General features: G+C 65.0%; 133 protein-coding genes (1 of these 133 running past the window's edge). 63 read left to right on the top strand and 70 right to left on the bottom strand.

What is annotated here, in order from left to right:
• Nucleotides 1-43: 43 nt before the first annotated feature.
• Nucleotides 44-1,318, bottom strand: coding sequence for an L-rhamnose catabolism isomerase (rhaI, locus tag ACO2Q4_RS09830; RefSeq protein ID WP_423318983.1), 1,275 nt, complete (start codon nucleotides 1,316-1,318; stop codon nucleotides 44-46).
• A gap of 5 nt (nucleotides 1,319-1,323) precedes the next feature.
• Nucleotides 1,324-3,426, bottom strand: a complete 2,103-nt coding sequence (locus tag ACO2Q4_RS09825; RefSeq protein WP_423318981.1) for a bifunctional rhamnulose-1-phosphate aldolase/short-chain dehydrogenase — start codon at nucleotides 3,424-3,426, stop codon at nucleotides 1,324-1,326.
• Nucleotides 3,427-3,616: 190 nt separating this feature from the next.
• Here ACO2Q4_RS09825 and ACO2Q4_RS09820 point away from each other — a divergent pair, with 190 nt between their 5' ends.
• Genes ACO2Q4_RS09820 through ACO2Q4_RS09790 form a run of 7 tightly spaced genes read left to right on the top strand, consistent with a single transcriptional unit; the run spans nucleotide 3,617 to nucleotide 10,649 of the window.
• Nucleotides 3,617-4,423 (top strand): DeoR/GlpR family DNA-binding transcription regulator, encoded by an 807-nt coding sequence (locus tag ACO2Q4_RS09820; protein ID WP_423318979.1) that lies wholly within the window; start codon nucleotides 3,617-3,619, stop codon nucleotides 4,421-4,423.
• Nucleotides 4,424-4,453: 30 nt separating this feature from the next.
• The gene (rhaS, locus tag ACO2Q4_RS09815) at nucleotides 4,454-5,446 is read left to right on the top strand and encodes a rhamnose ABC transporter substrate-binding protein (RefSeq protein WP_311759066.1); all 993 of its coding nucleotides are present in this window, start codon (nucleotides 4,454-4,456) and stop codon (nucleotides 5,444-5,446) included.
• Between the two features lie 59 nt (nucleotides 5,447-5,505).
• On the top strand, nucleotides 5,506-7,038 hold the full coding sequence (locus ACO2Q4_RS09810) for a sugar ABC transporter ATP-binding protein (protein ID WP_311759067.1): 1,533 nt from the start codon (nucleotides 5,506-5,508) through the stop codon (nucleotides 7,036-7,038).
• Entirely contained in the window at nucleotides 7,035-8,006 is a 972-nt protein-coding gene (locus ACO2Q4_RS09805) for an ABC transporter permease (RefSeq protein WP_395133280.1), read from the top strand. Before ACO2Q4_RS09810 ends, ACO2Q4_RS09805 begins: the two co-directional genes overlap by 4 nt.
• Nucleotides 8,003-8,992: an ABC transporter permease gene (locus ACO2Q4_RS09800; RefSeq protein ID WP_311759069.1), complete on the top strand. Its 990-nt coding sequence runs from the start codon at nucleotides 8,003-8,005 to the stop codon at nucleotides 8,990-8,992. Before ACO2Q4_RS09805 ends, ACO2Q4_RS09800 begins: the two co-directional genes overlap by 4 nt.
• Nucleotides 8,992-9,306 (top strand): L-rhamnose mutarotase, encoded by a 315-nt coding sequence (gene rhaM, locus ACO2Q4_RS09795; RefSeq protein WP_311759070.1) that lies wholly within the window; start codon nucleotides 8,992-8,994, stop codon nucleotides 9,304-9,306. The genes ACO2Q4_RS09800 and rhaM overlap by 1 nt, the downstream gene beginning before the upstream one ends.
• On the top strand, nucleotides 9,303-10,649 hold the full coding sequence (locus tag ACO2Q4_RS09790; RefSeq protein ID WP_423318976.1) for an FGGY-family carbohydrate kinase: 1,347 nt from the start codon (nucleotides 9,303-9,305) through the stop codon (nucleotides 10,647-10,649). Before rhaM ends, ACO2Q4_RS09790 begins: the two co-directional genes overlap by 4 nt.
• A gap of 18 nt (nucleotides 10,650-10,667) precedes the next feature.
• Here the strand turns inward: ACO2Q4_RS09790 and ACO2Q4_RS09785 are convergent, their stop codons facing one another.
• Nucleotides 10,668-11,471, bottom strand: a complete 804-nt coding sequence (locus tag ACO2Q4_RS09785) for a transporter (RefSeq protein ID WP_423318974.1) — start codon at nucleotides 11,469-11,471, stop codon at nucleotides 10,668-10,670.
• A 443-nt stretch (nucleotides 11,472-11,914) separates the two neighbouring features.
• On the opposite strand from ACO2Q4_RS09785, the gene ACO2Q4_RS09780 reads away from it, so the two are divergent.
• Nucleotides 11,915-14,005 carry a TonB-dependent siderophore receptor gene (locus tag ACO2Q4_RS09780; protein WP_423318972.1) on the top strand — a complete coding sequence of 697 codons (2,091 nt, stop codon included), beginning with the start codon at nucleotides 11,915-11,917 and terminating at the stop codon, nucleotides 14,003-14,005.
• A 1-nt stretch (nucleotide 14,006) separates the two neighbouring features.
• On the top strand, nucleotides 14,007-15,230 hold the full coding sequence (locus ACO2Q4_RS09775) for an MFS transporter (protein WP_423318970.1): 1,224 nt from the start codon (nucleotides 14,007-14,009) through the stop codon (nucleotides 15,228-15,230).
• On the opposite strand, the gene ACO2Q4_RS09770 is transcribed toward ACO2Q4_RS09775, so the two are convergent.
• The gene (locus tag ACO2Q4_RS09770) at nucleotides 15,227-15,862 is read right to left on the bottom strand and encodes a GntR family transcriptional regulator (RefSeq protein WP_423318968.1); all 636 of its coding nucleotides are present in this window, start codon (nucleotides 15,860-15,862) and stop codon (nucleotides 15,227-15,229) included. The two genes, ACO2Q4_RS09775 and ACO2Q4_RS09770, sit on opposite strands and share 4 nt — an antisense overlap.
• Nucleotides 15,863-15,945: 83 nt before the next feature.
• Here ACO2Q4_RS09770 and ACO2Q4_RS09765 point away from each other — a divergent pair, with 83 nt between their 5' ends.
• Both ACO2Q4_RS09765 and ACO2Q4_RS09760 read left to right on the top strand, forming a co-directional pair.
• Nucleotides 15,946-17,529 carry a gamma-glutamyltransferase family protein gene (locus ACO2Q4_RS09765; protein WP_423318966.1) on the top strand — a complete coding sequence of 528 codons (1,584 nt, stop codon included), beginning with the start codon at nucleotides 15,946-15,948 and terminating at the stop codon, nucleotides 17,527-17,529.
• Nucleotides 17,530-17,553: 24 nt separating this feature from the next.
• Complete coding sequence (locus ACO2Q4_RS09760; protein WP_423318965.1) at nucleotides 17,554-18,540, top strand: bile acid:sodium symporter family protein; 987 nt, start codon at nucleotides 17,554-17,556, stop codon at nucleotides 18,538-18,540.
• Here the strand turns inward: ACO2Q4_RS09760 and ACO2Q4_RS09755 are convergent.
• Nucleotides 18,537-19,241 (bottom strand): Crp/Fnr family transcriptional regulator, encoded by a 705-nt coding sequence (locus tag ACO2Q4_RS09755; protein WP_311759078.1) that lies wholly within the window; start codon nucleotides 19,239-19,241, stop codon nucleotides 18,537-18,539. The two genes, ACO2Q4_RS09760 and ACO2Q4_RS09755, sit on opposite strands and share 4 nt — an antisense overlap.
• A 339-nt stretch (nucleotides 19,242-19,580) precedes the next feature.
• Nucleotides 19,581-20,237 (bottom strand): TetR/AcrR family transcriptional regulator, encoded by a 657-nt coding sequence (locus ACO2Q4_RS09750; RefSeq protein ID WP_423318963.1) that lies wholly within the window; start codon nucleotides 20,235-20,237, stop codon nucleotides 19,581-19,583.
• A gap of 164 nt (nucleotides 20,238-20,401) precedes the next feature.
• On the opposite strand from ACO2Q4_RS09750, the gene ACO2Q4_RS09745 reads away from it, so the two are divergent.
• From ACO2Q4_RS09745 to katG, 3 genes are all read left to right on the top strand, one after another.
• The gene (locus tag ACO2Q4_RS09745) at nucleotides 20,402-21,601 is read left to right on the top strand and encodes an HlyD family secretion protein (protein WP_423318961.1); all 1,200 of its coding nucleotides are present in this window, start codon (nucleotides 20,402-20,404) and stop codon (nucleotides 21,599-21,601) included.
• A 3-nt stretch (nucleotides 21,602-21,604) separates the two neighbouring features.
• Nucleotides 21,605-23,185 carry a DHA2 family efflux MFS transporter permease subunit gene (locus ACO2Q4_RS09740; protein ID WP_423318960.1) on the top strand — a complete coding sequence of 527 codons (1,581 nt, stop codon included), beginning with the start codon at nucleotides 21,605-21,607 and terminating at the stop codon, nucleotides 23,183-23,185.
• Nucleotides 23,186-23,367: 182 nt separating this feature from the next.
• On the top strand, nucleotides 23,368-25,593 hold the full coding sequence (katG, locus tag ACO2Q4_RS09735) for a catalase/peroxidase HPI (RefSeq protein WP_423318958.1): 2,226 nt from the start codon (nucleotides 23,368-23,370) through the stop codon (nucleotides 25,591-25,593).
• Nucleotides 25,594-25,650: 57 nt separating this feature from the next.
• Here the strand turns inward: katG and ACO2Q4_RS09730 are convergent, their stop codons facing one another.
• Nucleotides 25,651-26,040, bottom strand: a complete 390-nt coding sequence (locus ACO2Q4_RS09730; RefSeq protein WP_423318957.1) for a DUF1801 domain-containing protein — start codon at nucleotides 26,038-26,040, stop codon at nucleotides 25,651-25,653.
• Between the two features lie 119 nt (nucleotides 26,041-26,159).
• Between ACO2Q4_RS09730 and ACO2Q4_RS09725 the strand changes: the two genes are divergently transcribed.
• Nucleotides 26,160-27,038, top strand: coding sequence for an alpha/beta hydrolase (locus ACO2Q4_RS09725; RefSeq protein ID WP_423318956.1), 879 nt, complete (start codon nucleotides 26,160-26,162; stop codon nucleotides 27,036-27,038).
• Between the two features lie 55 nt (nucleotides 27,039-27,093).
• On the opposite strand, the gene ACO2Q4_RS09720 is transcribed toward ACO2Q4_RS09725, so the two are convergent.
• The 25 genes from ACO2Q4_RS09720 to ACO2Q4_RS09600 form a co-directional block, all read right to left on the bottom strand.
• Nucleotides 27,094-27,822: a hypothetical protein gene (locus tag ACO2Q4_RS09720; RefSeq protein ID WP_423318954.1), complete on the bottom strand. Its 729-nt coding sequence runs from the start codon at nucleotides 27,820-27,822 to the stop codon at nucleotides 27,094-27,096.
• Nucleotides 27,819-32,216: an eCIS core domain-containing protein gene (locus ACO2Q4_RS09715; protein ID WP_423318953.1), complete on the bottom strand. Its 4,398-nt coding sequence runs from the start codon at nucleotides 32,214-32,216 to the stop codon at nucleotides 27,819-27,821. The genes ACO2Q4_RS09720 and ACO2Q4_RS09715 overlap by 4 nt, the downstream gene beginning before the upstream one ends.
• A 189-nt stretch (nucleotides 32,217-32,405) precedes the next feature.
• Complete coding sequence (locus ACO2Q4_RS09710) at nucleotides 32,406-35,726, bottom strand: hypothetical protein (RefSeq protein WP_423318951.1); 3,321 nt, start codon at nucleotides 35,724-35,726, stop codon at nucleotides 32,406-32,408.
• A gap of 65 nt (nucleotides 35,727-35,791) precedes the next feature.
• Nucleotides 35,792-39,079 (bottom strand): phage tail protein, encoded by a 3,288-nt coding sequence (locus ACO2Q4_RS09705; protein ID WP_423318949.1) that lies wholly within the window; start codon nucleotides 39,077-39,079, stop codon nucleotides 35,792-35,794.
• Nucleotides 39,076-41,607: a hypothetical protein gene (locus ACO2Q4_RS09700; protein WP_423318947.1), complete on the bottom strand. Its 2,532-nt coding sequence runs from the start codon at nucleotides 41,605-41,607 to the stop codon at nucleotides 39,076-39,078. Before ACO2Q4_RS09700 ends, ACO2Q4_RS09705 begins: the two co-directional genes overlap by 4 nt.
• A 13-nt stretch (nucleotides 41,608-41,620) precedes the next feature.
• Nucleotides 41,621-44,050 carry a hypothetical protein gene (locus tag ACO2Q4_RS09695; RefSeq protein WP_423318945.1) on the bottom strand — a complete coding sequence of 810 codons (2,430 nt, stop codon included), beginning with the start codon at nucleotides 44,048-44,050 and terminating at the stop codon, nucleotides 41,621-41,623.
• Nucleotides 44,047-44,445, bottom strand: a complete 399-nt coding sequence (locus ACO2Q4_RS09690; RefSeq protein ID WP_311759091.1) for a GPW/gp25 family protein — start codon at nucleotides 44,443-44,445, stop codon at nucleotides 44,047-44,049. The genes ACO2Q4_RS09695 and ACO2Q4_RS09690 overlap by 4 nt, the downstream gene beginning before the upstream one ends.
• A gap of 15 nt (nucleotides 44,446-44,460) precedes the next feature.
• Entirely contained in the window at nucleotides 44,461-44,937 is a 477-nt protein-coding gene (locus tag ACO2Q4_RS09685; protein WP_423318943.1) for a hypothetical protein, read from the bottom strand.
• Between the two features lie 4 nt (nucleotides 44,938-44,941).
• Nucleotides 44,942-45,688: a phage baseplate assembly protein V gene (locus ACO2Q4_RS09680; protein WP_423318941.1), complete on the bottom strand. Its 747-nt coding sequence runs from the start codon at nucleotides 45,686-45,688 to the stop codon at nucleotides 44,942-44,944.
• Entirely contained in the window at nucleotides 45,685-46,830 is a 1,146-nt protein-coding gene (locus ACO2Q4_RS09675) for a hypothetical protein (RefSeq protein ID WP_311759094.1), read from the bottom strand. The genes ACO2Q4_RS09680 and ACO2Q4_RS09675 overlap by 4 nt, the downstream gene beginning before the upstream one ends.
• 10 nt (nucleotides 46,831-46,840) lie before the next feature.
• The gene (locus ACO2Q4_RS09670) at nucleotides 46,841-47,119 is read right to left on the bottom strand and encodes a hypothetical protein (protein WP_311759095.1); all 279 of its coding nucleotides are present in this window, start codon (nucleotides 47,117-47,119) and stop codon (nucleotides 46,841-46,843) included.
• Between the two features lie 13 nt (nucleotides 47,120-47,132).
• Entirely contained in the window at nucleotides 47,133-47,822 is a 690-nt protein-coding gene (locus ACO2Q4_RS09665) for a hypothetical protein (RefSeq protein ID WP_311759096.1), read from the bottom strand.
• Complete coding sequence (locus ACO2Q4_RS09660) at nucleotides 47,819-48,091, bottom strand: hypothetical protein (protein ID WP_423318939.1); 273 nt, start codon at nucleotides 48,089-48,091, stop codon at nucleotides 47,819-47,821. The genes ACO2Q4_RS09665 and ACO2Q4_RS09660 overlap by 4 nt, the downstream gene beginning before the upstream one ends.
• Nucleotides 48,092-48,093: 2 nt before the next feature.
• Nucleotides 48,094-50,016 (bottom strand): ATP-binding protein, encoded by a 1,923-nt coding sequence (locus tag ACO2Q4_RS09655; RefSeq protein WP_423318937.1) that lies wholly within the window; start codon nucleotides 50,014-50,016, stop codon nucleotides 48,094-48,096.
• Nucleotides 50,013-51,170 (bottom strand): Pvc16 family protein, encoded by a 1,158-nt coding sequence (locus ACO2Q4_RS09650; RefSeq protein WP_423318935.1) that lies wholly within the window; start codon nucleotides 51,168-51,170, stop codon nucleotides 50,013-50,015. Before ACO2Q4_RS09650 ends, ACO2Q4_RS09655 begins: the two co-directional genes overlap by 4 nt.
• A 2-nt stretch (nucleotides 51,171-51,172) precedes the next feature.
• Nucleotides 51,173-51,469, bottom strand: a complete 297-nt coding sequence (locus ACO2Q4_RS09645) for a hypothetical protein (protein ID WP_423318934.1) — start codon at nucleotides 51,467-51,469, stop codon at nucleotides 51,173-51,175.
• A 707-nt stretch (nucleotides 51,470-52,176) separates the two neighbouring features.
• Nucleotides 52,177-52,914: a hypothetical protein gene (locus tag ACO2Q4_RS09640; protein WP_423318932.1), complete on the bottom strand. Its 738-nt coding sequence runs from the start codon at nucleotides 52,912-52,914 to the stop codon at nucleotides 52,177-52,179.
• A 16-nt stretch (nucleotides 52,915-52,930) separates the two neighbouring features.
• Nucleotides 52,931-53,431 (bottom strand): phage tail protein, encoded by a 501-nt coding sequence (locus ACO2Q4_RS09635; RefSeq protein WP_311759101.1) that lies wholly within the window; start codon nucleotides 53,429-53,431, stop codon nucleotides 52,931-52,933.
• Nucleotides 53,432-53,461: 30 nt separating this feature from the next.
• Nucleotides 53,462-55,369 carry a phage tail sheath family protein gene (locus tag ACO2Q4_RS09630; protein ID WP_423318930.1) on the bottom strand — a complete coding sequence of 636 codons (1,908 nt, stop codon included), beginning with the start codon at nucleotides 55,367-55,369 and terminating at the stop codon, nucleotides 53,462-53,464.
• Between the two features lie 386 nt (nucleotides 55,370-55,755).
• Entirely contained in the window at nucleotides 55,756-57,639 is a 1,884-nt protein-coding gene (locus tag ACO2Q4_RS09625; RefSeq protein ID WP_423318929.1) for a bifunctional sugar phosphate isomerase/epimerase/4-hydroxyphenylpyruvate dioxygenase family protein, read from the bottom strand.
• Between the two features lie 163 nt (nucleotides 57,640-57,802).
• Entirely contained in the window at nucleotides 57,803-58,804 is a 1,002-nt protein-coding gene (locus ACO2Q4_RS09620) for a TAXI family TRAP transporter solute-binding subunit (RefSeq protein WP_423318928.1), read from the bottom strand.
• A gap of 137 nt (nucleotides 58,805-58,941) precedes the next feature.
• Nucleotides 58,942-59,724, bottom strand: a complete 783-nt coding sequence (locus tag ACO2Q4_RS09615) for a heme ABC transporter ATP-binding protein (RefSeq protein ID WP_423318926.1) — start codon at nucleotides 59,722-59,724, stop codon at nucleotides 58,942-58,944.
• Complete coding sequence (locus ACO2Q4_RS09610) at nucleotides 59,721-60,791, bottom strand: FecCD family ABC transporter permease (RefSeq protein WP_311759105.1); 1,071 nt, start codon at nucleotides 60,789-60,791, stop codon at nucleotides 59,721-59,723. The genes ACO2Q4_RS09615 and ACO2Q4_RS09610 overlap by 4 nt, the downstream gene beginning before the upstream one ends.
• Nucleotides 60,791-61,675 carry a heme/hemin ABC transporter substrate-binding protein gene (locus tag ACO2Q4_RS09605; RefSeq protein WP_423318923.1) on the bottom strand — a complete coding sequence of 295 codons (885 nt, stop codon included), beginning with the start codon at nucleotides 61,673-61,675 and terminating at the stop codon, nucleotides 60,791-60,793. Before ACO2Q4_RS09605 ends, ACO2Q4_RS09610 begins: the two co-directional genes overlap by 1 nt.
• Complete coding sequence (locus ACO2Q4_RS09600; protein WP_423318921.1) at nucleotides 61,672-62,712, bottom strand: hemin-degrading factor; 1,041 nt, start codon at nucleotides 62,710-62,712, stop codon at nucleotides 61,672-61,674. Before ACO2Q4_RS09600 ends, ACO2Q4_RS09605 begins: the two co-directional genes overlap by 4 nt.
• A gap of 157 nt (nucleotides 62,713-62,869) precedes the next feature.
• On the opposite strand from ACO2Q4_RS09600, the gene ACO2Q4_RS09595 reads away from it, so the two are divergent.
• From ACO2Q4_RS09595 to ACO2Q4_RS09585, 3 genes are all read left to right on the top strand, one after another.
• Nucleotides 62,870-64,939 carry a TonB-dependent receptor domain-containing protein gene (locus tag ACO2Q4_RS09595; protein WP_423318919.1) on the top strand — a complete coding sequence of 690 codons (2,070 nt, stop codon included), beginning with the start codon at nucleotides 62,870-62,872 and terminating at the stop codon, nucleotides 64,937-64,939.
• A gap of 175 nt (nucleotides 64,940-65,114) precedes the next feature.
• Entirely contained in the window at nucleotides 65,115-67,517 is a 2,403-nt protein-coding gene (locus tag ACO2Q4_RS09590; protein ID WP_423318917.1) for a mechanosensitive ion channel domain-containing protein, read from the top strand.
• Nucleotides 67,518-67,557: 40 nt separating this feature from the next.
• Nucleotides 67,558-68,760, top strand: coding sequence for an AGE family epimerase/isomerase (locus ACO2Q4_RS09585; protein WP_423318915.1), 1,203 nt, complete (start codon nucleotides 67,558-67,560; stop codon nucleotides 68,758-68,760).
• A gap of 4 nt (nucleotides 68,761-68,764) precedes the next feature.
• Here the strand turns inward: ACO2Q4_RS09585 and ACO2Q4_RS09580 are convergent, their stop codons facing one another.
• Entirely contained in the window at nucleotides 68,765-71,986 is a 3,222-nt protein-coding gene (locus tag ACO2Q4_RS09580; RefSeq protein ID WP_423318912.1) for a hypothetical protein, read from the bottom strand.
• A gap of 445 nt (nucleotides 71,987-72,431) precedes the next feature.
• Here ACO2Q4_RS09580 and ACO2Q4_RS09575 point away from each other — a divergent pair, with 445 nt between their 5' ends.
• Together ACO2Q4_RS09575 and ACO2Q4_RS09570 are read left to right on the top strand one after the other, a co-directional pair.
• A complete protein-coding gene (locus ACO2Q4_RS09575; RefSeq protein WP_423318910.1) occupies nucleotides 72,432-73,976 on the top strand; it encodes a S8 family serine peptidase in 1,545 nt (514 codons plus the stop codon).
• 10 nt (nucleotides 73,977-73,986) lie between these two features.
• The gene (locus ACO2Q4_RS09570; RefSeq protein WP_311759113.1) at nucleotides 73,987-74,241 is read left to right on the top strand and encodes a hypothetical protein; all 255 of its coding nucleotides are present in this window, start codon (nucleotides 73,987-73,989) and stop codon (nucleotides 74,239-74,241) included.
• 5 nt (nucleotides 74,242-74,246) lie between these two features.
• Here ACO2Q4_RS09570 and hmgA read toward each other — a convergent pair whose 3' ends face one another.
• Nucleotides 74,247-75,632, bottom strand: coding sequence for a homogentisate 1,2-dioxygenase (gene hmgA / locus ACO2Q4_RS09565; RefSeq protein WP_395133229.1), 1,386 nt, complete (start codon nucleotides 75,630-75,632; stop codon nucleotides 74,247-74,249).
• Between the two features lie 132 nt (nucleotides 75,633-75,764).
• Between hmgA and ACO2Q4_RS09560 the strand changes: the two genes are divergently transcribed.
• Nucleotides 75,765-76,190 carry a MarR family winged helix-turn-helix transcriptional regulator gene (locus ACO2Q4_RS09560; protein WP_395133227.1) on the top strand — a complete coding sequence of 142 codons (426 nt, stop codon included), beginning with the start codon at nucleotides 75,765-75,767 and terminating at the stop codon, nucleotides 76,188-76,190.
• Between the two features lie 9 nt (nucleotides 76,191-76,199).
• Here the strand turns inward: ACO2Q4_RS09560 and ACO2Q4_RS09555 are convergent, their stop codons facing one another.
• Nucleotides 76,200-77,063 (bottom strand): urea carboxylase-associated family protein, encoded by an 864-nt coding sequence (locus ACO2Q4_RS09555; RefSeq protein ID WP_423318907.1) that lies wholly within the window; start codon nucleotides 77,061-77,063, stop codon nucleotides 76,200-76,202.
• Between the two features lie 132 nt (nucleotides 77,064-77,195).
• On the opposite strand from ACO2Q4_RS09555, the gene ACO2Q4_RS09550 reads away from it, so the two are divergent.
• The 9 genes from ACO2Q4_RS09550 (at nucleotide 77,196) to ACO2Q4_RS09510 (ending at nucleotide 86,930) form a co-directional block, all read left to right on the top strand.
• Complete coding sequence (locus tag ACO2Q4_RS09550) at nucleotides 77,196-78,830, top strand: acyl-CoA dehydrogenase family protein (protein ID WP_423318905.1); 1,635 nt, start codon at nucleotides 77,196-77,198, stop codon at nucleotides 78,828-78,830.
• Nucleotides 78,831-79,083: 253 nt separating this feature from the next.
• On the top strand, nucleotides 79,084-79,824 hold the full coding sequence (locus ACO2Q4_RS09545) for a hypothetical protein (protein WP_423318903.1): 741 nt from the start codon (nucleotides 79,084-79,086) through the stop codon (nucleotides 79,822-79,824).
• A gap of 78 nt (nucleotides 79,825-79,902) precedes the next feature.
• Nucleotides 79,903-80,664 (top strand): DUF2092 domain-containing protein, encoded by a 762-nt coding sequence (locus ACO2Q4_RS09540; protein ID WP_311759118.1) that lies wholly within the window; start codon nucleotides 79,903-79,905, stop codon nucleotides 80,662-80,664.
• Entirely contained in the window at nucleotides 80,661-81,287 is a 627-nt protein-coding gene (locus ACO2Q4_RS09535; RefSeq protein ID WP_423318901.1) for a hypothetical protein, read from the top strand. Before ACO2Q4_RS09540 ends, ACO2Q4_RS09535 begins: the two co-directional genes overlap by 4 nt.
• A 90-nt stretch (nucleotides 81,288-81,377) precedes the next feature.
• Nucleotides 81,378-82,628 (top strand): CHAD domain-containing protein, encoded by a 1,251-nt coding sequence (locus ACO2Q4_RS09530; RefSeq protein WP_423318899.1) that lies wholly within the window; start codon nucleotides 81,378-81,380, stop codon nucleotides 82,626-82,628.
• A 61-nt stretch (nucleotides 82,629-82,689) separates the two neighbouring features.
• A complete protein-coding gene (locus ACO2Q4_RS09525) occupies nucleotides 82,690-83,148 on the top strand; it encodes a (2Fe-2S)-binding protein (RefSeq protein WP_311759121.1) in 459 nt (152 codons plus the stop codon).
• 2 nt (nucleotides 83,149-83,150) lie between these two features.
• Entirely contained in the window at nucleotides 83,151-85,292 is a 2,142-nt protein-coding gene (locus ACO2Q4_RS09520; RefSeq protein WP_423318894.1) for a molybdopterin cofactor-binding domain-containing protein, read from the top strand.
• Nucleotides 85,292-85,882 carry an Isoquinoline 1-oxidoreductase subunit gene (locus ACO2Q4_RS09515; RefSeq protein ID WP_423318993.1) on the top strand — a complete coding sequence of 197 codons (591 nt, stop codon included), beginning with the start codon at nucleotides 85,292-85,294 and terminating at the stop codon, nucleotides 85,880-85,882. The genes ACO2Q4_RS09520 and ACO2Q4_RS09515 overlap by 1 nt, the downstream gene beginning before the upstream one ends.
• 349 nt (nucleotides 85,883-86,231) lie before the next feature.
• A complete protein-coding gene (locus ACO2Q4_RS09510; protein WP_395133215.1) occupies nucleotides 86,232-86,930 on the top strand; it encodes a hypothetical protein in 699 nt (232 codons plus the stop codon).
• A gap of 3 nt (nucleotides 86,931-86,933) precedes the next feature.
• Here ACO2Q4_RS09510 and ACO2Q4_RS09505 read toward each other — a convergent pair whose 3' ends face one another.
• Nucleotides 86,934-87,659: a hypothetical protein gene (locus ACO2Q4_RS09505; protein WP_311759125.1), complete on the bottom strand. Its 726-nt coding sequence runs from the start codon at nucleotides 87,657-87,659 to the stop codon at nucleotides 86,934-86,936.
• 73 nt (nucleotides 87,660-87,732) lie between these two features.
• On the opposite strand from ACO2Q4_RS09505, the gene ACO2Q4_RS09500 reads away from it, so the two are divergent.
• From ACO2Q4_RS09500 to ACO2Q4_RS09485, 4 genes are all read left to right on the top strand, one after another.
• A complete protein-coding gene (locus tag ACO2Q4_RS09500) occupies nucleotides 87,733-88,683 on the top strand; it encodes a glycosyltransferase family 8 protein (RefSeq protein WP_311759126.1) in 951 nt (316 codons plus the stop codon).
• Nucleotides 88,676-89,539, top strand: coding sequence for a hypothetical protein (locus ACO2Q4_RS09495; protein WP_311759127.1), 864 nt, complete (start codon nucleotides 88,676-88,678; stop codon nucleotides 89,537-89,539). Before ACO2Q4_RS09500 ends, ACO2Q4_RS09495 begins: the two co-directional genes overlap by 8 nt.
• A 150-nt stretch (nucleotides 89,540-89,689) precedes the next feature.
• Nucleotides 89,690-89,911, top strand: a complete 222-nt coding sequence (locus tag ACO2Q4_RS09490; RefSeq protein ID WP_311759128.1) for a hypothetical protein — start codon at nucleotides 89,690-89,692, stop codon at nucleotides 89,909-89,911.
• Between the two features lie 74 nt (nucleotides 89,912-89,985).
• Nucleotides 89,986-90,255 (top strand): hypothetical protein, encoded by a 270-nt coding sequence (locus ACO2Q4_RS09485; RefSeq protein WP_423318891.1) that lies wholly within the window; start codon nucleotides 89,986-89,988, stop codon nucleotides 90,253-90,255.
• 78 nt (nucleotides 90,256-90,333) lie between these two features.
• Here the strand turns inward: ACO2Q4_RS09485 and ACO2Q4_RS09480 are convergent, their stop codons facing one another.
• The 7 genes from ACO2Q4_RS09480 to ACO2Q4_RS09450 all read right to left on the bottom strand — a co-directional run bounded on the left by ACO2Q4_RS09480 (nucleotide 90,334) and on the right by ACO2Q4_RS09450 (nucleotide 99,999).
• A complete protein-coding gene (locus ACO2Q4_RS09480) occupies nucleotides 90,334-90,738 on the bottom strand; it encodes a PIN domain-containing protein (RefSeq protein ID WP_311759130.1) in 405 nt (134 codons plus the stop codon).
• Nucleotides 90,735-90,974, bottom strand: coding sequence for a type II toxin-antitoxin system PrlF family antitoxin (locus ACO2Q4_RS09475; RefSeq protein ID WP_311759131.1), 240 nt, complete (start codon nucleotides 90,972-90,974; stop codon nucleotides 90,735-90,737). The genes ACO2Q4_RS09480 and ACO2Q4_RS09475 overlap by 4 nt, the downstream gene beginning before the upstream one ends.
• A 63-nt stretch (nucleotides 90,975-91,037) precedes the next feature.
• The gene (locus tag ACO2Q4_RS09470; protein ID WP_423318888.1) at nucleotides 91,038-91,958 is read right to left on the bottom strand and encodes a glycosyltransferase family 2 protein; all 921 of its coding nucleotides are present in this window, start codon (nucleotides 91,956-91,958) and stop codon (nucleotides 91,038-91,040) included.
• Nucleotides 91,959-92,028: 70 nt separating this feature from the next.
• Nucleotides 92,029-93,036: a hypothetical protein gene (locus ACO2Q4_RS09465; protein WP_423318886.1), complete on the bottom strand. Its 1,008-nt coding sequence runs from the start codon at nucleotides 93,034-93,036 to the stop codon at nucleotides 92,029-92,031.
• A 14-nt stretch (nucleotides 93,037-93,050) separates the two neighbouring features.
• A complete protein-coding gene (locus ACO2Q4_RS09460; RefSeq protein ID WP_311759134.1) occupies nucleotides 93,051-94,007 on the bottom strand; it encodes an NAD-dependent epimerase/dehydratase family protein in 957 nt (318 codons plus the stop codon).
• Complete coding sequence (locus ACO2Q4_RS09455; protein ID WP_423318884.1) at nucleotides 94,004-97,603, bottom strand: glycosyltransferase; 3,600 nt, start codon at nucleotides 97,601-97,603, stop codon at nucleotides 94,004-94,006. Before ACO2Q4_RS09455 ends, ACO2Q4_RS09460 begins: the two co-directional genes overlap by 4 nt.
• A 419-nt stretch (nucleotides 97,604-98,022) precedes the next feature.
• On the bottom strand, nucleotides 98,023-99,999 hold the full coding sequence (locus tag ACO2Q4_RS09450) for a PhoX family protein (protein WP_423318882.1): 1,977 nt from the start codon (nucleotides 99,997-99,999) through the stop codon (nucleotides 98,023-98,025).
• Nucleotides 100,000-100,199: 200 nt separating this feature from the next.
• Here ACO2Q4_RS09450 and ACO2Q4_RS09445 point away from each other — a divergent pair, with 200 nt between their 5' ends.
• The 6 genes from ACO2Q4_RS09445 to ACO2Q4_RS09420 are packed head-to-tail and all read left to right on the top strand — an operon-like array spanning nucleotide 100,200 to nucleotide 107,087.
• The gene (locus tag ACO2Q4_RS09445) at nucleotides 100,200-101,141 is read left to right on the top strand and encodes a D-ribose ABC transporter substrate-binding protein (protein WP_311759137.1); all 942 of its coding nucleotides are present in this window, start codon (nucleotides 100,200-100,202) and stop codon (nucleotides 101,139-101,141) included.
• A gap of 55 nt (nucleotides 101,142-101,196) precedes the next feature.
• Nucleotides 101,197-101,853 (top strand): DUF2291 family protein, encoded by a 657-nt coding sequence (locus ACO2Q4_RS09440; protein WP_423318880.1) that lies wholly within the window; start codon nucleotides 101,197-101,199, stop codon nucleotides 101,851-101,853.
• Complete coding sequence (locus ACO2Q4_RS09435; protein ID WP_423318878.1) at nucleotides 101,850-103,373, top strand: sugar ABC transporter ATP-binding protein; 1,524 nt, start codon at nucleotides 101,850-101,852, stop codon at nucleotides 103,371-103,373. The genes ACO2Q4_RS09440 and ACO2Q4_RS09435 overlap by 4 nt, the downstream gene beginning before the upstream one ends.
• A complete protein-coding gene (locus tag ACO2Q4_RS09430) occupies nucleotides 103,370-104,425 on the top strand; it encodes an ABC transporter permease (protein ID WP_311759140.1) in 1,056 nt (351 codons plus the stop codon). Before ACO2Q4_RS09435 ends, ACO2Q4_RS09430 begins: the two co-directional genes overlap by 4 nt.
• Nucleotides 104,422-105,423 carry a Gfo/Idh/MocA family protein gene (locus ACO2Q4_RS09425; RefSeq protein ID WP_395133193.1) on the top strand — a complete coding sequence of 334 codons (1,002 nt, stop codon included), beginning with the start codon at nucleotides 104,422-104,424 and terminating at the stop codon, nucleotides 105,421-105,423. Before ACO2Q4_RS09430 ends, ACO2Q4_RS09425 begins: the two co-directional genes overlap by 4 nt.
• Nucleotides 105,420-107,087, top strand: a complete 1,668-nt coding sequence (locus ACO2Q4_RS09420; protein ID WP_423318875.1) for a hypothetical protein — start codon at nucleotides 105,420-105,422, stop codon at nucleotides 107,085-107,087. Before ACO2Q4_RS09425 ends, ACO2Q4_RS09420 begins: the two co-directional genes overlap by 4 nt.
• On the opposite strand, the gene ACO2Q4_RS09415 is transcribed toward ACO2Q4_RS09420, so the two are convergent.
• Both ACO2Q4_RS09415 and ACO2Q4_RS09410 read right to left on the bottom strand, forming a co-directional pair.
• Nucleotides 107,039-108,352 (bottom strand): four-carbon acid sugar kinase family protein, encoded by a 1,314-nt coding sequence (locus ACO2Q4_RS09415; RefSeq protein ID WP_423318873.1) that lies wholly within the window; start codon nucleotides 108,350-108,352, stop codon nucleotides 107,039-107,041. The two genes, ACO2Q4_RS09420 and ACO2Q4_RS09415, sit on opposite strands and share 49 nt — an antisense overlap.
• A complete protein-coding gene (locus ACO2Q4_RS09410; RefSeq protein WP_423318871.1) occupies nucleotides 108,349-109,608 on the bottom strand; it encodes a ribulose-bisphosphate carboxylase large subunit family protein in 1,260 nt (419 codons plus the stop codon). The genes ACO2Q4_RS09415 and ACO2Q4_RS09410 overlap by 4 nt, the downstream gene beginning before the upstream one ends.
• 107 nt (nucleotides 109,609-109,715) lie before the next feature.
• Between ACO2Q4_RS09410 and ACO2Q4_RS09405 the strand changes: the two genes are divergently transcribed.
• The 3 genes from ACO2Q4_RS09405 (at nucleotide 109,716) to ACO2Q4_RS09395 (ending at nucleotide 111,986) form a co-directional block, all read left to right on the top strand.
• Nucleotides 109,716-110,540: a phosphogluconate dehydrogenase C-terminal domain-containing protein gene (locus ACO2Q4_RS09405; protein WP_423318870.1), complete on the top strand. Its 825-nt coding sequence runs from the start codon at nucleotides 109,716-109,718 to the stop codon at nucleotides 110,538-110,540.
• A gap of 59 nt (nucleotides 110,541-110,599) precedes the next feature.
• On the top strand, nucleotides 110,600-111,334 hold the full coding sequence (nanR, locus tag ACO2Q4_RS09400) for a transcriptional regulator NanR (protein WP_395133188.1): 735 nt from the start codon (nucleotides 110,600-110,602) through the stop codon (nucleotides 111,332-111,334).
• A gap of 178 nt (nucleotides 111,335-111,512) precedes the next feature.
• Entirely contained in the window at nucleotides 111,513-111,986 is a 474-nt protein-coding gene (locus ACO2Q4_RS09395; RefSeq protein ID WP_395133186.1) for a VOC family protein, read from the top strand.
• Nucleotides 111,987-111,999: 13 nt separating this feature from the next.
• Here ACO2Q4_RS09395 and ACO2Q4_RS09390 read toward each other — a convergent pair whose 3' ends face one another.
• From ACO2Q4_RS09390 to ACO2Q4_RS09350, 9 genes are all read right to left on the bottom strand, one after another.
• A complete protein-coding gene (locus ACO2Q4_RS09390) occupies nucleotides 112,000-113,337 on the bottom strand; it encodes a sensor histidine kinase (RefSeq protein ID WP_423318867.1) in 1,338 nt (445 codons plus the stop codon).
• Complete coding sequence (locus ACO2Q4_RS09385; RefSeq protein WP_423318865.1) at nucleotides 113,334-113,996, bottom strand: response regulator transcription factor; 663 nt, start codon at nucleotides 113,994-113,996, stop codon at nucleotides 113,334-113,336. Before ACO2Q4_RS09385 ends, ACO2Q4_RS09390 begins: the two co-directional genes overlap by 4 nt.
• A 3-nt stretch (nucleotides 113,997-113,999) precedes the next feature.
• Nucleotides 114,000-114,347, bottom strand: coding sequence for a PepSY domain-containing protein (locus ACO2Q4_RS09380; RefSeq protein WP_311759150.1), 348 nt, complete (start codon nucleotides 114,345-114,347; stop codon nucleotides 114,000-114,002).
• A 176-nt stretch (nucleotides 114,348-114,523) separates the two neighbouring features.
• Nucleotides 114,524-116,152 (bottom strand): arylsulfatase, encoded by a 1,629-nt coding sequence (locus ACO2Q4_RS09375; protein ID WP_423318863.1) that lies wholly within the window; start codon nucleotides 116,150-116,152, stop codon nucleotides 114,524-114,526.
• Between the two features lie 17 nt (nucleotides 116,153-116,169).
• Nucleotides 116,170-116,940, bottom strand: a complete 771-nt coding sequence (locus ACO2Q4_RS09370; protein ID WP_311759152.1) for a GntR family transcriptional regulator — start codon at nucleotides 116,938-116,940, stop codon at nucleotides 116,170-116,172.
• Complete coding sequence (locus ACO2Q4_RS09365) at nucleotides 116,937-118,001, bottom strand: ABC transporter ATP-binding protein (RefSeq protein ID WP_423318860.1); 1,065 nt, start codon at nucleotides 117,999-118,001, stop codon at nucleotides 116,937-116,939. Before ACO2Q4_RS09365 ends, ACO2Q4_RS09370 begins: the two co-directional genes overlap by 4 nt.
• Nucleotides 117,998-118,831 carry a carbohydrate ABC transporter permease gene (locus ACO2Q4_RS09360; protein ID WP_423318858.1) on the bottom strand — a complete coding sequence of 278 codons (834 nt, stop codon included), beginning with the start codon at nucleotides 118,829-118,831 and terminating at the stop codon, nucleotides 117,998-118,000. Before ACO2Q4_RS09360 ends, ACO2Q4_RS09365 begins: the two co-directional genes overlap by 4 nt.
• Before the next feature lie 2 nt (nucleotides 118,832-118,833).
• Entirely contained in the window at nucleotides 118,834-119,781 is a 948-nt protein-coding gene (locus ACO2Q4_RS09355) for a carbohydrate ABC transporter permease (protein ID WP_423318856.1), read from the bottom strand.
• Entirely contained in the window at nucleotides 119,778-121,166 is a 1,389-nt protein-coding gene (locus ACO2Q4_RS09350; RefSeq protein ID WP_423318854.1) for an ABC transporter substrate-binding protein, read from the bottom strand. Before ACO2Q4_RS09350 ends, ACO2Q4_RS09355 begins: the two co-directional genes overlap by 4 nt.
• A gap of 422 nt (nucleotides 121,167-121,588) precedes the next feature.
• Between ACO2Q4_RS09350 and ACO2Q4_RS09345 the strand changes: the two genes are divergently transcribed.
• From ACO2Q4_RS09345 to ACO2Q4_RS09305, 9 genes are all read left to right on the top strand, one after another.
• Entirely contained in the window at nucleotides 121,589-122,476 is an 888-nt protein-coding gene (locus ACO2Q4_RS09345) for a substrate-binding domain-containing protein (RefSeq protein ID WP_395133172.1), read from the top strand.
• Between the two features lie 66 nt (nucleotides 122,477-122,542).
• Nucleotides 122,543-124,054 carry a sugar ABC transporter ATP-binding protein gene (locus tag ACO2Q4_RS09340; RefSeq protein ID WP_423318852.1) on the top strand — a complete coding sequence of 504 codons (1,512 nt, stop codon included), beginning with the start codon at nucleotides 122,543-122,545 and terminating at the stop codon, nucleotides 124,052-124,054.
• Nucleotides 124,051-125,028, top strand: coding sequence for an ABC transporter permease (locus ACO2Q4_RS09335; protein WP_423318850.1), 978 nt, complete (start codon nucleotides 124,051-124,053; stop codon nucleotides 125,026-125,028). The genes ACO2Q4_RS09340 and ACO2Q4_RS09335 overlap by 4 nt, the downstream gene beginning before the upstream one ends.
• Nucleotides 125,029-125,030: 2 nt before the next feature.
• Nucleotides 125,031-125,972 (top strand): tagatose kinase, encoded by a 942-nt coding sequence (locus ACO2Q4_RS09330; protein ID WP_423318848.1) that lies wholly within the window; start codon nucleotides 125,031-125,033, stop codon nucleotides 125,970-125,972.
• Nucleotides 125,973-125,976: 4 nt separating this feature from the next.
• On the top strand, nucleotides 125,977-127,254 hold the full coding sequence (locus ACO2Q4_RS09325) for a D-tagatose-bisphosphate aldolase, class II, non-catalytic subunit (protein WP_423318846.1): 1,278 nt from the start codon (nucleotides 125,977-125,979) through the stop codon (nucleotides 127,252-127,254).
• A 130-nt stretch (nucleotides 127,255-127,384) separates the two neighbouring features.
• Entirely contained in the window at nucleotides 127,385-128,383 is a 999-nt protein-coding gene (locus ACO2Q4_RS09320) for a LacI family DNA-binding transcriptional regulator (protein WP_423318844.1), read from the top strand.
• Between the two features lie 169 nt (nucleotides 128,384-128,552).
• Complete coding sequence (locus ACO2Q4_RS09315) at nucleotides 128,553-130,010, top strand: basic amino acid/polyamine antiporter (RefSeq protein WP_395133165.1); 1,458 nt, start codon at nucleotides 128,553-128,555, stop codon at nucleotides 130,008-130,010.
• 17 nt (nucleotides 130,011-130,027) lie between these two features.
• Nucleotides 130,028-131,272, top strand: a complete 1,245-nt coding sequence (locus ACO2Q4_RS09310; protein WP_311759164.1) for an arginine deiminase — start codon at nucleotides 130,028-130,030, stop codon at nucleotides 131,270-131,272.
• Nucleotides 131,272-132,684: a basic amino acid/polyamine antiporter gene (locus ACO2Q4_RS09305; protein ID WP_423318842.1), complete on the top strand. Its 1,413-nt coding sequence runs from the start codon at nucleotides 131,272-131,274 to the stop codon at nucleotides 132,682-132,684. Before ACO2Q4_RS09310 ends, ACO2Q4_RS09305 begins: the two co-directional genes overlap by 1 nt.
• A 76-nt stretch (nucleotides 132,685-132,760) precedes the next feature.
• On the opposite strand, the gene ACO2Q4_RS09300 is transcribed toward ACO2Q4_RS09305, so the two are convergent.
• Nucleotides 132,761-133,885 carry an alpha/beta hydrolase gene (locus ACO2Q4_RS09300; protein ID WP_395133161.1) on the bottom strand — a complete coding sequence of 375 codons (1,125 nt, stop codon included), beginning with the start codon at nucleotides 133,883-133,885 and terminating at the stop codon, nucleotides 132,761-132,763.
• Nucleotides 133,886-134,265: 380 nt separating this feature from the next.
• On the opposite strand from ACO2Q4_RS09300, the gene ACO2Q4_RS09295 reads away from it, so the two are divergent.
• From ACO2Q4_RS09295 to ACO2Q4_RS09280, 4 genes are all read left to right on the top strand, one after another.
• The gene (locus tag ACO2Q4_RS09295) at nucleotides 134,266-134,451 is read left to right on the top strand and encodes a DUF3008 family protein (RefSeq protein ID WP_395133289.1); all 186 of its coding nucleotides are present in this window, start codon (nucleotides 134,266-134,268) and stop codon (nucleotides 134,449-134,451) included.
• Between the two features lie 142 nt (nucleotides 134,452-134,593).
• Entirely contained in the window at nucleotides 134,594-135,688 is a 1,095-nt protein-coding gene (locus ACO2Q4_RS09290) for a mechanosensitive ion channel family protein (protein WP_423318838.1), read from the top strand.
• Between the two features lie 98 nt (nucleotides 135,689-135,786).
• Nucleotides 135,787-135,924 carry a hypothetical protein gene (locus tag ACO2Q4_RS09285; RefSeq protein WP_395133157.1) on the top strand — a complete coding sequence of 46 codons (138 nt, stop codon included), beginning with the start codon at nucleotides 135,787-135,789 and terminating at the stop codon, nucleotides 135,922-135,924.
• A 21-nt stretch (nucleotides 135,925-135,945) separates the two neighbouring features.
• A complete protein-coding gene (locus ACO2Q4_RS09280) occupies nucleotides 135,946-138,306 on the top strand; it encodes a glucose/quinate/shikimate family membrane-bound PQQ-dependent dehydrogenase (RefSeq protein WP_423318836.1) in 2,361 nt (786 codons plus the stop codon).
• Between the two features lie 18 nt (nucleotides 138,307-138,324).
• Here ACO2Q4_RS09280 and ACO2Q4_RS09275 read toward each other — a convergent pair whose 3' ends face one another.
• Nucleotides 138,325-138,987, bottom strand: coding sequence for a GntR family transcriptional regulator (locus ACO2Q4_RS09275; protein WP_423318834.1), 663 nt, complete (start codon nucleotides 138,985-138,987; stop codon nucleotides 138,325-138,327).
• 123 nt (nucleotides 138,988-139,110) lie between these two features.
• On the opposite strand from ACO2Q4_RS09275, the gene ACO2Q4_RS09270 reads away from it, so the two are divergent.
• Both ACO2Q4_RS09270 and ACO2Q4_RS09265 read left to right on the top strand, forming a co-directional pair.
• Nucleotides 139,111-140,430, top strand: coding sequence for a malonyl-CoA decarboxylase domain-containing protein (locus ACO2Q4_RS09270; RefSeq protein WP_423318832.1), 1,320 nt, complete (start codon nucleotides 139,111-139,113; stop codon nucleotides 140,428-140,430).
• A gap of 14 nt (nucleotides 140,431-140,444) precedes the next feature.
• The gene (locus ACO2Q4_RS09265) at nucleotides 140,445-141,953 is read left to right on the top strand and encodes a malonate--CoA ligase (RefSeq protein ID WP_423318830.1); all 1,509 of its coding nucleotides are present in this window, start codon (nucleotides 140,445-140,447) and stop codon (nucleotides 141,951-141,953) included.
• Between the two features lie 38 nt (nucleotides 141,954-141,991).
• Here ACO2Q4_RS09265 and ACO2Q4_RS09260 read toward each other — a convergent pair whose 3' ends face one another.
• The 6 genes from ACO2Q4_RS09260 to ACO2Q4_RS09235 all read right to left on the bottom strand — a co-directional run bounded on the left by ACO2Q4_RS09260 (nucleotide 141,992) and on the right by ACO2Q4_RS09235 (nucleotide 148,316).
• Nucleotides 141,992-143,209, bottom strand: a complete 1,218-nt coding sequence (locus ACO2Q4_RS09260; protein ID WP_423318828.1) for a winged helix-turn-helix domain-containing protein — start codon at nucleotides 143,207-143,209, stop codon at nucleotides 141,992-141,994.
• A 78-nt stretch (nucleotides 143,210-143,287) separates the two neighbouring features.
• Entirely contained in the window at nucleotides 143,288-143,452 is a 165-nt protein-coding gene (locus tag ACO2Q4_RS09255; RefSeq protein ID WP_311759175.1) for a hypothetical protein, read from the bottom strand.
• Complete coding sequence (locus ACO2Q4_RS09250) at nucleotides 143,449-144,573, bottom strand: YeeE/YedE family protein (RefSeq protein WP_423318826.1); 1,125 nt, start codon at nucleotides 144,571-144,573, stop codon at nucleotides 143,449-143,451. Before ACO2Q4_RS09250 ends, ACO2Q4_RS09255 begins: the two co-directional genes overlap by 4 nt.
• Nucleotides 144,573-145,502, bottom strand: a complete 930-nt coding sequence (locus tag ACO2Q4_RS09245; RefSeq protein ID WP_423318824.1) for a sulfurtransferase — start codon at nucleotides 145,500-145,502, stop codon at nucleotides 144,573-144,575. Before ACO2Q4_RS09245 ends, ACO2Q4_RS09250 begins: the two co-directional genes overlap by 1 nt.
• A gap of 196 nt (nucleotides 145,503-145,698) precedes the next feature.
• Nucleotides 145,699-147,225, bottom strand: a complete 1,527-nt coding sequence (locus tag ACO2Q4_RS09240; protein WP_423318822.1) for a pyridoxal phosphate-dependent decarboxylase family protein — start codon at nucleotides 147,223-147,225, stop codon at nucleotides 145,699-145,701.
• 11 nt (nucleotides 147,226-147,236) lie between these two features.
• Nucleotides 147,237-148,316, bottom strand: a complete 1,080-nt coding sequence (locus ACO2Q4_RS09235) for a PLP-dependent cysteine synthase family protein (RefSeq protein ID WP_423318820.1) — start codon at nucleotides 148,314-148,316, stop codon at nucleotides 147,237-147,239.
• A 129-nt stretch (nucleotides 148,317-148,445) separates the two neighbouring features.
• On the opposite strand from ACO2Q4_RS09235, the gene ACO2Q4_RS09230 reads away from it, so the two are divergent.
• Complete coding sequence (locus ACO2Q4_RS09230) at nucleotides 148,446-149,966, top strand: winged helix-turn-helix domain-containing protein (RefSeq protein WP_423318818.1); 1,521 nt, start codon at nucleotides 148,446-148,448, stop codon at nucleotides 149,964-149,966.
• Between the two features lie 154 nt (nucleotides 149,967-150,120).
• Nucleotides 150,121-151,962 (top strand): dihydroxy-acid dehydratase, encoded by a 1,842-nt coding sequence (ilvD, locus tag ACO2Q4_RS09225; RefSeq protein ID WP_423318816.1) that lies wholly within the window; start codon nucleotides 150,121-150,123, stop codon nucleotides 151,960-151,962.
• A gap of 11 nt (nucleotides 151,963-151,973) precedes the next feature.
• On the opposite strand, the gene ACO2Q4_RS09220 is transcribed toward ilvD, so the two are convergent.
• The 7 genes from ACO2Q4_RS09220 to ACO2Q4_RS09190 form a co-directional block, all read right to left on the bottom strand.
• A complete protein-coding gene (locus tag ACO2Q4_RS09220) occupies nucleotides 151,974-152,861 on the bottom strand; it encodes an alpha/beta hydrolase (RefSeq protein ID WP_423318814.1) in 888 nt (295 codons plus the stop codon).
• On the bottom strand, nucleotides 152,858-154,459 hold the full coding sequence (locus tag ACO2Q4_RS09215) for an ABC transporter ATP-binding protein (protein ID WP_423318812.1): 1,602 nt from the start codon (nucleotides 154,457-154,459) through the stop codon (nucleotides 152,858-152,860). Before ACO2Q4_RS09215 ends, ACO2Q4_RS09220 begins: the two co-directional genes overlap by 4 nt.
• Before the next feature lie 3 nt (nucleotides 154,460-154,462).
• Nucleotides 154,463-155,281 (bottom strand): ABC transporter permease, encoded by an 819-nt coding sequence (locus ACO2Q4_RS09210; RefSeq protein WP_395133138.1) that lies wholly within the window; start codon nucleotides 155,279-155,281, stop codon nucleotides 154,463-154,465.
• Between the two features lie 4 nt (nucleotides 155,282-155,285).
• Complete coding sequence (locus tag ACO2Q4_RS09205) at nucleotides 155,286-156,263, bottom strand: ABC transporter permease (RefSeq protein WP_423318810.1); 978 nt, start codon at nucleotides 156,261-156,263, stop codon at nucleotides 155,286-155,288.
• Complete coding sequence (locus tag ACO2Q4_RS09200) at nucleotides 156,260-157,714, bottom strand: carnitine 3-dehydrogenase (RefSeq protein WP_311759186.1); 1,455 nt, start codon at nucleotides 157,712-157,714, stop codon at nucleotides 156,260-156,262. Before ACO2Q4_RS09200 ends, ACO2Q4_RS09205 begins: the two co-directional genes overlap by 4 nt.
• Nucleotides 157,711-159,267 carry an ABC transporter substrate-binding protein gene (locus ACO2Q4_RS09195; RefSeq protein ID WP_395133135.1) on the bottom strand — a complete coding sequence of 519 codons (1,557 nt, stop codon included), beginning with the start codon at nucleotides 159,265-159,267 and terminating at the stop codon, nucleotides 157,711-157,713. Before ACO2Q4_RS09195 ends, ACO2Q4_RS09200 begins: the two co-directional genes overlap by 4 nt.
• Before the next feature lie 61 nt (nucleotides 159,268-159,328).
• The gene (locus tag ACO2Q4_RS09190) at nucleotides 159,329-160,216 is read right to left on the bottom strand and encodes a 3-keto-5-aminohexanoate cleavage protein (protein ID WP_311759188.1); all 888 of its coding nucleotides are present in this window, start codon (nucleotides 160,214-160,216) and stop codon (nucleotides 159,329-159,331) included.
• Nucleotides 160,217-160,301: 85 nt separating this feature from the next.
• On the opposite strand from ACO2Q4_RS09190, the gene ACO2Q4_RS09185 reads away from it, so the two are divergent.
• Entirely contained in the window at nucleotides 160,302-161,255 is a 954-nt protein-coding gene (locus tag ACO2Q4_RS09185) for a GlxA family transcriptional regulator (RefSeq protein WP_423318807.1), read from the top strand.
• Nucleotides 161,256-161,267: 12 nt separating this feature from the next.
• Here ACO2Q4_RS09185 and ACO2Q4_RS09180 read toward each other — a convergent pair whose 3' ends face one another.
• Complete coding sequence (locus tag ACO2Q4_RS09180; RefSeq protein ID WP_395133131.1) at nucleotides 161,268-161,822, bottom strand: hypothetical protein; 555 nt, start codon at nucleotides 161,820-161,822, stop codon at nucleotides 161,268-161,270.
• A 168-nt stretch (nucleotides 161,823-161,990) separates the two neighbouring features.
• Between ACO2Q4_RS09180 and ACO2Q4_RS09175 the strand changes: the two genes are divergently transcribed.
• Complete coding sequence (locus ACO2Q4_RS09175) at nucleotides 161,991-163,133, top strand: glycoside hydrolase family 19 protein (protein ID WP_423318805.1); 1,143 nt, start codon at nucleotides 161,991-161,993, stop codon at nucleotides 163,131-163,133.
• Nucleotides 163,134-163,344: 211 nt separating this feature from the next.
• Nucleotides 163,345-164,071: the start of a caspase family protein gene (locus ACO2Q4_RS09170; RefSeq protein ID WP_423318803.1), read on the top strand. It continues 4,688 nt past the right edge of the window; only the first 727 of its 5,415 coding nucleotides appear in the window; the start codon lies at nucleotides 163,345-163,347; the stop codon falls past the right edge of the window.

Below are 164,071 nucleotides of genomic sequence, written 5' to 3'. Positions count from 1 at the left end.
GATCGGGTAAGGGAAGGGGGGACGCGGCGCCCCCCAGCCTGTTTCAGACGATGCCGCCGCCGCCCGCCGTGACGCGTGGCCGCTCTTCCGCAACCTTCGCCCGATAGCCCGAGGCGCGGTAGGCCGCGACCGGGTCGATTGCCGCCCCCGCACGTGCGCGCGCCATGGCAAGGATCGGCTCGACATCGGTGCGGAAGGCCGCGCGCAACGTCGCCGCGGCCATCAGGGCGTCGTTCGCATCGCGGAAGCCGTCCAGCGCCTCGCGGTCGACCAACGAGGCCTGGATATAGGCCCGCTGGATCTCGCAGGCCGAGACGATCAGGCTTTCGATCGGGTCGGTCACGTTGTGGCTTTGGTCGATCATATGGGCGAGGTTCAGGCCGGGCGTATCCTCAAGCTCGACCAGTTCGTTGAAGACCAGGAACAGGCGGAAGGGTTCGATCGTGCCGCTGTCCAGATCGTCGTCGCCATATTTGCTGTCGTTGAAGTGGAAGCCGCCCAGCTTGCCCGCGCGGATCAGACGGGCGACGATCATCTCGATATTCACGTTTGGCGCGTGGTGGCCCAGATCGACGAGGCATTGCGCCTTGGGGCCAAGCTCCTGCGCGATCATCAGGCTGGTGCCCCAGTCCTGCACCACGGTCGAGTAGAAGGCGGGCTCATAGATCTTGTGTTCCGAGAAGATCCGCCAATCCTCGGGCAGGCCCGCATAGACCAGCTTCATCGCGTCCAGATAGCGGTCGAACTGGCGGCTGAGTGAGGTCTGTCCGGGGAAGTTCGAGCCGTCGCCGATCCAGACGGTCAGGGCCTTCGACCCGATCGCGCGCCCGATCTGGATACATTCCAGGTTATGTTCAACCGCCTGCGCGCGCGTCGCCGCATCGGTATGGCTGAGCGAGCCGAACTTGTAGCTGCGCGGTTGAACCGGTTGGTCCTGGAAGGTGTTCGAGTTCATGGCATCGAAGCCAAGGCCGGTTTCCTCGGCCTTTTCCAGCAGCAATGCGGGCTCGGCCTTGTCCCAGGGAATATGCAGGCTGACCTTGGGTGTGGCGTCGGTCAATCGGTGGATGACCGCGCAATCGTCCAGCTTGTCCATGATGCCGCGCGGCTCGCCCAGACCCGGGAACCGGGCAAAGCGCGTGCCGCCAGTGCCAGTGCCCCAGCTTGGCACGGCGACGCCGAAGGCGGTGGCGCGGGCGGTCAGCGCCTCGATGTCCACGCCCCGGCGCGCTAGGCGTGCGCCAAGGGCTTCGTAATCGGCCGTCAGATCAGCCTCGCGGGCGGCGTTTTCCGCCTCGATCAGGTTCTTGTCGATCATCGCGCTTACCGGGGGAAGGATTGGACGTTGCCGGCATCCACGTTCAGGATGTTGCCGGTCGATTTGGCGGAAAGGTCGCTGGCGAAGAAATACGCGCCTTCGGCGATATCCTCGGGCAGGACCGAGCGTTTCAGCATCGAGCGCTGGCGATACATCTCCTCAAGCCCCTCCTTGTCGGTCTTGTAGGTCGAGGCGCGCTGTTCCAGCCACTCGCCCTCCCAGATCTTCGAGCCGCGCAGCACGGCATCGGGGTTCACGACATTGACGCGGATCTGCGCCCCGGCGCCCTCCAGCGCCAGGCAGCGCGCAAGATGGATCTCGGCCGCCTTGGCGGTGCAATAGGCGCTGGCGTTCGGGCTGGCGGCAAGGCCGTTCTTGGATGCGATGAAGATCACCGAACCGCCGATATCCTGCAGGCGGAACGCCTTGAATGCCTCGCGGCTGACAAGGAAATATCCCGTGGACAGAATGTCCATGTTCTTGTTCCACAGCGCCAGCGAGGTTTCCTCGACCGGGGCCGAGGAGGCGATGCCGGCGTTCGAGACGAGGATGTCGATGCCGCCAAATTCGACTGCCATTTCGGCATAGGCCGCGGTGACCTGATTTTCGTCGGTCACGTTCATCTGCACCTTGCGCACCACGTCCTTGCCATGACGCGAGGCCAGCGCCCTGGATGCCTGATCCAGCGCTTCGGCATCAATGTCGGCCAGCATGACGCAGGCGCCTTCGCGCAGGAAGCGTTCGGCCGTGGCGGCACCGATGCCGCCCGCGCCGCCGGTGACCAGCGCGACGCGCCCGGCCAGCGATTTCGCCTTGGGCATGCGCTGAAGCTTTGCTTCCTCAAGCAGCCAGTATTCGATGTCGAAGGCTTCCTGTTCGGGCAGGCCCTGATAGGTGCCGATCGCGCTGGCGCCCCGCATCACGTTGATCGCGTTGACATAGAATTCTCCCGAGACGCGGGCCGTCGCCTTGTCCAGCGCAAAGGTGATCATGCCAACGCCGGGCACCAGATAGACCACGGCATTCGGATCGCGCAGCGCCGGGCTGTCGGGGCGCTTGCAGCGGTCGTAATAGGCCGCGTAATCGTCGCGGTAATCGGCGACCGCCTTCTCAAGTCCCGCGATCGTCGCATCCAGATCGGGCGCGGCAGGGTCGAAGTCCACGACAAGCGGGCGGATCTTGGTGCGCAGGAAATGGTCGGGGCACGAGGTGCCGAGCGGCGCGAGGCTGTCCAGCATCTGCGAGCCGACGAATTCCAGCACGGCCGGCTGGTCGTCGAAATGGCCGACCTTGTGCCGCTCGTTCGAGATCAGGCCGCGGATCACCGGCATCAGGCGCGCGGCAATGTCGCGGCGCTGCGCGGCGGGCAGGGCGGGGCGCTTTTCGCCACCGAAGGCGGGCTTGCCTTCGGTCCGCGCCTGAAGCCAGGCCGCGGCCGTGTTGATGATCGCCAGCGTCGTCAGGTAGCAATCCTTGGCGTCGTCAGCCCAAGTGAACAGGCCGTGGCTTTCCAGCACGCAGCCCTTGGCCTGCGGGTTCTCGGTCGCGAATTTCTCAAGCCACAGGCCCAGTTCATAGCCGGGTTTTTTCCAGGGCAGCCATCCGATCTCATTCCCGAAGATCTCGGCCGTCAGATCCTTCGAATTGACCGATGCCGCGATGGCGATGATCGCGTCGGAATGGACGTGGTCGACATGTTTGCGGGGGACATAGGCATGCAGCGGCGTGTCGATGCTGGCGGCGCGCGGATTCAGCGCGAAGGTGCAATGGGGCAGATAGCCGACCATCTCGTCCTCGTGCTCGACGCCGCGATACTTGCCCTTCAGCGCGTTCAGCCGGTCCATGTAAAGGGTCGAGAAGCCGTCCATCTTCATCGAGCCGATATCGCCGCCCGATCCCTTGACCCACAGCACCTCGACGGGCTCACCGGTCAGCGGATCGGTTTCCATCACCTTGGCCGAAGTATTTCCGCCGCCGTAATTCGTCACCCGCTTGTCCGAGCCGAGCAGGTTGGAGCGGTAAAGAAGCTTTTCCGACTCACTCATTCCCGCGGCGCGGGCATCTTCCCACAGGTTCTCAAGCCTATCGGCCGCAAGTGTCTCAGTCATGGAAACCTCCCTTGGCGGCGGCGATTGCCGTGCCTTCCCTTGCACCGGATACACGGGGGATCTGGCTTTGGTCAATCAATTTCAATCAAAAACGATCATTATGCAGGTGCAGAAAAAGAAATTACGATCAATAATGATTGACAGTGAGCGGTAATGATGGAAACTGATCCGCCAAGGGGAAAGGGCCGACATGCTGGAAACCGAGCGTCATCGCATCATTCTGTCGGCCGTGCAGGAACGCCCCGTGGTCACGGTATCGGACCTTTGCGCGCTGACCGGCGCGTCCGAAGCGACGGTCAGGCGCGATATCGGCCAGCTGCACGTCGCCAAGAAACTGCGTCGGGTGCGGGGCGGGGCCGAGGCGATCTCGCCACCGCAATTCGTCGGGATCAATGCGCGCCCCTTTGCCGTGAACCAGACCTTCCACATCGCCGAAAAACGCTCTATCGCGCAGGCGGCAGTGGATCTGTGCGAGGATGGCGACGCGATCATCGTGAACGGCGGAACGACCACCTTCCAGATGGTCCATCCGCTGACGACGAAGCGGTTGCAGGTCTTTACCAACAGCTTTCCCATTGCCGAACACCTGCTGAAGCATTCCAAGAACACCGTGCTGGTTCCGGCGGGTGCAATCTATCGCGAGCAGAACATCATCCTGTCGCCCTTTGACGAAGACGGCAGCAACCATTTCTATGCCCGGCGCATGTTCATGGGCTGCCGAGGGCTTGGCCCGCTTGGCCTGATGGAGGGCGACCCGCTGCTGGTCCAGGCCGAGCAGAAGCTGATCGACCAGGCCGATGAGCTGGTGGTGCTGGCCGACAGTTCGAAATTCAACCAGCGCTCCAGCCTGCTTCTGTGTCCGCTGAGCCGGATCCACACCGTCATCACCGACGACCGGATCGAGGATCGCGCCGCGCAGATGCTGGAGGCTGCCGAAGTCCGCCTGATCGTGGCCCAGGCCACGGCGGATCGCAAGAAACGCGCGCAGGAGGAGTGACGCGCTTAACTGCTCATAGGGGAGGAACGAATGAGCATAATCGGAAAGGCCCTGACCACCGCCGCGATGGCCTGTGCCATGATGGCCGGGACCGCCCAGGCCGAGGAGATGCGCATCGCGCTGGTCGTGAAGGCGCTGGGGATCGGTTTCTTCGAAGCCGCGAACAAGGGGGCGGAAGAAGCCGCGAAGGAACTGGGTGACGTCAAGATCATCTATACCGGCCCGACCGACACCACCGCAGAAGGCCAGATCGAGGTCATCAACAGCCTGATCGCGCAAAAGGTCGATGCGATCGCAGTCTCGGCCAATGACACTGACGCGCTGGTGCCGACGCTGAAGAAAGCCATGGACCGGGGCATCACGGTCATCAGCTGGGATTCCGGCGTCGCGCCCGAGGGGCGGCAGATGCACCTGAACCCGTCCTCGTCGCCGCTGATCGGCAACATGATCATCAAGCTGGCCGCCGACAACCTGCCGGATGGCGGGGATGTCGCGGTGCTGTCGGCCACCACCACCTCGACCAACCAGAACACCTGGATCGAGGAGATGAACAAGGTCGCGGGCAACTATCCCAAGGTCAAGGTCGTGGGCACGGTCTATGGCGACGACCTGGCCGACAAGTCCTATCGCGAGGCGCAGGGCCTGATGCAGACCTATCCGGACCTCAAGGCGATCATCGCGCCCACCTCGGTCGGGATCGTCGCGGCGGCGCAGGCCGTGACCGATGCGGGCAAGATCGGGCAGGTGAACGTGACCGGCCTTGGTCTGCCGTCCGAAATGGCGGGCCATGTGAAGTCGGGCGCGTCCAAATCCTTCGCGATCTGGAACCCGATTGACCTGGGCTATTCGGCGACGATGGCCGCCTATCACCTGGCCAAGGGCGACGTGAAGGCCGAGCCGGGTGCCAAGATCTCGATCGGGCGGATGGGTGAAATCACCTTGGACGACAAGAACGAAGCCGCGATGGCCGATCCTTTCGTCTATGATTCCAGCAACATCGACCAGTTCAGCTCGATCTTCTGATCCGGCGGACGGACAGGCCCGGCGGTCGCGCCGGGCCGACACCCCAGGGATTTTTCGTCATGCAGCCCAGTCCAGGGGCCGCGGATGGTGCGGCGCCGCCCGTGCTGTCGCTTCGCGGCATCGTCAAGACCTTTCCCGGCGTCCGCGCCCTTGGCGGGGTGCAGCTTGACCTGTTTCCCGGTCAGGTCACAGCCCTTGTCGGCGAGAACGGCGCCGGGAAGTCCACCATCGTCAAGATCCTGACCGGCATCTATCAGCCGGACGAGGGGCAGATCCTGGTCGACGGGGCCGAGGTGCATTTCCCCACCGCCGAAGCCGCCGGCCGCGCGGGCGTGACCGCGATCCACCAGGAAACCGTGCTGTTCGACGAACTGACCGTGGCCGAGAACATCTTCATCGGCCACGCCCCGCGCACGCGCCTTGGCCTGATAGATCGCCGCGCCATGCGGGACCGGGCCGCCGCGATCCTGCGCGGGATCGGGGCCGAGCTTGACCCCGGCGTGCGGCTGCGCGATCTCAGCATCGCGTCGCGTCACCTGGTCGCGATCGCCCGCGCGCTTTCCATCGATGCACGTGTCGTCATCATGGACGAACCCACCGCCGCGCTGTCGCACAAGGAAATCGCCGAGCTTTACGAACTCGTCGAGAAGCTGAAGGCGCAGGGCAAGGCGATCCTGTTCATCAGCCACAAGTTCGACGAGATTTTCCGCATCGCCGACCGTTGGACCGTTTTCCGCGACGGTCAATTCGTCGGGCAGGGCCTTATCTCGGATGCGACCGAGGCCGGGCTGGTGCGCATGATGGTCGGTCGCTCGGTCGACCAGATCTTTCCCAAGCGTCCGGCCCGCATCGGTGATCCCGCGCTGACCGTCGTCGGGTATTGCCACCCGACCGAGTTCGAGGACATCAACTTCACGCTGCGCCAAGGCGAGATCCTGGGCTTTTATGGCCTTGTCGGGGCCGGGCGCAGCGAGGTGATGCAGTCCCTGTTCGGGATCACCCGACCCTCGCGCGGTGCCTGCCGGATCGGTGATGACGTGCGCGCCATCCGCTCGACCGCGCAGGCCGTCGAAGCGGGGATCGTCTATGTCCCCGAGGACCGCGGCAGGCAGGGCGCGGTCAAGGGGCTGCCGATCTATCAGAACATCACGCTGCCGTCGCTGGCGCGCACCAGCCGCGCGGGTTTCCTGCGGTTGGCGAATGAATTTGCGTTGGCCCGTGACTATACCCAGCGGCTGGACCTGCGGGCGGCCAGCCTGGATCAGGATGTCGGCCTGCTGTCGGGCGGCAACCAGCAGAAGGTGGTGATCGCGAAATGGCTGGCGACAAAACCACGCGTCATCATCCTGGACGAGCCGACCAAGGGCATCGACATCGGATCCAAGGCGGCCGTCCACGACTTCATGTCCGAACTGGCAGGGCAGGGTCTGGCCGTCATCATGGTCAGCAGCGAGATCCCCGAGGTTCTGGGCATGTCCGACCGCGTCATCGTCATGCGCGAAGGACGGATTGCCGCCGAGTTCGCCGGCGACGACATGACGCCCGAAAACCTTGTCCGCGCCGCCGTCGGCATCAACGGAGCCGCCGCATGAGCATCCCGAAATCGCGCGAGGCCATTCTTGCGCTGGCCATTCTGTTTCTGCTGGGGCTGATCGCAACCCGCTTTCCGGGCTTCATCGCGCCCGCGAACCTTGCCCGTGTCCTGACCGATACCTCGCCCCTGATCCTGCTGGCGCTGGGGCAGATGGCGGTGATCCTGACGAAATGCATCGACCTGTCCGTCGCGGCCAACCTTGCCCTTTGTGGCATGATCGCGGCGCTGATGGACGGGGCGGGCGTTCCCTTGCCCCTGATCCTGCTGGTGGTCGTGGCCCTTGGGGCCGCGCTTGGCGCGGTCAATGGCGTGCTGGTCTGGAAGCTGGGGATCCCCTCGATCGTGGTGACCCTGGGGACAATGACCATCTATCGCGGCTCGATCTTCCTGCTGACCAACGGCGCCTGGATCAACGCCCACCAGATGAGCGCGGGGTTCAAGGCATTCCCGCGCATGATCCTGGCGGGGCTGCCGGTGATGACATGGATCGCCATCGCCATCGTCGCCGGGGTCGCGGTCCTGATGAACCGCACGCCACTTGGCCGGGCCTTCCACGCGGTCGGAGGCAATCCCCATGCGGCGGTCTATACCGGGATCTCGGTCGGACGAACGCAATTTGCGGCCTTTGTTCTGGCCGGGGCGCTGGCCGGGCTGACCGGCTATCTGTGGGTCGCGCGTTATGCGGTGGCCTATGTCGACATCGCGGGCGGGTTCGAACTGGACGTGGTCGCGGCCTGCGTCATCGGCGGGATCGCCATCGCGGGCGGCTCGGGTTCAGTCGCGGGCTGCGTCATGGGGGCGCTGTTTCTGGGGATCATCAAGAACGCGCTGCCCGTCATCGGCATCTCGCCCTTCTGGCAGATGGCGATCTCGGGCGCGGCGATCCTGATCGCCATCGCCTTCAACGCGGCCGGCCGACGCGAGCAGGGCCGCATCATCCTGAAGCAGGCGGAGCATCGGACATGACCACCGTCACCGGACGCCAGATCCCCGACCGGCTGACCACCCCGGCCGCCCGCGCCCTGAAAAGCTGGGAGGCGCTGCTGCTGGTGGTCGCCGTCGCGATCTTCATCGCGAACTCGATTGCCTCGCCCTATTTCCTTGATCCCTGGAATCTCAGCGACGCCAGCTTCAACTTCACCGAAAAGGCGATGATCGCCTTTGCCATGGCGATGCTTATCATCGCGGGCGAGATCGACCTGTCGGTCGGCTCAATCATCGCGCTGGCATCGACGGTGATGGGGGCGGCAATGGCTGCGGGCGCGGGAACGCCGGTTCTGGTCTTGCTGGGGCTGGGCACGGGACTTTTGTGCGGTGCCTTCAACGGGTTGCTGGTCGCGCGCTTCGGTCTGCCCTCGATCGTCGTGACCATCGGCACGATGAGCCTGTTCCGCGGGATCTGCTATATCGTGCTGGGGGATGGTGCCTATACCGGCTATCCCGCCAGCTTCGCCTGGTTCGGCCAGGGTTATGTCTGGTGGGTCTTCACGGTCGAACTGGCGATTTTCGCGCTGGCAGCGGTCGCCTTCGGCATTTTGCTGCATCGCACGAATTTCGGCCGCATGGTCTATGCCATCGGAAACAACGCGACCGCCGCGCGGTTTTCCGGTATCCGCGTCGACAAGATCCGCTTCATTCTGTTCCTGTTGACCGGTCTGACCAGCGGGATCGCCGCGATCTGCCTGACCTCGCGCCTTGGTTCGACGCGTCCCAGCATCGCCTCGGGCTTCGAGCTTGAGGTGGTGACGATCGTCGTTCTTGGCGGGATCAGCATTCTGGGCGGCTCGGGCACGATCACCGGGGTCGTTCTGGCCGCGCTGGTGATGGGGCTGGTGACTTTCGGGCTGGGACTGCTGAACGTGCCGGGCATCGTCATGTCGATCATCGTCGGCCTGCTGCTGATCGCCGTGATCGCGCTGCCCCGGCTTTGGACCATGATGTCGAGGAAATGATGCAGAAATACGCCTTTCGGATGCAGCTCAATCCGGGGATGCAGGATGAATACCGCCGCCGCCATGACCAGATCTGGCCCGAACTGGTCGCCTTGCTGAAGCAGGCGGGCGTGCAGGATTATTCGATCCATCTGGACCCGGAAAGCAATGCGCTGTTCGGTGTCCTGTGGCGGCCCGAAGATCACGGGATGGACGATCTGCCCGCGCATCCGGTCATGCAAAGGTGGTGGGCCCATATGGCCGACCTGATGGCCACCCACCCCGACAACGAACCTGTGGCGGTTCCGCTGATCCCGATGTTCCACCTGCCATGACCCGCATCGCCGTCATCGACATCGGCAAGACCAACGCAAAGCTCGCGCTGGTCGAGGGCGAGACGCTGGCCGAGATCGCCGTCGTCACCCGCCCCAACCGCCCGCTGCCCGGCCCGCCCTGGCCGCATACCGACCTTGAGGGGCACTGGCAGTTCTTCCTGCATCACCTTGCCGCCTTCCATGCGGCGCACGGGATCGATGCGATTTCGGTCACGACGCATGGCGCGGCCGCGGTTCTGCTGGATGGGCGGGGAAAGGTCGCGGTGCCGATGCTGGACTACGAACATCCTGGCCCCGATCAGCTTGGCGCGGATTATGATGCGCTGCGCCCGGCCTTTGCGCAGACCGGTTCGGCACGGCTGCCACACGGGCTGAACCTTGGCGCGCAACTGCACTGGCTGCTTCGCACCTACCCGGACCTGGCCACGGGCTTGGCCCAAGTCGTCACGTATCCGCAATACTGGGGCTGGCGGCTGACCGGGGAATTGGCGACCGACGTGACCTCGCTTGGTTGCCATACCGACCTGTGGGATCCGTGGCAGGGGCAATTCTCGGATCTGGTCGAGCGGTTGGGGTTGGCGGGGCGGATCGCCCCCGCGCGCAAGGCAAACGAGGTTCTAGGCCTCCTGCGTCCCGAACTGGCGGCAGCGACGGGCCTGCGCCCCGGCACGCCGGTCGCTGTGGGGATCCATGACAGCAACGCCTCGCTTTATCCCTATGTGCTGGGGCAGGGCGGGGCATTCTCGGTCGTCTCGACAGGTACATGGGTCGTCGCAATGGCGGTCGGCGGCGCCAAGGCGGTGCTGGACCCGGCCCGAGACGTGCTGGTCAACGTGAACGCGCTTGGCCAGCCAGTGCCCTCGGCCCGCTTCATGGGCGGGCGGGAATACGAGATCGTGCGCGGGGGTTCGGATGTCGCTGCCAGCGATGCGGGACGCGCCGCCGCCCTTGCGGCGGGCGCGATGATCCTGCCCGCGGTCGAACCGGATTCCGGCCCCTTCCAGCGGCGCGCGATGCAGTGGAGCGTTCCGCCCGGCTCGGCCGAGGCGCGGATGGCGGCGCTGTCCTGGTACCTGGCGATGATGACCGACACCTGCCTTGGACTGATCGGCGCGCGCGGTCCGGTCTTTGTCGAAGGACCGTTCGCCCGCAACCCGGATTATTGCGCGATGCTGGCGACCCTGCGCCCGGACGGGGTACGTCTTGCACGTTCCGCGACCGGCACCTCGGCCGGGGCGGCGCTGCTGTGCATGGCGGGGGCTGGCGTGCCGGAAACCGACCCGGTTGCACCTGCCCCCGAATTGGAAAGCTATGCCGCGCGCTGGAGGGGCCTGGTCGCGTGAACGGGGCCGGAGGACATCCTAGCCCTTCTTCGGATACAGCAGCGTAAAGGCTGCACGCAGACCCCAGTCGTCCGGTCCCGCCTCGGGGGCGTCGGCCCAGTAACGTGCGCCGATCTGGAAGCTGACCGGCTGCTTGCCCATCTTGGTGACCTTCGAGACGCCGATATTGATCGGCACGCTCCACTCCTCGGCCTTCCAGTCATAGGTGCTTTCGGTGTTCAGCATGAAAGTCCAGGCCGAGGGGGTCGTATAGGTCAGGAAAGGTTGCAGGAAGGTCGAGCTGAGGTCAGAACGATCATCCTCGCCAGCGACGGACCAGATGTGGTTGGCGAGCATGCCATAGGTCCAGCCATGCTGTTGCTTCAGGACGACGGCGGTGGGACCGATGCCCCATTTCTCACCCCCCAGCAGCTCATCGGTCGCGGTCGGCAGCAGGAAGGCCGGCCCGACGCCCCAGATGATGCCGCCGGGGCCGGGGGTCTTGGGCGAGAAGAAGAAGCTTTGCAGCGTATCACCCAGGCCGGACTGGCTGCCGGAATCGCCCGCGACATCGTTCTGCCAGACCACCGGCAGGATCGTGCGCGAGATCACTGTCCAGTCGTCGTTCAACGAGATCGGGATGACGGGCTGGATGTTCAGCACCGTCTTGTCCCCGTCATTCGGACCATAACCGCTGTCATGGTTCAGCTGGAACGGCAGGCTGATTAGCGAGGCGATGGGGTTTGCAAGTTGCTTGGCCAGATCCGCATCCTGTGCGGCGGCCCCGGTGCCCGCAAGGGCCAGGGCGATGGCGGGGGCAAATACCGTAATGGTTCTGTTCATGCGATCACCGTCCTGAAGGTTAGTCGCCGGGATTAGCTGCCTGTTCCGGCCGTTCCGGCTCATCCGGTCTTGCGCTGATGGTAAAAGCGGGGACGTCCCGGCACCAAGCCACATTGCACGCCCCGGTGGCAGGACAGGCGGCGCTGTGGCGGTTTCGTCACCCTGCGGCCGGGGCAGCGGCCATTAGGGACAGGCGAAGTCATTTCAATCTATAGTTGAATGTGGCCCAGCACTCCGGTCCGCGTGGTCGCGCCCTTCAATAAGCGGCTGCGCGTCAGAACTGTGACATCTGCGCCATGCCTGGGACGGCAATTTATCGAGTTGCCGCTAATCCGATTGTTTCAGTCGGCATTGATGCCTACACCGCGCGGGACCCGGACGGAACCCGGTACCGCCGATGTCTTCCGTCCTTCCAAGATAACCGATCGCATCGGATGAATGACATGAAGCCGCGACATCTCCTGACCATGCTGCTGGGCAGCGCCGTCTTTTCCACCGCAGCGTTTGCGCAAGAGATCGTGCAACTGGACACCGTGGTGCTTGAGGCCGAAAGCGACGAAACCCTGGATCAGGATGGGTACATTGCCTATTCCGGTCGCCAGGCGATGCGGATCGATACGCCCATCGCAAGGCTGCCGCAGGCGGTCAGCGTCATCACCCAGGACCAGCTTGAGGATCAGGCCCCGCGCACCATGCTGGAGGCCCTGAATTATACCGCCTCGGCCACGCCGGGGAATTTCGGGTTCGACAGCCGTTATGACTCGTTCTATCTGCGCGGCTTCCCGGCCTATCAGACGGGTGTGTTCCGCGACGGGCTGCGCAGCTTCAACGGCCTGTCGGCGTGGTATCGCAACGACCCCTATACGCTGGAGGGGGTCGCGGTGCTGAAGGGCCCGGCTTCGTCCATGTTCGGGGTCAGCACGCCGGGCGGTCTGGTGAATGTGGTCAGCAAGCGGCCCAAGGATACGCCCTATCACGAAACCCGGCTCAGCTATGGCAGCTATTCGCGGGTCGAGGCGGCGGTGGACTTCACCGGTCCGCTGGATCCCGAGGGCGATACGCTTTACCGCTTCGTCGCGCTGGCGCGCGATGCCGACACCTTCATCGACGGCTATGCCGATGACCGCGTCCTGCTCGCGCCCTCGATCAGCTTCCGGATCGGCGATGACCAGCGCCTGCTGCTGACCGCCGAATACGCCAAGGACCGCACTGGCGCGGTGGCCTATTTCCATTTCGCCGACGATCTGGACGTGACGGACGAGCCTGCGGGCGATCCCGATTACAACCGCTTCGATCAGGAGCAATTCCGGATCGGCTACGAATATACCTGGGACATCTCGGACGACACGCAACTGCGTCAAAGCTATCGCTGGACCAAGGTCCGCGCCGACATGCGCTATGCGACGCGTTCCGGCACCTATCCCGATCTCGTCCCCAGCTACTGGCAACGCTACCACGAGACCGCGAAGTCCCACGTCCTCGACCTGATGGTCGAGCATCACGCCCAGACGGGGGATTTCGACCACACCTTCGCCATCGGCGCCGACTATCTGCGCGGCGAATACGATGCCGATTACGGCGGGACGGCGCTCGGCCAGGCCGCGAACGAGGCGCTGGACGTGCCCTTCTACGCCTGGCGCAAGCAAAGCCAGACCGGCGTCTACATCGCCGACCAGATCGAACGCGATGCGCTGACCATCTCGGCCTCGGCGCGCTATGACTGGGTGGATACGGATTATTCCGACTACAACTTCTACACCGGCGCGATCGACAGCGGCAGCCAGAAGGACGAGGCGTTTACCGCGCGCCTCGGCGTGTCCTACGAGTTCGAGAATGGCGTGACGCCCTATGTGAACGTCGCGAGTTCCTTCGCCCCGAACGTGGCGCAGGTCTTTGACGACGTGTCTGACCTGAGCGGCAGCCCCGCCGATCCGACCGAGGCGCTGCAGAAAGAGATCGGCGTCAAGTATCAGCTTCCCGACCAGCGCACCGTTGTGACCGCCGCCTATTACGACATCCGGCAGGACAATGGCATGTCGCTGGTCGTCGGCGGGGACGGCCGCAATCGGGGCCTGCAATACGACCTGACCTCGCGCGGGTACGAACTTGAGGCGATGAGCAATCTGGAGAACGGCGTCAGCCTGATCGCCTCCTACGCGCATATGGATGTCGAGATCAACGAAGGTGCCCCGGGCACCAAAGGCAAGCAACTGTCGGGCGTGCCCGACGACACCCTGTCGCTTTTCGTCAAATATGAGCCGCAGCAGGGCGCGTTGCAGGACCTCGCAGTGATGGGCGGCATGCGCTATATCGGCCGCAGCTATGGCAATGACACCAACACGATCGAGAATGCCAGCCGCACCTATTTCGACCTTGGCCTCAGCTATGATTTCGCGGCCTTCGGCTATGACGGCACCCAGTTGCAGTTGAACGTGAAGAACCTGTTCGATCGCGAGGGGCAGACCTGCACTGGCGACTGGTGCTACCGGGACGAGCCGCGGATGATCGACCTGAGCCTGTCGCGCCGCTTCTGACATGCGGGGGGACCAAATCGGCCGGGCGATGCCGCTGGCGCTGGCCTCGCTTGGCGGTCTTTACGTCACCCAAAGCGTATTGGGCGGATTCATTTGGTCTGCCCTTCCCGCTGTCATGCGCGAGCGTGGCATGGCGCTGGAGCAACTGGGTTTCCTGTCCCTGCTGGTCCTGCCCTGGGCGCTGAAATTCCTGTGGAGTCCCTGGATCGAGGCATGGCGGCGTCCGGTTGCCGGCCCCGCCCGGACCAAGTCCGTGATCCGGCTGGGCGGCGGGCTGATCCTGCTGGCGACGCTGGCGCTGGCACTGGTCGTGGACATGCCACTGCCCGCCCTGATCCTGACGCTGTTCATCATCGCAACCGCGACCGCCACCGTCGACATCGCCTGCGACGGTCACGCGGTCGAGGCCTTCCCATCCTCGGCCTATGGCTGGGCGAACATGATGCAGGTGGGCGGGGCCTATGTCGGCGCGGCCCTGGGCGGGGGGCTGGTCCTGGTTGCCATCGACCGGCTGGGATGGAGCGCGGGCATCGCCGTCCTGCTCCTGACTTGCCTGGCCTGCACCCTGCCGTTCCTGTTGTTGCCACAACCCGCGCCCCGCGCCGCGCCCGCGTCAAGCGGTCCAAGCCTGCGCGCCGCGCTGGCCCGACCGCAGCTTCGCCGGGGCATCTGGATCACCGCGCTTTTCGTAGCCGCGATGAAGTCGACGCTGGGATATTTCGGGCCGTTCCTGGTGGACCAGGGCTTTACCCTGACCGAGGTCGGGCTGTTCAGCGCCTCGGGCAGCTTGGTCGTCGGCGTCATTGGGGCGATCTTCGGGGGCTATGTCGTGGCAAGGCTGGGCACCCTGCCAGTGCTGATGATCGCGCTGGCGGGGCAGGCGCTGGTGCTGGCCTATTGCCTTGGCGTCGCGGCGGGTCTGGCGCTGCCGCTGCGGCCATTGGCGGTGCTGACGCAGATCGTGTCCTCGGCCTGGCTGGCCTTTGGCTTTGTCGCGCTTTACGCGCGCTTCATGCAATGGTCGGATCCCGGTCAGGCGGGTGTCGACTTCACGATTTTCCAGTGCACCGACGCCGGTATCGGCATGGTGCTGGGATTTCTGGGCGGCCAGCTGGCCGGGCATTTCGGATATTCCACGCTGTTCGGAACGGCTCTGGCCTGCTCGGCGCTGTGCGCCTTTGGTATCCTGATAAGCTGGGGCCGTGCCGATCCGGCCCGCGCCTAGACCTGTGCCTCGGCCAGCAGCATCTCGGAGATCGCGCTGAGCGAACTGGCCATATGCGCCCTCATCAGGGTCGCGGCGTAATCACCGTCGCGGGCCAGAACGGCCTGCAGGATTGCGCGATGTTCGTCCCGTGACTGTCCGATCCGGTCGCCGCTGCCGCGAAAGCTGGCCTCGCGCCAGGGCAGGCTGCGGCGGTTCAGGTCATCCAGCAGCGCGGCGATCGTCCGGTTTTGCGCGCCACGGCGCAGGGCGTCGTGAAAGCGCGCGTTCACCGTCGCATAATGGCCGTTGTCGTCGGCAAGAATTCGGGTCAGGGCATCCCGCTCAATCTCGGTCATGCGATGCGCGGCAAGGCGGGCGCAGATCGCCTCGATCTCTCCCAAAGTCTCGAACAGGTCGCGCAGGTCGGCCACGCTCATTCGGCGCACGACAAAGGCGCGACGGGGGCCGCGTTCGACCAGACCTTCGCTGTCCAGCCGGTGCAGCGCCTCGCGCACCGGGGTGCGGGACATGCCGAATTCTTCGGCAATGCCGGATTCGGTCAACGCGTCGCCGGGCCGCAGCGTCCCGGCCACGATCCGCTCGGACAGTGCGGCATGGACGTGATCGGCGGATCTTTCACTATTTGCCATCGAGAACCAATTATGTGTACTGGACAAATCAACATGTATACATAAAAACGAATCCTGACCAGACCAATCCGTGGGAGCATGCCATGACCTTCGATTTCCTTTCGGGCCGGCGCCCTTCGACCTTTGCCCGCAAGGCGATGATCGCAACCTCGCATCCGCTGTCCACGGCGGCGGGGTTGGAGATCCTTGACCGCGGCGGGAATGCTGTGGACGCGGCGATTGCCGCGGTCGCCGTGCAATGCGTGGTCGATCCGCTGATGACCGGCTTGGGCGGCGACTGCTTCGCGCTTTACGCGCCGGCGGATGGGAAGGTGAAGGCATTGAACGGCTCGGGCCGCGCCCCCGCCGCAGCCACCGTCGCCGCGCTGAAGGCCGCCGGACTGGAAACCGAGATCCCGCAGGGATCGGCCCATTCGGTGACGGTGCCCGGCGCGGTTTCGGCATGGTGCCGCCTGCATGGCGATCACGGCAGCATTCCCCTTGCCCAATTGTTCGAACGCGCCATCGACTATGCGCAGAACGGCTATCCGGTGACGCCCCGCGTCGCACAGGACTGGGCCGAGGCGGCAGAGTTCATTGGCCGCGACGCCCATGCGGCGGCAGTCTTCCTGCCCGGCGGCCGCGCGCCCCGCGCGGGCGAACGCCACGCCCAGCCTTTGCTGGCTGACCGGCTGCGTGAAATCGCGGCCGATGGCGCGACGGGCTTCTACAAGGGCCAGACGGCGGCGCATATGGTGGCGCATCTGCAAAGCCTGGGCGGGCTGCAGACGGAACAGGATTTCGCCGAAGGTTGTGACGGCGCCGAATGGGTCACGGCGATCAGCGCCAGCTATCGCGGCTATGATATCCACGAATGCCCCCCGAACGGGCAGGGGCTGGCGGCGCTGCTGATCCTGCGCATTCTTGAGGGCTTCGACATGGCCGCGCTGTCCGAGGCAGACCGCATCCATGTCCATGCCGAGGCGACGAAACTGGCCTATCACCACCGGGACGAACTGATCGGCGATCCCGCCCACTGCGAGGGTCTGGTCGAGCGCCTGCTTTCGGACAAGGCGGTTGCGGCCCTGCGCGCCCGGATCGACATGACACGCGCCCTGCCGCCCGCGCTGTGGGACGAACCCGAGCACAAGGACACGATCTATCTTTGCGTCGTGGACGATCAGGGCAATGCGCTGTCCTTTATCAACTCGATCTTCCACGGCTTCGGTTCGGGCCGGCTGGACCCAAGGACGGGGATCCTGTTCCAAAGCCGAGGCGCCTCGTTCCGGCTGATCGAGGGGCATCCGAACGCGATCGGCCCGCGCAAGCGCCCGATGCACACGATCATTCCGGGCATGGTCACGCAGGCTGGTCGCGTTGTCATGCCGTTCGGCGTCATGGGCGGGCAATATCAGGCGGCGGGCCATGCGGCCTTCCTGTCGGGCGTGATCGATCGCGGCCTGGGTCTGCAAGAGGCGATCGACCAACCGCGCAGCTTTGCCTTTGGCGGCACGCTGGACCTTGAGCGCACGATCCCTGCCGAGACCCGCGACGATCTGCAGGCCCGGGGCCATACTCTGCGCGTCGTGGATTCGCCGATGGGTGGCGCGCAGGCGATCCGCATCGGTTCGGACCTTCTGGAAGGCGGCTCGGACAGCCGCAAGGACGGCATGGCCCTTGGCCACTGACACAATGAGTTCGGAGTTCGGAAAATGCGTTTCCTGAAACGGATCGGCATCGACAGCTACATGTTGATGCTGATCGGCGCGGTCCTGCTGGGGGTGATCCTTCCCGCGCAGGGCATGGCCGCCAGCCTGCTGAAATTCGCCACCTATTGGGCGGTGGCTCTGCTGTTCTTCCTGTACGGGGCCAAGCTGGACGCGGCCTCGGTCCGGGCGGGCATGATGAACTGGCGGTTGCAGGGTCTGACCTTTGCCGCGACCTACGTCATCATCCCGCTGATCGGACTTGCGGTCGCCACGATCTTCGGCGGGCTGCTGCCGTCCGAGGTCGTGCTGGGCGTCCTGTTTCTGGCGGTCCTCCCTTCCACCGTGCAGTCCTCGATCGCGTTTACCTCGATGGCGGGGGGGAACGTCCCCGCGGCCATCTGTGCGGCATCGGTATCGAACCTGATCGGCGTCGCCCTGACGCCGGCGCTGGTGGCGCTGATCCTGCATCAGGGCGGCGGGGGCATCAGCATGGATGCCGTGGTCAAGATCGGTACGCAGATCCTTTTGCCCTTCGTCGTGGGCCAGCTTGTGCGGCCTTGGCTGGGCGAGTTCGTCAAGCGGCACAGGGTGCTGACGCTGACCGTCGATCGCGGCTCGATCCTGCTGATCGTCTATTCGGCCTTCAGCGCAGGGACGGTGTCGGGCCTTTGGAATGAAATCCCGCCGCAAAGCCTGATCCTGTTGATCGCCGTGATGCTGACCTTCCTGGCCGCGGTCTTCGGTGTGATGCTCGGGGCGGGGCGGCTGTTCTCCTTGCCTTACGAGGATCGGGTCGTGCTGTTCTTCTGCGGCTCGACCAAAAGCCTGGCGAGCGGCCTGCCCATGGCCACGGCCTTGTTCCCTGCGGCGACCGTGGGGGCGACCGTCCTGCCGGTGCTGGTCTATCACATGTCCCAGCTGCTGGTTTGCGCCATGATTGCGCAGGCCAGTGCGCGGCGGCGCGCAAGGGCGGGGGCCGTCCCGGTCTAGCCGCGAGCTTCGGCCGCGCCGGCAACCCGGCGCGGCGCGTCTTCGGGCTCTATGGACAGGCGGTCGTGCAGAAGGACGGTGATCCGGCCGCGGCTGATGTCGATGATCCCCTGCAGCCGCAATTCATTCAGCTTGCGGTTCACCGTCTGGCGCGAACATCCCGCCAGCGCCGCCAGATAGGTCTGGTTGATGCGCAGCTCCGGCTGGCCGGGGGTGGTGAACTGCTGCAGATAGACGCAGATCCTTTGATCCGCCGTCAGGAAATGGTCCAGCGAGCGTTGGCGATTGTCCCGGACCAGCTTGTCCAGCAGCACGCTTGCAAGGTTGGTGACAAGGGTGCGGGCTGGGACATGCTTCAGCAACTGCGCCGTCGTGCAATACAGAACGCGGCTGTTCGCCATCGCCCGGCAGGTCGCGGCACAGGGCTTGCCCGACAACGCCTCGACTTCGCCCAGAACTTCTCCCGGTCCGGCGATATGGACGATGATCGAATTCCCCTGATCGTCGATATAGGTCACTTCGACCTGTCCCTGTTCGACCAGGAAGAACCCCTCGGTCCGTTCGCCCTGCCAAAGAATGTCGCGCGCCGCACGAAAGCTGCGGAACTGGCATTCGGCGATAAAGGCCCGCTTCTGGGCCAGTGTCAGCCCGTCCAGGATCTCGGCGGAAATCAGCGGGGATCCGGCTGCGGGCTGGGTCATGGCAGCAAGCCAAATCCCGTGCCCGCGGGGGGCGCGGCGGGGCCGGGACGGGCGCGGAAGCTGCGAAGCGGCATGGGGGGCGATGCTGGTCAGTGGCCGTTCGCATCATCTTGATGCGCGAAACGGGACGGCGCAAGCCGTCCCGCTCCAACGCCTGCAATAAATGCATGTTCAAACAAAGATACTCGTCAAGCACTGCTGGAGTAATTGCATTTCCACGCCCAGTAATTGCCATCTAGCAGCAGGCCCATCGGCGGAATGTCGCGCAGGCGACATATCCGGCGGTAATCCGCCGAACCTGTCCGAAAGGGCAGGTCGATCTGTCGGGAACGGGCGTCCTCAGACGATTGCGGGCTTCAGGCCGGTCAGGAAACGGGCCACCCGCCGGGCGACATAAGCGTCGGTTTCGGCCGCGCTCAGCGGCGGCATCATCAACAGCGCCCGGCGTTGAAGTCCCGACAGGATCAGGTCCACGAACTCGGCTGCGGCGGCAGGGCAATCGCCGATGGCCAGATCGCCGCGGCTTTCGCGCAAATGCAGGTAATCGGCCAGCGTCGCCACCGAGCGCTCGGGCCCGGATTGATAGATCTTGCGCGCGAGGTCGGGGAATTTCTCTCCCGCGCCGATCATCATGCGCATTGCGGCAAGGATTTCGGGCTGCAGAAGCATTGCGATCATCTGGTGGGCGATCGCCTGCAACTCGTCCTCGACGCTGCCCTGGCCCGAACCGAGCCGGCGCAGGGTTTCCTGCATCCGCCCGCATTCCTTCAGCACCAAGGCCTCGAACATCGCTTCCTTGCTGTCAAAATAGACGTAAAGGGTGCCTTTGGACACCGCCGCGGCACGGGCGACGTCCTGCATGGAAGCGCCCTCGAACCCCTTCGACAGGAACATGCGCCGCGCACCATCCAGGATTTGCTGGCGTTTTGGGCTGTCATCCGGCTGGGACGCGCTGCCATCGCAGGCTGGTTCCGTCGCAGGCATCGTCGGGGTCATTTTCTTCCTTTTTTGCTGGCAAGGCAGACCGCTCGTCCCTATATCGCTATATTGACCGAACCGTTCGGTCAATATTATTCTGCACCTGCATTCAGCCTCGGAGAATCGGGGCAATTCCAGAACATCCCAGCGCCGCAGCCGGCACCATCCGAAAGGCCGAAACAATGTCGTCGAATTCCGAGACGCCGGAACAGCCGCCGAAGGCGAAGTCCGGAAAGGCCAAGCGTGTCCTGGCGATCCTGGCGATGATCGTGCTGGCGGGCGGAGGCTATGAAGGCTGGAAATGGTTCACCGTCGGGCGCTTCCACGAAGCGACGGACGACGCCTATCTGCAGGCCGACCTGATCTCGCTTCAGGCGCGGGCGACGGGTTATGTCTCGGACATGCTGGTGGCGCCGAACGCCGCGGTCGAACGCGGGCAGGTGATCGCCCGCATCGACCCCGAGGATTACCGCCTTGCGCTGGAGGCCAAGCAGAACGACCTGGCGCTGGCGGAAAGCGCGCAGGTGCAGCTTGAGGCCCAGATCCGTTCGGGCGATGCGGGTATCCAGCAGGCGCAAGCCTCGTTGGTCGCGGCGACTGCGCTGAATGACGGGGCCCAAAAGACCTTCCAACGGGCGCGCGACCTGAAAAGCAGCTCGGCCGGGACGCAGGCCGCCGTCGATGCCGCCGAAGCCAATGCCAAAAGCGCGGCCGCCCAGGTGAAAAGCGCCGAGGCCGCGCTGAAGCAGGCCGAGGCCGAGTTGACCGTGCTGCACGCGCGTCAGGACAGTGCCGAGGTTGACATTCGTGCCGCACGCACCGCCGTCAAGCAGGCCGAGCGCGATCTTGGCTTTACCGAGATCCGTGCCCCCTTTGCAGGTGTCCTGACCGAACGCCAGGTCCAGCTTGGCTCGTTCGTCGCTACCGGAAGCCGGATCGGTACGCTGGTCCCGGTGCAGGATGTCTATGTCGAGGCGAACTTCAAGGAAACGCAGATCGCCCATATCCATCCCGGGGCCAAGGTCGCGGTCCATGTCGATGCCTGGCCCGACGCTGTGCTGCACGGCACTGTCGAAAGCATGACCGCCGGAACGGGGCAGGTTTTCAGCCTGCTGCCTGCGTCGAACGCAACCGGCAACTTCACCAAGATCGTCCAGCGCGTTCCGGTCCGCATCGAGATTTCGCCCGAGGATCGCGGTCGCCTGCCGCTGCGTCCGGGCATGTCCGTCGTCGCCACGATCGACATCCGCACGGGCGAGGACAAGCCTCTGATGCCCGCCACGGACCGCAGTCATGAGACCGCGCCCGTTCCGCAGGATGCTCTGACCAGTTCGCTTGAACACGGCTCTGCCGCCCCGCGCCACGCGCGGACCGGAGGCTGATCCATGGCCGCCCCCGCGGCAACCGGCGCGGGTGCGGTCGTCGACCCTGACCGCATCGATCCCCGCCGCCTGATCACCTTCCTGCTGATGGTGCTGGGCATGTTCATGGCGATCCTGGACATCCAGATCGTCTCGGCCTCGCTATCCGAAATCCAGGCGGGACTGGCCGCCTCGGGCGACGAAATTCCGTGGATCCAGACCTCGTACCTGGTGGCCGAGGTCATCATGATTCCGCTGTCGGGCTATCTCTCGCGGATGCTGTCGACGCGCTGGCTGTTCACCATCTCATCCGCGGGTTTCACGCTGATGAGCCTGCTTTGCGGCTTTTCGAACTCGATGGGCGAGATGATCCTGTGGCGCGCGCTGCAGGGCTTTATCGGGGGCGCAATGATCCCGACGGTGTTCGCCTGTGCCTATACGATCTTCCCGCGGTCGAAGATGCATATCGTCTCGCCCATGATCGGGCTGGTCGCGACGCTGGCCCCGACCATCGGGCCAACGCTTGGCGGCTATCTGACCGAGTTCCTCAGCTGGCACTGGCTGTTCTTCATCAACGTGATCCCCGGCATCATCGTCACGACGGCGGCCTTCGTGCTGATCGACTTCGACAAACCGGATATGAGCCTGCTCCGCCGCTTCGACTGGTGGGGTTTCCTTGGCTTGGCGGTCATGCTGGGCGCGATGGAATATGTGCTTGAGGAAGGTGCGGGTGACGACTGGTTCGCCGACGAAACCATCGTGGCCATGACGGCGATCATGATCTCGGGCGCGTTCCTGTTCTTCTGGCGCGCCTTCACCGCCGAGGAACCGATCGTGCGGCTGGACGCCTTTGCCGACCGCAACTTTGCGATGGGATCGGTCTTTTCCTTCGGGATGGGGATCGGCCTTTATGGCCTGATCTATATCTTCCCCGTCTATCTGTCGGCGGTCCGCGACTACAACTCGTTGCAGATCGGCGAGGCGATGATGGTCTCGGGGATCGCGATGTTCCTGACCGCGCCGCTGGCCGGGCGGCTGTCGCAGACCACCGATCCGCGATGGATGATGGGCGTGGGCTTCGCGCTGTTCTCGCTCAGTTGCTGGATGATGACGCAGCTGACGGCGGACTGGGACTATTGGCAGATCTTCGTGCCGCAGATCCTGCGCGGGGTGTCGCTGATGCTGTGCATGGTGCCCGTGTCGAACATTGCGCTGGGGATGCTGCCGCCCGAAAAGATCAAGAACGCCTCGGGGCTGTTCAACCTGACCCGGAACCTGGGCGGGGCCGTGGGTCTTGCGGTCATCAACACGATCCTGTCCAGCCGCGAGGACATGCATTATGCCCGCCTGTCCGAGGCCGTGAACAACACCAGCGAAGCCGCCACGCAGGCGATGGAGATGCTGGAGCACGTCTATTCCAGTCTGGGCGACGCAGCCCATGCGGCGGCGCTGTCGACCATCACCGGGATGACACGGATGCAGGCCGTCATCATGTCGCTGTCCGACATCTTCCTTTTGCTGATCGTCCTGTTCGGATGCCTTGCGACGCTTCTTTTGTTCGTTGAACGGCCGGGTCAGGCAGGCGGCGGTGGTGGCGGGCACTGACCGGCGGCCCCTTCGGGGGCCGTCATCGCTGCGACATAACCGCCCGTTATCAAGATCATTAGACATTAGAAATTAATCTAATCGTTGCAATGGGCTAATAACGTCTTCGAAGCGCGAGTCACCCGAAGCCGCCGCCAACCCGGCAGCGCGCCAAGGTCGCCAGATAGCCGAAGGAAAGTGCCATGGACGACAAGATCGTGAAAACCGGGGGCGGTTGCCCCGTCATGCATGGAACCAATCGCAACACGCGGGCCGATGCCCGGTCGAACCGCGAATGGTGGCCGAACCAGCTGAACCTGAAGATCCTGCATCAGGACAACGTCGCCCTGAACCCGCTGGGCGAGGCGTTCGACTATGCCGAGGAATTCAAGAAGCTGGATCTGGAAGCAGTCAAGGCTGACCTGCGCAAGGTGATGACCGACAGCCAGGACTGGTGGCCGGCCGACTGGGGCCACTACGGTCCGCTTTTCATCCGCATGGCGTGGCACAGCGCCGGGACCTATCGCACCGCCGATGGCCGCGGTGGCGCACGCGCGGGCGCGCAGCGCTTCGCGCCGCTGAACTCTTGGCCGGACAACGTCAACCTTGACAAGGCGCGCCGCCTGATCTGGCCGATCAAGCAGAAATACGGCAACAGCCTCAGCTGGGCCGACCTGCTGATCCTGACCGGCAACGTCGCGCTGGAATCGATGGGCTTCAAGACCTTCGGCTTCGGTGGCGGACGTCCCGACGTCTGGGAACCGCTGGAAGACATCTACTGGGGTTCGGAAGTCGAATGGCTGGCGCTGAGCGGTTCGAAAGGCAGCCGTTACTCCGGCGAGCGTGAGCTGGAAAGCCCGCTGGCCGCCGTGCAGATGGGCCTGATCTACGTCAATCCGGAAGGGCCCGACGGCAATCCCGATCCGCTTGCTGCGGCCAAGGACATCCGCGAGACCTTTGGCCGCATGGCCATGAACGACGAGGAAACCGTCGCGCTGATCGCGGGTGGCCACACCTTCGGCAAGACCCACGGCGCGGGCGAGGCGACCCATGTCGGCGCGGACCCCGAAGGCTCGGCCATCGAGTTGCAGGGCTTTGGCTGGAGCAGCTCCTTTGGTTCGGGTTCGGGCGGCGATGCGATCTCGTCCGGGCTGGAAGTCGTCTGGACCCAGAACCCGACGCAATGGAGCCATGGCTTCTTCCGCAACCTGTTCGAATATGAATGGGAGCTGACCAAATCGCCCGCTGGCGCGCATCAGTGGAAGCCCAAGGATGGCGCCGGGGCCGGCACCGTGCCGGACGCGCATGACCCGTCCAAGCGGATCGCGCCCTCGATGCTGACCACCGACCTGTCGCTGCGCTTCGATCCGATCTATGAAAAGATCTCGCGTCGCTTCTATGAAAACCCGGAAGAGTTCGCCGACGCCTTTGCCCGCGCGTGGTTCAAGCTGACCCACCGCGACATGGGGCCGAAAGTCCTGTATCTGGGCCCGGAGGTTCCGGCCGAAGACCTGATCTGGCAAGACCCGATCCCCGCGGCCGATCATCCGCTGGTCGACGCCGCCGACATCGCCGATCTGAAGGCGAAGGCCCTGGCCTCTGGCCTGACCGCGTCCGAACTGATCCAGACCGCCTGGGCCTCGGCTTCGACCTTCCGCGGTTCGGATTATCGTGGCGGCGCCAATGGTGCCCGCATCCGTCTGGCCCCGCAGAAGGACTGGGAAGCGAACCAGCCCGAGCAACTGGCCCGTGTCCTGTCGGTACTGGAAGGCATCAAGGCCGAATTCGACGCCAAGGGTGCGAAGAAGGTCTCGCTGGCCGACCTGATCGTGCTGGCGGGCGATGCGGCGGTCGAAGCTGCCGCCAAGGCCGCCGGTCATGATCTTGCGCTGCCCTTCGCCGCCGGCCGTGGTGACGCCACGCAGGAACAGACCGATGTCGAAAGCTTTGACTGGATGGAGCCGCTGGCCGATGGTTTCCGCAACTATCAGCGCAAGCAATTCTCGGTCGCGGCCGAAGAGCTGCTGATCGATCGCGCCCAGTTGCTGAAGCTGACCGCGCCCGAAATGACCGTCCTGCTGGGTGGCCTGCGCGCGCTGAACGCCAATTACGGCGGCACCGCGCATGGCGTCCTGACCAGCCGTCCGGGCCAGCTGACGAACGACTTCTTCGTCAACCTGCTGGGCATGGACACGGTGTGGAAGGCCCAATCGGATGCGCAGGACGTGTTCGACGGCACCGACCGCAAGACCGGCGCCCAGAAATGGACTGCGACCCGCGTCGATCTGGTCTTCGGCTCGAACTCGCAGCTGCGGGCGATTGCCGAAGTCTATGCTCAGGACGACGCGAAAGCGAAGTTCGTCGCTGATTTCGGCCGTGCCTGGAGCAAGGTGATGAATGCAGACCGCTTCGACGTGAAGAAGGCCTGATCAGACAGGGGGCGCGGGCCAGGGTCCGCGCCCCTTCCTTTTCCGCGGCGTCGGGGACTATCCCTTGCGCTTGCGGGACAGGTTCAATGCGATTGCCGCGTTGACCAGATCCCTGAACGCGGCTTCGTCTATCCGTGCGCCTTCGTGCAGGTCGATGGCGCGGCGCGTGTTCCCCTCAAGACTGGCATTGAAGAGCCGGGCCGGGTCGTCAAGCGACGCGCCCTTGGCAAAGGTCAGCTTCACGACGGCCTTGTAGGTTTCCCCGGTGCAGATGATGCCACCGCGCGACCACACTGGGACGCCGCGCCATTTCCATTCCTCGACGATCTCGGGGTCGCAGGACAGGATCAGCGCGCGCATGTGGGCCAGCGTCTCACCGCGCCAGTCGTCCAGTTCGCGGACGCGGCCATCGATCAGGGCCGAGGCATCCTGGGTGGTGTCAGTCATCTTTCCTCGCTTCCGCCCTTGCCGTTTCGGGCATTTGCCAAAATACAGTGCCGTGCCCAGAAGTAACCCGGCCTGTCCACGCGTCAAGGCAAAGCCGGTGGGGGCCGGAGGAGGGTAACATGCTGCGCAAGATCGTCGATTGGGATGAGGTCTACGAAAATACCGGGAACATTGCAGACGGAGAATCCTGGCCCGAACGCTGGGTCGAACCGTCCCGCAAATTCCGCGAAACGATGGCCGCTTCGGGGCAGGCACGTCTGGGCCTTGCCTATGGGGCGGGGCCGCGCAACCGGCTTGACCTGTTCTTGCCCGAAGGCGCGCCGCGCGGGCTGGTCGTCTTTGTTCACGGCGGGTTCTGGATGCATCTGGACCGCAGCTACTGGTCGCATCTTGCAGGCGGACCGCTGGCCCATGGCTATGCAATCGCGATGCCGGAATACGATCTTTGCCCTCAGGTGAGGATTTCAGAAATCACCGTGCAGGTGGCGGCGGCAATCACCCTGGCCGCGGGTCAGGTGGCGGGGCCGATCGCGCTGGCCGGCCACTCGGCGGGCGGGCACCTGGCCAGCCGGATGGTCTGCGCGGGCGCGCCGCTGACCCCGGACGTGCAATCGCGGATCGGAAAGGTGGTTTCGATCTCGGGTATCCATGATCTGCGCCCGCTGCGCCGGATCTGGCGGGCCGACACATTGCGGCTGGACGAGTCCGAGGTGCTGGCGGAAAGCCCGGCGCTTCTGGACCCGGCTCCCGGCACCCGCATCACCTGCTGGGTTGGTGCGGGCGAAACTTCTGAGTTCCGTCGCCAGTCCGCGCTGCTGGCCAACCTGTGGCTGGGACTTGGCGCCGCGACCGAGGCGGTGGAAGAGCCGGACCGCCACCACTTTACCGTCGTAGACGGACTGGCCGACCCGCATCACCCGCTGGTCCGCAGCCTGCTGGATCTTGATGCAGGTCCGGCCCTTGCGGCGGGCGGTCAGGGTCAGGCGGCACTGGCTTAAGGAAGCGGATCTCGGCCCCAATACTGCGGTTCCGGCACCGCGCCGGGGCCGCGGATCAGCCCGCGGGGACGATCTGCGCGGTCAGGCCGTTGCCGCGGCGTTCCCCCGGCTCCGCGGCGCCGGGGTCCAGTCGAGAGGCGGCGGTCAGCGCCTCGGTCAGCAGGGCAAGGTCGGCCTCGTTGACCGGGCGCTTGTCACCCGCGTGAAGCTGGAAGGGCTGGGGGATGCCCGAAAGGCCAAAGGCGCGTCCGAAGGCACTTTCCACGGCCGGGTGCCCGCGGCCCAGCACAGCCGCCAACCCGTCCAGCGCCGACAGGTCCTCGGCATCGGGACGGCTGGTGTCGTCAAGAATGACCAGTCCCGGCCCCTCGACAATCATCGCAAAGCGCGCGCCACGTCCGGGGATGTCCAGTGCCAGCAGCCGTTCATCCTGCGGCCAGCCGCGTGCGACGCGGTCGCAAAGTGCGGCGAATGCCTGGCAGAAACGACCGACCAGCATCGCATCCTCGATCCGGGCCATGGTGTCGGGATTTTCGATATCCAGCGCGATGACCGCGAAATCCGACCGGGCGGGTTCGCCCCAGGGTGCGGGATCCAGCCCATTCCCTGCCAGCTGCGGTTCGCAATGGATGCTGCGCCCCTGCGCGATGTCCTGCAATTCGGGCATCGCCTCGGCCAGGGTCGGGGCAACCACCACGGGACGGTCCGGGTCGCCCGGAAACAGGAACCACGCCGTGGTTTCCGGCTGGCCCATCGGCCCGATGGCGGCAAGGAAAAGGCTCATGGCTGGATCACCTGCGATTTGCTGATCATGTCGAAAAGGCGCTCGATCTCGCGCTGCAGACCGGCTGTGTCACTGAACTCCATGTTGCGCACCGCCAGATAGACCATCTCGATCTCGCGCATCATATAGGCTTGGCCAAGCTGGCCCGGAACGGTGTTCAGGTTCAGCGATCCGCCCGTGGCCACCGTGTCGGCATTGCGGCCTGCTTCGGCCGCCTTAAGCATCGAGGGCGGGAAGATATTGCCGCCGGGCTGCCAGCCCGTGCTGCCCAGCTCGGGGTTGAGCTTCTCGGCCGGGAACAGATTGGCCGCGACCGAGGGACTTGCCTTGTTCCCGAACAGCGTCGCGGGCGCGACTCCCTGCTGCATCAGGTGCAGCGCCAAGGGCGAGGTGGCCGAGGCATTGCTGGATTGCAGCACCTCGCGCCCGAACAGCAGCGCGAAAAGCGGGGCCTGCGCGCCCGGACCGCCGGGCTTGGCCGCCGCCATAAGCGCCTCGGCCGCTTGCGGGCCGCTCATGCCCGCCTTGGTCAGAGCCTCACCGATCTCGGGATAGCGGCCGATATCGTCGATGAAGATATTGCGGCGCGCGGCGTCGCTGCCCAAAAGGCCTGGCTGCTGATGCGCGCCGACCGCCGTGCCGCCAACCTGGATCGGGATCGGGGCCTTGCCCTGGAGGCGGCCGGGCTTGCCCGGCACGACCGGGCGCATGTCGAGGTTCGCGCCCAGATCCTCGGGCTGGCCGCCAGCCGGGACGGAATGGGGCGGTCCCCCTGCGCCGACCCGACCCTTGGACTGCTGGAAGCGTCTCTTGCCGATGTCATGGACCATGCGGCGCACCGCTTCGGGATTGTCGCGCAGGACCTGACGGACGGTCACGTCATCGCTGTTCCCGGCCACGACGCGGCTGTCCTCAAGCGACAGCTTGCGCAGGCGGTGACGCAGGCGCCACAGGCCCAGCTGGACACCCAGCCGCAGGCGCGAGACCCCTTTGGACAGCAGGCTGCCCAGCGGCGGGCCGATGGCCCGCACGGCCTCGTCCCGGCGTTCGCGGCGGCGGCGGGCCTCGTCCTCTTCGCGTTTGCGGCGGCGCTCGGCATCGGTCTCGCGCTTCTTGCGGGGGTCTTCGCTGCGTTCGCGGTCGCGCTTGCGCCGGTCGGATTCGTGGCGGTCCCGGTCCGCCTGCGCCCGAGCGCGGCGGCGGTCATTGGCATTCCCGCCCCGGTCGTCGCCATCGTCCCTGCGCCGCCGGCGCTTGTCGCCGCCACGCCGCCTTTCGCTGCGCTGCCGCCGCCGTGACATGAAGGCGCGGAAACGCTGCTGGATGCGCGCGATGATCCCCTTGAAGGGCCGCGCGATGGCCCCGATGATCCGCCCGATCAGCGCATCTATGCCCAGGAAGGTCAGCACCATGTCGACCGCCGCGACGATGCCATGCGCCAGTGCGCGCGCGAAAGCCGCCGCGCCATTGCCGGGCGCGGCAACCTGCATGACGAATTCGAAGAAGGCCGAGGCGGCCGAGAACAGCGACTGCACCAGCGCCCAGGCCGCCTTGATCGCATCGATCACCGCCATGATCGCCCCCGCGCCGGGGATCAGCTTCAGCGCCAGTTGGGTGGCCATCCACGTCATGGCCGCGACGCCGATCGCGGGCAGCATCAGGGGCAGGTTTTCGGTGATCAGGCCGATCATGCTGCTTGCCAGCGTGGTCAGCATCTCGACCCAGTTCGGAGGCAGGTTCATCAGCAGCTGCAGGCCGGGAACCTTGTTGAAGAACCATTCCTTGAACGCTTCCTTCAGGGAATCCCACAGATTGTTCCTGACGCCCTCCTTTGCCTGACTTCCTGCGGCGGACAGGAAGGCCCCGATCCCCATGCGGGTGACTCGGGCCAGCAGCCGCATGAACTTGCCCAGAAGTTCGGCCAAGGCCTTGATCGCGGCGGCGATGCGGTCGACAAGCCCCGCATTCTCGGCCTGGATTTCGGCCAGCTTCGCATCCATTTCGCGGATCGCGCGGTCGCGTTCGCGATCAAGGGCGGCCAGCGCGCTGCGACGCGTGGTTTCGATCCGTTGCTCCATCGCGGCGAACTGGTTGCGGGCGCGTTCCAGTGCCGCCTGTGCGTCGGTGTCAAGCTTGCCGTGATTGTCCGAAACAAGCTGGTCAATGCTGGCCTTGGCCTCGGCCAATGTGGTCTTGCAGCCGTCGATCGTCTTCTGGATGCCATCCTTTATCTCGACCAGAAGCGCATCGATATCGGCGATATAGGCGCTGCGGTTGCGGTCGTAGAGCGCCTTGACCTCGGACAGGCTGTTGATCGACAGGACCCAGTCGCGACCGCGATAGTAAAGGCCGCGCAGCCCGCGATAGCGGCGGCTCTTGAAGGCGTCCAACTCGGCCCGGACGCCTGCGGCAAAGGCCTCAAGCCGCTGACCCTGCCTTTCGCGGAAGGATTGCACCGCGTCATTCTGAAGCGAGGCGAGCTTGTCGTTCACCTGGCCTTCCGCCGTGGCATAGATGCCGCTGATCTGCTCGGCCAACGTGCGCTGGCCGGTTTCCTCACCGCCTCGCGTGCCGGTCTGTTCGGCGCTGACTGCGCCTTGTGAGGCATGGCGCTGGCCCGTCATCGTGCCGACGGATTCGCTCTCAGTCGCAGTCAGACCGCCCTGCGCCTCGGCGGTGGCGCCGCTTTCGGTCATCCGCGCCTCGGTCGAGGCCCCGTCTACGTTTTCGTTCAGCTCTTTCTTGTCCTCGCCGATGGCGTGCAGGGGGCCTTCGTCGGCGCGAGTCAGGGTCGCGTCGTCAACGTCATGTTCAGACAGGGCCTGATCGGCATCCTCCTTGAACTCGGACGCGTCGAGCGATTCCTCGGGCACTGGCGGGGGCGCGGCGGCGGCAAGGGCCGGGTCGGCACTGCCCGGTGCGCCCATCGGCTCGGGCTGGGGCACCGCGGCTGGTGGCTCGGCGCCCATCGGGGGTGCGCCCACCTGCGACATCGAATCCCGCACCGGAGCGGCCTGCTGGCCCGCATCGGCGGCGATGCTTTGGGCCAGCTGGTCGCGGGTTCCCGCACCGCCGGGACCGGCGAAATTGTCCAGCTCCTCGATGGTAGTCGGCGCGACCGAGGCCAGCGCCGATTGCGCGCGCTGCGCGGCCCCTGCGGCATCCGGAGAGGTGATCGTCGCCTCGGCCAGTGTTCCCGCCTGCTGGCGCTGGCCGTCGGCTTCGGCAGCGGTCGGGGCAGGCTCGGCAGCCGCGCGGGCTGCCCCGATGCGCGATCCCGCGCCCTCGTTCACGCGCAGGGACTGGGCGCGGGTCGTCAGGCGCTGGCGGGCTTCGTCCGCCGCCGGTTCGCCACGGTCGCCCAAGTTCTGGCCGAAGCGCTTGCGGCGACCGCCGCCACCGCCGCGTGCGACAGGCCCGCCGCCGCCCCCGGCCATGGCTGCGGCACCTTCGCCCTTGGCGGCTTCACCCTCGCCTTTCTTGCCGCGGCCCTTGCCGTCGCGCTTCTTCTTTTTCTTGGCGTCCGGAGCAGCCTCGCCCGCGCCTGCCGTGGCGCCCGCCACCGCGACCGAGGGGTCAGGCGCGGCTTCGGCGGCGTTTTCGCCGCGCGCGGTCTGGGCGTCATCGGGTGCCTTTGCGGTCGCGGACGCGGTCGCCGGGGTGGCGGCATCCCCCTTGGCCTTCGTCTTGTCCTTGCCGGGACGCTGAAGGCCGGTGACCTGTCCACCCGCTGCCGAGACCTGTGCAGTCATGGCCGGGGTCAGGACGCTGCCCGCACCGGGCGCGACGGCACCGGGGCGGGACGGGGCAAGCGTCATGGCCGGCGACAGCGACAGGGACGCGGTGCCGGGCAAGGCGCGACGCATGATCTGGCCGCGCAGGGACTGGCCCGCCGCACCGACCTGCGCGCGCCCGCCCGACAGCACCGTTGCCGCAGCCCGGTCCGCCGAAACCTCGGCCGCCTCTCCGGGGTTCGAAACCTGCGATCGTGCCTGCACAGCGCCGCCGCCGCCGGAATGGCGCTGCTGGATCACATGGGCCAGCTCATGCGCGATCAGCCCGTCGCCCGACGCCGATCCGGGTCGGTAGCGGCCGGGGGCAAAGGCAATGTGGTTGCCGCTGGTCAGCGCCTCGGCGCGCAGGGTGCCGGTCGCCTGCATGGCCTCGGCCCCCGTATGGACACGAACATCGGCCAGCGAGGTGCCATACCCCGCCTCCATCCGGCTGCGCAGTCCCATGGGCAGGGGCGCGCCGCCGGTCAGCCCGCGTTGCAGGCCGGTCAGCACGGGCGTGGCCGTTTCAGGAAGTTGGGCCGGTCCCGCCTGCATCCGGCTGCCGCCCGAGGATTCGGCGCTGGTTGCCTTTTGCATCTGGGCGGATTGGGCCGATTTCATCTGCCGGCTCCGTCTCGCGCGGATGGCCGGGGCGCTGAACGCGAGAGAGGTCCGGGCCGGAGCCAGAACCTCTCCCAGGGACTTGAACCCTTCGGCGGACGCCGACCACATGACACGAACACGATCACTCGGGTCCGGGTCTGATTCAGTGTAACATTTCGGGCCGCGCGCTCCAAAGCAAATCTCCGGTCAGGGCAGGGTCGTGGGTTCGCTGGGCTGGCCCATCCCAGAATAGGCGTTGTCGGCAAATGCGCGCACGAAACGGTCTGGGCGGCCCCATGACGGTTCCAGCCCGCCAAGACGGTTCCAGCGGATGCCATAGGCCATTCCGTGGCTGAAATTGCCCCGCACCTCCAGCAATGGCCCGTACCAGCCCCACAGCCGGATTCCTTCGGAATCAAGGCCGATCGGGGCCTCGTTATCGGCCAGCGGGCGATACAGCCGGTCGACGATGCGGTTCCCGTTGATCCGGGCCGACAGGGCATGGCCGACGCGAATGCCGCCGCGCTGGCGCGATTGCCATGGCATCAGCAACGAGATCTGGTTGTCCATAATCTCGACATCGCGGACAAAGACGAAGTTGCTGCGGTCCAGGAACGACGATGCGGCGACACGGATCCCTTGCGCAAAGCCCGCAACGCGGTTGCCCTGGATGCGCGCGCTTTGACCGGGTTCGGTGCTTGCGTAAAGCGCTGCGACCGGCTCGGCCCGCGACAGGGCGCGCTTGGGACCGCGGCTCATGGCGACGACGATTCCGGCGCGGCCGTGGCGCTGCGGGTTGCTGGCCACCAGTCCGCTGCGCAGGTTGTTGAAATTGCCATTCAGGTCCGCGGGGATCGTGGCGGATCCGCCGATCCCGAACATGCGCAGGGCAAGGTTCTGCCGGAAGAAGCGCAGGAAATCGTCCATCGTCTCGGGCGGCTCGTTCTGGCCTCCGGGCGGGGGGTTCACCTCGGCCAGATGTTCCCACAGGTGGCTGTCCAGCGATGAATGGGTTTCAAAGGACAGCGTCCGGTTGCCCCACATCCCGTTCGCCATCGCGACGCCGAGCCGCGCAAAGGTTGGCCGGTCCAGCGAAATCCCGATGACCGGGCCACCGACGAAGTCGAAGCCGCCGTCGCCTTCATGCAGCATGATCCGGTCCAGCAGGACGGCGCCGGTCGCGACCAGCATTTCGCCGCCCTGTCCCAGCTCGTTCAGGAAGGTGATCGCCTCGGGGCGGACTTCGATGCTGTTGCCCGAGATGTCGGCATGGCCCGGATCGCTGGCAGTGACGCCGCTGTCATACATCCCAAGGCTCAGCGCGCAGCCCCGCATCGAGAAACTGCGCGTCGGACGCGCCGCGGCCGAGACCTGGCGGATCGCCGAGGCACCCGGCTCTGCCGGACCGGCAGCCCGCAGGCGGATCGTCTCCAGCCGAACCTCTCCGCAATCCACGAAGTCCAGAACCGCGCCCGATCCCCCGGTCAGCGCCTCAAGCGCGAAGTCGCGCAGATCGACCGAGCGGCAGCGTTCGAACCGGATCAGGCGGCGCAGGTTGCCGCGCAACAGGGTGCCGGGACCGATGCCCCCGACGATCAGGTCGCCCTTGTCCGCGATGATAAGGGTCTCGGTCAGGTCGCGCGTGCCCGCGTTCAGGCAGATGCGCGCGCTGCCGCCGGCCGGGATCGTGTCGATCACCGCCTGCACCGAGGCCCCCGGAGGCACCGCGATTTCCCCACAGCCATCCGATAGCCGCAGGAAAAGCTCGTCCAGTGCCTCTTGCACGGTGTCCGAGACGGTGCCCACGCGTTCGCCGTCATAGCGGGTCAGGTCGGCTTCCTGGGCGCAAAGCTTGCGATACCGTCGATCCAGCCAGGCGCGCAGGATCATCGGATTTCCCGCCGCCGCGCGCTCAAGCAGGGCCAGCGGCGCGAATTGCCGTTCGGGACCATGCGCGGTGGTGACAGCGGGGCCGTTGGCCTGCGGGGCCAGTACGCGGGCCTCGGCCTGCCACCAGTCGCCCTGTTCGAACTCACCGGTGATCTGCGCGGTCAGGCCGTGTTCAAGGACCAGCTCGGCATTGCCGGTGCCTGGGCGTTCCAGCAAGCCCGACCACAGCCGCAGCTTCAGCCCCGCGCCACCGAAGGGTGCAGGGCTGAAGGGGGCGGTGGGGTTCTCGGTCAACGGGTCCAGCAGCAGGAACTCGCGCAGCGAGCCGCCGACGACATCCCCGCCATCCAGCCGGAACAGTCGCCCCTGAGTCCGGCGCGCCCGCCTGAACCCGGCAGCGGCAAGGGTTGCCGGGGCACTGTCGCCCTGCTCGGTCGCGTCGGACAGCAATTCGACCAGATCGCCCGCGCGCAGGGGGGATGCCGCATCGACCCGCAGGTGGGTGACAAGTGAGCCGGGGGGCTGGTCCGGCATCAGGGAACAGGACCAAAGGCCCGCCGCATTGTCCCGTGACCACTTGAAGCGGGTGACCGCACCCGCTCCGGTCGTCACCTCATGGACGACAAGGCGGTAAAGCCGGTTCTCGGTCCCGCTATAGCCGCCCGGAACGGGCAGGTCGCAGGGGTCGGCGGCATCGGCCCCGGCGGCGGTGCCAAAGGTCACGCGCCCCGTTGGCTGGATCACCTGCGCAAAGGCAGCGGCGATGGCGACGGGATCGGTCAGGCCGGTGACGGCCGCCAGCTTGACTTGCGCCTGCACCTCGGTCCGACCGGTCGTCTCGCGTCCGGTTCCAAGGGCCTGTTCGCGCAGGCCCGGATCCTCGATGGCGGTCACGACGCGTTCGGACAGCTCCAGATAGGCAACTGTCAACGCCCCCGCGGTGCTGGCCGATGCGGCCTGCATCGCCTCGGCCGCCGGGCCGGTCAGGGCGGGCCAGGTCGCTTCGGTTGCGGGGGCGATCAGACCACCGACCTGATAGCTGCCGGCGGCCCAGTTGAAGAGCGCGGGCACCGCGGCGGGGGCAAGCGTCTCGACCAAGGCCAGCCAATAGGGCTGCGCAGTGGGCAGCAGGATGATCTCGCTTCCGGTCAGGGTGACAGCGAAGGGGGCATAGTCGCCGCCGGCGGGAATGTTGACCGGACTGCCCGCGATGCTGGCCGTCACCGCCTGATCCGCGCGCAACCAGACACGGCAAGGCGTCGCTGCCGACAGGGGCAGGCGCAGCGGCACCGTCACCTGTCCCGCGCCGCCATTGATGCGCAGCCCCGGCAGGCGATCCAGATACTTGCGCGAGAAGTCGCGCGTCGCATGCGCACCCCCGGTGACCCGGGCGCGCTGTCCCAGAACGGGATCGAAGCAAGCCAGCAGGCGGCCCGGCGTCACCAGGAACCCGGCATCTCCCGAACCGCTGTCGCAGGCCAGGTGGGTGATCCCCTGACGGTCCAGACGGTCGGACAGGTCCATCAGCGCATGCAGGTCGCTGTCCAGCACCGGCGCGCCCTGTCGCGCCAGCACGCGCCGATAGCTGCGGCCGCGCTTGGCATCGGGCCTGTGCCCGCGCGAGAAATCCCCTTCCATCGACCGAACTCCCCTTTCTGACATTGCGCCCCGGCCGGACGGCCGGAACGCGTACTTGTTCCCCGTCAGGGTCTTGTGACGATCCCGCTGCGCAGCCCCGCGGGCGTGTGCTCGGACAGCCTGCGGGCAAGCCCGCCGTAAAGCTCGCCCAGCCGGGCAGCGCCAAAGGCGCCCATCTCGCCGCCATCCGATGCACCGGCAAGGATGCGGGGATCGCCTTGTGGCTCCAAACGCAGCCAGGCCGGGTCGCGGCGATCGCGGCTTTCGAAGGGCACCCGGATCGGCCGCCCGGTCACGGGATCGGTCTCCAGCACGCGGTGGCGGCGCGGCGTCAGGCTGCCCGGCCCGACCAGCGAATAGCGCAGGCAGCCCCGGAAGCGTTCATGGGCATCAAGCCGTCCGGTCACGATGCAATCCGACAGCTCGACCTCGCCCACTTCGACCCGCCCCGCAAAGGTGGCGCGTTCGGCATCCAGCCGCGCGGCTGGGGCCGACAAGGCGAAACTGGTATCGTTCCCGGCGGCAAGAATGCTGTCGAGCACCGCGATTTCGCCCGCATCCTCGACCGAGACGGGGCCAAGGGCGCAGCGCCGGATCGACACGCGCTCGGCACCGGTCGCTTCGAACAGGCGCAGGCGCAGGCGGGTCTCGGCCCCATAAACGGACAGGAATGTCAGCGAGACCTGCTGCGCTGACGGCAGGTCAAGATCCAGCGCCCCGGAATCGATCGCAAAGCCCGACAGGACCAGCGCGCCATACCCGCCCGCGCCGGGGGTCGAGGACGCGATCTGCAACACCGGACGCTGGAATGGCGCGGCCCTGAGTTCGAGCTGTCGCGTTCCGGCGGGCCAGATCAGCGCCTCGGCGCGGTAAAGCCCGGAATCGACGATCTCGATCACCTCGTCGGGCAGGCCGGAGCCTGCGGCCGCCGCCAGCGCCGCCGCCACGCTGCGATGCAAAGGCAACCCGACCAGACCGGGCAGCGCATCCCGCCCCAGATGCCCAAGCGCCGAAACCAGCCGCGTCGGTGCCGGGCGCAGCCCGAGGTGACGGCGATGGTCGATGGGCAAAGCGCCGATGGGCATCGTCGCCCCTTCTTCCAGGTCGACCGTTACCGGGTCGGGAACCGGAATCCCGGTTGCCTTGGGATGGGGCACGATCTCGTCGGCCAGGTTCAGCGCGAACAGGCCAAAGCGGGGATCGATGTCCAATCGCGCGGGCTGCGTCGGTTCAAGCACATCCGCTGCGGTCTCGTTCCGCCAGGGACAAAGCCTGCGCCAGCCAGCCTCGCGACGTCGCATGGGACGAGCGGCCAGCAGGGGCGCGGCGGGGCCAAGGCTTTTGCGGGCCAGCGTCGTCGTACCGGCGATCCAGCTTGAACCGTCGCTGCCTGCCTGCACGGCGACGCTGTGGCGGACCAGCGGGGCCGGCCCCCGCGGCCAGAAGGCACTGCCATCCGGCGCGGCCTCGGCGGTTTCCGAAGCCACCATCTCGGGCAGATTGATCAGCACCGAGCTTGAATCGTAGGCGGTGAAGGCCAGTTCGCAAGGCGTCATGATCGCCCCCGCCACCCCGCATTCGTAACGCAGCGCCAGCGCCAGGTCCGACGGGTTGGCCGAGACCGTCTCGGCCAATTCCGCGAAGCGCGCCCGCAGGGACGCGGCGGCGATCGGCGCGCCATTCGCGCCAAGGGCGGCCCATGTCGCGGCGCGCGGATCGGGCCCCTGCCAGGTCAGGCGCAACATCGGCATGAATCGGCGCTGCCCGGCAAAGAAGGACAGTGCCAGAACCAGCGCGGAACGTGCGCCGCTGCTGATCACGCCTGACGCATTGGCGCGCAGGATCTCGCCCCCATGCAGGATCGCGGGCGCGGCGGCGGGCGCGGCCAGCGCGGGGGCAAAGGGTGTGCGCAGGGCGGTTTCGGGCGCTTCGGGCCAGACCGGGCCGACCGGGGCCGAGACGAGCGCGCGGGCAGGCACCGCGCCCCCCTCCAGCGGGCGCAGCGGGGGGACGGCCCCCGGCGCCTCGGCTTCGTGCAGCGATCCGTCAGCGGCGATCCACAGGTGGCGGGCGCCGTGGATCCGCTGTTCAGGGATGCGCAGGTACAGCGCGCCGCGCAAATAGCCCGCCTGCGCCAGCGCCGGATCGGTCGCGCGCCGCCTGCCGTTCGCCGTCGTGCCGCTGATGGCGATCACGGTCTCGCCCAGCATCCGGCTTGCCGCCCCCGCCTCGGGCGTCAGGCGCAGCAGCATGACGTGATCGACCGGCACGTTCCCGGCGCCCGTCGCCGCGCCCGAAGCTCCTGCGGGGCCGACACTGACGCGTCCCCGCAGGACGGATTGTGACAGGTCGGGAAGCCCGCCCGCCTGCGGGGCAGACACCAGCGCGATCTCGACCGGGCCGGAATAGCGGCGAGTCTGCGCGTCGATCAGCGCCACGGTGGCCGGTCCCCGACCCAGCGCATTGTCGGCGCGCACCCTGACCGGATTGCGAGGGACCGGCGCGGCCGGACGGGTCGCGGCGGCCGGCACACCGGTCAGGCGGACCTGGAAGCGCCCTTCGGCCCCGAACCAGTTGCCGGGGGCTTCGGCAAACAGCCCCTCGGGGACGCGGTCGCTGCCGGGGCGGTCGGCGAAACCGGTCGCCCGGACCCGCAATGGGCGCCAGTCATTGGCCGCGTCGAAGGCAAAGCGGCGGTCCCCGACGCTCGCCGGCAACTCGTGGCAAGCGGCGCGGCGCAAGGGCTGGAACTGGGTGGGAAAGGCCCAATGCACCAGATGCAGCGGATGGACATGGCCTGTGTCCGCAGTAATGGGACGGGGATCGAAAAGCCGCATCAGGCTGGCCAGCGGCCCGGCGGCAAGATCGGCCACGGAGGCGGGGCGCAGGTCCGCGATCACCCGCTCGGCGCGCAGGATGTTCAGATCCTGCACCATCTGCACGGCCTTCCAGCCTTCTTTCAGGGCCACTTGCCGGTCGAACAGCACGCGGCCCATTTCTTCAAGCATGGCGGGCGTGCCCTTGCGCCTGCGCCATCCGATCGCGGCGGCCAGGTCGCGCCGGTTGGCTTCGGCATCGTGAAAGACCAGTTCCAGCCCGATCGAGGCTGCAAGCGAAGGCAGGGCGGCTTCGCCCGCGGTTTCGATGAACAGGTCTCCGTAAAGCTCCTCGACGGATTGGCGCAGGGCGGCAAGAGGCGCGGCAAGGGCTTCAAGCAGGCCGTAAAGCTCTTGCGGCTCGGGTGGCACCGCGACGGCAGCCGCGCGGTCACGGCGCTTGTGGAATTCGGGGATCAGCGCGTAAAGCAGCTCGCGCGTGCGGTCCAGATGATCGCGATCGTAGGGATAGCTCATGGCGCGCCTCCGGGCATCACGCGGTCCAGCAGGTCCGGCTCGACCATCTGGATTTCCAGCGCCGAGGGGGCCAGGCGCAGCCACTGGCGCGTGCTGGCATGAACGATGTCGGCGACGGCGTGGCTGGAGATCCCGGCCGTCAGCCCATAACGGCTGGCATGGACCGCCGCGACGCCGGGCAAAGCCAGAAGCCGGGCATAGATCCCCGACAGCGATTGCGGCGCCGACAGATCGCGCCCGGCAAAGGTGAACAGCCCCGCGTCCTCCGGTCCGCCCAGCAAGGTTTCCTCGACCGCGCGGCGAACCGCCTCGGCAAGCCAGGCGCGATCGCGTTCGACCCGCAGGCCAAGGCTGACATCCACCGCCTGCGGCGCCAGCACCTGAAGCGCCATGCCGGTATCGCGGCGCGCATCCATGAACGCCAGAAAAGCGCCCGGATCGGCGGGGCCCGCACCTGCCGCGTCGGCGGCGACCAACTCGATCCCCGTGCCGTCCCGCCATCTGGCCGAGGCGCGGACAATCCCGGGGAAAAGCAGCGCGAGATCGGCGTGATCCTCGACCGAAACGGCGCGGTCGAAGACGCGGACGGGCCGCACCGCCTGGCGCGCGATATCCTCGGGGCCGGCGGCATCGGTTCCGCCCGCGATTGCCAGCGGGTTGGTGACGCTGTCCAGCAGCGGCGATGCGCGGCGGATCCGGTTCAGCCGTCCCGGCCCGGCATTGCCCGCATCCCCCAGACCCTGCCGATAGGTCGCGGTGATGTTGCGCCGCCCGGATGGCGGGATCGCACCGCGACCCTCGCCACCGAAACGGACCGTCACCGCGCCCTTGGCATCGGTCTCGACGCTGTGGATCCGGGCCTCGGCCGCTTGCGCGTGGAAATCCGGGGCAAGATCCCACAGTACGCCATCGACGCGGGTTTCCAGCGCGATCTGGCTGCCTTCGGCACCGGCCAGGCGGGTCACGGGCGACTTCTTGAGAGCAAAACCCTGATGCGGAGTGACCCCGTCCGAACCGCCCAGGATTTCGGTCACGGTTTCGCCGTCGCTGACGCGGATGACGTTGCCCAGCAGCTCGACATCGCCGACCGCCCAGCCCGATGGGAAACCACCCGGCATTTCCAGGCGCAGGGTCCAGGCCTGCTGGCCCGCGGGCGGCGGTTTCAGCGCGGCGATCACGGCCTCGCGCGCTTCTCCGGTCGACAGGCGGCGCAGGATGGCGGGGCGGCCCGGACGCATGGCCGAAAGATCCGCCATGACGGCGAATTCTGGCTGCAACGCCGCCGGGTTCGGGATCGTGGGCCAAAGCTCCAGCGCGTCGGCCCATCCCGCCAGCACGGTCGCGTCCAGCGGATAGCTGGTCCAACTGCGCGGGGTGATCGCGCCCGGCAGGATGTTCAGCGCAAGCGTTGCCACCCGCGCGGACAACCGCGTCTCGACCAGTTTCTTGACGGTGGTGACGGTGACGACGGGGCGCCCGTCCACCGTTGCGGTGCTGACCTGAGGTTGCTCGACGATCTCGCCCCGGACAAAGGACACCATGTCCTCGTCATTGCGGTCGACCCAATAGACGGCAGCGCCCGAGGGCGAGACGACGGCCGCCAGTTGCGAGGCAATCGATCCTGCCAGCGGTTCGGCCAGCAACAGCCGCGACGCGGCCGAGGCCGGGCTTTCGTACCCATGTGCAACTGTCCCGGCCGCGGCGGTGGTCGCGGGCGCCGCATAGGTCGAAGGCGAGGCCAGCGCCGCGGCTGGCCAAAGTCCCGGCGGGGCATTCCAGCCGAAGACCCGGCTTTGATGTCGCGGGCGGCACAGCAGCCGAAAGCCGCCCGCCCAATCGGCGGCTGTCGCGGTATCGGCATAGGGACTGCCCCCGACATGACGCAGCGCGAGGCGGGGCGGGGATGCGTCGGGCAAGGGATCGACGACCCGAAAGACCCCGGTGCGGCGAACATTGGCCAGCACCACGACATCGTCGCGGGCAAGCCCGTGACGCTTGTTCAGCCGGATCTCGATATAGCCGCGATCGGCTTGCATCGGGTGCAGGATCTCGGCGGCAGCGGGTCGGATCGCGTTCCAGCCCGCATCAAGCTGCGCCTCGGCCAGCGTCTCCAGCGTCCGGGCCTTGATCTCGCCCAAGGGAGAGGTCTGAAGCGCGAAGCCCTTGGGCAGGCTGCCCGACAAACCGGGCTTGACCGTAAAGGCCGCAAGCCCGGTCGCCGCCGCGCCGGGATCGGGGGTATAGGCCAGCCGCCTTGCATGCCGCGACAGGTTCTCGGGCAACAGGGCCGAGCCGAGATTGGCCTCTCGCGCATACAGGCCCTGATGTTCGCCAAGAACATGCGCAAGCAGCGCGGGCAGTTCGATCAAGGTGCGGGCAAGGCCACGACCCTTGGCCGGGATCTCGATCCCGTGGCCATCGCGGGCCACGGCCTCGGCCAGTTGGACGAGCGCGGCGAAGTCGGGACCGAAATAGCTGTCATCGCCGCGGGGCGAGGGGGCGGGACGGTGGATCGGCGGTCGGGACATCGGATCACCTCGCCTAGGACGAAACGGTTTCGGGCGCGGGTCCGTCGACGACGAAGCCCTGTCCCGCGGGAATGGCGTCGGTTCCCAGCACCCGGACCGACAGGCGGCCAAGCTCGGGGCGGGATTCGTCGCCCATGAATTGCGCGATCTCGGTTGCGCCCAGCAGGATCACCTGCGCCACCTCGGGTGCTCCGGCCTGCAGTAGCGGGCGGAAGGTCGCGGCCTTGACCGCCCCGACTTCGGGCAGGCGGGCGACGGCGGCCAGCAGGTCGGGCAGCAGGATGCTTTCCCCGAAGCCCCGCCGCGAAGGGTGAAAGAAGCCGGGGCGGGCGGCACTGCCCGGCACCAGCGCCTCGCGCACGGCGCGGCGGATCGCGGCGGCCCCGGCCTGTCCGTGCGGGCAGACAAGCAGCGCGATGTCCAGCGCGACGTAATCGGGCGCGCCCAGAACATGTTCGCGTCCCGACATGCGCAGCCGGTCCAGATGGGCGTGGACCGCGGCTGAAGTCGCATCATCCAGCCGGTCGCCGTCGCCCGGCGCGCAAAGCACCATGATCGTGTTGAAGATCCCGCCCAATTGCCGCGCCGTCGCCCGTGCGACACCCGGCACCTCTTCGGCGGCGCGGGCGTAATCGGCGGCGGTCACGCAGCGCTCGCGCGCGGGATGGCGGATCGATTCCGGGATCATTGCGCGCGCCTGCGCGGCCGAGACCCGGTGACGCCCGCCCGACGCGGGCAGCAGGTTCGTCGCGGCAATGGGAGACAGCGCCGCGAAATCCGCCGCCGCCCCGGCATCGCCCGACAGGGGCGGACGCGCCGCGCCAAGGGCGAAGGCGCCAAGGTTCCCGGCCTCGGCATCGCCCTGCCGCCAGTCCAGCCGGATGCGCTGATGCGCGGGCTGTTGGGCCAGGGCCCGGCTTGTCGTGCCATCGGGCAGGGGTAGGGCGCGACCCCGCGTGCCGTCGCCAAAGATCAGCCAGACCGAGCCGTCCTCTTCCGCCTCGGTCGTGAAATGGCGGTCAAAACCGGCCGAGTTCATCAAGGTCGGTTGCCAGTCCCAGCTTTCTGCCCCGACGCTGAGCCGGATCGAGGGGCGGCCGTCATCCTCGCACAGGATCTGCGGCTGCGGGGTGCGCAGCGCGCGGATGCCCAAGGCCCCGGTCACCAGATCGGTCGCAGCGACCAGGTCGCGCCGCCCCGCACCCAGTTCCATCGCGGCACCTTCTTCATTCGCGGCGGTCACGGGTTCTCCGTGGATCGCCTCGACCAGATTGACGGTGATCAGGACCGGCGCGCCTTGCGGGTCGGACCAGGGCCGGATGAGCTGGGGCAGGGGATCGGCCATGACCAGGCGTGTCAGTTCGCGCAGGGCCACATGCGGGGCATCGGCGGGATCCTGGACCCAGCCGGCCAAGCTGATCTCGGCAGTGCCAAGGATATGGGTGACATGGGCGATGCGCCCCTGCACCAATGCGATCCGCTGGCCCTCGATCAGGTTCGCGCCCCAGCCCCACAGCAGAATCTCGCGCGTGCCGGGGGGCAGGACGGCATCGGGGGCGCCCGGCCACGCGGCAAGGCGCAGGGTGCCGCGATCAGCATCCCGCGTCAGGCCGGCGTTCCACGCCGCGTCCAGAAAGACCGGAACCTCGCTCAGGAAGGTCGCAGTGATGCGGCCCAATTCTTCCTCGCGCACGAAACGGGTGCCCGCGGGCAGGAAGCCGCTGCGCCCGGCGGGCAGATCGACCGCGACCACAGCCCGGGCCGAGGCGCCTTCGTCCAACGCCATGCCCAGCAGAGCCGCATGACGCCGCAGCGACAGTCTTTCGCGGGCGGTGTCGATGAAAGCCTCTTGCACGACCCGGTCCTGATGCAGGGACAGAAGCTCGGCATGATGGGCCAGAAGCTCCATCAGCATCATCTCGGTCGAGGCGGGGTTGACCGCAGCCCAGTTCGGATCGCTGGCCAGCGCCCATTCCTGCAGTACCGCCAGAAAGCCGGTATAGTCCTTGGTCGCCAGGTCGATCGCGGGCTGCGCACCGGCGGGCGCGGTGGCGGGGGGCGGCTCGTGGCAATCTCCGGCGGGGCAGGCAATGAAGAAGTCGAATTCGGCTTCGGCAAAGAACGGGTTCAGCGGATCGTTGCCGCCCGACAGCAGGGTGACGCGGGTCTGGCCGCGCGGTCCCTGATGCGGAAACCGCAGCGCGATCAGCCCATCCCCGTTCGAAACTGGCAGCCGCTCGAACGAGATCATGCTGCCATCTGGACTGGCCAGCGCGACGTCTTCGGGGACCATGCCGGATGCGGCCTTGGCCAGCATGATCCACAGCTCGGCGACATAACCGGGCGGAGGAGGCTCGGCGAAGCTCAGCGCGGCAATGCCTTGCCAGCCTGCGCCGATCTCGGCCTCGCCCCATTCCAGCCCATAGGCGCCGGGTTCGGTCACAGCACCACCTCCAGCCGCAGGGGGCTGCGGTCGCGGCGCAGCGCATAATCGATGGTGACAAGGATCGCGCCTTCGTCCTCGGCGCCGGTGACGGTCAGATCCTCCAGCAGCACCTCGTCCCCGAAGACGGCGTCAAGGCTTTCGCGGATGCGGTATTCCAGCGCCGACAGGGCCAGCGGAGAGATGTTCTGGAACACCTGCGCATCCAGCCCCGCGCCGAAACGGGGCCGCATCACCCGTTCCGCCGGTCGGGTGAACAGCACTGCCATGATCCGGTCGCGGACATGCGTCTGGAAATCCTCGGTCTCGGCCAGACCCTCGCGGCGCAGGCCGGTCCCGGCACGAACCAGCGGCGGGCCCAGCGAGAACGGATCAGAGATGTAGCGTGCGGACATGGGATGTTCCGAGGTTCAAATGACGGGGGATGGCGGCATTGGCGGCGGGAAGGTGACGATCGAGGACAGCGCCTGCGCGTGCAGCGCTGCGGCGATCTGGTCGGCGCGAGAGGATTGCGGCACGTTCAGGTCGGCAAGCACCATCCCGATCGCGGCCGCCGCTGCGCTGGTGGCGATGGGCGGCGCGGCGACGCCGGGTCCGAAGGATTGCCCTGCGACATAGGCCATGAACGAAATTGCGATGCCCTGTCCTGCGGCGGGGGCGACGCCAGCCTGCAGGAACGGCAGCAGCATCGATTGCAGCTGGCCCTGCCGTGCCGACGCCGTGGCGCATGGGATACCCGAGGCCATCGCCAGCGCGAACCATTCCGCGATGGCCCCGGCCAATGCCTGGGCCGAGGCCGCCGCATCGTCATGGAACGGCCCCTTGTCATCGCGCGGAAGCCAGCGCGATTGCAGTGACTGCGACAGGGCCGAGGGTATCAACGGCATCTGGTCACTCCGTCTTCGTCACCTGGCTGAGCAGGCTTGAAGTCATGGGCTGGGTCGGCGGTCCCGAGGGGCCGACGCCCGTCGGGTGGGTATGGGTGTTGAAATGCTGCATGAAACTGTCTCCCAGGATCAGCGCCTCGGCTGCATTCGCGCCAAGCTTGATCTTGTCGGCCTTGATGGTGACCTCTCCCTGACCCGAGATGCGGATCTCGGCCCCCGAGGCTTCGGCGATGACGATCAGTCCACCATCATCGTCCAGGCTGACGACATGACCGGCGCTGGTCCGCAGGATGTAAAGGCCGGGCGCGGCGGGACCATCCGGCCCCTCGGGTGTCTCGGCCCCGGTCTTGCTGCCCAGGTCGTCCTGTCCTCCGGCGCTTTCGGGTGCGCCCCAGAAGGTGCCGGCCCAGATCGGGCGCATCGGGTCACCCGCCTCGAATTCGATCCAGACGGTATCGCCGACATCCGGAAGTGCGAAGAAGCCCCGGTTTGCGCCGCCGCCCCACGGCATGCAAGGCAATGCCCAGCCGCAATCCTGATCGGGGCCGAAGACTTCGGGCACGCGGGCGCGCAGCCGGGCGATCTTTTTCGGGTCGTCGCGGTCGGTGACGATCCCCGCGTATTTGCCGTAGAAGCTGGCGCGACCGGCATCGCCGACCAGAGCCGCCACGGCGCGCATCGTGTCCGAGGTCATGCCGCCCATCTGCAGCATATGGCCAAGATCCAGTGGCTTGCCGTTCGTCTCGCTCATGCCGGGGGCTCCTCTTCGGCGGATTGGCCAAAGGTCTCGCTGCCCTTGCGGCCAAGCGCGTTCGAGACAGCGACAAAATTCTGGGTCAGGTTGCCGTCTGCCATCGCCGTCACCACCTCGCGGATGTAGTAGCTGCCGCTCAGCCGGTCGCCGACGCCCTTGATCAACGCGGTGCGATGGGGGCGCAGCAGCCCGCGATAGCGCGCGGGATCAAGCTGGCCGCGCGCTTCGATCACCAGATGGTCCTGCGTCCCGCGCCCGCGGGCATGGGCGCCAAGCGCGGCGTCCCGCGGCAAGGCCCCGCGCAGCAGGCGGACCGATCCGGTCGCCCCGGCGCGCACCAGACCCTGCGCCGCCTCCGAGGCGAACAGCGCCTCGCCCAGCGGCTCATCCTGGGCCTCGTCCTCGGCCCGCAGCATCCGCTTGGCGACGGCGTCGATCGCATGGGCGATCCGCCGTTCGGGCCGGTCTAGCGCCATCGCGAAGTCGATCCAGTCAAGATTGGCATTCTCGCGCAGGACGGTCAGGTCCGCTTGCGGGGGATCCGAGAACCGGCGGGGGTGGAAATGGCAGACCTGCTCGGCGCTTTGGGGGTCAGGCTCGAAATAGACGACATAGCCGTTTCTGGCGGCCAGATGGCGCAGGAAAGCCCAGTCATCGGCGCGCTGGATCAGCAGCATGTCGTCGGCGGCCAGACGCGCGGCGGTATCCTCGGCATCGATCTGCAAACCATAGCGGCCCGCTATCTCCGTCGCGGCATCGGCGTCGCCCGCGTCGGGATAGCTGGCGACGCGTTCCTCGGCCTGCAGCAAAAGGGTCGCGTCCTGCGCCAGCACCTCAAGATAGGAATTCGCCTCGGGTTCCTCGAAATGGGGACGCAGATGCGAAAGATGGCCCGAGAACACCACCAGATCGCTGCCCCCCGGTGCCCCCAGCGTCAGCCGCAGCGCGGCGCCGGGTTCAAAGGGGCTGTCGTCCAGCAGGTCATAGGTGCCGTCCGCGCCCTGCCGCAGGCCCAGCCGCAGCGCCAGCCGCGACGGCATGTCATCGGCTTCTGACAGGTCGAATCCCGAAACGCGCCCCATCAGGTCCGCCGGAAGGCGGGTGCCGTCGATTTCGATCGAAAAGCGGGGCGTCGCCATGTCAGGATTCCTATTTGTCGGGGGGGATCGGGACCGGCGTTCCCGGCTGGATCGCGTCGAACGGGTCCATCGCATCCGAGGCATCGGCGATCCGCCACAGCTTTAGCGGGTCGCGGTAATAGCGCGCGGCCAACGTATCCAGACGGTCGGTGTCCGTCGCGGTGGCGGCAAAGATGGCGGCGCGCTGGGGCCGGGGGGTCATCCCGATCAGCTCGACCCGCGATCCGTCCGCGCGGATCCACGGAATGCGCGGGGCGCTTGCGTATCTGCTTTTCTTGTCGACCGCCATTTCGCGCCCTCCTTCACTGGGGCAGGTTGATCGACGTGCCCTGATCGGCCGTCGTGTCGAGGTAAAGCCGCGCCATCTTGCGCCGATTGGCGCCGGTGAAGCCCAGCGAGGAACTGACGCGGGTATTGTCGCGGGCCTCGGCCTCGCCCAGAACCTCAAGACCGACCTCGATTTCGGCCCGCACTGGGTAAAGCTTGCCGTTGAAGAAGGTCTCGGCGATCGACATGCCGGTGATCTTGACCGGGACCACGCGTCTTTCGCCCCAGACGAACAGGACGATGGGCCGCCTGCCGCGCGCCCGGACCGGTTCGCTGCCGTCCGAAGGCGCCTCGCTTTCGCTTTCGACCGGATAGAGCAGTTCCTCCAGCGCCGAGATCTCGGGCATCACCCCGAATTCGATGGGCAGGGACGAACGCGTCTCTTCGCGCTCGGCAAGGTCGAAGCGCAACAGGACCGAAAAGCTTTCCTTCAGCGTGCCAGACGAGGCATCGGCCCCTTGCTCGCCGCTGGTGCCACCCTGACCCGCGCCCTGTGCCCCCGGCGTCGCGCCCTTGTCCGCCCCGCCCTGTGCCTGTTCCAGCTGCAATTGGCGCGTCAGCGTTTCGGGATTGAAGCGGAAGGGGATGAAGCCCGACATGACCGATGTGTCGTCTGGATTGTAGACGGCGAACGCACCCTGGACGAAGTTGATCTGGTCGGTCATTGCCCGCGCTCCCATGCTGCCCTGATCGCATCGCCGATCCGGCGCGCCAGTTCGGCCTCTCCCCCCGGAGCAAGCAGCGTCTGCGCGTCGGCCAGATCCAGCCGCAGATCGCCAAGCCGGATGTCACGGATCGCGCCCTCGGTACCCGAAAGCTGCCGGGCGACCTGGGCCAGCGCGCGCTCGATCACCGCGCGCAGGCGCTGCCCCTCGTCCGGTGTCGCGCCCTCGACGGTGATGTCTGCGATATCCAGCGTCAGGTTGCGGACCATGCTCAGCGCGCCTCCTTCAGCCATTGGGCCAGCGGGCCCAGATCTTCGGCCCCGCGCGGCAAGCCCGATTTCTCAAGCTCGCGCAGGATGGCGCGGGCCAGATGGCGCTGGCCCAACGGCGCGCCCTCGGCCGCGGCCAGATGGGTCGCGGCGACGGCGGCATTCCTGATGTTGCCGCCCGCGAAACGAAAGCGTTCTGCCAGCATCGGCAGGTCCAGATCATCCTCGCGCCAATCGGGCAGGGGCAGGTTCCGCCGCCAAAGCTCTTCGCGCTCGGCCTGCTGGGGCATCGGAAAATCGATGATGAACTGCATCCGCCGGGTGAAGGCTGGGTCCAGATTGGCGCGCAGGTTGGTGGCAAGGATCGTGACCCCACCAAAATTCTCCAACCGCTGCAGCAGGAAACCGACCTCGATATTGGCATAGCGGTCATGGGCGTCCTTGACGTCCGATCGCTTGCCGAAGACCGCGTCGGCTTCGTCAAAGAACAGGATGCCGTGGCCGGCCTCGGCCTCGTCGAAGATGCGCGACAGGTTCTTTTCGGTCTCGCCGATATATTTCGAGACGAGCTGCGACAGGTCGGTGCGATACAGGTTCAGCCCCAGCGCATTGGCAAGGCAGCGCGCGGCAAAGGTCTTGCCCCCGCCGGGCGGACCCGAGAACAGCAGCGTCAGCCCGTTCGCCTCGCCCGCATCCCGGGGCAGGCCCATGACGTTCCAGACGCGCGACTGGCTTTCGCGCCAGGATACGGCGTCGCGAAGCTGGGTCATGATCTCGTCCCCTGCGACCAGATCGGACAGGGTGACACTGGTGCGGACATTGCTGACGGAAGGCCCCATTCGCCTTGCCCCCGCCGCGCGGATTGCCGCCGCCATGGCGGCGCGGTCAGGCGGGGTCAGAAGCTGGTTGCCATCCTGTGCAAGGTTTGCCATCAACTCGGCCTCGCGCCGGGCGCTCTGCAATTCGGACAGGGTCAGTTGGAAACGCGGTGCAAGGGCATCGGCGATGGCGGGCGCGATTCCGGCCGCATCCCAGACCGCGCGGTTTTCGACAGCGTCAAGCGCAGGCGCGTCAACGGCCTGGATATGCCCCGCATCGAACCGGTCGGGGGCAAGCAGCAGAAGCCCCGCCCCGTCGGCGATGACCGGGGGAATGCGCGGCGGAGCGTCCAGCGCGAAAAGATCCACCGCCAGCAGGGGGGCATGGGGATCGGGCAGGGGGACCGGTTCGCCTCCACGCAGCTCGATCAGCTCATAGCCCCGCCCCGCCCCCAGTGAGGCTATGTCGCTGGCAAGCTGGCGGGCCATCCGGCGCGAGGCGCTGCGGACCCAGACCACGCCTTCGGCAGCAAGGATGCGGGCAGCGACACGCGCGGGGCGCAGCATGACGGCCGTGTGGGTCGCCGCGAAGAAATCGCCCCTGGCGCGCAGGGCGCGGCCAAAGCAGCGGCCCCGCCCCTCGGCGGAGAGCCGTATTCCCCATTGCGAGGCCGGCAGGCTTGCGGCGGGCGGCGGCACCAGTTCCAGCCCGTCCTCGGCGCCTGCGGCAAGCAGGGCGGCCGCCAGCGCCTCGTCATAGCCAAGCCCCAGCCCGGCCATCGCAATGCGGGCAAAGACGCCGGGTGTCGGCAGGTGCAGGGCGGGATTGTCGGCCAGGATCGAAAAGGCGGCCGCCGCGTCAGGAAAACGCTCGGCCGCCAGCGCCGCGGCCGCGGTCCAACCAGAGGCATCGACAGGCAGTTCCGCCGCGCGGCGGACCAGTTGCTGCCATTCCCCGGCGCGATCCGGCCATGCCGAACGCGGATCAAGATCCTCGGGTGGCCGGGTGCGGCTGGCCTGAAGGTGATGGGTCACGGCCAGCAGTGCCGCGTCGTGCATCCATTCGGCCGGCTCGGCGGCCAGGGGGCCAAGTCCCATCGCGGTCATGGCGCCACCTCGACCAGCACTGCCGGGGTGAAGCTGGCGGGGCCGCCCCGCAGCGCGACAAGATAAGGGATGGCGCGCAGGCCCGCCGCGTCCAGACCAGCGCGGGCCAGCGTGACCTGTCCCGCCGCAACCGTCGTCGGGGCCAGGTCGATCACCTCCAGCGGCGAGCGGATCCCGCGGGCGGGCCACAGGAAGGCACGATCGGTGGCGGCCAGACCACCACCCGTCAGCACAAGGTCGGCGCCTGCGGGCAGGGCATCCACCGGCGCATCAAGCGCCGCCCCCGTGGCGGAGACGGTTACCGGATGGCGTTCCGAGGTGCCCCCCGGTCCGGTCAGCACCACGTCCAGCGGTCCGTCTGGCGCAGCGGCGGGATAAGTTGCGAAGATGCGGCCCAAGGCATCGGGTCTTGCGATCTCTCCCGCGCCAAGGGGCGGGTCCGCGAAGACGAAAACCTGATCCCCGATCCGCAATTCGGTCGCGTTGGCTGCTTGTGCACTGTCGATGCGGATGCGTCGGCCCCGCCCCAGCGGCGAGGGATGAAGCGTGGTGATCGCCGGGCGTGCGACCGGCGCAGGGCCCGCCAGCCGGACTCCACCCGGCACGACCGGCACGGCGGCTGGCAAGGGCGCATCCAGCCGCTCAAGCTGGACCGGGCCAAGTTCGACCAGGGCCCAGGGCCGGTGGCGCATCTGCAGCGGGGTGAAGATCTTCTCCATCAGGTCGGCAGCAACCGGCACCAGCGTGGCATTCATCCTGCCGCTGCCCGGTACCGGATCGATATTAGGCGCGGCGGTGATCGGCATTTCGATCGTCGGTGCGGTTTCGATGACCTGCAGCGCCTGCCCCAGCCGGTTCACGGCCTGCACCGGCTCTCCCGCCGGGGAATTGCCATAGGACGTGACGACGAAATAGGCCGACAACGACAGCGGCGGCGGTCGCCGTTGTCCGGCATCGTCCGTGAACCAGGGATCGTTGCGATGGGTCGGCTGCGGCGTCACCCACAATAGCGAGACCCGGATCGCCTCGCCCTGGGTGGCGGGGTTCTCGATCGGGGGTCCGGCGACGATATCGGACAGAAGCGGTGCAATGCGTGCCTTGAGATGCGAGGCGAGCGCCCGTCCGGCGTCGTGGAGATTGACAAAGCGCGCCATGCCTAGCCTCCGTCCGGGCGGGGAATGGAATGGCCGCGCGGCCCGCGCCGCACCACCGGCCCCAACGAGGATTGCGGCTTGCCGGGTCGGTCGGCGGGCGGCCGCGTCACCAGCTTCAGGCTGCCAATGACGATGCGCAGGGATGGCTCCGGCCGAGGCGGCTGGGCCGGAAGCACCGGCTGGGCGGCGGTCCGGGGCTGCAATGAGGGCGGTTTCGCAGCCTTTTCAACCCATGGTCGCGCGGCCTTGGGCGTCACCTTGGGCGCGGGGCGTGGCGCGTCGGGCTGATCTGCAGACAAGAGGGCCCTGCGGGGCGGCGGCGCAGGGGGGGCATCCTCGTGCGGAAACGGTTGCGGTTTGGCCCCTTTGATCGGCGCAGGCGCGACCTGCGGGGCGGGTGGCGGTTTCGGCGATACCGCGGGCCGGGCAAGTCCAAGCCGGGCGGCGCTTTCCTGCAAGCGCTCAGGTTCGACAGGCTTCAATCGGGCCGGGGCAGGCGGCGGCGGCAGTTCTGGCGTCTTGCTGCGCGCAGGCGACATATCTGCACGCGGGACCTGCAGGCGGACGGTATGGGCCGGCTTTGGCCGGCGTGGCTCGGACGCGGTGGCCTTTCGCGTGACGCGCGCGGAAGGGGGGGGTGCATCGACTGCTCCGCTGGCAGGCCTTGGTCGCGCAATTCCGGGCGACGGGGCAGCGGGGGGAGCAGGCGCGATCCCGGCCCGGGCATGCGCTGACGCGGGGGCAGCAGGTGGCGGTTTCGGCTTTGCGACCGGGTCCGCGGGATCGGCCATGCGGGCACGGGGTTCTGGTTTTGCCGGCGCCTTGGACTGCGCGGCTGACGTCGGGGAAGGGTCCGCGCGGGCCGGTCCCGCAGTCTCGGCCACAGGCGGGGCAGGGGGTGGGTCGACCGGCGCGGCCTTCGCGACTGGCGCAGGTGCAAGCCGGGATGGCGCAGCCTCGGCGTCGGGGATCGTGCCGATCAGGGCGGACAGGCGGGGCGCGCGCATCATCCACCCTCCGCCCGGCCGGTCCCTGCGGAGAGCACCTGACTGGCGAGGATGCGGCGCAGGTAGTCCTGTCGGCGTGCATGGGGCAGGGACAGGATCTCGGCTTCGGACCAGTGATAGCTGAGCGCGATCAGATGGACCTCGTCCAGAAGCCGCTGTGCGCGATTGCGCAACCCGGCATCGACGTAATCGGCGACATCAAAGGGCAGGGTGATCGGCTCGCCACAGCCGGTGCAGGCCGTCGCAATTTCAAGCCCCAATCCCGCCGCAGCCTGTTCCAGCGCCAGAATGGCCGCGTCGCGGTCCGGTCCCCGAAGCTGGCGGACGGTCTCGGCTTTCCCAAGATCCGTGGCGGCGGAAAGCAGGCGCGACAATCCGGCCTCGCCTTCCAGCCCCTCGGCCTCAAGGGCCAGCAGGTCGGCAAGGTGCAGGTGAAGTGCGCGACCGTTCAGCACAGGCGACGCCGCAGGTTCGCGCGGGAGGTCACGGACGGGGAAGATCAACGAGTTTCCCACGCCGCAGGCCGAGCAACGCGCCTCGGCATCGATGCGCGGGCCGTCCAGCGCGACCAGCAGGTCAAGCAGCAGCCCTTCCCACTCTGCCAGGCTGAGGCCAGGCAGCAGGTCGGCTTCGCCTAGACCCAGCCCGGCAACCAGCCCGGCAAGCCGGGCATGGCGGCCGGTCGGGCCGGTGGCGCCGTGAAACGCGATCTCGTCCTGTCCGGTCAGGTGACGCATGGCGACCTCGGTTGCGTCAGCTTTCGGCGGGTTCGACGACGGCTTCGTCGAGCTGGAAGCTTTCGTATTCAACCTTCAGCGTCTGGATGGCGACCGCGTTGGCATTGGCGTCCATCTCGGGCAGGGCCTGGAACTCGCTGGCCCACGCGCGCATCAGGTTGAACGCCATGACGGGCGTGCCTTGCATGTTCAGCACCTCGACCCGGACGGATTTGCGATAGTTCAGCAGGCTGTTCGCGGCCTCGCCCTGCGGGTTGTTGACCTGATTGGCCCAGTCCAGGAATTGCCGGTCATGGGTCAGACCGGATTCGAAGGTGACGGGTTCGAACTTCGTCCGGCCTGGCATCTTGCGGATGATCCCGGCATCGGCCGCGGCGCGCCATTCGATGGCCTCGGTCGATTTCTTGATGGCGGACATCTTGGACAGGGCGGCCACGACCCGGCCGTCCCATGTCACGCGAAAGCGGAAGTTCTTGTAGGGATCGATCCGATGGGCATTCACATTGAATGTCGGCATGTCCCGGCTCCTTTCTCTGCGCGGCCCAGCCTAGCGGCGGGTCATCTGGCTGAGGGTTACGATGACGAATTCCGCGGGCCGCAACGGTGCGAAGCCGACCTGGACGTTCACGATCCCCGCAGCCTGATCGTTGGGGGTGGTGGTGTCCGCGTCGCATTTCACGAAATAGGCCTCGCGGCTGGTCGCGCCGGCGAACGCGCCGTTGCGGAACTGCGCCTCCATGAAGGCCCCGATCGAGGCCCGCAATGCGGCCCAAAGCCGTTCGTCATTGCCTTCGAACACCGCCCACTGGATGCCGTTGAAGATCGACTTGCGCAGGAACATCGCAGTCCGGCGGACGTTGATATAGCGCCATTCCGTCGTCGGCCGTCCGGTGCGCCCGCCCCAGACCACGCGACCCGCGCCCGGAACGGTGCGCAAGGCGTTCAGCCCATAGGGGTTCATCCGGTCCTGGTCGCGGTCGAGAACCTGGAAATCCAGACCAACCGTGCCAAGAAGCGCGGCCTCGATCCCGGCGGCGACTTTCCAGACGCCGCGCCTGCCGTCGGTGCGCCCGTAAAGGCCCGCGACATGGCCTGCCGAGGGGATTGCCCGCACAGGGTTGCGACCCAGTCCCGCAGGATCGGCCACGACGATGCGCGGCCAGTAAAGCGCGCGGAAATCCGAGCCGGTGATGCCGTTGCGCGCCTGGTCCACGGCATTCCCGACGGGGTCCGCAGCCGCGACCGAACGCGGCGCATCGGCGACCAGGAACAGGTCGCGCTGTGGCCGTGCCTCGACATAGGTCAGGACGGCGTTGACCAGTTGGTTGTGTTGGGCATCGCCGGTTGCGTTCAGCATCCCGTCCGAACCGCATACGATCAGCGCGGCGTCGTCGATCCCGTCCAGCGCCGACAGTGCGGCGGGATAGTTCGCCGAGGCGAGGGTCGCATTGCCGCCGGTTCCGCCCGCCAGCGCCACGCCCGGTGTCGCCCCGGTCGTGTCGCCCTGATTGCGCGGGCGGAAGACCCGCGGCGGATCGACATTGCCCCAGGCAAGAAAGCCCGAGCGCGCGATCTGGTCCAGCATGTATTTCTCATCCGAGGGATCGGGCGAAAGGCCCTCGAACCGCTCGACTTCGGTGAAGTTCGCCTCGCCCACCGGGCGGTAATAGACGATCAGATTGAAGCGGATCGGATCGCCATCGGTGCTGTCGACGATTGCCGCCCGCAGCCCATTCCCCCACAGGCCCGCACCCCGCGCCTGAAGGGTCGATCCCCCGTCGCTGCCCGCGGGGCCCAGCAGGACGCCCGCCGGTCCGGCCGCAAGGTTCGCAGGCCGGATTGCGGGACCGGACCAGCGGATATCGGGGTCAGTGGCCAGCATGGTCGCGACGTTGTTCGCGTCGCCTGCGACCGTCGTCAGGTTGGTAAAGGTCGGGTTTGCGGCCCGGTTCGCGAAACTGGTGCCGTTATTGGTCGAGACCCGCACTGTCAGGTTGAAATGCGTGGCATCGCCATCGGTCGCGTTGGCGATCACGATCTGCAGCTGCTCGTTCGCGGCAGGCGCACGCGCTTGCACGATCCGCGCGCGGGCTCCGCCCGCCGCCGTGACCGTGACCGCGCGCTGTGCATCGACCGCAAGGGACGCGGTCGTCGCGGCGACCGCCCCGACTCCGGCGACCAGGCGCAGCACATAGCATCGCGGCCCGCCATTTTCGAAGAAGCCGCGGATCGCATAGGGCAGGAACAACCGCGCCGTGGCGGCGTCGCCTTCGTTGCGGAAATAGCCCCCGAACACGCGTTGGAACTGGATTTCCGACGAGATCGGGGTGGGGGTCGCCGGGCCGCGCTCGGTCTCGCCCACGAAGATCGTCACGGCGGTGGGAACGGCCTCGATCGCACGCGCGCCGCCCGGCGCCTCGCGAACATAGACGCCCGGAGTAAGTGGGGTGGTCATGATCCATGATCCTTGCTGCATGTCGGCAGCGGTCGGGGATGCAAGTCCCTGACGACAGGATAATCCCGCCTTCCCGCGCCGTCTCCGACCCAGTGAACCTCGAAATTTTCCGGTGTGACCCTGCCCGTCCGGGCTGGGGAATGCTCTCAAATCTTCCGGGGAAGCAGCCGTCGGAAGAGCAGTCGGTCGTTCAATGCATGTCTGCAGATCGGCGTGAAAATCGAATGTCCTGGCGGTGGCAGCGCGACGTTAAAATTGTGCTGCGCACCTGCGATCAACTGACCATTGAAAGGATATAATGATCTTAATCCGAGTCAAGGAATTCATCTGTCCCGTAAGCGGCCGGAATGCACAAACGAATTATTCAAATCCGGCACGGACCCCGTTCAGGCGCGGGGCATTCCGGTCGGGCGCGCGGTGCGTTTTTGCGCGGCGATGCGGAATGGCGCGTTCGGCGCGCCATAGCCGTTGTAATTGCCCTGGCGCTGAACGATTTCAAGGAAGAAGCCATCCTTGCGCGGCATCGAATAAAGCTGGAAGAACTGCCCGCCGGCATCCTCGTCATACATGATGTTGCCACGGCGCAGACGCTCGGTCAGCGCGGAATCCACCCCGAAGCGGGCGGCAACGTCATCGTAATAGTTCGCGCCGATCCGCAGCACCGGGAAGTCGCGGGCGCGCAGGGCCTCGGCCGTGGCGAAGATGTCGTTGGTGGAAAAGGCGATGTGCTGGACCGAGGAGCCGAAGCTTTCCTCGATGAAGCGCCCGGCAAGGGTCCGGCGCGCCTCGGCCCCGTTCAGGGTCACGCGCATCCCACCGGTGCGGATCGCCTGCGAGCGGACTAGCCCGTCCGGGTCGATCACGTCCACCATCGGCGATTTCTCGGCGGCGAAGATTTCAGTATAGAACAGCGACGAACTCAGCATTTCGTCATAGGGCATGGTCTGGGCCAGATGGTCGATGCCGGTGATGCCTGCCCCTGGGGCCGGTTTGTCCGCGATGCGGAAATCCACGTCCCAGATCCGCCCAAGTTCGGAACTGCTGTCCAGGAACCGCATGACGCTGCCGCTGACACCACGGATCGCGGGAATGGCCAGTTCACCCTTGCCGACCTCTTGCTGATGAGGCTGCGCCAGAAGCGCGGTGGCGCGCTGGAAGCTAGCCTGCGCATCCGCGACGCTCAGCCCGATTTCCGAAACGGTGGTGCCATGCGCGACATAAGAGGTACGGGCAAAGCCCCGCGCATCGGTATTGACCAGCAGGTTCACATCGCCCTGCCGCCACAGGGTCACAGGTTTCGAGACATGGCTGCCGGCAGGCTGGAAGCCGGTCGCCGTCAGCAGCGCCGCAAGCTCGGGGGCCTCGTCCTCGCTGGTGGCGAATTCGATGAACTCGACACCCTTGACCGGGACAGGGGCGGGAATGTCCGTCTGGTCGGCCACCGCCAGCGCGGGTTCCGCCCGCCGGGCGCGGTCCTGGACCGAGATCAGGCTGCGCCGCCCGTCCAGAGCGACCAGTCGCGGTAGCCCGGCGCGGAATTGGTCGTTGAAGATCTCAAGGCTCAGCCAGCCGTCATAGCCGGTCGCCATGACCGCACGCATGAAGGCGGGAACGTCAAGATCGCCCTCGCCCGGCATGTTGCGGAAGTGGCGCGACCAGTAGAGCAGATCCATGTCGATGGCGGGCGCGTCGGCCAGTTGCACGAAGAAGATGCGGTCGCCGGGGATCGAACGGATCGAGTCCGGGTCGATCTTGCGGCCCAGCGTGTGAAAGCTGTCAAGGATCAGCCCGATATTCGGGTGATCGGCGCGGCGCACCACCTCCCACGCGTCGCGGTGGTCGTTGACGAAGCGGCCCCAGCACAGCGCCTCGTATCCGACACGCACGCCGTATTGGCGGGCAAGATCGCCCAGCTCGTGGAAATCATCCGCCATGCGGTCGATGCCGCCCATCGCAGCCGGATGCACGGACGAGCAGAACAGCACCAGGTCGGTGCCCAACTGGTTCATCAGCTCGAACTTGCGGGCGGCGCGGGCAAAGGCGCGCGAGCGGTGGGGTTCCGGCAGCCCCTCGAAATCGCGGAAGGGCTGGAACAGCGTGATCTCCAGCCCGTGGTCGCGGACCATGCGCCCGACCTCGGCGGGGCCGAAATCAGATGCGATGAAGTCCTGCTCGAAGATCTCGATCCCGTCGAAGCCGGCGGCGGAAATCGCGGCAAGCTTCTCTGTCAGATTCCCCGAAAGGGAGACGGTGGCGATCGAGGTCTTCATCTTGTGGCTTTCCATCTGCAGGGGGCGTCGCGGTGGTCGGGCACCCGTCACGGGCGCAAGAATTGGCGAAGCGCGTGTTAACTGCAATTATCGATATGTCGGCATTGTTAACATGATGTAATTCCGGGGGCCATGCTCGGCGGGTGCCGGGACCGGGGCGCGCTCAGGGTAGAACCCGTGCCTCCTTATAGAAGCGCTCGGCCCCCGGATGCAGCGGGATGCCCGCGCCTTTCGTCGCGTTTTCCAGCGTGATCAGCCTGCCCTTGGCGTGGCCCGCGGCAAGCAGCCTTTGCGACTGACTATTGTAAAGCGCCGCCGTGATGTCATGGATCAGCGCCTCGGGCTGGTCCGCGCTGGTGACAAGCTGGGCCCCCACTGACAGCGTCGGCACGTCCTTGTCCTGTCCGGCATAGGTGCCTGCGGGAAAGGTGATCTCACTGAAGAAACTGTATTCCGCCCGCAGCTTTTCGGCGCCTGCACCATCCAGCGGGATCAGCCGTACATGCCGCTGGCTGGCCAGTTCGGCGATGGAGGCAGCGGGATAGCCGCTGACGAAGAAGAAGGCGTCGATGGTGCCCTCGCGCATTCCCTGCGCGGCTTCGTCGGGGGTCATGAACTGGGGCTTGATGTCCGTTTCGCTGATGCCATAGCCGCCAAGGATGATGCGCGCATCAACCAGCGTGCCCGAGCCCGGCTCGTCCAGCGACACGCGCTTGCCCCTGAGATCGGCGATGGTCTCGATCCCGGCATCCGCGCGCGCGACCAGGTGGATGTTCTCGGGATAGAGGTTGGCGATCAGGCGCAGCTTTTCGACCGGCGGCTGGCCTTCCCAAAGGCCGGTGCCGGTCTGCGCCCAATAGGCGATGTCGGATTGGGTCAGGCCCGCCTCGATCCGGCCATCCGCGATCGCGTTGATGTTTCCGACCGAGCCGCTCGAAGCCACGGCCGTCGCGATCAGGCCCGGAACCCCGCATGCCCCGCCATCGTCGCAGGCGCGCGAACCTGGCGGGGTCGAGATCACGTTCGCGATCAGGCCGCCGATGGGATAGTAGGTCCCCGAGGTGCTGCCGGTGCCGATGCGGAAAAACGTCAGTTCCTGCGCCACGGCCGCCTGCGACAGGATGCCGATGGCCGCGACCATACCCAGGATGAATGCCTTGCCCATGCCACGCCTGCCGTTGGAATCACGGAACGGTAACACGAAGGAATGCCGGGCGTCGTCCCGCTAGAAACACGATGGGGACGGTTTTGTCAGGCCCTGTCGAAACGCGGCGACAGCCTGTCGGCCGTCGCCCCGATCGGTCAGGCGGAATGCCCGGCGGTCTGTGGCAGGATCCAGATCCCGTCCCGGGGCACGGTGTTCACCTGCAACTGGCAGCCATAGGCCCGCGACAGGCCCGCGTCGGTAAAGACCTCGGCCGGGGTGCCCTGCGACAGGACCTGTCCCTTGCCCATCAGCACGACCCGATCCGCCAGCAGCGCGGTCAGGTTCAGGTCGTGCATGACCGCAACGACGCCGCCGCCACGGCGGGCATAATCGGCGGCAAGCCGCATCACCGTCAGCTGATGGGCGATGTCCAGGCTGCTGACCGGTTCGTCCAGCATCAGCCAGCGCGGCCCCTCGGGATCGACGGGCTGCCAGACCTGTGCCAGCACGCGCGCCAGTTGGACGCGCTGCTGCTCTCCGCCGGACAGTTGCTGATAAAGACGACCCGCGAACCCTGCCAGATCGACCGCGGCCAGCGCCGCCGGAACCAGCGCCCCGGCATGCTCGTCCCGCGCCTCCAGTCCGATGCGGACGACCTCGGCCACGGTAAAGGGAAAGGACAGGGCCGTCGCCTGCTGCAGCACGCCGCGCCGGCGGGCCAGCGCCTCGGGCGTCAGGGAAGACACGTCCCGCCCGTTCAGCGTGATGCTTCCGCGCGGGGTGATTTCGCCGGTCAGGGCACGCATCAGCGTGGTCTTGCCCGATCCGTTGGGTCCGACGATGGCGGTGAGCTGGCCCGGCTCGGCCCGGAACGAGACGCCGGACAGGATCTGCTGGCGGCCAAGGCTGACGAAGATGTCGGTGGCGATCAGGCTCACAGGTCCAGCACTCCGCGGTTGCGCAACAGGATCCACAGGAAGAACGGCCCGCCGATCATCGCGGTGACGATCCCGATGGGCAGTTCCGCCGGGGCGATCAGGGTGCGGCTGACCATGTCGGCCAGAAGGAGCATGATCGCGCCCAGCAAGGCCGAGTTGACCAGGAGCCAGCGATGGTCGGGTCCGCTGGCCAGCCGCAGCAGATGCGGCACGACGATGCCGACAAAGCCGATCCCGCCCGAAACGGCGACCGCGGCCCCGGTTGCGGCGGCGACAGTCAGGATCGCGCGGCTTTTGACGCGCTGGACGCGGATACCCATATGGCCTGCCGCGGCCTCGCCCAAGGCCAGGGCGTTCAATCCGCGCGCCAGCAATGGGGCGGAGGCCAGCGCAAGGATCATCACCGGGGCTGCGGCGGCAAGCTTGGGCCAGTTCGCCCCGGCGAGCGAGCCGAGCCCCCAGAAGGTCAGGTCGCGCAGCTGGCTGTCATTGGCCCGCAGGATCATCAGCCCGGCCAGGGCGCTGAAGATCGCCCCCAGCGCGATCCCCGCCAGCAGCATGGTCGCAACCGATGTGCGGCCCTGCCGCGTCGCCACCCGGTAAAGCAGCGTCGTTGTGATCCAGCTTCCCGCAAAGGCAGCCAGCGGCACCTGATACCAGCCGAAAGCTCCGGCCAAGCCGACCGGCAGCATGCCGCCCCAGACGATGGCCAGAATCGCACCAAGCGACGCGCCAGAGCTGACGCCGACGATCCCCGGATCGGCCAGCGGGTTGCGGAACAGGCCCTGCAGCAGCGCGCCCGAGACCGCCAGCGAGGCCCCGACCAGCATGCCCATCAGCAGGCGCGGAACGCGGATATCCATCAGCACGACCCGGTCCTGCACGGCTAGTTCGCGCCCGGCCAGCAGATCGGCCAGCGCGCGCGGCAGCGAGGTGCCCGAGGCACCCCAGCCCAGCGAGATGACGGAGACAAGGACCAGCGTCGCGGCCAGCAGCAGCCCAAGCCGTCGGGCCAGATGGCGACGGTCGCCGTCAAGCCGGGGCATGTCCGGGCAGAGCGCGACCATCACGGCGCCCCATAGACCAGGTCATGCAGTTCAAGCGCCGCCTGTCCGGTACGCGGGCCAAAGCCCAGAAGCTTCAGCCCATCCATGATCACCAGCGCCCCCGAACGTCCCGCGGGCGTCTGGGCCAGCGCGGGCATGGCCAGCGCCGTCGCCATGGCGGCATCGTGCACCGACCCGCCATTTGCAGCGGCATCGGCGTCTGCTTCGCCCCGCTGCATCATCAGGATGACGTCAGGGGCAGCCTTGATGATCGCCTCGTCCGTGATGGGCTTGTAGCCCTCGACGCCTTCCAGCGCGTTCTCGGCCCCTGCCAGACGGATGATCCCGTCGGCCGAGGTTCCCGTCCCGCCCGCCATTACCCGCCCGCCTTGCAGCGACAGGACGAACAGGACGCGGCGCGGGGTTCCCACGGCCCGCGCACGTTTAGCGGCCGAGTCCAGCTCTGCCGCCAGTTGCTGGTGCAGGGCGCGACCTTTTTCTGGCACGCCCAGTGTTTCGGCGACGGTATCGACCTTTTGCAGGACGCCCACCGCGTCATGGCTTTCCCCGACCGCGACATAGGGCAGCCCGGCGGACTTCAGAACGGCCACCGCCTCGGGCGGGCCGGCGCCATCCTCGGCCAGGATCAGGTCTGGCGAAACCGACAGGACGCCTTCGGGGGACAGGGCCCGCATGTAACCGACATCGGGCAGGGCATTCGCCTGCGGCGGCCAGTTCGAGGTGGTGTCACGTCCGACCAGCCGGTTCTCTTCGCCAAGGGCATAGATGATCTCGGTCAAAGACCCGCCGATGGACAGCACGCGGCTGGCCTCGGGATGGGTTTCCGCGGCCATGGCCGGGACCGCCACGCCCGCAAGCAGCAGGGGAAGGGCCAGTCCCCTCATTCCGCGGCCTCCGCCTGCGCGGGCAGATCCGCAACCAGCGCGGCCCAGGCGGCGGCATCGCCGCCCTTTTCCGGGCGCAGGCCGAAGCATTGAAAGATCAGCGCGCCCTCCGCGTCGAAGGCCTCGACAGAGATTGCCGGTCCGCGCTTGGTCGGCTTTTCGACCGCCCAGACCTCGGCGACATGATCGCCGCGCAGGTGCAGGTTGAACCGGGGATCCATCACGTTCAGCCACGGTCCCATCGGTTTCAGAACCTCGAAGCGGCCTGAATGGATCTCGATACAGCCTTGATTGCCGACGAAGAACATGACGCCGGTTCCGGACTGGTGGACACGTTCGATCAGCGCGGGCACGGCCTCGACCGCAAGCGGTCTGGCTTGCGGCGCGCCGATGACGCGATAGGCCCCCAGCCGGTTCATCTTGAGCCGCCGGATCAGCGTGTTGAACTGGTGGGTATCCGTCATCTCGTTCCACTCCCGGCGCAGGGTATCCACCCGATCAGGGGCGGCGCGGGGCGGATCGACCGGTTCGCGCGCGCGGAACTCTGCGCTGTCGGATTGCTCGGGCATGGCAAGATCGCGCTTCAGCGCCTCCCATGCGGCAAGGTCCGAGGTAGCGCGCAGATGCACCTTGTGGACCGCGTCGCCTGCTGCGTCGAAGACCTGCACCGAACGGCGGGTGCCGCTGTCATCCGTCTTTTCGACGGCAAAGGCATGGACCCATTGGCGCGGGAACATGCGCATGTCGATTTCGGGGTCGACGGTCATCGCCGCATGGTCGCCGTCGTGGAAGTCGTTATAGGTGCCGACCTTTTCGATCACGCAGGACCGGTTGCGGGTCAGGGCCATGACTTCGCCAAGGGACTGGATGGCCGGAAACAGCCGGCCCAGCGTCGAATCGATCCGCAGCGCGCCGTGTCCGACCTGCGCGGCGACCAGCGCGCCTTCGGGCAGGCCCAGCCGGGCCGCAAGGTCAAAGGGGCGGGCAGGGTCCTCGGCCAGAAGACGGCGCAGGTCGGCGGGGGAGTGTTCGGACATCGGAGAGCCTTTTGTGGTTTTTGGTCTGGCACCCGTGGCTGAACGGCTGGGGGCGATCGGAAGAATCATTGACAATTTTAGTCTGATTAAATTACCCCGCGCAAGATGCCAGCCTCAGCCAGCCTTGCGTAAGAAATCACAAGCCTGACGGGGACCTATGTCACGTTCTTCAATTCACGTCGCGCTGCTGGCCAGCACGACCTGTCTTTCTGTGCTCGCCTTGCCGCTCGCTGCGCAGGAACAATCAAACGTCGCGGATGCCGATCCCGCGACCGCCGAACAACGCTTCATGCTGGACCCGCTGGTGCTGCGCGCGGGCACGCCCAAGGTCGCATCGTCGGTGCCGCAATCTGTGACCGTCGTCGACAGCCAGCAGCTTGACGACATCGCGCCCATCCATATCGGCGAGGTGCTGGCCACGGTGCCGGGGGTCGCGGGCGTCGGTTCGGGCAGCTTCTTCGGGCAGGGGTTCAACATCCGCGGCTTCGGGTCGTCCGGCACCGCCGCGTCCGAAGCTGGGATCGTCCAACTTATAGATGGCGAGAAGAAATACTATGAATCCTACCGTCAGGGTTCGCTTTTCGTCGAACCCGACTTCCTGCGCGCGGTCGAGGTCCTGCGCGGGCCGGGCTCGTCGACGCTGTATGGATCAGGCGCGCTTGGCGGCGTCATCGCCATGGAGACGATCGAACCCGGCGACCTTCTGGACGATGGCGACATCTGGGGCGGCAAGGTCAAGCTGGGCTATTCCAGCAACCCGGACACGGTGCTTGGCAGCGTCGCGCTTGGCTGGCGTCCAACCGAGGATTTCGAGGCCCTGACCGCCTTTGCCTGGCGCAAGATCGGCGACACAAAGGATGCCGACGGCAATACCACCGTCCGTTCGAACTCAAAGACGCCGAACCTGCTTCTGAAAGCCAAGAAGACCTTCGGCGATCAATATGTCGCATTCTCGTACCAGCATCTTGAGGCCAAGGGGACCGATCAGGACTTCAACCAGCTGGAAGGCGCGCAGATCGGGCTGTTCCCCGGCTTTACCGGTTGGGGCGTGGGCGACATCACCACGCGGGACCAGACCGCGAAGCTGACCTGGGGCTGGAACCCGCAGGACAACCGCTATGTCGATCTGACCGCAACCCTGTCCTATACCAACACCATGAAAGACGTGCGTCAGGGCGACGACCCGGACGAACCCATCATGGACACGCTGCTGGGCAAGCGCGATTATCGGCTGTGGAAGTTCAAGCTGATGAACGTCGCGGACCTGTCGGGTGACAGTTACGACCACTTCCTGACCACCGGAGCCGAGGTCTACAAGCAGGACCGGTCGTCCAGCGTGATCTCTTCCTCGCATCCCGAGGCCTATACCCGCTCGATCGCCGCTTATGCACTGTCCGAAGTGACTTGGGGCGATCTGACGGTGAACACCGGTCTGCGCTATGAAAAGCAGCGGACAGAACCCAAGGGCTCTGTCACGGCGACCGATGACGAATACAATGCCGAGGCGGTCGAGCCGCAGGTTGCCGCCATCTATCGCCTGAACGACAGCTGGTCGGTCTTTGGCTCGGTCGCCTTCGTGGACCGGATGCCGACCGTTGATGAGCTTTACGACAGCTTCATGGGCGGTGCGCCTTCGGGCAATCTGAAGGATGAGAAAGGCAAGAACCTTGAGATCGGCCTGTCCTATCGCGGGTCCGGCCTGTTGGCCGATGGCGACGAGGCGGTGATGAAGGTCACGCTGTTCCGCAACCATATCGACGACATGATCATCCGCACCAACGCGCTGGCCCCGACCCCTTCATATGTCAACGTCGACCGCGCCTATCTGAAGGGTGGCGAGCTTGAGGCGAACTACATCATCAGCGCCTTCGAGTTCGGTGCAGGGGTCTCGGTCGTCGATGGCGAGGATCAGGATGGGGTGGTGCTGGATACGCTGCCGAACGATCGCGTGACGCTGTCCGCGACCTATACCGCCAGCGATGCCTGGCGCGTAGGCCTGCGCAGCACGCTGGCAGCGGGCCGCGACAAGCCCGACGGGTCCCGTCGCGCCGGCTATGGCGTCCACGACATGTTCGCGACCTGGGCCCCGCAAGCGGGCATGGCCGAGGGGCTGGAGGTGCATATGGGCGTCGACAACTTCACCGACCGCGACTATACGCCCGCGACCTGGCTGACCGGTCCGGCACCGGGGCGGAACTTCAAGCTGTCCGTGTCTCGCGCGTTCTGATCCGCGCCTGACCGACCTTTGCGAAGGCCCTGTCTTTGGCAGGGCCTTTGTTCATGCCAGCACACCTCCTCGCGCGCGGCGGGCCAATCGAAAATGCCTGTTGAAGCCATTGAAGCTCAAGGGCTAGGTTCGCTGCAAATGGGCGGGTGAAATTCCGCACCTTGGGGGAGTTGGGATGCTGCAAAGATGCGAAACCTTGCGCCTCGGCGCGCTGCTTGGGGTCTGCCGGATTCCGGTCGCATGGATGCTGCTCGCGTTGGTCCTGGCGCTTGGCCCCTGGACCGGTGCCGCGCGCGCGCAGGACGCTGCCGCCACATCCCCCCCGCCCACGCTGGAACAGAAGGTCGACGAACTTCAACGCCTGCTGGCTGATCCGGACCTGCGTGCGGCACTGAGCAAGGCCCAGCCCCCGGCAGAGCCGGCAAGCGGCCTTGGCGGAATGGCGCGGCCGCGCATGGATTCCGCGCTGGACCGTTGGGTCGCGCGGATGGAGGCGCATGTCTGGGCCATCATCTCTGCCGCGCGCGATCTGCCGAGCGACCTTGCCCACGCCATCGAAAATGCCTTCGCGCTGATCGGGCAAGAGGGCTGGCTGCGTTTCCTTCTGTCCATCGCGGTGACGCTGGGCGCCGCCTTCGGCGTGGAAAGGCTGTGCCGGCGCGCCCTTGCAAACAAGCTGCCCCCCATCCCCGAGGACGCGGGGCAGAAGCCCGATGACCTGCCCATCCCAGCCGAGACCACTGCGGTGGCCGAACCGCTGGTCGCGGTGCCGGTTGCGGCCGAGCAATCTGCTCCCCCGGTTCCCGCTGAACCGGTGGCCGAACCCACGCCGGTGACAGAGGCAGAACTGGTGGCGACGCCGCCTTCGCCATTGCCCCCGGACGAACAGATCGGGGTTCCCGTTTCCGCTCTGCCGCCCGTGCCCGAAATTGCCGAACCCGGCCCGACAACCGATCCGCGCCAGATGGAGCGTATCGCGAACGGAATGCTGCCGCTTGCCGGTTTCGTGCTGACGGTGATCGTCCTGCACATCCTGCTGCGTGGGCCGGACCCGCTGGGCCCGCTGGTACAGCCCTGGCTGATCGCGGTGATGTTCGTGCGGGTAATCCGTTCGCTCGTACGCCTGTCCTTTGCGCTTCCCGACGCCGCGACCCGACCCGAAGCGCGCGGTTTCTGGCTGCGTCGCATCACCCAGATGGCGGTCGTTTTTGTCGGCGGCTGGGCCATCAGCCACTCGGCAGGGGTGCTGGGTGCCCCGATGGATTGCGTGATCCTGCTGCGCTACCTGACCGGATTGGCGCTGCTGATCATGACGGCGGTGACGCTGTGGCGCAATCCGGGCGTACTGGCCGACCCCGCTGCCGGCCGGAAGCAGCGGTTGTTCCTGACCTTCTGGCTGGCGCTGATCGCATTGTTTGAAATCGCGGGCGCGTTGCTGTTCTTCTGGCTGGCGGTCTATGCCGTCGCGTTGCCACCCTTGCTGCGGCAGGTGACGCGCATCGTCCGCGGGATCGTCCCGCAGCGGACGGACATGGCGCGCGGTCACGCGATGCGGCTGGTGCTGTTGGATCGCGGTGCGCGGGCGCTGGTTCTGATCGGTGCGGCGCTTTGGCTGGCCTGGCTGGTTCGCAACGATCCGACCAGCCGGATCATGCACGAGGACACGATGGGCATGATCATCAGCGGCGCGCTGCGCGGCGTCATCATCCTGCTGCTGGCCGATCTCAGCTGGCACGTGCTCAGCGCCATGATCTCGGACAGCCTGACCCGCGCCGCTGCCTCGCAGGATCCGGGCGCGCTGGCCAAGACGGCCCGGATGCGGACCTTGCTGCCGATTTTCCGTTCAGTCGCGGGGGCAGCCATCCTTGTCATCGCCCTGATGATGGTCCTGGCTGGCATGGGGGTCGAGATCGGGCCGCTGATCGCCGGTGCCGGGATCTTTGGCGTCGCCATCGGCTTCGGCTCGCAGACCCTGGTCAAGGACGTGATCAGCGGCATCTTCTACATGATCGACGACGCCTTCCGTGTGGGCGAATACATCCAGAGCGGCAGCTATCGTGGCGTGGTCGAGGGGTTCTCGCTGCGCTCGGTCCGGTTGCGCCACCATCGCGGACCGGTCTTCACCGTGCCCTTCGGCACGCTTGGCGCGGTGCAGAACATGAGCCGCGACTGGTCCAAGGACAAGTTCCTGATCAATGTGCCCTTCGACACCGACATCGAAAAGGTCCGCAGGCTGGTCAAGAAAGTCGGCCAGACCCTGCAGGAGGATCCCGAATTCGGACCGCTGTTCATCCAGCCCATCAAGATGAAAGGGGTCGAGCAGTTCACCGATTACGGCATGACCCTTGCCGTCGCGATGATCCTGCATCCGTCCCCGATGTTGTCGACGATCCGGCGCCGTGCCTACAAGATGATCCGCGACGCCTTCCAGGAAAACGGGATCGACTTCGCATCGCCGACCGTGCAGGTGGCCGCCCATGCCAGCGACGACGAAGAGGGGGCCTCGGACCGTGCCGCGGCGCTGGCGGCCGAGCAACGCCGCCGTGCGGCCGAGGCGGCGAAGGCCGCTGGCGCCTAATCCCCGGCAACGGGGCAAGAAACCGGAAAGGGAGGAACTGATGACCGAGGAAACCCGTCCGCTTATCCCGGACGCCGATTGGCTTGACGGCCAGGCGCGGGCGTTGTGGGATTTCCACGCGGCGGCGCTGGATCCGACGGGCGGCTTTCGCCCGCTGGACCTGGAGGGCAAGCCCAGTGGGGACGAGCCGCGCGGACGCGGGGCGGCGCGCGCCCTGCATGACGTCTGCCGGATGGTCCATTCCTATGCGCTGGCGGTGCCACAGGGTTATCCGGGGGCCCGCCAGATCGTCGATCACGGCATGGATTGGCTGCTTGGCCCCCAGCATGACGACGTGCACGGCGGCTTTTTCTGGTCGGTCGATGATGCCGGGCCGGTCGACAGCCTGAAGCAGGCTTACGGCCATGCCTTCGTCCTGCTGGCGGCGGCCTCGGCGGCGCGGGTCGGGCACCCCGATGCAGAAAATCTGCGCGACCTGGCCATGCACCCGCTGCGCGCGCATTTCTGGGACGTCGATTTCGGTGCAGTCAGCGACACTTTCGATGCGGATTGGCGCAACGGTCTGGACTACCGCGGCCAGAACGCAAACATGCACCTCACCGAGGCGCTGCTGGCCGCGCACGCCACCTGGGGCGATCCGTCCTGTCTTGTCGCGGCGACGGGGATCGCCGAGCGCCTGCTCAATCGCAATGCGCGGGCAGCGGGCTGGGTCGTCCCCGAACATTTCACGCGCGATTGGCACGTGGACCCGGATTTCGACGGGGATGCGATGTTCCGCCCCTCGGGGACGACGCCGGGCCATGCGCTGGAATGGAGCAGGCTGGTCCTGGACCTGTGGAACCGGGGCGGGCGCGTGCATGACTGGATGCCCGAAGCCGCTGACGGACTGTTCCGGCAGGCGGTCAAACTGGGCTGGCTGCCCGAAGGGGGCTTTGCCTATACGCTGGGTCAGGACGGCGCGGTTTCGCGCGACTGGCGATTGTGGTGGCCCTGTGCCGAGGGGATCGCCGCCGCGTGGACTTTGGACCAGTGCCGCCCCGACACGTTCTATCGCGAATGGTATGCACGCTGCTGGGGCTTCGCCGACCGCTTCTTCATCGATCATCGGAACGGTGGGTGGTTCCACCAGATCGATGACACAGGCCGGCCCGCGACCGGCATCTTTCCCGGCAAGCCCGACATCTATCACGCGCTTCAGGCCTGCCTGATCCCCGCCGGGCGGATGTGGCCGGAACCTGCCTGAGCCATCAATTTGTCGTCCCGGTCGTGTCTGGCGCGGCCGGGACCGGTTCGTCGCCCTTCAACCGGGGCTGAAGGCCATAATTCTCTTCGTTCTCGACCGCGTTCAGCAGGAACAGATAGGCCAGCGCAGGCGACATCTCGCGTCCCGGAAAGCTTGAGGCGAAGCGGCTGGTCATCTCGGTCCGGTTCGAGAACATCTCGTGGATGCGACGCTGCACGAACTGCACCAGCCTTGGATTGCTCAACGAGATCAGGAAGGCATAGGGCTCATAGGACAGGTATTCCGCACCCTGTGGCCGCTCTATATTGCACGAGCCATTGACGCGGACCCAGGATTCCAGCCTTCCCAGGATCAACTCGCGATCACCCATATAGACGCGCCTTTGTGTGCCGTGGGCGGTGCAAAGCCAGCGGATCAGATCCTCATGGCTTTGGCGGGGGCAGAAATGATAATCGGGCCAGGGGGCCTGCTCAAACGCTTGGCGGCGCGGACCGGGTGGCGGCGGCTGGTAATCCAGGGCGCAGACAGGGTCCGAGATCAGCGAGATGGCCTGCGGGCAGGCATTGGTTCCCGCGGTTGCGCAATCGGCGAAGGCCGGATTGTCGGTGACGCGCCGGGCAAGATCCAGCGTTGCAGGCGACAGGTTCATCTCGGGACTGGCGGCCAGCTTTTGCAGGCGCTCGGCGACGTCGGACAGGTCCTGCAATTCCTGTCGCAGCAGCGCCCGGTCCTCGGCCATGCCGATGCCATAGACCTGATTGCTGAAGCGGTTCCAGCGTTCGATCGCCACTGCCGCGTGCCACAGCAGGTTGCAACGTTCGAACAGCAGGGACCGCTGCGGGGGCAGCAATGCCTTGAAATAGTCGATCTCGCAGACCTTGCGTGCGACGTCGCGGGCGGTCGTGTTCTGGACGTAGCCGATCACCACCTCGCCCGAAGACCGCGAGACCAGTTCCAGAAAGGACACGCCCGAGGCGAAGACGATGGGGGAATAGATCCCGCGTCCCGCGCGTTCGCGGTCCGAAAACCGCATGGTCACGGCATCGCAAAGCATATCGATCGGCTCGGCCTCCGCCACGCCGGTTCCGGGCGGGGGCGGAGAATCGGGATCGCGCAGCCGGGAAAATCGGTCCTCGGCCGTCACCGGGACGGCCTTGATCCGATAGCGATCGTCCCCGGCAAAGATGTCAAAGCACAGGTCGGCCAGGAAACCCTTGAAGGGACGGGTCTCGGCCGGGTTCGCGCGGTTGCGGTCGCGATAGGAAAAGGGCGGCGCGTCGGCGCGAAATCCCACGACCACTTCCTCGGGGGGCGGGGCAACTTGCGCCCGTGCATCCATCGCGGGCAAGAGCGCAAGCAGCGCGATCACCGGCAGGCTGCGGGGCAAAACGCGCGCGGGCTGCATCCGCGTCCGTTCCGGCAATTCGCCAAAGACCCCTGCGGCCAGGAAGGCCAGGATCACCAGAATGACATGCCCCACCAGGTCGAGCCGTCGCGCACAGTCCAGCGTCGCGATGACGCGCAGGCCGGGGCAGTGAAAGGACAGGCTGCCGTTCCAGAAATAGCTGTGCTGCACCGACAGGAATCCGACGCCCACCGCGCAGAAGACGCCATACCACAGCCGGATCGAGGTCGAGGCGCGCAGGTCCGCCGACATCAGTGCGACCGGGATCAGGACGATCAGGACCACGGCCTGCGTGGGATAGTAAAGCAGGAACGGAACCGCTCCCTTGAACAACAGGCTGTAGAAATAGGTGGCGTTCGGTGCGACGAAGAACGCTCGCAGGGCTGCCACACAGACCAGCCCGATCAGCGAGACCGAGATCCCAAGGCAAAGGCAACTGAGGATCTGGGACAGGTAATTGTTTGGCCTGTGGGACTTGCGCGCGCGCGCCCAGTCGCCCGTGTCCCACAGGAACTGGCGCAGGGAAAACGCGGCCAGGAGCGGCAACCATGTCAGCGAGGCGATGCGCAGCGTCTCGACCAGTGCGGTGATGAGCATCCCGTACAGGTTGCTTTCGTCGACGAACTGCCCGATCGGCTCTTGCAGGCCTCGCCACGCCGCCGCTGCATAGATCACGAAGACTGTCAGGATCGCAAAGAACAGCCCGGATTCCGGGCCGGTGCCAGAGGTGTCGGGGCGTTCGGTTTCGACCAGCAGTTCCTGCAGCGCCAGATCGGTGACGGTGCGGTTGGCCGTGGCGGCGTCTGTGTCCGGGCTGTTGATGTCGCGTTCCAGGAAGATCGCTAGGATGCTGACCAGGTCGAAACGCAGCGCCTGCGCCCGGTCCAAGGCCGAGCCGATATATTCATTGAACCGCGTCTTGCGCACGGTCGTGTCGGTTTCCTTCCCCTGTGGCGGGCTTTCGGACATGCGTTGCTGGAATTCGTTCAGCAGCAGATCGGCTTCCTTGACGAAGTCGCGCTCGATCTGGCGCACCTCCTGCGAGACTTCATGTCCAGGCCAGCTGCCCCGCGCGGTCTTGGCCCAGAACACCAGCAGTTCAAGCTGGGACAACAGCGACAGAAGTTCGTCGATGCGGGACTGGCGCTGGTCGGCAAGCTCGACCAGCCAGTCGTGATGCCGCATCGAGGCGTTCCATTGCGTGTGATATTGTCCAAGCTTGGTGCCCAGCTCCCCCTTGCCCTTGCCGGCCGCGCAGGCCCGTTCCAGCGTGACAATCAGGTTGCGCATGGTCTGTTCCAGCCGGACCGGAATGCCGACCGCGCGATAGGCTCGATTGCGCAGCCAGCTTTCAGTCAATTCGACAGGGGGCAGCATCTGCGAGAGTCCGGCAAAGGCGAAGGCCAGCATCAAGGGCCATTGCGGGCTGTCGAATTGCAACTCGTCCAGATCGACCTTGATCCCGGCCACCGGGATCATCTGCGTCGATTGCAGGATCAGCTTGCCGAAAAAGGTCAGCGATACATAAAGCAGCAGGATCGATCCGGCATAGATGAAATAGGCGCGGACCAGTGCACCATTGCCGCCCAGATCGCTGGGGCTAAGGTTGGTCAGCGCGCGCGATGCCGAATGGACCTCGGATTTGCGCCGGAACCTTTGCCAGGCGAATATCGCGACGAATACGCAGCCAAAGGCAAAGGCGTATAGAAACGCCGAGGTGAACTTCACCCCCATCATCGGCAATTGTGCCAGCTCTTCCGCCCGAAGCTGGTTATAGGTCCATAACGACCACGGAACCCCGGCAGGCCACGGATTTTCCACGCGCCCTCCGCACCAAATGACAACTACAGTCTAAAATTCGCTCGTACTGAAATGGACGCCTTGTTCCCGGCCGGTCAGCAGCGCTGAACGTTCGGATCGCACGGCCCGGCTTGTACCGGATCGGTCGTGATCGCACCGACGGAGGTCAGGGCAAGAAGCGTCACAAGGGCAACATATAAAATCTTCATCTCGAATCTCCTTCCCGAAGATCAAATATAGCACGTTTCGCGCGATGCGTTAAATTTGTCTGTTTTGTGCGTTCTGGTTGTCAGACCACGACGATGAAGAGAAAAGTTCTGTGATTCATCCATAATCAATTGATAACAATTCAGAACATCATTTCTGTGCGCTATCTTCTGCCGGCGCTTGACCCCACGCCGGATGTCGAGGTTTTCTGGTGGTCCCAGCCCCGGCATTGCAGCGGCGCTCAAAAAGGAAGTGCGCGATGGCCCGAAAAACGCGGAAATATGTCGTCCTGCCGCAAGACAATGTCTTCAACGACCGGATGGAGACGACAAGTTTCCGACTGTTCCAGACCATGCACCGCCACCTGTTCCGGGGCGATGGGGCAGCCATGATGGCGGCCAGCCTGCCCACCGGTACGCGGGAGGGGCAGCGGCCGCCGACCCGGCCGCCACAGCGCATCTTGGATACGGATGCCGGGCCGATCCGTCTGATCGACTCGATCGGCGTCGATGAGGCGTCGTTGGTCAGCATGACCCCCGAGCAGGCATTCGTGCTGCAACGCGCATATCCGGGCCTGCGGGTGCGACCGGAGTTGAGGCTTTATCCGCTGCGTCTTGGCCAGCTTGAACTGGTGCGCAAGCAGGCCAAGCCCGCCGCCTTTCGGACGGCGAAGTCGCTGGCCCTGCGCTGTGTGGACGCCGATAGCGGCAAGCCGGTGGCAGAGGCCGATATCGTCGTGCTGCTGGACCCGAAGAAGGGTTTCGGGATCTCGGGCGTCAGAACGGATGCCGAGGGATGGTTCCGCACTGCGCTTCCCGCGGCGCAGGATCGGATAGCGGCCATCATCTGTTCGCCCCATGCGGGCTATTGGCAGGGCGGGGCCGAGAATGTTGCGGTCGATGCCGCGGGGGAAACATCGGTGATGATCCATGTCCCCCCGATCCGGGAAGGTTTTCAGGATGCGCTGTCGCGCATGGTCAAGCCTTCCCGCGACGATGACGGCCGCGGCGTCAGGGTCGCGATCATCGATGCGGGCGTCGATCCGGCTCCGGACCTGAACCTTGCCGGTGGGTTGAACACCACCGGCACCGAACCTGCAGACGAATGGTTCGACAATGGCTCGGGGCACGGCACCCATGTCGCGGGAATCGTGGCCCGGATCGCGCCGGCGGCACAGCTTCACGCCTATCGCGTGTTCGAGCGGGGCGAGGGGGGAGCCAGCGAATTCGCCATTGCCCGCGCGATCCGTCAGGCGGTCGACGATGGCTGCGACATCATCAACCTGAGCCTTGGCCAGCCGCTGGAACCGATCGCCATCACGCGCGAGGCGCGACGCGCGCGGGCGATGGGCGCGGTCTGCATCGCCGCCAGCGGGAACGACTACATGTCGGCAGTGTCCTATCCCGCGCGGTCATCGGCGGTGATGGCGGTTTCCGCGGGCGGTGTCATCGGAAGCTGGCCCGAAGGCGCGATCACCGGGCGCAATGTCGCCGCGCGACCCGCCCCGATCGGCGAGCGGTTCTTCGCAAGCTTCAGCAATATCGGCCCGGAACTGGACTTTATCGGTCCGGGCGTTGGTATTATATCTTGGGTCAATGCAAGGGCCAAAGGGGTGATGGACGGAACGTCGATGGCATCTCCCGCAATTGCGGGCCTGTTTGCCAGGCTGTTGTCGCGCAATCCCGCGCTTGTCGCGGCGGCGCGAAATCAGCAACGCTCGGACGACATCATCCGGATGGCAAATGAACATGCGAAGCCGATCGGTTTCGGCAAGGAATACGAAGGCTCCGGCTTGATCGGCTAAGGTTTTGAAGATGAGCGCACGTCAGGGAAGCATTCGCAATTTCGTCCTCGTCTATTCCGAGGCGGGTGATCCCACGCGCGAGGAAACCGCCGAGGTGCTGGATCACCTGAAATCGGTCAAGGCCCAGGAGGTCATTCCCGGCACGATCAAGGTCACTGGACGCCAAAGCGAGGTTGAAAAATGCCTGGACGGGCTGAACCAGTGGGAGCTGTCCAGCGAAAAGATCCTTGCCTTTGACCCGCCGCATAAATCGCAACTGCGCTAGGCGGGCTATTTGACGCCGGGCGTACCGTCGAACTTCTTTTCCAGCCGGTCCCAGACCTCGATATATTCCTGCTGCATCGGGGCTTCGCGGGCTGCAAATTCGGTCAGGTGCTGGGGGAAGCGTGTTTCGAACATGAAGGACATGGTGTTGTCCAGTTTCTGGGGCTGCAATTCTGCGTTGCTGGCCCCTTCGAAGGCGTCGCGATCCGGGCCATGCGGCAACATGCAATTGTGCAGGCTGATCCCACCGGGTGCGAAGCCCTGTGGCTTTGCATCATAGACGCCGTAGATGTTGCCCATCAGCTCGGACATGATGTTCTTGTGATACCAGGGCGGGCGGAAACTGTGCTCTGCCACCAGCCAGCGTTCGCGAAACAGCACGAAATCGATGTTCGCGGTCCCCTCTTGCCCGGACGGCGCGGTCAGAACGGTGAAGATCGACGGATCGGGGTGATCGAACAGCACCGCGCCAACGGGGGCATAGGTGCGCAGATCGTATTTGTAGGGGCAGTAATTGCCATGCCACGCCACCACGTCCAGCGGCGAGTGGTCGATCCAGGTTTCGTGGAATTGCCCACACCACTTGATGACGACGCGCGAACGCGTCTCACGATCCTCGAAGGCGGCGAGAGGGCATTTGAAGTCGCGCGGATTGGCAAGACAGTTCGCGCCGATGGGACCGCGATGCGGCAGGTCGAATTTCTGGCCGTAATTCTCGCAGACGAAACCGCGGCATGGTCCGTCCAACACCTCGACGCGATAGACAAGTCCCCGCGGCAGGATCGCGATCTCTCGAGGTTCGATCTCGATGATGCCAAGTTCGGTGCAGAAGCGCAGGCGACCTTCCTGCGGGACGACCAGCAATTCGCTGTCCGCGGAAAAGAAATACTCGTCCTGCATTGAGCGGGTGACAAGATAGACATGGCTGGCCATTCCGACCTGGATGTTCACGTCGCCTGCGGTGGTCATCGTCCGCATTCCGCTGATCCAGGTCAGGTCCGCATCACTGTCGGGCATCGGGATCGGATCCCATCGATATTGACCAAGCGACATGATGTTCCGGCGATGCGGATCATGGGGCAGGATATTCGGCGCCGTCCGCCAATAGGGCAGGTCGATCGGCGCGAAACGCCCTGTATGATGGACCGAGGGTCGGATGCGATAGCACCAGGTCCGTTCATTCTTGCCCCGTGGCGCGGTGAAGGCGGTCCCCGAAAGCTGTTCCGCATAAAGCCCGTAATTGCATTTCTGGGGGGAGTTCTGGCCTTGGGGAAGCGCGCCCGGCAGGGCCTCGGTTTCGAAATCATTGCCAAAGCCCGGCATGTATCCGGGCAGCGTGCCCACGCTGCTGCTGGCGCGGGTCAGGGGTGGGGGCATGTGCTGAACCGTCATCGGAACTCCTCCTTCTCCGGCGAAGGTCGTTGCTTGTGCAACAAAGATACCGTTGCATCAGCAACGACGTCAATCCACACTTGTGCGGACGCGAAATCTGGTGTCGTTGCAGGCAAAAATTCGGGACCAGCCATGCCGTTTCATCTTGAGGAATTTCTGCCCTATCGCTTGAGCGTGGCGGCCACGCAGGTCAGCCGCCGCTTCGCCGCGCTTTACGCGGCCGAGGCCGGGCTGAGCATTCCCGAATGGCGCGTCCTGGCCCATCTCGATCAATCGGCCGAAGTCAGCGTCCGCGACATTCATCGCCGGGTCAATCTCGACAAGTCCGTGGTCAGCCGCGCCGCCTCGCGGCTTGAGGGGGCGGGGTTGGTCTGCAAGTCGGGCCATGACCGCGACCGGCGCCTGATCGTCCTGAAACTGACGCCGGGCGGCAAGGCACTGATGGATCGGCTGGCCCCCTTGGCCGAGCAGTTTCAGGCCCAGCTTCTGGCCGAGCTGGGCGCGGACGCCACTGGGCTTGGGCGTGCATTGGACCGACTGGGCGCAAGCAGGGATTAGGGCAGGCGCCTAGCCCCGGCCGTGGCTGCGGTCATAACCGCTGACCGGTAGCGGGGCCCAGCCAACGGGCGGCCCGGTCGGGCGCAGCACCTCGACCGCCAGCGGGTGACAGTTCGCCGCGTCCGAGGAATGCTCGGACGAGCAATCTCCGCCCGGACAGGCCGACATGCAGGCGAGCAGATCGATCTCGGCAAAGAATTCAAGGTAATCGCCGGGACGGACGGGGCTGGCCTTCATGAAATACTGACCGGTATCGCGGGTGAACCCGGTACACATGAAGACGTTCAGGACGTCATGGACATGGGCCTCGGCCTCGGTGAGCGACAGGCCGGTGTGATCGGCAAGGGCGCGGGTCAGGTTCGAATGGCAGCATTGATGATACATCCCGCCATCGCTGAGTAGGTTATGGGTATAGGGGTCGCAACGTGTCCCGATGACGTCATGGACGGCGGCCCCGAAAGCGTCGAAGCCATACCAATCCAGCGTGTCGTGGGTGATGGTCGCCATCGGTCGCAGGAAGGGCAGGTTCGAGAAAAGCTGATCGCCCCGGCCGACATGCGTGCCGTTCAACGCCCGTGTCTTGCCGGTATAAAGCCGCTCGGCCATATTCGTCGCGTTGAACAGGTTCAGGTCGCCGACCTGCGGGCCTTCATGGCAATGGATGCGACAGAAATGCCCGGCCGGGATGGACCAGCACCGCGCATCCCGTGCGGGAATGATGACCCGGGCCACCGGCTCCAACCCGTCCCGCAGGGCGCGATACGCGTCAAGATCGGGCCGCGGCAGCGTCTCGACCGGATAGCAGATGACGGGGCGGACCGCCTTGCGCGCCTCGGCGTCCGGTGGCGGTGGGGTCAGAACATTCGGTTTCATGGCGGGTCCCTTTGCCGGGTCATGGGGACAGGCTCCCAGCATCGGCACGGTCGCGCAAGCCCCCGCATGCGAACAGGGCGACTCGCGCGCTGTCATGACCTAGACTTGAACGTGAACGATCAGGAGGAGGTCATGGCCAGGCTTGACGGGGTCTCGGGGCTGCACACCCATGAGGTCCAGAACCAGCCCGCCCCGGCGGGCGACCGCGATCTTTGGCAGGACGATCCGGCCCTGCGCCGCATGCTGCCCGGCGATGGGGCAGGTGTTGATGCTCTGGCGCGATACGGTGAACTGCTGGGCCGCTGCGATACCCGCGATGCCGCGCGTGAGGCGAACCGCCACCCGCCCGAACTGTGCCTGTTCGACAGCGGCGGGCGACGGCTGGACGAGGTGAAGTTTCATCCCGCCTATCACCAGATGATGAGCATGTCGGTCGCTGCCGGGTACCATGCCGTCGCGTGGCAAGGTGGTGAGGCCGGGCATCGGACGCATGCAGCGATGGTCTATCTGGCAAGCCAGGTCGAGCCGGGGCATTGCTGCCCGCTGACCATGACCTATGCCGCCTATCCGGTGCTGCGCGCCGCGTCGGGCCTGCCGGGCGATTGGGCCGACCGGATGCTGTCGGATCGCTATGACCCCTCGGTCCAGCCGATGGCGTCGAAGGCGGCCGTGACGGTCGGCATGGCGATGACCGAGAAGCAGGGCGGCTCCGACATCCGCGCGAACACCACGCGGGCCGAGGCTGATGGCGCGAACTGGCGGCTGACCGGCCACAAGTGGTTCTGCTCGGCCCCGATGTCGGACGCCTTCCTGACGCTGGCGCAGGCTCCGGGCGGGCTGACCTGCTTTCTGGTCCCCCGCTGGCTGGACCAGGGGCGCAACGCAATCCGCCTGCAGCGGCTGAAGGACAAGCTTGGTAACCGCTCGAACGCGTCAGCCGAGATCGAGTATGATCGCGCCCTTGCCTGGCAATTGGGTGAGGAGGGGAACGGGGTGCGCACCATCCTTGAGATGGTGCACCACACGCGTCTGGATACCGCAATGGCACCCGCCGGCCTGATGCGTGCCGCCCTGCGCGAGGCGGTGCATTGGGTCAGCCATCGCAGCGCCTTTCAACGCCGTCTGGTCGACCAGCCGCTGATGCGCGCGGTGCTGGCCGATCTTGTGCTGGACTGGCAGGGCAGCCTGGCCCTTGGCATGCTTGTCGCGCAAAGCTTCGACGGTCAGGACCCCGAGGATCGCGCCTTTGCCCGGATCGGGGTCGCGCTGGCGAAATACCTGTCGAACAAGCTGTGCCCGACCGTCGTCGCCGAGGCGATGGAGGTCATGGGCGGCATGGGCTATGTCGAGGATACCCCCTTGCCGCTCCTGTATCGCGAAGCGCCGCTGAACGGGATCTGGGAAGGCTCCGGCAACATCATCTGCCTGGACGTCCTGCGCACCTTGGCGCGCGATCCGCTGGCCGCACGGATGCTGGCGGCGCGGCTGGAGGCAGTTCAGGGGCATGACCCCGCGCTGGATGCGGCACTGGCCCAGCATCGCGCGCGTTGGGGCGCCGATGTCCCCGAGGCTGAGGCACGCTGGTTCGCCGAACGTAGCGCCCTGCTTCTGGCAGCGGCCGCGCTGGTCGATTCCGCTGAACCTGCAATTGCCGAGACCTTTATCCAGACACGACTTGCCGGGGATCGCGGTCGTCTTGGCGGCGCGATATCCGGCCGTTCGGCCCAGCGTATCCTTGCGGTCGGCCTGCCCTTTGCAGGGGAGTGACCCGCCGCGAGGTGCCATTATTGCGTGCGCGAAAGGACACGCTGTTCCGGCATCCGGTTGCGCTCACTTGACTTGGAGCGGAACTCTGGAATTCTGGAATTCCGCTGTCCTCGCCGGACCGCGCAAGACCCGATGCAAGATCGCAGACCCAGCCGCGCTGGGACCAGATGCGCGGATCGCCGTGGCGGCTGCCCGAATGGGCGGAAACTGCCTTGCGGCCCAGGGACGGACGGTGAAAAAGGACATGCTTTCGATGAAGAAGATCGCGATATTGGCCCTTTGTGGCATGCTGCCCATTCCGGCGCTTGCACAGGACGGGGGCTGGGACTTCTCGGCCTCGATCTATGCCTGGGTGCCCGGTCTTGGCGCGACGGTCGACACGCCTTTCGGCGAACTGGAAAGCAAGTCGACGGGCGGCAATGTCCTGGACAATCTGGATATGGCCTTCATGGGCGCTTTCGAGGCGCGCAAGGACCAGTGGAGCGTGCTGCTGGACCTGCTTTACACCAAGCTTTCGACCAGCAAGGACGCGCCTTTCGGCGAGGTGTTCTCGCAGGCAAACGTGCAGGCGGAGGTCACCGCGTTTAGTGGCTATGGCCTTTACCGCTCGTATGAAAGCGACCACCTGATCGCGGATATCGGTCTGGGCCTGCGGGCCTTCAAGATCGATCTTGGCACCGAGTTCGAGTCGGGGGACCTTGGTGGTGACGACCACAGCTTTGGCGGTGACCGCAGCTGGGTGCTGCCGCTGGTGGCCGGGCGCTTCATCGTGCCCTTCAACGAGAACTGGTTCGGCACAACCTTCTTCGACTATGGCCAGACCCGCAGCGACGTGTCGACCTGGCAGGGACTGGTGACGGTCGGCTATCATTTCAACGAAAGATGGTCGATGCAGGCCGGATACCGCTATATGGATGTCCAGCAAAAGATCGGCGGGCTTGATGCGGACCTTGAGTTCAGCGGCCCCGTCATCGGCGTCACCGCGCATTTCTGACGGTCGCGCTGGACTCGCATTCGGCATTGTAGTCTGATGCGCATGATCTGACCGGGAACCAACCGGAGGAGAGGACAAATGCGTCTGCGCAAGCGGCTTGTTCTGGGAATCCTTCTTGCAGCGATGTCAGGGCCGACATGGGCCGAAGACGCGGTAGAGCCTGCTGCGATCGATGCGCTGCGCAAGATGGGGGCACATCTGGCGACGCTCGACCGCTTCGCGGTGCAGGCGGATACGGAAATGGAAATCGTCCTTGATGATGAGCAGAAGCTGCTGATCGGGGGCGAGATCACCTATCAGGTCAGCCGTCCCGACCATCTGAGGGTCGATCTGGTCACGGATGTGGTGAAGCGGCAGCTGTACTATGACGGCAAGCAGGCGGCCTTTGTTGCGCCGGAAGAGGCCTATTACGCGTTGATCGAGAATCCCCCGTCGACGATCCATGACCTGCTGGCCGAGGCGGCCCAGAAATACGCGTTGTCCTTTCCCGCCGCCGACCTGTTCGAATGGGGCACCCCGGACGAGCCGGTCGACGAGGTGACCGAGGCGTTCCTGGTCGGCAAGGCCACGATCGCCGGGCAAGAGACCGATCACTGGGCTTTCCGCACCGAAGATCAGGATTGGGAGGTCTGGATCGGAACGCAGGGTTCGCCCCTGCCGCTGCGGGTATCACTGACCGACCGGCACGACCCGGCACGCCCACGCTATATCGCCACCTATGCCTGGACCGAGCAGGGCGAGTTCGGCGACGATATCTTCAACTATGCACCCCCCGAGGGTGCCCGGCGTATCGACTTCCTTGCGGCCGCTCCGCCGGACGATGCGGGAAAGCAGCCATGACCCTGGGTGTGAGCAGCAAATTCGTCCTGGCGGTTTCCGCTTTGGCCGCCATTGGCGGTGTGGTCCATGCGCCCATGGCCCTTGCTCGCGGCGGTTTTGGTGGCCTGCGCATGGGGGGAATGCACATGGGTGGCGGCCATATGGGCGGAATGCACATGGGCGGGGGGCACATGGGCGGGGGGCATATGGGAGATCACATGGCCGGCCGGATGGGCGGTGGTCCGCCCCATCCCGGTGGTGGCCCCCATCCCGCCGGGGGCGGGGGCCATCCGCCGCATCCGCCGGGGCCGCATCCCGGTCCGGGGCCACATCCGCCTGGACCCGGTCCTGGGCCGCATCCGGGGCCCGCGCCCCATCCGCCGGGGCCACCGCCTGACGGGCATCATCACCACCCGCCGCCACCACCCGGTCCCTATTGGCCGGGATATTGGGACGACGACGACGATTTTCTGTGGGGCGCCGCGACTGCGCTGGCCATTGGCACCATGGTCCGAAGCGCGCCTTCGGGATGCGCGGATGTGCAAGTCGGCAACCACATCTACAAGCATTGCGGAGATACCTGGCTTCAGGCCGCCTATAGCGGACACCAGCTTGTCTATATCGCGGTGGAAGACCCGCGCTGATCCGGGTGGCGTGGCGCGACGCCGACCCTCTTGCACGGGACGGGCGCCACGGGCCTAGTATGGTCGGCATAGCCAATCGCCGGAGCACACATGACCGCCATCGACATCACCGTTCAGGTTCCGCCCGGCACCGGCGATACTGCGGGAGCCAGCGCGCTGCTGGCAGCAGAAATCGAACGGCAAGCGGGTCGCGCGGCGACGCCCGGCGCCGAGGACATCGGCCCGGCGCGTTTTGCCCTGTTCGCGGAACGCCACAGCTGGCTTCTGGTCGAAGGCAGCGCGCCCCTGCATATCAACTTGGATCGCGGGATGCTTGCCGCCGCGGACCGTTTCGCGCCGTTCTGCGACCTGCGGCTTTTCGGGACCAGCCAAACCGTCCTGACCCTTGTGCGTCAGCTGGACGGAATCGTTCCCCTGCGGATCTCGGCCATGACCCCGGTCCAGCGGGGGGAAAGGCTGATTGCCGCTCTGCCTGGCTACGCCAAGGCCGAGCAGGTCGCTCTGAGCCGGGACATGGACGCCGTTCAGGGGTTCCGCGAAATCGCCTGCAACTGCATTCACCATTATCGCCTGAACGAAGACCTGCTTCATTGCGGCTATTCCGAGGAAGCGCTGCATCAGGCCCGCGTCGCAATTCGTCGCCTGCGATCGGCGTTTTCGATCTTCCGGCCGATGCTGGGTGCCGAGGCGGCTGGCGCGCTTGGCGACGAGTTGCGCTGGCTGGCCCAGGAACTGGCCGAGGCGCGGGATCTGGACGTTCTGGTTGGTCGGTTGCGGGCCGGAAGCCTGCGCGGTCGCCTGCTGCCGATGCGCGATCGCGCACATGAGCGCGTGTTGGCGACGCTGCGCGACAGCCGCTCGCGCCTGTTGATGGTGGACCTGGCCGCATGGCTGCAGGATGGCGACTGGTTGCAGGACCGCGACCATGCGGACGCCCGTGCCTCGCGCCTGCCGGAACTCGCCTCGGGGGCACTTGATCGCTATCTGCACAAGATGCGCAAATTCGGCCGGGATCTTGCCAAGCTTGAGGACAGCGACCGGCACGAACTTAGAAAGACGGCGAAGAAATTGCGTTATGCCGCTGATTTCTTTGCACCAATATGCACCCGCAAGGCGATGGCGAAGCCGCAAAGGCAGTTCCTGGCCTCACTCGCGTCGTTCCAGGATCTGATGGGGGTGTTGAACGACCGCGCCACCGCGCCGATCCTGCTTGAAAAGCTGGGTGTTCTGGACGACCCAGAAGCCGCTTTTTTGCTTCAGGACAAGGACAAGCGGTCGGAATTGAAGGCGGCGGTGCGCGCACATCAGGAGCTGCTGAGCACCCGACCTTTCTGGAGATAGGTCTTGACCTCGGCCGTCACAGGGGCATCATCAGGTCTTCCGCCCAGCTATGAGGCCAGGCATGGTAACTCTTCGTGTGAACGGTCGGGACCATGATCTCGACATTGACCCGGAAACTCCGCTGCTTTGGGTCCTGCGGGACGAACTTCGCCTGACGGGCACGAAGTTCGGCTGCGGGATCGCGCAATGCGGCGCTTGCACAGTGATGCTGGATGGGATGCCGCGACGATCGTGCGTCACCCCCGTCGGCATGGTGGACGGCAGCGAGATCACCACCATCGAGGGGATAGAAGGCGTCGAGGCCGAGGCCGTCCGATCTGCCTGGACCGCCATCGACGTGCCGCAATGCGGCTGGTGCCAATCCGGCCAGATCATGTCCGCGACCGCCCTTCTGCAGATGGTGCCTGCGCCTACGGATGAGGACATCGACAACGCGATGGCGGGCAATGTCTGTCGCTGCGCGACCTATGTTCGCATCCGGCAGGCGATCCACGACGCCGCCAAGACGCTGGAGGGCTAATCATGGGATTCTCGACAACGCGCAGGGGCTTTCTGGCCGCAGGTGCCGGGCTGACGCTGGGTATGGTGCTGCCCCTGGGCACTGGCCGGGCGCAGGTCGCCGCGGCGGGGCCGTTTGCCCCGAACGCCTTTATCCGCATCGGCAAGGATGACCTTGTCACCGTTCTGATCAAGCATATCGAGATGGGACAGGGCCCCTATACCGGCCTTGCCACACTGGTCGCCGAAGAGCTGGACGCTGACTGGTCGCAGATGCGGGCCGAAGGCGCGCCTGCCAATGACGAACTTTACGCCAACACCCTGTTTGGCGCGCAAGGCACGGGTGGATCGACTGCGATTGCCAATAGCTTCATCCAGATGCGCAAGGCCGGGGCGGCAGTGCGGGCGATGCTGGTTGAGGCCGCCGCAGAAAGCTGGGGGGTCCCCGCGTCCGAGATCACCGTCAACGCTGGTGTCGTCTCGCATGCGGGCAGCGGGAAAAGCTCTGGTTTCGGTGCCTTGACAGAGGCGGCGGCCAAGATCCCGGTTCCCGCGGATCCGCCGATCAAATCTCCTGCCGACTTCGTGCTGATCGGGCATGATCTGCCCAAACTGGATACGCCCGGCAAGACCAATGGCACAGCGCAGTTCACGCTGGACATCTATCGCGACGGGATGCTGACGGTGCTGGTCGCGCATCCGACGCGGTTCGGGGCAAAGGTCGCCAGCTTTGACGACAAGGCAGCGCTGGCGGTGCCCGGCGTTGAACTGGTGCGCCAGATTCCAACCGGCGTCGCCGTCTATGCGCGAAATACCTTCGCCGCGATGAAGGGGCGCGACGCGCTGGTGGTCGAATGGGACGATTCCGCCGCCGAGACGCGTGGCACCCCCGCGATGTTCGAAAGCTTCCGCAAGGCTCTGGACGCCGGCGCGCTGACGGTCGAGGAAAAGGGCGACATGTCGGCCATGGCCAGCGCCGCCAAGGTAATCGAGGCCGAGTATCTGTTCCCATACCTCGCCCATGCCCCGTTGGAGCCGCTTGATGCGGTGATCGAACTCAAGGGCGGCAAGGCCGAGATGTGGTTCGGCTGCCAGTTCCCCTCGATCGACCGGCCGACTGTGGCTGGGGTTCTGGGCGTGCCGGTCACGGATGTTTCGATCAACGTGCTGCTGGCAGGTGGATCCTTTGGCCGCCGCGCGCAGGGGACCGCGCATCTTGCTGCCGAAGCGGCCGAAGTCGCCAAGGCTGCGGGGCGGGATGGGGTCTTCAAATTGGTCTGGACGCGAGAGGATGACCTGCGCGGCGGCTATTACCGACCGATGACGGTGCACCGTTTCCGCGCCGGAATCGACGCCGAGGGTCGGATTCTCGGCTGGGAAAACACGGTCGCCAACCAGTCGATCATGAAGGGAACGGCGATGGAGCCGATGCTGAAGGGCGGGCCTGACAACACCTCGTTCGAAGGTTCGACCGGGCTGCCTTATCAGTTTGGTGCGCGCCGGATCGGCTGGGCGCAGATGGAAAGCCCCGTCAGCGTGCTATGGTGGCGCTCGGTCGGCCATACGCACACGGCCTATGCGGTCGAGACCTTCTTGGACCAGGTGCTTGAGGCGGCGGGCAAGGATCCGGTGCAAGGTCGGCTGGAGCTTCTGCCGCCTGAAGCCAATCGCGAACGTGGAGTGATCGAGAAGGCGGCCGAGATGTCGGGCTGGACCGGACCGACCCGCGACGGCAAGGGCTATGGTGTCGCCTGGGCAAAAAGTTTCGGCACCTATGTCGCGCAGGTGGTCGAGGTCGAGACCCGCGACGGCGCGCCGCGCGTCTCGCGCGTGTGGTGCGCAGTCGATTGTGGAATCGCAGTCAATCCCAATGTGATCCGCGCCCAGATGGAGGGCGGCATCGGATATGCGCTTGGCGCGGCCCTGCACAGCCGCATCACCCTTGCCCCCGGGGGCGAGGTCGAACAGTCGAATTTCCACGACTATCCCATGCTGAGGATATCCGAGATGCCCGCTGTCGAGGTCGCCATCATCGCCAGTGACGCCGACCCGACCGGAGTGGGAGAGCCGGGGGTGCCGCCTTTGGCACCCGCAGTTGCAAATGCCCTGCGCGCGCTTGGCGGCGAGCGTCATTACAGCCTTCCCTTTGTCGGGGCGACGGCATGATGCGGCGCTGGATCCCGGCGCTGGCCCTTGCACTCACCACGACACCCGTTTTTGCGCAGGACCTTTCAGGTCCCGAAGCCTTTGAGGGCATCAAGGATGAAAAGGAACGCTCGGCCGCGATCTTCGAAGAGATGGGGAAGGTGCTGACCCATCCCCGCTGCCTGAACTGCCACCCTGTCACTGGCGGGCCGACGCAGGGCGACGACATGCACCCCCATAGCCCGCCCGTGGTGCGTGGAGAGGCGGATTTCGGCGCGGCGGGCATGAACTGCAACGTCTGCCACGGAACCGAAAACGTGGCTTTGACCGCGAACCACCGTTCGATCCCCGGCCATGAGCCTTGGGCGCTGGCTCCGGTCAGCATGGGGTGGCAGGGACTGGGGCTGGGCGCGATCTGCGCGCAGTTGAAAGACCCCGAACGCAATGGGGGTCGGACGCTGGAACAGCTCTATGAACACAATGCGCAGGATGGGCTGGTCGGCTGGGGCTGGGACCCGGGCGAGGGCCGAACCCCAGCACCCGGTTCGCAAGAGCTGTTCGGCAAGCTGACCCGCGCCTGGATCGACAGCGGCGCAGCCTGTCCCGGCTGACGCGTCGGTCCTTGGCCAGTTCCCTGCGTAAGCGCGCGGAATGACCGTCGGCAAGGCGTTCCATTCCGCGCCCGTCATCCGGCTTTTCCAGGTGGGGTGCGCTGTTCTGATGCGGCCCAACCGGCATGTCGCGCAAGTGCTGCCATTGGGGGGCAGGACGAACTGGCCGCGTTCCTCGGCGGGTTCATGCAACCAGCCTGCACGCCGGCAGGCGGCATGTGATTTCGCCCTTGAATCTTCTGATTCCGCAGGCTTAGGCTTGAATCAACCAAAGCGAGATCCGGGCCTATGACCCACGGAAAGCCAGCCCCGGACCCGATAGGCACCCCCTTTTTCCGTGGAGCATGACATGACGGATCTGAAGGTTTTCATCGGCTGGGACTCGCGCGAGGATATTGCCTATCAGGTGGCAAAATCCTCGTTGCTGGAAAAAGCGACGGTTGATGTCGATGTCCATCCTATCAAGCTGCAGGAGCTGGTTGATCGCGGGGTCTATACGCGCGAAGTCGATCCGCTCGCCTCGACGGAATTCACCTATTCCCGTTTCTTCACGCCGTGGCTGGCGGATTACCGGGGATGGGCGCTGTTCTGCGACTGCGACTTCCTTTTCTTTGGCGATATTGCGGGTTTGCTGGACTATCGCGACGACAGCAAGGCGGTGCTGTGCGTGCATCATGATTACACCCCGAAAGCCGGGGTAAAGATGGATGGCAAGGTCCAGACGACCTATCCCCGCAAGAACTGGTCTTCGTTCATGCTGTTCAATTGCGACCACCCCTCGACGCGGAAGCTGACGCCGGAGCTGATCAACCGGGAAAGCGGCGCCTATCTGCACCGGATGCAATGGGCCGCAGATGATGAAATCGGGGCGCTGCCCGAAGAGTGGAACTGGCTTGAAGGCTGGAACGCTACGCCAGATTCCGGTTTTCCGAAGGCGGTCCACTACACGAATGGCGGCCCCTGGTTCAAGGATTGGCAGGACGTCGCCTATGCCGACCGCTGGATCGGCATGGCCAAGGCGATCGATCCCGACTTCAGGCCGATCTGAGCCTTAACCCATCCAAAGCGGCAACTGGGTCCGTTCCGCGACATGGGGATCGGCGGTAAAGAGCGGATAGCCGCGCTGCCGGAAAATCTCCAACGCGCCCAGATCCATCGAGGCGTGAAGGCGTGGATGCGCCAGATCGTTATAGGCATGGCCCGTCGATGCCGGATCGATGCCGGTCAGGATAACGTTGGCGGCGCCGCTGTGAATGGCCAGAGCCGCGCCGACGATCCCGTTCGACCATTTCGTATCCGCCTCAAGCTCGACGTTGAGTCTGCCCGTGACCTCACGCATCAGAGCGATCCGCTCATACCTGCCCATCAGCCGAACCTGGTCATGGCCATAGTCGAAACTGGCCAATCCGCGCCGCAGCCGTTCAAGGTCGTGACGCCAATGCAGCATGAACAGAATCCCCGTGCGGCGATGCTGCAGCACCCTGCGCACGTCTACGGCAGACGAATTGGTTCCCTCGATCTGGTTGAACTGCATCAGGGTCACGTCCGGCTGCTGGGTAAGCCAGCCTTGCGCCGCAATTTGCGAGGCATTGATGGTCAGGACGCGGAAATCGGGGTTCCATCCCATTGGCCGGGTCGAGAACGGTGCCGACCCCACGACCACCACCGTCTTGCCCTCAAGTGTGTCCAGCCGGGGCGCGCGCGCCGCGGCGAGGTGGAATTTCACGAAACGATAGGCATATCGCCTTGCGCGTGAGAGGCTTAGTAGAACAGTCACAATTGCCTTCCCATCCGCGCGCTGTAGACTTGACGTCAAGCGATTCTGCAGATGAGGGGCGGGTAGCGCAAGCATGAATGCCGTCGATGACGAGGCCGATTTTGCGGTCGTCACCTGTGCCGACCACAACATGCTCGCCGCGGCTTGCTGCGCCCTGCTTTCTGCGCGTAATCAGCTGGATCGCCCTGCGCGTTTCTTCCTTGTCACGTTGGACGCCACTCCAGCGGATCACGATGCAATATCGGATTTCAAGAAGCGCCACGGGCTTCCGCTTGAAGTCCTGACATTCACGCGGGACCAACTGCCCAAGGTGACGCGCGGCCGTTGGTCGCCCTCGGTCCTGACGCGGCTGTTTCTCGACCAGATCCTGCCGCGCGATCTGGACAGGGTTCTTTACATGGACGCCGATACGCTGGTCGTCAGGCCGATGAATGCGCTGCGTCGGATCGGCTTCATGCGCAAGCCCGCCATTGCCGTCGATGACTTCATCATGGCCTTCCCGCGAAAGGTGCAAGAGCGGAGGCAAAAGCTGGGCCTGGGACCGGATAGCGCCTATTTCAACTCGGGGGTGATCCTGTTTGACTGGCCCTCCACGTTGCAAGGCGAACTGCTTGCACAGGCAAGGCACAAGCTTGAAACCTGTCTCGACAATTACCACGCCACCGATCAGGATGCGCTGAACGCGGCGCTGGAAGGGAAATGGGTGCGGCTAAGTCCGCGCTGGAATGCCCAGACCGGCTTTCTGCCCGAAATTTCGAAGCCGGTCATCGTCCATTTTACCGGTCGCCGAAAGCCTTGGCAGCGTCAGGTCGCCTGGATCCACCGGGAACATGCGAAAACCTATCGCCAATATCTCGCCGGGACGCCTTGGCAGATGGAAAAGAACAGAAGCCTGCCGGGACAGGTCGCCAGCTTCCTGCTGCATCTTGGCAAAAGCATCGAGGGGCTTCGTAAATCCCGAAAACTTCACGGCTATCTGAACCGTCCCGATGCCGGGGATGTCTGGAAGAATGATAATGACTGACGCCTTTTTCTCGACCACTGCGACGGTCAAGGTCGATCCTGCCGCAAGCGAGTGGAAGGCATTCTTCCAAGCCTATTCGAACGTCGTCCTTGTTGCGAACAGCGCGGAAACAGATATCGCGTCGCTGCTGCGGGACTTTCCGCAAGATACGCTCTTCATCTTCTTCAACAAGGTCTACAAGGTGCTGGACGTTCCGTTCCCGCGGCCCGCGATTCTGGCCTGCCGAAGCGGGATGATGGGGGCGAATATCGTCCACCGGCGCGAAGTCCCGGAGGTTCTGAAATTCTTCGATCGCGACACCTTTCTTGGCGTCGTCAACATCAAGGTCGGACCCGACGAGAACCTCAGCCCTCCCGAGGCTTTCGGCGATGTCCCGGTCAAGCATCTGGACCTTAGCGGGGTGCTGCTGCCCTTCTATCCGCAGGACAAGGCGCCGACGACCGGGTTCGGGTTATGCGTCTGGCTGCGCCAGATCGATGTGACCCCGAAAATCCACCTTGCCGGCTTTTCCTCGAAGCGCAGCGAAAAGTGGAAGGTCTTCGACGTGCATGACTGGACGTTCGAGCAGGTCGTCCTGCGACTGCTCTTTCGTCATGGCGAGGTCGATCTGGTGGGCGGGCATCAGGCAAATCCCTATGCCGCGCTTCAGCAGCATTTTCCCCGCTTCACGCAATCCGAAATCGCGCTGACTGCAGGAGAAGTGCTGTCCGAACGCCTGCAGAACCTCAGTTCGGTGGTCGACAGGCTGATGTCGGTGACCAAGGTGCTGCGGTTCTTCGACAATACGTTTCGCAAGGTCCGTCCCAAGACCCGCAAGCAGAAGTTCCTGCAAAAGCGGAACGGCCGCCCGGAATGATGCGAAGGCATCAGTTTGCCCCTTCCTCATCGAAACCCTGCATTGCGCCGGAATGTCCGCCTTCCTGATCACGGGAACATCTGCCGCACTTGCCGGTTTGCTCCATCTTCAAATCGGCGCCTGTGGCCTGATCGGAGAGGGAGCAAGACGATGCGAGACGAGATCCTGCCATTCTGCCTTGGCATCGCGGCCGGGTTTCTTCTGAAATCCGTCTGCGACCAAGCCCGCTATCGGACCTTTCCGGACACCGCCCTGACCAAGGTGCGCGACGCAGGACGCCGCCAGATGACTACGCCGCCGCGAAACTGGGACATGGTTGATGAGCAGGGGGACGAATCCTTTCCGGCCAGCGACCCGCCGGGGAATTATTGATCGCCGCACCCCACTCGCTTTTTGCGCCCGTTCCGGGCAGCATGGCCCAAGCCGCGCGAATGACGGATTCCGACATGACCCACCCCCTGACACAAGCACAATCTGCCGAGGCGCGTCTGATCGCCCTGGAAAAGCTGGTCGATGCATTGCCCGGACTGATCGAGGCCAAGGACCTGCGCAAGGTGGTCTTGTGGCTGGAGGACCGGCAGATTCTGCAAGACGGACAAGAAGACCCGGGTTCCGTCGCGACCGACGGGCTGGAGATGGAGCTTGCCATCGCCAACGTCTTTCGCCGCATGGCCGAACGGCTTGAAGCCGGGATGCAGGGTCGAAGCGCCCGCTGAACGACTTGCCCTCTGCTGTGGCCATCGTGAGTGATGGTCTGAACCGGCAGTGCCCGGAGCGCCCCGATGCCAGCTTTCTCAGTCGGGCGCGCGCAAAGGCGACATCTGGGCCGAGGCAATGGCCTTGCGATCGAAACTGAAGATCGCACTGCAGCCGGCATCACGGGCGGAAAGTGCGATCATGTGATCGGCAAAGCCCGCGCCACCCTGACGGTAACGCTCGATGGCAAGGCCGACGCGGTCTGGCATTTCGACCATGATTTCGCGCGCCGCCAGAAGCCCGTCCACCGCCATCGCAATCTCGGCGCGCGGCAGTTGATAGGCGCGCTCCAGCACCCATACCAGCTCGACCATGACCTCTCGCGACAGGTAGCCTGGTTGTGCTTCGGTCAAGCCGGCGAAAAGCGCCACGGCCTGTGTCGATTGCGTGGCGTCGTCGCGCGTCAGAAACCGGACGAGAACATTGGTATCGATGCCGATCATTCGTCCCGCGCGGCTTGGCCGATCGCCTCGTCCATGTCAGCCAGCGAAACCGGCGGCCGCCCTGGCCGGTGCAGCATCCCGGCCAGTTCCGACACAGCCCGCGTCCGCATCAGCCGCACCTGCCCGTCATCCAGGATGACATAGCGCAGCCGATCGCCCGGCCCCAACTCCAGCGCCTGACGGACAGTCTTAGGCAGGGTGGTCTGCCCTTTGATCGTGATTGTGGATTCGGACATGATAGGCAATCCGTATTTCTGATTTGCATTACAATCTAATCGATCGAATTGCAAAATTCAATTCTAGAACCCGCCGATGGCCACCGATAGCCAAAAGGCCGCGCGCGCCTGCGGGCTTTGATAATAGACGCCTGAGCGTCGCAGCGACGCCAGCTTACCTGGCAAAGGGGCGGAAAGGGCTTCGGTAAAGGCCCGCAGCCTTTCACGATTTTCCGGGGTAAGACGCGCGGATGAGGCCGCCAGCGCGGCGCTGTTCTGCAGTGCCCATTCCCGGTGCTTGCCCCGAAGGTGACGCGCCAGCCGCCCCGGAACCGTGCGGATCCCACGTTTCAGGCCAATGACATTCGCCCCGTGCTGCCGGTAAAGCAGGCCCGGTTGCTCGTCCAGGATCGCCGTGCCGCCTGCGCCCGTGACAAGCTGATAGGCCCACCAGTCGTGGATCGGGATCGAGCCCGCCTCGGCTTCGGCCTCTTGCAGCAGCTGGGCCGCAGCGGGGGTCATCAGCATGGTATTGCCGCTCAGCATGTTCTGGACCAGCGCGTTCCGAAACCCCAGGGGCCGTGCGGGGCGGGGCGACAGATGCAGTTCCTGCAGCGCCGCATCGCAGACACGCATCCGGCACCCATAGACCGCAAGCGGGTTCGGCACATCGGTCAGCGCCTGCAAACCCCGCGCAAGATGGTCGGCATCCCAGACATCGTCTTGATCGCAGAACGCAAGGCACCGGCCAGCAAGGTCGGCGCGGCGCAGAAGGCTTCGGAAATTCTCGGTCGCGCCAATCCCCGGTCCCCGAAGCACCTTGATTTGCCCCTGCGGTCGCCGAGCCGCAAACGTCCCCACGATCTCCAGCGTCGCATCGGTCGAGGAATCGTCGGAAACCCAAAGCTGCCAATCCGCATGGGACTGGCGCGCAATGCTCTCCAATTGATCAGAAATGAACCGCCCCCCGTTCCGGGTGGCCATCAGGATCAGGATCGGTTTCAAAACTTTGCCATCTGATACTTGTGCCGCAGATATCTCGCGGCTGAACGAGCGGATCCGATCAGCCGCGCAGTCACTTTTTTGAATTGTGCAAGTCGGAAAGCAGCAATGCCAAAGATTCAGTTGTCTCGCGATCTGGAATCTGAACTGACTCAGGGTGCGCAAATTCATCAACAAGCATATCTGGATAGAAATCCAATCCACACTTGTCTCTCAGCCACGCGATCTCTGGACGAGATGCCTCGCGAATCCGACGTGTATTCTCGTAATCAAGGGCAAAGCGCGGTCCCTTGATTGTCAACAGCTTAGCAAGCTCTCCATTTTGTCTGAGCGGATTAAAAACCCCATCTTTGAACATTGGAACCAACCTGTTTAAGGCGTCCAATGTATATCCGCATAGCATGCTCATAGATTCGTTCTCGACAGTGGCGCTGTCTATAATTGTATTCGCAGTTTCCCAAGGAACGTAAATCTGTTCACAAAAGGCACCGACAGGTCCACTTGGATGCTGTATGCAATCTTCAAAGCGATAGATGCGCATAGCTTCTGCCCCAAAAGCAGCTATCGCGTTTTCCAATCGCCGTTGGTAGTTGCTAAGTGGCAGCATTCTATCGATCATATCATCGATAGTCTCTCCGCCTTTCAGCATTTGCTGGATGACGCTAACCGTAAATGAAACAGGATGACGGAGCCAATAGATAACTTCGATCCCATCCACGAAGCCATCAAGCCAGGAACGAAGATCACGTAATGCCCCGGTATGCAGATTTGCAAGCCCCTCAGCAGACAATACGAGAGTGTCCCAACCGCCTATTGAAAGCTCAGCTTCCATCTTTTGAAAGCAATTGCTCACAAATCGTTCGGCTTGCTCCGGTGTGGTAATTCCCATCATCTTCACGCTGATATGACTGCGTGGATCAGGTAGGAACATCGGGCAGAGTGTATTTGTGTGATTTGCTCCTACCGCTGGGTAGAGAATTCGGTGCCTATCAAAAAGCGTATGACGGTGTTCATAAACGGCGTTCTGAAACGAAGTGGTTGCCGTTTTCGGCATCCCCATGTGAACGATTGCGCGCTTCATGATTTTTCCTTGTCTCAGGCCTCAGGGCGGGACTGCATGTCCGCAAGAAGATTGGCGATGCCCGCTCGCAATCCAATCACAGGTTCCCAATCCAATGCTCGTTTTGCCTTCGCGATATCAAGTATATTCCGCGGCACATCGAAACTGCGTGCAGCCCGGTATGTCACCGTTGGTGCGTGGCCGAGTTGGGCGGTGATCCCCGAGACGAGCTCGTTGAGCGATGCCCCCCGTCCTGATCCTATATTGATTTCAGTCCCCGACACCTTGACTGCACGCGCGGCAGCGAGAAGTGCAGTGGCCACGTCACGGACGTCGATATAGTCGCGCTCGACCGTACCGTCGCCCCAGATTTCGATCGGCTCATTTCGAACCGCTCGGTGACAGAAGGTCGTCAGCGCCCCTTGCGCCTTGCTGATGTTTTGCCCGGCGCCGTAAGGGTTTGCGACGCGCAGGGTAACCGTGCTCAGTGCGCCATTGCCGACCCCGGAACCGCTGCTTGCGTCGTAGAGCCGCATGTATTTCTCGCAGGCGAGTTTCGAAATGCCGTAGGCCGAGATGGGATTGGTCGGCGCAGTCTCCGGGATCAGGTCAAGGTCCGTCGGTCCATATACCGTCCCGCCGGATGAACAGAACACCACGCGTTTGACACCAGCCTCGCACGCATAATCAAGCAACTGCAACGTGCCCAAGATGTTTTCCTGTGCATCGCGTGCCGGATTCTGGTTCGCTTCGCGCGTAAACGTGGTCGCCGCCAGATGGAACAGGCAATCCACCCCCGCCATTGCTTCGCGCGTCAGACCGTGATCGAGGAAGCTGCCTTGAAAATGCCGCAAGCCAGGTGCGGTGAAGTCGTTCGGCACGAAGTCCAGATTGCGAACCTTGATTCCTTGCGACAACAGCAGTCTGGTCAGCGCGGTCCCGATGAAACCGCCACCACCAGTTACCAGAACCTGTCCAACTGATCCGCTCATGATATTTGTCCGCCCTTGGCAGTGACCCGTCGATAGACGCTATCGTAATTGTCTGCCATCCGCTGCGGATCGAAGCGATCAACTGCCGTCGAAACCCGGGCTTTCAACCGCTGAATTTCGCCCGGCTCGCTTGCCAGATCCGCGATCAGCTGGGCCAATCCCTCGGTGTCTATTCTCCATTCCTCGTCCAGTGCAAAAAGAGCGCCCGCGGGTCCGTCATGGGTGGAAAGCATATAGCGGATCTCTCCGATATCGCTGGCAAGCACAGGGGTTCCGGCCAACAGACTATCAATGACCACCAGTGGAAAACTTTCTCCCGGAAAACGTGACGGCAGGAATCCGAGGTCAGATGCCGCGAAATAATCCCTGATATTCTGCCGGAAGCCCTGGAGATGGACGTGACCCGGAATCCCGGCTTCCTCGGCTGCATCCTTGGCCTCGCCTTCGCCAATCAGGATCAGATGGATGTCCCGTCCCGAGATTTCCCTTGCGCGACCGACCGAAGCTATTGCTTCAAGCCAGCCTTTGCTGTGCAAGGCGCGTGATACCAGCGTCAGGACGAACGCCTCGTTAGGAATGCCAAGCGTGGCACGATCAAGCGGTTTCACATCGGACTTCGACAGGGCATTGTCGATGCGATGAATCTCGCGCACGTCAATCAGGCCAGCTTGACGAATGGCGTCAAGATTTTTCCCGGCCGTATAAACCAGGCCACCGCTCCGGTTGATCAGTCGCGGCAGAAGAACCTTCAACTGCGCTTCGGGCACGGTCTCATAAAAGCCATGCAAGGTCACGACCGTTTGCGTCGGCGAATTTGGAGGCAACAGGTCCAGGACCGTATTGTCGACCCACCCGTGATGCGAGTGGACCAGTTCGATGTCGAAATCTTGAACGATCCGGCGAAGATGGGTGAAATCACTAATGACAGGAATATCGGTGGCCAGCATGGCCCTGATGCCTTCGACGCGCTCTTCGCGTGCGCAGTCCAGGAAGGTTACTTCATATCCCGTAAGCTTCAGCTCATTGGCAAGTTGAATGGGGAATGTCTCGCCGCCACCGGCGCAGAATGCGTAGCCCGCCATAAGGACACCTGGCTTGCGCGTTTGCTCGATTTGGATGCGGTCAGCATCGAAGCAGGTGCTAAATGCCTCATCCGAATAGTCGCCGCGGGTAATCTTCCAATGATGCCGCAGATTGGATTCCATCCGAACAAGATTTTCGGAAGGAACGCGATAATGGCGGCGCAGGCACTTTGCCACCTCTTCATGCTCTCGGTAGAACTTGTCTGCTTTATGAGAAGTAACCGAGGTGTTGCTTTCATGAATGCGATAGAAGTTCTGCGCATCTGGAGTATAAGCCATCATCCCGCCACGAATGGCGTTAAGATAGAACATCCAGTCTCCGCAAGTTCGCATACCTCGCCATGAGTCGATTTCCAGCGCCTCCAGTCGATCAAATCGACGGAACACAGCCGAACTGACGTTTGGCACGATGTTTGTCATCGAGAAGACATCACGGACAATATTGGCAGCTGTTTCTACCCAGCTTCTGCCCCAACGCTCACCGCCGAATTGGGCGAGATATTCCTCCATCGACCAGATCTGGTTTTCGCCCGCGCCATCCATGAAAACGGTACGCGCATAGGCCAATTGAACGGCCTCGTTCTGGAAGTAGGGAACGAGGGATTCCAGGAAGTTGGGACTGGCCCAATCGTCGCTTTCCGCGATCCAGATCAGATCTCCACGCGCGGCGGCAAGCCCTTTCTCCCACTGGAAGAAGACGCCACCAGAATTCGCCTCGTTGAACAGGGTCCGAGTGCAATCTGGAAATTTTTCTGCAAATCGGTTCAGAACTTCGCGACTTTCGTCGGATGAACAATCGTCCAGCAGCAGCACTTCGAAGTTCTGGTAGGTCTGGGCATAAATACTGTCCAAACGCTTTTCCAGATAACGCGCGTGATTATAGTTCGGGACGATGATCGTGACCAGCGGCGCGAATGGGGGGAATTCACGTGTCTGCTGATATTCAAAGATGGAGTTCGAGGAAAGCACCGCGGAAGGCTCAGCTTCGCGCATGGCGATTTCCTGCGCGGGATTGTACTGCCCGAGCAGCTTCATATTTGCGCGCATCATCAGCGGCTGGATGTTTCGCCGCAGCAACTCCGCAGTCTCCGGGTGCGACCGTTTCAGCCGTTGGTGCGCGACCTGGCTGGCACGATTCAGCTTGCGCAATCCGATTGCGGGCAGCCGCTTCGCATCGCGAGCCATCGTCCCCGCCTTGCGCAGGGGATAGGTCAGCCGCCAGGACCGAGAGGAGAGCATGGCCCCCATGCTTTGTTGCAGGTAATCCGAGACCTTCTGCAACTCATCCATCCGGACCTGCATGGTCGCACGCGCGACCTCGGCTTCGGCCAAGGCACGGTTGTGCCGTTCAGCCGCCTCACGCAACTCCCTGCCGCGATCGGCAATTTCCCGATCACGTGCCGCAAGGCCCTCGTTCAGCCGGGTCAGATTCTCGCGCAACCCGCCTTCCACCTTGGCAGCGGCGGCGGCAACGGAATCTCTGGACCGTGCGAATTCGTCACGTGCGGCGCGCGTCACCTGCAGGGCGTTCTCGGTCCGAAGCGCTTCCATCCGCTCATCGCGGCGACGCGCCGACAGCCGGCCGTATGCGCGGGCCGTGATCCGGGATAGCGACTTGCCGAAGGCGGGCTGGTCCAGTTCCTGAAGGATCGGGGCCAGTTCCGCCTCGCCCACGACGCGACCGGACAGCGCCGCAAGACATTGCTCGGCGGCTCGCAATCCCGGAAAGGCCTCTTCAACCTCAGCAACGGCCATGTCATCGACGTGGCTGCGCCATAGACTCGCGTCGATGAATTCGTCGGCAAATCTGGCGATCCGCACCGGATCCGGGGCTATCTCCAGGAATGCGCCAAGCGCCTCGAACAGTTCCACCGGACGCTCAAGAAAATCCCGATAGGACAGCACCAACAGCTCGCGGCCAAGGCAGTCGCGCAGAATGGGACGAATATGCCCCAACCAAAGTGCGGCGCCTTCTGCCAGGTTCTCGCCGAACTCATAGTAATCGGGGTTCTTGCGGCAGCGTGTCCGCTGCGAAATGGCTACTTCGACCGGATCGCGGGTGACCAGCACGCACCGCACGCTCTCGTCGCGATAGCCCGCCGCACGCAGGGTCGGGAACCAGAATGGAAGCAGCCGGCACATCCGGGGATCCTTGACTGCCGAAAGCTGGGCCTTCAGAAGATCCTGTCGAAGGATATCGCCAGCGGTCTGTTCCAGCGCGGACCGGGTATCGGCCGAAAGCTCAAGCAAGGCTTGGCCGTCAAAGCCCGGATCGTCCCATGCACTGCCAGCCAACTGCAGGAGTCGATCGTCCAGCGCGACGATGTCGCCATGCTCGAAGAAACCCTTTAGGTTCTCATCACTGGCTTCGTGCTCCGGCAAGGCCAATCGCGCGCCAAGGGCCTCAAGCGCTGCCGCGATCAGCGATGTGCCGGATCGATGCGCCCCGAGGCAAAGGGCAATGCGATGCTCCTGTTCTATATCAAGGTTCTGGCGGCTGGCGGTCTGAGCCAATTCTATCATCAGTGAAAACAGGGATCGCTAGGTCGGTTCCTGCCGGTTTAGGCGTTTTACCATCACTGCGCCATAGATAACTGTCCCACCGCTTCCGGCCGCACCGGAATATGCCAAGACCGGCCCCTGCAATGCCCTGACAGCTCTGACGCGGGCATCGCGTCGGATATGGACAGGTGCGTAAAATCTCGACGACGAATAAAGCTGAAAGGACCGATCAGGTCACTGCATGGCCATTGATCGACCCGATCGGCATCGACTGGAAGGCAACGGCATGGTGCTGGCGGGCGATGGCCAGATGTCTGGTGATGCAACTCGGGTCGGCGGATCCGCGTGATTGTCAAAGGCCCGCACGGTTCGGATTGCGACGGGGCAGGGCGGCGACCATGGCTTGGCCAATGTCGCCGCCCGCCTCACTGTTAGCCGATGCGACCGCCGCCCTGCCGGGTGATCGCGACGACGGCCGGGCGAACCGGCATCCTGTCATTGAAATCTGGCCAGCGCGTCGAAAGATCCTCGTAATAGGACGGGCGGCCATGCCCTTCCCAATCATCGCCGCCATCGCCGGGATGCTGGACCGCGACGAACATCGTGGTCATGTCCCCGGTCGGGCAGGGACCGCACATCTCGGCCCCGACCGGCACGCGATAAAACAGGCGCGAGGTGCCGCGCGCCGGCCCGTCGATATCGACCGCCCACAGCCCATCGGTGCGGCCCGTGTCCGCCATCGAATTGCCGTCGGTCGAAATCCACAGCCGGCCATCCGCGTCGATTGCAGCGTTGTCCGGCATCCCGAACCAGCCATTCCTGGTCGTCTCGGTCGAGAAGGTCGCCCCGACCTCGGCCACCGCGGGGTCTCCGCATTGCAGCAGGATCTCCCATTTGCCGGTGGTCGCGGTGAAATCCTCGCCAGCTTCCAGGATCTCGATGACATGACCAAAGGCGTTCCCGGCGCGTGGGTTCGCGGCATCGGGTTCTGTCCGCTTGGTGTTGTTGGTCAGCATGACATAGGCGCGGCCGGTTTTGGGGTTCGGCTGGATGTCCTCGGGGCGGTCCATCGGCGTCGCTTCCAGCAGGTCCGCGGCACGGCGCGCCTCGATCAGCACATCGGCCTGACTGGCAAAGCCGTTCGCCTGGGTCAGCGGCCCCTGACCGTGGACCAAGGGCAGCCAGGTCAGGCTGCCATCGACTTCGAAGCGGGCGACGTAAAGCGTGCCCTCGTCCAGCAGGTCCATGTTGGCCGCGCGATTGGCCGGATCAAAGGCCCGCGCCGTCACGAACTTGTAGACATAGTCGAAACGCTCGTCATCGCCCAGGTAGAAGACCACCCGGCCATCCTTCGCGACGACGCTTTCCGCCCCCTCATGCTTGAAACGGCCGAGAGCGGTGCGTTTTTTCGGAACCGAGTTCGGGTCCATCACATCGACCTCGACCACCCAGCCGAAACGGTTCGGCTCGTTCGGCTCCTGGCTGACGTCAAAGCGCTTGTGGAACCTGCCCCATTGATAGTCACCGGCAGGAACGCCCAGACGCTTGTAGTTCCCGGCCTCGGCATGGCCCTCGGGCAATTCGCCTGTGAAATAGCCGTGGATGTTCTCCTCGGCCATGATGTAGGTGCCCCAGGGCGTCACGCCGCCCGCGCAATTGTTGATGGTGCCGAAGACCTTGCTGCCCGAGGGATCCTCGGACGTCTTTACGCGGTCATGCCCGGCGACGGGCCCAGACAGCTGCATCTGGGTCTTGGCGGTGATGCGGCGGTTCAGTTTGCCATCCAGCACCGGCTGCCATTTGCCGTCAGCCTTGCGGATCTCGACGATCGTCCCGCCATGCGCCGCCATCTCGATGTTCACGCGATCCTCGGTCGCATCGGCAACCTTGATCTTGCCATCCGCGACCGTGACGATGCCGGGGAACATCAGATGTTCGTTGGTGTATTCGTGGTTGACGACCAGAAGGCCGCGATCGGTCGCACCTTCCAGCGGGATAAAGCCCACGAAGTCGTTGTTATAGCCGAACTGGCGCTGCTGCGCCGCCTCGGACTGGTTCTCGGGATCGAAATCCGGCGCGTCGGCGAACAGCTTGTCGCCCCAGCGCAGAAGCACGTCCGCGTCATAGCCTTCGGCGACGTGGTGATCGGCGTCCACCCCTGCCTCGACCTCGGGGAAGTCGAAGGCCGATCCCGACCCGGCCCGCGCCCGATCCGCCGCGAGCATCGCGATCGGCGAAACCGTCGCCGCAATCGCGACCGTGGCCATCGACCCGCTGAGGAAGCTTCGGCGCGAGAAACGGGCGGCGATGATATCGCCCATGGTGCGGTTGGCGGTCGGATTCAGACCGGGCCCGTCGGCTTCCTCCAGCTTCGAGGTGCGGAAAATATCACTTTGGCGCAAGTTCATGGCTGTTCCCTGGCAAATGCTTGGCCCGACACCCCCTACAGCCCGATTGCGACAGTGGTTTGGCAGTCAGGGCTTTGCCCACATCTTAGCATATCATACCAGTTGACAAGATGATTTCACCCGGCCAAGCTGACAGGCGGGAGAGAGGACGCATGGACGGCGCGAAGCCATCCGGCGAAACAAAATCAGGGAGAAGCCATATGAATATTCTGCGCCGCACCCTTATTGCGAGCGTGGCGGTCGCGGCATTCGCGACCTCGCCTTTCGCCGCATCGGCCGACGGGTTGATTGCAATCATCACGCCCAGCCATGACAACCCCTTCTTCAAGGCTGAAGCCGTCGGCGCCGAAGCCCGCGCGAAGGATCTGGGATACGAGACGCTGGTCCTGGTCCATGACGACGACGCCAACAAGCAGTCGGAACTGTTCGACACCGCCATCGCGCGTGGGGCCAAAGCGATCATTCTGGACAATGCGGGCGCCGATGCGACCGTAGGCGCGGTCAAGCGCGCCAAGGATGCGGGTATCCCGTCCTTCCTGATCGACCGCGAGATCACGGAATCCGGCATCGCCGTCAGCCAGATCGTCTCGAACAACTATCAGGGCGCGCAGCTTGGGGCCGAGGAATTCGTGAAGCTGATGGGCGAAAAGGGCAAGTTCGCCGAGCTGGTCGGCAAGGAGTCGGACACCAACGCGGGCATCCGTTCGTCGGGCTATCACGACATCATCGACCAGTATCCCGACATGGAGATGGTGGCCCAGCAATCCGCGAACTGGTCGCAGACCGAAGCCTATAGCAAGATGGAGACGATCCTGCAGGCCAATCCCGAAATCAAGGGCGTGATCTCGGGCAACGACACCATGGCGATGGGCGCATGGGCCGCGCTGGAGGCGGCGGGACGGACCGACGTCATCGTCGTCGGCTTTGACGGATCGAACGACGTGCGCGACTCGATCAAGGCGGGCGGTATCAAGGCGACCGTGCTGCAGCCCGCCTATCGTCAGGCTCAGCTGGCGGTCGAACAGGCCGATCAATACCTGAAGACCGGCAAAACCGGGCAGGACGAGAAGCAGTTGATGGATTGTGTCCTGATCAATTCGGACAATGCCGGCAAGCTGGAAACCTTCGCCCTGGCCGAGTGATCGAGCAGGCGGCCCGGCAGTCCGGGCCGCCACCCCAGCCCAAGCGGAGACATGCATGTCCCGGACCAAGATGACGGCGCTGTGCCTGCTGGCACTGATGCCGCTTGCCGCCTGCAAGATCGTGAAGAACCCCGACCCCGTCCAGCCCTCTGCCGAGGGACAGGGGCAGGCGGCCCAGACCGCGGGCAGCGACGAAGCGCGCATGGCTGCCCGCGCCGCCGAGCTGTGGAATCCGAAGATCATGCCGTATATTGCTGAAAAGGCGACGGATATCGCAACTCTGCGTGCGGCGTTGAAGGATGGGCCCGACGCCGCCGCAAGCTATGGCTTCCGGCCCGCGGCTGAAGGCAGCCCCTGGAACTTCATCGCCAAGGGCGAAGGCAAGGTCGTCGCCGAGGACCGCAAAAGCCGGGCGGCAAAGCTGGAGCTGGACACCGACGGCGATGGCGCGGGCGACGTGACCGTGCAGCTTGGCCCGGTGATGAAGGGCACCACGCTTAGGGATTCTTTGAATTTTCTGGTTTTCACCGATTATCGCGACCAGATCGAGTTCGCAAAGCTTGCGCGCGCGCTGAACGATCATGCCCATGCGGCGCTATCGCTGCCCGAAGGCGACCTGACCGGGGGCAATGTCGCCTTTTCCGGTGCATTCACCATCCGCACCAAGGGAGAGGCGATCCTGCTGACCCCCGTGACGCTGGAGGTGAAATGATCGGCCTGCAAATCCGCGACGGCACCAAGGTCTATCCCGGCACGATTGCCCTGAAATCGGTGGATTTCGACCTGCACATGGGCGCCGTCAATGTGCTTGTGGGCGAGAATGGTGCCGGCAAGTCCACCATGATGAAAGTCATCGCCGGGGTCGAGCGCCTGACCGAAGGGCAGGTCCTGCTGGACGGTCAGCCCGTCACCTTCAACGGCACCGATGACGCCGCGCGGCACGGGATCGGCATCGTCTTCCAGGAATTGAACCTTTTCCCGAACATGACCGTGGCCGAAAACATCTTCATCGGCCGAGAGAAGCTGCGCGCGGGCATCGACATCAATGCCGAAGGCCAGCGGCGCGAGACGCGCGCCCTGATGCGGCGGCTTGAGCAGGACATCGACCCGGACACGCCGGTCGGCGAATTGCGCGTCGGACAACAGCAGATCGTCGAAATCGCGAAAAGCCTTGCGCAGGATGCACGCATCCTGATCCTGGACGAGCCGACCTCGGCCCTGTCCGCGGCCGAGGTCGAAATCCTGTTCCGGGTCATCGCCGATCTGAGGCGCAATGGCGTCGGCATCGTCTATATCTCGCACCGGCTGGAAGAGCTGATCCGCATCGGCGACCACATCACCGTGCTGCGCGACGGCCGCATCACCGGCACCCGCAGCATGGAGGGCGTCGATGTCGCATGGATCGTCCGCCACATGATCGGCGAGGCCTCCAAGGATTTCGCCAAGGAGATAGAGCATCCCTTCGGGGCCGAAGTCTTTCGCGCCGAAGAAGTCTGCCTGCCCCGCGCAGGGGGCGGGCTCGCGGTCGACCATGTCTCGCTGTCGCTGCGCGCAGGGGAAATCCTGGGTGTCTATGGCCTGATGGGCGCGGGCCGCTCCGAACTGCTGGAGTGTATCATCGGCAAGCACCGGCATTCCACCGGGCGTTACTTCGTCGGCGGCGAACCCCTTGCCGCGCGCAATGTCGCGGATCGGATCGAGCGAGGCATCGCCCTGATCCCCGAGGATCGCAAGAATGACGGCCTGATCCAGATGCTGTCGATCCGCGAGAACATGAGCCTGTCCAGCCTTGGCGATTTCACGCGCCTCTTTCACATGGACCTGGGTGCCGAACGCGGCCGGGTGCGCGAATTCGTGGACAGGCTGCGCATCAAGATCGCCTCGACCGAACACCCGGTCTCCAGCCTGTCCGGTGGCAACCAGCAGAAGGTGGTGATCGGCAAGGCGCTGATGACCAAGCCCCGCATCCTTCTGATGGACGAACCATCACGGGGGATCGACATTGGTGCCAAGGCCGAGGTGTTCCGCACCATGCGCCGGCTGGCCGCCGAGGGGCTGGGGATCATCTTCGTGACCTCGGACCTGGACGAGGTGCTGTCGTTGTCTGACCGCATCATCGTCATGTCGAACGGGCGCGTCACCGCAGAATTGCCACGCGCCGAGGCGAACGAGACCGCATTGGTCGCCGCCTCGGCGATCGGCCACAACCATGCAAGGGAGCCCGCAGCATGATGACCGCAACCGCGCCCCGCACCACCGGATCGGGCAGCGCGCTTCTGCTTCTGCTGAAGCTGCGTACCTTCATCGCGCTGATCGCGGTTTTTACCTTCTTCGCCTTCGCCGCCCCCAACTTCCTGAGCGCCGCGAATTTCGTCATCATGTCGAAGCACGTCGCGCTGAACGCGTTCCTGGCCATAGGCATGACCTTCGTCATCATCTCGGGTGGGATCGACCTGTCGGTCGGCTCGATCGTCGGGCTGTGCGGCATGGTCGCGGGATGGTTGATCCTGTATGGCATCGACCTGGGACTTGGCTGGTCGATCCAGTTCAACACGCTGGAAATCTGCCTGATCGTTGTCCTTGTCGGCATCGCGGTCGGGGCGGTCAACGGACTTCTGATCACGCGGCTGAACGTGGCACCGTTCATTGCGACGCTGGGCGTGCTTTATGTCGCGCGGGGCGCGGCGATGCTGTCCTCGGACGGGCGGACCTTCCCGAACCTGAATGGTAATCCCGAATATGGCTCGGACACGTTCCGGCTGATCGGGGCAGGGAACCTGCTGGGCATCCCGGTTTCGATCTGGATGCTGATCGTCGTCGGGCTGCTTGCCTCATATATCGCGAACCGCACCCCCCTGGGCCGCCACATCTATGCCGTCGGCGGCAATGAACGCGGTGCGGCGCTGTCGGGCGTCAAGGTCAAGCGGGTGAAGATGTTCGTCTATATGTTCTCGGGCTTTTGCGCGGCGCTGGTGGGGCTGATCGTGTCGTCGCAACTGGTCGCCTCACATCCTGCGACCGGCGAGACATTCGAACTGAACGCCATCGCCGCAGCGGTCCTGGGCGGCACCTCGATGTCGGGCGGGCGGGGACGCATCCTTGGCACAGTTGTCGGCGCCTTCGTCATCGGGGTGCTGTCGGACGGGCTGGTGATGATGGGGGTCTCATCTTTCTGGCAGACGGTCATCAAGGGGCTCGTCATCATCGCCGCCGTGGTCATCGACCAGGCCCAGCAACGGTTGCAGGCGCGCGTCGCGCTGCAGGCGCAGGCGAACCTGGCATGAGGGGCGCGCTGATCGGATGCGGCTTCTTCGCCCAGAACCAGCTTCACGCCTGGCGGGATCTGGCCCAGATCACCGCGATCTGCGACCGCGATCCGCAGCGACTGGCCGAGACCGCGGCCCGCTTCGGGATAACGCGAACCTATGACGACGCCGCACGCATGTTCGCGGATGGTGGCTTCGACTTTGTCGATATCGCCACCACCGTCCCCTCGCACCGCCCGCTGGTCCAGATGGCGGCCGCAGCCGGTGTCCATGCCATCTGCCAGAAGCCCTTTGCCGAGACGATGGCGGATGCCCGCGCGATGGTCACGGCAGCAGAAAGCGCCGGCATCACGCTGATGGTGCATGAGAATTTTCGCTGGCAATCTGCCATTCGCCGCTGCATCGACGCGGTGCGGGGCGGCGCAATCGGAACGCCGTTCTTCGCGCGCGTCAGCTTTCGGTCCGGCTATGACGTGTTCAGCGGCCAACCTTATTTGGCCACGGACCAGCGCTTCATCATCCAGGATCTGGGCATCCACATTCTGGATATTGCCCGCGCGCTCATGGGCGATGCCACACGGATCACGGCGACGACACGGCGCATCAACCCCGCGATCCGGGGCGAAGATGTGGCAACCATGCTGCTTCAGCACGCAGGCGGCGCGACCTCGGTCGTCGATTGCTCCTATGCCACGCGACGGGTGCCCGAAACTTTCCCCGAAACCCTGTTGGAAATCGACGGGGATCGGGGGACGCTGCGGCTGGATGCGGGCTATCGCCTGACACTGCCCGAAGGAAGCAGCGACTTGTCGCCCCCGGTCCTGCCCTGGGCCTCGCGACCCTGGCACAACATCCAGGAAAGCGTGCTGCTGATCCAGCGGCACTTCCTTGACTGCATCGCGGCGGGGATCCAGCCCGAAACCTCGGGCGCGGACAATCTTCGGACGCTGGCGCTGGTCGAGGGGGCGTATCTTTCTGCTGCCGAGGGGCGCAGTGTTGCGCTGGACGAACTATGACGCTGCTGACCACCGGGCCCCTGTCCTTGCGTCTGGAAGGGGGCGCCCTGCGCGATATCCGATGGAACGGGATCGAGGCGATCCGCGGCATCGCCTGGCTGGTCCGTGACCGTGACTGGGGCACATTGCCCGCCCGGATCCGGAACCTGCGCATCGACCGCGAGGATGCGGGCTTTCGCGTCCATTTCGACGCCGATGCCGACGGGCTTCATACCCGCATGACGATCGAAGGGCGGGCTGATGGTTTCCTGCGGGTCGAGGGGCGCGCCGTTCCCCCCGCCGATCTGCTGACGAACCGCACCGGCTTCACCATCCTGCACCCGATCACGGGCGTCGCGGGGCACTGGGCGCGCATCACCCATTCCGGCGGCGACAGCGAAGAAACCACCTTTCCCGATCTGATCGAGCCATGGCAGCCCTTCAAGGACATTGCCGCCATCGCCCATCGCATCGACGGCGCCGAGGTCTGCTGCGAGATGGCGGGCGATGTCTTCGAGATGGAGGATCAGCGCAACTGGTCGGATGCAAGCTTCAAGACCTATGTTCGTCCGCTTGCCCTGCCGTGGCCTTATGTCCTGCCCGCTGGTCAGGAAATGGTTCAGTCCGTCACCCTGCGGTTCCGTCCCGGTCCCGCGCTGCCACCACCGCGCCCGATGGCGCGGCCGGATGCCGTGATGCCCCGGATCGGACTGGTGATCTCGCCCGAGGAACTGCCGGACGCGCTGGCCCATGCGGCGCGACTGGCCGAGATCGCACCCCAGCATATCCTGTGTCACCTTGATCCCACCGCTGGCCACGGGGCCGAGGCTTTGGCGGGGTTCGCGCAGCTTCAGCGCGCCTGTCCCGCCGCTTACGATCTGGAATATGTCGTGGCCTGCACGGGTTCACTGCCGGACGAGATGCAGGCGCTGGCACGCGCTGTCGCCGCATCCGGCCTGCGCCTTGCCAGCCTGGCTGTCTGCCCGTCTGTCGACCGGCAATCGACTCCGCCCGGTTCCGCCTGGCCCGATTGCCCGCCGCTTGCGCAGGTCTATGCGGCAACGCGCGCGGCCTTTCCGGGCCTGCCCTTGGGCGGCGGCATGTTCAGCTATTTCACCGAGCTGAACCGAAAACGACCGCCTGTCGAGTTGCTGGACTATGTCACTCACGGAACAAACCCCATCGTCCATGCCGCGGATGATGAAAGCGTCATGCAGACGCTTGAGACGATCCCGCATATCCTGCGCTCGGCCCGCGCGATCATCGGGGCGAAGGAATATCGGCTTGGCCTGACGTCGATCGGGATGCGCCAGAACCCCTATGGATCGCGCACAATTCCCAATCCGGACGGCGCGCGCATCTGCATGACCGATTCAGATCCGCGCCAGTCCGGGGACTTCGCGGCAGCCTTTACCGCGGGCTATGCCGCGACGCTGGCCGGATCGGGGGTCACGACCTGGGTTCCCGCCGCCTTCACAGGCCCGCGCGGTATCGTTGGCGCGGATGGCACAGTTTGGCCTGTGGGCCGCGTCATTGCCGCACTTGCGAAAATGGCGGGCAAGCGCGTGGTGGCGACGGGCGAAGGCTGGCTGAAGCTCGAGGATGGCAGCAGCCTTGAGGCCGATCTTGCCGCGCCCTATGCGGTCCGCCTTGGCCCTCCGCCGTCGCGGACCCAGCCGAAATAATCCTCGCTGCCCATCTGGCCGCCCTTCAGGGCAAGCTGCAATCCGTCATGTGCCCCGCCCTGAACGGCGCAAATTGCGGCACCGGGAATGGTCGGGGCCAAGGCCCGGAGCGCCCGGACCCCCAAGGCCCGCGCCGCATATCCCGAGGTATCGCCTCCCGAGATCACCGCCCGACGCAAGCCGGCACGACGGATCAACTGATCCAGAATGCGACCAAGTGCGGTTCCCACCGCCTCATTCGCGGCCGGATCGTCGCCGAAGCGCGCGCGGAATCGCGCGACCGCCGGATCGTCGGGGCCTTTCGCGCTGTAGATCAGCGGATCTGCCCCGCGATCAAGCGCAGCCAGACCTTGCGCGACGGCTTTCGCCTCGGCGTCGCTGCCGCCGGTGCTGGCGTCAAAGGGGATCGCGGCAAAGCCGTTCGCCTCGGCCCAGGCGATCTGAGCCGCCGTCACGGGTGAGACCGAGCCGGAAACGACCGCCAGCCGGTCGCGACCAAGCGAAGGCGGCAGCACCTCTGGCGCCAACCAGCCTTGGCTGCGCCAATGTTCGATCAGCGCATATTCCACGCCCTGGCTGCCGATGACAAAAGGCGCCTCGGCGCGGTGGTCCCAGATCAGCCTGCCGCAACGCGCCATTCCGGCATCGTCCACCGCATCCAGCGTGACCAGCGATACCCCGGCCTCCCGTAGTCGGGCAAGCGCGTGTTCGGGATCGTCGGCAAGCGTGATGCAGCCGGTGGGGCGCGAGGTCTGCCGCGCCAGGTGGCGGGCCACATCGGCCTCATCCATCGGCGTCACCGGGTGGCGCGACATGACCGGGTGGCGGTCCAGTCGATGGACCTGTCCCATCGCCTCTGCAAACAAAGAGCCAAAGGCCTGATAGCGGCCCATCCTTGGTGCGGCGATCAGGACACTTGCCCAACTCTCCGTGCCAATCTCGGCCGCCGCACCGATCGAGCCGATACCCGGCGCGGAATCCAGTGTCGAGCACACCTTGTAATGCAGCAGCGGCGCGCCCGTTTCCCGCAGCAGCGTAAAGGCGCCCGGCAGTTCCTGCCGCATCCGTTCGGGCGACCATGTCCGCGCGGTCGTGGCGATGCCGACGGCACGGATACCGGACAACTCCGCCAATTGCGCAGCATCCGGGGGATCCAGAAACAGAAGCGAGGGCAGGCCCGCAAAGCTCAGCACCTCCATCACCGCGGCCGAGCCGGTGAAGTCGTCGCCCAGCCAGCCAAGCAACAGTCCCGGGGGCAAGGTCACAGCAGGATCTCCGGCCGCTTGAACGCCGTCAGTGCCGCGGCAAGTTCGGGCTGGGCGCGGGCCGCCTCGGTGATCTCGACGCCTTCGCGCGCCGCGTCCGCCGCCTGTCGCAGGGCGATCACGCCCGCGGCGGGACCCCCCGGATGGCTCATGATGCCGCCGCCCGCGCAAAAGATGAAATCGTCATTGCCCAGCACCCGGCGCGACGGGGCCATCTGCCAGACCGTTTGCCCCGAGGAGAAGACCGGCATCGCGCCATGTGCCGGGCCGCCCGTACAAACGGGTGCCTGAACTGCGCGCGCCGCCTCGGCCACCACTTCGTCGGGCTCGGTGAACTTGTTGGCGATGCCATTCACATGCAGGTGGTCCGCTCCGGCCAGCCGCCACAGTTTTTGCCAGACCGGAAAGGCAATGCCGATATGGGGAGAGCGCGAAAACAGCCCCCAACCTGCACGGTGCCCGTGGATGGGCAGGGCGCAGCGGTCCCGAAGCGCGCGCAGGCCCGACAGGCCCACGGGAATGACCGACACCATCGCGCAGGTCGCGCCGGCCTTCTCCAGCATCTCGGCATGGCGCCACATCGCTTCGATTTCGTCAGTGATATTGAAGGCATACATCACCTTCTTCCCGGTCCTGTCGGCGTGGTCGTTCAGGACACGCATGACCGCGTCGACCCGCTGGGCCAGCGGGCAATAGCGGCCATTGGCCTGCAACTCGTCATCTTTGATGAAGTCGATCCCGGCCCCCGCCAGCGTTCCGACTAGTGCCGCGGTTTCATCGGCGGACAGACCGACGCTGGGCTTGATGATGGTGCCGATCAGCGGTCCCTCCACCCCGGCCAGGCGATGCGTCCCCTCGGCCCCGAAGCGCGGCCCGGGATTGTCCAGCGCGAAACTTTCAGGCAACGTCAGACCGGTCAGACGCAGCGCAGAGATATCGGCCAGCTCGAACAGGTTGCCCGCGACGGTCGCCATCAGGTTCGGCAGGGACGGTCCGATATTCTCCTCGGGCCAGCTGATGGTGACGCGCCCGCGCTCATAGACCTCGCCACGACTGCGCGAGGGCAGGGCCGGCACCCCCGACGTGCCGGTGATCTCGACCGCTTCGATCCGCGCGCCGGACCGGTCGCGCAGCGCGTCGGTTTCCAGGGCCAGGCGGACAAAGGTGCCGGTCGATTGTTCGCCCGCCAGAACCTCGGCGGCATGGGCGATGCCACGCGGCGACTCGATTTCATAGACTGCCTCGAACCGCTGCATCCGCTTCCTCCGCTTGCTGGCCGCAAATCATCATATTCACACGTTATACCAGTTGACAAGACGGGGTGGCGCGGGAATGCTTGCCCCATGGGATGGAGAGACAGCCAATGAAGATCGCACTTATCGGCGCGGGCGGCAAAATGGGCGTCCGCCTGGGCCGCAACCTTGCGCGCAGTTCGCATGACATCAGCTATGTCGAGGTCAGCGAGGCGGGGCAGGCCCGCGTCCGCAGCGAATTGGGGGCAGAGGTCACACCGGTCGAACAGGCCCTGCAAGGGGCAGAGGTCGTGATCCTGGCCGTTCCCGACACCGCCATCGGCGCGGTTTCGGCAAAGATCGTTCCCATCCTTGCCGCCGGGACGATGGTCGTGATCCTTGACGCTGCCGCGCCCTATGCCGGGCATCTGCCATCGCGCGCGGATATCAGCTACTTCGTGACCCATCCCTGCCATCCGCCGATCTTCAACGACGAAACCACGGCCGAGGGGCGGAACGATCATTTCGGCGGCATCGCCGCGCGGCAATCCATCGTCAGCGCCCTGATGCAGGGGCCGGACACGGATTTCGCCAAGGGCGAGGAAGTTGCCCGGATCATCTGGGCGCCGATCCTGCGTTCGCATCGCCTGACGATGGAACAGATCGCGCTGCTGGAACCGGCTCTGTCGGAAACGCTGGCCGCGACCCTGCTTGCGGTGATGAAGCAGGGCATCGACGAAGTCGTGGCCCGCGGTGTTCCTGCCGAGGCGGCCCGCGATTTTCTGCTGGGTCACCTGAACATTCTGGGCGCAGTGACTTTCGGGCATGTGCAGGGCGTCTTTTCCGATGCCTGCAACAAGGCGATCGAAAACGGTTTGCCCCGGCTGATGCGTGACGACTGGAAGGGCATTTTCGAGCCCGAGGAACTGGCCGAAAGCATCCGCCGGATCACCTGAACGCTGGCATTCCGGGCACTTCCCGCCTAGGTTGGCGACCGAATTTGCAAGGACGACCCATGGCGCAACCCTCTTCCCCTCTGGCACCCAGTTCCGAAGACCGGATCGTGCGCCGGAAGCTGTCGGACCTTGTGCTGGAGCGGCTGACCGCCATGGTCCTCAGCGGAGAGTTGAAGCCCGGTGACACGGTGCCTTCGGAGCGCGACCTGATGGCGCGCTTCGGCGTCGGGCGTCCCGCCGTGCGCGAGGCGCTGCAGGCCATGCAGATGCGGGGCCTGATCACCATCGTTCATGGCGAGCGCAGCCGGGTCAATCCGCTGACGGCCGAGATCGCGCTGCACCAGGCCGACACCATGGCACAGGTGATCCTGTCGACCGCGCCCGAAGCGCTGGACCACCTTAAAGACGTGCGGCGACTGTTCGAGACGGGCATGGTCCGCATTGCCGCCGCCAAGGCCACGCCCGCCGAAATCGCCGAGCTTCGCGAGATGGTGCACAGCCAGCGCCGCGCCTTGGGTGACGCGCCCGCCTTCATCGCGTGCGACATCGCCTTTCATCGCCGGATCGCGGAAATCTCGGGCAATCCGATCCTGCGCGCGGTCAGCGAGGCGATGCTGAACTGGGTCTTCCGCTATCACAATGACCTGCTGCACTGGTCCGGGCGCGAGGATGTCACTCTGGGCGACCACCTGCGCATCATCGAGCGGATCGAAGCGCGGGATGCCGAAGGTGCGGTCGCGGCGATGCAGGCGCATTTGGACCGCTCGACTGGCGTGATCCAGCATTCCGCCTGAAGATTCCATTACAACCATTTAATAGAGATACATTTAACCTGACGCTTGACGCCGTGGGCCGGTTCTTCATCCCCCCGCCAAGGCATTTCGGGCTGCAAAATTCGCGACATCGCGCCTATACTCCGCCCCTGACCCGAACAGCGCCGACTTCCCGCTGCCAGCGAAAAAGGATGATGCGATGAACAAGAACACCATCTGCCTGTGGTTCGACAATGATGCCGAGGACGCCGCCCGCTTCTATTGCGAAACATTTCCCGACAGCGAGTTGCAGCGGGTATACCGCGCCCCAGGCGACTATCCTTCGGGCAAGGAAGGCGACGTGCTGCTGGTCGAATTCACCGTCGCCGGCATTCCGTGCGTGGGCCTGAATGGAGGCTCGGCGTTCCATCACAGCGAGGCGTTCTCGTTCCAGATTTCGACCGAGGATCAGGAGGAAACCGACCGCTACTGGAATGCCATCGTGGGGAATGGCGGGCAGGAAAGCGATTGCGGCTGGTGCAAGGACAAGTGGGGCCTGTCCTGGCAGATCACCCCGCGCGTCCTGATGGAGGCGATGGCGGCAGGGGGCGACGAAGCCCGGCGTGCCTTCGCGGCAATGATGGAGATGAAGAAGATCGACGTCGCCACCATCGAGGCCGCGCGGCGCGGCTGATCCCGCGACCCTGTCAGGTGCCCGGTCCACGCCAAAACATCAGGCTGACCCGAAAACCCGGATCGAGGTTTTGCAGAAGCAGGTCGCCATGGGCGGCCTCGACGATCTCTTTCGCCAGCGACAGCCCGACGCCAGTGCCACCGCTGTCAAGAAAGTGGCCACGTCGCGTCACCTCGTCCAGCTGCTCTGGCGGGACGCCGGGGCCGTCATCCTCGATCAGCAGGATTATCCGGCGGCCTTTCGCCTCGGCCCGGATCACGACGCGTTCGCGGGCATGGCGGAGGGCATTCTCTGCCACGCTGCCCAGGGCTTCGGTCAGGTCATAGGCATCGATCCGCACCAGCATTCCGGACGGAACCTGCGTGATGATCCCGATCTCGTCGCCGCGCGCCGTGCGCCGCAGGACGGCGGCGATCCGTTCCACCACCTGCGCCAGATCGGCTGACCCTTCGGCCCCGATCCGGGCACGGCCAAGTTCGCGATCGACGCTGCCCCGGATCTGCTCGGCGATCTCGTCGATGGCATCGGCCGCCTCGTTCTGGCCGGACTGGCGCAAGCGGCTTGTCTCTCCATGCAGGGCCTGAAGCGGAGTTTTCAGCGTATGGGCAAGATCCGCCGCGCGATGCCGCGCGCGTTCGATCCGGCGGTCGCGGTCGTCCAGAAGCTCGTCTATGGCCGAGGCCAACGGGCGCACCTCGGTTGGCAGATCCTGTCCCAGGCGCGCCAACCGCCCGCTTTGCAGCGCCTCGACCTTGCGGTGGACATCGGCAAACAGCCGCAATCCGATCGCCACCTGCACGATCGAGGCCAGGATCAGCAGCACCCCCAGAATGACAAGGGCAGGGACCAGGTCACGGTCGAAAAGCTGCTGCGCCTCGTCCATCAGGGCGGTGCTGACGGCAACCGCGATGCGCACCGGATGCCCATCCGCGCCAACCCGGATGCTGCGGTCCAGGATCAGCAGGCGCTGACCGTCCGGTCCATCACCCCCGTAAAGCTCGGCCCGGCCGCGACCGGGCATCGCGGCAGTCAGCGGCAATACCGTGTCCCACAAGGATTGTGAACGATGGGTGCGGCCATCAACCTCGATCTGCCAGTAAAGACCGGAATAGGGCTGAAGATAGCGGCGGTCCCCACCGATGTCGTCAGGCGGCGCGGCGGGGGGCTGGTCGCCCTCGAACCCCGCGACCAGCGCCATGCTTTTGGCCTCCAGCTCCTGCGAGGTCAGGCGCGTGACCTGCCGGTGGAACATCACGCTGAGCGCAAGATCGGACAACAGCAGCGCCAGCACCACGGCAAGGATCGCGCCTATGCTCAGCCGCCAGCGGATCGATCCGCGCGTCAGCTTCACGGGGACTGTTCCAGAAAATAGCCAAAGCCCCGGCGCGTTCCGATCACGGCCGGGCCGGTCTTGCGGCGCAGGCGGGCGATGATTGCCTCGATCGCATTCACGTCGCGGGACTCGTCATCTCCGTAAACCTGCTCAAGCAGTTCGCCCGGAGAAACGACGCGGTCGGCATTCATGACAAGGCAGGAAAGCAGCCGGAACTCCAGCGCCGTCAGGTTCAGCGCGTGGCCATCGACCGAGGCGGTCTGCCGATTGGTATCCAGCGCAAGCCGCCCGATCTGCTGGACCGGATTCACCCGTCCCGAGGAGCGTCGGACCAGCGCCCGGGCCCGGGCCACCAATTCTTCCATGCGGAAGGGCTTGGGCAGGTAGTCGTCCGCCCCCGCGTCGATCCCTTCGACCCTTTCATTCCAGCTGCCCCGCGCGGTCAGGACCAGCACGGGGGTTTCGACCCCCTCGGCCCGCCAGCGCTTCAGGACCGTCAACCCGTCGATGCGCGGCAAGCCAAGGTCAAGGACGACAAGGGCATAATCCTCGGTCCCGCCAAGAAACCAGGCCTCGTCGCCATCAGCCGCGCGTTCGGCCCGAAAGCCCGCGCGCTCCAGTGCCTGGGTGATGTCCGCGGCGATGCGGGGGTCGTCCTCGACGATCAGGCAGCGCATAGTTCAGTCATCATCCTCATCCTCTACCTCAAGGATCTTGCCGGTTGCGGCTTCGATTTCCACCTCGAAGAGCCGTCCTTCGGGGCTTAGGAGATCGAATTCATAGGTCAGGATGCCTTCTTCAAGCTCAAGCTGGATCTCGACGATCTCGCCATCGAAATTCGCGCGCAGGATGCCAAGGATCTTGTCCAGCGACAGGATCTCTCCCCGCAGGACGGCGCTGCGGGCAAAGCCTGCATCCAGCCCGTCCTCGGGTTCAAGCTGGGGCAGGGGCTGCGCCTGCGGGGCGGCCGCAGGGGCCAGCCCGACAAGGCCAAGGGTGACAAGGATCGCAAGGGCGCGTGTGTTCATCGCGCGACTCTAGCCGATTCTTCCTGACAGCGGGCTGACAAGGGGCAGCCGGAAGCCGCAACCAAAAGAAGATAACGATATATGAATCAATATTTTACAACAATTATTTCAATGAATTTTTCTTGGATGCACCTCCCGCGCTGGTTGCCGCAGCGCCGCCGGACAGGAAGGGCCGGTCAGGCCCCATCCTCTTTTTCCCAAAAGGCGGTCCCGCCCAGCTTCTTCATCGACTCGAGCACGGTTTCGCGCGGGATCACCCCGCAACGGGCGGCCCAACCCTCGTAAAGCCCAAGCATCGTCGTGACGCGGTCAGGATGGGCGACGGCAAGGTCGTGCATCTCGGTCCGGTCGCTTTCCATGTCGTAAAGCTCCCACGGGTCGGGATATTTGCGAACCAGCTTCCACTTGCCGGTGCGCACGGCGGCATTGCCCTCATGTTCCCAGAATAGCGGCGCCTCTCGTGGTTGATCGGCCGCAAAGCTCGGGACAAGGCTTGTCCCCTCCAGCGGCAGGATTTCGTGCCCGGCATGGGCCTGGGGATAGGTCGCGCCGCTGACCTCGACCACGGTGGCCATCAGGTCGGGCAATTGCCCTGGCGTATGACGCAACTCACCCCGCGCCGCGATCGCCTTCGGCCAATGCGCGATCAGAGGGGTCGAGATGCCGCCTTCGTGGATCCAGTGCTTGTAGAGACGGAAGGGCGTGTTCGACAGGTTGGCCCAGGCGACGCCATAGCTTTGATAGGTGTCCTCGGCCCCCGGCATGATCGAGGGGTCGTTGCCCAGCCGGACAGGGCGGCCGTCCCGCGTGGTTCCGCGCGCGATCATCAGGTCATCGACCAGAGATCTCAGATCGACGCCCTCGGGGATGTCCTCGGCGCAGGCGCCGTTGTCGGACAGGAACAGAACCAGTGTATTGTCGAGCCGCCCGGTTTCCTCAAGCGCGGCGAGGATCTTGCCGATGCCCTGGTCCATCCGGTCGATCTGGGCAGCATAGACCTCCATGCAGCGCAACAGCCATGCTTTCTCATCGGCATTCTCGAATGGCGGCTGGGTCGGATCGCGGTCGGTCAGCTGCCAGTTCGGATGGATGATCCCGGCACGGACCATGCGCTGCAGACGCTCCTCGCGCAGTTTGTCCCATCCCGCGTCGAAACGGCCGCGATATTTCTCGATGTCCTCGGGATGGGCATGAAGCGGCCAATGCGGGGCGGTATAGGCAACATACTGGAACAGCGGCGTATCCGGCGATCCGGCATGATGTTCGCGGATGAAGGTCGCCGCCTGATCGCTGATCGCGTCTGTATAGAAGAAGTCGGGGTTACCGGCGGCCTCATGGTCGATGTTCGTATTGCCGCGGGTCAGCGTATTCGGGTGATAGAAGCTGCCGGCGCCGATGATCGTGCCATAGAATTCGTCGAAGCCGCGTTGCAGCGGCCAGGAATCCGTTGGCTCGGTCAGATCTTGGGCGACATGCCACTTGCCCGACAGGCAGGTGTGATAGCCCGCGCCCTTCAGCACCTCGGCCATGGTGACGCAGTTGCGGTTCAGATCACCGGCATAGCCTTCGGGGCCTGTGTCATAGGTCAGGATGCCGATCCCGGTCTGGTGCGGTTGCAGCCCCGTCAGCAGCGACGCGCGCGAGGGCGAGCAGCGCGCCGTGTTGTAGAATTGCGAATAGCGCAACCCGCCCGAAGCAAGGCGGTCCAGATTGGGCGTCTCGATCTCGCCGCCATAGCAGCCGATATCGGAATACCCCATGTCGTCGTTCAGGATGATGATGATGTCCGGTTTCTTCTCGGCCATGTTGGGGTCTCCTGGTCCTATTCCGCCCGGCGACGGGCAAGGGTGATGGAAAAGCGGTATCGGTCTGGGACATAAACGGCGCGCAGCAGTTCCAGCGGGCGCTCCTCCATGTCGGTGGTCAGGCGCTCGACGCTGATCAGGGGCGAGCCCGGGGGGACATGCAGATGCCGGGAATGCTCCGCATCGGCCAGCGTCGCGCTGAGGGACTGCTTCGCCTCCTTGACGACGAAGCCCAGATCATCTTCGAAAATGCGATAGACGGCGGCCATGCGCAGGTCGCGTCCCGCCAGATCGACGCCGATATCCGGCGGATAGAAGGCGTGCTCGACTGCGACGGGCAGGCCATTGGCCAGCCGCACGCGCCGCAACTCGAACAGCGCACGCTCATGCAGCGCGGCCCCGACCGATGCCGGAAAGTCCTTGGTCATCCCCTGCGCAAGAATTTCGCCGCCCGGATCGAAGCCCGCTTCGCGCCCCGCCTCGACAAAGCCGGTCAGGGTGCCGCCCCAGTTCTCGACCCCGGGTGAGCGCAGAAAGGTTCCGCGCCCGCGGGTGCGCGAAAACAGCCCCTCGTCCACCAGCGCGCGCAGGGCATTGCGGACGGTGATCCGGCTGACGCCAAAGATCTCGCCCAGCTCGCTTTCGGTCCTGAGCCGTCCCTGGTCGTCAACCAGCACCCCATCCAGCGCTTTTTGCCGGATCAGGCGACGGACCTGCACATGCAGGGGCACACCGCTTTGCGGGTCGATGGTTTCCTTGATCTCCTGCAGGATGCGCGCGTCGGTCATGGCGCGTCCTGTCCCAGCCGTCGCCCGGTCACGGCATCGAACAGGTGGATGTCGCGGCTGGCAAAGGACATATGCAGGCGCTGACCTTCGGCGTGCAGCGTCGGATCTCCGATGCGGGCGCGGGCGGTGCCACCGTCGAAGGTCAGGTCGAGGATACCGCTGTCGCCCAGATTCTCGACCAGATCGACCGTGCAGGGGATCCCGCTGTCGCCCACGACGACGGCCGAGGGTCGGACACCCACGACGACGCCTCCGGCGCCGACCGGGGCCGTTACGGGCAGGGGGTGCCCGGCGAGGCAGGGCACGCCGTACCTGATCTCGGCCTGCAACAGATTCATCGGGGGCGAGCCGATGAACGCGGCGACATCCAGCGAGTTCGGTCGGGCAAAGACCTCGGCCGGGCTGCCGATCTGGACGATCTCGCCCTCCATGAAAACCGCCATGCGATCGGCGAGGGTCAGCGCCTCTTCCTGATCGTGGGTGACATAGACGGTCGTGACGCCCAGATTGCGCTGCAGCTTCTTCAGCTCGGCGCGGGTTTCCAGCCGAAGCTTGGCGTCAAGGTTCGACAGCGGCTCGTCCAGCAGGAACAGGCCCGCCTTGCGGACGATCGCGCGGGCAAGCGCGCAGCGTTGCTGCTGCCCCCCCGAAAGCTGGCCGGGCTTGCGGTCCAGAAGATGGTCGATGCGGACCTTGCGCGCGGCCTCGGCAACCTCTGCGCCAATCTGGTCCTTGGGCATCTTCGCCATTTCCAGCGGAAAGGCGATGTTCTGGGCGACGGTCATGTGCGGGTAAAGCGCATAGCTTTGAAAGACCATCGCCACGTCACGGTCCTGCGCATCAAGCGCCGTGACATCGCGCCCGTCGAAAAAGATCTGCCCCTCGGTCGGCTTGTCCAGCCCCGCCATCAACCGCAGCGTCGTGCTTTTGCCCGAGCCCGAGGGACCCAGCAGCGCGAAGAACTCCCCGGGGCGGATGTCGAAATCGATCCCCTTCAGCGCAATGAAATCGCCATGCTTCCTGACCACGCGCTGAAAGCGCACCGAACCCTTGCCGCTCATCGACGACCACCTCCCTTGACTGCGCCGACGGTCAGACCCTTGACGATCTGGGATTGGGCGGCGACGCCAAGGATCACCACCGGTAGCATGGCGATGACCGAGACGGCCGCCAGTTGCGCCCAAAGCGTCTGTTCGACAGAGACGAAATTGAACATTGCGATCGTCACCGGGCGAACCGTGTTGCCGCTGAGGACGACCGCGAACAGGAACTCGTTCCAGGCATTCAGGAACACGAAGACCACTGTGACGGCGATGCCGCCCTTGGCCTGCGGAATGATGATCCGCCACAGCGTCACCAGCCGCGATGCGCCATCGACCGCGGCGGCTTCCTCCATCTCCAGCGGGATATCCTCGAAATAGGACACCATCAGCCAGATCGCGAAGGGCAGCGAGAAGGACAGATAGATCAGGATGATCCCCTGATAGCTGTCGATCCAGCCGATCCCGCGCAGGACAATGAAATAGGGGATGATGATCCCGACCGGCGGCAGCATCTGCGTGGCAAGGATATAGAAGCCCGAGAAGCGCTTGCCCGGCAGGCGCAGCCGCGCCAGCGCATAGGCCGCGGGAACGGCAAGGATCATGGTGATGACCGTCGTCCCGACCGAGATGACGACGCTGCTCCACAGGTTTGGCAGGATCGATTGCGACCCCCACAGCACCTCGCGATAGGCCTTCAGCGTCGGTTCGAAGATCAGCTTCGGCGGATAGGCCAGCACGTCGGTTTCGGATTTGAAGGAATTCAGCACGCTCCAGAAGATTGGAAAGGCCCATGCCAGAAGGAAGATCAGTGTGATGGCAGCCAGCGCCACGGTGCGAAGTCTGCGCATGGTCATTTCCCCCGTCGGAGCAGGAACAGCAGCCCCGAAATCGCGATCGTCAGCAGCAGCAGCGCGACCGCCAGCGCCGCGCCATAGCCCAGCGAAAGCTCGGTAAAGGACTTGCGATAGGCGTAGAGGTTCAGGATCTCGGTCGCGGTGCCGGGCCCGCCACCGGTGACGGTGAAGATCGCGGCAAAGGCCGTCAGCGCGACCATGGTGCGCATGATGATGACCATGATGATGGCCGGACGGATCAGCGGCAGCGTGATGCGCGTGAACCGTTGCCAACCGCTGGCGCGATCGATGCGCGCGGCCTCGTATAGATCGTCGGGCAGGGCGGCAAGGCTTGCCAGAAGCACCATGAAGGCAAAGGGCGTCCATTGCCAGGTATGGATGACGATGACCGAGATCATGGCGAGGGTCGGGTCGCCCAGCCAGTTGTGGCTGCCAAGACCCGCGGTGATCCCAAGATAGTCGATGACGCCGAATTCGGGCGTCAGCATGAAGCTGCGCCAGACCATGCCGACCACGGCGGGCGACAGCACCACCGGAAGGATGGCGATGATGCGGAAAAGGGACTGCCCCCGCTTCATCTCCAGCACGGCAAGTGCAAGGCCAAGCCCGACCACCACCTGCAGCAGGACCGTCGAAACCGTATAGACGAGGCTTGCCCCCAGCGATTGCCAGAAGCGCGGATCGGACAGCAGCTGCATGTAATTCGCGGACCCGGTGAAGCCGTTCATGAACGGCATCCCCAGGTCCAGCCGCTGCATGCTGACCCAGACGAGATAGAACAAGGGGAACGTCGTCGTCGCGATCAGCGCCATGAAGGCCGGGCCAAGCAGCGCCGCGGCAAAGCGGTGTTCGCGGCGCCGAGATTCGCGACCGTAATCCCTGCGCGACGGGGGATCGTCCCCGCCCCAGCCCCGCGCGGGCACCGCTTCGCCGTCCCCGGTCATTGCATCATCTTCGTGACCTGTGCCTGCGCCGCGTCAAGCGCGGCCTTGGGCGTCGCCTGACTCGCCAGAGCCGAGGCAATCGCCGTCGCGACCGCATCACCGATGCCCGGCCATTGCGGAACGCGGGGCCGCCAGTCGACATCGGTATCCTCTTTCAGTGCAGTCAGCGTGGCCTCGACAAAATTGTCGCCAAAGCCGGACACGGTCTGGACGTATTCGGGCTGCTCCCACAGCGAAAGGCGGTTTACCCCTGAACGCTTGGTCGGACCGCTGAACAAATAGGAGGTGCGGGCCTGCGTCTCGGGGCTGGCGGCCCATTGGATGAAGAGCCATGTCGCCTTCTTGGCCTTGTCCGAGAGCTTTGCGTTGATCGGAAATCCCCAGTTCCAGATCGAGCTGACGCGTTTGCCCGACGGTCCCTTGGGCCAGCGCGCATAGGCGATCTTGCCGATGACCTGCGACTTGTCCGGCGTGTTGATGACCGAAGCCGAGGAATGGGCGTCGATATAGCTTGCGACCGTGCCCTGCGAAAACGCGTCGGCGATGTCGGGCCAGTTCCAGCCCTGTGCGGCCGCGGGGGCGTAGTCCTTCATGGTCTGGACATACCAGCCGAGCGCGGCCTCGGCCTCGGGGCCGTTCACGGTCAGGTTTCCACCCGGCAACCAGTCGCCGCCGAAAGCCCGGAAAAGCGAGGAGTAGATATAGACGTTCTGTCCTGCGCCCGCGAGGCCGCGCAGCGCTGTGCCCCAGATCCGGTTGTCTGGGTCATGCACCGCCTTGGCATTCGCCACAAACCCGTCAAGATCCTCGGCCGGCGCCAGTCCCTTGGCCTCGTAAAGATCCTTGCGCAGGACCTGCAACGTGACCTCTCCGTCATAGGGGATGCCGTAAAGCTTGCCGTCGATCGTGTTGGCGGCGGTCCAGGCGGGAACGATGTCGTCGGGGCGAAACCAGTCCTTGTCCGTCAGCGACGCGTCGTTCAGATAATCGTCCAGCGGGTCGACCCAGCCATTCGCCTGATAAAGCGCATAATACATCGGGTCGGCGGCATGGGTCGCGTAAGTCCCCGTGCCCGAGGTCAGGTCCAGCACAGCTTTTTGCCGGATTTGCGCCGGGGGTACCTTCTCGAAGCGAAGCTTGACGCCCGTCAGTTCCTCGAACTGTGGAGCGAGGGTAATCAGGTTCTCGAAATAGGCGGCGGGAATAACGGCGACGGTGATCGTCTCACCCTCTGCCTGCCGCCAGTCTATTTTGGCCTGTTGATAGGGCCCCAGTTCGGCCCCCTGCGCCATCGCGCGCCGGGCAAGGCCGGGCATCGCCAAAAGCGCGGTCGAACCGGCCATGCCACGCAGAACGCTGCGCCGGTTGAAGAAACGACTGTCCATCCGAGCCTCCCCTCTCGTCACTGAACCGACCGATGGCACCACGATTCGGCCATTCGGTCAACTTTGTTATAACTTTTCGAAGACATGCCCGTTTTCTCGCTGAATGATGACCGATCCCGGCACGGTCGATTGCCACCGTTCTAGCAAAAGCACATAAATATCAGCAATTTCGTTCTTGATATGCGAGATGGCAAAATCTTCTCCCTGTCAGGGGATAAGTAATGACTTTCTTCTCAGCGAGCTGCCCGAGGCCCGAAATCGGCGGGATGATGCAGTCAACATATCTCGGACAAACTTTAAATTTGACACGCGTAAACTTCGAAAGTAACGTCCGCTCCAACCGCTGTGGTGAGGAGCTTCGGCGGACAACCGGACTTGCCGGTCGGTGTCTCCTCGAAAATGCGAAATCCTGGGAGGATTCCATGACATTCAAGAAAGCGCTTTCGGCGTTGCTGACCACTGTTGCCCTGACCGCCGGCAGCGCCGCCTTTGCTGACGGAATCGGTGCGTCGCTTCTGACCCAACAGCATCCGTTCTATATCGAGCTGGCCGATGCGATGAAGGCCGAAGCCGAGGCGAAAGGCGTCCCGCTGGAAATCAGCATCGCCAACCAGGACCTGAACAAGCAGCTGGCCGATGTCGAGGACTTCATCGTCAAGGGCGTCGATGTCATCGTCATCTCCCCAGTCGACAGCCAGGGCGTCATGGCCGCCATCGCGCGCGCCGAGGCCGCAGGGATCAAGGTCATCACCGTCGACGTGCCCGCGGCGAATGCCAAGGTCGTCTCGCATATCGGGACCGATAACTATACCGGCGGCGTCAAGGCTGGCGAGCTGATGGCGAAGGAGCTGAACGGCAAGGGCAAGGTCGCGATCATCGACTATCCCACCGTGCAATCCGTGGTCGCCCGGATCGAGGGCTTCAAGAAGGCGCTGGAAGCCTTCCCCGAAATCGAAGTCGTCGCGCAGCAGACCGGCATCACCCGCGCCGAGGCGCTGGCCGTGGCGCAAAACATGCTGCAGGCCAATCCCGATATCGCCGGCATCTTCGGCTTCGGCGATGACGCGGCGCTGGCCGCCGCCGTCGCGGTGAAATCGGCCGGGCTGGAAGGTCAGGTGAAGGTCATCGGCTTCGACGGGATGGAAGAGGCCCGCAACGCCGTCGACTCGAACCCGGTCATGGTCGGCGTGATCCAGCAGTTCCCCGACGAGATGGGCAAGACCGCCGTGGACACTGCCGCCAAGGTCATCGCGGGCGAGGACGTCCCGGCCGAGCAGCCCATCGTTCCGGGTGTCTATACCAAGAAGTAAACGGGAAACCGGACGGGACCGCTTTCGCGTGAAGCGGTCCCCGACACCGCCAGAGGAGTTCCCGAAATGACGCAGACGAGCAAGCCAGTGCTGTCCCTGCGCGATATCAGGAAGAATTTCGGCCCGGTCGAGGCGCTGAAATCCATGCGGCTCGATGTCCGCCCCGGACGCGTGCACACCATTCTTGGGGAAAACGGCGCGGGCAAGTCCACGCTGATGAAAATCCTGGTCGGCGTTCACCAACCCTCGGGCGGCGAAATGACGCTGGACGGCCGCCCCTATGCCCCGCAAAGCCCACGCGACGCGGCAGCGCAGGGGCTTGCGATCGTGTTCCAGGAACTCAGCCTCTGCAACAACCTGACCGTCGCCGAAAACATCCTGGCGACGCACGAACCGGCGCGCTTCGGCTTCATCAACGACCGCAAGCTGCGCGCCGAGGCGCGGGCGCTGATCCGCGAGCTTGGCCTGCCGGTCGATGCCGGCGCCCGGGTCGGCCAGCTATCCATCGCACAGCGCCAGCTTGTCGAAATCGCCAAGGGGCTCAGCAATCCCGCGAAGGTGCTGATCCTGGACGAGCCGACCTCGTCCCTGTCGGATTCCGAGGCCGAGATCCTTTTCCGCATCATCGAGCGGCTAAAGGCACGGGGCACGGCGATCATCTATATCTCGCACCGCATGGAAGAGATCATGCGCCTGTCGGACGACATCACGGTCGTCCGCGACGGCACCTACATCGCGACGCATGAACGCGACGAGACTTCGATCCAGGAGTTGATCGCCCTGATGGTCGGTCGCCGGATGGACGAGATCTATCCCCCCCGGCTTGCCCCAGCGCCAACTCCTGATGTCCGGCCAACGCTGGAGGTTCGCGGGCTGTCCTGTCCGGGACGTTTCCGTGATGTCGATTTCCAGGTCCGCCCCGGCGAGATCCTGGGCTTCTTCGGCCTGATCGGGTCGGGACGGTCTGACGTGATGAACGCGCTGTTCGGGATGCGCCAGACCAGCGGCGAAATCAGCGTCGGTGGTAAGGCCCTGCACCTGCGCAAACCTTCGGACGCGATCGCGGCAGGCATCGGATTCGTGACCGAGAACCGGAAGGAAGAGGGGCTGGCACTTGGTGCTCCGGTGCGCTCGAACATCTCGATGGCGGCACTTGGGAATTTCTCCGGCGCCTCGGGCTTTCTGCAATTCGGGGCCGAACGCCGCGCCGCCCACTCTGAGGTGCAGCGGCTCGGCATCCGCACCAATTCACTGGAAACCATCGCGGGTACACTGTCAGGCGGCAACCAGCAAAAGATCGTGCTGGCGAAATGGCTGCTGACGCGACCGCGCGTCCTGATCCTTGACGAACCGACGCGTGGCGTCGATGTCGGCGCGAAATTCGAGATCTATCGCATCATCCGCGAACTGGCTGCCGGGGGGACCGCGATCCTGCTCGTCTCCTCGGAACTGCCCGAAGTGCTCGGGCTGGCCGATCGTCTTGCCATCATGTCCGAAGGACGCATCACGGCGACCGTCGCAAGACGCGACCTGACGCCGGAAATCGTCATGGCCCATGCAACGGGAACGCATCAATGACCCAGACCACCGACACCGGTTCCAGCAGCAGTCGCGAGCAGTTGCGCGCGACCTTGCACCAATACGGCGGGATCCTTGTCTCGCTGGTGCTGCTTTGCGTCGTCTTCAGCCTGATGAACGAACGGTTCATGACGGTCGCGAACCTGACCAACATCCTGCAGCAGGTGGCAGTCGTCGCCATCGCCGCCTTCGGCATGACCTGGGTGATCCTGCTTGGGGAAATCGATCTGTCGATCGGCTCGATCATCGCGGTCGCGGGCATGGCAGGCGCGCAGGCGCTTGGCTTTGGCTGGGGCTTTGCCCCAGCGCTGGCCTTCACGCTACTCGCCGGCGCGGTGATGGGGCTCATCAACGGGGTGCTGACGGCCAAGCTGATGCTGCCCTCATTCATCGTCACCGTGGCGACGATGGGCATCTATCGCGGCTTCGTCAGCCTGCCGACCAATGGCGCGCCCGCAATGATCATGGACCCGGCCTGGATCGCCATCGGTGCCAACAGCTGGCTTGGTCTGCCGATCATCATCTGGATCGTCGTCGCATTGTTCCTGTTCAACCACATCCTGCTGTCGCGCACGACCTTTGGCCGGCGCACCTATCTGACCGGTGGCAATCGCGAAGCGGCGCTCTATTCCGGCATCAAGGTTGACCGCCTGAAGATCGCAATCTTCACCCTGTCGGGCGTGATGGCGGCTGTTTCCGGGGTTCTTCTCTCCTCGCGCCTCTATTCGGCCCAGACTAATGCGGGCATGAGCTATGAACTCGACGCGATCGCGGCGGCGGTTCTGGGCGGGACCAGCCTTGCGGGCGGCGTCGGCACCATGGTCGGCACGCTGATCGGCGCGCTGATCATCGGGGTCATGAACAATGGCATGAACATGCTGTCGGTGCCTTATTTTTACCAACTGATCGTCAAGGGGCTGGTGATCCTGATCGCCGTCTGGCTGGACGTTCGGGCCAAGCAAAGGCGGACCTGAGAATGCAGAAAGTCCTGACGATCGGCGAAGTGCTGGTCGAGATCGTGGCGACCACCAAGGGCGACGGTTTTCTGGCGGCACAGCCGCTTGTCGGTCCGTTCCCCTCGGGTGCGCCTGCGATCTTCATCGATCAGGTGGGCAAGCTGTGCACGCCCTGCGCCATCGTCTCGCGCGTGGGGGACGATGATTTCGGCCGCGTGAACATCGAACGGCTGCGCGCGGACGGGGTCGACGTATCGGGCATCGAGATCGCCGAGGGCGAGACCACCGGCAGCGCCTTTGTCCGCTATCGTGAAGATGGCAGCCGCGCCTTTCTTTACAACATCCGCCACAGCGCCTGCGGCAAGATCCGGCCCAACCCCGTTTCCGAGGCGTTGGTGGACAGTTGCGACCACCTGCATGTCATGGGCTCGGCCTTTTCGGCGCCGGAGCTTGGCGCGATGGTCATGGACGCGGCGCAGCGCATCAAGACGCGTGGCGGCACCATTTCCTTCGATCCGAACCTGCGACCGGAGCTGATGCGAGACCCGGCGATGCGCGCGCCGCTGGATGCCATCCTTGCCATGACCGACCTGTTCCTGCCCTCGGGCGAGGAACTGTTCCTGTTCGAGCCCGACAGGGACGAAGCGGGTGCCGTTGAGGCTCTGCTGGCGCGGGGCATTCGAACCGTCGTCCTGAAACGTGGGGCCAAGGGGGCAAGCCTGTTCCAGCAGGGGCTGCGGGCGGATGCGCAACCGATCCCGGTCGAGGAACTGGACCCGACCGGCGCGGGCGATGCCTTCGGCGGTGCTTTCCTCAGCTTCTGGCTGCGGGGCACCGATCCGGCCGAGGCGCTGCGGCTGGCCAACGCCGCGGGCGCGCGCGCTGTGACCCGGCTTGGCCCGATGGAGGGCACCTCGACCCGCATTGAACTGGACGCAATCCTGCAAGGGCAGAAAGGCTAGAACCATGACCAAGAACCCGCTGCAATCCATCGCCGAATGGCGTGGCCGTCCCGGACCTTCGGGCATCCCGTCGATCTGCACCGCGCATCCCGTCGTGATCGAGGCCGCGATGAATTGCATCGCTCCGACACCGCTGTCCCTGCTGATCGAGGCGACCTGCAACCAGGTCAATCAGGACGGCGGCTATACCGGCATGACGCCCGCCGATTTCCGCCGCTTTGTCGAAGGGATCGCCGCCCGCACCGGCTTTCCGCTGGAACGCCTGATCCTGGGCGGCGACCACCTTGGCCCCAATCCGTGGAAAAACCTGCCCGCCGACCAGGCGATGGAAAAGGCCGAAACGATGATCCGCGACTATGCCGCGGCGGGCTTCACCAAGCTGCATCTGGATTGCTCGATGGGTTGCGCGGGCGAGCCTGTGGCGCTGGACGACGCGGAAACCGCAAGCCGCGCCGCGCGGCTGGCCGCCGCCGCGGAAGCAGCCCGACCGGCAGACGGGGTGGCCCCGGTCTATATCATCGGGACCGAGGTTCCGATCCCGGGCGGCGCGATGGAAGAGATCGAGGGGCTGGAGGTCACGCACTCAGACGCGGCCCAGACCACGTTCGAGGTTCATCGCCGCGCCTTTGCCGATGCCGGGATAAGCGACGCCTTTGCCCGCGTCATCGGGCTTGTCGTGCAGCCGGGCGTCGAGTTCGGGAACCACAACGTCATCGACTATGACCCGGTCGCCGCCGCAGAACTCAGCGCGACGCTGGACAAGCTGCCGGGGCTGGTGTTCGAGGCGCATTCGACCGACTACCAGACCCGCGAAGCCCTGACCGCGCTGGTCCGCGACGGATTTGCGATCCTGAAGGTCGGGCCCGGCCTGACCTTCGTGCTGCGCGAGGCGCTTTACGGACTGGACGCCATCGTCGAGGAACTGTTCCCCGGAAAGCGCAGCCAGACCCTGCGCCAGTCGATGGAGGCAGTGATGCTGGACGCGCCCGCGAACTGGGACCGCTATTACCACGGCACGGACGCGGAACGCGCGCTGCAGCGCCATTTCTCGTATAGCGACCGTATCCGTTACTACTGGCCGCAGCCTGGTGCCGAAAAGGCCGTGACAGAGCTTTTCGACCTGCTGGGCGAGAGCGAGCTGCCCGAAACGCTGATCGGGCAATATCTGGGCGGGCTTTACCCGGATGTCCGCGCAGGCAAGCTGGCGCCAAGGGCCGGGGCACTGGCGCTGGCAGCGGTCGACCGGCTGGCGCAGGACTACGTGGCAGCCTGCCTTGACTAGGGCACCACGCCCCTGAACTTATGCGGTCGGCCAATCTCTTTGGCCGCCCGCCCGAATGATGCAGGAAAGATGCGCTTCCGGGCTGGCCCCGAGGCGGGAGGTGGGGATGGACGTGCAAAAGATCAGGACCATGGAAGAATTCTCCGTGGTCACGGGAATATCCCGCCCGACGATCTCGAAATACTTCAACGATCCGTCCAGCGTCCGGCATTCGACCCGTGAGCGGATCGAGGCCGCCATTATCCGCTATGGCTATCGCCCGAACCTGTTCGCGATCAACCAGAACAGGAAGTTCACCAAGAATATCGGCATCATCGTTCCCCATATCGTCGACCCGTTCTATGCCGAGATCGTGCGCCATATCGAATTGCGTTGCGCCGAGGCCGGGTATTGGGCCATTGTCCTTGGCTCGCACGGCGACCCGGAGCGCGAGGCGAACGCGATCGAGATGCTCTATTCGCTGCGAATCGCAGGCGCGATCATCGCACCACTGGGCGACAGCTCTGCCCCCGACCGCATCCGGCAGCTGGCCAGCGACATTCCCACGGTGATCTTCGACAACCACATGAATGGCGAGGAGATCTTTGTCGGGACCGACAACTTCCAGTCGATGGGGTTGATGGTGGATTACCTGTGCCGCAGTGGCGAGCCACCCTGCTTCCTGGACATGCCGGCAGTGAATACCAACGCGCGCGAGCGGCGCGAAGCCTATGTCCGCGCGATGGAAGGGCAGGGGCTGGACCCATTCGTAATCCCGGTCGAGACGACGGAATGGCATTTCGAGGAACTGGGCTATCGCACCGGGCTGAAATTGCTGCCCTCGCGCGATCTGCCGTGGAACACGGTTCTTTGCGCCAATGACCGACTGGCGATCGGCCTGATCGCCGCCGCCTTCGAACGCGGAACCGTCGTCGGGCGCGGTTCGCCTTCGGCGCTGCGGGTGGCGGGACACGACGATCATCCGATGGCCCGTTTCACCGCGCCGGGGTTGACGACGGTCGCCCAGGACTATGTCTCGATCGCGGAAAACAGCGTGACGACGTTGTTCGACATGATCGAGGAAGGCAGGCGTCCTGCCGACCCGGTGAAGCGGGTCGAGGGCCGGTTGATCCTGCGCGCCTCGGCCTGACCCCGTTCCGGACGGGCCGCAGGCGCCCCTATCGCCGCGTCTGAAATTCGGGGTCGCTGGCCCGCAGAATGCACGCAAGTCGAGATTAAGCCTTGCCAAGCCGAATGAGGCTTGCCACCATACCGTTGATTGGAAGGAATTATTTTCAGCGGCTGCCGAGGGGATGCTCATGGCCGGTTCCGAAATCCACGACAAGACGGACATTTCTGGCAAGCTTTCGCTACCGATCCTGACGGCCATGGTCGTCGGATCGATGGTGGGGTCGGGGATCTTTTCGCTTCCCCGCACCTTCGGCCTTGCGACCGGGCCATTCGGAGCAATCATCGCCTGGATCATCGCGGGCGGCGGCATGTACATGCTGGCCCGCGTGTTCCAGTTCCTTGCACAGCGCAAGCCCGAGCTTGATGCCGGTGTCTATGCCTATGCGAAGGCGGGCTTCGGGGATTATCCGGGCTTTCTGTCCGCGCTTGGCTACTGGATCGGTTCCTGCATCGGCAACGTATCCTACTGGGTGCTGATCAAATCGACGCTGGGCGCGTTCTTCCCGGTCTTCGGGGACGGCAATACGGTGGTCGCGATCCTGGTTGCCTCGGTCGGGATATGGCTTTTCCATTTCATGATCCTGCGGGGCATCCAGCAGGCGGCCTTCATCAACACGGTCGTGACCATCGCGAAGATCGTGCCGATCCTGGTCTTCATCTTGATCATGTTCATCGCCTTCCGCGCGGACATGTTCAGCGCGAATTTCTGGGGCGGCGTCGACATGCCCGAGGCCAGCCTGTTCCAGCAGGTCCGCGCCACCATGCTCGTCACCGTCTTTGTCTTCCTGGGGATCGAAGGGGCCAGCGTCTATTCCCGCCATGCCCGGTCACGGAAGGACGTCGGCACGGCGACCCTGATCGGCTTTGCGGCGGTGCTGTGCCTGATGGTGCTGGTCACGCTTCTGCCCTATGCCGTGCTGCCGCGCGCCGAAATCGCCGAGATGCGCCAACCCTCGATGGCTGCCGTGCTGGAGGCGGTGGTCGGCCGTTGGGGCGCAATCTTCGTCAGTGTCGGGCTGCTCGTTTCAGTTCTGGGCGCCTATCTCGCCTGGTCGCTGATCTGTGCCGAGGTGCTGTCGATCGCTGCCAAGACCGATGACATGCCGCGTGTTTTCGCCCGCGAAAACGCGAATGGTGTTCCAGCCGCCGCCCTTTGGGCCACGAACATCGTGGTGCAGGTCTTTGTCATCACGACCTATTGGTCCAGCGACGCCTTTGCCCTGATGCTGAACCTGACCAGTGTCATGGCGCTGGTGCCATTCCTGCTTGTCGCGGGATATGGCGTGCTGATGGTGCGGCAAGGCGACAGCTATGTCGGGCAACCGGCCGAACAGCGGCGCGACCTGATTTTTGCCGCGATCGCACTGGCCTATACCGTGTTCCTGATCTTTGCAGCCGGGCTGGAATTCCTGGTGCTGTCGGCCGTGCTTTATGGACCGGGAACGCTGCTTTACCTGTGGGCCAGGCGCGAGCAGGGCAAGCCGGGACTGTTCGGTCGCATGAGCGACTACGTCATCTTTGCACTGGCCGTCCTTGGCTGTGTGCTGGGCATCTGGTGGCTCGCAACGGGCTATATCACGATCTGACAAGGGAGCGAGGACGGATGAGCAAGACGACACCCTTCGGCGTGCATTCCGAGGTCGGGCAACTGCGCAAGGTCATGGTCTGCGCACCCGGCCGGGCACATCAGCGGCTGACCCCCTCGAACTGCGACCAGCTTCTGTTCGACGATGTTCTGTGGGTCGATGTCGCCAAGCGCGACCATTTCGACTTCACCACCAAGCTGCGCGATCGCGGCGTCGAGGTGGTCGAGATGCATAATTTGCTGGCTGAGACACTGGCACTGCCCGAGGCCAGGGCCTGGATCCTGGATCATCAGGTCGTGCCGAACCAGATCGGCCTGGGCTTCGTCAACGAAGTCCGCTCCTATCTTGACGGGCTGACGCATCGCGACCTGGCTGAGACGCTGATCGGCGGGCTTTCGACCTATGAATTCCCCGAAACCCTGGGTGGCGAGGCGCTGGCACTGATCCGGGATGCGGCTGGCGTCAACGAATACCTGCTGCCGCCACTGCCGAACACGCTTTACACGCGCGACACCACCTGCTGGATCTATGGCGGGGTCACGCTGAACCCGCTTTACTGGCCGGCCCGGCATGAAGAAACCATCCTTGCCACTGCGATCTATCGCTTCCATCCCGATTTCGCGGGCAAGGTGAATGTCTGGTGGGGCGATCCGACGCAGGATTGGGGTATGGCCACGCTGGAGGGCGGCGACGTCATGCCCATCGGCAAGGGCAACGTCCTGATCGGGATGAGCGAGCGGACCTCGCGCCAGGCGATCAGCCAGCTTGCCGCCGCGCTGTTCGCGCAAGGCGGGGCCGAACGTGTCATCATCGCCGCCATGCCCAAGCTGCGCGCGGCGATGCATCTCGACACGGTCTTCACGTTTGCCGACCACGATTGCGTTTTGATCTATCCCGATATCGTCAACACTATCGAGTGCTTCTCGTACCGGCCCGACGGCAAGGGCGGTCTGGTGCTCAGCCGCGACAAGGGCGGCCTGATCGAGACGGTGCGCGAGGCGCTGGGGTTGAAGGCAATGCGCGTGGTCGAGACGGGTGGCAACGACTACATGCGCGAACGCACGCAATGGGACAGCGGTGCGAACCTGGTTTGCGCCTCTCCGGGCGTGGTCTTTGCCTATGACCGGAACACCTATGCCAATACGCTGCTGCGCAAGGCCGGAATCGAGGTCATCACCATCGACGGCTCGGAACTGGGTCGCGGCCGGGGCGGCGGCCATTGCATGACCTGCCCGATCATCCGCGACGCCTTCGATTATTGATGGCTGAAGGGCAAGGCAAGTTCAGCCTGCCCACGCTGACCGCGATGGTCGTCGGCTCGATGGTGGGGGCGGGGATCTTTTCGCTGCCCCAGACCTTCGGACGCGTGACCGGCGGCGTGGGCGCGCTGATCGCCTGGGCAATTGCCGGAGGCGGGATGCTGACCCTTGCCTTCGTCTTCCAGACCTTGGCGCGAAGGCGCCCCGATCTGGACGCGGGCGTCTTTGCCTATGCCAAGGCGGGGTTCGGCGACTATCTGGGTTTCCTGTCCGCGCTGGGTTACTGGACCGTCTGCTGTCTTGGCAACGTATCGTACTGGATCCTGATCAAGTCCACGCTTGGTGCGGTCATCCCGGCTTTTGGCGACGGAAATTCGGCGATGGCGATCGCGGTTTCGTCGCTGGGAGTCTGGATCGTCCACCTGCTGATCCTGCGCGGCGTGCGGCAGGCCGCGGCGCTGAACACAATCGTCACCGTGGCCAAGATCGTGCCGATCCTGACCTTCATTGCCATCGCAGCCTTCGCCTTTGATGGGGGTGTATTCGCGGCAAACCTTGACGGCGGTCCCGCGTTGGAAACCCAGGGCATCGCCGCCCAGGTGCGCGGCACGATGCTGGTCACTGTCTTCGTCTTCGTCGGGATCGAGGGCGCCAGCGTCTATTCACGCTATGCCCGCCGGCGCGAGGATGTCGGGCTGGCGACATTGCTGGGATTTGCGGGCGTGCTTTGCCTGCTGGTGCTGGTCACGTTGCTGTCTTACGGCATCCTGCCGCAAGAGCGGTTGGCCGGACTGCGCAACCCTTCGATGTCGGGGGTGCTTCAGGCGATCGTCGGGAACTGGGGCGCCGTTTTCATCAGCTTGGGACTGATCGTCTCGGTCCTTGGCGCCTATCTGTCATGGTCACTGCTGGCGGCCGAGGTCCTGTTCCTAGCCGCACGGACAGAGACGATGCCCCGATTTCTGGCCGCGCAGAACGCGAACGGCGTGCCCTCGGCAGCGCTGTGGCTGACGAACCTGCTGATCCAGGCCTTCCTGATCCTCAGCTTCTTTGCCGAGGAAGCCTTTCTCATGGCGATGAAGCTGACCTCGTCGATGATCCTGCTGCCCTATGTTCTGGTCGCGGGGTTCGGGCTGATGCTGGCGCGGGGGGCGAAAGCTCCGGGGCGTGGAGCCGAATTTGCCTGCGCGCTGATCGCAACGATCTATACGCTGGGGCTTGTCGTCGCCGGGGGACTGGACTTCTTCCTGCTGTCGCTTTGCATCTATGCGCCGGGAACGGCGCTGTTTCTGCTGACCCGCAGGCAGGCGGGAAAGTCCGTGTTCACCCGGCGGGAATGGCTGATCTTTGCGCTGGTCGTAGCAGGCGCCGTCGCGGCGCTGACCGCATTGGCGACAGGCACGATCCGGCTTTAGCGAAGTCACAATAATCAGAGTTATGTAATACGTTGCCCACATCGCGGCAGGCAACGTCAGGGTCATGACACTGAGTTCAGCCGCCGTTGATCATGATCGGCACGTTGTTCAGCATGTCGGCCAGACCCGGCGTACGCCCGCGCGAGAAGCCGCCGGATCGATTCAGCCCGGCGCCGATCAATTGCACGACTTCCGGTGAGCCGGCGAATTTCGAATGGCTGCCAGAGGTTGAATCGTGAATCTGCGACAAGTCGATCACCGTCACGCCCAGCCCTTCAAGCTTGGCCGCATCCGTCGCGCCCACGCGCGGAACTCCCCCCGCGATCCGGCGCGAGGCCAGAAGCGCGCGGTCGTCCTTGGACACCAGCAGGTAGATCTTCTTGCGGATCTCGGGCGAGAGTTGCTCGATCTGGGTGCGGAACAGGTCGATGTCGATGTCGGGCGATGCCAGCACGATGTTGTTGATGGTCCGTCGCTTGCCCAGGGTGCCTGCCTTCTGGGCGTCGACCAGTCCTTCCATCGTCAGCAGCGTTCCCATGGAATGGGCAAATATATCAACGCTTTCGGCGTTGGTCTGGACCATGATGTCGGAAATTTCCTTCAGCTTTCCACGCGCGATCAGGGCGCTGTTCATATCATAGACATAGCGCACGGCACTGGCCGCAGAGGCCCAGGTCATCAGGACTGGCACGCCCTGATAGTTGGTATCCTCGACGAACTGGGTCAGCCGCAGGATCGCGTCGCTGGCCGTGTTGTTATAGCCGTGGACGAACAGCAGAAGCCGCCGTTGTCCGGGCGGCCGGCGGGCCAACTCGCGGTTGATCTCGGCCACGAAGGAAGCGTCGTTGCGATAGACCACCGGATCGATGATCGAAAATTCCGTGCGCGGATCGGGCGGCAGTTCCTTGGGCCGCTCAAGTTCGCCGACCTTGTGGTTCGGCGGAACCGTCGCCACGACCGAGGCCAGTCCCAATTCGGGCGCGCGATTGGCCGAGAAGAAGGCGCCCGTGACTTCCGTAGCCTGCCGGGTCGTGGTGATGAAGACCTTGTGCCGGCTAACCTCGGCAAGGTGCTCGGCCGGAATTTCGGGATTGTCCACGCCGATCAGTTCGGGGGGACGACTGCACCCTGCAAGCAGCGTTGCTGCAAGCATCAGTGCAAAAGGCAACCGGTTTGAAACCGGCAGGCATTCTCTACGCATTCGGCCCTCTGGCAAAGGTCACGGACGGCTTGAGAGTGCATAAGCCACGCGCACGCGCAAGTGAACTCGCGCCAGCAGGGCCCCGATTTTCGCGCCACTGCAGGGCGGAAAAGGCTGCCGCGCCCGGTCCTTCGGACCTCACATCGGATTGAATGCCGGAACAATCCCCCCGGAATGAGGTTTTGCCAGCACCTCGACCAAGAGGACAAGACACTGACCACTCGTTGCATGAACGCCTGAGCGACGCGGAACTGACGGACTCGACCCTTGACGGCGCACCGATCTGTGGACCGGGTCCGAACACCGGCACCGATACCGGACACAAACGACCGCATCCCGCGCGCCCGCGGGCGGCACACCAGATCCGAAGGAAGCTTTCAATGCCAGCCAAATCGAAGGCACAGCAGAAAGCCGCCGGCGCGGCCCTGTCCGCAAAGCGCGGCGACACGAAAAAGGGCGAATTGCGCGGCGCATCGCGGGAAATGTACGATTCGATGTCGGAACGACAGCTTGAGGAATTTGCCAGCACGACACGCAAGGGCAAGCCCGAGCACACGAAGAAATAGATCGTTGGTCCGGGCAAGTCTCGCCCGGACCCCCTGGCGCGCGCCAGCCCACGAGTTGCCGGAGTTGCCCATTCGCGCATCCCGGAACCCCTCCCCGACCGGACCGTCTTGCCCGACGGACACCGCAACCGACGGAGACCACATGCCTTCCTGGACAATCACCAGCCTTATCTTCATTGCGGCGCTTTGCGTTGCATGGGCCGCCTGCTTCCTGCTTTACCGCCTTGCACAGAAAGTCCTGAGCCATCGTGACGAATTCTGGCGCAAGCTGTTGTCGCGAACACGCGGGCCGGTTCAGCTTGCCATGATGATCATGGCCGTATCGTTCGCGGCTAATATCGCCCCTTTGCCCCTGCGCGAAGGCAACCTGCTGCGACACGCCATGCTGATCGCCTTCATCGCCTGCGTGACCTGGTTCGTCAGGATCATGCTTGAGATCTGGATGACGCTGCACCTGCGCCGCTTTCGCCTGGATGTCGAAGATAACCTTCTGGCCCGAAAGCACGTCACCCAGACGCGCATTTTGGAACGGGTCGCGGTGGTGCTGATTGTGGCCATTGGCGTCAGCGCGGCGCTGATGACGATCGACGGGGTGCGGCAGTACGGGGTCAGCCTGCTGGCCTCGGCCGGGGCGGCAGGGATTGTCGTCGGCCTTGCCCTGCAACCGGTGCTGCGCAATCTGCTGGCGGGCATCCAGCTTGCCCTGACCCAGCCGATCCGCATCGACGACGCCGTTATTGTCGAGGGCGAATGGGGTAATATCGAGGAGATCTCCGCGACCTATGTCGTCGTCCGCATCTGGGACAAGCGGCGGCTGATCGTGCCCCTGAACTATTTCATGGAACAGCCTTTCCAGAACTGGACCCGCAATGACGCGACCCTGATCGGCACCGTTCTGATCTATCTGGATTATGAGGTTTCGGTCCCCGAATTGCGTGCCGAGGCCGAACGGATCGTCCGCGCCTCTCCTCTGTGGAACCGCGACGTTTTCGCGCTGCAAGTCACCGATTTCCGCAAAAACGTGGTCGAGGTCCGCATTCTTGCCAGCGCGACCCATGCCGGCAAGGCATTCGACCTGCGTTGCGAGATCCGCGAGAAGCTGCTGGCCTATCTGCAGCGCGAACAACAGGCAGCACTGCCCCGCCGGCGCGAAACTGTCCTTGCAGATCAGAAACTCTTGGCTACCATGGAGGCGACCCAGCCCGGACAGTCCTATGCCCGGCCCGGCAGATCCTGAACGCCGCCTGACCCAGCCAGTTTGCCCGTTTCCCGGTTAACCCGTGACGCCAGCACTGCCCATTCGCCGTTCCGAATTCGTCTGATTCTGGGGGATGCATGTCCAGTCGAACCATCATCGTTCTTGTCGTGATCGTGCTGCTGCTTGCGGTCCTTTACGCCGTGATCCCATCGGGGCGGGACGGGCCGTCTCCGGCGCAGGACAGCGCCAATCCCCACGCCATCGACCAGGATTGATTCAGACCTTCGGGGGCCGTCATGCTTGCAATCACAACCGCCATCTTCGCACTGATCGGTATTGCCCTGGCCGCACTGGGGGGGTGGCTGGTGATGCTGGGCGGCAGCCCGGCCTATCTGGTACTGGCTGTGGCCGTTCTGGTCGTGACCTTCCTGCTGGCCCGGCGAAACGGCGCGGCGATCTGGCTCTTCGCGTTGACCGTCATCCTGTGGCTGATCTGGGCAGTGTGGGAAGTAGGTTTCGACTGGTGGCAACTGGCACCGCGTGGCGGCCTGGTCGTGCTGATGGCGATGTGGCTGTGCCTGCCTGTGGTCCGCGCCGGGCTGATCCCCGCATCCCCCTCGACGGGACGGGTGTCCGGCTGGCCTGTGGGCATCGCCTCGGTGATCTCGGTCGCGGTGGCTGGCTACGCCATGATGCAGGATCCGACCGCCCTTGATGGCGCCCTGAATACCGAGCCCAGGACCGAGGCCCCGGCACTTGGCAACGAGATCCCGCCCGAGGAATGGCACCAATACGGGCGCACGAATTTCGGCCAGCGCTATTCTCCGCTGGACCAGATCACGACCGAGAATGTCGGAAGCCTGAAAGAGGTGTGGCGCTATCAGACCGGAGACGTGAAGCGCCCGGACGACGTGAACGAGACGACCTATCAGGTGACGCCGCTGAAGATCGGCGGCAAGCTTTACCTGTGCACGCCCCATAACATCGCGATCGCGCTGGACGCCGCGACTGGCAAGGAAATCTGGCGCTATGACGCGAATTCGGGAATGAGCCCGGACCGCCAGCACCAGACCTGCCGCGGCGTGACCTATTGGGACATGGCGAATATGCCTCCCGAGGCCGCTCCGGCGACCCCGGCCGCGCCCGAGGACTGCCCGACCCGCGTCTATCTGCCCACCGCGGATGCGCGGCTGATCGCGCTGAACGCCGAAACCGGCGAGGTCTGCACCAGTTTCGCCGATCAGGGCACGTTGAGGCTGGAAGCCGGAATGCCCTTCAACCCCGAGGGATATTACTATTCCACCTCCCCGCCGGTCGCGGTGGCGGGCAAGATCATCATCGGTGGCGCGGTCAACGACAACTTCTCGATCCAGTCGCCCTCGGGCGTGATCCGGGCCTTCGACATCCGCAGCGGGGCATTGCTGTGGAACTGGGACAGCGGCAATCCCGACGACACCACGCCCATCGACATCGCGGGCGGCGAAACCTATACCGCGAACAGCCCGAACAGCTGGTCGGTGTTTTCCGTCGATGCAGATCGCGGGCTGGTCTATATCCCCCTTGGCAATCAGGTTCCGGATCAGCTTGGCATGGGCCGTTCCCCGGCGGTCGAGGCGCATTCCTCGTCCGTGGTGGCGCTTCGTGTCGATAGCGGCCAGCAGGCCTGGGTATTCCAGACGGTGCATCACGACCTTTGGGACATGGACGTTCCGGCGCAGCCCGTCCTGGTCGACCTGACCGTGAACGGAGAGGTGCTGCCCGCGCTGGTCGCGCCCACCAAGCAGGGCGACATCTATGTCCTGAACCGCGAAACCGGAGAGCCGATCCTGCCCGTCTCGGAGCAGCCCGCCCCCTCGGGTGCGATTGCCGAGGATTTCACTGCCGAGACTCAACCCAGTTCCGCACTGAGCTTCGCGCCCCCGCCCCTGCGCGAACGCGACATGTGGGGGATCACCATCTTTGACCAGCTGATGTGCCGGATCGACTTCAACCGCCTGAATTACGAGGGGCGCTATACCCCGCCCTCGCTCAACGGGACCATCGTCTATCCGGGCAATTTCGGCACGTTCAACTGGGGCAGCATTGCCGTCGATCCACAAAGGCAGGTCATGTTCGGGATGCCGACCTATCTGGCCTTTACCTCGCGCCTGGTGCCGCGCGCCGACATCGCACCCAAGGGACAGGGCGAGAAGGCCAGCGAACAGGGCCTGAACCGCAACGAGGGCGCGCCCTATGGCGTCGTCATGGGCCCGTTCCTGGGCAAGCTGAACGTCCCCTGCCAAGCCCCGCCATGGGGCTATGTCGCAGGGGCGGACCTGACCACAGGACAGATCGCGTGGAAACACCGGAACGGCACAGTCCGGGACATGACGAAGCTGCCCCTGCCCTTCAAGCTGGGCGTTCCGGGGATCGGCGGCCCAATCATCACCGGGGGCGGCGTCGCCTTTCTGGCGGCGGCGGTCGACAACTTCATCCGCGGCTATGACCTGACCACCGGCGAACAGCTGTGGCAGGCGCGTCTGCCCGCAGGCGGCCAATCGACGCCGATGACCTTTGAACAGGACGGGCGCCAGTTCGTGGTGATCGTGGCGGGCGGGCACGGTTCGATCGGGACGAAGCCGGGCGATTACGTCATCGCCTATGCCCTCGACCAGTAAGTCTGCTGCGCGCGCGGCTCAGCGCGCGCTGTCCAGCCCTTCCAGCATGGCGGCAAGATCCTGGAACCGCTCACCCTGGACCAGCACATGTTCAGTCATGATACGGGCGGCGGTTTCCTCGTCTGCTGACCGGATCGCGTCGGCGATCACGCGATGTTCGTCCAGCGATCGGCGCACCCGCCCCTGCGCCTGCAACTGCCGACGCCGATAGGGTTGCAGCATCGCCTGAAGCCGCAGCGTTTCCGTCTCAAGGAAAGGGTTATGGGCGGCGCGATAGATTGCCTGATGGAACTGCGTGTTTTCGGCATAGTAGCGGTCGGATTCCCCCGCCTCTGCCGCCGTCTCGCAGGCTTGCAGGCTTTGCACGATGCGCGCGATGTCCCTGGCTTCGGCCCGGCGACAGGCAAGCCGGGCGCAAAACGCCTCAAGCTCGGCCATCAGCTCGAAACGCTGCATCAGCTCGCCCATGCCAAGCTTGGTGACAAAGGTGCCGCGCTTGGGCTGGACGATCAGCAGGCCCGAGGCCTCCAACATCTGCAACGCCTCGCGCACAGGGGTGCGCGAACAGCCGTAATCGGCCGCGATGCGGTCGGGATCGATCTGGTCGCCGGGATGATAGCGCCCGTCCACGATGTCGTTTTCCAGGGCAAGTCGTATGCGTTGGGCCGTCGGAATGCTCATCGCGTCGCCATTTCTCATGTCCTGCGGATATTTCACCCGACTTGTCATGAAATGTCCATCCGAAACTATGTTATATACAACAGACAGATTCTGGCGTATATCATTGGATCAGGAGGATCGATCATGGGCAAACAGCGACTCGCCTTTCTTTCGGATTTCGTCGAAGCGATCACCCGGCGCACGCGCGGCGCCCCGGGTGAGGCGGAAACCCTGAAAGCTTTGTCACGTCCGCCTTCAGAGCGGATCAAGGCCGCGTGCTCGGTCCTGATGGGCCGCATCGGAGACGCCTCGCGCGTGGCAGTGGCAGAACAGGCCCTGGCCGCCTATGCCGAGCTTTCGCCGGATGAGAAGCAGGCGTTTTTCGAACTGCTGCGCGACAGCTATGGTGTCGTCCCCGACCAGATCCGCAGCGCCTATGCCGCGTGGGAGAAGAAGCCCGATGCGGATGCCGTCGCCGCCCTGTTCCGCGTGGTCGAACCCGCGCGCCAGACGCTGCTGCGCCGCCTGAACCTTGCCCCCGGCGCCACGCTGCAACTGGTCCGCATGCGCGAAGACCTGTTGTCCGCGATCCGCGAGGATCCCAGCCTTGAACCCATCGATCAGGATTTCGCGCATCTTCTTGCCTCGTGGTTCAACCGTGGCTTCCTGACCATGCGCCGGATCGACTGGAACGCGCCCGCCGCGATCCTTGAAAAGATCATGGCCTATGAGACGGTTCACCGGATGCAGGGCTGGCCGGATCTGCGCCGCCGTCTGGCCGCGAATGACCGCCGCCTTTACGCCTTTTTCCACCCCGCCACGGGCGATGAGCCGCTGATCTTTGTCGAGGTCGCGCTGACCACCGGCATTCCGACCGCCATCGGCCCGATCCTGAACGCGCCTGAAGCCGCCGCCCCGGTCGAGGCTGATACCGCCGTCTTCTATTCGATCAACAACAGCCTGGCGGGTCTGAAAGGGGTGTCCTTCGGGAACTTCCTGATCAAGCAGGTGGTTGCGGTTCTATCCTCGGAACTTTCAAACCTGCGTTGCTATGTGACGCTGTCGCCGGTTCCGGGCTTCGCACGCTGGTTGTCCTCGCAGACGGACGACCGTGCGGTAGCGCTGGCCAAGGCGCTGTCCGATCCCGCGTGGCAGGACGACCCCGCCAAGGCCGAGGCCCTGCGCCCCGAGGTCGAGGCGATTGCCGCCCGCTATATCGTCACCGAACGCACCTCCGCTAACCTGCCCCCGGATCCGGTCGCCCGCTTTCACCTGGGCAACGGCGCCCAGGCGCACCGGTTGAACTGGCCCGCCGACTTCGCCCCTTCGGCGCTGAAGGCCGCGCATGGGCTGATGATAAACTATCTTTATGAGGTTGCCGAAATCGAGGCACAGCACGAAGCTTTCGTGCGCGACGGAACCGTCGCCCACGGCGCGCAGCTTGCCGAAGCCCTGGCACGTTGAGGAGAAAGACCCAAATGCAGACCATCTACGAGAACTTCATCCAGGCGGCCGAGACGATGCAGGCCAAGCCGCTGTTCGAACGGCCCGGCGAACCCAGCATCAGCTATACCCAGACGCGCGAACTGGTCGAACGGCTGGCCGCCGTCCTGGGTGAGGTGGGCGTCGCCCCCGGCGACCGGATCGCTGTTCAGGTTGAAAAATCGCCCGAAGCGATTGCCCTGTATCTTGCCACGCTGCAGGTGGGCGCGATCTTCCTGCCGCTGAACACCGCCTATACCGGGGCCGAGATCGACTATTTCATCGGCGACGCCGCACCCCGGCTTTTCGTCTGCGATCCCGCCACCTTCACCGCCCATGCCCACCGTGCCAGCCCGACCCTTGCCGTCGAGACGCTGGGGGCCAGTGCCGACGGCACGTTGATCGAGCGCGCCCGGGGCGTCACCCCGCGCGAGGATGCCCATCCCTCGGGGCCGGATGACCGCGCCGCGATCCTTTATACCTCTGGCACGACGGGACGCTCGAAAGGCGCGGTCCTGACCCATCGCAACCTCGCCTCGAACACCGAAGCGCTGCTGGACTGTTGGCGCTTCACGGCCGAGGACCGGCTGATCCATGCGCTGCCCATCTTCCACACCCACGGGCTTTTCGTCGCCGCCAACATGTCGCTGACGGCCGGGGCGACGATGATCTTTCTGACCAAGTTCGATGCCGAACAGGCCATCGACCTGATGGCGGACGCATCTGTGCTGATGGGTGTCCCGACCTTCTATACGCGCCTGTTGAAATCCGACCGCCTGTCGCGCGAAACGACGGCGGGGATGCGGCTTTTCGTCTCGGGCTCGGCCCCGCTTCTGGCCGAGGATCACCGCGCCTTCCAGGACCGCACGGGACAGGCCATCCTTGAACGCTATGGCATGACCGAAACCTGCATGATTGCGTCGAACCCCTATGACGGGGCGCGCATCCCCGGTGCGGTCGGCATGGCCCTGCCCGGCATCTCGGTGCGCGTGACCGATCGCGAAACCGGTGCGGCCCTTGCCGATGAAGAGATCGGCCTGATCGAGGTGAAGGGCCCGAACGTCTTTGAGGGCTATTGGAACATGCCCGAAAAGACCGCGTCCGAATTCCGCAAGGACGGCTACTTCATCACCGGCGACCTTGGCGAGATCGGCAAGGATGGCTACCTGCGCATCGTCGGGCGCGACAAGGATCTTGTCATCTCGGGGGGCTATAACGTCTATCCGAAAGAGGTCGAGGAGGCCATCGACGCGCTGCCGGGCGTCTTGGAAAGCGCCGTCATCGGCCTGCCCCATTCCGATCTTGGCGAGGGCGTGACCGCCGTTGTCGTGCCGCGCAGTGGTGTCGTCCTTGACCCGCAGCAGATCACCGCGGCGCTGGCCGACCGGCTGGCGCGGTTCAAGCAACCCAAGCGCGTCTTCATGGTCGAAAGCCTGCCGCGCAACGTCATGGGCAAGGTGCAGAAAGCCGAGCTGCGCCGGCTGTTCGCCGACACCTATGCCTGAAGTCTGACCCCAAGGCGCGGCACCTTTGCCGCGCCTGCCTAACCCGGCGTGCCTTCCTTTGGCTCGCGCAGCCAGCCGTCCGCGAACCGGATATCGGCCAGCCCGGCAAATGTGGCCAGCCGCTCAAGCTCTGACCTTAGCCCGGCCTGCCGCTGCCGTCCCATCCTGATGCCGGGTTCCGGCCAGAAGGCAGTGATGGCCAGCGCACCCGCGTCGCGCCTGGCGTCCAGCCTGCCGATCAGGCGATCACCCTGCATCACCGGGAAAATGTAATAGCCATAGAGCCGACGCTCGGCCGGTACGAAGATCTCGATCCGATAGCGGAAACCGAACAGGCGCTCGGCCCGCGCCCGGTCGCGCAATGCCGGATCGAATGGAGACAACACCCTGACCCTTTCGACCGGGTCGGGCAGTCCCGCCACCTGATCCAGCAGCGCGGGGGTCGTGAAACTGCGGCGGATCGAGCCGTCGGCCAGCCCGATATCGACCGGCAGGATGCGACCGTCCCGCAAGGCATCGGCGCACCAGTCCTTGGCCTCATCGCGGGTGGCGATCTCGAAAAACGCGGCAAGCTCGCCACTGGTGGCAAAGCCCAGCCGCTCCATCGCGGCCGTCATCGCCCAGTCGATGATCCCCGCGTCCGCCATCCCGTGGTTCAGGTGGTCCGCCGGGATCACGCGTTCGACCAGATCATAGACCTTGCGGAACCCCTGCCGATGCCGGATCGCAAGCCGTCCAGATCGCCACAGGAATTCCAGCGCTGTCTTGGAGGGATGCCAGTCCCACCAGCCTGAGGTGCCGCGGCTTTCCCCATCCCCCACGTCCCGGGATGAGACCGGCCCGTCATCGGCAATGCGCTTCAGGATGTTGTGGATCTCGGAATCCCAGCCCTCGCTCTGCCATTTCGGCCAGCGCTGCCGCATGCGGGCTTCGTCACGGGCGAATTTCAGCCGCCACATCGGATAGAAGCGCATGGGAATGACGGCGGCGTCGTGGGTCCAATGTTCGAACCCCGCGCGATCGCGCGCAATCAGTCGGTCCAAGGCAGCGGGACGGTATCTCCCGCGGCGCGACCACAGGATCATGTCATGCGAACGCGCCAGCGTGTTCACGCTGTCGATCTGGACGAAACCCAGTTCGTCCAGCACCCCGGCAAGGTCGGCGCCGCTCCCCGGCCCCGACCCCGGCCGAAGCAGCAGGTGGCGATCCAGGAAAAGGCGCCGCGCGTCGCGGTTCGTCAGCATTGCAGGGGTCATGGCATCCCGCATTGGCCGGCGCCCGTCGCGGCGCCGTCCGCCAGATTGGCGTCACCCCGGACGGGGATCAAGCCCCGGCTATTTCGGCATCGCCCCGCAGAAGCCGCCCGAGGCCTCGACCCCCGATCCCAGCGCAAAGATCGGCGGGGCTTTGTAGGGGTTCAGGTCGGAGGTCGCGTGATCGAAGAAGATCAGCATCCCAAGCAACAGAATGGCCAGCGGGGCCGTCACGCGGCGGGTCATGCGCGCCCCTCCATCCCCAGCAGCGGACGCAGGCGCACGCCGACCACCGAACCCGCGAAGCCTGCGACGAACCAGACCCAGCCATGCAGGCTGCCGGTCGAGATGCCCGAGAAGAACGCCCCCACATTGCAGCCAAAGGCCAGCCGCGAGGAATAGCCCAGCAGGAATCCGGCCACGATGGTCGCGACCCAGGCCCGCGCGGGCAACCGTGGCAAGGGCTGCGCCAAGCCTCCGCTGCGCCATGTCGCGACAAGGAATGCCCCAAGGATGATGCCGATATTCGTCAGCGAGGTCACGTCGGTCAGCACGCTTTGGCCCAATCGCGCGGCATTGCCCGGCGCGCTCCAGAAGGCAGAGCCGGACAGGTCCGCGCCAAGTGCCACCGCCGCCTTTGCGGCCCACAGGCCAAGGCCATAGACCACGCCCCAGGGCTGACCGGCCACGACCAGATTTGCGATGGCGAGCGCCGCGATGGCCAAAGCAGCAAAGACCAGCCGCGACGGAATGCGGCGCGTGCCGGGCGCGGCCAGCGCCAGCAGCAGGACCGCGACCCCGGCCAGCAGTACCAGCGTCAGCGCAAGCCCCGACCCACCGGTCAGCGTCAGGATCGGCAGTGCGCCAAGATCGGTCCACCAGACCAGCCCATAGGCGCCAAGGAAGCTGCCGATCGCAAAGAACGGCAGCGCCAGCAAGGCGACGGGATTGCCGCTGCCCGCATTGACCAGCGTGCCCGAGCCGCAGCCCAGCACGACCTGCATGGCCGCGCCAAAGACGAACGCCCCGCCGGCCATTGCCCAGCCGATGGGTGCCGCGGCCCCAGTGATCTCTCCGGGGTGGCTGGCCAGCAGGGGAAAGGCGACCGCGGACACGATCGCAATGGCCAGAAGCTGCGCCAAGATGCCCGAAGGATCGCGGCGCAGGATCATCGCGCGCCACGGCCCGGCAAAGCCGAAGCGCAACCCCTCCAGCACGATGCCGAAGCCCAGGCCGACGGCAAGCAACAGGCCATAGCGCGCGCCCGCGAACAATGCGACGGCAAAGACCACCGCCAGCCCCGCCAGGATGGTCAACCCGCGCTGCGCCACCTGCCCCGAGGCGGGAACCGCGACTGCATCGGCCATCAGTCGGTGCCCCGGATCTGGTTCATCAGGTTCTGCATCAGGCCGGGCGTGTTCTGCATCTGACCGCCCGATTGCGACCAGCCGACCATCGAGTCGGGATACAGTTTCGCGTCCTCGACCCCGGCCAGTTCGGACAGCGCAAACCATTCGGTCGCGGCCCAGTGGCCGGTATTGCAGAAGGCGACAACCGGATTAGCCTTGCCGATGCCCAGCTTCGCGGCAACTTCTGCGGCAGAGGGCGCGTCCATCACCTCGGTCGGATCCTTGAACCAGACGGCATGCGAGATGTTCTCGGCCCCCGGCAGCGTGCCGGGCTTGGCCGCCTGCGGATGCGCCTTCTGGCCCTGATAGAAGGCCTCGGGCCGCGCATCCAGCAGCTTCGCCTTGTGCTCGCCCCCGATGATCGTGGACACGTCATCGGTCGTCGCGAGCCACTGGTGCGAGAAGGTGATGTCGACATTGGACGGCACCGGTGCATTCGCACGCGTCTCAAGCGGAAGGCCCGCGCCGCTCCATGCGCCCATGCCGCCGTTCAGGATCGCAAGATGGCTGACACCCGAGGATTTCAGCGTCCAGTAAACCCGCGCAGCCGCACCGAAATCGCTGTCGTCTTCGCCTTGGTGGACGACTACGACCGGGCGTTCCAGCGTCACGCCAAGCTCACGCAACGTGGCTTCCAGCTGATCCTCGGGTACCAGCGCGCCGGGATTGGTCTCGGGGCCGCGGAACCGTTCATAAGGGGCCGAAATGGCCCCCGCGATATGGCCCTGGCCATAAGCCTCGCCGCGGATGTCCAGCACCAGCGGCGCATCCGGACCCGTCGTCTGGGCATTCAGCTGCTCGGCCGAGATCAACGGCCCGAAATCGGCGGCAAAGGCCGCGCCGGAAAGGCAGACCGCTGCCAAGGTCGAAAATGCAAGAATTCTCATCATGCGCCCCTATATTCTTCGCCCCCGATTTCTGGTGCCGAAAGGAGAATGACAAGACTTCATCTTACACCAACTTCGCTTTGGGCGCGAACAAGGTCCGCGTCCTGCGCGGTCAGGGTGACGGAGGTCGGGTGATCCGGGGCCGTGCCCGAACCGTTTCCCACCCTATGTCCCGAAGCTGGAAAGGGATTTCTTTTCACCTTGCGGGCGTCGTTCGCCACTGCCCGCGGCTCTCCGCCTCTTCCAGACCGCAGAGCTGATCACCCAGGGCGATCAGGGCCGCGATTGCCATGTCGAGGTCCGCATCTGTGGTCCTGTGATTGCAGATCGCCGCCCGCAGCCAATGCTGCCCGTGCAGGGTCGTATCGGAAAAGGCCGCGATTCCAGATTCCTGCAGGCGCATCATGATCTCGATATTCAACTCGGCCAATGCTTCCGGCCCAAGCCCTCCGGGGTCATAGCGAAAGCAGACGATATCCAGCGTCACCGGATCCAGCCGAGTCATGCGGGGTTCGCTGTCGATCCGCGCGGCCAACCTGTGCGCCTGATCGATATTGCGCCCGATGATCCGACCGAAGCGGGCGGCGCCATGTTCCTTCAGCATCATCCAGACCTTCAGCGCCCGGAAGCCGCGCGAGGTCTGGAGGCCATAGTCGAAAAGCCATCCCCCTGCGGCGATGCCACGTGCGGCAGGATCCAGATATTCCGAATGCAGGGCGAAGCTGCCCAGATGGGCCACCGGGTCGCGGACCAGCGCACAACCGGCTTCGAAGGGAACGTGCAGGCTTTTATGCGGATCCAGCGCCAGGCTGTCCGCGCGCTCGATCCCCACCAGCAGGTGCCGGTGGCCGGGCGAAAGCCGGGCCAGCGCGCCGATGCAGCCATCGACATGCAGCCACAACCCCTGCTGCGCGCACAGATCGGCGATGGCGCGCAACGGGTCGATGGCACCGCTGTTCACCGTGCCCGCCGTGGCGATGACACAGGCGGGTTGCCAGCCCGCGGCACGATCCTCGGCAATGGCCTCGGCAAGGGCGACCGGGTCCAGGCGGCAATCTTCGCCAGTCGGAATGCGGCGCAGCGCACGGTTGCCAAGGCCCATGATCTCGACCGCCTTCTGGTGGCAGCCATGCACCTGATCCGAGGCATAGAAGCGCAGCGGACGCGGCAGCGCCACAATCCCCGCTTCGCGCAAGTCGATTCCGGCGCTCCGATTGCGCGCGACCACCAGCCCGATCAGGTTCGCCGCCGAGCCGCCGCTGGTCAGCGTGCCGCTGGCCGAGGACGGAAATCCAACGATCTCTTTCAGCCAATCGATCACCTGGCGTTCGACCTCTGCCGCAGCATGGGCCCCGCCCCCAAGGTTCGAGCCGTCGACCGCCGCCAGAAAATCCGCCAGCGCCCCGGTCAGGGATGACGCCCCCATGTACCACATCCAGAACCGGGGATGGGTATTGCCCATCGGGTGGTCCATGACATGGTCCCAGGTTTCGTCCAGCACTGCAGTCAGTGGCGAGGGCTCCTGCGGCAGGGGTTGGCACAGCGCCACCCGCGCCGTGTCCGGCAGGGGACGCCAGACCGGGCGGTCACGTAGGTTTCGTGTCCGAAGTATGGCGCGGTCCACCGCGTCATGCGCCGCGCGGGCAAAGCCGTCCCAGTCCACAGGGTCCAAGCTTTCCCCGTCCGGCCCCCAGGGGGCCGGAGTCCAGGTTTCCACCTTCATCGCTTCCTCCGTCACGCCATCTGGTAGCCGGGGGTCGAATGCGACAGGGCCAGTTCCTCTTCGTCCATGTCCTCGGGAATTTCCTGGAACAATGGTGTCGAAAGATAACGTTCGCCTGTGTCGGGCAGGATCGCGAGGATCACGTTGCCCGGCTCGGCCGTTTCGGCGACCTTCATAGCGGCGGCAAAGGTGGCCCCGCCCGAGATGCCGGTCAGGATCCCCTCGCGCGCAGCCAGCTTGCGCGCCCACGCCACGCCCTCGGCCCCCGGGACTGTAAGAAGCTTGTCGAAGCCATTGGAGTCCAAGGTTTCCTGAAGCACGAAGGGGATGAAATCCGGGGTCCAGCCCTGGATCGGATGCGGCTCGAACGCGGGATGACTTGCCGCTGGCGCATGGGCATCGCCGCGCACCTGCGCCACGCCGCTGGATACCAGCGCGGCATTCGCCGGCTCAACCAGGACAATGCGGGTTTCCGGCCTTTCGCGGCGCAGGACACGCGACAAGCCCGTCACGGTGCCGCCGGTGCCATATCCGGTCACGACGCAATCCAGCCGCTGACCCGCGAAATCGCCCATGATCTCGCGCGCGGTGGTGCTTTCGTGGATATCGGCATTGGCCGCGGTCTCGAACTGACGGGCCAGGAACCAGCCATGCTCTCGGGCAAGTTCGGCGGCCTTGTTGTACATGCCGGTGCCCTTCTCGGTCCGGGGGGTCAGCACGACCTTGGCGCCCAGCAGGCGCATCAGGCGGCGGCGCTCGACCGAAAAGCTGTCCGCCATGGTCACGACCAGCGGATATCCCTTTTGCGCGCAGACCATGGCAAGGCCGATGCCGGTATTGCCGCTGGTCGCCTCGACCACGGTCTGGCCGGGACGCAGCTCGCCCGAACGCTCGGCCGCCTCGATGATGTTCAGCGCCAGCCGGTCCTTGACCGAGGCGGCGGGGTTGAAGAACTCGGCCTTGACATAAAGCGTGACGCCGTCGGGGCCGAGGTTGTTGATGCGGATCGCGGGCGTGTCGCCCACGGTTTCCAGAATGCTGTCGTAGAGGCGGCCACGGCCACTGGTAGTCCGGATGGATTGCTGTCTCATTGAGTCGACCTGTCCTGACAAAAGGCGCAACAGCGCCAGATACCGGATCATAACCCGGAGCCGCCGCATCAGCTTGACCGGATCATGAAGAAATCATGCAGAACTGGCCGGTTTGGGATAAAATTGCGCATGATCTACAGCTTCGGCGACCTTGAACTGGACGATCAGCGGTTCGAGCTGAGACGCGGTGGCCAACCGATTCCGGTCGAGCCGCAGGTGTTCGTGCTGCTGTGCCGCATCTTTGCCGGGCAAGGCAGGCTGGTGACCAAGGACGAATTGGTCGAGGCGGTCTGGAACGGCCGCGCCGTTTCGGATGCCAGCATCGCCAGCCGGATGCGCGCGGCTCGCGCTGCGATCGGCGATGACGGCGACCGGCAAGAAATCATCCGCACCGTTCATGGCCGGGGATTCCGCGCCGTGCCCGCGGTTCGCATCCTTGACCGGCAGGAGGGTGGCCTACCGCCGCGCCCGGACGCGCCCTCGTTGGCGGTTCTGCCCTTTCGTGGCATCGGACTGCCGCCCGACCAGTCGGTCCTGACCGAGGCGCTGGCGCATGAGATCCTGCGTGCCTTGTCGCGCCTGCGCTGGCTGCTGGTGATTTCGCGCGGCTCTTCCTTTCGCTTCGCCCGCCCCAGTCCCGAGACAGGCGAACGGCTGGGCGCACGCTATATCCTTGCCGGCACGGTCGAGATGGCGGGCCCGATCCTGACCGTCACGCCCGAACTGGTGGAAACCGCGACCTCGCGCATTTTGTGGACCGACCGGCTGTCGCGCCCGCTCGACGCGCTGGCGGAATTGCAGCAAGCCATCGTCGCGGCCCTGTGCGCGGCGCTGGAAATCCACGTCCCGCTGAACGAGGCGCGGCTGGCCGCGGGGCGCGACATCTCGCAACTGGATGCTTGGGCGAATTACCATCTGGGACTGCGCCAGATGTTCCTGTTCACCGCGGACGGCAACCGGCAGGCGGCGGCGTTCTTTGCGCGGGCGACAACACTGGACCCCGGATTTGCCCGCGCCCATGCCGGGCTGTCCTTTACCAGTTTTCAGGACGCCTTCCTGCGCTATGGCCCCGACCGCGCGAAATCGGCGCTTGCCGCGCGCGCTCATGCCGAACGCAGCCTGGAAATCGACCCGATGGATTCCTTTGCCGCCTTCACCTTCGGGCGGACCCATTGGCTGACCGGAGAGCTGGACCTTGCCGCAAGCTGGCTTGCGCGGGCAACCGACCTCAATCCGAATTTCGCGCAAGGCTTCTATTCCCGCGCGCTGATCGCCGCGCTGATGTCGCAATCGGGTCTGGCAACGGACGGAGTCGATCTTGCGCTGCGCCTCAGCCCTCTTGACCCGCTGGTTTACGGCATGTTCGGGACACGAGCCCTGTCGCATCTGCTGCAGGGCCACCGGGACGAGGCCGCCGATTGGTCCGACCGCGCCGCGTCGGCCCCCCATGCACATGTGCTGATCGCCATGATCGCGGTTGTGGCGAACGGGTTTGCTGGGCGCGACGACCGCGCCCGGGAATGGCTGGCGCAAGTCTATCGGCTGCGGCCGGACGCCAATGCAGAGCTGTTCTTTGCCGCCTTCCCGCTTCGCGATCGGGCCGCGGCCGACCGGCTGCGCCGCGAACTTGGCCGCTTCGGCATCGCCTGAGAACTCCACGATCCCGAGATTTCCCGGATTCTGCCCTTTTCTGGCGACGCTGCTTAAAGTAGGTGGAACATGACGCGAATATGGAGGCTTCGCCTGTCATGTCCGCATTTCCGATCTGATCCAGAACGACCCGCAAGTGAAAGTGGACAGCCCAATGCCAGCCTATCGTTCCCGTACCACCACCCATGGCCGCAACATGGCAGGCGCCCGTGGCCTATGGCGGGCAACCGGCGTGAAGGACGGAGACTTCGGCAAGCCGATCATCGCCGTCGTGAACTCCTTCACCCAGTTCGTGCCCGGCCACGTCCATCTGAAGGATCTGGGCCAGCTTGTCGCGCGCGAGATCGAGGCGGCAGGCGGCATCGCCAAGGAGTTCAACACGATCGCCGTCGATGACGGCATCGCGATGGGCCATGACGGGATGCTGTATTCGCTGCCCTCGCGCGAGATCATCGCCGACAGCGTCGAGTACATGGTGAATGCGCATTGCGCCGACGCCATGGTCTGCATCTCGAACTGCGACAAGATCACCCCCGGCATGCTGAACGCGGCGATGCGGCTGAACATTCCGGCGGTCTTCGTGTCCGGCGGCCCGATGGAGGCCGGCAAGGTCGTCCTGAACGGCAAGACCCAGGCGCTGGACCTGGTCGACGCCATGGTTGCGGCCGCAGACGAATCCGTCTCGGACGAGGACGTGAAGATCATCGAGCGGTCCGCCTGCCCGACCTGCGGTTCCTGCTCGGGCATGTTCACCGCGAACTCGATGAACTGCCTGACCGAGGCGCTTGGCCTGTCCCTGCCGGGGAACGGCTCGACCCTCGCCACGCATGCCGACCGCAAGCGCCTGTTCGTCGAGGCGGGACACCTGGCCGTCGACATTGCCAAGCGCTATTACGAACAGGACGACACCTCGGTCCTGCCGCGCAATGTCGCCAACAAGCGCGCCTTCGAAAACGCCATGTCGCTGGACATCGCGATGGGTGGATCGACCAACACCGTCCTGCACATCCTTGCGGCGGCGCATGAGGGCGGCATCGACTTCACCATGGACGACATCGATGCGCTGTCGCGCCGCGTGCCGTGCCTATCCAAGGTCGCCCCGGCCAAGCAGGACGTCCATATGGAGGACGTGCACCGCGCCGGCGGGATCATGGCGATCCTTGGCCAGCTCGAAAGGGGTGGTCTGCTGCATCGCGACACGCCGACCGTTCATACGCCCACATTGGGCGAGGCGATCGATCGCTGGGACATCAGCCGCACCGACAGCGAAACCGTGCACAACTTCTTCCGCGCGGCCCCCGGTGGCGTTCCCACGCAGGTCGCCTTCTCACAGGATGCGCGCTGGGACACGCTGGACCTGGACCGGCAGGGCGGCGTGATCCGTTCCGTCAACTCGCCCTTTACCGCGGATGGCGGGCTGGCCGTTCTGCGGGGCAACATCGCGGTGGACGGCTGCATCGTGAAGACCGCAGGCGTCGATGAATCGATCCTGAAATTCACCGGCCCGGCCGTGGTCTTCGAAAGCCAGGACGCCGCCGTCAGCGGCATCCTTGGCAAGAAGGTCAAGGCGGGCGACGTCGTGGTCATCCGCTATGAAGGGCCGAAGGGCGGGCCGGGAATGCAGGAGATGCTGTATCCGACCAGCTACCTGAAATCCCGCGGGCTTGGCAAAGCCTGCGCACTGATCACGGACGGGCGTTTCTCGGGCGGGACCTCGGGCCTGTCCATCGGGCACGCCTCGCCCGAGGCGGCGCAGGGCGGCACCATCGGTCTTGTGCGTGACGGCGACATCATCGAGATCGACATCCCGAACCGCACCATCAACCTCAACGTGCCGGAAGCCGAGCTGGCCGCCCGCCGCGCCGAACAGGACCGGCTGGGCTGGAAGCCCGCCCAGCCCCGCAAGCGCAATGTCACGACGGCCCTGAAGGCCTATGCAGCCTTCGCCTCCTCGGCCGACAAGGGCGCCGTCCGCGTCCTGCCCGAGGAGGAATAAGGGCCGCGGCGCTAGCCCGCCTTGCCGGTCGCGGCAAGGCGGCTGATCGCAGCAGTGATCGCCAGGAAACTTCTGCGCGCCCGGTCGCTCATCCGTCGGGCCCGCAGATAGCCATGCGGCAACTCGGCCTCGTTGCGCCAGGCGGCGATGCCTCCGGCTTCGGTCAGACGCCGGGCGTAATCCGCACCATCGTCCCGCAGCGGGTCCACATCGGCCGTCACGATGAAGGCCGGGGCCAATCCCGACAGGTCGGTCGCCTGCAGCGGTTGGGCCAGCGGATCGGTGATCGGCCCCTCTCCATGCAGCGCGGTGCGGTAGCCGCCAAGATCCGAGCGGCGCAGCAAGGGCGCTTCGGCATTCTGCTCATAGGAGGGGGCATTCCCGCCGCCGCCAAGACCCGGATAGATCAGCACCTGCCCCAAAGGTTGCCTGCCCCCTTGCCGCGCCAGACAAAGCGACGCGGCCAGCATTCCGCCCGCGCTGTCCCCGACCACAACGCCGGGCGTGTCCAGCGCATCCCAGACCGCCAGCACATCCTGAATCTGCGCGGGCCAGCGATGTTCGGGCGCAAGGCGATAATCCACCGAAACCACCTGCAAGCCGGTGGCGTCGGCGATCTCGGCGCAGACGTCGTCGTGGCTGTCCAGCCCCCCGACCACGAACCCGCCGCCATGAATATAGACGACCGTCACCGCCGAGGCCTCACCATAGACCCGGCAGGGAACACCACCGACCGTCCGGTCCAGAACCGCCAGCCCCGGCGGGCGGGTGGCGCGGAACGCCGCGCACATGGCGTCATAGAAACGACGGTTGTCAGCCGCGCTGGCGCCATTCGCGTCGGCGGGATAAGAAGCCTCGGTCTTGGTAATGAAATCCAGCACTTGCGGATCAGATATCATGCGGCACCTTCGGAAATGCGGCGGGACAGCCAGGACGGGTCCATCTGCGGAACCGAGGCCAGCAATTGCCGCGTGTAATCGTGGCGCGGAGGGTCAAGCACCTCCGCAAGGTTTCCCTTGTCCATGATGCGCCCGCCCTTCATCACCACGACCTCGTCCGCGATGGCGCGGACCGTGGCAATGTCATGGGTGATGAACATATAGGACAGGCCAGTCTTGTCCTGAACCTTGCTCAGCAGGCGCAGGATCCCTTCCGCGACAAGCTGGTCCAGCGCGCTGGTCACCTCGTCGCAGATGATGAACTCGGGATCGGCGGCCAGCGCGCGGGCAATGCCGATGCGCTGCTTCTGCCCGCCGGACAACTCCCCCGGCAATCGGTCCAGAAAGCGCGCCGGCTCCATTTCGATCTGTTCCATCAGCTCGTGCAGCCGCGCTTCGCGCGCCTTGCCGCCCAGACCCAGATAGAATTGCAGCGGCCGTGACAGGATCTGCCGCACGGTCTGGCGCGGATTAAGTGCGGTGTCCGCGATCTGATAGATCATCTGGACCGCGCGTTTCTGTTCGGTCGTGCGATCGGCAAGACGGGGAGGCAGGGCGGTTCCGTTCAGTTCGATCCGGCCCAGCCTTGGCGGCAGCAGCCCGGTGATGACCCGTGCCGTCGTCGATTTCCCCGAGCCGGATTCGCCAACCACCGCGACGGTCGAGCCGCGCGGGATTTCGAATCCCACTTCCGAAAGCACGTCCATGTTGCCGTAACCGGCGGTCACGTTGCGGATGGCGATCATCGGCGCGCTTGCCTGCGGAAGGACGCGCGTCGGCCTGCGAAATTCGCGCACGGCCCAAAGCGAGCGGGTGTAGTCCTGCGTCGGCGCGGTCATCATGTGCTGGGTCGGGGCCTCTTCGATCTCGCGTCCGTGGCGCATGACCTTGATGCGGTCGGCCATTTGCGCGACCACCGCAAGGTCATGAGAGATATAGATCGCGGCGGCCCCGGTTTCCTCAACCGCGCGGCGAATGGCGGCCAGCACCCCGATCTGCGTGGTCACGTCCAACGCCGTTGTCGGCTCGTCAAAGACGATCAGGTCGGGCCGACAGGCCATCGCCATCGCAACCATCGCGCGCTGCAACTGCCCGCCCGAGACCTGGTGCGGAAAGCGCAGTCCGAAATTCTGGGGATCAGGCAGGTGCATTGCAGCATAAAGCTCGCGCGCGAAGGCTTCGGATTCAGCCCGACCGGCGGTGTGGTGAATTGCCGGGCCCTCGCAGAATTGCGCCAGCAGCCGCCAGGCGGGGTTGAAGCTTGCCGCAGCCGATTGCGCGACATAGGCGACCCGGCGACCCCGGAACGCGCGGCGCTGGCGGTCCGGCAATTGCAGCAGGTCTGTCCCGTCGAACAGGACACGCCCCCCGGCAAAGCGCAATCCGCCATGCGCGTAACCCAGCGCGGCAAGGCCAAGCGTCGATTTCCCGGCACCGGATTCGCCGATCAGGCCCACAACCTCGCCTCGGGCGACCTGCAGATCGACGCCGTGCAGGATCGGGGTCCAGCCCTCATCGCCCTTTGCCTCGACCTTGAGGTTCTCGATATTCAGCAGCATGGATCAGTCCTTCAGCCCGGATGCGCGGTGCAGCAGCCAGTCCACCACGAAATTGACCGACACCGTCAGAACCGCGATCGAGGCGGCGGGCATCAGCGGCGTGATATCCCCGAAGGTAATCAGCGCGGCGTTGTCCCGCACCATCGCCCCCCAGTCGGCCATCGGCGGAGGCAGGCCAAGCCCAAGGAAGGACAGCGCCGAGATCGTCAGGAAGACGAAGCAGAAGCGCAGCCCGAATTCCGCGATCAGCGGGGCCGAGATATTCGGTAGAACCTCACGCGTGATGATCCACCAGGTCCCCTCGCCCCGCAGTTGCGCAGCCTCGACATAGTCCATGACCATGACGTTCATCGCTGTGGCGCGGGCCAGTCGGAAGACCCGCGTGGAATCCAGAACCGCAATCACCACGATCAGATTGGCGACGCCCGGTCCCAGGGCCGACAGCGCCAGCAGCGTCAGGATAAGCGCGGGCACCGCCATCAGCACGTCGACCAGACGGGACAGGCCAAGATCGACCCAGCCCCCCAGCGCCGCGGCCAAAAGCCCCGTGACCGATCCGATGGCAAAGGCCAGCGCGGTCGTGACCAGTGCCACCCCAACCGTGTTCCTGGCACCCCAGATCAGGCGGGACAGCATGTCGCGGCCCAGCGTGTCGGTGCCAAGCGGATAGGTCGCGCTCCACGGCTCGAACTGGGCCCCCACGATCTCGGCCTCGCCATGAGGCGCAAGCATCGGCGCGAAAATGGCGACGACGGCATAGATGATGATGACGGCAACCCCCAGGATCGCGGTCGGCGGCATCGTCTTCAGCAACCGGATCATGACACTACCTCGGGTGCAGAAGGCGGGGGTTGGTCGCGATGGACAAAACATCGGCCAGCAGGTTCAGCAGGATATAGACCGCCGCGAAGATCAGCGCGCAGGCCTGCACCACCGGAATGTCGCGGTTCGTCACACTGTCGACCATCAATTGGCCAAGGCCCGGATAGACGAACACGACCTCGACGATGACCACGCCCGTAATCAGCCAGGCGATGTTCAACGCGACGACATTGACGATCGGGGCCAGCGCATTCGGCAGCGCGTGGCGGGTGACGACGCCCGCGCGCGACACCCCCTTCAGCCGGGCCATGGTGACATAGGGCGCGCCCAGCACGTTCACGACCGCCGCGCGGGTCATGCGCATCATGTGGGCGGTGACGACAAGAACCAGCGTGATCGCCGGCAGGAAGGCACGCGTCAGCATCTGGCCGAGGCTGGGCGAGGCGCCGGGATCGGCGATCGAGGGCAGCCAGCCCAACCGCACCGACAGCCAGAACATCAGGATATAGGCAATGAAGAATTCGGGAAACGAGATAGCCGTCAGCGTCGCCACATTGGCGATGCGGTCGAACCAGCTGCCCCGCCACAGCGCGGCCAGCAATCCAAGTCCCACCGCCAGCGGCACGGCGATCACCGCGGCATAGGCCGCCAGGAACAGCGTATTGCCCAGCCGCGCCGCCAGCAGTTCGCCCACCGGCCGGCCATTTGCCAGCGAGTTTCCGAAGTCGCCGCTGAGAACACCGCCAACCCAGCCCAGGTAACGCCACAAAAGCGGCTGGTCGAGACCAAGCTCACGCCGGAAGGCCGCAACCGTCTCGGGTGTCGCGGACTGGCCCAACACCTGCTGCGCGATATCGCCGGGCAGCAGGCTGACGGCCAGGAAGATCAGGACCGAGATCACGGCCAGCGTGAAGACCCCGATCGCCAGACGTCCAAGGATCATGCGCAGCAGGGGCCGCCGCCGGGCGGCCGCCGCCGTCATGCGATCGCCTCGCTCTGGCGGATGGCGCGCACGCCCTGCCCGGCATGTTCGGGATGGGGCGTGCTGTCCTGCGCCGCGATCCGGTCCAGTGCGGCTAGCAACAGGGATGGCATCGGCACGGCGCGTCCGGCATCGGTGTCGACATGCAGCAGCATGTGTTCGCCGGTCGCGGCCTCTGTCCCGTCATCGCGCAGGATCGCGTGATGCAGTCGGAAGCGTTTCTGATCATGGCCCAGCAGCCGGGTCCGCACGGTCAGCCGCTCACCCGCCTTCACCTCGGCGAGATGCCGGATATGGGTCTCGACCGTATAGGCGGAACGGCCCTGCGCACGATAGGCCGCGTCCAGCCCGATATGGATCAGAAAGGCGTCCGTGGCATCGCCCATGACCTGAAGATAGCGGAACTCGGTCATGTGGCCGTTATAGTCGACCCAGCCGCCAGCCACGCGGGTCTGGTGCAGCTCCAGCGGATAGCCCGAGGGTGCCGCCACCTCTCGCGCATAGAAGGCGTCTTCCTGCGCGCGGACGGTCTGGCCGACGCCCCAGTCATTGGCCTTGAGCGCCTGAAAGATGCCGACAAGGTTGTCGTCCCGGATCCGCTCAAGCTCGCGGATGGAATGGGCGCCGGACTGCGCGTCCGACTGCCCGGCGATCCGGTCGATCAGCGCGTCGTCCAGATCGGGCACATCCATCAGCTTGGTCCAGGGCCATTTCAGCGCGGGGCCGAACTGTCCCAGGAAATGGCGCATCCCCGCCTCGCCCCCGGCGATGCGATAAGTCTCGAACAGGCCCATCTGCGCCCAGCGAAGGCCGAAGCCGAAGCGGATGATGTCGTCGATCTCTTCGGTCGTGGCGATACCGTCATTGACCAGCCACAGCGCCTCGCGCCAGATGGCTTCCAGCAGGCGGTCGCCGATATGGGCGTCGATTTCACGCGCGATGCGGACGGGCTTCATCCCGACCGAGGTCAATACCTCGCTGGCCCGCTGCGCCGCCGCGCCGCCGCCGACGACCTCGACCACCGGCAGAAGATAGACCGGGTTGAAGGGGTGGGCCACAACGATGCGGTCGGGATGGCGCGCCGCTTCGCGCAGCTCGGACGGCTTGAAGCCCGAGGTGGACGACCCGATGATCGCCGAGGCGGGCGCCGCCGCCTCGATCTCGGCGATGATCCGGTGTTTCAGGTCAAGACGCTCGGGGACGCTTTCCTGAATATAGTCCGCGTCCGCCACCGCCTCGGCGATCGAGGACGCCCAGACGACCCGCCCCGAACGGGGCAGCGGGGCCTGAAACAGGCCCTGCCAGGCGCGCGTCGCATTCGCCAGCACCTCGCCAACGATCCGCTCTGCCTCGGGATGGGGGTCGAAAACGGTGACGTCATGGCCCGAAAGGACGAAGCGCGCGATCCAGCCGCCCCCGATGACACCCCCGCCGATTGCCGCGATCTTCATGCCTGCCACCACCGTTCCACGACCTTCCAACCATCAAGGAAGCGGTTCGACGCCACCTCGCCATGCGCGACCTTGTCATTGGCCACGTCGATATAGTTCACGAAGATCGGGATGATCGTCCCGCCATCCTCGCTGACCAGTCCCTGCATCTCGTGATACATTTCGGCACGCAGGCCATCGTCAAGCTCGGCCCGCGCCTTCAACAGCAGCTCGTTGAAGCGCGCGTTGTCCCAGTGGCTTTCGTTCCACTCGGCGCCCTTGGCATAGACCAGGCTGAACATGTCATCCTCGGTCGGGCGGCCGTTCCAGTAGCTGACGCAGAAGGGCTTCTTCAGCCAGACATTGGACCAGTAGCCGTCATCCGGCTCACGCTTGACGTTCAGCTCGATCCCGGCGGCCTTGGCCGATTGCTGGAACAGCTGGACCATGTCGAGCGCGCCGACCGAGGCCGCGTCCGAGGCCGAGATGTCCAGCTTCAACCCCTCCATCCCGGCCTGCTTCAGGTAGTGCTTGGCCTTGTCGGGATCATAGGCATGCTGAGCCAGATCCTTGGCATAGAAGCGGTTCGCGGGGGCAATGGGACTGTCATTGGCGATCTGGCCGTGCCCACGCAGCACCTTGTCCAGCACCTCCTGGCGGTTGATCGCGTATTTCATGGCAAGCCGCACGTTCGGGTCATTGAACGGCGCCTGGTCGCTGAACATCGGCATGGTGTAATGCGCCGTTCCCGTGACCTCGATCAGGTTCAGGCCGGGGCGGCGCTGCAGCAGGTGCAGGGTCGACAGGTCGGGCGAGTTGATGACATCCACCTCTCCGGTCATCAGCGCATTCTGCCGGGCGGTGGGATCGTTGATGGTCAGCAGGACCACTTCGTCGAACCAGGCGCGGTCGGATTTCCAGTAATCGTCGCGCCGCTTCAGGTTGATACGCACGCCCGGCTCGAAATTTTCGACCACATAGCCGCCCGAGCCAAGCCCGGACTGCCAGTCAAGCGTGCCGTCCTGTTTCGCGGGCATGATGACGAAGTGATAATCCGAAGTCAGATAGGCGAAATCGGCATTGGCCGAGGACAGTTCGAACACCACGACATTGTCGCCATCCGCGCGAATGTCCTTGACCTGCTCCAGCGAACCCTTGGCCCCGGACTTGGTGTCCGCACCGCGATGATGGTTGAAGGATGCGATCACGTCCGCCGCGGTGACCTTGCGACCATCGGAAAAGGTCGCGCCGTCCCGCAGGCGGAAGGTCCAGACCCGCGCCTCGGCATCGGGCTGATAGCTTTCGGCGAGTTCCGGAACGGCCAGACCCTTGGCGTCGATCTCGACCAGATTGTTGCAGACCCCAAGCATCGCGGTCACCACCGGCCCGGCGGCATAGGTCGCGGGGTCCAGCGAGTCCGACGTCGCCCCGCCGGCATGGCCGATGCGCATGGTCCCGCCACGTTTGGGTTCGGCGGCACGCGCCCTGCCGGGCAGGATCAGGCCCGCCGCCGCCACACCCGCAGCGCCGGCCAGAAGCCCGCGCCGCGTCAGGTTCAATCTGGAAATCGTCATATGCCTACCTGTTGATTTTATTGTGGATTGGTTGGTCTTCCGTAGGGGGTAAGACGACCCGCTAGCGGCGGGTCAGCTTCAGTTTCTCGCGTACCTCCTGCGGGCCCATGACTCGACAGCCCATCGTGGTCAGAATCGTCGACGCACGCTCGACCAGATCGCCGTTGCGGGCAAGCACCCCTTTTTCCAGCCAGATATTGTCCTCAAGCCCGACGCGGACATTGCCGCCAGCCAGCGCCGCCTGCGCGACATAGGGCAGCTGCATGCGCCCGATCGAGAACATCGAATAGGTCCAGCCCTTGGGGATGTTGTTCACCATCGCCATCAGACTGTTCGGATCGGCGGGCGCGCCATAGGGGATGCCCATGCACAGCTGGATCATCACCGGGTCATCGATCAGCCCTTCCTCGACCAGCGTCTTGGCCATCCACAGATGTCCGGTGTCGAACACCTCGATCTCTGGTCTGACACCAGCGGCCTTGATGCGCGCAGCCATTGCGCGAAGCGTGCCGGGCGTGTTCGTCATGACGTAATCGGCTTCGGCAAAGTTCATCGTGCCGCAGTCGAGGGTGCAGATCTCGGGCAGCAATTCCTCGACATGGACCAGCCGTTCCGTCGCGCCGACGATGTCGGACTGCGGCGACAGCGGCAGCGGCGCCTCGGCCGAGCCAAGGACGATATCGCCGCCCATGCCCGCGGTCAGGTTCAGCACGACATCGACGTCCGACGAGCGCACGCGTTCGACCACCTCGCGATAAAGCGCCGGATCGCGCGACGGAGCGCCGGTTTCCGGATCGCGCACATGGACATGCGCGATCGCGGCCCCTGCCCCTGCTGCCTCGATGCAGGCATCGGCGATCTGCTTGGGCGTGATGGGCACCAGATCGGATTTCTTGTGGCTTTGCCCCGACCCTGTCACCGCGCAGGTGATAAAGACGTCACGATTCATTCAGCTCTCCGGCAGGCTATGTCTGGTCCCAGCGTGACAGCGAATGCGCTGGCAGGATGTGCATAATTGGGCGTAATATTTGCTCATGTCGCCAAAATCTCCGCTTCATCTGACCTTTCTTCTGTTCGACGGCTTTTCGAACATGGTGCTGGCCAGCGCCATCGAACCGCTGCGCGCCGCCCGCGACCTGTCGGGGCAACGGTTGTTCTCGTGGCAAGTCTGCTCGCTTGACGGAGAGGCGGTGCAAAGTTCGTCCCGGCTGCAGATTTCGGTCGACCTGCCGCTGGAACGGGTCGGCGCCACCGATGCGCTGGTGCTGGTTTCGGGATACGGGATGCGCAACCACCTGCCCCGCGACGCAGCACAGACGGTGCTGCGCAAGGCCCGCGGATTGCCCCTGATCTGCGGGCTGGATACCGGCGCATGGTTGCTGGCGCGCATGGGCCTGCTGGCCGGGCGGCGCGCCACGATCCACTGGATGGAGCGCGAGGCTCTGGCCGAAGGCTTCCCCGAGATCATGGTCGTCCCGGACCCCTATGTCGCGGATGGCAATATCGTCACCTGCGGGGGTGCGCAAAGCGTGCTCAGTTGGTCGCTGGACATGATCGGCACCGAGGCGGGAGAGGCGCTGCGCTTTGACGTGGCCAACATGTTCGGTCGGGTCATGGGCCGCAGCACCGACCCCGTCGAGTGGCAGTTGCCCAGCCGCATGACCGATGCCGCGTTGCCGGCCGCCCTGCGCCGCGCGATCACCGCGATGCGCGAAACGGCTGAACAGCCCCTGCCCCTGCCGCGCATCGCGGAACACGCCGCCCTGTCCGCACGCAGCATGGACCGGTTGTTCCATGTCCACCTGGGCATGTCGTCGGGCAGTTATTACCGACAGATACGCCTGTCCCATGCCCGGGCGCTGGCACTGGAAACCGAACTGACGCTGGGCGAAATCGCGTCGCGCACCGGGTTTTCATCCTCATCGACCCTGGCCCGGGCCTATCGCAATGCCTTTGGCGAAACGATCCGCCGTTCGGTCGCGCACTGAAACCGGGGGGCGTCACTCGGCCGGTTTCAGGAAATCCTGCGGGATCGAGGCGGCATCGACGCTGACCGGGCGCAGCCAATACTGGTCCGCGGTCGCCGTCTTGATATCCGCGACATAGAAAAATCCCCGGATGCGAAGGCCCTGTCCCGAAGGCGCGCCGTTGAAGAATTCGCAGGCCGCCGTGTCAAAGGGATCGTCACCCGGAATCGGCAGGTCCATGCCCAGAAGCAGGTGGTTGTTCTCGGCATTCGGGCGGCCCGTAAGCGGGCCCGGTGCGCCATCCTGTGCAAGGGCATCACAGGCGACGCCCTCGGCATCGTCACCGGCACTGTCCCCGGCCAGCGAACCGAAGACCTCGTTCCCCAGAAAGCCAGCGAACTGCCAGTCGAGATAGACCAGAGGCGTCTTTGCGACCCCCTCGACGATCTGCTGGAAACGCGCACCGGCATCCGCAGTCGAAAGATCCAGCCGCTCGACAGATCTGGCAAAGGGAAAATCACCATTTCCGGCTGCAGCGCCCGCCAGGCCAAGGATCGCCGCAACCGATGTCACAATCAACCGCATCATCGCCAAAGCTCCCGCAACAATGATGATGGAAAAATACGCCCATCGTGGTATTCTGACAATTGAGCATTCCAATTCCGCATGCATGTTAAGTCGTTTTTTTGTTTCGGATCATTTTCTTCGGCATTTCTGAAGAGACCGGTCCCGCTTTGGTTAATGAGGGAGATAGACATGTCGATGGACCGCCGCATTTTCTTTGATCAGATCCGCCCCCTGTTCGGTGGACGCCTGAACCAGCCGCAAGTCGAAGGCATGGACGCCATCCTGAACAGCTGGGAACGACGCAACCCGAATGGAGACCTGCGCTGGCTGGCCTATGTATTCGCCACGGCATTCCATGAAACCGCCCGCACGATGCAACCGGTGCGCGAAGCGTTCTGGCTGTCCGAGAACTGGCGGCGTCGCAACCTGCGCTATTATCCCTATTACGGGCGCGGCTATGTCCAACTGACTTGGTCCGAGAATTATGCCCGCGCCGGCAGCTTCGTCGGCGTCGATCTTGTCCGCAATCCCGACCTTGCGATGCTGCCCGCTCATGCCGCGACGATCATCTTCGTCGGTATGGAGGCAGGCTGGTTCCGCGGAGATTCGCGCGGAAGACACACCCTGACACGCTATTTCAATCGCAACGTCAACGATCCGGTCGGCGCGCGCGAGATCGTCAATGGAAGGGAAATCAAGACGATAAACGGGCGCAGGGTGCTGATCGCCTCGGTCATCGCGGGCTATCACGACGCCTTCCTGCGTGCCGTCAATGCCGGGGCGCGCGCGGGTGTGGGCCTGCAAAGGGGGTTCGAAACCGCTATGCCGACCTCGCTGGACGACGATGTCTTCACCGAAGATTTCGCCCTTGGCCACGACGCTTTGCTGGCCGAGGCAGTGCCCGGCCCGCGGGGCGGAACCTTTGGCGATATTGCCGCGGCCCTTGCCGCACCCGAGGCGATGCCTGTCGAGCTGCCAGTGATGTCCGATGCCGCAGCGCCCATGATCGAGGATTTCGACGCGCACGCATCGGACAGCAGCGTTCTGCTGGATCGCACGGTCGAGATCGTGACCGCCTATCTGGATGGCAACAACAAGATCGACCATTCGGATCTGCCCGCGCTGATCACTGGCGTCTATCGCGCGTTGGCGGGCCTGACGATGGCCACCGCGCTGTCAGAGCCTCCGGGCTTCGACATGCTCGCGGAAGGCGAGAGCAGCGATCTGGCGGAACCGGAACCAGCAGCATCGAAGGCTGCGGCGACACGCAAGCGGTCGCGTGGGGGCCGGTCCAAAAGCTATGCCGACGGGCCGGCAACGGAGCATGTCTGAAATGGCCCCGGCGGCCCCCTACACAATATCGGACGGGGCCGCCAATTCCATGAAATTTCGATTCATTTATTCTGGATATTTGAAAACCTCCAGAAAAAGTGAAACGGCCGGGTTCCATCGATTTCGCACGCTTCACTTGATTGCCTGAATCAGACCATTACGATCCAGTTATTTTCAGATCCTTTAAATGTCGCTTGTTTGGGGTAAATTAATGGCAGAGCTGGCGAGCCTTGGGGGGATGGGCGCGAAGCGTGATTATATCGACTTGCGCGACCATATTTTTGCCCCCCGCTTCGACCTTCTCCCCTCGGAATACTTGCCACGGGATTCACTTTTCACGCCTGCAACTTCGGGAAATCTGCCTTTTGGCCTGCGCAATCAGGGGCAGCGCGGGAATTGCGTGGGACAGGCGCTTGCCAACCTGATCGATATCCAGATGCACATGCGCATGCCCCCCGGCGCGCCACAACGTCGTGTCAGCGCCGCGATGCTGTATCAGATGGCGATGTTTCACGATGTCGCGGACGAGGAGGGACAGGACGGCATCCGCTCGCTCCGCTCCGGCATCAAGGCGTTCTTTCATCACGGCGTATGCCCCGACGGCACCGAGGATGACGGCTGGCCGGATGACGACACTGTCCAGCGCCGCCGCTGGCCCAGCGAGGCGCAAGCCCGCGCGGCGCAGAACGTGACCCTTGGCGCCTATAGCCGCATCAGGCCGATCCTGCATCACTATCACTGCGCAATCCACGAAGCCGGCACCGTCCTTGTCAGCGCGCGACTGCACCAAGGCTGGGCCTCGCCCCAGCAGGGCCGGATCATTCCACAGGAACCAAAGGATGAGCTTTGCCACGCGGTAGTGATCGTCGGCTATAACTGCGAGGGGTTCATCGTCCTGAATTCGTGGGGCGAGGATTGGGGGGGCATTCCCCTGGGTG

Source organism: Paracoccus sp. KR1-242 (genome assembly GCF_049446195.1).
GTDB classification, from domain to species: Bacteria; Pseudomonadota; Alphaproteobacteria; order Rhodobacterales; family Rhodobacteraceae; genus Paracoccus; species Paracoccus broussonetiae.
The sequence above is the reverse complement of the archived record's forward strand: the minus strand, read 5'-3'. Positions and strand labels throughout refer to the sequence as shown.

Excerpts from the sequence above, each read along its gene's own strand:
- rhaI (WP_423318983.1), bottom strand. The coding sequence starts at position 1,318 with ATGATCGACAAGAACCTGATCGAGGCGGAAAACGCCGCCCGCGAGGCT.
- ACO2Q4_RS09825 (WP_423318981.1), bottom strand. The coding sequence starts at position 3,426 with ATGACTGAGACACTTGCGGCCGATAGGCTTGAGAACCTGTGGGAAGAT.
- ACO2Q4_RS09820 (WP_423318979.1), top strand. The coding sequence starts at position 3,617 with ATGCTGGAAACCGAGCGTCATCGCATCATTCTGTCGGCCGTGCAGGAA.
- rhaS (WP_311759066.1), top strand. The coding sequence starts at position 4,454 with ATGAGCATAATCGGAAAGGCCCTGACCACCGCCGCGATGGCCTGTGCC.
- ACO2Q4_RS09810 (WP_311759067.1), top strand. The coding sequence starts at position 5,506 with ATGCAGCCCAGTCCAGGGGCCGCGGATGGTGCGGCGCCGCCCGTGCTG.
- ACO2Q4_RS09805 (WP_395133280.1), top strand. The coding sequence starts at position 7,035 with ATGAGCATCCCGAAATCGCGCGAGGCCATTCTTGCGCTGGCCATTCTG.
- ACO2Q4_RS09800 (WP_311759069.1), top strand. The coding sequence starts at position 8,003 with ATGACCACCGTCACCGGACGCCAGATCCCCGACCGGCTGACCACCCCG.
- rhaM (WP_311759070.1), top strand. The coding sequence starts at position 8,992 with ATGCAGAAATACGCCTTTCGGATGCAGCTCAATCCGGGGATGCAGGAT.
- ACO2Q4_RS09790 (WP_423318976.1), top strand. The coding sequence starts at position 9,303 with ATGACCCGCATCGCCGTCATCGACATCGGCAAGACCAACGCAAAGCTC.
- ACO2Q4_RS09785 (WP_423318974.1), bottom strand. The coding sequence starts at position 11,471 with ATGAACAGAACCATTACGGTATTTGCCCCCGCCATCGCCCTGGCCCTT.
- ACO2Q4_RS09780 (WP_423318972.1), top strand. The coding sequence starts at position 11,915 with ATGAAGCCGCGACATCTCCTGACCATGCTGCTGGGCAGCGCCGTCTTT.
- ACO2Q4_RS09775 (WP_423318970.1), top strand. The coding sequence starts at position 14,007 with ATGCGGGGGGACCAAATCGGCCGGGCGATGCCGCTGGCGCTGGCCTCG.
- ACO2Q4_RS09770 (WP_423318968.1), bottom strand. The coding sequence starts at position 15,862 with ATGGCAAATAGTGAAAGATCCGCCGATCACGTCCATGCCGCACTGTCC.
- ACO2Q4_RS09765 (WP_423318966.1), top strand. The coding sequence starts at position 15,946 with ATGACCTTCGATTTCCTTTCGGGCCGGCGCCCTTCGACCTTTGCCCGC.
- ACO2Q4_RS09760 (WP_423318965.1), top strand. The coding sequence starts at position 17,554 with ATGCGTTTCCTGAAACGGATCGGCATCGACAGCTACATGTTGATGCTG.
- ACO2Q4_RS09755 (WP_311759078.1), bottom strand. The coding sequence starts at position 19,241 with ATGACCCAGCCCGCAGCCGGATCCCCGCTGATTTCCGCCGAGATCCTG.
- ACO2Q4_RS09750 (WP_423318963.1), bottom strand. The coding sequence starts at position 20,237 with ATGACCCCGACGATGCCTGCGACGGAACCAGCCTGCGATGGCAGCGCG.
- ACO2Q4_RS09745 (WP_423318961.1), top strand. The coding sequence starts at position 20,402 with ATGTCGTCGAATTCCGAGACGCCGGAACAGCCGCCGAAGGCGAAGTCC.
- ACO2Q4_RS09740 (WP_423318960.1), top strand. The coding sequence starts at position 21,605 with ATGGCCGCCCCCGCGGCAACCGGCGCGGGTGCGGTCGTCGACCCTGAC.
- katG (WP_423318958.1), top strand. The coding sequence starts at position 23,368 with ATGGACGACAAGATCGTGAAAACCGGGGGCGGTTGCCCCGTCATGCAT.
- ACO2Q4_RS09730 (WP_423318957.1), bottom strand. The coding sequence starts at position 26,040 with ATGACTGACACCACCCAGGATGCCTCGGCCCTGATCGATGGCCGCGTC.
- ACO2Q4_RS09725 (WP_423318956.1), top strand. The coding sequence starts at position 26,160 with ATGCTGCGCAAGATCGTCGATTGGGATGAGGTCTACGAAAATACCGGG.
- ACO2Q4_RS09720 (WP_423318954.1), bottom strand. The coding sequence starts at position 27,822 with ATGAGCCTTTTCCTTGCCGCCATCGGGCCGATGGGCCAGCCGGAAACC.
- ACO2Q4_RS09715 (WP_423318953.1), bottom strand. The coding sequence starts at position 32,216 with ATGAAATCGGCCCAATCCGCCCAGATGCAAAAGGCAACCAGCGCCGAA.
- ACO2Q4_RS09710 (WP_423318951.1), bottom strand. The coding sequence starts at position 35,726 with ATGGAAGGGGATTTCTCGCGCGGGCACAGGCCCGATGCCAAGCGCGGC.
- ACO2Q4_RS09705 (WP_423318949.1), bottom strand. The coding sequence starts at position 39,079 with ATGAGCTATCCCTACGATCGCGATCATCTGGACCGCACGCGCGAGCTG.
- ACO2Q4_RS09700 (WP_423318947.1), bottom strand. The coding sequence starts at position 41,607 with ATGTCCCGACCGCCGATCCACCGTCCCGCCCCCTCGCCCCGCGGCGAT.
- ACO2Q4_RS09690 (WP_311759091.1), bottom strand. The coding sequence starts at position 44,445 with ATGTCCGCACGCTACATCTCTGATCCGTTCTCGCTGGGCCCGCCGCTG.
- ACO2Q4_RS09685 (WP_423318943.1), bottom strand. The coding sequence starts at position 44,937 with ATGCCGTTGATACCCTCGGCCCTGTCGCAGTCACTGCAATCGCGCTGG.
- ACO2Q4_RS09680 (WP_423318941.1), bottom strand. The coding sequence starts at position 45,688 with ATGAGCGAGACGAACGGCAAGCCACTGGATCTTGGCCATATGCTGCAG.
- ACO2Q4_RS09675 (WP_311759094.1), bottom strand. The coding sequence starts at position 46,830 with ATGGCGACGCCCCGCTTTTCGATCGAAATCGACGGCACCCGCCTTCCG.
- ACO2Q4_RS09670 (WP_311759095.1), bottom strand. The coding sequence starts at position 47,119 with ATGGCGGTCGACAAGAAAAGCAGATACGCAAGCGCCCCGCGCATTCCG.
- ACO2Q4_RS09665 (WP_311759096.1), bottom strand. The coding sequence starts at position 47,822 with ATGACCGACCAGATCAACTTCGTCCAGGGTGCGTTCGCCGTCTACAAT.
- ACO2Q4_RS09660 (WP_423318939.1), bottom strand. The coding sequence starts at position 48,091 with ATGGTCCGCAACCTGACGCTGGATATCGCAGACATCACCGTCGAGGGC.
- ACO2Q4_RS09655 (WP_423318937.1), bottom strand. The coding sequence starts at position 50,016 with ATGACCGCGATGGGACTTGGCCCCCTGGCCGCCGAGCCGGCCGAATGG.
- ACO2Q4_RS09650 (WP_423318935.1), bottom strand. The coding sequence starts at position 51,170 with ATGGCGCGCTTTGTCAATCTCCACGACGCCGGACGGGCGCTCGCCTCG.
- ACO2Q4_RS09640 (WP_423318932.1), bottom strand. The coding sequence starts at position 52,914 with ATGCGTCACCTGACCGGACAGGACGAGATCGCGTTTCACGGCGCCACC.
- ACO2Q4_RS09635 (WP_311759101.1), bottom strand. The coding sequence starts at position 53,431 with ATGCCGACATTCAATGTGAATGCCCATCGGATCGATCCCTACAAGAAC.
- ACO2Q4_RS09630 (WP_423318930.1), bottom strand. The coding sequence starts at position 55,369 with ATGACCACCCCACTTACTCCGGGCGTCTATGTTCGCGAGGCGCCGGGC.
- ACO2Q4_RS09625 (WP_423318929.1), bottom strand. The coding sequence starts at position 57,639 with ATGAAGACCTCGATCGCCACCGTCTCCCTTTCGGGGAATCTGACAGAG.
- ACO2Q4_RS09620 (WP_423318928.1), bottom strand. The coding sequence starts at position 58,804 with ATGGGCAAGGCATTCATCCTGGGTATGGTCGCGGCCATCGGCATCCTG.
- ACO2Q4_RS09610 (WP_311759105.1), bottom strand. The coding sequence starts at position 60,791 with ATGGTCGCGCTCTGCCCGGACATGCCCCGGCTTGACGGCGACCGTCGC.
- ACO2Q4_RS09605 (WP_423318923.1), bottom strand. The coding sequence starts at position 61,675 with ATGAGGGGACTGGCCCTTCCCCTGCTGCTTGCGGGCGTGGCGGTCCCG.
- ACO2Q4_RS09600 (WP_423318921.1), bottom strand. The coding sequence starts at position 62,712 with ATGTCCGAACACTCCCCCGCCGACCTGCGCCGTCTTCTGGCCGAGGAC.
- ACO2Q4_RS09595 (WP_423318919.1), top strand. The coding sequence starts at position 62,870 with ATGTCACGTTCTTCAATTCACGTCGCGCTGCTGGCCAGCACGACCTGT.
- ACO2Q4_RS09590 (WP_423318917.1), top strand. The coding sequence starts at position 65,115 with ATGCTGCAAAGATGCGAAACCTTGCGCCTCGGCGCGCTGCTTGGGGTC.
- ACO2Q4_RS09585 (WP_423318915.1), top strand. The coding sequence starts at position 67,558 with ATGACCGAGGAAACCCGTCCGCTTATCCCGGACGCCGATTGGCTTGAC.
- ACO2Q4_RS09575 (WP_423318910.1), top strand. The coding sequence starts at position 72,432 with ATGGCCCGAAAAACGCGGAAATATGTCGTCCTGCCGCAAGACAATGTC.
- ACO2Q4_RS09570 (WP_311759113.1), top strand. The coding sequence starts at position 73,987 with ATGAGCGCACGTCAGGGAAGCATTCGCAATTTCGTCCTCGTCTATTCC.
- hmgA (WP_395133229.1), bottom strand. The coding sequence starts at position 75,632 with ATGACGGTTCAGCACATGCCCCCACCCCTGACCCGCGCCAGCAGCAGC.
- ACO2Q4_RS09560 (WP_395133227.1), top strand. The coding sequence starts at position 75,765 with ATGCCGTTTCATCTTGAGGAATTTCTGCCCTATCGCTTGAGCGTGGCG.
- ACO2Q4_RS09555 (WP_423318907.1), bottom strand. The coding sequence starts at position 77,063 with ATGAAACCGAATGTTCTGACCCCACCGCCACCGGACGCCGAGGCGCGC.
- ACO2Q4_RS09550 (WP_423318905.1), top strand. The coding sequence starts at position 77,196 with ATGGCCAGGCTTGACGGGGTCTCGGGGCTGCACACCCATGAGGTCCAG.
- ACO2Q4_RS09545 (WP_423318903.1), top strand. The coding sequence starts at position 79,084 with ATGAAGAAGATCGCGATATTGGCCCTTTGTGGCATGCTGCCCATTCCG.
- ACO2Q4_RS09540 (WP_311759118.1), top strand. The coding sequence starts at position 79,903 with ATGCGTCTGCGCAAGCGGCTTGTTCTGGGAATCCTTCTTGCAGCGATG.
- ACO2Q4_RS09535 (WP_423318901.1), top strand. The coding sequence starts at position 80,661 with ATGACCCTGGGTGTGAGCAGCAAATTCGTCCTGGCGGTTTCCGCTTTG.
- ACO2Q4_RS09530 (WP_423318899.1), top strand. The coding sequence starts at position 81,378 with ATGACCGCCATCGACATCACCGTTCAGGTTCCGCCCGGCACCGGCGAT.
- ACO2Q4_RS09525 (WP_311759121.1), top strand. The coding sequence starts at position 82,690 with ATGGTAACTCTTCGTGTGAACGGTCGGGACCATGATCTCGACATTGAC.
- ACO2Q4_RS09520 (WP_423318894.1), top strand. The coding sequence starts at position 83,151 with ATGGGATTCTCGACAACGCGCAGGGGCTTTCTGGCCGCAGGTGCCGGG.
- ACO2Q4_RS09515 (WP_423318993.1), top strand. The coding sequence starts at position 85,292 with ATGCGGCGCTGGATCCCGGCGCTGGCCCTTGCACTCACCACGACACCC.
- ACO2Q4_RS09510 (WP_395133215.1), top strand. The coding sequence starts at position 86,232 with ATGACGGATCTGAAGGTTTTCATCGGCTGGGACTCGCGCGAGGATATT.
- ACO2Q4_RS09500 (WP_311759126.1), top strand. The coding sequence starts at position 87,733 with ATGAATGCCGTCGATGACGAGGCCGATTTTGCGGTCGTCACCTGTGCC.
- ACO2Q4_RS09495 (WP_311759127.1), top strand. The coding sequence starts at position 88,676 with ATGACTGACGCCTTTTTCTCGACCACTGCGACGGTCAAGGTCGATCCT.
- ACO2Q4_RS09490 (WP_311759128.1), top strand. The coding sequence starts at position 89,690 with ATGCGAGACGAGATCCTGCCATTCTGCCTTGGCATCGCGGCCGGGTTT.
- ACO2Q4_RS09485 (WP_423318891.1), top strand. The coding sequence starts at position 89,986 with ATGACCCACCCCCTGACACAAGCACAATCTGCCGAGGCGCGTCTGATC.
- ACO2Q4_RS09480 (WP_311759130.1), bottom strand. The coding sequence starts at position 90,738 with ATGATCGGCATCGATACCAATGTTCTCGTCCGGTTTCTGACGCGCGAC.
- ACO2Q4_RS09475 (WP_311759131.1), bottom strand. The coding sequence starts at position 90,974 with ATGTCCGAATCCACAATCACGATCAAAGGGCAGACCACCCTGCCTAAG.
- ACO2Q4_RS09465 (WP_423318886.1), bottom strand. The coding sequence starts at position 93,036 with ATGAAGCGCGCAATCGTTCACATGGGGATGCCGAAAACGGCAACCACT.
- ACO2Q4_RS09460 (WP_311759134.1), bottom strand. The coding sequence starts at position 94,007 with ATGAGCGGATCAGTTGGACAGGTTCTGGTAACTGGTGGTGGCGGTTTC.
- ACO2Q4_RS09450 (WP_423318882.1), bottom strand. The coding sequence starts at position 99,999 with ATGAACTTGCGCCAAAGTGATATTTTCCGCACCTCGAAGCTGGAGGAA.
- ACO2Q4_RS09445 (WP_311759137.1), top strand. The coding sequence starts at position 100,200 with ATGAATATTCTGCGCCGCACCCTTATTGCGAGCGTGGCGGTCGCGGCA.
- ACO2Q4_RS09440 (WP_423318880.1), top strand. The coding sequence starts at position 101,197 with ATGTCCCGGACCAAGATGACGGCGCTGTGCCTGCTGGCACTGATGCCG.
- ACO2Q4_RS09435 (WP_423318878.1), top strand. The coding sequence starts at position 101,850 with ATGATCGGCCTGCAAATCCGCGACGGCACCAAGGTCTATCCCGGCACG.
- ACO2Q4_RS09430 (WP_311759140.1), top strand. The coding sequence starts at position 103,370 with ATGATGACCGCAACCGCGCCCCGCACCACCGGATCGGGCAGCGCGCTT.
- ACO2Q4_RS09425 (WP_395133193.1), top strand. The coding sequence starts at position 104,422 with ATGAGGGGCGCGCTGATCGGATGCGGCTTCTTCGCCCAGAACCAGCTT.
- ACO2Q4_RS09420 (WP_423318875.1), top strand. The coding sequence starts at position 105,420 with ATGACGCTGCTGACCACCGGGCCCCTGTCCTTGCGTCTGGAAGGGGGC.
- ACO2Q4_RS09410 (WP_423318871.1), bottom strand. The coding sequence starts at position 109,608 with ATGCAGCGGTTCGAGGCAGTCTATGAAATCGAGTCGCCGCGTGGCATC.
- ACO2Q4_RS09405 (WP_423318870.1), top strand. The coding sequence starts at position 109,716 with ATGAAGATCGCACTTATCGGCGCGGGCGGCAAAATGGGCGTCCGCCTG.
- nanR (WP_395133188.1), top strand. The coding sequence starts at position 110,600 with ATGGCGCAACCCTCTTCCCCTCTGGCACCCAGTTCCGAAGACCGGATC.
- ACO2Q4_RS09395 (WP_395133186.1), top strand. The coding sequence starts at position 111,513 with ATGAACAAGAACACCATCTGCCTGTGGTTCGACAATGATGCCGAGGAC.
- ACO2Q4_RS09385 (WP_423318865.1), bottom strand. The coding sequence starts at position 113,996 with ATGCGCTGCCTGATCGTCGAGGACGACCCCCGCATCGCCGCGGACATC.
- ACO2Q4_RS09380 (WP_311759150.1), bottom strand. The coding sequence starts at position 114,347 with ATGAACACACGCGCCCTTGCGATCCTTGTCACCCTTGGCCTTGTCGGG.
- ACO2Q4_RS09375 (WP_423318863.1), bottom strand. The coding sequence starts at position 116,152 with ATGGCCGAGAAGAAACCGGACATCATCATCATCCTGAACGACGACATG.
- ACO2Q4_RS09370 (WP_311759152.1), bottom strand. The coding sequence starts at position 116,940 with ATGACCGACGCGCGCATCCTGCAGGAGATCAAGGAAACCATCGACCCG.
- ACO2Q4_RS09365 (WP_423318860.1), bottom strand. The coding sequence starts at position 118,001 with ATGAGCGGCAAGGGTTCGGTGCGCTTTCAGCGCGTGGTCAGGAAGCAT.
- ACO2Q4_RS09360 (WP_423318858.1), bottom strand. The coding sequence starts at position 118,831 with ATGCGCAGACTTCGCACCGTGGCGCTGGCTGCCATCACACTGATCTTC.
- ACO2Q4_RS09355 (WP_423318856.1), bottom strand. The coding sequence starts at position 119,781 with ATGACCGGGGACGGCGAAGCGGTGCCCGCGCGGGGCTGGGGCGGGGAC.
- ACO2Q4_RS09350 (WP_423318854.1), bottom strand. The coding sequence starts at position 121,166 with ATGGACAGTCGTTTCTTCAACCGGCGCAGCGTTCTGCGTGGCATGGCC.
- ACO2Q4_RS09345 (WP_395133172.1), top strand. The coding sequence starts at position 121,589 with ATGACATTCAAGAAAGCGCTTTCGGCGTTGCTGACCACTGTTGCCCTG.
- ACO2Q4_RS09340 (WP_423318852.1), top strand. The coding sequence starts at position 122,543 with ATGACGCAGACGAGCAAGCCAGTGCTGTCCCTGCGCGATATCAGGAAG.
- ACO2Q4_RS09335 (WP_423318850.1), top strand. The coding sequence starts at position 124,051 with ATGACCCAGACCACCGACACCGGTTCCAGCAGCAGTCGCGAGCAGTTG.
- ACO2Q4_RS09330 (WP_423318848.1), top strand. The coding sequence starts at position 125,031 with ATGCAGAAAGTCCTGACGATCGGCGAAGTGCTGGTCGAGATCGTGGCG.
- ACO2Q4_RS09325 (WP_423318846.1), top strand. The coding sequence starts at position 125,977 with ATGACCAAGAACCCGCTGCAATCCATCGCCGAATGGCGTGGCCGTCCC.
- ACO2Q4_RS09320 (WP_423318844.1), top strand. The coding sequence starts at position 127,385 with ATGGAAGAATTCTCCGTGGTCACGGGAATATCCCGCCCGACGATCTCG.
- ACO2Q4_RS09315 (WP_395133165.1), top strand. The coding sequence starts at position 128,553 with ATGGCCGGTTCCGAAATCCACGACAAGACGGACATTTCTGGCAAGCTT.
- ACO2Q4_RS09310 (WP_311759164.1), top strand. The coding sequence starts at position 130,028 with ATGAGCAAGACGACACCCTTCGGCGTGCATTCCGAGGTCGGGCAACTG.
- ACO2Q4_RS09305 (WP_423318842.1), top strand. The coding sequence starts at position 131,272 with ATGGCTGAAGGGCAAGGCAAGTTCAGCCTGCCCACGCTGACCGCGATG.
- ACO2Q4_RS09300 (WP_395133161.1), bottom strand. The coding sequence starts at position 133,885 with ATGCGTAGAGAATGCCTGCCGGTTTCAAACCGGTTGCCTTTTGCACTG.
- ACO2Q4_RS09295 (WP_395133289.1), top strand. The coding sequence starts at position 134,266 with ATGCCAGCCAAATCGAAGGCACAGCAGAAAGCCGCCGGCGCGGCCCTG.
- ACO2Q4_RS09290 (WP_423318838.1), top strand. The coding sequence starts at position 134,594 with ATGCCTTCCTGGACAATCACCAGCCTTATCTTCATTGCGGCGCTTTGC.
- ACO2Q4_RS09285 (WP_395133157.1), top strand. The coding sequence starts at position 135,787 with ATGTCCAGTCGAACCATCATCGTTCTTGTCGTGATCGTGCTGCTGCTT.
- ACO2Q4_RS09280 (WP_423318836.1), top strand. The coding sequence starts at position 135,946 with ATGCTTGCAATCACAACCGCCATCTTCGCACTGATCGGTATTGCCCTG.
- ACO2Q4_RS09275 (WP_423318834.1), bottom strand. The coding sequence starts at position 138,987 with ATGAGCATTCCGACGGCCCAACGCATACGACTTGCCCTGGAAAACGAC.
- ACO2Q4_RS09270 (WP_423318832.1), top strand. The coding sequence starts at position 139,111 with ATGGGCAAACAGCGACTCGCCTTTCTTTCGGATTTCGTCGAAGCGATC.
- ACO2Q4_RS09265 (WP_423318830.1), top strand. The coding sequence starts at position 140,445 with ATGCAGACCATCTACGAGAACTTCATCCAGGCGGCCGAGACGATGCAG.
- ACO2Q4_RS09260 (WP_423318828.1), bottom strand. The coding sequence starts at position 143,209 with ATGACCCCTGCAATGCTGACGAACCGCGACGCGCGGCGCCTTTTCCTG.
- ACO2Q4_RS09255 (WP_311759175.1), bottom strand. The coding sequence starts at position 143,452 with ATGACCCGCCGCGTGACGGCCCCGCTGGCCATTCTGTTGCTTGGGATG.
- ACO2Q4_RS09250 (WP_423318826.1), bottom strand. The coding sequence starts at position 144,573 with ATGGCCGATGCAGTCGCGGTTCCCGCCTCGGGGCAGGTGGCGCAGCGC.
- ACO2Q4_RS09245 (WP_423318824.1), bottom strand. The coding sequence starts at position 145,502 with ATGAGAATTCTTGCATTTTCGACCTTGGCAGCGGTCTGCCTTTCCGGC.
- ACO2Q4_RS09240 (WP_423318822.1), bottom strand. The coding sequence starts at position 147,225 with ATGAAGGTGGAAACCTGGACTCCGGCCCCCTGGGGGCCGGACGGGGAA.
- ACO2Q4_RS09235 (WP_423318820.1), bottom strand. The coding sequence starts at position 148,316 with ATGAGACAGCAATCCATCCGGACTACCAGTGGCCGTGGCCGCCTCTAC.
- ACO2Q4_RS09230 (WP_423318818.1), top strand. The coding sequence starts at position 148,446 with ATGATCTACAGCTTCGGCGACCTTGAACTGGACGATCAGCGGTTCGAG.
- ilvD (WP_423318816.1), top strand. The coding sequence starts at position 150,121 with ATGCCAGCCTATCGTTCCCGTACCACCACCCATGGCCGCAACATGGCA.
- ACO2Q4_RS09220 (WP_423318814.1), bottom strand. The coding sequence starts at position 152,861 with ATGATATCTGATCCGCAAGTGCTGGATTTCATTACCAAGACCGAGGCT.
- ACO2Q4_RS09215 (WP_423318812.1), bottom strand. The coding sequence starts at position 154,459 with ATGCTGCTGAATATCGAGAACCTCAAGGTCGAGGCAAAGGGCGATGAG.
- ACO2Q4_RS09210 (WP_395133138.1), bottom strand. The coding sequence starts at position 155,281 with ATGATCCGGTTGCTGAAGACGATGCCGCCGACCGCGATCCTGGGGGTT.
- ACO2Q4_RS09205 (WP_423318810.1), bottom strand. The coding sequence starts at position 156,263 with ATGACGGCGGCGGCCGCCCGGCGGCGGCCCCTGCTGCGCATGATCCTT.
- ACO2Q4_RS09200 (WP_311759186.1), bottom strand. The coding sequence starts at position 157,714 with ATGAAGATCGCGGCAATCGGCGGGGGTGTCATCGGGGGCGGCTGGATC.
- ACO2Q4_RS09195 (WP_395133135.1), bottom strand. The coding sequence starts at position 159,267 with ATGACGATTTCCAGATTGAACCTGACGCGGCGCGGGCTTCTGGCCGGC.
- ACO2Q4_RS09190 (WP_311759188.1), bottom strand. The coding sequence starts at position 160,216 with ATGAATCGTGACGTCTTTATCACCTGCGCGGTGACAGGGTCGGGGCAA.
- ACO2Q4_RS09185 (WP_423318807.1), top strand. The coding sequence starts at position 160,302 with ATGTCGCCAAAATCTCCGCTTCATCTGACCTTTCTTCTGTTCGACGGC.
- ACO2Q4_RS09180 (WP_395133131.1), bottom strand. The coding sequence starts at position 161,822 with ATGATGCGGTTGATTGTGACATCGGTTGCGGCGATCCTTGGCCTGGCG.
- ACO2Q4_RS09175 (WP_423318805.1), top strand. The coding sequence starts at position 161,991 with ATGTCGATGGACCGCCGCATTTTCTTTGATCAGATCCGCCCCCTGTTC.